Source organism: Devosia sp. LjRoot16 (assembly GCF_964252795.1).
In the GTDB taxonomy this organism is placed as follows: Bacteria; Pseudomonadota; Alphaproteobacteria; order Rhizobiales; family Devosiaceae; genus Devosia_A.
On record NZ_CAXUPH020000003.1, the window covers coordinates 334,358 to 560,664 of the forward strand.

216 protein-coding genes, 2 tRNA genes and 1 other RNA gene (1 of these 219 cut by a window edge) are annotated in these 226,307 nt (G+C 65.4%); 95 read left to right on the forward strand and 124 right to left on the reverse strand.

Annotated features, from left to right (window positions below):
* The 9 genes from ACSQ23_RS16055 to flaF form a co-directional block, all read left to right on the forward strand.
* Positions 1–124: the end of a hypothetical protein gene (locus tag ACSQ23_RS16055; RefSeq protein WP_436091184.1), read on the forward strand. The gene continues 350 nt to the left of window position 1, outside the view; the window shows 124 of its 474 coding nt (coding positions 351–474); its start codon lies off the left edge, out of view; its stop codon occupies positions 122–124.
* A 99-nt stretch (positions 125–223) separates the two neighbouring features.
* A complete protein-coding gene (locus tag ACSQ23_RS16060; protein WP_436091185.1) occupies positions 224–547 on the forward strand; it encodes a hypothetical protein in 324 nt (107 codons plus the stop codon).
* Positions 548–798: 251 nt separating this feature from the next.
* Positions 799–2,352, forward strand: coding sequence for a flagellin (locus tag ACSQ23_RS16065; protein ID WP_436091186.1), 1,554 nt, complete (start codon positions 799–801; stop codon positions 2,350–2,352).
* A gap of 264 nt (positions 2,353–2,616) precedes the next feature.
* Positions 2,617–4,170 (forward strand): flagellin, encoded by a 1,554-nt coding sequence (locus tag ACSQ23_RS16070; RefSeq protein ID WP_436091187.1) that lies wholly within the window; start codon positions 2,617–2,619, stop codon positions 4,168–4,170.
* A 176-nt stretch (positions 4,171–4,346) separates the two neighbouring features.
* Complete coding sequence (locus ACSQ23_RS16075) at positions 4,347–5,888, forward strand: flagellin (RefSeq protein WP_436091188.1); 1,542 nt, start codon at positions 4,347–4,349, stop codon at positions 5,886–5,888.
* A gap of 434 nt (positions 5,889–6,322) precedes the next feature.
* Positions 6,323–7,117, forward strand: a complete 795-nt coding sequence (locus ACSQ23_RS16080; RefSeq protein WP_436091189.1) for an MFS transporter — start codon at positions 6,323–6,325, stop codon at positions 7,115–7,117.
* Positions 7,118–7,125: 8 nt separating this feature from the next.
* Complete coding sequence (locus ACSQ23_RS16085) at positions 7,126–7,371, forward strand: hypothetical protein (RefSeq protein ID WP_436091190.1); 246 nt, start codon at positions 7,126–7,128, stop codon at positions 7,369–7,371.
* A gap of 63 nt (positions 7,372–7,434) precedes the next feature.
* Positions 7,435–7,821, forward strand: a complete 387-nt coding sequence (gene flbT, locus ACSQ23_RS16090; protein WP_055882395.1) for a flagellar biosynthesis repressor FlbT — start codon at positions 7,435–7,437, stop codon at positions 7,819–7,821.
* Positions 7,811–8,182, forward strand: coding sequence for a flagellar biosynthesis regulator FlaF (gene flaF, locus ACSQ23_RS16095; RefSeq protein ID WP_055882398.1), 372 nt, complete (start codon positions 7,811–7,813; stop codon positions 8,180–8,182). The genes flbT and flaF overlap by 11 nt, the downstream gene beginning before the upstream one ends.
* Before the next feature lie 79 nt (positions 8,183–8,261).
* On the opposite strand, the gene ACSQ23_RS16100 is transcribed toward flaF, so the two are convergent.
* Positions 8,262–9,122 carry a TerC family protein gene (locus ACSQ23_RS16100; protein ID WP_436091191.1) on the reverse strand — a complete coding sequence of 287 codons (861 nt, stop codon included), beginning with the start codon at positions 9,120–9,122 and terminating at the stop codon, positions 8,262–8,264.
* A 201-nt stretch (positions 9,123–9,323) separates the two neighbouring features.
* Here ACSQ23_RS16100 and ACSQ23_RS16105 point away from each other — a divergent pair, with 201 nt between their 5' ends.
* From ACSQ23_RS16105 to ACSQ23_RS16115, 3 genes are read left to right on the forward strand one after another with little or no spacing between them, the layout of a single operon-like run.
* Complete coding sequence (locus ACSQ23_RS16105) at positions 9,324–9,782, forward strand: YeeE/YedE family protein (RefSeq protein WP_436091192.1); 459 nt, start codon at positions 9,324–9,326, stop codon at positions 9,780–9,782.
* A 1-nt stretch (position 9,783) separates the two neighbouring features.
* Entirely contained in the window at positions 9,784–10,257 is a 474-nt protein-coding gene (locus ACSQ23_RS16110) for a DUF6691 family protein (RefSeq protein WP_436091193.1), read from the forward strand.
* Positions 10,254–11,414 carry an FAD-dependent monooxygenase gene (locus ACSQ23_RS16115; protein WP_436091194.1) on the forward strand — a complete coding sequence of 387 codons (1,161 nt, stop codon included), beginning with the start codon at positions 10,254–10,256 and terminating at the stop codon, positions 11,412–11,414. The genes ACSQ23_RS16110 and ACSQ23_RS16115 overlap by 4 nt, the downstream gene beginning before the upstream one ends.
* Before the next feature lie 290 nt (positions 11,415–11,704).
* Here ACSQ23_RS16115 and ACSQ23_RS16120 read toward each other — a convergent pair whose 3' ends face one another.
* The 3 genes from ACSQ23_RS16120 to ACSQ23_RS16130 all read right to left on the reverse strand — a co-directional run bounded on the left by ACSQ23_RS16120 (position 11,705) and on the right by ACSQ23_RS16130 (position 16,276).
* Positions 11,705–12,421 (reverse strand): invasion associated locus B family protein, encoded by a 717-nt coding sequence (locus ACSQ23_RS16120; protein ID WP_436091195.1) that lies wholly within the window; start codon positions 12,419–12,421, stop codon positions 11,705–11,707.
* A gap of 112 nt (positions 12,422–12,533) precedes the next feature.
* Positions 12,534–16,034 carry a transcription-repair coupling factor gene (mfd, locus tag ACSQ23_RS16125; protein WP_436091196.1) on the reverse strand — a complete coding sequence of 1,167 codons (3,501 nt, stop codon included), beginning with the start codon at positions 16,032–16,034 and terminating at the stop codon, positions 12,534–12,536.
* Positions 16,031–16,276 (reverse strand): succinate dehydrogenase assembly factor 2, encoded by a 246-nt coding sequence (locus ACSQ23_RS16130; protein WP_248310561.1) that lies wholly within the window; start codon positions 16,274–16,276, stop codon positions 16,031–16,033. The genes mfd and ACSQ23_RS16130 overlap by 4 nt, the downstream gene beginning before the upstream one ends.
* A gap of 222 nt (positions 16,277–16,498) precedes the next feature.
* Here ACSQ23_RS16130 and recG point away from each other — a divergent pair, with 222 nt between their 5' ends.
* Entirely contained in the window at positions 16,499–18,607 is a 2,109-nt protein-coding gene (recG, locus tag ACSQ23_RS16135) for an ATP-dependent DNA helicase RecG (protein ID WP_436091197.1), read from the forward strand.
* 4 nt (positions 18,608–18,611) lie between these two features.
* A complete protein-coding gene (locus ACSQ23_RS16140; protein WP_436091198.1) occupies positions 18,612–19,028 on the forward strand; it encodes a GNAT family acetyltransferase in 417 nt (138 codons plus the stop codon).
* Between the two features lie 191 nt (positions 19,029–19,219).
* Here the strand turns inward: ACSQ23_RS16140 and ACSQ23_RS16145 are convergent, their stop codons facing one another.
* From ACSQ23_RS16145 to glmU, 4 genes are read right to left on the reverse strand one after another with little or no spacing between them, the layout of a single operon-like run.
* Positions 19,220–19,606, reverse strand: coding sequence for a DUF2237 family protein (locus ACSQ23_RS16145; protein WP_056000462.1), 387 nt, complete (start codon positions 19,604–19,606; stop codon positions 19,220–19,222).
* Positions 19,603–20,121, reverse strand: a complete 519-nt coding sequence (locus ACSQ23_RS16150) for a MepB family protein (RefSeq protein ID WP_436091199.1) — start codon at positions 20,119–20,121, stop codon at positions 19,603–19,605. The genes ACSQ23_RS16145 and ACSQ23_RS16150 overlap by 4 nt, the downstream gene beginning before the upstream one ends.
* 3 nt (positions 20,122–20,124) lie before the next feature.
* Positions 20,125–21,951 carry a glutamine--fructose-6-phosphate transaminase (isomerizing) gene (glmS, locus tag ACSQ23_RS16155; protein WP_436091200.1) on the reverse strand — a complete coding sequence of 609 codons (1,827 nt, stop codon included), beginning with the start codon at positions 21,949–21,951 and terminating at the stop codon, positions 20,125–20,127.
* 12 nt (positions 21,952–21,963) lie between these two features.
* The gene (gene glmU / locus ACSQ23_RS16160) at positions 21,964–23,316 is read right to left on the reverse strand and encodes a bifunctional UDP-N-acetylglucosamine diphosphorylase/glucosamine-1-phosphate N-acetyltransferase GlmU (protein WP_056000471.1); all 1,353 of its coding nucleotides are present in this window, start codon (positions 23,314–23,316) and stop codon (positions 21,964–21,966) included.
* 133 nt (positions 23,317–23,449) lie between these two features.
* Between glmU and ACSQ23_RS16165 the strand changes: the two genes are divergently transcribed.
* From ACSQ23_RS16165 to ACSQ23_RS16185, 5 genes are all read left to right on the forward strand, one after another.
* A complete protein-coding gene (locus tag ACSQ23_RS16165; RefSeq protein ID WP_436091201.1) occupies positions 23,450–24,250 on the forward strand; it encodes a hypothetical protein in 801 nt (266 codons plus the stop codon).
* A gap of 76 nt (positions 24,251–24,326) precedes the next feature.
* Positions 24,327–24,401 (forward strand) — tRNA-Lys (locus ACSQ23_RS16170).
* Positions 24,402–24,733: 332 nt separating this feature from the next.
* The gene (locus ACSQ23_RS16175) at positions 24,734–25,138 is read left to right on the forward strand and encodes a low affinity iron permease family protein (protein ID WP_436091202.1); all 405 of its coding nucleotides are present in this window, start codon (positions 24,734–24,736) and stop codon (positions 25,136–25,138) included.
* Between the two features lie 164 nt (positions 25,139–25,302).
* On the forward strand, positions 25,303–26,211 hold the full coding sequence (locus tag ACSQ23_RS16180; RefSeq protein WP_436091203.1) for a hypothetical protein: 909 nt from the start codon (positions 25,303–25,305) through the stop codon (positions 26,209–26,211).
* A 154-nt stretch (positions 26,212–26,365) separates the two neighbouring features.
* Positions 26,366–26,674: a hypothetical protein gene (locus ACSQ23_RS16185; RefSeq protein WP_055882439.1), complete on the forward strand. Its 309-nt coding sequence runs from the start codon at positions 26,366–26,368 to the stop codon at positions 26,672–26,674.
* Between the two features lie 6 nt (positions 26,675–26,680).
* Here the strand turns inward: ACSQ23_RS16185 and ACSQ23_RS16190 are convergent, their stop codons facing one another.
* Both ACSQ23_RS16190 and ACSQ23_RS16195 read right to left on the reverse strand, forming a co-directional pair.
* A complete protein-coding gene (locus tag ACSQ23_RS16190; RefSeq protein ID WP_055882442.1) occupies positions 26,681–26,905 on the reverse strand; it encodes a hypothetical protein in 225 nt (74 codons plus the stop codon).
* Positions 26,906–27,007: 102 nt separating this feature from the next.
* The gene (locus ACSQ23_RS16195; protein WP_055882444.1) at positions 27,008–27,373 is read right to left on the reverse strand and encodes a hypothetical protein; all 366 of its coding nucleotides are present in this window, start codon (positions 27,371–27,373) and stop codon (positions 27,008–27,010) included.
* 329 nt (positions 27,374–27,702) lie between these two features.
* Between ACSQ23_RS16195 and ACSQ23_RS16200 the strand changes: the two genes are divergently transcribed.
* Entirely contained in the window at positions 27,703–28,485 is a 783-nt protein-coding gene (locus ACSQ23_RS16200; protein WP_436091204.1) for an SDR family NAD(P)-dependent oxidoreductase, read from the forward strand.
* A 233-nt stretch (positions 28,486–28,718) separates the two neighbouring features.
* Here ACSQ23_RS16200 and ACSQ23_RS16205 read toward each other — a convergent pair whose 3' ends face one another.
* The 12 genes from ACSQ23_RS16205 to coaD form a co-directional block, all read right to left on the reverse strand.
* Positions 28,719–29,162: a hypothetical protein gene (locus ACSQ23_RS16205; RefSeq protein WP_055882449.1), complete on the reverse strand. Its 444-nt coding sequence runs from the start codon at positions 29,160–29,162 to the stop codon at positions 28,719–28,721.
* A 120-nt stretch (positions 29,163–29,282) separates the two neighbouring features.
* The gene (map, locus tag ACSQ23_RS16210) at positions 29,283–30,035 is read right to left on the reverse strand and encodes a type I methionyl aminopeptidase (RefSeq protein WP_436091205.1); all 753 of its coding nucleotides are present in this window, start codon (positions 30,033–30,035) and stop codon (positions 29,283–29,285) included.
* Positions 30,032–31,018 (reverse strand): phosphotransferase family protein, encoded by a 987-nt coding sequence (locus tag ACSQ23_RS16215; RefSeq protein WP_436091206.1) that lies wholly within the window; start codon positions 31,016–31,018, stop codon positions 30,032–30,034. Before ACSQ23_RS16215 ends, map begins: the two co-directional genes overlap by 4 nt.
* Positions 31,015–32,649 carry a glucose-6-phosphate isomerase gene (pgi, locus tag ACSQ23_RS16220; protein ID WP_436091207.1) on the reverse strand — a complete coding sequence of 545 codons (1,635 nt, stop codon included), beginning with the start codon at positions 32,647–32,649 and terminating at the stop codon, positions 31,015–31,017. Before pgi ends, ACSQ23_RS16215 begins: the two co-directional genes overlap by 4 nt.
* 78 nt (positions 32,650–32,727) lie before the next feature.
* A complete protein-coding gene (gene tgt / locus ACSQ23_RS16225) occupies positions 32,728–33,855 on the reverse strand; it encodes a tRNA guanosine(34) transglycosylase Tgt (protein WP_436091208.1) in 1,128 nt (375 codons plus the stop codon).
* Between the two features lie 71 nt (positions 33,856–33,926).
* A complete protein-coding gene (locus ACSQ23_RS16230; protein WP_436091209.1) occupies positions 33,927–34,217 on the reverse strand; it encodes a GYD domain-containing protein in 291 nt (96 codons plus the stop codon).
* Between the two features lie 92 nt (positions 34,218–34,309).
* Complete coding sequence (locus ACSQ23_RS16235) at positions 34,310–34,579, reverse strand: hypothetical protein (RefSeq protein ID WP_056000484.1); 270 nt, start codon at positions 34,577–34,579, stop codon at positions 34,310–34,312.
* An 11-nt stretch (positions 34,580–34,590) separates the two neighbouring features.
* A complete protein-coding gene (gene queA / locus ACSQ23_RS16240; protein ID WP_056000487.1) occupies positions 34,591–35,643 on the reverse strand; it encodes a tRNA preQ1(34) S-adenosylmethionine ribosyltransferase-isomerase QueA in 1,053 nt (350 codons plus the stop codon).
* On the reverse strand, positions 35,643–36,044 hold the full coding sequence (locus ACSQ23_RS16245) for a hypothetical protein (protein WP_055882469.1): 402 nt from the start codon (positions 36,042–36,044) through the stop codon (positions 35,643–35,645). Before ACSQ23_RS16245 ends, queA begins: the two co-directional genes overlap by 1 nt.
* On the reverse strand, positions 36,041–36,517 hold the full coding sequence (locus tag ACSQ23_RS16250) for a peptidylprolyl isomerase (RefSeq protein ID WP_055882471.1): 477 nt from the start codon (positions 36,515–36,517) through the stop codon (positions 36,041–36,043). Before ACSQ23_RS16250 ends, ACSQ23_RS16245 begins: the two co-directional genes overlap by 4 nt.
* Before the next feature lie 13 nt (positions 36,518–36,530).
* Positions 36,531–37,106 (reverse strand): peptidylprolyl isomerase, encoded by a 576-nt coding sequence (locus tag ACSQ23_RS16255; protein ID WP_056000493.1) that lies wholly within the window; start codon positions 37,104–37,106, stop codon positions 36,531–36,533.
* Entirely contained in the window at positions 37,106–37,594 is a 489-nt protein-coding gene (gene coaD / locus ACSQ23_RS16260) for a pantetheine-phosphate adenylyltransferase (protein ID WP_055882476.1), read from the reverse strand. Before coaD ends, ACSQ23_RS16255 begins: the two co-directional genes overlap by 1 nt.
* A 126-nt stretch (positions 37,595–37,720) precedes the next feature.
* On the opposite strand from coaD, the gene ACSQ23_RS16265 reads away from it, so the two are divergent.
* Positions 37,721–38,185 (forward strand): GNAT family N-acetyltransferase, encoded by a 465-nt coding sequence (locus ACSQ23_RS16265; RefSeq protein WP_436091210.1) that lies wholly within the window; start codon positions 37,721–37,723, stop codon positions 38,183–38,185.
* Here the strand turns inward: ACSQ23_RS16265 and ACSQ23_RS16270 are convergent.
* The 6 genes from ACSQ23_RS16270 to gyrA form a co-directional block, all read right to left on the reverse strand.
* Positions 38,182–38,484: a hypothetical protein gene (locus ACSQ23_RS16270; RefSeq protein ID WP_436091211.1), complete on the reverse strand. Its 303-nt coding sequence runs from the start codon at positions 38,482–38,484 to the stop codon at positions 38,182–38,184. The genes ACSQ23_RS16265 and ACSQ23_RS16270 overlap by 4 nt on opposite strands.
* Positions 38,485–38,587: 103 nt before the next feature.
* Complete coding sequence (locus ACSQ23_RS16275) at positions 38,588–39,208, reverse strand: LysE family translocator (protein WP_436091212.1); 621 nt, start codon at positions 39,206–39,208, stop codon at positions 38,588–38,590.
* A 44-nt stretch (positions 39,209–39,252) separates the two neighbouring features.
* Complete coding sequence (locus ACSQ23_RS16280) at positions 39,253–39,873, reverse strand: LysE family translocator (RefSeq protein ID WP_056000502.1); 621 nt, start codon at positions 39,871–39,873, stop codon at positions 39,253–39,255.
* A 170-nt stretch (positions 39,874–40,043) separates the two neighbouring features.
* The gene (locus ACSQ23_RS16285; RefSeq protein ID WP_436091416.1) at positions 40,044–40,418 is read right to left on the reverse strand and encodes a S41 family peptidase; all 375 of its coding nucleotides are present in this window, start codon (positions 40,416–40,418) and stop codon (positions 40,044–40,046) included.
* Positions 40,337–40,663 carry a hypothetical protein gene (locus ACSQ23_RS16290; RefSeq protein ID WP_055882490.1) on the reverse strand — a complete coding sequence of 109 codons (327 nt, stop codon included), beginning with the start codon at positions 40,661–40,663 and terminating at the stop codon, positions 40,337–40,339. The genes ACSQ23_RS16285 and ACSQ23_RS16290 overlap by 82 nt, the downstream gene beginning before the upstream one ends.
* A complete protein-coding gene (gyrA, locus tag ACSQ23_RS16295; protein WP_055882493.1) occupies positions 40,647–43,427 on the reverse strand; it encodes a DNA gyrase subunit A in 2,781 nt (926 codons plus the stop codon). Before gyrA ends, ACSQ23_RS16290 begins: the two co-directional genes overlap by 17 nt.
* Before the next feature lie 284 nt (positions 43,428–43,711).
* Between gyrA and ACSQ23_RS16300 the strand changes: the two genes are divergently transcribed.
* The 4 genes from ACSQ23_RS16300 to ACSQ23_RS16315 all read left to right on the forward strand — a co-directional run bounded on the left by ACSQ23_RS16300 (position 43,712) and on the right by ACSQ23_RS16315 (position 49,426).
* A complete protein-coding gene (locus ACSQ23_RS16300; RefSeq protein WP_156384680.1) occupies positions 43,712–46,009 on the forward strand; it encodes an efflux RND transporter permease subunit in 2,298 nt (765 codons plus the stop codon).
* Positions 46,006–46,539, forward strand: coding sequence for a hypothetical protein (locus ACSQ23_RS16305; RefSeq protein ID WP_055882499.1), 534 nt, complete (start codon positions 46,006–46,008; stop codon positions 46,537–46,539). Before ACSQ23_RS16300 ends, ACSQ23_RS16305 begins: the two co-directional genes overlap by 4 nt.
* A 159-nt stretch (positions 46,540–46,698) precedes the next feature.
* Complete coding sequence (locus ACSQ23_RS16310) at positions 46,699–48,594, forward strand: sensor domain-containing diguanylate cyclase (RefSeq protein ID WP_436091213.1); 1,896 nt, start codon at positions 46,699–46,701, stop codon at positions 48,592–48,594.
* Positions 48,595–48,649: 55 nt separating this feature from the next.
* A complete protein-coding gene (locus tag ACSQ23_RS16315; protein ID WP_436091214.1) occupies positions 48,650–49,426 on the forward strand; it encodes a class I SAM-dependent methyltransferase in 777 nt (258 codons plus the stop codon).
* Between the two features lie 296 nt (positions 49,427–49,722).
* Here the strand turns inward: ACSQ23_RS16315 and ssb are convergent, their stop codons facing one another.
* The gene (ssb, locus tag ACSQ23_RS16320; protein WP_055879983.1) at positions 49,723–50,235 is read right to left on the reverse strand and encodes a single-stranded DNA-binding protein; all 513 of its coding nucleotides are present in this window, start codon (positions 50,233–50,235) and stop codon (positions 49,723–49,725) included.
* A gap of 414 nt (positions 50,236–50,649) precedes the next feature.
* Here ssb and uvrA point away from each other — a divergent pair, with 414 nt between their 5' ends.
* The 5 genes from uvrA (at position 50,650) to ACSQ23_RS16345 (ending at position 56,217) form a co-directional block, all read left to right on the forward strand.
* Positions 50,650–53,538, forward strand: a complete 2,889-nt coding sequence (gene uvrA / locus ACSQ23_RS16325; RefSeq protein ID WP_436091215.1) for an excinuclease ABC subunit UvrA — start codon at positions 50,650–50,652, stop codon at positions 53,536–53,538.
* A gap of 135 nt (positions 53,539–53,673) precedes the next feature.
* Complete coding sequence (locus tag ACSQ23_RS16330) at positions 53,674–54,294, forward strand: RNA ligase family protein (protein WP_436091216.1); 621 nt, start codon at positions 53,674–53,676, stop codon at positions 54,292–54,294.
* Between the two features lie 79 nt (positions 54,295–54,373).
* The gene (locus tag ACSQ23_RS16335) at positions 54,374–55,441 is read left to right on the forward strand and encodes a dipeptidase (protein WP_056000517.1); all 1,068 of its coding nucleotides are present in this window, start codon (positions 54,374–54,376) and stop codon (positions 55,439–55,441) included.
* Positions 55,442–55,711: 270 nt separating this feature from the next.
* The gene (locus ACSQ23_RS16340) at positions 55,712–55,858 is read left to right on the forward strand and encodes a hypothetical protein (RefSeq protein WP_156384681.1); all 147 of its coding nucleotides are present in this window, start codon (positions 55,712–55,714) and stop codon (positions 55,856–55,858) included.
* Between the two features lie 209 nt (positions 55,859–56,067).
* Positions 56,068–56,217 carry a DUF1127 domain-containing protein gene (locus tag ACSQ23_RS16345; RefSeq protein WP_082434573.1) on the forward strand — a complete coding sequence of 50 codons (150 nt, stop codon included), beginning with the start codon at positions 56,068–56,070 and terminating at the stop codon, positions 56,215–56,217.
* A 151-nt stretch (positions 56,218–56,368) separates the two neighbouring features.
* On the opposite strand, the gene ACSQ23_RS16350 is transcribed toward ACSQ23_RS16345, so the two are convergent.
* A complete protein-coding gene (locus ACSQ23_RS16350; RefSeq protein ID WP_436091217.1) occupies positions 56,369–57,016 on the reverse strand; it encodes a glutathione S-transferase family protein in 648 nt (215 codons plus the stop codon).
* A gap of 123 nt (positions 57,017–57,139) precedes the next feature.
* Positions 57,140–57,631 carry an ester cyclase gene (locus ACSQ23_RS16355; protein WP_436091218.1) on the reverse strand — a complete coding sequence of 164 codons (492 nt, stop codon included), beginning with the start codon at positions 57,629–57,631 and terminating at the stop codon, positions 57,140–57,142.
* 237 nt (positions 57,632–57,868) lie between these two features.
* Between ACSQ23_RS16355 and trmFO the strand changes: the two genes are divergently transcribed.
* Complete coding sequence (gene trmFO, locus ACSQ23_RS16360; RefSeq protein ID WP_436091219.1) at positions 57,869–59,260, forward strand: methylenetetrahydrofolate--tRNA-(uracil(54)-C(5))-methyltransferase (FADH(2)-oxidizing) TrmFO; 1,392 nt, start codon at positions 57,869–57,871, stop codon at positions 59,258–59,260.
* Positions 59,261–59,588: 328 nt separating this feature from the next.
* Here the strand turns inward: trmFO and ACSQ23_RS16365 are convergent, their stop codons facing one another.
* The 5 genes from ACSQ23_RS16365 to yajC all read right to left on the reverse strand — a co-directional run bounded on the left by ACSQ23_RS16365 (position 59,589) and on the right by yajC (position 65,697).
* Positions 59,589–61,355, reverse strand: a complete 1,767-nt coding sequence (locus ACSQ23_RS16365) for a DUF4153 domain-containing protein (RefSeq protein WP_436091220.1) — start codon at positions 61,353–61,355, stop codon at positions 59,589–59,591.
* Between the two features lie 70 nt (positions 61,356–61,425).
* The gene (locus ACSQ23_RS16370) at positions 61,426–62,265 is read right to left on the reverse strand and encodes a phytoene/squalene synthase family protein (RefSeq protein WP_436091221.1); all 840 of its coding nucleotides are present in this window, start codon (positions 62,263–62,265) and stop codon (positions 61,426–61,428) included.
* Complete coding sequence (locus ACSQ23_RS16375; protein WP_055880002.1) at positions 62,262–62,651, reverse strand: Mth938-like domain-containing protein; 390 nt, start codon at positions 62,649–62,651, stop codon at positions 62,262–62,264. Before ACSQ23_RS16375 ends, ACSQ23_RS16370 begins: the two co-directional genes overlap by 4 nt.
* A gap of 3 nt (positions 62,652–62,654) precedes the next feature.
* Positions 62,655–65,210, reverse strand: a complete 2,556-nt coding sequence (secD, locus tag ACSQ23_RS16380; protein WP_056000532.1) for a protein translocase subunit SecD — start codon at positions 65,208–65,210, stop codon at positions 62,655–62,657.
* Between the two features lie 136 nt (positions 65,211–65,346).
* On the reverse strand, positions 65,347–65,697 hold the full coding sequence (gene yajC, locus ACSQ23_RS16385; protein WP_055880006.1) for a preprotein translocase subunit YajC: 351 nt from the start codon (positions 65,695–65,697) through the stop codon (positions 65,347–65,349).
* Between the two features lie 185 nt (positions 65,698–65,882).
* On the opposite strand from yajC, the gene ACSQ23_RS16390 reads away from it, so the two are divergent.
* The 4 genes from ACSQ23_RS16390 (at position 65,883) to ACSQ23_RS16405 (ending at position 70,438) form a co-directional block, all read left to right on the forward strand.
* Positions 65,883–66,782: an ATP-binding protein gene (locus tag ACSQ23_RS16390; RefSeq protein ID WP_436091222.1), complete on the forward strand. Its 900-nt coding sequence runs from the start codon at positions 65,883–65,885 to the stop codon at positions 66,780–66,782.
* A 280-nt stretch (positions 66,783–67,062) separates the two neighbouring features.
* Positions 67,063–67,524, forward strand: a complete 462-nt coding sequence (locus ACSQ23_RS16395; RefSeq protein WP_436091223.1) for a TadE/TadG family type IV pilus assembly protein — start codon at positions 67,063–67,065, stop codon at positions 67,522–67,524.
* Positions 67,521–69,200 (forward strand): pilus assembly protein TadG-related protein, encoded by a 1,680-nt coding sequence (locus ACSQ23_RS16400; protein ID WP_436091224.1) that lies wholly within the window; start codon positions 67,521–67,523, stop codon positions 69,198–69,200. The genes ACSQ23_RS16395 and ACSQ23_RS16400 overlap by 4 nt, the downstream gene beginning before the upstream one ends.
* 254 nt (positions 69,201–69,454) lie before the next feature.
* A complete protein-coding gene (locus ACSQ23_RS16405; protein WP_436091225.1) occupies positions 69,455–70,438 on the forward strand; it encodes a hypothetical protein in 984 nt (327 codons plus the stop codon).
* Positions 70,439–70,530: 92 nt separating this feature from the next.
* Here the strand turns inward: ACSQ23_RS16405 and ACSQ23_RS16410 are convergent, their stop codons facing one another.
* The 12 genes from ACSQ23_RS16410 to ACSQ23_RS16465 all read right to left on the reverse strand — a co-directional run bounded on the left by ACSQ23_RS16410 (position 70,531) and on the right by ACSQ23_RS16465 (position 84,909).
* Positions 70,531–71,703 (reverse strand): peptidoglycan DD-metalloendopeptidase family protein, encoded by a 1,173-nt coding sequence (locus tag ACSQ23_RS16410; protein ID WP_436091226.1) that lies wholly within the window; start codon positions 71,701–71,703, stop codon positions 70,531–70,533.
* A gap of 366 nt (positions 71,704–72,069) precedes the next feature.
* Positions 72,070–72,834: a 5'/3'-nucleotidase SurE gene (gene surE / locus ACSQ23_RS16415; RefSeq protein ID WP_055880021.1), complete on the reverse strand. Its 765-nt coding sequence runs from the start codon at positions 72,832–72,834 to the stop codon at positions 72,070–72,072.
* The gene (serS, locus tag ACSQ23_RS16420) at positions 72,831–74,156 is read right to left on the reverse strand and encodes a serine--tRNA ligase (protein ID WP_055880024.1); all 1,326 of its coding nucleotides are present in this window, start codon (positions 74,154–74,156) and stop codon (positions 72,831–72,833) included. Before serS ends, surE begins: the two co-directional genes overlap by 4 nt.
* 228 nt (positions 74,157–74,384) lie before the next feature.
* A complete protein-coding gene (tatC, locus tag ACSQ23_RS16425) occupies positions 74,385–75,221 on the reverse strand; it encodes a twin-arginine translocase subunit TatC (protein WP_055880027.1) in 837 nt (278 codons plus the stop codon).
* Positions 75,222–75,223: 2 nt separating this feature from the next.
* Positions 75,224–76,021, reverse strand: coding sequence for a Sec-independent protein translocase protein TatB (tatB, locus tag ACSQ23_RS16430; protein WP_436091227.1), 798 nt, complete (start codon positions 76,019–76,021; stop codon positions 75,224–75,226).
* A gap of 32 nt (positions 76,022–76,053) precedes the next feature.
* Positions 76,054–76,272, reverse strand: a complete 219-nt coding sequence (tatA, locus tag ACSQ23_RS16435) for a twin-arginine translocase TatA/TatE family subunit (protein WP_436091228.1) — start codon at positions 76,270–76,272, stop codon at positions 76,054–76,056.
* A 52-nt stretch (positions 76,273–76,324) separates the two neighbouring features.
* On the reverse strand, positions 76,325–77,425 hold the full coding sequence (locus ACSQ23_RS16440; protein ID WP_055880032.1) for an ABC transporter ATP-binding protein: 1,101 nt from the start codon (positions 77,423–77,425) through the stop codon (positions 76,325–76,327).
* Positions 77,422–78,093 carry an SMC-Scp complex subunit ScpB gene (gene scpB, locus ACSQ23_RS16445; RefSeq protein ID WP_055880033.1) on the reverse strand — a complete coding sequence of 224 codons (672 nt, stop codon included), beginning with the start codon at positions 78,091–78,093 and terminating at the stop codon, positions 77,422–77,424. Before scpB ends, ACSQ23_RS16440 begins: the two co-directional genes overlap by 4 nt.
* A complete protein-coding gene (locus ACSQ23_RS16450; protein WP_055880036.1) occupies positions 78,090–78,902 on the reverse strand; it encodes a segregation and condensation protein A in 813 nt (270 codons plus the stop codon). Before ACSQ23_RS16450 ends, scpB begins: the two co-directional genes overlap by 4 nt.
* A gap of 194 nt (positions 78,903–79,096) precedes the next feature.
* On the reverse strand, positions 79,097–81,661 hold the full coding sequence (locus ACSQ23_RS16455) for an SPOR domain-containing protein (protein ID WP_436091229.1): 2,565 nt from the start codon (positions 81,659–81,661) through the stop codon (positions 79,097–79,099).
* A gap of 90 nt (positions 81,662–81,751) precedes the next feature.
* A complete protein-coding gene (gene argS / locus ACSQ23_RS16460; protein WP_055880041.1) occupies positions 81,752–83,497 on the reverse strand; it encodes an arginine--tRNA ligase in 1,746 nt (581 codons plus the stop codon).
* Positions 83,498–83,655: 158 nt separating this feature from the next.
* The gene (locus ACSQ23_RS16465) at positions 83,656–84,909 is read right to left on the reverse strand and encodes a deoxyguanosinetriphosphate triphosphohydrolase (RefSeq protein ID WP_082528152.1); all 1,254 of its coding nucleotides are present in this window, start codon (positions 84,907–84,909) and stop codon (positions 83,656–83,658) included.
* Between the two features lie 23 nt (positions 84,910–84,932).
* Here ACSQ23_RS16465 and ACSQ23_RS16470 point away from each other — a divergent pair, with 23 nt between their 5' ends.
* The 5 genes from ACSQ23_RS16470 (at position 84,933) to ACSQ23_RS16490 (ending at position 88,781) form a co-directional block, all read left to right on the forward strand.
* Complete coding sequence (locus tag ACSQ23_RS16470; RefSeq protein ID WP_055880047.1) at positions 84,933–85,286, forward strand: HesB/IscA family protein; 354 nt, start codon at positions 84,933–84,935, stop codon at positions 85,284–85,286.
* An 80-nt stretch (positions 85,287–85,366) separates the two neighbouring features.
* The gene (locus ACSQ23_RS16475) at positions 85,367–86,485 is read left to right on the forward strand and encodes a serine hydrolase domain-containing protein (protein ID WP_436091230.1); all 1,119 of its coding nucleotides are present in this window, start codon (positions 85,367–85,369) and stop codon (positions 86,483–86,485) included.
* Positions 86,486–86,567: 82 nt separating this feature from the next.
* Complete coding sequence (locus ACSQ23_RS16480; protein WP_436091231.1) at positions 86,568–87,662, forward strand: serine hydrolase domain-containing protein; 1,095 nt, start codon at positions 86,568–86,570, stop codon at positions 87,660–87,662.
* A 135-nt stretch (positions 87,663–87,797) separates the two neighbouring features.
* The gene (gene xth, locus ACSQ23_RS16485; RefSeq protein ID WP_436091232.1) at positions 87,798–88,577 is read left to right on the forward strand and encodes an exodeoxyribonuclease III; all 780 of its coding nucleotides are present in this window, start codon (positions 87,798–87,800) and stop codon (positions 88,575–88,577) included.
* 3 nt (positions 88,578–88,580) lie between these two features.
* Positions 88,581–88,781, forward strand: a complete 201-nt coding sequence (locus ACSQ23_RS16490) for a hypothetical protein (RefSeq protein WP_436091233.1) — start codon at positions 88,581–88,583, stop codon at positions 88,779–88,781.
* Positions 88,782–88,972: 191 nt separating this feature from the next.
* On the opposite strand, the gene ACSQ23_RS16495 is transcribed toward ACSQ23_RS16490, so the two are convergent.
* The 4 genes from ACSQ23_RS16495 to ACSQ23_RS16510 form a co-directional block, all read right to left on the reverse strand.
* On the reverse strand, positions 88,973–89,203 hold the full coding sequence (locus tag ACSQ23_RS16495) for a hypothetical protein (protein WP_156384684.1): 231 nt from the start codon (positions 89,201–89,203) through the stop codon (positions 88,973–88,975).
* 112 nt (positions 89,204–89,315) lie between these two features.
* On the reverse strand, positions 89,316–90,062 hold the full coding sequence (locus tag ACSQ23_RS16500) for a tetratricopeptide repeat protein (RefSeq protein WP_055880063.1): 747 nt from the start codon (positions 90,060–90,062) through the stop codon (positions 89,316–89,318).
* An 85-nt stretch (positions 90,063–90,147) separates the two neighbouring features.
* Positions 90,148–91,872 carry a dihydroxy-acid dehydratase gene (ilvD, locus tag ACSQ23_RS16505; RefSeq protein ID WP_055880066.1) on the reverse strand — a complete coding sequence of 575 codons (1,725 nt, stop codon included), beginning with the start codon at positions 91,870–91,872 and terminating at the stop codon, positions 90,148–90,150.
* A 528-nt stretch (positions 91,873–92,400) separates the two neighbouring features.
* Entirely contained in the window at positions 92,401–94,560 is a 2,160-nt protein-coding gene (locus ACSQ23_RS16510; protein ID WP_436091234.1) for an esterase-like activity of phytase family protein, read from the reverse strand.
* A gap of 163 nt (positions 94,561–94,723) precedes the next feature.
* Here ACSQ23_RS16510 and ACSQ23_RS16515 point away from each other — a divergent pair, with 163 nt between their 5' ends.
* The 3 genes from ACSQ23_RS16515 (at position 94,724) to ACSQ23_RS16525 (ending at position 98,101) form a co-directional block, all read left to right on the forward strand.
* The gene (locus ACSQ23_RS16515) at positions 94,724–97,129 is read left to right on the forward strand and encodes an ATP-dependent helicase (RefSeq protein WP_436091235.1); all 2,406 of its coding nucleotides are present in this window, start codon (positions 94,724–94,726) and stop codon (positions 97,127–97,129) included.
* Positions 97,126–97,584 carry a thiol-disulfide oxidoreductase DCC family protein gene (locus ACSQ23_RS16520; protein WP_436091236.1) on the forward strand — a complete coding sequence of 153 codons (459 nt, stop codon included), beginning with the start codon at positions 97,126–97,128 and terminating at the stop codon, positions 97,582–97,584. Before ACSQ23_RS16515 ends, ACSQ23_RS16520 begins: the two co-directional genes overlap by 4 nt.
* A gap of 76 nt (positions 97,585–97,660) precedes the next feature.
* On the forward strand, positions 97,661–98,101 hold the full coding sequence (locus tag ACSQ23_RS16525; RefSeq protein WP_436091237.1) for a hypothetical protein: 441 nt from the start codon (positions 97,661–97,663) through the stop codon (positions 98,099–98,101).
* A 223-nt stretch (positions 98,102–98,324) separates the two neighbouring features.
* Here the strand turns inward: ACSQ23_RS16525 and ACSQ23_RS16530 are convergent, their stop codons facing one another.
* From ACSQ23_RS16530 to ACSQ23_RS16540, 3 genes are read right to left on the reverse strand one after another with little or no spacing between them, the layout of a single operon-like run.
* A complete protein-coding gene (locus ACSQ23_RS16530; protein ID WP_436091238.1) occupies positions 98,325–98,777 on the reverse strand; it encodes a nuclear transport factor 2 family protein in 453 nt (150 codons plus the stop codon).
* A 47-nt stretch (positions 98,778–98,824) separates the two neighbouring features.
* Entirely contained in the window at positions 98,825–99,286 is a 462-nt protein-coding gene (locus ACSQ23_RS16535) for a DUF5680 domain-containing protein (protein WP_436091239.1), read from the reverse strand.
* Between the two features lie 10 nt (positions 99,287–99,296).
* The gene (locus ACSQ23_RS16540; RefSeq protein ID WP_436091240.1) at positions 99,297–100,226 is read right to left on the reverse strand and encodes a DMT family transporter; all 930 of its coding nucleotides are present in this window, start codon (positions 100,224–100,226) and stop codon (positions 99,297–99,299) included.
* A 175-nt stretch (positions 100,227–100,401) separates the two neighbouring features.
* Between ACSQ23_RS16540 and cls the strand changes: the two genes are divergently transcribed.
* From cls to ACSQ23_RS16555, 3 genes are all read left to right on the forward strand, one after another.
* Positions 100,402–101,859 carry a cardiolipin synthase gene (gene cls, locus ACSQ23_RS16545; protein WP_055880089.1) on the forward strand — a complete coding sequence of 486 codons (1,458 nt, stop codon included), beginning with the start codon at positions 100,402–100,404 and terminating at the stop codon, positions 101,857–101,859.
* A 19-nt stretch (positions 101,860–101,878) separates the two neighbouring features.
* Positions 101,879–102,592: an endonuclease/exonuclease/phosphatase family protein gene (locus tag ACSQ23_RS16550; protein ID WP_436091241.1), complete on the forward strand. Its 714-nt coding sequence runs from the start codon at positions 101,879–101,881 to the stop codon at positions 102,590–102,592.
* 69 nt (positions 102,593–102,661) lie between these two features.
* Positions 102,662–103,531, forward strand: coding sequence for a 50S ribosomal protein L11 methyltransferase (locus ACSQ23_RS16555; protein ID WP_436091242.1), 870 nt, complete (start codon positions 102,662–102,664; stop codon positions 103,529–103,531).
* 243 nt (positions 103,532–103,774) lie between these two features.
* On the opposite strand, the gene ACSQ23_RS16560 is transcribed toward ACSQ23_RS16555, so the two are convergent.
* Both ACSQ23_RS16560 and ACSQ23_RS16565 read right to left on the reverse strand, forming a co-directional pair.
* Positions 103,775–103,909, reverse strand: coding sequence for a hypothetical protein (locus ACSQ23_RS16560; RefSeq protein WP_257720968.1), 135 nt, complete (start codon positions 103,907–103,909; stop codon positions 103,775–103,777).
* 140 nt (positions 103,910–104,049) lie between these two features.
* Positions 104,050–104,178 (reverse strand): hypothetical protein, encoded by a 129-nt coding sequence (locus ACSQ23_RS16565; protein ID WP_274532716.1) that lies wholly within the window; start codon positions 104,176–104,178, stop codon positions 104,050–104,052.
* Positions 104,179–104,313: 135 nt separating this feature from the next.
* On the opposite strand from ACSQ23_RS16565, the gene ACSQ23_RS16570 reads away from it, so the two are divergent.
* A complete protein-coding gene (locus tag ACSQ23_RS16570; protein ID WP_436091243.1) occupies positions 104,314–106,146 on the forward strand; it encodes an aminopeptidase P family protein in 1,833 nt (610 codons plus the stop codon).
* A gap of 185 nt (positions 106,147–106,331) precedes the next feature.
* Here ACSQ23_RS16570 and ACSQ23_RS16575 read toward each other — a convergent pair whose 3' ends face one another.
* The 29 genes from ACSQ23_RS16575 to ACSQ23_RS16715 form a co-directional block, all read right to left on the reverse strand.
* On the reverse strand, positions 106,332–106,823 hold the full coding sequence (locus ACSQ23_RS16575; protein ID WP_436091244.1) for a hypothetical protein: 492 nt from the start codon (positions 106,821–106,823) through the stop codon (positions 106,332–106,334).
* A 180-nt stretch (positions 106,824–107,003) separates the two neighbouring features.
* A complete protein-coding gene (locus tag ACSQ23_RS16580; protein WP_436091245.1) occupies positions 107,004–107,453 on the reverse strand; it encodes a DUF3828 domain-containing protein in 450 nt (149 codons plus the stop codon).
* Between the two features lie 10 nt (positions 107,454–107,463).
* Positions 107,464–108,741, reverse strand: coding sequence for a hypothetical protein (locus tag ACSQ23_RS16585; protein ID WP_436091246.1), 1,278 nt, complete (start codon positions 108,739–108,741; stop codon positions 107,464–107,466).
* Positions 108,742–108,778: 37 nt separating this feature from the next.
* On the reverse strand, positions 108,779–110,995 hold the full coding sequence (ligA, locus tag ACSQ23_RS16590) for an NAD-dependent DNA ligase LigA (RefSeq protein WP_436091247.1): 2,217 nt from the start codon (positions 110,993–110,995) through the stop codon (positions 108,779–108,781).
* Positions 110,992–112,662 (reverse strand): DNA repair protein RecN, encoded by a 1,671-nt coding sequence (gene recN / locus ACSQ23_RS16595; RefSeq protein ID WP_436091248.1) that lies wholly within the window; start codon positions 112,660–112,662, stop codon positions 110,992–110,994. Before recN ends, ligA begins: the two co-directional genes overlap by 4 nt.
* Positions 112,663–112,768: 106 nt before the next feature.
* Positions 112,769–113,608 (reverse strand): outer membrane protein assembly factor BamD, encoded by an 840-nt coding sequence (locus tag ACSQ23_RS16600; RefSeq protein WP_197421218.1) that lies wholly within the window; start codon positions 113,606–113,608, stop codon positions 112,769–112,771.
* Positions 113,609–113,690: 82 nt separating this feature from the next.
* Positions 113,691–114,647: a UDP-3-O-acyl-N-acetylglucosamine deacetylase gene (gene lpxC, locus ACSQ23_RS16605; protein ID WP_055880114.1), complete on the reverse strand. Its 957-nt coding sequence runs from the start codon at positions 114,645–114,647 to the stop codon at positions 113,691–113,693.
* A 107-nt stretch (positions 114,648–114,754) separates the two neighbouring features.
* Positions 114,755–116,401 carry a cell division protein FtsZ gene (ftsZ, locus tag ACSQ23_RS16610; protein ID WP_055881230.1) on the reverse strand — a complete coding sequence of 549 codons (1,647 nt, stop codon included), beginning with the start codon at positions 116,399–116,401 and terminating at the stop codon, positions 114,755–114,757.
* Between the two features lie 186 nt (positions 116,402–116,587).
* Positions 116,588–117,901, reverse strand: a complete 1,314-nt coding sequence (gene ftsA, locus ACSQ23_RS16615) for a cell division protein FtsA (RefSeq protein ID WP_056000611.1) — start codon at positions 117,899–117,901, stop codon at positions 116,588–116,590.
* Between the two features lie 4 nt (positions 117,902–117,905).
* Entirely contained in the window at positions 117,906–118,901 is a 996-nt protein-coding gene (locus ACSQ23_RS16620; RefSeq protein WP_436091249.1) for a cell division protein FtsQ/DivIB, read from the reverse strand.
* Positions 118,889–119,809 (reverse strand): D-alanine--D-alanine ligase, encoded by a 921-nt coding sequence (locus ACSQ23_RS16625; protein ID WP_436091250.1) that lies wholly within the window; start codon positions 119,807–119,809, stop codon positions 118,889–118,891. The genes ACSQ23_RS16620 and ACSQ23_RS16625 overlap by 13 nt, the downstream gene beginning before the upstream one ends.
* A 187-nt stretch (positions 119,810–119,996) precedes the next feature.
* Complete coding sequence (murB, locus tag ACSQ23_RS16630) at positions 119,997–120,989, reverse strand: UDP-N-acetylmuramate dehydrogenase (RefSeq protein WP_436091251.1); 993 nt, start codon at positions 120,987–120,989, stop codon at positions 119,997–119,999.
* Positions 120,986–122,410 (reverse strand): UDP-N-acetylmuramate--L-alanine ligase, encoded by a 1,425-nt coding sequence (gene murC / locus ACSQ23_RS16635; protein ID WP_055880127.1) that lies wholly within the window; start codon positions 122,408–122,410, stop codon positions 120,986–120,988. The genes murB and murC overlap by 4 nt, the downstream gene beginning before the upstream one ends.
* Positions 122,407–123,510 carry an undecaprenyldiphospho-muramoylpentapeptide beta-N-acetylglucosaminyltransferase gene (gene murG, locus ACSQ23_RS16640; RefSeq protein WP_436091252.1) on the reverse strand — a complete coding sequence of 368 codons (1,104 nt, stop codon included), beginning with the start codon at positions 123,508–123,510 and terminating at the stop codon, positions 122,407–122,409. The genes murC and murG overlap by 4 nt, the downstream gene beginning before the upstream one ends.
* On the reverse strand, positions 123,507–124,667 hold the full coding sequence (locus ACSQ23_RS16645; protein ID WP_436091253.1) for an FtsW/RodA/SpoVE family cell cycle protein: 1,161 nt from the start codon (positions 124,665–124,667) through the stop codon (positions 123,507–123,509). The genes murG and ACSQ23_RS16645 overlap by 4 nt, the downstream gene beginning before the upstream one ends.
* Before the next feature lie 291 nt (positions 124,668–124,958).
* Positions 124,959–126,044, reverse strand: a complete 1,086-nt coding sequence (gene mraY / locus ACSQ23_RS16650) for a phospho-N-acetylmuramoyl-pentapeptide-transferase (protein WP_055880134.1) — start codon at positions 126,042–126,044, stop codon at positions 124,959–124,961.
* 35 nt (positions 126,045–126,079) lie between these two features.
* Positions 126,080–127,504: a UDP-N-acetylmuramoyl-tripeptide--D-alanyl-D-alanine ligase gene (locus ACSQ23_RS16655; protein ID WP_436091254.1), complete on the reverse strand. Its 1,425-nt coding sequence runs from the start codon at positions 127,502–127,504 to the stop codon at positions 126,080–126,082.
* Positions 127,505–127,509: 5 nt separating this feature from the next.
* Positions 127,510–128,958: a UDP-N-acetylmuramoyl-L-alanyl-D-glutamate--2,6-diaminopimelate ligase gene (locus tag ACSQ23_RS16660; protein WP_436091255.1), complete on the reverse strand. Its 1,449-nt coding sequence runs from the start codon at positions 128,956–128,958 to the stop codon at positions 127,510–127,512.
* 19 nt (positions 128,959–128,977) lie between these two features.
* Positions 128,978–130,702 (reverse strand): peptidoglycan D,D-transpeptidase FtsI family protein, encoded by a 1,725-nt coding sequence (locus tag ACSQ23_RS16665; protein ID WP_436091256.1) that lies wholly within the window; start codon positions 130,700–130,702, stop codon positions 128,978–128,980.
* Positions 130,703–131,077: a cell division protein FtsL gene (gene ftsL, locus ACSQ23_RS16670; protein WP_055880145.1), complete on the reverse strand. Its 375-nt coding sequence runs from the start codon at positions 131,075–131,077 to the stop codon at positions 130,703–130,705.
* Positions 131,074–132,060 carry a 16S rRNA (cytosine(1402)-N(4))-methyltransferase RsmH gene (gene rsmH / locus ACSQ23_RS16675; RefSeq protein WP_436091257.1) on the reverse strand — a complete coding sequence of 329 codons (987 nt, stop codon included), beginning with the start codon at positions 132,058–132,060 and terminating at the stop codon, positions 131,074–131,076. Before rsmH ends, ftsL begins: the two co-directional genes overlap by 4 nt.
* 82 nt (positions 132,061–132,142) lie before the next feature.
* On the reverse strand, positions 132,143–133,120 hold the full coding sequence (locus ACSQ23_RS16680) for an NAD(P)-dependent alcohol dehydrogenase (RefSeq protein ID WP_436091258.1): 978 nt from the start codon (positions 133,118–133,120) through the stop codon (positions 132,143–132,145).
* Complete coding sequence (locus ACSQ23_RS16685; protein ID WP_055880152.1) at positions 133,120–133,347, reverse strand: helix-turn-helix transcriptional regulator; 228 nt, start codon at positions 133,345–133,347, stop codon at positions 133,120–133,122. The genes ACSQ23_RS16680 and ACSQ23_RS16685 overlap by 1 nt, the downstream gene beginning before the upstream one ends.
* Before the next feature lie 5 nt (positions 133,348–133,352).
* Complete coding sequence (locus ACSQ23_RS16690) at positions 133,353–133,778, reverse strand: hypothetical protein (protein WP_436091259.1); 426 nt, start codon at positions 133,776–133,778, stop codon at positions 133,353–133,355.
* 351 nt (positions 133,779–134,129) lie between these two features.
* Positions 134,130–134,513: RNase P RNA component class A (gene rnpB, locus ACSQ23_RS16695), an RNA gene on the reverse strand.
* Positions 134,514–134,573: 60 nt separating this feature from the next.
* Positions 134,574–135,272: a J domain-containing protein gene (locus tag ACSQ23_RS16700; RefSeq protein ID WP_055880158.1), complete on the reverse strand. Its 699-nt coding sequence runs from the start codon at positions 135,270–135,272 to the stop codon at positions 134,574–134,576.
* Positions 135,273–135,428: 156 nt separating this feature from the next.
* Positions 135,429–136,181 (reverse strand): hypothetical protein, encoded by a 753-nt coding sequence (locus tag ACSQ23_RS16705; protein ID WP_436091260.1) that lies wholly within the window; start codon positions 136,179–136,181, stop codon positions 135,429–135,431.
* Positions 136,182–136,329: 148 nt separating this feature from the next.
* Positions 136,330–137,229: a methylenetetrahydrofolate reductase [NAD(P)H] gene (gene metF / locus ACSQ23_RS16710; RefSeq protein WP_436091261.1), complete on the reverse strand. Its 900-nt coding sequence runs from the start codon at positions 137,227–137,229 to the stop codon at positions 136,330–136,332.
* Positions 137,226–138,188, reverse strand: a complete 963-nt coding sequence (locus ACSQ23_RS16715; protein WP_436091262.1) for an ArsR/SmtB family transcription factor — start codon at positions 138,186–138,188, stop codon at positions 137,226–137,228. Before ACSQ23_RS16715 ends, metF begins: the two co-directional genes overlap by 4 nt.
* 103 nt (positions 138,189–138,291) lie before the next feature.
* Between ACSQ23_RS16715 and ACSQ23_RS16720 the strand changes: the two genes are divergently transcribed.
* Both ACSQ23_RS16720 and ACSQ23_RS16725 read left to right on the forward strand, forming a co-directional pair.
* Positions 138,292–139,818 carry a winged helix-turn-helix domain-containing protein gene (locus ACSQ23_RS16720; protein ID WP_436091263.1) on the forward strand — a complete coding sequence of 509 codons (1,527 nt, stop codon included), beginning with the start codon at positions 138,292–138,294 and terminating at the stop codon, positions 139,816–139,818.
* A gap of 266 nt (positions 139,819–140,084) precedes the next feature.
* Positions 140,085–140,696 (forward strand): hypothetical protein, encoded by a 612-nt coding sequence (locus ACSQ23_RS16725; protein WP_436091264.1) that lies wholly within the window; start codon positions 140,085–140,087, stop codon positions 140,694–140,696.
* A 65-nt stretch (positions 140,697–140,761) separates the two neighbouring features.
* Here ACSQ23_RS16725 and ACSQ23_RS16730 read toward each other — a convergent pair whose 3' ends face one another.
* Both ACSQ23_RS16730 and katG read right to left on the reverse strand, forming a co-directional pair.
* Positions 140,762–141,892, reverse strand: a complete 1,131-nt coding sequence (locus tag ACSQ23_RS16730; RefSeq protein ID WP_055880165.1) for a DUF2336 domain-containing protein — start codon at positions 141,890–141,892, stop codon at positions 140,762–140,764.
* Between the two features lie 361 nt (positions 141,893–142,253).
* Positions 142,254–144,425 carry a catalase/peroxidase HPI gene (gene katG, locus ACSQ23_RS16735; RefSeq protein WP_436091265.1) on the reverse strand — a complete coding sequence of 724 codons (2,172 nt, stop codon included), beginning with the start codon at positions 144,423–144,425 and terminating at the stop codon, positions 142,254–142,256.
* A 178-nt stretch (positions 144,426–144,603) separates the two neighbouring features.
* On the opposite strand from katG, the gene ACSQ23_RS16740 reads away from it, so the two are divergent.
* Positions 144,604–145,497, forward strand: coding sequence for a hydrogen peroxide-inducible genes activator (locus ACSQ23_RS16740; RefSeq protein ID WP_055880169.1), 894 nt, complete (start codon positions 144,604–144,606; stop codon positions 145,495–145,497).
* A 235-nt stretch (positions 145,498–145,732) separates the two neighbouring features.
* Here ACSQ23_RS16740 and ACSQ23_RS16745 read toward each other — a convergent pair whose 3' ends face one another.
* Both ACSQ23_RS16745 and rarD read right to left on the reverse strand, forming a co-directional pair.
* Positions 145,733–146,314, reverse strand: a complete 582-nt coding sequence (locus ACSQ23_RS16745; protein ID WP_436091266.1) for an MOSC domain-containing protein — start codon at positions 146,312–146,314, stop codon at positions 145,733–145,735.
* Complete coding sequence (gene rarD / locus ACSQ23_RS16750) at positions 146,311–147,219, reverse strand: EamA family transporter RarD (protein ID WP_055880173.1); 909 nt, start codon at positions 147,217–147,219, stop codon at positions 146,311–146,313. Before rarD ends, ACSQ23_RS16745 begins: the two co-directional genes overlap by 4 nt.
* A 170-nt stretch (positions 147,220–147,389) precedes the next feature.
* Between rarD and ACSQ23_RS16755 the strand changes: the two genes are divergently transcribed.
* On the forward strand, positions 147,390–147,839 hold the full coding sequence (locus ACSQ23_RS16755; RefSeq protein ID WP_055880175.1) for a host attachment protein: 450 nt from the start codon (positions 147,390–147,392) through the stop codon (positions 147,837–147,839).
* Between the two features lie 53 nt (positions 147,840–147,892).
* Here the strand turns inward: ACSQ23_RS16755 and ACSQ23_RS16760 are convergent, their stop codons facing one another.
* On the reverse strand, positions 147,893–148,405 hold the full coding sequence (locus tag ACSQ23_RS16760) for a hypothetical protein (protein ID WP_055880178.1): 513 nt from the start codon (positions 148,403–148,405) through the stop codon (positions 147,893–147,895).
* Positions 148,406–148,494: 89 nt separating this feature from the next.
* Positions 148,495–148,929 carry a rhodanese-like domain-containing protein gene (locus ACSQ23_RS16765; protein ID WP_332692467.1) on the reverse strand — a complete coding sequence of 145 codons (435 nt, stop codon included), beginning with the start codon at positions 148,927–148,929 and terminating at the stop codon, positions 148,495–148,497.
* A gap of 106 nt (positions 148,930–149,035) precedes the next feature.
* On the opposite strand from ACSQ23_RS16765, the gene ftrA reads away from it, so the two are divergent.
* The gene (gene ftrA / locus ACSQ23_RS16770) at positions 149,036–150,010 is read left to right on the forward strand and encodes a transcriptional regulator FtrA (RefSeq protein ID WP_436091267.1); all 975 of its coding nucleotides are present in this window, start codon (positions 149,036–149,038) and stop codon (positions 150,008–150,010) included.
* Positions 150,011–150,079: 69 nt separating this feature from the next.
* The gene (locus ACSQ23_RS16775; RefSeq protein WP_436091268.1) at positions 150,080–150,466 is read left to right on the forward strand and encodes a hypothetical protein; all 387 of its coding nucleotides are present in this window, start codon (positions 150,080–150,082) and stop codon (positions 150,464–150,466) included.
* Here the strand turns inward: ACSQ23_RS16775 and ACSQ23_RS16780 are convergent.
* Complete coding sequence (locus ACSQ23_RS16780) at positions 150,463–151,311, reverse strand: alpha/beta fold hydrolase (RefSeq protein ID WP_436091269.1); 849 nt, start codon at positions 151,309–151,311, stop codon at positions 150,463–150,465. The genes ACSQ23_RS16775 and ACSQ23_RS16780 overlap by 4 nt on opposite strands.
* Positions 151,312–151,432: 121 nt before the next feature.
* Here ACSQ23_RS16780 and ACSQ23_RS16785 point away from each other — a divergent pair, with 121 nt between their 5' ends.
* Positions 151,433–151,840, forward strand: a complete 408-nt coding sequence (locus ACSQ23_RS16785; RefSeq protein WP_436091270.1) for a VOC family protein — start codon at positions 151,433–151,435, stop codon at positions 151,838–151,840.
* A gap of 193 nt (positions 151,841–152,033) precedes the next feature.
* A complete protein-coding gene (locus ACSQ23_RS16790) occupies positions 152,034–152,495 on the forward strand; it encodes a GNAT family N-acetyltransferase (protein WP_436091271.1) in 462 nt (153 codons plus the stop codon).
* Positions 152,496–152,526: 31 nt separating this feature from the next.
* Here ACSQ23_RS16790 and tam read toward each other — a convergent pair whose 3' ends face one another.
* Positions 152,527–153,291, reverse strand: coding sequence for a trans-aconitate 2-methyltransferase (gene tam / locus ACSQ23_RS16795; protein WP_436091272.1), 765 nt, complete (start codon positions 153,289–153,291; stop codon positions 152,527–152,529).
* Between the two features lie 184 nt (positions 153,292–153,475).
* On the opposite strand from tam, the gene argG reads away from it, so the two are divergent.
* On the forward strand, positions 153,476–154,813 hold the full coding sequence (argG, locus tag ACSQ23_RS16800; RefSeq protein ID WP_436091273.1) for an argininosuccinate synthase: 1,338 nt from the start codon (positions 153,476–153,478) through the stop codon (positions 154,811–154,813).
* Positions 154,814–154,834: 21 nt separating this feature from the next.
* Here argG and ACSQ23_RS16805 read toward each other — a convergent pair whose 3' ends face one another.
* Complete coding sequence (locus ACSQ23_RS16805) at positions 154,835–155,212, reverse strand: hypothetical protein (RefSeq protein WP_436091274.1); 378 nt, start codon at positions 155,210–155,212, stop codon at positions 154,835–154,837.
* Positions 155,213–155,298: 86 nt separating this feature from the next.
* On the reverse strand, positions 155,299–156,954 hold the full coding sequence (ettA, locus tag ACSQ23_RS16810) for an energy-dependent translational throttle protein EttA (protein WP_055880198.1): 1,656 nt from the start codon (positions 156,952–156,954) through the stop codon (positions 155,299–155,301).
* 146 nt (positions 156,955–157,100) lie between these two features.
* On the opposite strand from ettA, the gene ACSQ23_RS16815 reads away from it, so the two are divergent.
* Positions 157,101–158,006 (forward strand): TolB family protein, encoded by a 906-nt coding sequence (locus ACSQ23_RS16815; RefSeq protein WP_436091275.1) that lies wholly within the window; start codon positions 157,101–157,103, stop codon positions 158,004–158,006.
* Between the two features lie 227 nt (positions 158,007–158,233).
* On the opposite strand, the gene ACSQ23_RS16820 is transcribed toward ACSQ23_RS16815, so the two are convergent.
* Positions 158,234–158,710, reverse strand: coding sequence for an Lrp/AsnC ligand binding domain-containing protein (locus tag ACSQ23_RS16820; protein ID WP_436091276.1), 477 nt, complete (start codon positions 158,708–158,710; stop codon positions 158,234–158,236).
* 143 nt (positions 158,711–158,853) lie between these two features.
* Here ACSQ23_RS16820 and ACSQ23_RS16825 point away from each other — a divergent pair, with 143 nt between their 5' ends.
* Entirely contained in the window at positions 158,854–159,870 is a 1,017-nt protein-coding gene (locus ACSQ23_RS16825; protein WP_436091277.1) for a 1-aminocyclopropane-1-carboxylate deaminase, read from the forward strand.
* 172 nt (positions 159,871–160,042) lie between these two features.
* On the opposite strand, the gene ACSQ23_RS16830 is transcribed toward ACSQ23_RS16825, so the two are convergent.
* The 3 genes from ACSQ23_RS16830 to ACSQ23_RS16840 all read right to left on the reverse strand — a co-directional run bounded on the left by ACSQ23_RS16830 (position 160,043) and on the right by ACSQ23_RS16840 (position 164,773).
* Positions 160,043–160,720, reverse strand: a complete 678-nt coding sequence (locus ACSQ23_RS16830; RefSeq protein ID WP_436091278.1) for a DUF2461 domain-containing protein — start codon at positions 160,718–160,720, stop codon at positions 160,043–160,045.
* The gene (locus tag ACSQ23_RS16835; protein ID WP_436091279.1) at positions 160,717–162,369 is read right to left on the reverse strand and encodes a pentapeptide repeat-containing protein; all 1,653 of its coding nucleotides are present in this window, start codon (positions 162,367–162,369) and stop codon (positions 160,717–160,719) included. The genes ACSQ23_RS16830 and ACSQ23_RS16835 overlap by 4 nt, the downstream gene beginning before the upstream one ends.
* A gap of 232 nt (positions 162,370–162,601) precedes the next feature.
* Positions 162,602–164,773 carry an FdhF/YdeP family oxidoreductase gene (locus ACSQ23_RS16840; RefSeq protein ID WP_436091280.1) on the reverse strand — a complete coding sequence of 724 codons (2,172 nt, stop codon included), beginning with the start codon at positions 164,771–164,773 and terminating at the stop codon, positions 162,602–162,604.
* A 255-nt stretch (positions 164,774–165,028) separates the two neighbouring features.
* Between ACSQ23_RS16840 and ACSQ23_RS16845 the strand changes: the two genes are divergently transcribed.
* From ACSQ23_RS16845 to ACSQ23_RS16865, 5 genes are all read left to right on the forward strand, one after another.
* Positions 165,029–165,589 (forward strand): cysteine hydrolase family protein, encoded by a 561-nt coding sequence (locus tag ACSQ23_RS16845; protein ID WP_436091281.1) that lies wholly within the window; start codon positions 165,029–165,031, stop codon positions 165,587–165,589.
* Complete coding sequence (locus ACSQ23_RS16850; RefSeq protein ID WP_436091282.1) at positions 165,586–166,578, forward strand: GlxA family transcriptional regulator; 993 nt, start codon at positions 165,586–165,588, stop codon at positions 166,576–166,578. The genes ACSQ23_RS16845 and ACSQ23_RS16850 overlap by 4 nt, the downstream gene beginning before the upstream one ends.
* Before the next feature lie 154 nt (positions 166,579–166,732).
* Positions 166,733–167,386, forward strand: a complete 654-nt coding sequence (locus tag ACSQ23_RS16855) for an ankyrin repeat domain-containing protein (RefSeq protein ID WP_436091283.1) — start codon at positions 166,733–166,735, stop codon at positions 167,384–167,386.
* A 124-nt stretch (positions 167,387–167,510) separates the two neighbouring features.
* Positions 167,511–168,740 carry an efflux RND transporter periplasmic adaptor subunit gene (locus tag ACSQ23_RS16860; RefSeq protein ID WP_436091284.1) on the forward strand — a complete coding sequence of 410 codons (1,230 nt, stop codon included), beginning with the start codon at positions 167,511–167,513 and terminating at the stop codon, positions 168,738–168,740.
* A 148-nt stretch (positions 168,741–168,888) separates the two neighbouring features.
* Positions 168,889–172,023, forward strand: coding sequence for an efflux RND transporter permease subunit (locus tag ACSQ23_RS16865; protein WP_436091285.1), 3,135 nt, complete (start codon positions 168,889–168,891; stop codon positions 172,021–172,023).
* A 324-nt stretch (positions 172,024–172,347) separates the two neighbouring features.
* Here ACSQ23_RS16865 and ACSQ23_RS16870 read toward each other — a convergent pair whose 3' ends face one another.
* Both ACSQ23_RS16870 and ACSQ23_RS16875 read right to left on the reverse strand, forming a co-directional pair.
* Complete coding sequence (locus ACSQ23_RS16870; RefSeq protein WP_055880229.1) at positions 172,348–174,273, reverse strand: hypothetical protein; 1,926 nt, start codon at positions 174,271–174,273, stop codon at positions 172,348–172,350.
* Positions 174,274–174,520: 247 nt separating this feature from the next.
* The gene (locus ACSQ23_RS16875) at positions 174,521–175,354 is read right to left on the reverse strand and encodes a hypothetical protein (RefSeq protein WP_055880231.1); all 834 of its coding nucleotides are present in this window, start codon (positions 175,352–175,354) and stop codon (positions 174,521–174,523) included.
* A gap of 1,253 nt (positions 175,355–176,607) precedes the next feature.
* On the opposite strand from ACSQ23_RS16875, the gene urtA reads away from it, so the two are divergent.
* The 9 genes from urtA to ACSQ23_RS16920 all read left to right on the forward strand — a co-directional run bounded on the left by urtA (position 176,608) and on the right by ACSQ23_RS16920 (position 184,412).
* Positions 176,608–177,873 carry an urea ABC transporter substrate-binding protein gene (gene urtA, locus ACSQ23_RS16880; protein ID WP_244488518.1) on the forward strand — a complete coding sequence of 422 codons (1,266 nt, stop codon included), beginning with the start codon at positions 176,608–176,610 and terminating at the stop codon, positions 177,871–177,873.
* Positions 177,874–177,956: 83 nt separating this feature from the next.
* On the forward strand, positions 177,957–179,570 hold the full coding sequence (gene urtB / locus ACSQ23_RS16885; RefSeq protein WP_436091286.1) for an urea ABC transporter permease subunit UrtB: 1,614 nt from the start codon (positions 177,957–177,959) through the stop codon (positions 179,568–179,570).
* Positions 179,567–180,742: an urea ABC transporter permease subunit UrtC gene (urtC, locus tag ACSQ23_RS16890; protein ID WP_436091287.1), complete on the forward strand. Its 1,176-nt coding sequence runs from the start codon at positions 179,567–179,569 to the stop codon at positions 180,740–180,742. Before urtB ends, urtC begins: the two co-directional genes overlap by 4 nt.
* Positions 180,739–181,488: an urea ABC transporter ATP-binding protein UrtD gene (urtD, locus tag ACSQ23_RS16895; protein ID WP_055880241.1), complete on the forward strand. Its 750-nt coding sequence runs from the start codon at positions 180,739–180,741 to the stop codon at positions 181,486–181,488. Before urtC ends, urtD begins: the two co-directional genes overlap by 4 nt.
* Before the next feature lie 80 nt (positions 181,489–181,568).
* Positions 181,569–182,099 (forward strand): hypothetical protein, encoded by a 531-nt coding sequence (locus ACSQ23_RS16900; protein ID WP_056000724.1) that lies wholly within the window; start codon positions 181,569–181,571, stop codon positions 182,097–182,099.
* Positions 182,096–182,800: an urea ABC transporter ATP-binding subunit UrtE gene (urtE, locus tag ACSQ23_RS16905; protein ID WP_436091288.1), complete on the forward strand. Its 705-nt coding sequence runs from the start codon at positions 182,096–182,098 to the stop codon at positions 182,798–182,800. The genes ACSQ23_RS16900 and urtE overlap by 4 nt, the downstream gene beginning before the upstream one ends.
* A gap of 168 nt (positions 182,801–182,968) precedes the next feature.
* The gene (locus ACSQ23_RS16910) at positions 182,969–183,784 is read left to right on the forward strand and encodes an urease accessory protein UreD (protein WP_436091289.1); all 816 of its coding nucleotides are present in this window, start codon (positions 182,969–182,971) and stop codon (positions 183,782–183,784) included.
* 8 nt (positions 183,785–183,792) lie between these two features.
* Positions 183,793–184,095 carry an urease subunit gamma gene (locus ACSQ23_RS16915; RefSeq protein ID WP_055880252.1) on the forward strand — a complete coding sequence of 101 codons (303 nt, stop codon included), beginning with the start codon at positions 183,793–183,795 and terminating at the stop codon, positions 184,093–184,095.
* A gap of 5 nt (positions 184,096–184,100) precedes the next feature.
* Positions 184,101–184,412, forward strand: coding sequence for an urease subunit beta (locus ACSQ23_RS16920; protein WP_436091290.1), 312 nt, complete (start codon positions 184,101–184,103; stop codon positions 184,410–184,412).
* A gap of 170 nt (positions 184,413–184,582) precedes the next feature.
* On the opposite strand, the gene ACSQ23_RS16925 is transcribed toward ACSQ23_RS16920, so the two are convergent.
* Together ACSQ23_RS16925 and ACSQ23_RS16930 are read right to left on the reverse strand one after the other, a co-directional pair.
* Positions 184,583–184,897, reverse strand: coding sequence for a hypothetical protein (locus tag ACSQ23_RS16925; protein WP_056000733.1), 315 nt, complete (start codon positions 184,895–184,897; stop codon positions 184,583–184,585).
* Positions 184,898–185,102: 205 nt separating this feature from the next.
* Positions 185,103–185,486, reverse strand: coding sequence for a hypothetical protein (locus ACSQ23_RS16930; protein WP_436091291.1), 384 nt, complete (start codon positions 185,484–185,486; stop codon positions 185,103–185,105).
* A 130-nt stretch (positions 185,487–185,616) separates the two neighbouring features.
* Between ACSQ23_RS16930 and ACSQ23_RS16935 the strand changes: the two genes are divergently transcribed.
* The 10 genes from ACSQ23_RS16935 to ureG all read left to right on the forward strand — a co-directional run bounded on the left by ACSQ23_RS16935 (position 185,617) and on the right by ureG (position 193,486).
* Positions 185,617–186,018 carry a hypothetical protein gene (locus tag ACSQ23_RS16935; protein ID WP_436091292.1) on the forward strand — a complete coding sequence of 134 codons (402 nt, stop codon included), beginning with the start codon at positions 185,617–185,619 and terminating at the stop codon, positions 186,016–186,018.
* Between the two features lie 161 nt (positions 186,019–186,179).
* Complete coding sequence (gene ureC, locus ACSQ23_RS16940; protein WP_056000741.1) at positions 186,180–187,889, forward strand: urease subunit alpha; 1,710 nt, start codon at positions 186,180–186,182, stop codon at positions 187,887–187,889.
* A gap of 63 nt (positions 187,890–187,952) precedes the next feature.
* Positions 187,953–188,801, forward strand: a complete 849-nt coding sequence (locus ACSQ23_RS16945; protein WP_436091293.1) for an SDR family NAD(P)-dependent oxidoreductase — start codon at positions 187,953–187,955, stop codon at positions 188,799–188,801.
* 60 nt (positions 188,802–188,861) lie between these two features.
* Positions 188,862–190,064, forward strand: coding sequence for an MFS transporter (locus ACSQ23_RS16950; protein WP_436091294.1), 1,203 nt, complete (start codon positions 188,862–188,864; stop codon positions 190,062–190,064).
* Between the two features lie 53 nt (positions 190,065–190,117).
* Complete coding sequence (locus ACSQ23_RS16955; protein ID WP_436091295.1) at positions 190,118–190,459, forward strand: MliC family protein; 342 nt, start codon at positions 190,118–190,120, stop codon at positions 190,457–190,459.
* A gap of 7 nt (positions 190,460–190,466) precedes the next feature.
* On the forward strand, positions 190,467–191,054 hold the full coding sequence (locus ACSQ23_RS16960; protein WP_055880280.1) for a hypothetical protein: 588 nt from the start codon (positions 190,467–190,469) through the stop codon (positions 191,052–191,054).
* Positions 191,055–191,107: 53 nt separating this feature from the next.
* Positions 191,108–191,581, forward strand: a complete 474-nt coding sequence (locus ACSQ23_RS16965; protein ID WP_436091296.1) for an urease accessory protein UreE — start codon at positions 191,108–191,110, stop codon at positions 191,579–191,581.
* A complete protein-coding gene (locus ACSQ23_RS16970; RefSeq protein ID WP_436091297.1) occupies positions 191,578–192,432 on the forward strand; it encodes an urease accessory protein UreF in 855 nt (284 codons plus the stop codon). The genes ACSQ23_RS16965 and ACSQ23_RS16970 overlap by 4 nt, the downstream gene beginning before the upstream one ends.
* Complete coding sequence (locus ACSQ23_RS16975; protein ID WP_055880288.1) at positions 192,429–192,857, forward strand: DUF3995 domain-containing protein; 429 nt, start codon at positions 192,429–192,431, stop codon at positions 192,855–192,857. Before ACSQ23_RS16970 ends, ACSQ23_RS16975 begins: the two co-directional genes overlap by 4 nt.
* Positions 192,854–193,486, forward strand: coding sequence for an urease accessory protein UreG (gene ureG / locus ACSQ23_RS16980; protein WP_436091298.1), 633 nt, complete (start codon positions 192,854–192,856; stop codon positions 193,484–193,486). The genes ACSQ23_RS16975 and ureG overlap by 4 nt, the downstream gene beginning before the upstream one ends.
* 133 nt (positions 193,487–193,619) lie before the next feature.
* Here the strand turns inward: ureG and ACSQ23_RS16985 are convergent, their stop codons facing one another.
* Entirely contained in the window at positions 193,620–194,336 is a 717-nt protein-coding gene (locus ACSQ23_RS16985) for a metallophosphoesterase (protein ID WP_436091299.1), read from the reverse strand.
* Positions 194,337–194,432: 96 nt separating this feature from the next.
* Entirely contained in the window at positions 194,433–194,840 is a 408-nt protein-coding gene (locus ACSQ23_RS16990; RefSeq protein ID WP_436091300.1) for a hypothetical protein, read from the reverse strand.
* Between the two features lie 75 nt (positions 194,841–194,915).
* Between ACSQ23_RS16990 and ACSQ23_RS16995 the strand changes: the two genes are divergently transcribed.
* Together ACSQ23_RS16995 and ACSQ23_RS17000 are read left to right on the forward strand one after the other, a co-directional pair.
* The gene (locus tag ACSQ23_RS16995; protein WP_055880297.1) at positions 194,916–195,275 is read left to right on the forward strand and encodes a MerR family transcriptional regulator; all 360 of its coding nucleotides are present in this window, start codon (positions 194,916–194,918) and stop codon (positions 195,273–195,275) included.
* 26 nt (positions 195,276–195,301) lie between these two features.
* Complete coding sequence (locus tag ACSQ23_RS17000) at positions 195,302–195,772, forward strand: GNAT family N-acetyltransferase (protein WP_162247967.1); 471 nt, start codon at positions 195,302–195,304, stop codon at positions 195,770–195,772.
* A gap of 10 nt (positions 195,773–195,782) precedes the next feature.
* Here the strand turns inward: ACSQ23_RS17000 and ACSQ23_RS17005 are convergent, their stop codons facing one another.
* From ACSQ23_RS17005 to ACSQ23_RS17050, 10 genes are all read right to left on the reverse strand, one after another.
* On the reverse strand, positions 195,783–197,096 hold the full coding sequence (locus ACSQ23_RS17005) for a hemolysin family protein (RefSeq protein ID WP_436091301.1): 1,314 nt from the start codon (positions 197,094–197,096) through the stop codon (positions 195,783–195,785).
* Positions 197,097–197,168: 72 nt separating this feature from the next.
* Complete coding sequence (glgX, locus tag ACSQ23_RS17010) at positions 197,169–199,322, reverse strand: glycogen debranching protein GlgX (protein ID WP_436091302.1); 2,154 nt, start codon at positions 199,320–199,322, stop codon at positions 197,169–197,171.
* Positions 199,323–199,335: 13 nt separating this feature from the next.
* Positions 199,336–200,967 (reverse strand): alpha-D-glucose phosphate-specific phosphoglucomutase, encoded by a 1,632-nt coding sequence (locus ACSQ23_RS17015; RefSeq protein ID WP_055880307.1) that lies wholly within the window; start codon positions 200,965–200,967, stop codon positions 199,336–199,338.
* The gene (glgA, locus tag ACSQ23_RS17020; RefSeq protein ID WP_436091417.1) at positions 200,948–202,408 is read right to left on the reverse strand and encodes a glycogen synthase GlgA; all 1,461 of its coding nucleotides are present in this window, start codon (positions 202,406–202,408) and stop codon (positions 200,948–200,950) included. Before glgA ends, ACSQ23_RS17015 begins: the two co-directional genes overlap by 20 nt.
* A gap of 15 nt (positions 202,409–202,423) precedes the next feature.
* Positions 202,424–203,695: a glucose-1-phosphate adenylyltransferase gene (gene glgC / locus ACSQ23_RS17025; protein ID WP_056000773.1), complete on the reverse strand. Its 1,272-nt coding sequence runs from the start codon at positions 203,693–203,695 to the stop codon at positions 202,424–202,426.
* Between the two features lie 101 nt (positions 203,696–203,796).
* On the reverse strand, positions 203,797–205,989 hold the full coding sequence (gene glgB / locus ACSQ23_RS17030) for a 1,4-alpha-glucan branching protein GlgB (RefSeq protein ID WP_056000776.1): 2,193 nt from the start codon (positions 205,987–205,989) through the stop codon (positions 203,797–203,799).
* A gap of 6 nt (positions 205,990–205,995) precedes the next feature.
* The gene (locus tag ACSQ23_RS17035; RefSeq protein ID WP_056000779.1) at positions 205,996–208,473 is read right to left on the reverse strand and encodes a glycogen/starch/alpha-glucan phosphorylase; all 2,478 of its coding nucleotides are present in this window, start codon (positions 208,471–208,473) and stop codon (positions 205,996–205,998) included.
* 144 nt (positions 208,474–208,617) lie between these two features.
* Positions 208,618–209,019 carry a GFA family protein gene (locus tag ACSQ23_RS17040; protein WP_436091303.1) on the reverse strand — a complete coding sequence of 134 codons (402 nt, stop codon included), beginning with the start codon at positions 209,017–209,019 and terminating at the stop codon, positions 208,618–208,620.
* Positions 209,020–209,033: 14 nt separating this feature from the next.
* A complete protein-coding gene (locus ACSQ23_RS17045) occupies positions 209,034–210,884 on the reverse strand; it encodes a monovalent cation:proton antiporter-2 (CPA2) family protein (RefSeq protein WP_436091304.1) in 1,851 nt (616 codons plus the stop codon).
* Between the two features lie 86 nt (positions 210,885–210,970).
* The gene (locus ACSQ23_RS17050) at positions 210,971–212,206 is read right to left on the reverse strand and encodes an AI-2E family transporter (RefSeq protein ID WP_436091305.1); all 1,236 of its coding nucleotides are present in this window, start codon (positions 212,204–212,206) and stop codon (positions 210,971–210,973) included.
* 121 nt (positions 212,207–212,327) lie between these two features.
* On the opposite strand from ACSQ23_RS17050, the gene ACSQ23_RS17055 reads away from it, so the two are divergent.
* Entirely contained in the window at positions 212,328–213,269 is a 942-nt protein-coding gene (locus ACSQ23_RS17055) for a nucleoside hydrolase (protein ID WP_436091306.1), read from the forward strand.
* Between the two features lie 169 nt (positions 213,270–213,438).
* On the opposite strand, the gene ACSQ23_RS17060 is transcribed toward ACSQ23_RS17055, so the two are convergent.
* Both ACSQ23_RS17060 and ACSQ23_RS17065 read right to left on the reverse strand, forming a co-directional pair.
* A complete protein-coding gene (locus tag ACSQ23_RS17060) occupies positions 213,439–214,008 on the reverse strand; it encodes a DUF308 domain-containing protein (protein WP_436091307.1) in 570 nt (189 codons plus the stop codon).
* A gap of 63 nt (positions 214,009–214,071) precedes the next feature.
* Positions 214,072–214,644 (reverse strand): TetR/AcrR family transcriptional regulator, encoded by a 573-nt coding sequence (locus tag ACSQ23_RS17065; protein WP_436091308.1) that lies wholly within the window; start codon positions 214,642–214,644, stop codon positions 214,072–214,074.
* Between the two features lie 235 nt (positions 214,645–214,879).
* Here ACSQ23_RS17065 and ACSQ23_RS17070 point away from each other — a divergent pair, with 235 nt between their 5' ends.
* Both ACSQ23_RS17070 and ACSQ23_RS17075 read left to right on the forward strand, forming a co-directional pair.
* Positions 214,880–215,227, forward strand: coding sequence for a hypothetical protein (locus ACSQ23_RS17070; RefSeq protein WP_436091309.1), 348 nt, complete (start codon positions 214,880–214,882; stop codon positions 215,225–215,227).
* A 26-nt stretch (positions 215,228–215,253) separates the two neighbouring features.
* On the forward strand, positions 215,254–215,871 hold the full coding sequence (locus tag ACSQ23_RS17075) for a LysE family translocator (RefSeq protein ID WP_436091310.1): 618 nt from the start codon (positions 215,254–215,256) through the stop codon (positions 215,869–215,871).
* 7 nt (positions 215,872–215,878) lie between these two features.
* Here the strand turns inward: ACSQ23_RS17075 and ACSQ23_RS17080 are convergent, their stop codons facing one another.
* Both ACSQ23_RS17080 and ACSQ23_RS17085 read right to left on the reverse strand, forming a co-directional pair.
* Complete coding sequence (locus ACSQ23_RS17080) at positions 215,879–216,631, reverse strand: NYN domain-containing protein (RefSeq protein ID WP_436091311.1); 753 nt, start codon at positions 216,629–216,631, stop codon at positions 215,879–215,881.
* A 131-nt stretch (positions 216,632–216,762) separates the two neighbouring features.
* Entirely contained in the window at positions 216,763–218,166 is a 1,404-nt protein-coding gene (locus tag ACSQ23_RS17085) for a phosphomannomutase (RefSeq protein ID WP_436091312.1), read from the reverse strand.
* A 103-nt stretch (positions 218,167–218,269) separates the two neighbouring features.
* On the opposite strand from ACSQ23_RS17085, the gene ACSQ23_RS17090 reads away from it, so the two are divergent.
* From ACSQ23_RS17090 to ACSQ23_RS17105, 4 genes are all read left to right on the forward strand, one after another.
* Positions 218,270–218,500: a hypothetical protein gene (locus tag ACSQ23_RS17090; RefSeq protein WP_055880340.1), complete on the forward strand. Its 231-nt coding sequence runs from the start codon at positions 218,270–218,272 to the stop codon at positions 218,498–218,500.
* A 39-nt stretch (positions 218,501–218,539) separates the two neighbouring features.
* Positions 218,540–219,103: a DNA-3-methyladenine glycosylase gene (locus ACSQ23_RS17095; protein ID WP_436091313.1), complete on the forward strand. Its 564-nt coding sequence runs from the start codon at positions 218,540–218,542 to the stop codon at positions 219,101–219,103.
* 84 nt (positions 219,104–219,187) lie between these two features.
* Positions 219,188–219,493, forward strand: coding sequence for a hypothetical protein (locus ACSQ23_RS17100; RefSeq protein ID WP_156384688.1), 306 nt, complete (start codon positions 219,188–219,190; stop codon positions 219,491–219,493).
* 91 nt (positions 219,494–219,584) lie between these two features.
* Complete coding sequence (locus ACSQ23_RS17105; protein ID WP_436091314.1) at positions 219,585–220,700, forward strand: PQQ-dependent sugar dehydrogenase; 1,116 nt, start codon at positions 219,585–219,587, stop codon at positions 220,698–220,700.
* 58 nt (positions 220,701–220,758) lie between these two features.
* Here the strand turns inward: ACSQ23_RS17105 and ACSQ23_RS17110 are convergent, their stop codons facing one another.
* On the reverse strand, positions 220,759–221,343 hold the full coding sequence (locus tag ACSQ23_RS17110) for a TetR/AcrR family transcriptional regulator (RefSeq protein WP_436091315.1): 585 nt from the start codon (positions 221,341–221,343) through the stop codon (positions 220,759–220,761).
* Between the two features lie 106 nt (positions 221,344–221,449).
* Between ACSQ23_RS17110 and ACSQ23_RS17115 the strand changes: the two genes are divergently transcribed.
* A complete protein-coding gene (locus ACSQ23_RS17115; protein WP_436091316.1) occupies positions 221,450–221,596 on the forward strand; it encodes a hypothetical protein in 147 nt (48 codons plus the stop codon).
* A complete protein-coding gene (locus ACSQ23_RS17120) occupies positions 221,593–222,108 on the forward strand; it encodes a hypothetical protein (protein ID WP_436091317.1) in 516 nt (171 codons plus the stop codon). The genes ACSQ23_RS17115 and ACSQ23_RS17120 overlap by 4 nt, the downstream gene beginning before the upstream one ends.
* Before the next feature lie 12 nt (positions 222,109–222,120).
* Here the strand turns inward: ACSQ23_RS17120 and ACSQ23_RS17125 are convergent.
* Positions 222,121–222,196: transfer RNA gene (locus ACSQ23_RS17125), tRNA-Ile, on the reverse strand.
* A 193-nt stretch (positions 222,197–222,389) separates the two neighbouring features.
* Between ACSQ23_RS17125 and ACSQ23_RS17130 the strand changes: the two genes are divergently transcribed.
* Both ACSQ23_RS17130 and ACSQ23_RS17135 read left to right on the forward strand, forming a co-directional pair.
* Complete coding sequence (locus ACSQ23_RS17130; RefSeq protein ID WP_436091318.1) at positions 222,390–222,830, forward strand: SRPBCC family protein; 441 nt, start codon at positions 222,390–222,392, stop codon at positions 222,828–222,830.
* A 140-nt stretch (positions 222,831–222,970) separates the two neighbouring features.
* Positions 222,971–223,525 carry a dihydrofolate reductase family protein gene (locus ACSQ23_RS17135; RefSeq protein ID WP_436091319.1) on the forward strand — a complete coding sequence of 185 codons (555 nt, stop codon included), beginning with the start codon at positions 222,971–222,973 and terminating at the stop codon, positions 223,523–223,525.
* Positions 223,526–223,585: 60 nt separating this feature from the next.
* Here ACSQ23_RS17135 and ACSQ23_RS17140 read toward each other — a convergent pair whose 3' ends face one another.
* Both ACSQ23_RS17140 and ACSQ23_RS17145 read right to left on the reverse strand, forming a co-directional pair.
* Complete coding sequence (locus ACSQ23_RS17140; protein ID WP_056000817.1) at positions 223,586–225,025, reverse strand: aldehyde dehydrogenase family protein; 1,440 nt, start codon at positions 225,023–225,025, stop codon at positions 223,586–223,588.
* A gap of 142 nt (positions 225,026–225,167) precedes the next feature.
* On the reverse strand, positions 225,168–226,271 hold the full coding sequence (locus ACSQ23_RS17145) for a fumarylacetoacetate hydrolase family protein (RefSeq protein ID WP_436091320.1): 1,104 nt from the start codon (positions 226,269–226,271) through the stop codon (positions 225,168–225,170).
* Positions 226,272–226,307: the final 36 nt, after the last annotated feature.

A 226,307-nucleotide genomic window follows, 5' to 3' on the forward strand; every position in this document is an offset into this window, starting at 1 on the left:
CCTCACCGATGTGGCCAAGGCGATTAGCGCCAAGGCCCGCCCCAAGACCTACGGCGCCAATGGCGAAATCGCCGGCCAGCCACCGCAGGCCGCCAGCGGCGTATCGATCAACCGCGCGCTCTGATCCATATAGTTTTCAGCAAATTGCTCCCAACCGCGAAAGCGGGGTGAAAGCCTGGACCGGCATGGTTGCCCGCTAAGTGGCAATTAGGAATGCCGGTCCATGAGCGCCAGAATAGCGCCCGAACCGATCAACATGGGACTCGGAGCCGTCGCGGACTATCGGTCGCGCACGCTGCTCGGCGATTCCCGTCAGGGATCGGAGCAGCCGGACGCTCCGCCGCCACCTCCCCCGCAGAACAGCGCCGCGCAACTGCTGCCGCCATTGCCGGCGCCGCCGCCACCGCCGGGCTCGGCTTTCGCCGCGGCCCTGCTCTCCGGGCAGTTACCGCCCAAGCCCACCAGCGATCGCGAGATCATCCTTCGCCTGGGCAGTGCCGACCTGCCGGCGCAGGGTTCGCTGGCGCTGCACGATCGGCTCGTCTGAGCCCTGACGATTCTGCGTCGGCGGCAGCCAATTCCCTAACCACGAGTGATCCGACGTATGCTCGGCAAGAACTGCCGAAACGCCGGTTTCCCCAAGATATCCAAGGCATTGCGGGCGACATCGGCTCGTCACGGAACACAAAATTAACTGCGTTCGGAAGCATGCCGTTAACCATTCTTAAGCCGGCCGAGGCTACGATCCCTCTCAATCTCAGGACGAGATTATCGATTTAGCCAGAAGGGATTCCACCCATGCCGGAAGTTAACCTGTCAAAGGCGGTTCGCTCGAACCTGCTGAGCCTCCAGTCCACTGCTGCCTCGATGGCAAAGACGCAGGAGCGTCTCGCCACCGGCCTCAAGGTGAACACTGCGCTCGACAACCCGACCAACTTCTTCACTGCCGCGTCGCTGAATAGTCGTGCGTCCGACATGGCAAACCTGCTGGACTCGATGTCGAACGGCATCAAGACCATCGAGGCCGCCGATAACGGCGTTACCTCCATCACCAAGACCGTCGAGTCGATGCAGTCCGCCCTGCGTCAGGCCCGCCAGGACAAGTCGTTCAAGACCATGTCCTATGCGCTCGACGCGACCGCCATCGGCACCGCGACCGTAAAGACGCTGTCGTTCGAGGACGGCGCCATCGGCACTACGCCGGTGAGCATCAACCTGAACACCACCGGCGCCGGCTCTGCTGCCACCGCGGGTACGTTCACCTCGACCGCCAACTTCGCTGCGACGACCATCACCGACGCCGCAGACAGTGTGTCGTTCCAGATCGCCGTCGATGGTGGCGCCGCCACCACCGTTACGATCGACCAGACCACCCTCGCTGCCGTCGGCAATGGCGATGACACTCTCGACGACGTCGCCGAGTTCAACGAACTACTGACCGATGCCGGCGTCACTGGCGTCACCGCTTCGGTCGACGGTACGGGAAAGCTCGTTCTGACTTCGGCCAGCACCGGGACCAACTCCTCGGTGGCGATCTCCGCATTTGCCGAAACCGACGCCGACAACAACACCACGGTTACCGGCCTGGGCGTCAACGGCGGCGCGTCCGCTGGTGGCGCGGCTGCTGTGGCCGCTGGTGCGGTGAAGACGGTCGATGCCCTGGTCCAGGAGATCAACACCAACACCTCGCTGAAGGACAAGATCCGCGCCTCCAACGACAATGGCAAGCTCCGCATCGAGAACCTCTCGACCGAAGAGCTGACCGTCACCGGCATCGGCACGGACGGCGAAGTCGACGGCACCACCAATACCGGCGAGATCGGCGGCAATACCGTTCGCAAGAACCTCGTCACCCAGTTCAACGAACTGCGCGACCAGCTCGACAAGTTCGCCGACGATGCCTCCTTCAACGGCATCAACCTGCTCCGCGGCGACAAGCTCAAGCTGACGTTCAACGAGACCGGCACCTCGACCATCGACATCCAGGCCAAAAACGAGAATGGCGACCCGATCGCCATCAACAACACCACCCTGGGCATCGACCACGTCGTCAACTCCGACTTCGACCTCGACTCCAAGCTCGATGCGAAGCTGGAAATCCTCGGTACTGCGCTCGGCAAGCTCCGCTCGCAGGCCTCGTCCTTCGGCTCGAACCTGTCGATCGTGCAGAACCGCACCGACTTCACCAAGAACATGATCAACACGCTGGAAACCGGCGCGGCGAACCTGACCTTGGCCGACACCAACGAGGAAGCGGCGAACCTGCTCGCCCTGCAGACCCGCCAGCAGCTTAGCTCGACGGCGCTGTCGATGGCCTCGCAGGCCGACCAGGCCGTGCTGCGCCTGTTCTAACGCAAGCTATCTCGGAACATGAAAGGCGGGCTTCGGCCCGCCTTTTCTTTGCCTAAGCGGCTTTGCGTACCAGTTCGAAGCATTGAGCAAACTGCTCATTAACTTTGCCTCGAATGCCCAGGACATTTGCCTCCAATGTCCGAGGCAAACTTCAATTCAGCGATCGAACTTAAGACTTCTTTTGCCGGTCGCGATCGATGATCCAGCCGCGTCTCAGGAGAGACGGTTTAGTAACTGAGTACGGACCCAGAAAGGGCCTCCAAAATGGCTGATGTAAATCTGTCAAAGGCAGTTCGCTCGAACCTGCTGAGCCTCCAGTCTACCGCTTCGTCCATGGCCAAGACGCAGGAGCGTCTCGCCACCGGTCTGAAGGTGAACTCGGCGCTCGACAACCCGACTAACTTCTTCACCGCCGCTTCGCTTAACTCTCGTGCTTCGGATATGGCGAGCCTGCTCGACTCCATGTCCAACGGCATCAAGACGATTGAAGCTGCGGACAACGGCCTTTCGTCGATCACCAAGACCGTCGAGTCGATGCAGTCCACGCTCCGCCAGGCGCGTCAGGACAAGTCGTTCAAGACCGGTTCTTTCGCGATCGATACTGCCGCCGTTGGCACGTCCGCGGTGAAGACGCTGTCGTTCGAGGGTGGTGCTGTCGGCTCGACCGCAGTCAGCGTCAACCTGAACACCACCGGCGCCGGCTCGGCCGCTACCGCGGGTACGTTCACCTCGACCGCCAACTTCGCTGCGACGACCATCACCGACGCTGCTGACAGTGTCTCGTTCCAGATCGCCGTCGATGGTGGCACCGCCACCACCGTGACGATCGACCAGACGACACTGGCTGCCGTCGGCAACAACGACGATACGTTGGACGATGTCGCCGAGTTCAACGAGCTGCTGACCAACGCCGGCGTCACTGGCGTCACGGCTTCGGTCGACGGTTCGGGCAAGCTGGTTCTGACCTCCGCCACGACCGGCACCAACTCCTCGGTGGCCATCTCCAGCTTCACCGAGACCGACGCTGACAACAACACCACTGTCACTGGTGTCGGTGTCAACGGTGGCGCTTCCGCTGCTGGCGCTGCTGCCACGGCCGCGGGTGCGGTGAAGACCGTTGACGCTCTCGTTTCCGAGATCAACGGCAACACCTCGCTGAAGGACAAGGTCCGCGCCTCCAACGACAACGGCAAGCTCCGCATCGAGAACCTCTCGACCGAAGAGCTGACCGTGACCGGTGTGGCCTCGGATGGTGAAATCGACGGCTCGACCGCCGAGACCGCCATTGGCGGCAACGAAGTCCGCAAGAACCTGGCCAAGCAGTTCAACGAACTGCGCGACCAGCTCGACAAGCTGGCTGATGACGCGTCTTTCAACGGCATCAACCTGCTCCGCGGCGACAAGCTCAAGCTGACGTTCAACGAGACCGGCACTTCGACCATCGACATCCAGGCTAAGGATTCCGATGGCGACGCGACCTCGATCAACAACACCACGCTTGGCATCACCTCGGTTGCCGACAAGGACCTCGACAGCGACGCGTCGATCGACGCCAAGCTGGGCAAGCTCGGCGACGCCCTGGGGACCCTGCGTTCGCAGTCTTCGGCCTTCGGCTCGAACCTGTCGATCGTGCAGAACCGCCAGGACTTCACCAAGAACATGATCAACACCCTCGAGACCGGTGCGGCGAACCTCACGCTTGCCGACACCAACGAGGAAGCGGCGAACCTCCTCGCCCTGCAGACCCGCCAGCAGCTGTCTTCGACGGCGCTGTCGATGGCCTCGCAGGCCGATCAGGCCGTGCTGCGTCTGTTCTAAGAAGAACGTCGCAAGACAAGACGAAGGCGGGCTCCGGCCCGCCTTTTTCTTTAGAGCAAGACTGTTCTTCGGCCTCGAATTAACCGGCTGTTTCCGATTAAGGCGCGATAAATACAGCATATTGACGAGCCGAGCCCCAGGACGCGGGCATTTAGACAGACCAGAAGGTTTGTGACGTGGCTGACGTAAACCTCTCCAAGGCGGTTCGTTCGAACCTCCTCTCGCTCCAGTCGACCGCCGCTTCGATGGCCAAGACCCAGGGACGACTCGCCTCTGGCCTCAAGGTCAACTCGGCACTCGACAACCCCACCAACTTTTTCACTGCCGCGTCGCTCAACAGCCGCGCCAGTGACATGTCAAACCTCCTCGACTCGATGTCGAACGGCATCAAAACCATCGAGGCCGCCGATAACGGCCTGAGCTCGATCACCAAGACCGTCGAGGCCATGCAGTCGACGCTGCGCCAGGCGCGGCAGGACAAGTCGTTCAAGACGCAGAGCTTTGCGGTCGACACCGCGGCGATCGGCACTGCGGCGGCAAAGACGATCTCGTTCGAGGGCGGCGCCGTGGGGGCGACGCCGGTGTCGGTTGGCCTCAACACCGCCTCGGGTGGAGCCACAGCCGGCACCTATGCAACGGCTGCGAACTTCACGCCCGTTACCGTCGGCGACGCTGCCGACTACGAAAGGTTCAGCGTCTCGGTCGACGGCGGCCCGGCCCAGACCTTCCTGTTCGGCGGTGCCGAGCTGATCGGTGTCGGCAATAACGATATGACTTTGGACAGCGCGGCAGAGTTCAACGAACTGCTGACCGACGAGGGCGTAACCGGAGTTACCGCATCGATCATTGGCGGAAAGCTGGCACTGAGTTCATCGACGACCGGTGCCACATCGTCGGTCGCGCTGAGCTTCGTCTCTGACTTCGACCCTGACGGCGACACCGATCTTTCGCCGCTGTCACTTCAAACCGGCACCTCGACCCCCGGGACCGCCGCTAGTGGCGGCTCGGTGAAGACAGTCGACGCGCTGGTTCAGGAAATCAACGCCCACACGGCGCTCAAGGACAAGGTCCGCGCCTCCAACGATAACGGCAAGCTGCGCATCGAGAACCTCTCGACCGAAAAGCTGACCGTAAACGGTGTCGGCTCCGACGGCGAAGTTGACGGCACCACTGGCGAGGCCACCATTAATGGCAACGAAGTGCGCAAGAACCTGGTCAAGCAGTTCAACGAACTGCGCGACCAGCTCGACAAGCTCGCCGACGACGCCTCGTTCAACGGCATCAACCTGTTGCGCGGCGACAAGCTGAAGCTCACCTTCAACGAATCCGGCACCTCGACCATCGACATCCAGGCCAAGGATTCTGACGGCGACCCGACCTCGGTGAACAACACCACGCTCGGCATCGCCTCCGCCGTCGCCGTCGACTTCGACAGCGATGTCTCGCTCGACGCCCGGCTCGGCAAGCTCGGCGATGCGCTGGGCAAGCTGCGCTCGCAGGCCTCGGCTTTCGGCTCGAACCTGTCGATCGTCGAGAACCGCAACGACTTTACCAAGTCGATGATCAACACGCTCGAGACCGGCGCGGCCAACCTCACGCTTGCCGACACCAACCAGGAAGCGGCGAACCTCCTCGCCTTGCAGACCCGCCAGCAGTTGTCGTCCACTGCCCTGTCGATGGCCTCGCAGGCCGATCAGGCGGTGCTGCGGCTGTTCTGATCGCAGAGGCTTCGGGGGTGTCTGCTCCTATTGCCGAGTTTGCCACCAGCAGTACCTCAGAACTCGATGTCATCCCGGCGAAGGCCGGGACCCATCCTGAGGTGTGCCGGCTCTTGCGCGGGCCCCTCCATCTCAGGATGGGCCCCGGCCTTCGCCGGGGTGACACCGTGGGTGAGGAGCCACCTGTGACAAAGCACGGATTCCCCTCAGCAACCTGAGGACAGGCGGGTTGCGGCCCGCCTTTTCCGTTGCCAGCTCGTAAAGCCGCAGGCCATCGTCGCCGCCATGACGCCGTACCGAGACATTCTGAGCATCCCGGCGCAGCGCCGGCTGCTGTTTGCAGCCATTCCGGCCGATTTTGCCGACTGGTTCGACTATGTCGCCGTTGTCGCCCTCATCGCCTATGTCTGGGGCGAGGGCCCGGTAGGCTTGCCTTGCTGGCGCTGGCCTTCGCCCTGCCCTACGTCGTCGCCGGGCCGCTGCTCGCCGCCTGGGTCGACCGGGCGGACCTGAAGCTGGTGCTGCTGCTCTCCAATCTCGGCCGCGGCGTGCTGACTTTCGCGCTGGTGATCGCCCCCAATGTCGAGATCCTGCTGCTGATCGTGCTGCTGCGCGGCATCGTTGATTCCGCCTTCACCCCGGCTCGGCAGTCTGCCATCCAACTGACCACCCCCGAGCCGCTGCTGATGGCCGCCAATGGCCTGCACCAGGGCATCAACCAGGCCAGCAAGATCGTCGCACCGGCCTGTGGTGGGCTGCTGCTGGCGCTGGTGCCGGCGCAAGGGGTGTTTGCCATCAACGGCGTGCTGTCGGTCGCGGCGTTCCTCATCCTGTTAGGGCTGCAACTGCCGCCGCGGGCCCATGTCGAACATGACGCCGAGGAACCCTTTCTCGCCCGCGTCGCCGGTGGTATCGCCGAGTTCGGGCGCAACCGGCTGCTGCTCGCCGTGCTGATCTTCGCCTCGGCGGCGAATTTCACTTTCTTCCTCTACGACACGCAGATTGCCCTGCTCACCAGCCAGCTCGGCTACGACGCGACGGCCTTCGGCCTGACCGTCACCGCCTCCGGCATCGGCGGCATGATCGGCGCATCGCTTGCCGGGCTGATGCGGCCGAACCGGCCACTGCTGCTGATGGCGCTCGCCGCACTGGTCTCGGGGCCGGTGACCGTCGGCACGGCACTGGCTGCCGCCTCAGGGATCGCCATCCCCTTTCCGCTGTTCTGGTGATGGCAGTGATGGGTGGCACGACCGTGTTCATGCTGGTGCCCTATCGCTCGGTGATCCAGTCCGAAACTCCGCCGGACCGGATCGCCCGCGTCAGCTCGGCCGGCGAAGCAGCGATGACCACCGCGATGATGGCCGCGCCGCTGCTTGGCAGCCTGATCGTCACCGGCTTTGGCGTCCCGGCGCCATTCATTGTCGGCGGCGGGCTGATTATCCTGCTCGGCCTCGGAGCCCTAGCATTCGCCTTCCGCCGGTAGCGTTTTGGTGACGCGGCGCATGCAGTATGCTGCACCACGGAATCACGGGGTTGAACCACCGACATGTCGTTAAAGGTCGAGTTGAAGCCGGGCGAACGCCTGATCGTCGGCAACTGTGTCATTACGAACTCGGATCAGCGCACCCGGCTGTTCATCGATGGCAAGGCGCCAATCCTCCGTGAGAAGGACATCCTGACCTTCGACACCGCGACCAGTCCCGCCAAGCGCATCTACTTGGCCGTACAGCTCATGTACATTCATGAAAACGTCGAACGATTGACCCAGGACTACTTTCAACTGGTCAACGACATCATCACGGCAGCGCCATCAACAATCCGCATTGTTGACGAAATCAATAACGAGATATTAACCGGCTCCCTGTACAAAGCACTCAAGGCTGCGAAAAAGCTGATCCAGTACGAACAGGAACTCCTCGGCAATGCAGAATAGTGCGGCGCTCGCCTACCAGCAGGTAGGCAGGCAGACGGTCAATCCTCGTCTCCTCGAGGCCAACCTCCTCTCTCGAGCTGCCGGCCAGATGCAGCGCGTGCGTGACGACTGGGAGAACGAGCGTCACGAACTGACCGCCGCCCTGATGTTCAACCGCAAGCTGTGGACGGTGTTCCTCGGCTCGGTGACCGGCGAGGAAAGCCAGCTGCCCAAGGCGCTGCGCGAGAACATCGCCAATCTCGGCCTGTTCGTGATGAAGCAGACGATGACCATCCAGGCCGAGCCTTCGGCCAACAAGCTCACCGTGCTGATCAACATCAACCGCGAGATCGCCGCCGGACTGCGCGCCGGCCAGAGCTGAGCTCAGCCGCCAATCCAACCCCAATGAAAAGCCCGCGGAAACCGCGGGCTTTTGCGTTTCCTGGGGCTTGAAACCCCGCTTACTTCCGCGGCGCCGATTTCGGCTTGGCCTGGGCCCGCGACGTCGAAGTCGACCTGGTCTTCGGCTTGGCGGGGGTCGCGGCTTCGGCCACTGTCGGAGTGTGACCCACGGCCGCCGCCGGGCGCCCGGCGGCCCGGTTGCGGAGCTTGCGCTCCTTGGCGATGATGTTGATCGCCTCGACCAGCACCGAGAAGCCCATGGTCGAGTAGATGTAACCCTTGGGGATATGGAAGCCGAGGCCGTCAGCGACCAGCGACGTGCCGATCAGCAAGAGGAAGGCCAGTGCCAGCATCTTGGTGGTCGGGTGCTTGGCGACAAAATCGGCCACCGGGCCGGATGCCACGAACATCACGCCGACTGCGACGATCACCGCGGCAATCATCACCTCGACCTGATCGGCCATGCCCACGGCGGTGACAATCGAGTCGATCGAGAACACCAGGTCGATAACGATGATCTGGCTGATGATCGCGGCAAACGCCATCGAGGCCTGCTTCTTGAGGTTGTCTTCCTCCTCGTGCGGCTCCTCGAGCTCGGCATGCATCTCGTGCGTCGCCTTGTAGACGAGGAAAGCGCCACCAGCGATCAGGATCAGATCCTTCCACGACGGGGCAAAGCCCAAGATGTCGAAGGCTGGTTGAGTGAGGCTGATGATCCAGGAGATCACCAGCAGCAACAGGATGCGGAAGACCAGCGCCAGCGCCAGGCCGAGCTTGCGGGCGCGATCCGCCTGCTCCTTGGGGAGGCGCGACACCAGCACCGAGATGAACACGATGTTGTCGATGCCGAGCACGATCTCCATCGCCGTGAGGGTCAGGAAGGCGGCCCACACGTTGGGATCGTAGAGGAGTTCCAGCATCGACAGCTCCAGTGGTGATGATCAGGTGGCGCCATACTTAGGGCCGTGGCGCGATTGTTGGAAGAGTGCGCGCGAGGCTCCGCACAGGGTGCGGTTTTTCACCGCGCCCCCGGCCCGTGGCACGATCGCATCGTGCCGAAGCTGGCCCGCCCATGCCGCCGCTGTTATTGTAATGGCTCGGCTCCACTCGAAAGTTTCCCCATGGACGCGTTCTCTCCCATCCCCGCCCTGATTGGCGGTGTGCTCATCGGGCTCGCCTCGGCGCTCCTCTGGCTCGGCAACGGCCGCATCGCCGGCATCTCGGGAATCTTTGGGCAATTGCTGCCGCCGGCACGCACCGTGGTATGGCGGCTGGTGTTCCTCTTGGCGCTGGTGCTCGGCGCCCTCGCGGCCGCCTGGCTCGTCCCGGGCCTCGGCGTCGGCGGCCCCGGCGGCGCGCCGGCGCAACTGGCCTCGCCGCCGCCAGGCTGGAACATCCCTGCCCCGCTCTGGGTCGCCATCTCCGGCCTGTTGATCGGCTTCGGCACCAAGATCGGCAATGGCTGCACCTCGGGCCACGGCGTCTGCGGCATCGCGCGGCTATCGAAGCGTTCCTTCGTCGCGGTCGGGGTGTTCTTTTCGGTCGCCATCCTCACTGTCGCCGTCACCGGGATCGTCTGAGATGGCCGCCAACCTCCGCCTCCCCTACCTCGCCACCGCCGCCGTCAGCGGCCTGCTGTTCGGCGCCGGCCTCTACATTTCGCAGATGGTCGATCCGCTGAAGGTGCTGCGCTTCCTCGATTTCACCGCCATCCCCACCGGCGGCTGGGACCCGAGCCTCGCCTTCGTCATCGTCGCGGCGATCGCCGTGATGTTCATTGCCGTGCGCTTCGGCCGCTCTCGCCAGGCGCCGCTGTTCGATACCCAGTTCCATGAGCCGGAGTTCCACCACATCGATGCGCCGCTGATCGGCGGCGCCGTGCTGTTCGGCATCGGCTGGGGCATGTCGGGCATCTGCCCGGGCCCGGCCATCTCATTGATCGCCTTCTGGCCCGACAACCTGCTGATCTTCCTTCTCGCCATGTTCGCCGGCTCTTATGCCGGTGCGCTGGTTATTCCGAGCGGCCGCGACAAGCGGCTGGCGCTGGCCCGATGAGCGGCGCTCCTGAAGCGGTCGTCGTGGGTGGCGGCCTTGCCGGGGTGGCGGCGGCGGTCGCTGTCGCCCGCGCCGGCCTCCGCACCCTCCACCTCGCGCCCAAAGGCCCACCCGACCGGCGCACCTCGGCGCTGATGGGCCCGAGCGTCGATTACCTGCGCGCCTCTGGGCTGATCGGCAATCCCGCCGAGCTCGGCCACCCGCTGACCCAGATCCGCATCATCGACGCCACCGACCGGCTGCTCCGCGCCCCCGAGACATTGTTCGACAGCAAGGATGCCGGCCTCGAGGCCTTCGGCTGGAACTTCCCTAACATCAGGCTGCTCGAAGCCTTCGAGGCGGCGCGCGCCTCGCTCGACAACCTCGAGACCCGCGAGCTCGCGCTCTCATCCATCGAGCGCGGCTCTGCCGGTTGGGTGCTGACGCTTGCCGATGGCAGCGTCGTCGAAGCGCCACTGGTCGTCGGCTCCGACGGCAAGAAGTCGCTGGTCCGCGTCGCCACCGATTTCCGCGCCCGCGAGCACGGCTTCACCCAGTCGGCGCTGGTCTGCGATCTCGAACTCGGCCGCCCGCTCGGCGGCGCCTCGGTGGAGTTCCATTACGAGCAGGGCCCGTTCACGCTGGTTCCGGCCGGCGGCTCGCGCGCCAACCTCGTCTGGATCGACGACCGCGAGGTGTTGAAGGCCGCCCAGGCGACTGGCCAGGATGGCCTCCGCGCCACCTTCCTCGAGAAGTCGCAGCGCCTGTTCGGCGATATCCAGTTGCTGACCCCGGCGCACATGTTCCTGCTCTCGACCCTCACCGTCGAGCGCGCCGGCATGGATGGCATCGTGCTCGCCGGCGAGGCCGCGCATGCCTTTCCGCCGATCGGCGCGCAGGGCCTCAACCTCGGGCTGCGCGACGTCGCCGATCTTGCCGCCTCACTCGCCGCCGCCGATCGCACCGCGCCCGGCTGGGCCAATGCCGTCAGCACCGACTATGCCGCCCGTCGCGCCGACGATCTCGAGCGCACCGGCGGCATGGTCGACGCCCTGTTCCGCTCGCTGCTCAGCGACTTCCTGCCAGCCCAGGCGCTGCGCGCCGGCGGCCTGTGGGCGCTCCGCCTGCTGCCGCCACTGCGCAAGCGCGCCTTCGGGCTCGGCATGGGCCAGGGCTGAAGCAAGGCGGCATCATTTCTATTGTGCTGAGCCGGCCAGTGGCTGGCCTCGGCCATGCACCCACCACCGGCTGTCATCCCAGCGAAAGCTGGGACCCAACTCGCAGCCCCGCGCAGATGGATAGTTGGGTCCCAGCTTTCGCTGGGATGACATCGTAGATGGGGTGATCGCGGTGGGTTAGCTCGACCGCTCTCCGGGTGCACACAGGCGATCATTCGATGGGTAGGTAAGCCACCAAGAACAAAAGGGCGCCCGCAGGCGCCCTTTCGATTCTAACCCCGTCGCTCCGCTTACTGCGGGGCAGCCGGAGTGGCCGGCGGGGCAGCGCCATCGGTGCCGAGCTGCTTGCGCAGTTCTTCGGCGCGATCCTGCAGCTGCTTTTCCAGCGCCGACGGAGCGGTCGACTGCTTGTTGAATTCGTCGAAGGTCATCGCGGCGGCGCCATCATAGACCGAGGTGAAGCCGGCGAGCGTGATGTCGATCACCAGGTCCTTGTTCTGCCGGTTCTTGGCGGTGAGCTTCAGGATGCCACCCTTCTTGAGGCTGTTCACGTAGGCCTCGTTGATCACCAGCTGGGTGGCGCAGCTCTGCGGATCGCACAGCATGAACGGCACGCGGATCGGCTTGCCGCCGTCGATCTGCCAGGTGAGGCCGAACGGCAGCAGCACCCCAAGCGGCACCGCGGCAACGGCGAGCAGGCGGCTCTCCTGGCCCGGATCGTCACGCAACAGGAACGAGCCGAGGAACTGGCCATTGGCGACGACGACCTGGCGCATGATGCAGGCCTGCTTGCCGCCATCGATGGGGTCGCAGACCTTGAGCCAGTTCTGAGCGGGATTGGCTGGCGCCGCCGGCGCTGCTGCAGCATCGGCAGCAGGCGCCGCCGGTGCTGCTGCACCCTCGGCGGGGGCTGCCGGCGTGGTGGCTTCCTGCGCGAGCGCCTCGAACGAGGGCATCATCAGCGCGGCAACCGCGAAACCAGCAACGACGAGCTTTTTGAGGGTCATTGAATTTCCTTGTGGTGTCCTACCATCGGTGACTCTCCCGGCCACCCTTCTTCGTGCGCTCTTCAAGGCACGAAACGCGGCAATAACATGACCGAGATGACTTCCGAAAGCTTTAACCTGCGAGTGTTGCCGCAGCACCCGTTTCCGCCGCCAGCCGGGCCATTCTCGACAGTATCGCGGCGGTTCCCTTCAGTCGCGCCTCGGCTGTCGGCCAGTCACGGCTGAACACGAGTTTCTGATCAGGTTTGATCCGGACCTGCATCTGCGGATCGGAGACCATCCGCACCAGCCCGGGCGGGTTGGGGAATGTCTTGTTCCTGAGCGTGACGACTGCGCCCTTGGGCCCGGCATCCACTTTCTCGACATTGGCGGTGCGGCAAAGTGCCTTCACCAGGATCACCTTGAGCAGCGCCTCCACCTCTTCCGGCAGCGGCCCGAAGCGGTCGATCAGTTCGGCGCCGGCCGCATCGATCTCGCGCGCATCCGAGAGGTCGCCGAGCCGGCGATAGAGCTGCATCCTCAGCTGCAGGTCCGGCACATAGTATTCGGGGATCATCACCGGCATGCCCAGCGAGATCGTCGGGCTCCACTCGTTGCGCTCCTCGTATTCCGCGTCACCGTCGCGCAGCGCCGCCACCGCCTCTTCCAGCATCGCCTGATAGAGTTCGAACCCGACCTCGCGGATATGGCCCGACTGCTCGTCGCCGAGCAGGTTCCCGGCGCCGCGGATATCGAGATCGTGGCTCGCCAGCTGGAACCCCGCCCCCAGCGTTTCCAGCGACTGCAGCACGGTCAGCCGCCGTTCGGCGGTGTCGTTGAGCTTCCTGTCCGGCGGGATGGTGAACAGCGCATAGGCGCGCTGCTTGGCCCGGCCGATCCGGCCGCGGATCTGGTAGAGCTGCGCGAGGCCGAAATTGTCGGCCCGGTGCACCACCAAGGTGTTGGCATTGGGGATATCGAGCCCGGATTCGACGATCGTGGTGGCGACCAGCACGTCGAACTTGCCGTCGTAGAAATTGTTCATGATGTCGTCGAGCTCGCCCGGCGGCATCTGGCCATTGGCAACGACGTAGCTGACCTCCGGCACCTGCTGGCGCAGGAATTCGGCGATATCGGGCTGATCCTTGATCTTGGGCACCACATAGAACGCCTGCCCCCCACGATACTTCTCGCGCAGCAGCGCTTCGCGCACGCTGAGCGGATCGAATGGCGACACGAACGTGCGGATGGCGAGGCGATCAATCGGCGGTGTGGCGAGCAGCGACAGGTCGCGCACCCCGGTCAGCGCCAGCTGCAGCGTGCGCGGGATCGGCGTCGCGGTCAGCGTCAGCACGTGGACATTGCCCTTCAGCTCCTTCAGCCGCTCCTTGTGGCCGACGCCGAAATGCTGCTCCTCGTCGATGATCAAGAGCCCCAGGTCCTTGAACTGGATCGATTTCGCCAGCAGCGCATGCGTGCCGACGACGATGTCGACGGTACCCTTGGCCAGTTCTTCCCTGGTCGCCTTGAGTTCGGTCGATGACACCAGGCGCGAAGCCTGCCTGATCCGCAGCGGCAGCCCGGAGAAGCGCTCGCTGAAGGTCTTGAAGTGCTGGCGCGACAGCAGCGTTGTCGGCACCACCACCGCCACCTGCCGCCCGGACATCGCCACGGCGAACGCCGCGCGCAGCGCCACCTCGGTCTTGCCGAAGCCGACATCGCCGCACACCAGCCGGTCCATCACCCGACCCGATGCCAGGTCCTCGAACACCGCGTTGATGGCGACCAGTTGGTCCTCGGTTTCGTCGTAGGGGAAGCGCGCTGCGAATTCCTCATAGAGCCCCGGCTGCACATCCATAGGCGGCACCGTCGACAGCTGCCGCAACGCCGCGATCTTGATCAACTGCTCCGCCATGTCGCGGATGCGCTTCTTGAGCTTGCTCTTTTTGGCCTGCCAGGCGACGCCGCCGAGCTTGTCGAGTTCGATGATCGCGTCGGCGCCGTAGCGCGACAACAGCTCGATGTTCTCGACCGGCAGGTAGAGCTTGGTGTTGCCGGCATATTCGATCTCGACGCAGTCGTGCGGCGCGCCCTGTACCTCGATGGTCTTCAAACCGAGGAACCGGCCGATACCGTGGTCGACATGCACCACCAGATCGCCAGCCGCGAGGCCGGCGGCCTCGGTCAAAGCATCCGAGGCCTTGCGCCGCTTCTGCGGCCGCAGCAGCCGCTCACCGAGAATGTCCTGCTCACTGAGCACCAGCATGTCGTCGGTCTGAAAGCCCGTCTCGAGCCCCAGCACCACCAGCGCCGTAGTTTCCGGCGAGGTGGTCTCGGCATCGCGCCAGTTCTCAGCGAGGCGCGGATGCGCCAGGCCATGGTCGGCCAGCACCTGCGCCATGCGATCGCGCGAGCCTTCCGACCAGCAGGCGATGATGGTTTTCCGCGCCTTCTTCCGCTCGGCGCGGAACAGTTTGACCACCGCCTCGAACAGGTTGACGTCCTGCGCCTGCCGTTCGGCGGCAAAGCTCGGCGCCACCCGCCCGCCGACATCATCGGCTTTGCGCATGTCCGGTGTCGCGAACGGCGAGAGCTGCACCACGCCCTTGTCCGGCGCCAGCGTGTAGGGCGCGCGCTCCATCTCGTAGAGTTGCGCCGGCGGCACCGGCTTGTAGGGCGCCGCGCCCTGCGAGGATTGCTTTTCGTGCCGTGCATCCTCGCGCGCCTGGTAGTAGTCCGAGATCTGCGTCTGCCGGTCGGCAAAGGCTTCCCGGGCCTGGTCGTCGAAGACGAACGGCGCGTCCTCGGTATAGGCGGCGAGGTGGTCCAGCTCGTCGTAGAAGAACGGCGTCCAATGCTCGACACCCGGGTAGCGCTGGCCGGCGCTCACCGCCGCATAGAGCGGATCGTCGACGGTGTTACCGCCGAACATCGTGGTGTAGCGGGCCCGGAAGCGGCGGATCGCCTCCTCGCTCAGCAACACCTCGCTCATCGGCGCCAGAGCGATGCGCTTCAGGTTGCCGGTGGTGCGCTGCGTGTCCGGATCGAAGGTGCGGATGGTCTCGAGCTGCTTGCCGAAGAAATCGAAGCGCAGCGGCGATTCGACCCCGGCCGGATAGAGGTCGACCAGTCCGCCGCGTACGGCATATTCGCCGGTCTCGCGCACCGTCGGCACCCGCAGGTACCCATTCCCTGCGGCCCAGGCGATCAGCTTGTCGCTATCGACCACCTGCCCGGCCGCCGCGGCAAAGCTCATCCCCGCGACGACTTCGCGCGGCGGCAGCTTCTGCACCAGCGCATTGACCGTGGTGAGGACGATCGCCCCCTTTGCCGCGCCGCTGGCGAGGCTCGAGAGCGTCGTCATCCGCGCCGCGATGGTCACCCCGTTGGGCGACACGCGGTCATAGGGCAGGCAGTCCCAGGCCGGCAGCGTCAGCAACTGGTGCCCCGGCATCAGCTGCTCGAGGATCTCCACCATGCGCTGCAGGCGCCGCCCGTCGCGCGCCACGAATACGGCGCTCACCGCCGCATCCGGCGCGGCCTTCAGCCGGTCCTCGACGAGGCGCGCCAGCACCACCGGCTGCATGCCGTCGGGGACGTTCGAAAGGGTGCGATCGGCGCGCTGGTCGGTCATTTGGCAGTCCGGAATCTGAGCAGGTCGGCGAGCAGGTCGTGGTCGGCATCCTGAGGGGCCGGCTCCTGCCCCATCAGCCAGGCGAGGAGGTCTGTATCCAGCTCCTCGAGCAGGATCTCGAAGCGATCGAGTTCCGCCCCGTCCATGGCCGCCAGCCGCGCGTCCGCGTAAGGCCCGAGCAGCAGGTCCATCTCCTTGGTGCCGCGATGCCAGGCGCGATAGCGCAGGCGCCGCAATCGCATAGCAGAATCTTCACCGGCGTCTTTTTGAAGGGCCATGAGCGGGTGGTCTCGGGGAATGTGGATGGCGTGTTTACGCGGATATCGCCCGCGTGTCACGTGGTCGACAAGCATACCCGTCGCCGCGACGTCGTGCTTCCCCCACAACAGACGCCTTGCAAGCCGGTGGCAATCGGCAGCCGATTTTGCCACAACTCATCGGCAAATTTCTCCGACCCGAGTTGCATGTCCCGTCCGCCGGCCCTCGATCCGCTGTTTCGCTCGCTACACTCCATCAAGGGGGTGGGGCCACAGCTCAGCGCCCTGCTGACCCGTTTCTTCGGCGCGCCCGAGGGGCAGGAAGCCATCGCGCTCGACCTGTTGATGCACATGCCCACCGGCGTCCTCGACCGCCGCCGCATGGATGGCATCGCCAATGCCGTGCACAACAATATCGCGACACTGAAGCTCCATATCGACCGCCACCAGCCGCCGCCGCGCGGCCGGGAGCACATCCCGCATCGTGTCTTCGCGCATGACGAAACCGGCGAGATCCAGTTGGTGTATTTCCGGGCCCAGGGCGGCTGGGTGGAAAAGCTGCTGCCGGTCGGCGAGACTCGATACGTCTCGGGCACCATCGGCTTCTTCCAAGGCGAAAAGCAGATCACCCACCCCGACTATGTCGTCGAGGCCGACAAGTTCGAGGACATGCCGCTGGTCGAGCCGGTCTACCCGCTGACCCACGGCCTCAGCTCTCGCGCCCTGATCAAACTCACCCGGCAGGTGCTGGAGACCTTGCCCGACCTGCCCGAATGGATGCCCGCCGAGCGCATCGCAGAGTTCGGTTGGCCCAGCTTTCAGGCAGCAATGCAGGCCTCGCACGCCCCCGAAACCCCCGATGACGCGCAGCTCTGGTCGAAGAACCGGATGCGCCTCGCCTATGACGAGTATCTCGCCGGCCAGCTCGCCCTGCTGATCGTCCGCTCACAGCTGATCGCGCCGCGTGGCATCGCCCGCAGCTTCACTGGCGAGATCTCCGCCAGGGTCGAGGCCGCCCTGCCCTACACCCTCACCGAGGGCCAGCGGCTCGCCGTCGAGGATATCCGCCACGACCTCGCTGCGCCCGAACGGATGTCGCGCCTGCTGCAGGGCGATGTCGGCGCCGGCAAGACCGTCGTCGCGCTGATGGCGATGGCGGCGATGGCAGAAAGCGGCGCGCAATCGGCGCTGATGACGCCGACCGAGATCCTCGCCAGCCAGCATTTCAAGACGCTGAAGCCCCTCTGCGACCAGGTCGGGCTCGGTATCGTGCTGCTCACCGGCAAGATGACCGCCGCCGAGCGCCGTGCCGTGCTGTCAGGCATCGCCGACGGCTCGACCGATATCGTCGTCGGCACCCACGCGCTGTTCCAGACCGGCGTCGACTTTCACAATCTCGGCCTCACCGTGGTCGACGAGCAGCATCGCTTCGGCGTCCACCAGCGCCTCGCGCTCAGTGAGAAGGGCATCCATGCCGACCTCCTGGTGATGACCGCCACGCCGATCCCGCGCACCCTGGTGCTCACCCATTTCGGCGACATGGCGGTCAGCATCCTGCGGGAAAAGCCGCGTGGCCGGCAGCCGATCGATACCGCGGTGCTGTCGATCGGCGAGTATGCCCGCGTCATCCAGCGCCTCGAGAGCCGCATCGCCGAGGGGGCGCAGGCCTTCTGGGTCTGCCCGCTGGTCGAGGAAAGCGAGCATCTCGAAGTGGTTGCCGCCGAGGACCGCTTCACCGAGCTGAAGAAGGTGTTCGGCGATAGGGTGGTGCTTATCCATGGCCGGATGAGCGCCGCCGCCAAGGCCGAGGCGATGGATCGCTTCCAGCGCAACGAGGCCAAGATCCTCGTCGCCACCACCGTCATCGAAGTCGGCGTCGACGTGCCCAACGCCACCATCATGATCATCGAGCATGCCGAACGCTTCGGCCTTGCCCAGCTGCATCAGCTGCGTGGCCGCGTCGGTCGCGGCAGCCAGCGCTCGGCCTGCCTGCTGCTCTACAAGGAGCCGTTGAGCGAAACCGCCAAGGCCCGGCTCGAGACCATCAAGGGCACCGAAGATGGCTTCGTCATCGCCGAGAAGGACCTCGAGCTGCGCGGCCAGGGCGATGTGCTCGGCACCCGCCAATCCGGCATGCCCGGCTACCATCTCGCCGTCCCCGATGTACACCGGCACCTGCTCGAATGGGCACACGAGGATGCCAAGGACGCGCTGACCCGTAACCCCGGCCTGACCGGAGGCGACGGCGACGCCCTGCGCACGCTGCTCTACCTGTTCCGCAAAGACCTCGCCATTCCCCTGCTCCGAGCCGGCTGACCCCATGCATATCCGCCCCTTCGAACGCCGCGACACCGACGCGGTCGTCGCCCTCTGGCAGGCCAGTGGCCTGACCCGGCCATGGAACGATCCAGTGAAGGACATCGAGCGCAAGCTGGCGGTGCAACCCGAGCTGTTCCTCGTCGGCGAGCGCGACAGCGAGGTCATCGCCACCGCCATGGGCGGCTATGACGGCCACCGCGGCTCGGTCTACTACCTCGCGACGGCGGCGGCGCACGCCGGCCAGGGTTTTGGCGCCGCGCTGCTGGCTGAGCTCGAGCGGCGTCTCACGGCTATGGGCTGCCCAAAAATCAACCTGCTGGTGCGCGGCGAGAACGAGGGCGTGCTGAAGTTCTACGATCGGCTCGGCTATGAGCGGCACGACTCGCTCAGCCTCGGGAGGCGGTTGATCGAGGATTAGCGGAGGCGGCTGGTGGGGGCTTGCCAGAACAACTCGCCCACCCCACCGGCTGTCATCCCAGCGAAAGCTGGGACCCAACCATCCTCTGGCGCGGGCCGAGAAATGGGCCCCAGCTTTCGCTGGGGTGACACCGAGTTTGGGGGGCCTCCAGGAGTAGCCGTACTCCCCCGCGCCGGGTCCCCACGGAGCCCTCACTCCACCGCGTACTTCCTGAGCACATCGATCTCGACATAGTTCAGCACCGACTGGTGCGTCGCCTTCAGCACCACGCGGGGCGCCATGCCGGCTTCCAGCGCCTCGACCCAGCGCAGCGCTACGAGGCACCAGCGGTCGCCGGCCTTGAGGCCCGGAAACGCATATTCCGGCATCGGGGTCGAAAGATCGTTGCCGCGTGATTTCGAGAACGCCAGGAATGCGTCGTTCATCTCGGCACAGACGGTATGCCGGCCCTCGTCGAGCGGGCCGGTGATGCAGTTGCCGTTCCGAAAGAACCCGGTCAGCGGATGCATCGAGCACAGCACCAGCTTCTCGCCGAAGACGTTGAGTTCCGGCTCCTGCTCGAAGAAGGGTTTATTCACTCGGTCACCGCCATCAGCCGCCGTAGCTCCGCGCTGCAATCGCGCGCCTCGAACGGCAGGAAGTGCCGCGTCTGCCATTGCTGCGTGCGCTGGGCGGCTTTGGCAATGGGTTTGCTCCAGGGCGGATAGACTCGCACAGCGCGTTTGCCACCCTTGCCATCGACCGAAAATACGCCGCGATCGACCAGCGACTGCCGATCGAAGACGAACTGGCCGCGCTGCCCGGCATCGGCGACACTGACGATCACAAAGTCGACGCCATCGGCAGCATCGAGCGGTGCGATCTCCACGTCCGGGGTCTCGCGCTTCCAGATGGTGACGAACTGCCCGAGCTTGGTCGGCGTGATCCGCGCCACGCGGAACGCCACCTGGTGGCCGTTGAGGCCGAACCGACAGGCGCCGTACTCAGCGCTTTCGGCCTCGCGCCGCGGCCGGTCGGTCACCACCAGCCCGGCTGGCTCATAGCGTTCGCGGATCGCGGTCGTCAGTTCATCCGGCAGGCTGGTCGAGAGCACGAGCTACTCGACCGTCACGCTCTTGGCGAGGTTGCGCGGCTGGTCGACGTCGGTGCCCATGAACGAGGCGGTGTGATAGGCCAGGAGCTGCACCGGGATGGTTGCGAGGATCGGCGCCACGAAGCTCGCGACCTTGGGCAGCACCAGCACCTCCGCCACGCCCTCGCCCACCGCCTCCTTGCCCACCTCGTCGGTGATCAGGATGATCTTGCCGCCGCGCGCCGCGACTTCCTGCATGTTGGAGAAGGTCTTGCCCATCAGCTCGTCCGACGGGGCGACGACGATCACCGGCATCAATTCGTCCACCAGCGCGATCGGCCCGTGCTTCAGCTCGCCGGCCGGATAGGCCTCGGCGTGGATATAGCTCAGTTCCTTGAGCTTCAGCGCGCCTTCCATGGCGATCGGGAACATCTGCCCGCGGCCCAGATAGAGCACGTCTTTGGCCTTGCTCAACCGCTTGGCGATATCCTCGACCTGCCCCTCGAGCGCCAGCGCGGCGGAGATGGCGGTGGGCAGCGTCGTGAGGCTATGCACCAGCTCGGCTTCCTGCGCCGCCGATATCGTGCCGCGCGCCACGCCCGCCGCGACGGCAAGGCTCGCCAGCGCCGTCAGCTGGGCGGTAAACGCCTTGGTCGAGGCGACGCCGATTTCCGGCCCGCACAGCGTCGGGAACACCACCTGGCTCTCGCGCGCCATCGTCGATTCCGGCGAGTTCAGCAGCGAGGCGATGTGCTGCCCCTGCCCGGCGCAATAACGCAAGGCCGCGAGGGTATCGGCGGTCTCACCGGATTGGGAAATGAAGAGGCTGAGCCCGCCCTGCTCCAGCGGCGGCTCGCGATAGCGGAACTCCGAGGCCACATCGACATCCACCGGCAGCCGCGCATAGCGCTCAAACCAGTATTTGGCGACGATGCCGGCATAGGACGCGGTGCCGCAGGCCGAAATGGTCAGGCGCGACAGTTTGGCGAAATCGAACGGCAGGTTCTCTCGGAGTGCCACCCGGTCGCTGCTCATATCCACATAGTGGCTGAGTGTGTGCGAGACCGTCTCGGGCTGCTCGTAGATTTCCTTGGCCATGAAGTGGCGGTGGTTGCCCTTGTCGACCAGCAGCGCCGAGGCGGCCGAAACCAGCATCTCGCGCTGGACGATCGCGTCCGAGCCGTCGCGGATGGTGACGCCATTCTTGGTCAGCACCGCCCAGTCGCCATCGAGCAGGTAGCTGAGCCGCGAGGTGAACGGCGCCAGCGCCATGGCGTCGGAGCCCAGATACATCTCGGTCGCGCCATAGCCGATGGCGAGCGGGGCACCGGAGCGGGCGGCGATCAGCAGGGCATCCTCGCCCTTGAACATGAAGGCCAGCGCGAAGGCGCCGTGCAACTGTTTCAGCGTCCTCGCCACCGCCATCTCGGGGTCGAGCCCGCGATCGATCTCGCGGGTCACCCACAGCGCCACCGATTCCGTGTCGGTCTGCGTCTTGGGCAGGTACCCGTCCTTGGCGAGGTCGGCGAGCAGCTCGCGGAAATTCTCGATAATGCCGTTATGCACCACCGCCACCTTGTCGGTGGCATGCGGATGGGCGTTGCCCTCGGTCGGCGCCCCATGCGTCGCCCAGCGGGTGTGGCCGATGCCGATATTGCCGCTGAGCGGCTCGAAGCTCAGCTTGGCGGCGAGATTGCCGAGCTTGCCCTCGGCGCGGCGGCGGCCGATCTGGCCAGCCTCCAGCGTCGCCACGCCGGCGCTGTCATAGCCGCGATATTCCAGCCGCTTCAGCGCATCGACCAGCCGCGGCGCCACCGGTTCCGTTCCGATAATCCCGACAATACCGCACATCTCGTCTGTCCCCTACTTGCCGGATCTGGCGCGTTTGATGGCTTCGGCCCGCGCCTTGAGCTTTGGCGCATAGCCGAGCTTGTTCTCCTGCCGGGCGCGGCCGATGGCCAGCGCATCCGGTTCGACATTGTGAGTGATGACGCTGCCCGAAGCGATATAGGCCCCGTCGCCGATGCTTACCGGCGCCACCAGCGACGAGTTCGAGCCGATAAAGGCATCCGCCCCGATGCTGGTCTTGGATTTGTTCACGCCGTCGTAGTTGCAGGTGATGGTCCCTGCCCCGATGTTGGTCCTGGCGCCCACTTCGCTGTCGCCGAGGTAGCTCAGGTGCCCGGCCTTCACGCCATCATGGATCACCGACTTCTTCACCTCGACGAAGTTGCCGAGGTGTACGTCCTTGCCCAACTCGGCGCCGCCGCGGATGCGGGCGAACGGCCCGATGCTGGAGCCCTCGCCGATCGTCACATCCTCGATATCGCAGAACGCCCGGATCTCGACCCCATCGGCGATCTTCACCCCGGGCCCGAACACCACGTTGGGGAAGATCGTCACGTCGCGGCCGATCTCGGTGTCATAGGAGAAGTACACCGTCGACGGGTCTTTCAGCGTCACCCCGGCGCGCATGAAGTCGTCGCGCCGCAGCTCCTGGAACTGTGCCTCGGCCTGCGACAGCTTCCGCCGGTCGTCGACTCCGATCACCTCGTTCGCATCGGCCTCTACCACCTCGATCCGTCGTCCGTCGCCGCTCGCCAGTTCCACCGCGTCGGTGAGGTAGAATTCGCCTTTGGCATTGGCGTTGCCGATCCGGTCGATCACCGAACGCAGCGTGTCGGCGCGAAACCCCATAATGCCGGAGTTGCACAGCCCAATCGCCCGCTCGGTCTCGGTTGCATCCTTGTGCTCGCGGATTGCCAGCAACTGTCCGTTGTCAGTGATCAACCGCCCGTAACCGGTGGTGTCCTCGGGCCGGAAGCCCACCACCACGATATCTGCGCCGCCATCGAGCCGCGTGGTGATGCCCCCCAACGTTTCGGCCGAGACGAGCGGCGTGTCGGCATAAAGCACGATCACGTTCCCCTTGGCGCTGCTGTAGGCGGCTTCGGCCTGTTTCACTGCGTGGGCAGTGCCCCTGCGGTCGGCCTGCGTCGAGAATGTTGCCGCCGGGGCCAGCCCCGCGACCATTGCCTGGACCGCGTCGTGTCCCGGCCCGATCACCACCGAGATAGCCGAAGAGCTGGCCGCGACCGTCCGCACCACGTGCCCAACAAGCGGCAATCCCCCCACCTGATGCAGCACTTTCGGCGTAGCCGAGCGCATGCGGGTGCCTTCGCCCGCGGCCAGGATGATCGACAGCAATTCAGTCATGGAGGGCCCTCGTCAGGGGTCATCGTTTCCCCCGTGTTTATGGCAGCAAGTTGTTGGGAATCCGATAACGCGGTTACGGAGTGGTAAACTCGAAAATCGGCCTGATTCGTAGGGCTCTTGGGAGATAAGACCTTTGGCGAAGGCAGCAGACCAGTTTCGTCCGGCTGACGTGACAATGTGGGGCATCGCGGCGCTTGGCATCTGGGCGGTGGCTATTCTGGGCGCCAACCTCTCCGGCCTGATCCCACCCAGCGTCTACGGGGCGCTCCACGCCTCGCGCCTCGAAGGCTCGACCATCAACCAGTTGCGCACTCAGGTCGCAACGCTCGAAGAAGAATCGGCGCGCATGCAGCGCGAGAGCACCCAATTGCTGCAGCGCTTCTCCATGAACGAGGAAGCCGCCGGCGCCGTGACCAAGCGCGTCGGTGCGCTCGAGATCAGCGTGCCCAAGGTTCTCGAGGAAGTGCAGATCAAGGCCCGCAGCGCTGCCGCTGCCATCGACACCACCACCACGGGCTCGATCACCCCGGGCAAGACCCTGACCTTCGAGACCGAAGGCGGTACTGTTGCCGTGCAGCAGCGCCCGCTGCTTCCGGGCTCCAATGATGTGAAACTCAAGGCTGTACCGCTCTCCGCCAACACCATGCCACTGGCCATTCCGGACGGCTCCTCCCCCGGTATCGCGCTCGGCTTCCCGGTGCGCGCCGATACCGCCGAAGCGCAGTGGCAGGAGCTGCTCGCGCAGGTCGGCACCATGCTGGTGGGCCTGTCGCCGGTGCTCGCCGACCAGGATGGTACCGACGGCAAGATCATCGTCGCCGGCCCGATGGTCGATCGCGCCTCTGCCATCGAACTGTGCGCCCGGCTCGACCGCGCGGGCGTCCCGTGTGAGCCTGCAAGCTATGCCGGCCAGCCGGTGCCGCTGCTCAACTGACGGGTATTCGCCGTTAGCGATTGACAGCCGGGGCACAATGCCTATGTTCCGCGCCGATCCGCCCCGCGCGGCAGGAGCGCCCGTAGCTCAGTGGTAGAGCATCCGACTTTTAATCGGATGGTCGATGGTTCGAATCCATCCGGGCGTACCACTTCCCGCTTTTTCGCCGGCACATGTCTTTGTGAGTATGGCCGGGCCTGGGAAGCGCCTAATCTCCCCATAGACCGGTTGAGCCGCCGCCCTGCGGGCGACATTTGGGACGCTGCAACCGGGCGTTGATCGCGCAATCTCCCCCATTGGATTGCATCAATGTCACCCACCACTTCGTCCTACCGGCCTGGTCGCCTGCACAACTGGCTCGCCGCTTTCCTCCTGCTCGCCGTCGTTCTGATTGCAGCCACTGCCCTCGGCTTCTGGCTCTAGCTGGAACTTGCTGCCGCCTGCGGCGATTGAATCAGACGCTGCGCAACGCGAGGTGTCATCATGGCCGCAGGTTTCTTTCACCAGTTCTCCAGCATCGTGTCGCGCGGCGCCGGCAAGCCAGCGACCTTTGCCGCAGCCTGCGGGCTCGTCGTGCTGTGGGCGGTGAGCGGACCGCTATTCGGCTTCTCCCAGACCTGGCAGCTGGTGATCAACACCGCCACCACCATCATCACCTTCCTCATGGTGTTCGTGGTGCAGCATACCCAGAACCGCGACGGCGAGGCTGTGCAGGCCAAGCTCGACGATCTGATCATGGCGCTGCGCAGAGCCGATAACCGGTTGATCGGCGCCGAACAACTCACCGGTCATGAGCTTCACAAGCTCCGCAAGATGATCGCCGAGCGGGTGGAAAATGACGCGGCGCCCCTCGAGCAGGTCGACAGCCGCATTACCGGCGGGCGCTAGGATAATTTCCGATCAAGGCAACCAATCGTTCGTTTCCGCACTTTTCTGTGACGAACCGCGTCATAGGAGAACAAGAAAAATGAACGGGATCATCTACCTCGTCGGCCTGGTGGTCGTAATCCTCGCCGTCCTGTCCTTCTTCGGCCTGAGGTAAGGACCACACCATGACCATTCCCTCCGAAGTAGACGTTGTCGTTGCCTCAACCCCGGCCGCGACGGACAACAGTTCCTATGTCGACTGGCCGGCGATCATCGCCGGTATTGTGATCGCCTCAGCGATCTCGCTGGTCCTGCTGGGCTTCGGCTCGGCAATCGGACTGAGCTTCGTCAACTTCCACGCCGGCCCGGATGTTCCGGTAATCTGGATCGCCATTGCGGCCGGGATCTGGCTGCTGTGGGTGGAAGTCTCGAGCTTCATGGCGGGCGCCTATGTCACCGGCCGGCTGCGCCGGCGTCATCACGATGCCACCGAAGATGAAGCGGACGTGCGCGACGGGGCGCATGGCCTGCTTGTCTGGGGTGGTGCTCTGGTGATCGGCGGTCTGATTGCCGTCGGCGGCATCAGCGCTGCGGCAAATGCCGTCGGCGCCGCGGCCTCGACGCTCACCAACGCCGCAGCGACCGTGGCCGATGACGCCGGCAGCGCGATCGATCCGAATGTCTATTTCGTCGATCAGCTGTTCCGCCCCTCGCCCACCGCGACCACGGCCTCGGCGGCCGATACCACCGCGGTGCGCGCCGAAACCGGCCGTATCCTTGCTGAGGGTGCACTCGGCGATGGCATCAGCGATCCCGACAAGGCCTATCTGGCCCAGGTTGTCGCCACCAACACCGGCCTCAGCGCGGACGAAGCCAACGCCCGCGTCACCGAGGTGCTGGCGGCTGTCGACAAGGCCAAAGCCGACGCGGCGGCGGCTGCCGAAACTGCCCGCAAGACTGCCGTGGTTGCCGCCTTCCTCACCGCAGCTTCGCTGCTGGTCAGTGCGGCCGGCGCTTACTGGGCGGCGCAGATGGGTGGCAACCACCGCGACAACGCCACCGTGTTCCGCACCGTGTTCCGGCGCGCACGATAGAGGAGAAGGCAAATGCTGAAAGGACTTGGACTCTGGCTGCTGGGCGTGCCCATCTGGCTGATCATCATCATCGTGCTGTTCATTCACTGAGGATGAGCGCAGCATGGAGGCGGGCCATGGCCCGCCTCTTCCGTGTGAGAAAAGGACGCGTGCGATGAATAGCGCCAACCTGCAGCTCGAAGGCCTCTACCTCGCCATCGCCGCCATGCACGAGACGATGATCGCCAGGGGCCTGGTCTCCCGCCAGGACGTCGACGACGCCATGCGGGCCGCCGAGCAGACCGCCATCAACGACCACCGCTCGATCGAGAACCTCCGTCCGGCCGAGCGCGATGCCCTGGCCTTTCCGGCACGCCTGCTGCGCATGGCCAATGCCACCGTCTCGGATGACGGCGCCCTGTCGTTTTCGGCCCTGGCGCGTCGTGTCGGCACCGTCAAGGAACCCTACAACGACCAGCGCTAGCAGGCGTCAGGACGTGGTCGGCACCGGGCCCTTCCAGATCAGCCTGTGCGATCCCTGATCCGTCGGCGCGAACACCTCGGAACGACGGCCGTCATCGCCATAGGTCATGGCGATCCGCCGTGCCTGGCTTTGGGCATCGTCGCGGCTTTCGAACGGTCCATAGGCCTTGCCCTCGCAGTCGACCCACCACGAGCCCATGCTCTCGATAACGATGAACCAGCAGGTTTTCATTGATGCTCCCCGGCCGCGGGAACGGCCACCATCGGTTGCAGCTATGCGCCTTCAGAAAGAGCTGCTGGCCCTTCCCGTTCAAAAGCGCGACAAATCGAATGTCTAATCGCGACGCCCGCCAGCCATGCGCTGGGCCACCGAAAGCGGAGCGAACAGCCGGGCGATGCGCGCCGCGCTGATGCCGTCGTCGAGCTCGCCAAAGGCTGAGATGAGCCCGCGGTCCGGCCCGTCCTCGCGGCGCAGTTCCTTGAACGGCACCGCGACTTCCACCTGATGCCAGTTGCGCGCCTCGTCGAGCGTGAACGCCGCCGAGATGGCGAAGTTCTCGTCGGCCGCATCCGGCCCGAAGCGGACCAGGAGGTGGCTGCACCGCTCCCTGTTACGCGCCATGAACAGGCTCTTCTCGCGCTCGAAGGCGCTGGCGATATCGCCGTCCAGCAAGGATGGACGGATGGTCAAGGCAGTCATCGGATTGCCCCCCGATCTGCTGCGGATACCAGCAAATGCTAGGGGTTCAGTGTGTCCCTGAAGGGACTGCAATAGGGCGGAAACGCGGTCGATAAACTTGCATCCACGGCGCAACCGCCGCGCTGCAGACGCGTTGATTCCGTCGGTGGCGCCGCGTGTCAACCGGACGCGATGGGCACGGGGAACATTGCGGTTTTTCCGGTTTCCCGCCTTGGCCAACGAAACGGCAGACGAGCCTCTGTTCCATCCGTGGCGTCACCTCGCGAAGCTCAATTATGGCACTGGCCGCTGTAACGCCATGTTTCATTATGGCTGCTAAGCCAAGGAGCATGGCCCAACTCGAATCGAAAAGCCCGGCCGCCGGGCCGTTGCGCGTGCTGATCCTCGGCGCCAATTCCGGCATCGCCGAAGCTACTGCGCGGCTCTACGCCGCCGAAGGGGCAGCCCTGCTGCTGGCCGGCCGCCATGCCGGTCGGCTTGCAGCCCTGGCCGACGAGCTGCGAAAGCTCGGCGCCAGCCGGTGCGAAACCGCGGTGCTCGACCTGGTGGCTGCCGATCCCGGCTCAGAGCTGCCATTGCTCGCCGCCCGGCTCGGCGGCGTCGACCACCTGCATATCGCCTACGCCATCATGCCCGAGCAGTCCGCTGCCGCTGCCGATCTTGCCGTCGCCACCCGGATGATGACCACGAACTACACCTCCACCGCCCTGTGGTCGCTGGCGGCCGCCAACCTGCTCGAGGCGCAGGGTCATGGCGCGCTGGTGGTGCTCGGCTCGGTTGCCGGTGATCGGGGCCGGCGCAGGAACTTCATTTACGCCTCGACCAAGGCCGGCATCGAAACACTGGTCGAGGGCATCGCTCACCGCTTCGCCGGGAGGTTCGGCCGCGGGGGTCCGCGCGCCGTGGTGGTGAAGCCGGGTCCGACGGCGACGGCAATGACGGCGAACAGTCCACCGGGCCGCCGGCTAGCTTCCGCCGATAATGTAGCGCGACTGGTGCGCCACGCCGCCGAGCACGGCGGACCGGTGCAATACGCCCCGCGCCGCTGGCGGCTGATCATGCGCCTCGTGCGCGAAATGCCCTGGTGGCTGTTCCGACGCATCGATCTCTAGATCGATCGAACCGCCAGTTGACGACGATGCCCGGCAAGATTTTCCGCTGCCTCGCCTCCCCCACCGGTGTCATCCCAGCGAAAGCTGGGACCCAACTCACCACAGCGCAAGCGGATGAATGGGTCCTAGCTTTCGCTGGGATGACACCGAGTTGGTGGGGCAAACGGTGCTACCCAATCGGTGGTCACCAGGAAATAAACAGGGGCCGTTTCCGGCCCCTGCCCTGATCTCGATCAATACGGCGACGGGTACCAGTCGTCGTCGTCACCCCAGTCGTCTTCGTCATCGACCGGGTAGAGCTTCTTGATGCGGTCGACCATGCCCGAGCAGCGGTTGATGCGCATCGAATAGTACCAGTCGTCATAGCCGGCCTGGACGCGAACGCGGTTCTTGCTCAGGTAATCGACGATCTCCACCTCGAAGAAGCCGTAGGCCTTGAGGCCTTTGCGGATCTGCTTGTCGGTCAGGCACCAGTTGAAGAAGTCGTTCGGGCCGAAGTTCTTCTTCTTGAACTGCTGCAGCTGCTTCTGGTCGCCGCCCTGCGGCTTCACATCGAGCGAGAAGCCGCCCATGTTCGGGGCAGCCTGGACCGGGACCGCGCTCAGGGCGGTGCCGGCGAGGACGACGGCAAGGACCGCGGCGCGGCCGGTCTGCCGGAGGGTGTTGAGAACGGTCATTTCAGTAGTCCTTGGGGTTTGGTTCAGTGCTGCATCTGCAGCGTTGATATCACCCTAGCGCACTGATTTTGAACGCGTTTAGAACCATCCCTTCAGAAACCATTCAGCGCAGCGCCGCACTTATGCCGCGGTCACCACAATCGCGCCACGACGTGTCGCGACGATAGTGTGCTCGTACTGCACGCAAGGAGCCGGCGGATCGGCCACCAGCGTCCATTCGTCGTCCTCGTCGCGCTGCTCGGCCATCCGGCCGCCCAGCGACAGGAACGGTTCCACCGTGAACACCAGCCCTTCGGTGATCACCCGCCGATCGGACTTGTCCGGCCAGGTGGCGATCTCGCCCGGCTCATCGTGCAGGCTGTCGCCGACCCCATGGCTGGCGAGATTCTCGATCAGCGTGTAGCGGTGTTTTCTGGCGAAGGCGCCGATGGCGATGCCGATGCCGTTGAGCGGCGCACCGGTCTTCACCGCCCGGATCCCTTCCCACATGGCGCGCTTGCCGTCGCGGCAGAGCGCCACCAGCCGCGGATCGGCTTCCGGCACTAGGAACGACGCGCCGGTATCGGCGAACACCCCGTCGAGCTCCGCCGACACGTCGATATTCACCAGGTCACCTGCCTGGATAACGCGCGACCCGGGAATGCCGTGCGCGATTTCCTCATTCACCGAAATGCAGGTGGCGCCCGGAAAATCATAGGTGATCTCGGGCGCCGAACGCGCCCCGGCAGCATCGAGGATGCGCCGGCCGATGTTATCCAGTTCCTGCGTGGTGATCCCCGGCGCCAGCGCCGCCGCCATCGCATCGCGCGCCACGGCGCAGATGCGACCGATGGCCTTGAGCTTTTCGAGTTCAGTTTCGGTCGTGATGGTCATGCCGTGTACGCCCCGGCTTCCGCCATCGCCTCGAGATCGCCCATCAGGTCGTGCCGCTCACCCTCTAGGATCACCCCGACATGCCGCAACCACATCCACATCGTGACGCGGTGCACGAGCGTGTAGATCCACAGGGCCGCTTCGGGATCGGGATGATCGAAGGCGCCGTAGCCGGCCCGGATATGCGGCGTTGAGCCCGGCGCATCATGCTCCGAGCAGAACAGCGCCTTGGCGAGGTCGCAGATCGGATCCGACGCCCGCGCATTGCCGAAGTCGAGCAGCCCCGTGAGCTGCAGCCGCCCGTTCGCATCGCGCTCCGCCAGCACGTTGTGCGGCTGAAAGTCGTCATGCGCAAACACCGCGCCCCGGCTTTCGGCGATGACATCCGCATGGGCGGCGAAGATCGCCTCGAGCCGCTGCGCCAGCGCCTCGCCACCGCCGTAGCGGCGGAACTGGCCGATGCCGTGGGCGAAGCGGCGCGCGAGATATTCGGTATTGGTCGACACCGGATCGTGGAGGCCGTCCGCATCGAAGGCGCCGTAGCCGGGCACCGGTACGGTGTGCAGCTTGCGCAGCATCTCACCCATCTGCCGGTAGAGGTCGCCGACGTCCGGCGCGTCCTTGAAGGTCATCACCTGCCTGCCAGGCAAGTAGTTGGCGATGGTGTAGCGGAACGGCATCCGGGTGCGGGTCTCGTCCGAGGCGAGGAAGCGAGTCATCGGCACATCGAGGTCGCGTAGCAACTGCGACGCATAAGTCTCTTTGCCGGTCGCGTACGGCAGCGCGTCGTTGAATACCTTGAGCACGACCGGCTGGCCGTCCACGCGGTCGATGCGGAACGAGCGTGCGCCGCCACCAAGGAGTTCGGTGATCGCCGCGGGAACACCAAGGCCGAAATCGGCAAACGTGGCCGCGAGCCGATCGAGATCGATCCCGACCGGCGCTGCTTTCTTCACCCCATGCTCTTCCACCGCCTCGCTCATTTGAGTTTCAGGTACGCGTCCACCAGCCCCTTGGTGGAGCTGTCATGGGCCGTTGCCTTCTCCGTACCCTGCACCTTGGGCAGCAGCGCCTTGGCCAACTGCTTGCCAAGCTCGACCCCCCACTGGTCGTAAGAATTCACGCCCCAGATGGTGCCCTGCACGAACACCTTGTGCTCGTAGAGCGCGATCAGGCTACCGAGCCGTTCCGGCGTCAGCTTGGGGTAGAGCAGCGTGTTCGAGGGACGGTTGCCGGGGAACATCTTGTGCGGCGTCAGTTCCTTGATCCGCGCCTTGTCGAGGCCCTGGGCGCTGAGCTCCGCCACCACCTCGTCCTTGGTCTTGCCCAGCATCAGCGCTTCGGATTGCGCCAGGACGTTCGCCACCAGCTTGTCGTGGTGCGGCGGCAACTGCTCATGCGGCTGCGCGGCGATCAGGAAATCCACCGGGATCACGTCGGTGCCCTGGTGGATCAGCTGGTAGAACGCGTGCTGCCCATTGGTGCCCGGCTCGCCCCAGATGATCGGGCCGGTCGGGTAGTCCACCGCCTTGCCGTTGAGCGTCACTGACTTGCCGTTCGATTCCATATCCTGCTGCTGCAGGTAGGCGGCGAAGCGGGAAAGCCGCTGGTCGTAAGGCAGCACGGCATGGGTCGAAAAGCCCCAGGCGTTGCGATACCAGACACCAAGCACGCCCATGATGACCGGCAGGTTCTTTTCCAGCTTGGTCTTCAAAAAGTGCTGGTCCATTTCGTAAGCGCCGCGCAGGAACGCCTCGAAATTCTCGTAGCCGACGGCAATCGCCACCGGCAGCCCGATGGCCGACCACACCGAGTAGCGGCCGCCGACCCAGTCCCAGAAGCCGAAGATGCGATCGGACTTGATGCCGAAATCGGCGCAGGCCTTGAGGTTGGTCGAAAGCGCCGCGAAATGATCCGGCACCGCCGCCTCACCCAGCGCCGAAGCGATCCAGGCACGGGCAGTTGCCGCGTTGGTCATCGTCTCATCGGTGGTGAAAGTCTTCGAGGCGACGATGAACATCGTCCGCTTCGGGTCGAGCCCCCTCAGCACATCATGGATATGGGCGCCGTCGACGTTCGAGACGTAATGCGCCCGGAGGTCGGCCCGCGTGTAGGGCGCCAGCGCCAGCGTCACCATCGCCGGGCCGAGGTCGGAGCCGCCAATGCCGATATTGACCACGTCGGTGAAGCTGTCGCCGCTCGAGCCCTTGATCGAGCCGTCGCGCACCGCGTCGGAAAAGCCCTTCATTGCCGCGAGGACGCCACGCACCTCGGGCATCACATCCTTGCCGTCGACCACCACCTTCTTGTCGCCCATATAGCGCAGCGCCATGTGCTGCACCGCGCGGTCCTCGGTGATGTTGATGTGCTCGCCCTTCCACATCGCGTCGCGCCGCTCCTCGACCCCGGCAGCGCGCGCCAGCTCGAACAAGGCCGCCATCGCCTTCTCGTCGATGCGGTTCTTCGAGTAATCGAGCAGCAGCTCGCCGGCCTTGGCCGAGAAGCTCTTGAAGCGGTTGGGATCGCTCGCGAACAGCTCGCGCATGGTCGTCTCATCGAGACGCTTGCGCGACTTCATCAGCGGATTGAGGAGGGACTTGCGAGGGGTGGCCATGACGCTGTTCTCCGGTTCTTTAGTTGGTCGCGCGGTCGAACCGGAAAAGTCTGCAGCTTTTCCTGACCACGCTCCACATCAGACGGCGGCGATGTCGCCCGCCGCCCATGTCGCTCGGGTTTGTGCCGCATAATCGGCGAACGTACCAGCCTCGATCGCCTGACGGGCCCCTATGCAGAGCTGCTGGTAGTAGCTCAGGTTGATCTGGCTCAGGATCATCGCCCCGAGCATCTCCTCGGTACGGATCAGGTGGTGCAGGTAGGCGCGGCTGAAGCGGCGGCAGTTCGGGTTGGGCGAGGTTTCGTCGAGGGGACGCGGATCGTCCTTATGCCGGGCGTTCTTCAGGTTGATGACACCGAAGCGCGTATAGGCGTGCCCGTGCCGTCCGGCCCGCGTCGGGTGCACGCAGTCGAACATGTCGACGCCGCGCTCGATACCGCCGAGGATGTCATCGGGCTTGCCCACGCCCATCAGGTAGCGCGGCTTATCGGTCGGCAACTCCGGCGTGATCTCACTGAGCACCCGGAACATCACCTCCTGCGGTTCGCCCACCGCGAGGCCGCCGATCGAGTAGCCGTTGAAGCCGATCGACTTCAGTCCCTCAGCCGACTTGGCTCGCAGGTTCGCGTCATCGCCGCCCTGCACGATGCCAAACAGCGCGCGGTGCGGCTGGTGCCCGAACGCGTCCTTGCTGCGCTGCGCCCAGCGCAGCGACAGCTCCATGGCGCGCAGCATTTCCTTGTGCTCGGACGGCAGCGGGATGCACTCGTCGAGCTGCATGATGATGTCGCTGTCGAGCAGCGTCTGAATCTCGATCGAGCGTTCCGGTGTCAGCTCATAGGCCGAGCCGTCGATATGCGAGCGGAAGGTGACGCCCTTCTCGGTGAGCTTTCTGAGCTTCGCCAGCGACATCACCTGGAAGCCGCCGCTATCGGTCAAGATCGGCCGCTGCCAGTCCATGAAGTCATGCAGACCACCGAGCGCCGCGACGCGTTCGGCGCCGGGGCGGAGCATCAGGTGGTAAGTGTTGCCGAGCAGGATATCCGCGCCGGTTTCGCGCACCTGCTCGGGGTACATCGCTTTGACCGTGCCGACAGTGCCGACCGGCATGAAAGCCGGTGTCTGCACGTCGCCGCGGGAAGTGTCGATCCGCCCGCGGCGCGCCATGCCGTCGGTAGCCTGAAGGGTGAAGGAGAAGTCGATCATGCGCGCCTATTAGCGGGACGGCGCGCGCCTGTCACCCCGCGGCGAGGGCTTGCTCTCGTCCGTCCCGGCGGTCAGATGCCTCCGATGACCTTGCGATAGTCGGCTTCGGAGAAGGCCTTGAGCGTCGTCGCCCGGATATTGCCGGCCATGCCCGTGCGCAGCACGAAAGTGGCAGCAGCCTCGTCATTGGGGGCATCGAGGATACCCACCAGGTCATAGGCGCCGAACGTCATATAGATAGTTTCGAGCGTCCCGCCGACGGCCTTGGCCGCCTCCTTGGCGGCATCATAGCGCTTGGCCGACTCCTTGACGGTCTTGACGCCTTGCTCGGTCCAGTTGAGCAGCAGGATATATTTTGACATCTTCGCTCCTCCCGGTTGTCGAGGGGAACATCCCCTCGCCCCGAGAGAATATCCCTCCAGGCGACAGGCAGCAAACCGCACGATGTCTTTCGTTACTGCCCGAACTCCTTGCCGCTGCGCGGCGCGTTGGGCCGTTGCTCGTCCAGCGACTGCCGGTAGCGGATGCAGCCACGCATGAATTGCGGCCAGTCCGGCACCATGATCTTCGGGTCGGTCCGCTCCGGCAACAAGTCCCACAGTTGCGGGTGATGCCAGCAGAGCCCATGCATCGTGCTGTCGCGGTGTTCGCGGATGCCGGCGCGCAGCCGCTTCACCTCGGCCAATAGCGCGGCATGGTTCATTGCATCGAGATCATCGTCCATTCGCTCTCTCCTCAGGCGCGAAACAGCAGCGATGCATCTCCATACGAATAGAACCGATATCCGTTCCCGATCGCGTGCGCGTAAGCGGCGCGCATCGTGTCGAGCCCGGCAAACGCGCTGACCAGCATGAACAGGGTCGAGCGCGGCAGGTGGAAGTTGGTCATCAGCATATCCACCGCGTTGAAGCGGTAGCCCGGCGTGATGAAGATGTCGGTGTCGCCGACGAAGGGCTGCAGCGTGCCGGTCGCCCGCGCCGCCGTCTCCAGCAGCCGAAGGCTCGTCGTCCCCACCGCGATCACTCGCCCGCCCTTGGCCTTGGCGGCGAGGATGCGCTCCACCACCGCCGCGGGGATATCGCCCCATTCGGCATGCATCACGTGGTCGTCGGTGTCATCGACCTTCACCGGCAGGAAGGTCCCTGCCCCGACATGCAGCGTCACCCGCTCGACGCTCACGCCGAGATCGGCCAGCTGCTGCAGCAGGTTTTCGGTGAAATGCAGCCCCGCCGTCGGCGCCGCCACCGCGCCATCGCGGGCGGCATAGACCGTCTGATAGTCCGACTTGTCGCGCTCTTCGGTGTGGCGCTTGGCCTCGATATAGGGTGGCAGCGGCATGGCGCCATGCGCCTTGATCGCCTCGTCGAGCTCCGCCCCGCCGAGGTCGAACGCCAGCGTGATCTCGCCCGTCTCGCCCTTGCCAGTCACAGTGGCGGCGATCGAGCCATTGTCGCCCAGTTCCAGCCGGTCGAGCAGGTGCAGTTTCTTGGCCGGTCGCGCAAACGCCCGCCAGGTATTGGCGTCAACCCGCTTGTGCAAGTTGAAGCTGACATTGGCGCTGAGCTCACCGCGGATCCGGGTGCCGGTGAGTTCGGCCGGCAGCACACGGGTGTCGTTCACCACCAGCACGTCACCGGCGCGCAGCAGGCGCAACAGGTCGGTTACCCGACCATCCTCCAGCGCCTCGCCCGGCCGCACGATGAGCATGCGGGCAGAATCCCTGGGTTCAGCGGGGTGGAGTGCGATGCACTCGCCGGGAAGTTCGAAATCGAAGTCGTCGACGCGCATCAGGGGCCGGTGCAGCTCACCGCCCAGGCGCCATAGCCCGGGATGCGGAGCGTGCCGCCATAGACCATCGCATCGGCTTCCGTAGTCTTGAACAAGCGTAGCTCGGCAACCTTGGCCGCCATGCTCTCATCGACCGCATCGATCAGAATCGTCTCGGCGCTCTCGAAGGCCTGCCCGACCACCACCGGATCGCCCGGTCCGTAGGCGGCGCTGCTGGCCCACACCTTCTCGCCGGTCGAAATGTTGAGGCCGGCGATCGACAGAAAATCGACCGAGCCGACCAGAAAGTCGAACGTCGCCGCGCCATCCGGCGCGACGCAGTTCACCCACTCCGTCGCCAGCGACGGGGTGGCAAGGCCGCAAAGGCTCACGATCGATGCAATTGCGGCCAGCCGGATCATTCGGCGATGTCCGCCGCGACCTTCACCGAAACCATCGAGTCCGGATCACGCACCGGCTCGCCGCGCTTGATCTGGTCGACGTTCTCCATGCCTTCGATGACCTTGCCCCAGACCGTGTACTGACGGTCGAGGAAGCGGGCATCGTTGAACACGATGAAGAACTGCGAGTTGGCGCTGTCCGGGTTCTGCGCCCGGGCCATCGACGCCACGCCGCGAACGTGCGGCTCGGCGTTGAATTCCTGCTTCAGGTTCGGGTACTTCGACGAACCCGTGCCGGTGCCGGTCGGATCGCCGGTCTGCGCCATGAAGCCATCGATCACGCGGTGGAAGACGATGCCGTCATAAAAGCCTTCACGCGCCAGCTTCTTGATGTGGGCGACGTGGTTCGGAGCCAGGTCAGGGCGCATGGCGATGACCACCTTGCCCTTGGTGGTTTCGATGACGAGGGTATTCTCGGGATCGGCATAAGCCATGAGTGGGCCTTCCTTACTTGTATTCGATTTTGGCGGAGATGATCTTGTCCGGGTCCTGGACCGGCTGGTCGCCGGCGCCCTTCTTGATCAGATCGACGAACTCCATGCCCGAAACGACCTTGCCCCAGATGGTGTACTGGCCATCGAGGTGCGGCGCGTCGGCGAACATGATGAAGAACTGCGAATTGGCGCTGTTCGGATCGGACGAACGGGCCGCCGCGACGACGCCGCGGGTAAAGTGCTCGGCGGTGGTGAATTCCGCCGCGAGGTCCGGCAAGTCGGAGCCGCCCATGCCGGTGCCGGTCGGATCGCCACCCTGCGCCATGAAGCCGTCGATGACGCGGTGGAAGACAATGCCGTTGTAAAAGCCCTTCTCGGTGAGTTCGATCACCCGCTTCACATGGCCGGGCGCGAGGTCGGGCCGAAGCTCGATGTCGACGATGCCGTCCTTGAGCTCGAGGATCCAGTGAGGCTTGCCCTCCTGTGCCTTTGCGGCCTGCGGAGCAGCAATCGAGACGGTGAAGAAGGCGGCGACCGCGGCGAGGAGAATGCCGAGGATGATGCCGGCGCGCTTGATGGGATCGGACATTATTTCTTCAGTGCCTTCAGAACGATGGGCGGGACAAAGGCGCTGATGTCGCCTCCGAGCTCGGCGATCTGACGCACGAGCGTGGCCGAGATGTGGCGGACATGCGGGCTGGATGGCAGGAAGACCGTCTGCAGGTCCGGCGCCATCTGGGCATTCATGCCCACCATTTGCATCTCGAAATTGTAGTCGGTGGTATCGCGCAGGCCACGGATGATCAGCTTGGCGCCGGCGGCGCGGGCTGCATTGACCATCAGGCCGGAGAAATCGACGAACTGGAACTCGGTGTCGGTGCGCTTGCCGATCGGCTCGAGCACGGCGCGCAGCAGCGCCACACGATCCTCATGGCTGAACAGCGGCTTCTTGGAATGGTGGGTGCCCACCGCGATCACCAGCGTATCGACCAGCTTGCAGGCGCGCTCGATCACGTCGAGGTGGCCATTGGTCAAGGGATCGAAAGAGCCGGGATAAAAGCCGACAAGTCTGGCCATGGCGGAGCGCCCTCCCCGTTGATGTTGCGGCGGGTTTTGTCACGGCAAGGCAATTCTGGCAAGCCGGGCTCGGGAGACAGCCGTCTGGTGGCGATATACTGTCAGTCCTGTCGAAGAGGGGCGACGATGACCGAGCTCACCTTTCATCCGCTGTCCGAGATCCGGGCGACCGAGCTGCTCGCGCTGCTCACCGATCCCGATGTCCGTCGTCACATGCCGATGGCCGGCGACAGCTGGGACGCCGAAAGCGCTGCCGCATGGGCGCGCGCCAAGGATGCGCAATGGCAGCAGAACGGCTACGGCCCTTGGGCTATCAGGATCGACGGCGCCTTCGCCGGTTGGGGGGGCTATCAGAAGGAAGGCGACGAGGCCGATCTCGGCCTTGTGCTGCTCCCCGGCCAATGGGGACACGGTGCGGCGATCTTCCGAGAGCTGGTCCGCCGCGGCACCGACCAGCAGATCCGCAACATCACCATCATGTTGCCGCCAAGCCGGGTGCGGCTTAAGGGCCTGGCTCGCCTCGGCTTCGAGCCCGCCGGCGAATTGGAGTATGCCGGCCAGCGCTTCCTGAAGTTCCGGCTGGTCACCTAGGGCTGCTGCGACGGCAACGCTGCGGCACGGATCAACTGTATCGACTGGCCGATGCGAGCAAGCGAGCGCGACATCGCCTCGTCAGTCTCCGCCGCGGTCAGGGAGAAACCTTCCAGATAGGTGGCCAGCGGCAGCTCCATTGTCCGTTCGAGCATGCGGGTGATGGCCTGACGAGCGTTGTCCAGGGGCTGATGCGTGCCAGCTGCAAAGTAGATCGCCAGATCTCCCGCCAGCGCCTCCATGGCCCGCGCATAGACGACCTCGGTAGCCAGCAGCACACATGATTCCGTGATGACCATCCGGTCCTCCCCCACCCCTGCACGTCAGTATTCAGAACTTGTCGCGCCGCGCCACCACGGAGCGGTGGTTGTTCATTCACGTTTGCGGGCCTGTGTGGGCAGATCAAGCGTGCCGCTGCAGCACCAGCCAGATCGCCGCGCCGATCAGAATCACCCCGGCGATGCGGTTGACCAGTTGCATCCGGTCGTCGCCCAGCGCCCCACGCGCCCTGGCGGCGAGATAGATGTAGACGCAGTCGGTGATGAGGCCCGCCGCCATTTCGATCAGCCCGAGCACGACGACTTGCGGCCAGGCGGGGAAAGCCGGGTTGACGAATTGCGGCAGGAAGGCCCCGAAAAAGATCAGCGCCTTGGGGTTGCTCCACAGGACGAAGAAACCGGCTGCTGCCTGCTGCAATGGCGAGCGCGCCACGATCGGCCGGTCGGTAGCGATGCCGTGCCGGCTGGTGATGTAGCCCCAGCCGATCCAGATCAGGTAAGCCGCGCCGACATATTTGATGATGTCGAACGCCGCCCCGACGAACCCGGTTACTGCTTCGAGCGCCAACGCCACCACCAGCACCATGGTGAAGCGCCCCACCTGGACCCCGGCTTCCATCCACAACCCGGCCGCCATGCCGCGAGCCAGCGACGTGCTGACCAGCGCCGAGACGGTAACCCCGGGAACGATCACCACGACAAAGGCGGCGACGATGAACGATATGAGGATCGGCAGATCAGGCATGGCGGCGCTGAACTAGCACCGCCATGACGATTGAGACAGTCCTGTCAGCTGCGCTTCTGGAACGCCAGCCAGACGCCGCCGATCATCAGGATGACGCCGGATACCCGGTTCATCATCCGCACCCGCGCGATGGTCAAGAGCTGCCGAGCGCTGCCGGCGATCACCGCGTAGACGCAGTCCGACAGGGTAGCGACGGCCATGACGATCAGCCCCAGCACCATGATCTGCTCGAAGGCCGGGCGGCTCATATCGATGAACTGCGGCAGGAACGCCCCGAGGAACAACAGCGTCTTGGGGTTGGACCAGTTGATCAACGCCCCCTGCCAGATGTAGCGGCCAAGCGGCAGTTTCTCGCCCGGGGTGCCCATCTCGAGCTTGCCCGACGAGGTGAACATCTTGAAGCCGATCCACACCAGGTAGGCCGCGCCGACGAACTTGATGATGGTGAAGGCCTCCGACACCAGCGTCATCACCGCGTCGAGCCCGACGGCAACGATGAACACCATGCTCAGCATGGCGATCTCGGTGCCCAGAATAGTCAGCAGCCCGGCTTTGGTGCCGCGCGCCAGTGAATTGGCGACCACCACGGTGACCGACGGTCCGGGCACGACGGCGAACAGCAGGCAGGCGAGAACATACGGAAGAAGGATGGCGGGATCGATCATCAGGGGCTCCGGGGCGTTAGGCTGGCTCGCTCCAACGAGCCAGCCACAACTATCGCTGCGCCGCAAGCAGGGTCAGCAACCCGCGGCCAGCAGCATGGTCTTCCGCCAATTGGCCGGGTTAGTCAATCGATTTCCAAAATATCAGCGCATTTGTCGCATATTATCCGCCATCACGACGTCATGGATGCCAAAGCACCGTTCAGAACGCGGTCGCTGGTTTCGCGTAAATCTGCCGCCTGTTGGATAGTCTCGAGGTCAGGAGCAATTCCGACGCCCTCGAATCTGGCGCCATCGGGAAACGTCTCGCGCTTGGCCCCGACCCACGCGCGAAACCCCTCGCCGAGATCGAAGTGGTGCGGCTGCCCGCTGCTTCCTGCAGTCGCCTCCCCCACCAGCAGGGCGCGCCCATTGTCCTTGAACGGCATGGCGAAATCTTCCGCTGCCGAGCCGACCGTGCCGTCGATCAGGATCGCCAGTCGCCCGCGATGGGCGCCAGCGGCCGCAGCATCAGCCCGAACGATCGCCCATGCCGCTGCATCACCCAGTCATCGTGAAAGCCGCTGTGCCCGTTACGCAGTTGCGCCATCAACCGCTGGTTGGCGAGGACGAAGGCCAGCCGCGTCTCGGCCGCCAAGACTTCGTCGAGATACGCGTCGAATACGGCATCGAAGTCGAGATCGGGCACCGCATCCCAGTGGGCGAAGCTCTGCTCGATGGCGGAACGCAAACGGGCGGCAATTGCCGCCCGCTGCTTGATCGAAACCCTGTCGCCGTCAGGTGGCGGTGCCATCGCCCGGCTCGTCGGGCCCCGGCTCGCCAGCCTCCGGCTCGGCATCCTCGCCTTCCGGCTCGCTGATCCGCTCCACCGAGACCACCTTCTCGCCATCGGCGGTGTTGAACACCGTGACGCCCTGCGAGGAGCGACCGACGATGCGGATGCGGTTATCCGGGCCGGCATCCACCGGCACGCGGATCACCTGGCCGCCATTGGTCACCAGCATGATCTGGTCGCCATCTTCCACGGGGAACGAGCCGATCAGCGGGCCGTTGCGCTTGTTCACCGCCATGGCGACGATGCCTTTGCCGCCACGTCCGGTGATGCGGTACTCGTGGCTCGAGGTGCGCTTGCCGTAGCCGTTTTCCGAAATGGTCAGGATGAACTGCTCGGCGGCCGACATTGCCGCATAGCGCTCCTGGCTCAGCTCGCCGGCCGGCACCGCATCCTCGGCGTCGTCGGAAACCTCCTCGGTTTCGCCCTCGCCGCGCACCGCGCGGCTCATCTTCAGGTAGGCAGAGCGCTCCGAAGACTCGGCGTCGAAGTGGTGGACGATCGCCATCGAGATGATGCGGTCGCCCTCGGCGAGGCTGATGCCACGCACACCGGTCGAATCGCGCCCCTTGAACACCCGGACCTCATCGACCTGGAAGCGGATCGCCTGCCCCAGCGCCGTGGTCAGCAGCACGTCGTCATTGGCCGTGCAGGTGGCGACATCGACGATGCCGTCCCCTTCATCGAGCTTCATGGCGATCTTGCCGTTCTTGTTGATCTCGACGAAATCGGCCAGCGAATTGCGGCGCACCGTGCCGCGTATGGTCGAGAACATCACGTCGAGCTGCTGCCAGCTGCTTTCATCTTCCGGCAGCGGCATGATCGAGGTGATGCGCTCGCCCGGATCAAGCGGCAGCATGTTGATCAGCGCCTTGCCGCGAGCCTGCGGCTCGCCGATCGGCAGGCGCCACACCTTCATCTTGTAGACCTGGCCGGCCGACGAGAAGAACAGCACCGGCGTGTGGGTGTTGGCGATGAACAGCCGGCTGACGAAATCCTCGTCGCGCGTCGCCATGCCGGAGCGGCCCTTGCCGCCGCGGCGCTGCGCCCGATACGAGGTCAGCGGCACGCGCTTGATATAGCCGCCATGGGTGACGGTCACCACCATGTCTTCGCGGGCGATCAGGTCCTCGTCCTCGAAGTCGCCGGCCGCCTCGTCGATGACGGTCAGGCGCGGCGTGTTGAACTGCTCCTTGATCTCGGTCAGCTCGGTGCGGACGATCTCCAGCACCCGCTCGCGCGAGCGCAGGATGCTGAGATACTCGGAAATATCCTTGCCGTGCCCGGCCAGTTCCTCGCCGATTTCGTTGACGCCCAGCGCGGTGAGCCGGCTCAACGTCAGCGCCAGAATGGCGCGCGCCTGCTCGTCACTCAGCTTGAACGTGCCGTCCTCGTTCATCCGGTGACGCGGATCGTCGATCAGCGCAATCAGCGGCGCCACGTCGCGAGCTGGCCAGTCACGCGCCATCAGCCGCTCGCGGGCGGTGCCCGGGTCGGGCGAGGTGCGAATCAGCGCGATGACCTCGTCCACGTTGGCCACCGCCACGGCGAGGCCGACGAGAATGTGGGCGCGGTCGCGCGCCTTGTTGAGCAGGAACCGGGTACGACGCGTCACCACGACTTCGCGGAAGTCGAGGAACGCCACCAGCATCTGCTTGAGGCTCATCAGTTCCGGCTTGCCGCCGTTCAACGCCACGAAGTTGCAGCCGAACGAACCCTGCAGCGGGGTGAACCGATAGAGCTGGTTCAGCACCACATCGGGCACCGCATCGCGCTTCAGCTCGATGACCACGCGCATGCCGTTACGGTCGGATTCGTCGCGGATATCGGAGATGCCCTCGATGCGCTTGTCGCGCACCAGCTCGGCCATCTTCTCGATCATCGTCGCCTTGTTCACCTGATACGGGATCTCGGTGATGATGATCGCCTCGCGCTCCTTGCGCATCTCCTCGGTATGGGCCTTGCCACGAATGAGGATGGCGCCGCGGCCCGTCTCATAGGCCTGGCGGATGCCGGAGCGGCCGAGGATGATGGCGCCGGTCGGAAAGTCCGGCCCCGGCAGCACGGTCATCAGTTCCTCGGTGATCGCACCGGGGTTGTCCATCAGCATCAGGACGGCGTCGATCACCTCGCCCAGATTGTGGGTCGGGATGTTGGTCGCCATACCGACGGCAATACCGCTGCCGCCATTGACCAGGAGGTTCGGGAAGCGTGCCGGCAGCACCGTCGGCTCGCGCTCGGACGCGTCGTAGTTGTCCTTGAAGTCGACCGTGTCCTTGTCGATGTCATCGAGCAGGCTGTCGGTCACCTTCTCCATGCGCACTTCGGTGTAGCGCATGGCGGCGGGCATATCGCCATCGACCGAGCCGAAATTGCCCTGCCCGTCGATCAGCGTCACGCGGAGCGAGAACTCCTGCGCCATGCGCACCAACGAGAAGTACACCGCGTCGTTGGAGTGCGGGTGGTACTTACCAATCACGTCGCCGACCACGCGGGCCGACTTGCGGTGCGGTCGGTTCCACACGTAGCCCTGCTCGTGCATGGAATAGAGGATGCGCCGGTGCACCGGCTTCAGCCCGTCGCGCACGTCAGGCAGAGCCCGGCTCACGATCACGCTCATCGCGTAACTGAGATAGGACTCGCGCATCTCGTCGCTGATCGAAATCGGGGCGATGTCGGAGGGGAGCGGCGCTGCGCCGTTCGGGTCGTCGGTCTTGTCTGCCACGGGGCCGTTTTCGAACTATGAAAGCTGCGGAAAGCTTTAGGCGATTCCCGTTCCGAAGACCAATCGGCGCGGGGTTGCCGGCGAGATGTCCACGGTATTGGTAACAGGCGTCGCGCTACGCGTCTCAGGATAGTGACGTGGGTTTGCGGCAACTTTGGGCCGGAATCGCCCTGTTGCGCCACATTCGCAGGGTGATGCGCCGCTCAAACGGCTGGACGCGTCGACCGTGAATCCGTAGTAATCCGCGCCTGACGCGGGGCGCCACCGTCTAGGGGACGAGTCTATTGTCGAAGAATTCTCTGTTGGGCCGGCTGTGGAACTGGGCCTTCGGGCATGATCGTTCCATCGGCTTCGGGCTTGAAACGCTCGGCCACATCACGCTGAAGCATCCGCGGGTCATCACCGCCTTCGTGTTGCTGATGACCGTGTTCTGCATCGTGCAGGTGCCGCGCGCCAGCGTCGACGGCGACATGTTGCGCGTCTTCGCGCATTCCGGCCAAGAATACGACAACTACGAACACCTCGCCAATACCTTCGGCACGTTCGAAAACGACATCTACCTGCTGGTCAATTCACCGAGTCTCACCAACCCCGAGACCATCGAGACGATCCGCGCCATGGCGCTCGATATCTCGAACAGCGAGTACATCACCGGCACCATGTCGGCGTTCACGCTGCGCGTTCCGGCCCCTGATGGCACGACCCTCCCCGCCGTTCCTGAGGGCATGCAGACATCGGAGGAAGTCAGCAAGGCGCTGACCGACCTCTACAACAACGACCCGATGATGAAGAACCTGATCAACCCGGACCTGTCCGGCGTGGTCATCATCGTGTTCCCCAATCCCGAAATGACCAAGGGCGGCGGCACCCGCGCCATGATCGACGACCTGCGCTCGCTGGTCGCCGACTACGAGTCGGACCAGGTCCAGGTCGAGCTCACCGGTCCGCCGATCTGGACCAGCGAGATGCTCAACGCCGCGGTCGACGACCAGATCACCTTCACGGTCTACGGCTTCGCGCTCGGCGCGCTGATCGCCCTGTTCTCGCTCCGCTCCTTCTGGGGCGCCGTGCTGGTCGCCGCCACGCCGTTCGTCGCCGTGATCTGGGTGATGGGCACGATCATTGCGCTGTTCGGCTCGTTCTCCTTCCTCACCATCATCGTCACCACGATCGTCCTGGTGATCGCCTTCGCGGAGAGCCTGTTCTTCATCTTCAACTGGCTCGCCTACTGGCGAGAAGGCATGGATCCCTACAAGGCTGTCGATGAGACGGTGCGTGTCGTCGGCCCCGCCAGCGGGCTCACTATGCTAACGACGCTGGTGTCCTTCCTGTCGCTGTCGCTGACCGCCGGCCAGGGCATCCAGGAATTCTCCTGGGCCGGTTCGCTCGCCTCGGTGATCAACTTCATCTGCCTGATGACGTTCCTGCCGCTGATTCTGAAGCTCGCCATCCGGCTCGGCTTCAAGGCGCCCAAGCCGAGCTACGCCATTACCGCGCCGATCCCGCTGGCCTGGTTCGTCGCTTCAAAGCTCGGCCGCCCGCTCGCCGCCATCGCCATCGTCCTCACCGGCCTGCTGCTGATCCCCTATGCACTGATCCAGCCGCGGTTCTCGTTCGAGGACTTCATGGCCAAGAACTCGACCGCCCTGACCGCGGCCGAGCAGATCGACCAGGGCGTCGGCGGCGTCGCGCCGCTCTATGTCAACGTGCCGCTGGACGAAGGCATCGCCGATGTCGGCGACAAGGACTTCGAGAAGGTAAAGAAGGTCCACCAGATCGTTGAGAAGCACCTCGGCGTCAACAAGGTGATCTCGGCCGCCGCTTTCACGCACTATGCCGAGTCCGGCTTTACCCGCGAGCAGATCTTCAACGCCGTTGGCGACCTGCGCGGCCGCTTCGTGACACCCGACGGCACCCGCGCCCTCGTCACCGGGTTCATGCCGACGATCATCTCGTCCGAAGAGCTGGTCCGGCTCAAGGAAGGCATCGAGGCCGACATCAAGGCAGCCGGCATCGAAGGCGCCGAGGTCGGCGGCTTCCGGGTGATGACCACCTATGCCACCGATAACATCGTACGCGGCCTGCAGCTCGACCTGACGCTGTCGGTGATCGTCAACCTGTTCCTGATCGGCTGGGCCTTCCGCTCGCTGCGGGTCGCCGTTGCCGCCGCCATCCCCAACCTCTTCCCGGTGCTCGGCACCGAAGCGTGGCTGTACTTCAGTGGTTCGGGGCTGCAGCTCACCACTGTGCTGGCGCTGACTATCGCCTTCGGTATCGCCGTCGACGACACCACACACTTCCTGTCGCACTATCTGCATTCGCGGCGCGAAGAAGGACGCTCGCACCTCGATGCTATTCATCACACCATGGAGCGTATCGGCGGCGCGATTATTGCCGCCACGCTGATCCTCTGCTCCGGCATGGCCATCGTCATGTTCTCGGCGCTGCCGCAAGTCGCCTTGTTTGGCACCCTGTTTGTGATAACTCTCGGCTTTGCATTGATCGGCGATGTGTTCATCCTGCCGGCTCTGCTGGTCGCCGGGGGGCGATTCTTTCATCCGCTTGGAGGCGTTAAGAAATGAAGCTCTTCGGACCCCTGCCGCGCATTGTCGCGCTCGCTGGTCTGCTGGCCGTCACCCCCATGGCCGCCGCGCCCGTAATGGCCGCACCGGCCGATGTGGCGCTGCTGAAGTCCTATGTCGGCAGCTGGAAAGGCCGCGGCACCCTGGTGGGCGCCGAGAGCGAGTCCGTGGTGTGCCGCCTGACGCTCAGCGAAGGCAACTCCGAGAAGGTCAACTATTCGGGCCGTTGCACGCTGGCCGGCACCAGCCTCGCGGTCAACGGCACCCTCGCCTATAGCGACCAGAACCGGCGCTATGAGGCGGCGATGACCTCGAACGTCACCTTCTCCGGCCTCGCCGTCGGCAAGAAGTCGGGCGACAGCATCGTGTTCAACCTCAAGGAGCGCAACAAGGACGAGGCCGGCAACGACCTCACCGTTACGGCCGCGATCGTCCTCAAGGGCTCGGGCAAGTCGATCGGTGTCGATTTCCAGGTGGTGTTCAACGCCACGGGCGAGATGCTGAAAGCCTCGGTGCCGTTCAGCAAGTAAGCCCTGGCCGAACACTAAGCGTTTCGACGGACGGCCCATGGCCGTCCGTTTGCGTTTTGGTGAACAGATGAGGGACGATGCTAAGTTCCCGCTTTCGCCGATGTTAACGAGATCATGCGAGAAAATCCGGGACAGAATCCGTTCCGGAAGCCCTGCCTCATGGCCCGCCCGGCCCCCAAATCGCTGACGCGGCGCGCGGCGCTGTTCGTCGTCGCCATCTGCGCGGCGATCGTCGTGCTGGAAGGCTGGCGCGAGTGGGTGGCCTATGACGCCGCCGTGCAGAAGGCCGAGCTCGAGACGCAGAACCTCGCCCGCTCGATGCGCCAGCACGCCGAGGATACCTACGAAATCGCCGACCAGGCGGTCTCCCTCGTCAGCTACCAGATCGAGACCGCCGGCATCGCACCCGAGGCGCTACAGCAGACCGAAGCCTTCATGTTGCGCACCATGCAGAGCGCTCAGCGGCTGCGCGGCATCTATGTCTACGATGCCGACGGCAACTGGATGGTCACTACCGCCGAGAACATGCCGCCGGGCGGCAACCAGGCCGCCTACAGCTACTTCCGCGATCACATGAACTCGCCGAGCGACGCCCCGTCCTTCGGCGCGCCGATTCGCGCCGCCGGCGACGACGCGATGGTCACCACGGTCAGTCGTCGCTTCGACCGGTCGGATGGCAGCTTCGGCGGCGTGGTGGTCGCGGCGATCGATACCCGCTATTTCGCCGATGTCTATGACGGCATCGACGTGGGCGGGCTCGGCACCATCAGCCTTTACGACAGCAATGGCCTGCTGCTCAGCCGCAAACCCTATCATCCCGACCTCAGGGACGAAGACCTCGGCGAGGGCGAGCTGTTCGCCCGGCCCGACCTCGCCCAGGCCTCGGGCGCCTACCACTATGATTCCGCCATCGACGGCCATCGCCGCATCGGAGGCTATGACCGCGGGGCGCGCTACCCCATCGTCTCGGTGGTCGCCGTCTCACATGCCGAGGCGCTGGCCAGCTGGGGCCGCGGCGCCCTGCAGCGCGGCGCCATCACCCTCGGCCTGACGCTTGCCGCGGCGCTGCTCGGCCTGCGGTTGGTCGATCAGATCCGCCGCCGGCAACGCAGCGAAACGGTGCTCGAGCATAAGGAAGCGGAGTTCCGGCTATTGGCTGAAAGCGCCAGCGACCTGGTCGAACGCTTCGACAGCGACGGCACGCGCACCTACATCTCCCCTGCCCTCGAGCGCCTGACCGGCCACCTGCCTCAGGAAATGCTGGGCAAGAACGCCTTCGAGGTGGTGAACCCGATGGACCGTCCGGCCGTCGAGGCAGCAGCCGAACGACTGCGCCAGGGCGCCACCGAGCAGGAGACGGTGTCGTTCCGCATGCAGCACAAGGATGGCCGTGAGATCTGGCTCGAAACCTCGCTGCGGATCGCCGCCGAACGTTCCGACCGGCTGTCGGTGGTCGGCGTCACCCGCGATGTTACCGAACGCAAGCGCCTCGAGCTGAAGCTCGAGAGCCTGGCCATGCGCGACGGCCTGACCGGCATCGCCAACCGCCGCGCCTTCGATGCCGCCCTGACCCGCGAGATCGCCCGCGCCCGCCGGCTCTCCACCCCGCTGTCGCTGCTGATGGTCGATGCCGACCGCTTCAAGCGCTTCAATGACGATCACGGTCATCTCGCCGGCGACGCCTGCCTCAAGTCGATCGCCGCCGTCGTCGCCATCGCGGCGCGGCGCCCCACCGACCTCGCGGCCCGCTATGGCGGTGAGGAACTGGTCCTGCTGCTGCCTGATACCGACACCGACGCCGCCCGCGCCATCGCCACCGACCTCTGCCGCCAGGTGCAGGCCCTCGCCATTCCGCACGCCCGGAACCTGCCCTGGCGCGTCGCGACGGTCAGCATCGGCGTCGCCTCGATCGATCCGCGCGACGAGGATGCCGTCCACGACGGCTCCTGGCTGATCAGCACCGCCGACCTCGCCCTCTATGACGCCAAAGGGCAGGGCCGAAACCAAAGTGTCGCCGCCCCCCGTAAGCTCCGCACCCCACGGCTGGTTGGTTGATCGTCGTCAAACCGGCACCACCTTCTGCTAAGCAACCGGCAGCTGGAGGGAACTGATGAACGATCGTCCCGGGGCATCCTTTGAGAACCGCGAGGTCGTCGAGCTCTATCCCTATCGCCCACCCTACCCTGAAGCAGTGTTCGAAAAGCTGCGCGAACTAGCCCCTCGGCGCGACGCGATGCTGGATATCGGCTGCGGTCCGGGCAAGGTGTCCCGTCCATTGACGCGGTCCTTCGCCGATGTGGTTGCCGTCGATCCCTCGCAGCACATGATCGCGCTCGGACAAAACCTCCCCGACGGCCGCGCGCCGAACCTTCACTGGGTGCGCGGCTTCGCCGAAGACGCGCCGCTCGACGGTTGGCGCTTCGACCTCACGGTCGCCGCTGCCAGCATCCACTGGATGGATCATGACCGGCTGTTCCCGCGGCTCTTGGCGCACGCGGCGCCCGGCCACGTGTTTGCGGCAGTCTCCGGTGACGATGCCTTCGAGCCACCCTGGGAGGCCGACTGGCAGCGCTTCCTTGGCAAATGGGTGATGGAAGTCACCGGCCGCCGGCTCGATCCGCGATGGCGTGATGCGATCGCCAGTGACTTTGGCGGCCACGTCGATGTGGCGGGCCGCGCGTTCTTCACTGCGCCGGTCAGCCAAAGCCTCGAGGATTTTATGAGGTGCCAGCACTCGCGCGACACCTGGGCCTATTCGAAGCTCGGCAGCCGCACCGCCGCGTTCGACGCCGAACTCACCGAGCTTCTCGCCCCTCACGCCGTAGCGGGCCGGTTGAACTACACGGTGAGGACCCTGGTGACCTGGGGAAGCATCGTGCCGAGGTAGGGCACCTCGCGGATCAACAGGATGCCAGCCACGAAACGCCGGTATGCCCGCTGCATAGCCTCCCCCACCGGGTGTCATCCCAGCGAAAGCTGGGCCCCCCGGCGAAGGCACCTGCCCTAGTCCGGCACAACGCGCGCCGAGGGGAGAGTTGGGTCCCAGCTTTCGCTGGGATGACATCGAGTGGGTTGAGCGAACTGTGCCTTCCAAAGGTAAAACGCAGCGCTGCCCACGACCTCAAACGAAAACGGGCCGCTTGCGCGACCCGTCTCAACCAGTTGTCCGATGCGGCAACCGCCTCAGAACGGGATGTCGTCATCCATCGAGCCGGATTCGAAGGCCGGGGCCGAGCTCGGACGTCGCTCCTGGCGGGCCGGCGGGCCGCCGAAGCCGCCGCCACTGGATTCGCGCGGGCTGGAGAAACCACCGCCACCCGAGGCGCCGGCGCCTTCGCCGTCATTGCGGCCATCGAGCATCGTCAGGTTCGAGTTGAAGCCCTGCAGCACCACCTCGGTCGAGTACTTGTCCTGGCCCGACTGGTCCTGCCACTTGCGGGTCTGCAGCTGGCCCTCGATGTAGACCTTGGACCCCTTGCGCAGATACTGCTCGGCGACGCGCACCAAGCCTTCCGAGAAGATCACCACGCGGTGCCACTCGGTACGCTCCTTGCGCTCGCCGGAATTCTTGTCGCGCCACTGTTCGGAGGTCGCGACGCTCAGGTTCACCACCTTGCCACCCGATGGCAGGTTCCGCACCTCGGGGTCATTGCCGAGATTGCCCACCAGGATGACCTTGTTCACGCTGCCAGCCATGGCACTTTCCTTTCCAACTTTTCCCGGAAACGCGCCCGGGAGAAACTCCGGCGCGTATCCTACCGCTATCGTCCGCCCGGCGCGCGCGCCAAAGGGCCTTAGCCCACAGCTTCGTCGGCGCGTCGTCGTTCCTCTTATGTTCTCCTCGCGCCGCGGTTTGTCAAGCGTGGGCTGCAATGTGCCACCGCACGACAGCACTTGACCGACTCTCGGGTTGTTCCCCTTATGTTCACGTGAAGTTTTGAGCAGAGCTGTGAACCGCCGTGGTGACAGGAACCGTTGCGGCGTGGTTAAGTTGCAAGTCGGGCGCCGGATACCCAGATGTGCGGCCTAGCCCCTCTTTTTTGAAACCCTGACACGATTTGGCACAAAGCGGCACTATGGTCGCTTGCCCTCGTCAAGTGGAAGTCTTTGATGGCCGACAGACCTAACCCGAACCGCGATCTCGTCATCAGGGGCGCCAAGGAACACAACCTCAAGAACATCGACCTGAGGTTGCCGCGCGACAGCCTCATCGTGATGACCGGGTTGAGTGGCTCGGGCAAGTCGTCGCTCGCCTTCGACACCATCTATGCCGAGGGCCAGCGCCGCTACGTGGAATCGCTGAGCGCCTATGCGCGCCAGTTCCTCGAGATGATGCAGAAGCCCGATGTCGAACAGATCGACGGCCTCTCGCCCGCCATCTCGATCGAGCAGAAGACCACCTCGCGCAACCCGCGCTCGACCGTCGGCACGGTCACCGAGATCTACGACTACCTCCGCCTCTTATTCGCGCGCGTCGGCATCCCGTACTCGCCGGTCACCGGCCTCCCCATCCAGAGCCAGACCGTCAGCCAGATGGTCGACATCGTCATGTCGCAGCCGCCGGAAACCCGGCTCTATCTGCTGGCGCCGATCGCCCGCGGCCGTAAGGGCGAGTACAAGCGCGAACTCAATGACCTGATGCGCAAGGGCTTTCAGCGCGTCAAGATCGACGGCGAGTTCCACGACATCGAAGACGCGCCTAACCTCGACAAGAAGATCAAGCACGACGTCGAAGTGGTGGTCGACCGCCTGGTCGTCGGCCCCGACATCGCCACCCGCCTCGCCGAAAGCTTCGAGACGGCGCTGAAGCTCGCCGATGGCATCGCCTTCGCCGAGTTCGCCGACGAGCTCGATGAGAACGGCGCGCCCAAGCGGCTGATCTTCTCCGAGAAATTCGCCGATCCGATCTCCGGCTTCACCATCCCCGAGATCGAGCCGCGGCTGTTCTCGTTCAACAACCCGTTCGGCGCCTGCCCGGTCTGTGATGGCCTCGGCACCGAGCAGAAGATCGATCCGAACCTGATCGTCCCCGATGTCAGCCTTTCGCTGCGCGACGGGGCTATTCTGCCATGGTCGAAGACCAGCGCGCCCTACTACCTGCAGACCCTGCAGGCGGTAGCCAAGCACTATGGCGCCTCCACCGGCACCGCCTGGGAGGAGCTCTCCTTCGAGGTGCAGCACGCGATCCTCTTCGGCACCGGCTCGACGCCGATCAACTTCGTCTATGACGATGGCCTTCGTACCTACAAGTCGACCAAGCCCTTCGAGGGCGTGATCGGCAACCTCGAGCGGCGCTACAAGGAGACCGAGAGCGCCGGCATGCGCGAGGAAATCGAGAAGTACATGTCGCAGGCGCCCTGCGTCGCCTGTAACGGCTACCGCCTGAAGCCCGAAGCGCTGGCGGTAAAGATCGATGGCCTGCACATCGCGCAGGTCAGCGAGAAGTCGATCAAGGCCGCAGCCGAGTGGTTCACCACCCTGCCAGCCAAGCTCACCGAGCAGCAGAACAAGATCGGCGAGCGCATCTTCAAGGAGATCCGCGAGCGCCTAGGCTTCCTCAACGACGTCGGCCTCGACTATCTGACGCTGGCCCGCAATTCCGGCTCGCTGTCAGGCGGCGAGAGCCAGCGCATCCGGCTTGCCAGCCAGATCGGCTCGGGCCTTACCGGCGTGCTCTACGTGCTCGACGAGCCCTCGATCGGCCTGCACCAGCGCGACAATGCCCGCCTGCTCGAAACGCTGCAACGCCTGCGCGACATCGGCAACACGGTGATCGTCGTCGAGCACGACGAGGATGCGATCCTGCTCGCCGACTATGTCGTCGACATCGGCCCGGGCGCCGGCGTCAATGGCGGCCACATCGTCGCCGAAGGCACGCCGCAGCAGGTGATCAGCAATCCCAAGAGCATCACCGGCCAGTACCTGTCGGGCGTGCTGAGCATTCCGATGCCGATGGAACGGCGGAAGCAGTCGAAGACCAAGAAGCTCCACATCGACGGGGCGACCGGCAACAATCTGAAGAACGTCTCGGTCGACGTACCCCTGGGCAACTTCGTCGCCATCACCGGCGTCTCCGGCGGCGGCAAGTCGACGCTGATGATCGACACCATGTATCAGGCGATCGCCCGCCGGCTGAACGGCGCGCGCGTCAACCCGGCGCCGCATAACCACCTCACCGGTCTCGAGCACCTCGACAAGGTGATCGACATCGACCAGTCGCCGATCGGCCGCACGCCGCGCTCGAACCCCGCCACCTATACCGGCGCCTTCGGTCCGATGCGTGAATGGTTCGCCGGCCTGCCGGAAGCCAAGGCGCGCGGCTATGGCCCAGGGCGTTTCTCGTTCAACGTCAAGGGCGGCCGCTGCGAGAAGTGCGAAGGTGACGGCGTCATCAAGATCGAGATGCACTTCCTGCCCGATGTCTATGTCACCTGCGAAGTGTGCAAGGGCCACCGCTACAACCGCGAGACCCTCGAGGTGCAGTTCAAGGGCAAGTCGATCGCCGACGTGCTCGACATGACCATCGACGAAGCCGTTGAGTTCTTCGCCGCGGTCCCCTCGATCCGCGAGAAATTCCTCACCCTGCAGCGCGTCGGCCTCGGCTACGTCAAGGTCGGTCAGCCTGCCACCACCCTTTCGGGCGGCGAGGCGCAGCGCGTCAAGCTTTCGAAGGAACTCAGCCGCCGCGCCACCGGGCGCACGCTCTACATGCTCGACGAGCCGACAACCGGGTTGCATTTCCACGATATAGCGAAGCTCCTTGAAGTGCTGCACGAGCTGGTCGACACCGGCAACACCGTGGTGGTCATCGAGCACAACCTCGAAGTCATCAAGACCGCCGACTGGGTCATCGACATGGGCCCCGAAGGCGGCGATGGCGGCGGCGAGGTGGTCGGCATCGGCACCCCCGAGGACATCGCGGCCAACCCGCGCTCGCACACCGGCCGCTTCCTCAAGGAAATCATGGAACGCCGCCCGCAGCGGACTGCGGCGGAGTAAAGCCGCTTGGCTGCGGGATGACTTCCGGCGTCGAGGCATCGGCGAAGCGGTCGACCCGACAGGCAGCCTGCCGGCGCGGTCCTTGCCTGGCAGGCGTGATTGCTTTGCAGTCCGACGGCGTGCTTGGTGCGCAGCATGAAGAAATACGGACGGACCTACCACCTGCCGATTTCGCCCGGCGTCACCAGCGACGACAAGGTCATGCTGGGGCTCGACGGGCTGATGGCCGACGATCTGGTGGTCACCGAGAAGATGGACGGCGAGAACACCACCATCCATCACGGGGGTTCGCACGCCCGCAGCCCCGATAGCCGATACCACCCATCCCGTGACTGGCTGAAGGCCTTTGCCGCTGGCATCAGCTCGCAACTGACCGATGGCGAACGCATCGTCGGCGAGAACGTCTACGCCCGACATTCAGTGGGCTATGACAACCTGCCGTCCTATTTCCTCGGCTTCGGTTGGATCATCGACGACGAGATCCAGCCCTGGGATGCCACATTGGCGCGGTTCGAAGAGCTCGGCGTCACGCCGGTACCAACACTCTATCGCGGGCCCTTCACGACAAGCCTGTTCGAAAACCTCGCCGCATCGCGGGATCGGACGAGGCAGGAAGGCTTCGTCGTGCGCGTCGCGGCTGCGTTCCCGGAAGCGGAAATGCCGATCCGCATGGGCAAATATGTGCGGGCGGGCCACGTTCAGGACGAGACGCACTGGATGAAGGCCGAGCTTATCGCCAACCGCTTGGCGAAGTGACACCGCCCGCGGAACCGGGCGGCGGGCTCTTGTTCCGATCCCCGGCCCCTGCTCTTCTCTCTATCAGACTCTCTCGCGCATGGACCTCACCTTGACCACGCCCCTCCCCATCTTCGACGGCCATAACGACGCGCTGCTGCGCCTGTTCAATTCGACTGCTGCGGACCCGGTCGCCGGCTTTCTTGCCGGTGGCGAGGACGGGCATATCGACCTGCCCAAGGCGCGCGCCGGCCATCTCGCCGGTGGCCTGTTCGCGGTGTTCTGCCCTTCGCCTGAGAAGATCGATTTCGGCGCCCTGCGCGCCGCCGGTGGCGAGGTGCCGATGCCGCCGCCGCTCCCCATGGACGCGGCCCGCCAGAGCGCCGTGCGGATGATCTCGCTGCTGTTCCAGCTCGAGCGCGCCTCCGCCGGCCAGTTCGCAGTATGCCGCAGCGCCGCCGATATCCGCAGCGCCATGGGGCGTGGAGCGATGGCGGCTGTCCTCCATATCGAGGGCGTCGAGTGCATCGATCCCGAGCTCGATTTCCTCGAAGTGCTCTATGCCGCGGGGCTCCGCTCGCTGGGCCCGGTGTGGAGCCGCAACAATGCCTTCGGCTATGGAGTGCCGTTCCGCTTCCCCGGCTCGCCCGATATCGGCCCGGGCCTCACCGAGGCCGGCAAGCGCCTGGTCGCGGCCTGCAATCGGCTGGGCGTGCTGATCGACCTGTCGCACCTCAACGAGCGCGGCTTCTGGGATGTGGCGGAACTGTCGAGCGCCCCGCTGGTCGCCACCCACTCCAACGCCCACGCCCTCTGCCCGACGCCGCGCAACCTCACCGACGACCAGTTGCGCGCCATCCGCGACAGCAACGGCATGGTCGGGCTCAACTTCGCCACCGGCTTTTTGAGACCCGACGGCCAGATGAACCCCGAGACCGATATCGAACTGATGGTCCGCCACCTCGACCACCTGATCGAGATCGCCGGCGACACCCATGTCGGCATCGGCTCGGATTTCGACGGCGCCATGATCCCGTCGACTATCGGCTCGGCAGCCGACCTGCCAGTGCTGGTCGAGGCGCTGGAGCGCCATGGCTATGACCGGCCGCTGCTCGAGCGTATCGCTAGCAGCAATTGGCTGTCGTTGCTCGAACGCACGATCGGCTGAACCGGAGCGTTCTCAGAAAAAGCCTGTCCCCGCGAAGGCGGGGATTGCAGACTTTTCCGGTTCGAAAGCGCGACCACATGAAGCTCTTCGGCCCCGATCCCTGCCCTTTGTGGTGCCGGCCGGGCGGGTCGGCGCTTTTGCGGGAAATCTGTGACAGTCGCGTGAAATTGCCATGCATCTGATGCATGTCGGCACTGATAACTCACTGCATGCGCATTGGCGCAAATCGGCTCATGCTCCGGGTGTGGTGATCCGCAAAAGGAGAACGCCATGTTTGTTCGTGCCGTCTGGCGCCATCGGCGACTGGTCGACATCAGGCAGACCTTGCGGGAACTGGACGTCCCCACAACCCGCGATGCTCTGGGGATTGTGGGACCCGACTTCCAGAAGATGACCCGCGGACTGTTCGACCGCTAGCCCTTCATCTATCGCTAACCATTCGAGAATGGCCGCCGTGTGCCCGGCGGCCATTTTCTTGCCCGGAGCCTGCCGCCAACCTGAATCGCAAATGAACGTGAGCGGTTAATGCCATGCACCAGACGCATAACGGTTCTGATACATCTCCATCTGCTCGTCCCCCACGAACGAGACTATCTATGTTCTCGTAAACGAAAGGAGACTTGCAAATGGGTATTCGCACTACGCTGAAGAAGTGGGCCGCCTACCAGCAGACCGTCCGTGAGCTCAATGCTCTCGACACCCGTCAGCTGAGCGATCTCGGCATCACTCGCACGGACATCCAGCGCATCGCCCGCGACCATGCGCGCACCATCTAACGGTTCGCTTTCTGGTTCGTGCCTGACGCCGGCATCTTAGAACGCTCGCTTCCTGATAGAAGCGGGCGTTCAGCCTTTCTGGGGCTCGGAGCGTTGTCAGGAAAAGTTGCAGACTTTTCCGGTTCGACAGCGCGACCAAGAATCAGTCTGGTCAAAACGCCAGCCGCCCCACCAGTTCCTCGTATGACACGTTGATCGCCTTGCGGAACGCCGCGCGCTCGTTGAGCCTCGAATGCCAGGCCTCGACATGCGGCAGCGATGGCCGCTCGATCGGCATGGTCGACCAGCGGAACAGCGACGCACCAGCGACGATATCGGCATAGCTGAGTTCGTTGCCGCCCAGGTACGGCGCTTCGGCCAGCCGCGCTTCCAGGAGGCGGAAGCACTTGATCGAAGCCGCCAGCGCCTTGTCGATCGCCGTAGCGTCCTGTTGCGCCACCGGCGTGCGCACCTTCAGCCAGAACAGCCCGATCCAGGCCGGCTGGAATGTCGTCGCCGTCCAGTCGGTCCACTGGTCCACCACCGCCCGGTCACGCGCCTCCATCGGAAACAGCAGCCCGCTGCCATACTCGGCGCTCAGATAGCGGACGATGGCGTGACTCTCCCAGATCGTCAGGTTGCCGTCGCGCAGCGTCGGCACCAGCCCGTTGGGGTTCATCGCCAGATACTCGGGCGTGTCGTTGCCCTTGAAACCGCCGCCCAGCGGCACATGCTCGCAAGGCAGCTCGAGCTCTTCCAGCGCCCACACCACCTTCTGGACGTTCCCCGAGCTCAAGCGCCCCCAAAGCGTGATGGTCATGGCGTCTCCAGAAAGTTGCGTGGTTCCCACTCGCTAGCTATCTGGCGCGCAATGGCAAAACAAGGGCAGGCCGACCGAGCCCGCAAACCGTCATTCGCGGACCCGTGGCCTTGCTCTGCAGTCTCAGTTGGCCGCCGGGGGCTTCATGGCGCCCATCTGGGTCATCATCTGCAGGAGTTGCTCGACGTGCCAGACTTCGGCGAGCTTGCCGTCGCGGACCAGCCAGACATCGATCGCTTTGAAGTCCACCGGCTTGTTGGTGGCGGGCATCTCCATCATCTTCCCGTCATTGGTGCCCTTGGCGGTGGAAACCACGGTCACGTAGTCGCCACTCACCAGCACCATGTCGTTCTCGATCTTCATGTCGGAGAACGCCGTGGCGAACCCCTGAAGCTCCTTGGTCAGCGCCTCGACACCCGCAGCCATATCAGGGCCGCCGGTGTGATCGACGATGTCGGCAGCGATGAACTCCGGAAAGGCATCGAAGTTTCGAGCGTTGAATTCGGTGTAGAACCGCCGGGCGAGCGCCTCGTTTGCGGCGTCATCCGCCAGCGCTGGCCAGACTGCCAGGGCGAGCGCTCCGAGGGCGACAAAACCAACGAACCATCTCTTCATGTGGGCCTCCCTAAGCTTGGTGCACGCTGTCCGGGACCGGACCGTGACAGAGCGGGAAACGCGTCGCCGAGGGGGGCGACCCGGCCGCTCCAAGTTCTAGCACCGAGGGCCGTGGCGGGTAACACACGTCCCCGTGTCGTCCGGATCGCTCTGTCCCGCCGACGGTCGCCGATGCGTGATGGCGAAGGCGCCGCCCCCAACGTTGCGCAGCCGCGCCCCAATTGCTATCTGGCGCCCATGTCAAAACACCTCGAACCCATTCATGTGATCGGCGGCGGGCTCGCCGGCTCGGAAGCCGCCTGGCAAGCCGCCGAAGCCGGCGCCAAGGTGGTGCTGCACGAGATGCGGCCTACCCAGAAGACCGACGCGCACCAGACCGAAGGCTTTGCCGAGCTGGTCTGCTCCAACAGCTTCCGCTCCGACGATCACCAGCACAACGCCGTCGGCCTGCTGCATGAAGAGATGCGCCGCTGCAACTCGCTGATCATGCGTGCCGCCGATGCGCACAAGCTGCCGGCCGGTGGCGCGCTGGCGGTCGATCGCGACGCGTTCTCCGATGCGGTCACCGCCGCCATCCACAACCACCCGAACATCACGATCGAGCGCGGTGAAGTTGCGGGCCTGCCGCCCGAAGCGTGGCAGAACGTCGTCGTCGCCACCGGGCCGCTGACCTCCCCTGCCCTGGCCGAGGCAATCCAGCAGCTGACCGGCGAGGACTCGCTCGCTTTCTTCGACGCCATCGCGCCGATCGTCCACCATGAGTCGATCAACCACGACATCGTCTGGGCGCAGTCGCGCTACGACAAGGTCGGGCCGATGGGCAACGGCCAGGATTACCTCAACTGCCCGATGGACGAAGCGCAATACAACGCCTTCGTCGATGCGCTGGTCAGCGCCCCGCTGCATGAGTTCAAGGATTGGGAGAAGGTGCCGTATTTCGATGGCTGCCTGCCCATCGAAGTGATGGCCGAGCGCGGCCGCGACACGCTGCGCTGGGGCCCGATGAAGCCGGTCGGCCTCACCAACCCGCGCAACCCGACGGTAAAGGCGCACGCCATCGTGCAACTCCGTCAGGATAATGCGCTGGGCACGCTCTGGAACATGGTCGGCTTCCAGACCAAGATGCGCTACGGCATCCAGGCCGAGATTTTCCGCATGATCCCCGGTCTCGAGAATGCGCAGTTCGCCCGGCTCGGTGGACTGCATCGCAACACCTTCCTCAACTCCCCCAAGGTGCTGGATGCAAACTTGAGGCTTAAGGCGATGCCGCGGCTGCGCTTTGCCGGCCAGGTCACCGGCGTTGAGGGCTATGTCGAAAGCGCCGCCGTCGGCCTGATGGCCGGCCGCATGGCCGCCGCCGACGCGCGCGGCGAGCAACTGGCGATCCCGCCGGCCACTACGGCGATGGGCGCTCTGATCAACCACATCACCGGCGGCCATCTCGAGGCCGAGGCCTATTCCGGGGCGCGCAGCTTCCAGCCGATGAACGTCAATTTCGGCCTGTTCCCGCCGATATCGATCGCCAAACCCGAAGGCCATGTCGGCCGCTGGAAATCGACCGAGAAGACCATCGCCAAGAAAGAAGCGATCACCTCCCGGGCGCTCGACGACATCATGGCGTGGGCCTGACGGGATTCGTCCCCAACCACCGGGTCACCCCGGCGTAGGCCTATATCGCTAAGTTAGAGGGATACCTGCTGCCCTTATGCCGCGCCCATCGGCGAACTTGCCACCCGGCAGCGCCCCATACTCGGTGTCATCCCTGCGAAAGCAGGGACCCAACTCACAGCCCGCGCACGTGGATAGATGGGTCACTGCTTTCGCAGGGATGACAGCCGGTGGGTGGGCACGATCGTAACTTGGCGCGTATGGGCGCAGGCCGGGGCCCATCCTGAGGCCTCTCCAACCTAGCCCGAAGGCGGCAGCATCCAGTATGGGCTCCGGCGCAGTTGGCAGGCTATTGGGCCACGGCCGAGAATAGCTGACCATCGAGACTGCTCAGCACATTGGGGCCGTCATTGTTCTCGCCGCGATCAAAGCTTGCCGACTGCAGCACCAACCGGTAGCTCGTGCCCGCCACCGTGAAGTCGATCCACGGCGCGACGAGGAAGCCACCGCTCTGCTGGGCCAGCCAGGCGGTGAGGTCGAGCGGTTGCAGATTCTCGTCGGTACTGCCTGCCGGGCCGACCCGAACTGCGCCGCCCGACATGACGAAGCGCAGCGGCGGCAAAGCAACCGCGGTGTCGCCGTAGAGCCCGACCGGGCGGACCAGGTAAGGTGTCGCCGTCACGTCAATCGGCGCGCCATCGAAATCGCGGAACAGCGTCGCAAAGCGCTGTTCGCCATCGGTGGTCGGCTGACTGATCCCCAGCGCCTCCAGCACCACGTAGGATCCATCCTGCAGCGGATCCCAGGTCACGCCATACCTGCCCATCACCTCGCGCACCGCGCGCTGCCCTTCACGCGAGCCGGTGAGGTAGTCGATGATGCCTCGCGCCTCGGCGATCTCCTCGGCGCTCCAGTCGCCGCGCGGCGGACTGGCGGATTTGTCGGCGCCGGCATTCATCACCAGTGCGTCAAGCCGCATCGCCTGGGTACTTTGCGCCAGATAGCTGTAATTCCACGGCCCCACCGACAGCACCATGAGGATGAGGCCGGCCAGCGCCGGGATCAGCCGGATGTCGCCCCGCCCGACGATGAACACCAACGCCAGCAATGCGGCCCAGGCGCCGCCCGCCAGCAGCAGGATGCGTTCCGCAGTGAGGCCATAGGCATCCACCCGCACCCACACCGCGATGAAGAACAGTACCAGCGGCGCCAGCGTCAGCCAGAACCACCAGGCACGGAACAATCGAACCAGCGGTCGCGATCGCATGAAGGCCGGATGGACGATCAGCCAGGTCGCCGCCCCGGTAACCACTAACCCGAGCACCATCCAGCCGATCATCCCCTGCGGCAGCTTCTGCGTGATGGCGATCTGTGCCGCGTAGGCGAGCAGGATCAGCGCATAGATCACCAGCAGCGGCACCAGGATGAACTGGCCGATGAAGCCGATCGACAGCGGCAGGAAGTCGACCCGGTCGAGCTCACCAGCCCGATAGGCCGACAGTCTGGGCAGCGTCGCCAGCCAGTAGACCGGTGCGAGGAACAGCCCGACGAACGGCAGCACCGTGTTGTAGAAGATCTGCCCGGTCTCGAGGCCGAACAGGATCGACAGCGAGCGCTCGATCGCCGCGGTGCCAAGCCCGATGATAAGTGCCGCGGCAGCCGCGATCACCGCCGTGGCGACGGCCTGCTGGTTGGTCCACCAGAAACGATCCTGCTGCTCGGCCCGCGGCGCCCCGCGCTCGATCCGGGTGAATGGCGACACCGACAGCCAGAGCAGTGATATCGCCGGCAGCGCCCACGGCACGATCCAGGCCGTATCCGTCACCTGGAACGCGCCGATCGCCAACAGCGGCAGCACGTAGGTCAGCAGCAGCCCGGCGATCCGCGCCGTCGGACGACTTTCGGTGAAGTAGACACCGGCCACGGCCAGTACTGCACCGGTCGCCAGCCCCGCCGCCGCGCGCATCCACGCTTCATCCTGCAGCCAGCTGACACTGTTAAGCGCCCCGATGACAACAAGCGTGTTGGCGAGCGCCAGGAGGATGGCGAACCAGAAGCGCTGCCAAGTCAGCAGGAAATCCGGAGCCTGCTTCTCCAACCACGCCCTGAAGCCCATCGCGCCCTCATCCCCCAAGGCTATGCCTGAAGGGTCATGATGGCGATTCTCCGGCCGCCCACCAGCGCCGTCACGCGCGACGCGCCGACCACCACCACATGGCGAGGATTTTCCGCCAGTCTGCTGTCGCAGCGGTCGCGGCGAACGGCGTGCGCTGGCGAGCCGCCTGGCGCAGCTCCGGCCCGATCAACGCCACCGGCGCGAAGGCCGGCCGCAGCTGCGTCGGCAGCACCGCTATCGCCCGCTGCGCCTTGCCCAGATGCTCGACCGCCAGGTCGTTCACCTGCGCCAGCGCTGCGAACAGCCCCTCGCTCGCCGCGCCAGCGAGGATCTCGCCATCGGTCACGCCATTGGCCGCAAAGATGTTCATCGGCAGGAAGATGCGGCCCTGCGAGGCGTTGAAGCCGAAGGCGCGCAGGTGCCCGGCCAGCGCATGCGCGACGCCCAGATGCCCAGCCGCATCGCCAGTCTCGACTTCGGTGCCGCCGTTCAGCACCATCGCCGCGAGCTGGTACAGCACCGAGACCGTCTCGCCGGCATAGCCTTCGAAGTTCGGGACATCAGGCATCGGGTCCTGGTAGAGGTCGAAGCGCCGGGCTGCCACCAGCCGGAGCAACGGGCCGCTCGGCAGCCCATAGCGCGACATCGCATCGAGCAGCGCCGCCGCCAGTGGGTTCTGGCGCACATTGCCGTGCCCAGTCCCCTTCAGCGCGTCGGCCCACCACTGCAGGCGGATTTCTCCGGCCGTCGGCTCGCGCGCCCGGTCACGGATCGACGCCACATCGGCGCTGAAGGCGTAGAGCGACTGGATCGCCGTGCGTTCCGGCTCTTTCAGCAGCAGCGTCGCAAAATAGCGATCGCGATCGGCGTCGCGGAGGAAGCTCGCGACGTACCCGGCGTCTTCGCTCATCGGGCGTTCTCGACCGCGAGGAGAGCCGCGCCCACGGCACGATCCTCGGCCAGCAGCACGTTGTAAGTGCGCACTGCCCCGCCGGTGGCGATGGCCTCGACGATCACCCGGCGCTCCTTCAGCGCGGCGCGCACCGCGGGGTCGAGCCCGGCGATATCGCCGCCGAGCCCGATCAGCAGCACATCGAGCTGATCGGCGGCCTCCAGCACGGCCTGAAGGCTATCGAGCGTCACCTCGCTGGGCTGCGTCGCCTCCCAGGCGAACATGCCGCCGGGGAGACAGAGCAGCGAGCCGCGATGCGACAGGCCGGCAAAGCGGAAACCGCCATTGCCGTAGGCATCGATGGGGACCTGCCGGGGATAGAATCCCTCCCCTCGCTCAACCACGGATTAAACCGCGGCGCCGTCGGCGCGCTTGTTCGCCTTGGCCTTCTTTTCCTTCTCTTCTTCCATCTCGCTACGCGGCTTGAGCCCGAAATAGATCAGGATCGGGCCGCCGATGAAGATCGAGGAGTACATGCCGAAGATCGAGCCGAAGGTCATGGCGATGGTGAAGCCACGGATCGACTCGCCGCCGAAGAACACCAGCGGGAACAGCGCCAGGAGCACGGTGAACTGCGTCAGCGAGGTACGGACGATCGTCTGGTTGATCGAGAGATTGATAATCTCGGGCACCGACATCTTCTTGTATTTTCGTAAGTTCTCTCGGACGCGATCGGAAATCACCACCGTTTCGTTGAGCGACAGACCGACCAGTGTCAGCACCGCCGCGATCGAGGAGAGGTTGAACTCCAGCCCGGTGATCGAGAACAACCCGACGGTCATAATCACGTCGTGCAGCGTCGTCGTCACGGCGGCGAGACCGAACTGCCACTCGAAGCGGAACCAGACATAGATCAGGATGGCGAACAGCGTCACCAGCACGGCGATCGTGCCGTGGACGGCCAGTTCACCAGAAACCGTGCCGCTCACCGCCTCGGTGCGTCGAACCTCGTACTCCTCGGTCGCCAGCGTCTTGGTGACTTCCTGCACGGCCACCTGCTGCTCGGCGTCGCCGCCCGGCTGCAGCTGAATGCGCACCAGCAGGTCCTGTGGCGTGCCGAAGCTCTGCACCTGCACTTCGCCCAGGTTCAGCGGCTCGAGCAATTCACGCACGCGCGCCGGGTCGGCATCGCCCGTGGTGTGCTGCACTTCGATGGCGGAGCCGCCGACAAAGTCGATGCCGAGATTGAAGCCCTTGAAATAGGCGGTGCCGATGGCGAGCACGGTCAGGACGATCGAGAGGATGATCGCCGCGCGGGACATCTTCATGAAGTCGATCTTGGTTCCGTCCGGGATGAACCGGAAGTGCTGGATCCTCAGCGTCTTGGGCCGCTTCCAGTGGTACCAGATGCCGATAAAGAAGCGGGTCACCGTGTAGGCGGTGAACAGCGAGGTCAGGATGCCCAGCGCCAGCGTCACGGCAAAGCCCTGGATCGGGCCTGAGCCGAGGAAGTACAGCACAATGGCCGCAATCAGCTGCGTCAGGTGGGAGTCGATAATCGTGCCCCAGGCGCGATGGAAGCCCGCATCCAGCGCCGCGAGGATCGATTTGCCCGCCCGCTGCTCTTCTCGCATGCGCTCGTAGATCAGAACGTTGGCGTCGACCGCTACGCCGATGGTGAGCACGATACCGGCGATACCGGGCAGCGTCAGCGTTGCGCCGATCGCCGAGAGCGATCCGAGGATCAGGAAGATGTTGAGCACCAGCGCCACGTTGGCGAACACGCCGAACAGGCCATAGGCGATAACCATGAACGCCAGAACGGCGACCGAGGCCACCGCACCTGCAGTGATGCCGGCGCGGATCGAGTCCGCACCGAGGCTGGGGCCGACCGAGCGCTCCTCGACCACGTCGAGGCTGGCCGGCAGCGCGCCGGCGCGCAGCAGCACGGCGAGATCGTTGGCCGATTGCGGGGTGAAATTGCCGCTGATCTGACCCGAGCCGCCGGTGATCGCCTGCTGGATGACCGGTGCGGTGATCACCTGGTTGTCGAGCACGATGGCGAAGCGCTTGCCGACATTCTTCGAAGTGATTTCGCCGAAGGTAATGGCGCCGCGGGTGTCGAACTGGAAGCTCACCACCGAACGCGAGGTCTGCTGGTCGAAGCCGGGCTGCGCGTTGGTCAGCGATTCACCGCCGAGTTCGATGTTCTCGTTCAGCAGCTCGCTGCCGCCATCGGCGCTCGGCAGGATGAAGTAGCCCGACGGGATGCCCTGTGCCTCGGCCTGCGCCGCGGTCATCGAGGGATGGACCAGGTGGAAGGTGAGGCGCGCCGTCTGCTGGACGAGGTCCTTCAGCCGCTCGGAATCCTCAAAACCCGGCACCTGCAGCAGGACGCGGTCCTGCCCCTGGCGCTGGATCGTCGGCTCGGTGGTGCCCACCTCGTCGACGCGGTTGCGGATCACTTCCATCGACTGCGCGACCAGCGACGACATCCGTTCCTTGACGCCGTCAGGCGTCAGCGACACCACGATCTTGCCGTCGGTCGTCTCGGAGAAGGCCAGCTCCGGCACGCCACCGACACCGAAACTGCTCGACACGTTGTTCTGCAGCTTCTGCACCGCCGTCATCGCGGCAGCTTTCTGCGAGGGGTCGGTCAGCTCGATGGTGATCGAATCCGGGCCGGTGGTGATCAGGTTGCCGATGCCGTTGTCATTGGCCAGCGCCGAGCGCACATCGCGGCGCAGCGACTTGATCCGCTCGGTGATGATCGACTCGCGGTTGACCTGCAGCAACAGGTGCGAGCCGCCCTGCAGGTCGAGGCCGAGCACCACGGTCTGCTTGGGCAGGAAGCCCGGCCAGCTGGCGAGGATATCCTTGGGCAGGAAGCTCGGGATGGTGAACAGGATGCCAAGTATCGCAACGATGACGATGATGGCTGACCGGAATGGCGATGACTGCATGGTCGGAACTTGGGTCCTGTATGGTGCTCCCGGGGACAGCAGGCCGCCCCGGAGCAAACGGAGCCCAGTGGCTCCGCGTCTATGTCAGAAATGCGTCAGCCGGCCCACTTGCTGGGCCGGCTGGAATGGAGATGGCTCAGGAAGCCTTGTTGTCGTTGACCGGCGTCGACTTGGAGCGGACGTCCGAGATACCGGCGCGCGTGACCTTGACGCGGGTACCCTGGGCAATCTCGACCTCTAGGTCTTCGCCATCGACTGCCTTGGTGACTTTGCCCACCAGGCCGCCCGAGGTGACCACGGTGTCGCCGCGGCTGATCGACGTCAGCATCGCCTGGTGCGCCTTCATGCGCTTCTGCTGCGGGCGGAAGATCAGCAGCCAGAAGATCACGACCAGCAGCAGGATCGGGGCGAACTGGATCAGCAGATCACCGGCGCCCATCGAGGGGGCAGCGCCTGCGGCTTGCGCGAAGGCGGGGGTCACGAACATTAAGAAGCTCCTTGCATAGTGGCTGTCGGCACGTCGGATGGCCGTTGTTGACCCATATAGGGCTGGTCTCCGGCGCTGGACAGTCCAACCCGGCAAAAATCGGCCGGAATATAGAGGCCGTGCACAAGGATTGCAAAGCCAATCGGGCTGCGTCAAAACGGGGGCGTACCCGGGAGTTCGCCCATATGACCACCGACTATTCCGCCGACATCGCGGCGGCCCTCGCCCGCATCGCCGATACGCTTGAAGCCATGAAGCCCGGCGCCGTCGTTCCGGCCCCTGCCCTGACCGATGCCAACGCCTACCACTGGGACGCCGCGGCCGATGCGCTCATCCCGGTGCCCAAGGTGTCGCGGGTACCGCTCGCCATGCTCAAGGGCATCGACGACGTGCGCGAGATCCTCTTGCAGAACAGCCTGCAGTTTGCGCGTGGCTATGCCGCCAACAACGCGCTGCTCTGGGGCGCCCGCGGCATGGGCAAGAGCTCGCTGGTCAAGGCCGTGCACGCCCACATCAATACCTCTGGCGATCCCCGGGTCGCTTCTCGCGATCCCGGCATCAAGCGGCTGATCCTGATCGAGATCGCCCGCGAAGACATCGAGGCCCTGCCCCGGCTGATGCGGCTCATCTCGAAAGAGGAGAGCGCCCGCTTCATCGTGTTCTGCGACGACCTGAGCTTCGACAAGGACGAGACCAGCTATAAATCGCTGAAGACCATCCTCGATGGCGGGCTCGAAGGCCGGCCGGAGAACGTGCTGTTCTACGCCACCTCCAACCGCCGCCACCTGATGCCGCGCGACATGGTGGAAAATGAGCGCTCCACGGCCATCACCCCTGGCGAAGCGGTCGACGAAAAAGTGTCGCTGTCGGATCGCTTCGGGCTCTGGCTCGGCTTCCACAACTGCGACCAGCCGACTTACCTGGCGATGATCCGCGGCTATTGCGACGAGTATGGCCTCGTGATCGACGACGAAACGCTGCGCGCCCGCGCCGTCGAGTGGTCGATGACCCGTGGCGCCCGCTCCGGCCGCGTCGCCATCCAGTTCGTCCGCGCGCTCGCCGGTGAACAGGGCAAAGCAATTTAGCTCCTGCAGTTTGGAACCGGCACCGCCGTGCCGATTCCAAACTCCGACCTCATAAGTACTGCCACGTACTTCCCTAAGCGACTCCGCGCCGCCCTCCGCGCAGATGTTGCCAGTACGGTGTTTCCGCATTGCTCACGGGAATTCCACTTATCTTACCTATACTTATCTCTATTTGACTAATCTCGTATTTCGTCGTTTCGGGCGCCAGTCTTCGGGCGCCTGAAGCGACCGGCCGAGCATCCCACCCAGGAGGGTGGCGGCCATTTTGTGGGGTACTCGTATGCTGAGGCACCGAGACTGCCAGCCGCGCGGCGTGCCGCCACTTCGTGGCCTGCGCCGTTTCGCCGGCGCCCACGAAGGCGCATCGGCGGTCGAGTTCGCCATTATCGCCCCGGTCTTCATCCTGATGATTGTCGGCGTCCTCGCCTACGGCATCTATTTCGGCGCCGCCAGTTCGGTGCAGCAGATCGCCGCCGACGCTGCCCGCACCTCGATCGCCGGCCTCAGCCCCACCGAACGCAACACGCTGGTTACAGCATTCATCGAGAACAATGCCGGCGGCTACGTCTTCATCGATCCGGACGAGGTGGATTTCACCATCGGCGACGATGCCAGCGATCCCAACCAGTACAAGGTCACCATCACCTACGACGCCTCGCAATTGCCGATCTGGGTGCTGCCGGTGCCGCTGCCGGACAAGATCATCAGCTACACTTCGACCATCCGGCTCGGCGGCATATGAAAGGCTTCCGCCGCTTCCGAGCCGAGGAACGGGGCAACATCGCGGTGATGTTCGCGTTGCTGCTGCCGGTCGCCATGCTCGCCGGGGCCTTCGCCGTGGACGAAGGCTCGCTCTATCTCGAGCGGCGGCAGGCGCAATCGGTAGCGGATCTCGCCGCTATTGCGGCGGTGACCGACCCCAGCAAGGCACTCGATACCGCCTTCAGGACCTTTCAGGCGAACGGGCTGATCGGCAGCACTCTCAGCATCGACGATCCCTCGATCCAGGTCCGCTCCTCGCACCCGGTGCAGGTGGTGACCGGTCACTACAAGGCAGTGCCGGAGCTGTCGGTGGCGGCGCGCTTCTCGCCCGGCGGCTCGCCACCCAACGCCGTGCAGGTGACTTACCGCAAGACAGGCACACTGCTGCTTGCCCGACCCTGGCAGGCGCCGCCCGAGATCTCCGTCGCGGCACTGGCGACGGCGAACCCGCAGGCGGCCTTCTCGGTGGGCTCCCGCCTCGCCTCGCTGAACGGCGGCGTCGCCAACGCCCTGCTCAAAAGCCTGCTCGGCACCTCGGCCACGCTCGATGTGATGAGCTACGACGCCTTGCTCGATGCCAAGGTCGATCTGCTCGATTTCCTCGATGCATTGAACCAGCAGCTTCACCTCTCGGCCGCCACCTATGGCGACGTGCTGAAGGCCTCGGCCAGCCGCGGCGCCATCGCCGCCGCCCTGGCGAGCGTCCTCACCGGCACCGCCAAGACCGCCGCCACCACGCTCTCCACCACCATTGCCGACACCGGCACGATCCCGCTGCTCAAGCTGCTCGATATCGGCTCGCTCTCCGCCCTGTCGGTGGGCAGTGAATCCGGCTATTTCGCCGGCCTCTCGGCGCTCGAGCTGCTCAACGCTGCTGCGGTGATCGCTGGCAACGGCAAGCAGATCGACCTCGCCGTCGGCGCCACCCTGCCCGGCCTCACCAGCATCGCCCTCAGCGTCGCCATCGGCGAGCCGCCGCAGCATGCCTGGTACCGCGTCGGCGAGAAGGGCGCCGTCGCCCGCACCGCGCAGACCCGGCTCAAGCTGACGGTCAAGATGCTCGGCGGCCCGATCTTGCTCGGCGCCGGCGTCACCCTGCCGATCTATATCGAAGTCGCCTACGCCGAAGCGCGAATCCGCTCGCTCACCTGCCCTGGCTTGGGCAGGCAAGCCGGCACCGCCGTGGTCGAGGTGCTGCCTGGCGTCGCACGGCTCGCTATCGGCAACCTCGCGGGCGCCAGCTTCACCGATTTCAGCGCTTTCCCGGTGGTCAACCAGGCCACCATCCTTTCTGCCCTGCTGCTGAAGATCAAAGCGCGCGCCGCCATCGTCATCGGAGAGACCTCGCCGATCCTGCTCAATTTCTCGAGCGAGGATGTGACGCAGGGCACCATCAAGACCGCCACCAACCACACCATCGTCGGCAGCCTGTCGAAATCGCTGCTCGACGAGCTCGATATCGATGTCGACGTGCTGGGGATCGGCCTGTCCACCGACGCCGTCATCGAGGCCGCCGTGCGCACGCTGGTGGCGCCGCTGGCGCCGGTCCTCGACAGCACCATCTTCGGTGTGCTCGAAGTCCTTGGGGTCGGCATCGGCGAGGCCGACGTGCGCGTCTACAGCGCCACCTGCAGCCGTCCCGTGTTGGTCGGCTAATCTATGCTCGTGATGGGCGGAGGTCGGGCTGACCCACGGCGATTACCCCACCCGCGCGCGGGCTGTGAAATGGGTCCCGGCTTTCGCTGGGATGACGGCCGGTGTCAGGCCACACCGCCGAGCCCAGCCACCAGGCCGGTGGAGCAGATCGCGAAGCGCTCTAGACCATTTATCCATAGCCCCGCGGCTTGCGGCGCAGCCTCGTAGCTGCAACGAATGCGCCCGCGTTTCGACGACGAGGACCGAGGGGAATAATGAGCCTGTCGCATAAGTTGAGATGGTCGCACGGCGAGGCGACCATCCTGAGTACGGCTGCCATGCTGGCCGACGCCACCTTCCTGGTTGACGGTAAGCCGTTCAAACCGTTCGCCCGCGCGCCGTGGCTCGGCACCGTCGACGATCCCGCGATCGTCGGGCATCTGCGCGTGCTGGCCGGCGATTTCGTCGGTCTGCCTTTCGGCACTGGTGGGCGCACTGCCGGCCCGAACCTGCCCGAATGGGGCAGCCTGCTCGGCCAGCCGGCCACGGGCACCATTCATGGCCCTGTCGCGCATCGCGAGTGGACTATCGTCGGCGGCGACGACGAGAGCGTCACGCTGTCGCTCGACTACGATCCGGATTCCGTGGTGCGCAAGGTCGAGCGCGTCATCACCGCCCGTAAGGACGCGCCGGCGGTGGATTTCGTCATGCGCATCTTCGCCCGCCACAAGGCGCCGATCTCGGCTGGCCTCCACCCCAATTTCCGCCTGCCGGAAAATCCCGGCCGGCTCGAACTGAAGCTCGATTTCGACTTCGGCCTCACGCACCCCGGCCAGACCGCCGAGGGCGACCCGCAGGAGTTCGAGAGCCTGAGCTCAGTGCCGAAGAACGGCGCCCGGGTGGATATGTCCCACATTCCGCTGTCGCCCCGCACCGACAAGAACGTGCAACTCTGCGGCGCCCGCGGGCCCCTCACCGGCACCTATCTCGACGAAGGCATGGGCTTCGAGCTCGACTGGGACCGCGAACTGTTGCCCACGCTGATGATCTGGCACACCGATGGCGGCATCAAGGGCGAGCCCTGGAACGGCCAGTTCCGCGCCGTCGGCCTCGAACCCCTCGCCTCCGCCTTCGACCTCCACACCGACGTCGCCACCGGCCCCAACCCGATCAACCTGCGCGGCATCAAGACCTGGGTGGATCTCGACCCGGCCAAACCGCTGGAGATCAGGCACTCGATCAGGGCGTTCGCGGTGTGACTGAAGCGCCGGCTTAAACCGACCCCCAGGCTGTCGCTCAAAACACAAAGGCCCCGGATCGCTCCGGGGCCTTGTCAAATCTACGCCTGACCTCAGCTGGCCAGCAGCGGCAGCGGGTCGACCGGGGTGGCGCCCTTGCGCAGCTCGAAGTGCAGCTGCGACTTCGACACCGAGCCGGTCTTGCCGGCGGTGCCGATATTGTCGCCGCGGTTCACCACGGTGCCCTTGGCGACATTCATGTCCTTGAGGTGGGCATACGCCGACACGTAGCCGTTCGGGTGGCGGATCAGGATCAGGTTGCCGTAACCCTCGACGCCCGAGCCGGCATAGATCACCTGGCCATTCTCGGCCGAGCGGACCGCCGCGCCTTCCGGCGCTTCGATATTGATGCCGGTGCCCTTGGAATTGGCGAAGTCGGTGATCACCCGGCCCGAGATCGGCCAGCGGAACTTGTCAGCGCCGGAGAGCACCGGTTCGGTCTTGGGCTGCTGCAGCGGCTGTGCTTCAGCCAGGGCGGCCGGCGCTGCACTGGTCGGCGCCAGCGGCTTGACGGTCGCGGCCGGAATCTTGGTCTCGGGCTCGATCGAAGCGACGGCAACGGGCTTGGGTGCAGCGAGGTTCGACGGCGGCGCGCCGAGCATCGTTTCCGGCTTGGCGCCGCCCTTGGGGCCCAGCGCCATCAGCGTCGAGGCCTTGCCGGGAATGACGATCTTCTGGCCGACATAGATCTTGTCGGGCGACGAGAAACCGTTGGCCTGGATGATCGCCTGCGCCGTGACGTTGTAGCGGCGGGCCACCGTGTAGAGGCTCTCGCCGCTTTCGATCACGTGGACATAGGCATCGGAGGGAACGGAGACGAGGGAGTTCGAAGCCGGGGCGGACGCCAGAGTGGTAGTGGCCGGAACCGGGCTCAGGGGCTGGGCAGCGGGCATCATCTGATTGCTTCCGTTGGCTGATGAAGTGAGCACAGGCAAGTCTTCGGTCGATACTGAGCCAAGCGGCTGGCTGGCCATGGGCTGAGTGCCCATGCTGTTGGAGCCGACCAGCATAGGACCGGACCCACCGCCAATGTTTTCTGGAGGAACAAGCGTCTTGGGCATGGCCTGCGCTGTGTTCATCGGCGCAGCGGCGTTGACCGAGCCGGTCGCCGTCCTGTCGAAGCCAAGGCCACCCAGCGAGCTGCACCCCGAGAGCGCAGTGGCGCCCGCGAACAGGCCCACAATCGCGGCGGTTCTAAACGTCTTACCGGTCACGCGGTTACTCATCAGTCCACTCTACGCAGGTACTCAATGGACGTGAGATTAGGGCGTTAAGGTAAAGAGTGATTTAAATGCGAAGCAATTTGCTCAAATCATCCGGCGGGGGATTCAGGAGTCGGTAGGGTTAAGAGAGCGGGCCAACCAACATCGCTCCTCGCTAACGCTCGAAGCGCGCATCGCCAGCGATGCGATACCCCTCATCCGGCGCTGCGCGCCACCTTCTCCCTCAAGGGGAGAAGGTGATGGAACCGCGATCCCTCAGTCGCTGCCTTCTCCCCTTGAGGTCGAGGACGAGGGCGCAACCCTCGCTGGCCGAAGGCCGGATGCGACACAACGTGTCGCCGATCCGAGCGTCAGCGAGGAGCGAAGGGGCTACAGCCCCAGCTTCCCATCCAGCTGCCCAGCCATCTCATAATGCGTGTGCTGCAGCATCAGCGGGGTCACCGTGATGGCATTGCCGTGCATGGCGAGGCGGAAATCGTGCTCTTCATCGAGCGGCTTGGGCGTCTCGGGGATGGCGATGAAGAACTTTCCGGCATTGTCGCTCGGGTAATAGGCCATCGGCGAGCGGGCAAAGCGCTGGAACGGCACCACCCGGATGCCGGCGACGTCCTCGGGCGCGCAGAACGGAATGTTGACGTTGAAATAGACGTCGCCGCGGCTCTGCACCTGCTGCAGCAGCTGGCTCACCACGCGCGCCGCGTAGGTGCGCGAGTTGGTCCATTCGATCTCGGTGCCGCGCTCGTAGTCGACGCCCTGGCTGATGCCGATGCCGAGCGCACCATGCAGCGCTCCCTCGCGCGCCCCGGCGACGGTACCCGAGCAGTTGAGGATATCGCCCAGGTTCTGGCCGTTATTGATGCCGGACAGCACCAGATCGGGCCTCAGATCCTTACAGATATGCGTCATGCCGGCGACGACGCAGTCGGCCGGCGAGCCGCCGACGATCGAGAACACCCGATCCTCGCGCTTATCCACCCCGAGCTCGCGCCCGAAAGTGAAGCGATGCGCCGCACCTGACTGGTTGCCATCCGGCGCCACCACCCACACGTCTTCGCTGAGCGTCAGCGCAATCTCGCGCATCACCGCGATGCCGGGAGCGTCCACGCCGTCATCGTTGGTGATGAGAATTCTCACGAGCGCGCACCGATCGACTTGAGGCCCTTCATATAGGGCTGCAGCACGTCAGGGATGGCGATCGAGCCATCCTCCTGCTGGTAGTTTTCCATCACCGCGATCAACGCCCGGCCCACGGCAACACCCGAGCCGTTCAGCGTATGAACATGACGGATTTTTCCGTCCTTGCCCTTCACACGCGCATCCATGCGGCGCGCCTGGAAATCCCCGCACACCGAGACCGACGAGATCTCGCGATAGGTGTCCTGCCCCGGCAGCCAGGCCTCGAGGTCGTAGGTCTTCTGCGCCCCAAAGCCCATGTCGCCGGTCGACAGCATCATCACCCGGTAGTGGATGCCCAGCTGCTTCAGCACATCCTCGGCATCCGACAGCATCTTCTCATGCTCATCGCCCGAGGTTTCCGGCGTGGTGATCGCCACCATCTCGACCTTGTTGAACTGATGCTGGCGCAGCATGCCGCGGGTATCCCGCCCAGCCGACCCAGCTTCCGAACGGAAGCACGGGGTCAGCGCCGTCATTCGCAGCGGCAGCTCGTCCTCAGCGAGGATCGTCTCGCGCACGAAATTGGTCAGCGGCACTTCTGCCGTCGGGATCAGCGCCAGCCGGCTCTCGCCATGCGGGGTGAAGAACAGGTCGTCGGCGAACTTTGGCAGCTGGTTGGTGCCGTAGAGCGCGTCGTCCTTCACCAGCAGCGGCGGCTGCACCTCGGTGTAACCATGCTGGTCGACATGCAGATCGAGCATGAACTGGCCAATCGAACGCTCGAGCCGCGCCAGATGGCTCTTCAAGACGACGAAGCGGCTGCCGCTGATCTTGGCGGCGACTTCGAAATCCATCTGGCCCATGGCCTCGCCGGTCTCGAAATGCTCCTTCGGCTTGTAGCTGAAGCTCGGCTTGGCCGGTCGCGCCTTGGCCGCGGTAGCCGGCGAGCCGTTGAGGCCAAAATACTCTTTGTTGTCGGCCTCGTCGGCGCCACGCGGCACCTCGTCGAGCGGCAGGTTGGGGATCACCAGCAGCGCGTTGCGCAGCCCCTCCTCCGCTTCCTTGCGGGTGGCTTCACCGGCCTGGATCGCGTCCTTCAGGCTCGCGACTTCGGCCATCAGCTCGTTGGCCTTGGCCTCGTCCTTCTGCGCCTTGGCCTGCCCGATCAGCTTCGACAGCGCGTTGCGCTTGGCCTGCGCATCCTCGACGGCGGCGATGGCGCTGCGGCGGGAATCGTCCATGGCGATCAGCTCGGAGGCCTTGAACGGCACGTTCTTGCGCTCGCTGAGCGCAGCGTCGAACGCGGCGGGATTGGCTTTGATCCAGTTGATATCGAGCATGGAGAGACCTGCGGCGGGAGAAGGGCTCTGCTTTACCGGATTGGGGTGCCAGCGCAAGTCCCTGACGGGACGCCCTGCCCGATCGTTTCGCGAGTGACCAGCACCGGCGATGCTGAGTGGGCTCCGACCCGACCCACTCACCGGTGTCATCGTAGATGGGGTGATTGCCGTGGGTCGGCTCGACCACCCGCTCAGGGTGGTCAGTTCGTCCGTAAGATGCTTTGGAGCCTACTCGGCCTTCTCGACGTCGGTACCTTCGGCCCCCTCGGCCGCGAGCGCCGCAGCCCGTCGTTTTTCGATCCAGCGAACCGAGAGGATCGAAATCTCGTAGAGCAGGTACATCGGCAGCGCGAGGCCGATCTGCGAGATTGGATCGGGCGGCGTGATGAACGCGGCGAACACCAGGATACCGACAATGGCGTAGCGGCGGCCCTTCTTCAGCGTCGCCGAGGAGACAAGGTCGATCTGCGCCAGCAGCGTCAGCACCACCGGCAGCTGGAAGCAGATGCCGAAGGCGAGGATCAACGTCATGGCGAGGCCGAGATACTCCGAGACCTTCACCAGCATGGTGATCTCGGTGGTCTCCATGGCGTGGAAGAAGCGCATGGCGAGCGGCAGCACCGCGAAATACACCATCGCCGCGCCCAGAACGAAGAACACCGGCGTCGCCACCAGGTACGGGATGAAGGCCCGACGCTCCTTCTTGTAGAGCCCCGGCGCCACGAAGCCATAAACCTCGGTGGCCAGATACGGGAAGCCCAGGAACAGCGCCCCGAAGAAGGCGAGGCTGAGCTGGGTGAAGAAGAATTCCTGCGGCGCGGTGTAGATCAGTTCCACCGGCGCCGGCGCTACCGCCTCGCGATAGGGCTGCACCAGCACATCGAAAATGGTGCCGGCAAAAAAGAAGCAGACGATCAGCAGCGCGAAGATCACCAGCACCGAGCGGATCAGTCGCTTGCGCAGTTCGATCAGGTGGTCGAGCAGCGGCGCTTCGCTTCCGGCGAGCTCATCCTGTTCAACCGCGGCGGCGTCCTTGGGGGCTTCGAGCTTGGTCTGTTCGGCCATGGTCACGGCTTCTTGGCGGCAGCAGCCGGTTTCTTGGCTGCGGGTTTCTTGGCCGCGGCGGGTTCAGCGACGGCGGCCTTGACGGTCTTGGCCGGCGCGGCGTTCGCGGCCGGCTTGACGGCGACGCTCTCGGCTTTGGCGACAGGCTTGGCTGGCTTGACGGTCGCTTTCTTCGCAGCCGAGGCCTTGGCCGGCGCGATGGCATCGACCTTAGCCTGCTTCGCAGGCGTGGCCTTGGCGGGTGCGATGGCCTCGACCGGAGCCGGCGAGTCGATCGGCTTCTTCGCTTTCGGTGCGGCCTTTTTTGCCGGAGCGATGTCGGCAGCTGCCACCTTGCTCTCGGTCGGCGCCTTGATCTTGACCGGACGGGCGGCCTTCACCGGCGCCTTGGGCGTCTCGGCTGGCTGCACGATCGGGGTCATCACCGGCGCCGCGGCCGCTGCAGGAGTGGCAATGCCGGCGGCCGCCTTGATCTCGTCGACCACGCTTTCGACCTTGGGATCGGCTGGCTTGATCGCCCCGGAGGGCTTCACCTCACCGGTTGCCGTCGTCGTGTTGAATTCCTTGCGGATCGCATCGGCAGTCGCCTTCAGCGGCTGCGTCACCGACTGGCGGAGATTGGTGATCTCGTTGAGACCAGTGGTCTTGTTCAGCTCACGCTGAAAGTCCGAGCCCATGCGACGGATCGTGCCGGCAAACTTGCCGACCCGATGCATCAGAGCGGGAAGCTCTTTGGGTCCGATGACGATCAGGGCCACGACCCCGATCACAAGCATTTCGGTCCAGCCGACGCCGAGCATAGTTTTGGCTCCTGGGAGCGGCCGTCAGACGATCAGGCGTCCTTGGCCTTTTCGGTCTCGCGGGCCGACTCGACGGTGGTCGAAGCGTCGATCTGCGCAGCAGGCTTCTGCTCTTCGTCGCGCATGCCCTTCTGGAAGGACTTGATGCCGGAGGCGACTTCGCCCATCAGCCCGGCAATCTTGCCGCGTCCGAACAGCAGGATCACCACGATGGCGACGACGATGATGCCCCAAATCCCTGGCGCGTGCATGGATGGTCTCCGAAAGAATGCTCTACGCTTACACTAGCGCAGAGAAATAGGTTCAATCCTTGGCGAACACAAGGACGTGTTCCGGGTTGAGGGTCAGGAATACGTCCGATCCGACAACAAGGTTACGATCGGCGCGGCGACGGATCTGGATCGGGCGGTCGAGGCCAGTCACGCTCACTTCGCACAGATCGATGCCGATGGCATCGCGCTTGGCCAGCACACGGCCGGGAACGCCAGGCCCTTCGGTTGCCACGTCGAGCGATCCGATCGGCCGGATCGCCACCGTCACCGCGGTGCCGTCGGCATACTTCGGCGCCGGAACGGGCCCGAGCGGGGTCTCCACCCTGCCCGCTTGCACCCGTGCCTCGATCTCGCTCAGCGGCGAAAAGAAGCGGGCGGCGTTGAGGTCGACCGGCCGGTTGTAGATCTCCGACGCCGTATCGATCTGCGCCAATTTGCCGTGGCGGAGCAGCGCAATGCGGTCGCCCAGCAGCATTGCCTCCTCCGGATCGTGCGTTACGATGATGGTCGTGGCGTGGGTTTCCCGCAGCACCGCCAGCGTTTCGTTGCGCACCGTCTCGCGCAACCGCGCATCGAGGCTCGAGAACGGTTCGTCGAGCATCAGGATGCCCGGGCGCGGCGCGATCGAGCGAGCCAGCGCCAATCGCTGCTGCTGGCCGCCGGAGAGCCGATGCGGATAGTCCGCTTCGCGGTCGTCGAGACCCACGCGCTTCAGCGCCTGCCGCGCCTGCGCCAGCGCGGCGGTCCGCCCCAGCTTGCGTAGCCCGAAGGTTACGTTCTGCAACAGCGTCAGGTGCGGAAACAGGGCGAAATCCTGGAACATCAGGCCGATGCCGCGCCGGTCCGGCTTGGCATGAACGCCAGGACCGGACACGACCTGGTCGTTGATCTTCACCGTGCCGCCATCGATGCGCTGGATGCCGGCCGCCACCCTGAGGATGGTCGATTTGCCCGAACCGCTCTCCCCGAGGAGGCACACGATCTCGCCCGGCACCAGCGCCAGTGAGAAGTTCCTGAGCACTGGCCGCCCACCCAGCGTCACGTCGACAGCGTCGAACCGCAGCGCGGCCGCAAAGGCGACGCCGGCGGTGCCGCGCGGGCCCCAGTCCTCGACTGCTTCGATATCGGTCATTGGATCGGGTCGCTCTCGCCCTGGTCGTCCGGCTCCAGCGGATCCTCGTCATCGCGCAGCGGCCCATCAAAGGGCAACGGCACCTGGAAGGCCGGCGGCAGCCGGCTCGACAGCAGCCCCGAGCCCTTCAGCTCTTCGAGCCCCGGCAGGTCGGCAAGGCTCTCAAGGCCGAAATGGTCGAGGAAGGCTTCGGTCGTGCCATAGGTCACCGGTCGCCCCGGCGTGCGCCGGCGGCCACGCATGCGCACCCAGCCAGTTTGCATCAGCACGTCGAACGTACCGCCGCCGCTGGCAACGCCGCGCACCTCCTCCACCTCGGCTCGGGTGGCCGGCTGGTGGTAGGCGATGATGGCGAGGGTTTCGAGTGCGGCGCGCGACAGCTGCCGGCTCTCGGTCTCCTCGCGGCGCAACAGGAACGACAGGTCGTCGGCCGTACGGAAGGCCCACTTGCCGCCGCGATGCACCAGTTGCACGCCATGGCCCGCATAGCGCAGCGCCAGCCGTTCGAGCAGCTCGGGAACGTCGGCGCCCTCCCCCAGATAGGGCGCGATGTCGGCCGGTGACAGCGGCTCGGCCGAGGCAAACAGGATCGCTTCGAGCACCCTGAGGTTCCGCTCGGCGATCTCGCCATGCTCGTCGAACTGGTCGTCCGGAACTTCATCCGTCATTCGGTCTTCTTTCCGTCGCCGGGTGTCTTTGGGTCCTGGCGCCGTCGCATGAACAGCGGGCCGAAGGTCAAAGTCTGGCGCAGTTCTATTTGCCCCTGCCGGGCGAGTTCAAGGCTCGAGGCGAAGCTCGACGCCGTCGCGGTCTTCCGCTGCTCGGGGTTGCTCAGATACTGGTCGAGATACGCATCGAGCGGCACCCAGTCCATGCTGTCGCCAATCAGCCGCGTCAATATCTCGCGCGCCTCCTGCAGTGACCAAACGCTGCGCTCGAACAGGTGATAGTCCTGCGGCACGTTGCGTTCGCGGCCGGTGGCATAGGCCTTGAGCAGATCGTAGAGCGAGGCTTCCCAGAGGTTGCGTCGCTCCACCAGCACCGGTTCGGGCTGGCCCCGCGCATGCACCTGCCGCCCGAGCCGCGGCCGGTTGATCAGCTGCATCGCGGCCTTGCGCATGGCTTCGAGCCGCTTCAGCCGGAACTGCAGCAGGGCCGCCATCATCTCGCCGGAGGGCTCGTCGTCGCTGGGTGCCTGTGGCACCATCAGCCGGCTCTTGAGATAGGCCAGCCACGCCGCCATCACCAGGTAATCGGCGGCGATCTCGATGCGCTTCTCGCGCACCGTCTCGATGAAGCCGAGATACTGCTCGGCCAGCGCCAGCACGGAGATGCGGGAGAGGTCGACCTTCTGGCGGCGCGCCAGGTCGAGCAGCAGGTCGAGCGGGCCTTCATAGCCGGCAACGTCGACATACATCACTTCGTCGTCGCGCGGCGCATCCGGCGCCGCGAACCAGTCAGTGGAAGTGTCGCTCATACAGTCGCCTGCCCGCCAAAGCGCTATCAGGAAAATGCCTGCCCTCGCCAAGGCGGGATTGCAGACTTTTCCGCTTCGATAGCGCGACAAATCAAGGCTGGAGCATGTTGTCGTTCAACGAAACGGTAACACGCTCCAGCTCGCGCGAGCTTGGTCCCTAACCGAGACCGAGGTCAAGGAACTGCGGGTGCCGATCAACCGCCGATCGGCACGCAATCGACGCCGTTGGCCTTGAGGCTGGCGCAGGTCTGCGTCGCTTCCTGGAAGGAATCGACCGGCAGCACCACGCGGTACCAGGTGCCCTTGGCGCCGAGGTTGACCTGCCGCACGGCAAGGCTGCGCCCATTCAGCAGGCCGGAGAGCCGGTTCTGCGTCGAACGCAGCGACGACGCCGCGTCGCCTTCGGTCGGCTGCGAGCTGAGCTGCACATAAGGACCGCTGCCACTGGCCTGCGGCGCCTGGGCCGCGGGGGCCTCGACCAGGTCAACCGGCTGCGACGGCTGGGTAGCAGCAACCTGCTGGTTCGAGCCGCCGCCAAGCACCGAGCGATCCGTCGGGCGGGCCACCGGGACCGGCGCCACGATGTTGGGATCGATGGTCGGCGCCGGGCCGGTCGGCGCCAGCGCCGAGACCTGGGTCGGATCGACCGCCGGATCGGTGCCGCTGTCGATCGCCGCGGCAATCGGATCGGTCGCAGCGTCGGGAACGGCTGCCAGCAGTTCGGAGGGCTGCACGTCGGCGCCCGGCAGATCCGGAACGGCCGGCCGATCGACCGGCAGCTCTTCATTGCCGGCCACCGCCTCGTCGCCCGAAACGATCGTGCCATCCGGGCGAACCGTCACGGTGCGAACCTTGCGGTTGGCGAGTTCGCTCTCGCTGGCCGCATCATCGCCCTCGCCCACCGTGCGCGCCACGTCGGCAACGCTGGTTTCGGCGGTATCGTCGCGCGATACCAACTGCTCGTTGGCAGCGGCCGCGGCGGATTTGCCGTCGAGCTCATTGAACACTACCGAACCCTGCTGGTTGGTCGTGCTGGTGGTCGGCGGCGGTGTCTGCTTTACCGGGGTCGCATCAGCCTGCAGCACCGGCGCATCGGCGTCGGTGCCACGGCCCATGCCGAGCACCCAGTAGAGGCCGAAACCGGCTGCCAGCAGCAGCGTGCCGGCGACGGCCATGCCGACATATTGGCGCATCCCACCCGAGCGGCGCTCGGGTTTGGCCTTCGGACGCTTATACGGGCTCTGCCGCTGTTCGGCGGACATACCACCATCGATACGGCCAACCTCGGCGCCGCTGGCAGCGGCGGCCGCAAGAATGGCGGCCTCGGCCGACGGCACCTGCGGTTCAGCATCCTTGATCGCGGCGCGACGCGGGGCAAACCCGGTGGTGAGCGGCGGCACGATCGGAGCGGACTGCGGCACGGCCGCTTGTGGCGGCGGGGCGGCAGGCTTGTCGCTGGTAAGCTCCACCCGAACGGCTTCGCCGATCAGGCTCTCGATCTCGTCCATCGGGTCGCGCTCGGCGGCCGGCTGCGGCTGCGGCTGCGGGCGCGGCGCCTGCACCTTGCTGGTCGGCCCGAACACCGGGGCGACACCAAAGCGGTCCTCGGGACGCGAGACCGGTGCGGGGTTGGCCGGCGCAGCGGAAAGCGGCGTCGACTGCGGACGGAACTGCGACGGGCCCGAGGCAGGGCGCGATGCGGGCAGCGGGAAACTGCGGGCGGCCGGCTGCACCGGCGCGGGCCGCTGCTCGACCTTCGCCTCCTCGACGACCTCGGCTTCGACGGAATCCAGTTCCGCCGCGATCAGGTCGGCGATCGGGTCGCCGGTCGACGCGGCGGGAATCACCGGAGCGGCAGCTGCCGGCGACGGGACCGCCGGGCGGACCGGTGGGCGCGACTCGGCAGCCGCAATCGGCGCCGGCGGCTCGGAAGCAAAGCCGAAATCGAAATCGAAGCTGTCATCGGTAGCCGACGCCTTGGCGGCAGCAACCATCGGCGATGCCGCAGGTGGAGATGTGGGCGCGGACGCCGGCGCAGCCGGACGCGGCGCGGCAAAGCTCGGCTCGACCCGCGGCGCGGGCGCCTCTACTTCCGGCTCGACCGTTGCGTCTGCACTCACGGCGGGCGCCAGCTCGGCTTCGAGCTCAGCCATCGGATCAGGCTGCGATGGAGTGGGCTTGGCGGGCTCGAACGGCGCCGGGCGCGCCGGCGGCAGCACCTCGGCCACGACCGGGCGCGCTACCGGCGCGGAGGTCTCAACGGTAGCCGCCGGCCGCATCGGCACCGGCTTGGGGATCTCGCGATCCTGCCAGTTGGCCATCGGCTCGGGCTTGAAGCTGGTCGAAGCCGCGGGAAGCGTACCGAAATCGAACGACGCGGCAGGCTTGGGCTCCACCGAAGGGACCGGCGACGTCACGGCAGGCGCCGGCGTGGCGGCTACGGGTTGATCCATGCCGGGAATGCGCAGCACACCCGGGGCGACCGGCGCGGGCCGATCGGCCGGCGGCGGCACTGGTGTGCTGACGGCCGGCGCGGGCGCCGGCGTTGCGGCAACCGGCGCATCCATACCGGGGATGCGGACCATTGCGGGCCCCTGCCCTTCGGGCTTGGGCGCATCGGCAAGCGTGACGAGCTTGGGCGCAGATTTGGCCTCCGGCTCGGCGCCCTGAGCGTTGTTCGCCATAAGTTTGGCGAGCTCGGCGATCAGGTCGTCGGATTTATCCTGGCCATCAGGCATCTGCTGCGGTCTCGCTGTCATTGAAAGCAGCGCCCCCTAAACTCGTGGTCCCGGTGCTCGCCTTGACCCCCGCCGAGCAAGCCGGCAACTCTAGCAACCAATGCGCCGGAATTATGAAAGCTCCTCCGGCGCACTAACACCAAGCAGGGTCAAGCCGTTAACGAGCACCTGACGCACGGCACCGACAAGGGCGAGTCGGGCCGAAGTCAGCATTGAATCATCGGCGTTAACAAAGCGTAAGGCAACATCCTGGTTACCCCTCGCCCAGAAGCCGTGAAACGCCGCCGCAAGTTCATAGAGGTAGAACGCCACGCGGTGCGGCTCATGGGCACTTGCGGCCGAAGCAACGATACGCGGCCACTGCGCCAGAGCTTTGATCAGTTCGAGATCAGCCTCTGAAGCCAAGAGCGAAATATCTGCCTTGGCCAGCGCTTCGACCGAAATATCGAGGTCAGGCATTTCCTCGGCAACCTTGCGGAACACCGAGTACGTCCGGGCGTGCGCGTACTGCACGTAGAACACCGGGTTATCGCGCGTCTGTTCCTTGACCACCGCGAAATCGAAATCCATCGCCGCGTCGTTGCGCCGATAGAGCAGCATGAAGCGCGTTGCGTCCGAGCCCACCTCCTCCACCACGTCCGACAGCAGCACCAGGTCGCCCGAGCGCTTCGACATCTTGAACGGCTCGCCGTTCTTCATCAGCCGCACCAGCTGGCAGATGCGCACGTCGATATCGGCCTCGCCATGCGACACCGCCTTCACCGCCGCCTTCAGCCGCGACACATAGCCCGAGTGGTCGGCGCCCAGCACGTTGACCATGTGCTTGAAGCCGCGCAGGTACTTGTTGCGGTGGTAGGCAATGTCGGCGGCGAAATAGGTGTAGGCGCCGTTCGACTTGACCAGCGGCCGATCGACATCGTCGCCATAATTGGTGGCGCGGAACAGCGTCTGCTCGCGATCCTCCCAGTCCTCGGGCGTCTTGCCCTTGGGCGGCTCGAGCCGGCCCTGGTAGATCATGTCTTCCGAGCGCAGCCAGTCGAGCGTGGTGTCGATATCGCCGCCCTGCCCGTGCAGTTGGCGTTCCGAAAAGAACACGTCGTGGTGGATGTTGAGCTGGGCGAGGTCGGCCCGGATCAGGTCCATCATCGCCGCCAGCACCCGATCTTTGACCAGTGCCAGCGCTTCGGGCTCCGGCTGCTTGAGCAGGCTGTCGCCGAATTCGGCCTTCAGCGCCTCGCCGACCGGGATCAGGTAATCGCCAGGATAGAAGCCGGACGGGATCTCGATGCTTTCGCCCAGCGCTTCGCGGTAGCGCAGCATGGTGGATTTGGCCAGCGTATCGATCTGGCTGCCGGCGTCGTTGATGTAATACTCGCGCGTCACCTCATAGCCCGAATAGGCCATCAGCGAGGCCAGCGCATCGCCGAACACGGCGCCGCGGGTATGGCCCACATGCATCGGCCCGGTCGGGTTGGCCGAGACGTATTCGACATTCACCCGCTCGCCGCCGCCGACGTTCGACTTGCCGAAGTCGCCCCGCTGCGCGCCGATCGACTTCAGCACCTCGTGCCACACCGGGGTGGCAAGCCGGAAATTGATGAAGCCGGGTCCCGCGACCTCCACCGAGGTCACGTCTTTGTCGGCCTTGAAGTGCTCGGCCAGCGCCGTCGCCACCTCGCGCGGGTTCTTGCCCAGGGGCTTGGCCACCACCATCGCGGCGTTGGTGGAGAGGTCTCCATGCGCCGCATCTCGCGGCGGCTCGACCACGATGCGCGACAGAGCTTCCTCGGTGATCGAGGGATAGAGCCCCGTAAGGGCGTCGGCGACACGGGCGGCAAACAACGCGAAGACGTTCATGTTGGTCTCTTGGGTGCCATGATTGGCGGGGTCGGCTTACCCACCAGGTCATTCCCGCGAAAGCGGGACTCTCTGTTTGCGGCGGCTCGGCAACAGCCGAAACGGAGGTTCCCGCTTTCGCGGGAATGACCCGGCGCTTAGGGCGGGCTGCGCTGCCCCTACCGCAACTGGCCCGCACCGTCAAACAGCCGGGCGTGCTGCTCGAGCGCATAGGGGTCGGTCATCCCGGCAATGAAGTCGGCGACCACACGGGCCCGGGCGGCGCGATCGGCGGCGTGGCGGACTGCATCGCCCCACCGCCCCGGCATGGCGCCGGTGACCAGATAGTGGTCGAACAGCATGCCCACCACCGTCTGGCTGTGGCGCACCGGGCCCATCACCTCTTCGCTGCGATAGACCCGCTCGAACAGGAAGCGCTTCAGCCCCTGCTCGGCATCGTGCACCGGTCGTGAGAAGCGGATCAGCGTGCGTCCGGCATTGCGGACGTCGTCGGCCGATTGCGGGGCAATTTCGGCGATCGCTCGGCTGCTTTCGGCGATCACATCCTCGATCTGCACCGTGATCAGCCGCCGCTGCACCTCATGCGCCTGCCGGCTGCGCTCGATGTCGGGCCAGCGCTCCAGCACCTCGCGCACCAGCGGGCCGACCAGCGGCACATCCGTGAGGTCCGCCAGCCGGATCAGCCCGGCCCGCAGCGCATCGTCGATGTCGTGCGAGTTGTAGGCGATGTCGTCGGCGATGGCGGCGGACTGTGCCTCGAGGCTGGCATAGCTCCAGGTCATCAGGTCGGCGCTGGCCGGGATATCGTTCAGGCCAGGCGGCAGCGGCTTGTCGGCGCGCAGCGGCCGGCCCTGCCGATCGGTGAGCGGACCATTATGCTTGAGGATACCCTCGAGCGCCTCCCAGCTGAGGTTCAGCCCGTCATGCTCGGCATAGCGGTTCTCCAGCCGGGTGACGACTCGGATCGCCTGCATATTGTGGTCGAACCCGCCCCACTCGGCCATCTTGTCATGCAGCACGCGCTCGCCGGCATGGCCGAACGGGGTGTGGCCAAGGTCATGCGCCAGCGCCACCGCTTCGGCCAGATCCTCATCCAGCGCCAGGGCGCGGGCGATCGAGCGCGCCATCTGGCTGACTTCCAGCGTGTGGGTCAGCCGGGTGCGGTAGTGCTGGCCCTCGTGGTGCAGGAACACCTGGGTCTTGTGCTGCAGCCGGCGGAACGCCGCGGAGTGGACGATCCGGTCGCGATCCCTCTGAAATTCCGAGCGTGTTGGGCTCGAACCCGGCGCAAACAGCCGGCCGCGGCTCTCGGAGGGATCGGAAGCATAGGCGGCGCGTTCACCCATTATGCAGCCAAGACCCTTTTCATCGTCGTCTAACGATATTAGATTTGGTTTCCAGCGCTGCCCCATGCCGGGCGGCCGAAAGGTACCTTATGTCTGAAGCTGCTCTAGCACCGAACAATGTCATTTTGACAGACCGCGCCGCCAAGAAGATTGGCCGCATCCTCGCCAAACAGGGCGAAGGCACGGTGCTGCGCATCGTGGTGGCGGGCGGCGGCTGTTCCGGCTTCCAGTACGAGTACAAGCTGGGCAAGGAAACGCCTGCTAACGACGACCTGGTGCTGACCAAGGACAATGCCACCGTGCTGATCGATTCCCTCAGCCTCGAGTTCATGGGCGGCGCCGAGATCGACTATGTCGATGACCTGATCGGCCAGAGCTTCCAGATCAAGAACCCCAACGCGGTCGCCGGCTGCGGCTGCGGCACCAGCTTCGCCGTCGCCTGAGCCCGTCGTTCGAGCTGTTGCCAGCCTTGCCTCGCTAGCATCGCAAGGCTAGCGTCCGCCCCGAATTGGGGAGGCAGAGCATGAACTTGGCTGAGCGGCTCGACGCTGCGGCGATGCGTGCGATCGATGAAGGGCGCATCGTCGGCTCGGTCATCATCGTCCGCCGGCACGGTGAACTCGTCTACGAGGCCCCGCACGGCCTCGCCGACCGGGAAAACCGCCGTCCGATGACCCTCGACGCGATCTTTCGTCTCTCCTCCCTCACCAAGCCGATCGTCGCGGCAACCATCCTCGCCCTGATCGAGGACGGAAAGCTCGGTCTCGATGCGGCGGTCACCGACTACCTGCCGGAGTTTCGTCCGCGCCTGGCCGACGGCGCCCAGCCGACCATCACCATCCGGCAACTGCTCACCCACACCTCCGGCCTTTCCACTGCGTCGATACTCACCCCAGCCGAAGCAACGGCAGGCGTAAATCGCTGGCGGCTTGGCGACGACGCCAGCATCGCGCGCGTCGGCGCGCTGCCCCTGCTGTTTGCGCCCGGCGCCGGCTGGACTTACGGGCCGTCCATCGACGTTCTCGGGCATATCGCCGGGCGGCTGGTCGGCGGCCGGCTGGAGGACGCAATCCGGCACTATGTGACCGGCCCGCTGGGCATGACCGACACGGGTTTCACCGTGCGTGACCCATCGCGTCTGGCGGCCCCCTATGCCGACGGCGCCAATGGCCCGGAGCTGATGGGCCCGGTGCACACCATCCCGAACCCCTGGGGCAGCACCACGACCTACGACCCAGAGCGCATCTTCGATGCCGCTGCGTTTCAATCGGGCGGTGGCGGCGCGGCCGGCAGCGGTCCCGACTTCATGCGTCTGCTGGAGGCATTGCGCACTGGCGGGTCGATCCTGGAGCCCGAGACAGCAAAGCTTGCTCTTTCCAACCAGACCCCGCAGCTGCCCCACGCCGTCTCACCCGGCTGGCAATTCTGCCTGTTCGGCGCCTGGCTCGACCATCCCGCGACCGCCGGCGTGCCGGCTCCCCGCGGCATGGTGCGGTGGGGCGGCATCTACGGGCACAACTGGTTCATCGATCCCGCTGCCGGCCTCAGCGTCGTTTCCATGAGCAATACCGGGCTCGAGGGATCGGACGGCCGGTTCCGCGACGATATTCTGCATGCCGTCTACGCTCATCCCTCACCCTGATCGCTGGTCGGTTGAGCCTTTCGGCGGCTTGCCTTTCTTGTCGGGGAACCGTTAGCGTCCTTGCTAAGTCTGGGAGGATTCCATGAGCCTTGAGAAGAATATCGACGCGGCGATCGACGCCGCGCTGGTGAGCCGCATTGTCGGTTGCGTCGTCCTGGTCAACCAGGGCGGCAAGGAGATTTACGCCCGCACCGCCGGGCTGGCCGATCGCGAGGCCAACCGCAAGCTCGAGCGCAACGCCATCTTCCGCCTCGCCTCGGTAACCAAGCCGATCGTCGCCACCGCCGCGCTCAAGATGATGGAAGCCGGCCTGCTTGAGCTCGACGATCCGGTCAGCAAGTACCTGCCCTATTTCACTCCGGCGAGCCCCGATGGGGTGGTCCGGCCGATCACCATCCGCCAGTTGCTGTCGCACACCGCGGGTCTGTCCTACGAGACGACGCCGAGTGACGTCGCCCCCGGCATGTCCGGCCCCTACATTACGCTTGAGGAAAACCTGCGGCGGCTCGCCAGGGCGCCGCTGGTGTTCGCCCCGGGGACCGGCTGGGCCTATGGCACCAGCATCGACGTGGTGGGTGGCGTGCTCGCGGCCATCAATGGCTCGAGCCTCGAAGCGGCGGTGAAGAAATACGCTGCCGATCCGCTGGGCATGGCCGACTGGGGCTTCACGCCAACCGACCCCAAGCGCGTAACGGCCAACTACCACAATGGCGATCTGCCGGCGCCATCGATCGTGCCGCCGGTGCTCATCAGCCCGGACAACTCGCCTTGGGATACCGGCCGCATCTTCCGCGCCGATGCCCCGCAATCGGGCGGTGGCGGCTCCTGCGGCACTGCCGACGACGCGATGAAGATGCTCGAGGTCTATAACGGCGGTAGTTTCCTTAGGCCGGCGAGCGTCGAAGAGGCCTTCACCAACCAGATCGGCAACCTGCCGCGTCGCGAGGGCGATGCCGGCAAGCGCTTCACGGTGCTCGGCGCCATTATCGACGATCCCGAGGCGGCGCGGAGCCCCTGCCCGGTCGGCACGCTCGACTGGGGCGGCGCCTGGGGGCATAACTGGATCATCGACCGCACCAACAAGCTGTCGATCGTGGTTTGCACCAACGTCGCGCCAGAGGGCTGCAACGGCCCGTTCCGCGAGGACATCCGCGACGCGGTTTACGCCGCGCTCTGAGCTAGCGGAGCGCTTCCAGGAAAAGTTGCAGACTTTCCGATCCGGAAGCGCGACCAAGGGAGGGACCGGAGCAATTCCGCGTTTCAACGAAACGGCGAATTGCTCTAACCTCCCGTCTCGAACGGGAGCCTACTCATGCGCATAGCGACCTGGAACATCAATGGCGTCAAGGCTCGGCAAGGCGCTCTTCTCAAATGGCTTGAAGACGAATCGCCCGATATCGTCTGCCTCCAGGAGATCAAATCGGTCGACGAGGCCTTCCCTCGCATGGAGATCGAGGCGATGGGCTACAATGTCGAGACGTTTGGACAAAAGAGCTGGAACGGCGTCGCCATCCTCTCCAAGCATCGCTTCGACGAAGTGACGCGCGGCCTGCCCGGCGATGACGGCGACGAGCAGTCGCGCCTTATCGAGGGGCTGTTTTCGGTCGAAGGCGGAGTGGTGCGGGTGTGCTGCATCTACCTGCCCAACGGCAATCCCGTCGGCACCGACAAGTTTACCTATAAGCTCAGCTGGATGGATCGGCTGCACACCTTCGTCGAATCCCGCCTGGCCCTCGAAGAGCCGTTCATCCTGCTTGGTGACTTCAACATCATCCCAGCCAATGCCGACGCGACCGTGCCCGAAAAGTGGGTAGGCGATGCCGCGTTCCGCCCCGAGAGCGCCGAGAGGTGGCGGGCTTTGCTCAATCTCGGGCTCACCGATGCGGTGCGCGCCATCACCGACGAGCCATCCCTGACCTTCTGGGATTTCCGTACGTTCGGCTGGGAGCGCAAGGACGGCATCCGCATCGACCACCTGCTGCTCTCACCGCAGGCTGCGGATCGGCTGGAGGACGCAGTGGTGCATGCCGCCGAGCGCGGCAAGGACAAGCCGAGCGACCATGTGCCGGTGGTAGGCTACTTCGCGTTCTGAGCCATGGCGAGCGTACCGGGTCTGGCGGAGATCGAAGCCACCGTCAGCAGGATGGAGGCGCGCTATCGGGCCGACCCGCTCTTTCCGGTGTATCAGCGACTCTGCGAGCGGTTCGAGGTCGATCTCAGCGATCGGCGTGACCTGGCGCTGGCAAAGGCATCGGCGCTGATGCTGGTGAAGGTCGCTGGTGAGGATGCAAACTAGCCCTCTCGCGATTGGGTACAGTTTGCTCCGCCCACTCGATGTCATCCCAGCGAAAGCAGGGACCCAACTCGCCGCAGTGCAAGTGGATGCCGGACGAGGGCAAAGCCCTCGCCATGGGTCCCAGCTTTCGCTGGGATGACAGCCGGTGGGCAGGGTCAGATCCAGCCCAACCTCCACGCGGTTGCATCAAACTAGCGGATATTGCCGACCGAGTTCTTGGCCGTGTCGTGCTTGGTCTTCAGCACGTTGCTGATGCTCGCCTCGGCAACCTTGACGGTGCCATCATCCCTGTTGCGATCGAGGAAGTGGCTGATCGAGGCCGTCGCGACGCGGGCTTGGGCCGAAACATCATCCACGAACCCGCGGACATCCTTGGGCAGCGTGATGACGACGATGAGGGCGAGAATGATCGGCAGACGCATGATGGACACCAACGGGCTAACTGTCCCGATGGTTGCCAGTTTGCGGCTGAACTGCTGCTGAACGGGGCTGTCAGCTAGGCCGTGAGGCCCACTCCCCTCACGCCGTGATGGCTTACAGCCCGCCGAAGCGGGTGCCGAGCGAGTCGGCGAGCTCGACGGCATGCTTCCGCTGCTCGGGCGTCGCGACGGACATCGCGTTGGTGAGCAGGTCATGGATCCAGCCGTCATCGACCGTGCCCGCGGCGCGGCGCGAGGCGACGGTGAGCCACATCAGGCCCTCGACCGGATCGGCATCGATGCCCTGGCCGTTGAACAGCATGCTCCCGAGCTTGGCCTGCGCCCCGGCATGGCCCTTGCGGGCCGCGAGGTTGAGCCAGCGGGCGCTCTGCAGCGGGTTGTCGCCGAGCTCGGCGTCGTCAAGATAGAGCTCGCCGACCTTGTACTGCGCATCGGCGTCGCCGAAGTAGGACGCAGCGTGCATGATCAGCTTGTTGGAATAGGCTTCGTTCTTCGGGATGCCGGCTTCCGGCAGGCCCTGGCGGTAATACTCACCGATCTTGAGGAACGACTGCGCCACGATATCGGCTTCGACGCCCTTGGGGGCGGTATCGGCATGCTCGTCGGCGATCTGGCTGAAATAGCCGAATGCCTTGACCGGATCCTTGTCGACGCCTTCGCCGCTTTCATACATCAGCCCGAGCTGGAACAGCGCCATCGGCTGGCCGGCCAGCGCCGCATCCTCGAGCGCGGCAATCAGGTCGGCGCTGGAGATGCCGCCCCCTGCCCCGTCGAGCTGGTTGGCCATGGCCAGCGCCGCATCGGCGGCCGTCTCGGGGGCAGCCGGCAGCGAGGGCAGCACGCCACTCACCTGGGCGGCAGCAGGGGTGGCTACGCCCGCAATCGCGAGCGCAGCCCAAAACGCAACGGAAACAAGGGCTCCTGCCCTAAATGTCCGCATACTGCTCCTTTTCGCCCTTGGCGCCGGGGTTGGTCAGCGCGCCGTAACGCGCCGGTCCCACCAGCTGGGCATACTTCCAGATCGCGCCCGAGCCATACTCGGTCTCGCGCGGGGCCCAGCTCGTCTTGCGCCGGGCAAACTCTTCCTCCGACACGTTGACCGAGATCTCGCCGGTCGTGGCGTCGAGGGTGATGATGTCGCCGTCCTGAATGTGGGCGATGGGGCCGCCAATCGCTGCTTCCGGGCCGACATGGCCGATGCAGAAGCCGCGGGTGGCGCCGGAGAAGCGACCATCGGTGATGAGCGCAACCTTGTCGCCCATGCCCTGGCCGTAGAGCGCTGCCGTGGTCGACAGCATTTCACGCATGCCGGGGCCGCCCTTCGGACCTTCGTAGCGGATGACGAGCACGTCGCCTTCCTTGTAGGTCCGCTTCTCGACCGCCTCGAAGCACTTCTCTTCGGTGTCGAAGACGCGCGCCGGGCCGACGAAACGCAGGTTCTTCAAACCCGCGACCTTCACAATGGCGCCATCCGGAGCGAGGTTGCCGCGCAGCGACACCACACCGCCGGTGGGCGAGATCGGGTTCGAGGTCGAACGGATCACGTCCTGCTCGGTGTTGAACTTCACCTTCTCGAGGTTCTCGGCAATGGTCTTGCCGGTGACTGTCATGCAGTCGCCATGCAGGTACCCGCCTTCGAGCAGCGCCTTCATCACCAGCGGGATACCGCCGGCTTCAAACAGGTCCTTGGCGACGTATTTGCCGCCCGGCTTCAGGTCGCCGATGTACGGGGTCTTCTTGAAGATCTCGCCGACATCGAACAGGTCGAAGTCGATGCCTGCCTCGTGCGCCATTGCCGGCAGATGCAGCGCGGCATTGGTCGAACCGCCAGTGGCGGCGACGGTCATGGCGGCGTTCTCGAACGCCTTGCGGGTGACGATGTCGCGCGGACGGAGCTGCACCTTGAGCAGTTCCATCACCTGCTCGCCAGCCACGGCGCAGAGCGCATCACGAATTTCGTACGGGGCCGGAGCGCCGCAACTATACGGCAATGCAAGCCCGATTGCTTCGGCCACCATGGCCATGGTGTTGGCCGTGTACTGGCCGCCGCAGGAGCCGGCCGACGGACAGGCGACGCGCTCGAGCTCGTCGAGGGTTTCGTCGTCCATCTTGCCGACCGAGTGGAGGCCGACCGCCTCGAACAGGTCCTGCACCACGACGTCGCGGCCGCGGAAGCGGCCCGGCAGGATCGAGCCGCCATAGATGAAGATCGACGGCACGTTGAGCCGGATCATCGCCATCATCATGCCGGGCAACGACTTGTCGCAGCCGGCCATGGCGACCAGCGCGTCATAGGAATGGCCGCGCATCGTCAATTCGACCGAGTCGGCGATCACATCGCGCGAGGCCAGCGACGACTTCATGCCGGCATGGCCCATGGCGATGCCGTCGGTGACGGTGATGGTGGTGAATTCACGCGGCGTGCCGTGGTTGGCGGCGACGCCTTTCTTCACGGCCTGCGCCTGGCGACCAAGCGAAATATTGCACGGCGCCGCCTCGTTCCAGGCCGTCGCCACGCCGACGAGCGGCTGGTGAATCTGCTCGGTGGTCAAGCCCATGGCGTAAAGATAGGAGCGGTGCGGAGCGCGCTCCGGACCCTCTGTCACATGCCTGCTGGGAAGACGCGATTTATCGACGTAGTTCGATGCCATTTCCTGGTCCCGCTTGTCCGGCCGGTGTTCTCCGGCGCCCCTCAGAAGGCGCCGTTTATGCGGTTCGGCCTGACAAGGCACAAGGGCGGGGAGCACACGAATGGTTCGGTACGAAAGCAAATGGCTTCCGCATTCGTCGCTGCCCGTCCGAGATTTGTCCTCTGCTTCTTTTAGGGTCACATTGTGGCGGCGATCCTCAGCAAAACGTTGACCGCTAAGCGGCGAAATCGGGATTCAACCTTGCTGTTGCAAAAACGTCACGAACGATACAGCGGGCGTTCAGGATGGCGGCAAGGCGGGCATCGTAGCTACGGCCACCCCCACCCTTGATCCCTCCCCACAAGGGGGAGGGAGGCGATAGCTGCACCGTCTCAGCTCTTGCGTCTCCCTCCCCTTGTGGGGAGGGATCAAGGGTGGAGGTGCCCCGCGCACTGGCGTTAGCTGTGAGGAGTACGTTCCCCCCCAAAACCAAGCGGGGCCGGCCCTTTCGGACCGGCCCCTGAGCCCCGCAAGCAGGAGGCTGTCTGGTTACTGGATGGTGCCAACCGACCAGAAGAAGGTCTCGCCCGAGGAGTCGGCGACCCCGTCATTGTCGGTGATGACATAGCCGGTGCCGTCGGCGCCGATGGCGAAGCTCTCGACCTTGTCGACGACATAGCCGTTGTTGGACGCGAGGTCGGGAATGAAGTCGCGGACTTCCTCCTTGGTGACCACCGGCAACTCGCCACCGATTTCAGCGCCGACGAGAGCCGAGACCGGCACGCGGTAGAGCTTCTTCAGCGCCGCCTTGAGCGCGATCTGGTTGTCGCGCTCGACGATGTAGACGTAGTCGCCGTGTGCGGTGATTTCGGAGAGGCCGTTCCAGGCGCCTTCAGCCGCGGCTTCGAGCGGATAGCGGACCGCCGACCAGGTCTTCTCCTTGGTGTCGTAGCCCAAGAGCTTCACCTGCCCCGCCGGATCATCCTTCCACTCGCGCTGGATCGCCACCCACAGGGTGTCTCCAACCTTGGTGACGCCCTCGGCGCCGTAGCGGATCTCATTGGGCAGCAGCGCCTCGGGGAACGCCACCTCCTCGGTGATCTTGCCATCGGCATCGACGCGATAGAGCGCATGCGGCGTCAGGCGGTCGCTGCGGCCTTCCGAGGCCACCCAGAAGCCGCCTTCGCCATCGAGCGTGATGCCCTCGAGATCCAGCTTCTGTGCCGCGTCGCCACCACGGGTGATGACGGTCTTCTTGACGATCCTGGCCGGCTTGGCAGTGGCGTCGATTTCGTAGATCGCCGGCTGCGCCGAAAGCACGCTGTCGCTGACGGCGTAGAGGATCCCCGGCTTTTCGGCATCGCCCACGGCGCCCGAGATGGCGGCCCAGCCGATCGGGTGGCCGTCCGCGTCGAGGTCGGAGATCAGCTGCGGATAGGCGGCTTCGCCTTCGGTGCGCTCGTAGAGCATGACGTGCGAACCGGCGAGCCCATCTTCACGCAGGTCGACCTCGTTGGCCGTAGCCAGGAGGTTACGCGAGGGGATGGCAACGAGGCCCTCAGGGGAAATGCCGGACGGCAGCGACTGCAGATACTCGGGCTCGGCGCCCGTATCCTTGTAGACGGCCACGAGCGAGGAACGTTCCTGGGCGACGAAGAACAGCTTGTCCTCGCCGAACGTCGCGGCCTCGAGGCCCTCGGGCTCGACGCCCTTCTTGTTGCGTGCGTCGGGATAGTGGCCGATGCGGACCGCTTCGAGTTCCATCGACGGGCCGCTCTCATAGGCGACGCTGCCATCCTTGTTGAAGATGGTGAAGCTGCGCGAGCCGCCGTTCCAATCGCCTTCGTTGGCAACGACCAGGCGGTTGTCGTCGAGCCACTTCACCGCGTCGGGCTCACGGGCCACGTCTTCCAGCTTGCCGGTGAACTTGAGCGCGCCGTCCTTCTTGGTATCGATGCCTTCGAGGCTGACGGCGCCGGCCGAGAAGTGCGACTTCACCGCCCCGGTCTTGCCGTCGATGATGACGATCTCGTTGTTTTCCTGCAGCGTCACCGCGACTTCATCGAGACCGTTGATCGAGACGAACTCGGCCTCGGCATCTTCCGGCGCGATGCCGGCAAGGCCGGCCAGCTCGACCTTGGCGAGGCTTTCCGGATCGAGCGCCCCACCGGTGAGCGAGAGGAGCACGAGGTAGCCCGACGGCAGCTGCGGGATGGCGCCGTCGTTGATCTCTTCATCGCGCTCGTTCTCGATCGCGATGGCGATCAGCGTGCCGGCGGCGTTGTGGGTGATCGAGTCCGGCTGGCCGCCGAGATCGACGCTCGCCTCGATCGCCTTGCTGGCGAGGTCGACGACCACCAGCTTGCCCGACGGGTTGACCTTGCTCTCCGACGTGTTGACCGCGGCATAGACCTTGTTGCCGATGATGGTGACCGAGGTCGGCTCGCCCTCGAGCGACAGGAAGCCGGCGGCCTTCGGGGCCTTGGCGTCGGTGATGTCGATGAAGCCGATGCCGCCGGCCGGGCTGTCGGAATAGACCAGCGTCAGGCCGTCTTCCGAGGCAGTGATGATTTCGGACGAGGTCGCCTTGGCTTCGGGGTTGTTCAGTTCGACCGGGAAGCTGGCGATCCGGTTGAATACCGGCGCGGCATAGGCCGAGGTGGCGAGAAGGCCGGCGGTGAGGCCGAGGAGAATGGATTTGAACTGCATTGCTGGCGCCCCTGAAAATCGAGGGCTTCGGCTTAGGCACGCCGCGCAACGGCGACATGACAATGGGGTGACAGATCTGTGACAGGCCCCGCCGCATATACATCGGGCCCTGTACTGCCTATATCTAGCGATGAGAACGAAACAGGATTCGTCGTTTCCCCTGATGGCAGCAGAACCGCAGCGCCTCGACCGCCCGCAGGCGGGCTCGATCACCAGCCAGTTTGGCCGGGGAGCGGCGGCGCCCGACTACCTGAAGGGCCTCAACGAGGAGCAGCGCGACGCGGTGCTGACCACCGAGGGCCCGCTGCTGGTGCTCGCCGGCGCCGGCACCGGCAAGACCCGGGTGCTGACCACCCGCATCGCCCACATCCTCAATTCCAAAAAGGCCTGGCCGTCCGAGATCCTGTCGGTAACCTTCACCAACAAGGCCGCCCGCGAGATGAAGGAGCGCATCGGCGCCTTGGTCGGCGCGGGTGTCGAAGGCATGCCGTGGCTCGGCACTTTCCACTCGATCGGCGCGCGGCTCTTGCGCCGGCACGCCGAACTGGTCGGGCTGCGCTCGGATTTCACCATTCTCGATACCGACGACCAGATCCGGCTGATCAAGCAGCTGCTGGAAGCCGCCAACATCGACGAAAAGCGCTGGCCGGCCCGCCAGTTCGCCGGGATGATGGACAACTGGAAGAACCGCGGCCAGTTGCCCGGCGACGTATCGATGGCCGACCGCTCGGCCTTCGCCAACGGCCGGATCCCCGAACTCTACCAGCAGTACCAGGATCGACTGAAGACGCTGAACGCCACCGATTTCGGTGACCTGCTGCTGCTCTGCATCAAGCTGTTCCGCGAGAACCCGGATGTGCTCGCCGACTACCACCGGAAGTTCAAGTACATCCTCGTCGACGAGTACCAGGATTCGAACGTCGCCCAGTACCTATGGCTGCGCCTCTTGGCGCAGGGCAAGCCGGCGTCGGAGGCCAACCTTTGCGTCGTCGGTGACGACGACCAGTCGATCTATGGCTGGCGCGGCGCCGAGGTCGACAACATCCTGCGCTTCGAGAAGGATTTTCCGGGCGCCAAGGTAATCCGGCTCGAGCGCAACTACCGCTCGACCTCCAACATCCTGAAGGCCGCCTCGCACCTCATCGCCAACAATGAGAGCCGGCTGGGCAAGACCCTGCAGACCGATGTCGGCGAGCCGGGCGAGCTGGTGATGGTCACCTCGGTATGGGACTCCGACGAGGAGGCCCGGCAGGTCGGGGAAGAAATCGAGCAGTTCCAGCGCCAGGGCGACGCGTTGAACTCGATGGCCATCCTGGTGCGGGCTTCGCACCAGATGCGCGCCTTCGAAGAGCGCTTCATCACGCTCGGCCTCAACTACCGCGTCATCGGCGGCCCGCGCTTTTATGAGCGCAAGGAAATCCGCGACGCGCTGGCCTATCTGCGGCTGGTGTCTAATCCCAACGACGACCTCGCCTTCGAGCGCATCGTCAATACGCCGAAGCGCGGGCTGGGCGATTCCACCCTGCAGATTCTCTACGACGCGGCGCGCCGCCAGGGCACTTCGCTGACCACCGCGGTGCGCACGCTCGTAGAGACTGAGGAGCTGAAGCCCAAGCAGCGCACCACACTGCGCCAGCTGATGGATCAGTTCGACGATTGGGCGCAGCGGGCGCAAGCCGTGCCCCCGGAAGACGCCGTCGAGACCGAAGAGCTGGCGCCCGGCATCGTCCGCCGCCACACCTCGCATGCCGATCTCGCCCGCCAGGTGCTCGACGAGTCGGGCTACACCGAGATGTGGCAGAACGACAAATCCGCCGAGGCCGAGGGCCGGCTGGAAAACCTGAAGGAACTGGTCAACTCGATGGAGGAGTTCGACTCGCTCGGCGGCTTCCTCGAGCACGTCTCGCTGGTGATGGACCGCGATACCGGCGAAGCCGACGACGCCGTGTCGATCATGACGCTCCACTCCGCCAAGGGTCTGGAGTTCGAAACCGTGTTCCTCCCCGGCTGGGAGGAAGGCCTGTTCCCCAGCCAGCGCACCCTCGACGAGAGCGGCCGCGCCGGGCTCGAGGAGGAGCGCCGGCTCGCCTATGTCGGCCTGACCCGGGCCCGTAAGCGCCTGCGCGTCTCCGTGGCGCAGAACCGGCTGACGCATGGCCTCTGGCAATCGGCGATCCCGTCGCGCTTCCTCGACGAACTGCCGGCGGCGGCGGTCGAGGTGAAGGACACCGGCTCGGCCTATGGCGGCTACGGCTATGGCGGCCGCACGGCGGGCGGGCGCTTCGATACTCGCGACCCGTTCGATTCGCTTTACGAGACCCCGGGCTGGCAGCGCGCCCGCGCCCAGGCCTCGTCCCGCAAATCAGCTGGCCCGGTGACCATCGATGGCGACCTCGTCGCCCGCTCGGTCGATGACGGCCGCGGCTCGAAATACGATGTCGGCGAGCGCGTCTTCCATCTGAAGTTCGGCTATGGCCGGATCGAGCAGATCGAAGGCAACAAGCTGACCATCGAGTTCGAGAAGGCCGGCCGCAAGAAAGTGCTCGAAAGCTTCGTACAGAAGCCGTGAGCACCGGGCACGCGGCCTACAGCTATCGGCACGATAAAGGCGTCGTCGCGTTCGCGGACGATCATCCGGTGATGATCTACGATGGTTATTGCGGGCTCTGTTCCAGCGCCGTGCAGTTCGTACTCCGCCATGATCACAACAGGGCGTTTCGCTTCATCGCCGCCCAGAGCGAGCTGGGCACCTCGATCTACCGGCACTATGGCCTCGACCCGCAAAACTACGAGACCTTCATCGTCTTGGCCGACGGCCTGCCGCGGTTCGCATCCGATGCGGTGATCGAGATCGGGCGTCGGCTTGGCCTGCCGTGGTCGACGGGCGCGGCAGCCGGCGCCCTGCCCCGCTCCGTTCGCGATGGCCTCTATTTCTGGATCGCCCGCCACCGCATGAAGCTCTTCGGCCGGCGCGATACCTGCCACCTGCCGGCGCCCGACGAGCGCGACCGCTTCCTTGCCTAGCCGTTGGAGCAGAAGGCGGCTAAGCAGATGGTGAGTTTCGCTGCAGGGGGCGTAGGCGATGCCGTGGGCTGGACCAATGAAAACCAAGACCTTGAGCGGCCTCAGGACGATCATCATCGTCGTCGCCGCTGTCGTGATCGTCGGTCTCATCTGGGCGGCGGTCAGCCTCTTCACCTCCATGGACCAGCAGGTCGGCCAGTCCCGCGCGGCGGCTGACAAGGTTGTGGCTTCGCTATCGGCAGACTGGGGCCGCGCGACATTCGACCCGCTGGCGACCACCGAGTTCGTCACCGCCCATGCCAAGGGGCAGTACGACAGCACCCGCTACCTGCAGGTCCTCGGCGCGATGCAGTCCACTCGGGCCTGCGTGATGGAGGGCATGCAGATCGAGAACTGGAGCGGCTGGAGCCGCTGGAAGTGTCCGGCCGTGTTCGCGAGCGGCGAGGCGAGCCTGGTCATCACCCTGACGCTCAGCAGCGGCCAGTGGCGGCTATCGGACTTCGCAGTGCAGATCTGAACCGCTTGTAGCTGGAGCGCTTCACAGACGTGGCTGGTCGGCAGGCGCTGTTCGAGCTGACCCACTGCGACCACCCCACCCACGATGTCATCCCAGCGAAAGCTGGGACCCATTTCGCGGCCCGCGCCAGCTGCTGGTTGGGTCCCAGCTTTCGCTGGGATGACACCGGTGAGTCGGGCTAGGTGGAGCCCACCACTGGCCGGCATAGCCCAAGCGCGAGAGCCTAGCCTTCGATCATCGGCGCATGGGCCCCTTCGACGCCCGCACGGGCGAGCCGGTCGAGCGTGGCGACGAGCAGCGTCGTATCCGGGCAGATGATCAGGCGAGTCATCTTGCCCCAACGGATGTGGACGGCATGGATCCCCTGATTGGTGGTCACCACGCCGTCGGTGCCGGAGTTGCGCTCCCGCCACTCGACCACCGCGAGGGTATTCCATGGCGTGCAGCTGACAGTGATGCGATCGATATCGAAGTGGATGTCGGGCAACAGCCGATAGAGCCGCGCGTACCAGCTGCTGGTCTGGCCGAGCGTCGTGCGGCGTCCGCCGAGTGCGCTCGCGCCGAGGAAGATGTGCTCGAAGCGCGGCGCGAAGCCATCGAGAACGGGCTGCGCATCGCCACGATTGACGGCGTCGAACAGCCCGGCGACAACCCGTCGAACGATTGCATGGTACATCGGCGCTCTCCTGTCTGCCGATGATATGGTGTTGCCGTTGGCGGCCGCTAGGGCTTCACCAGTCCGCCGAAATAGTCGAGTGCGTAGGCCTCGACGCCGCCGACCTCGATCGCCTCTCGTCCGTGAAAATGCGCTGCGTCGCCGGTCGAAGTGTCGCGATAGATGCCGTGCGGACCGCTCCACTCGAAACCACCGAGGAAGCGGCCTTCGGCGTACATTGCCGAGAGCGCCGCCTTGATCGTCGCACCGGCGCGGCTGGCGTCGATCAGCTCCGGCCGCAGGATGTAGCCATAATAGTTCATCGCCCACACCGGCTCATCGCGTAACCACACGGCTTCCTGTCCGAGGAAGTCGGTGCCGCCGAAATAGCTGTCACGATAGGACCAGTCGCCAGCGGCAAAGGTGAGGTCGTGCGCACCAGTGCGGCTTGCCGCGGCCTTCACGCCGTCGCCGACATAAGTCTGGCGCTTGGCCAGCACGATGAAGCGATCGAGCGCGACGATGTCCATTTCCGGCTCCTTATTGCGGCGGGCTGACTTCGCTCGCCCGCTTCCGCTCGAGGCCCAGCTTGTGCTCGCGGTAGATGATGAACAGACCCGAGCTGACGACGATCGCGCCTCCCACCAGCATCTCGATGCTCGGGACATCGTGGAAGATCACGTAGCCGATCAAAACCGAGAGGATCAGCGAGGCATATTCGAACGGGGCGACCACCGACATGTCGGCGTGGCGATAGGATTCGGTGAGCAGGATCTGCCCGATCCCACCGAAAATGCCTGCGCCGATCAACAGGGCGAACTGCTCGGTTGTCGGCATCACCCAGCCGAATGGCAGGGTGGCGAGGCCGAACACCGACGAGGTCAGCGAGAAGTAGAGCACGATGGTGGCCGAGCGCTCGGTTTCGACGAGCTTGCGGACCAGCACCATCGCCGTTGCGGCGAAACCCGCCGCGACCAGCGCCGAAGCGGCGCCCAGTGTCGCCCCGCTCATATCGTCGATGCCGCCCGAAAACACCGTGAGGCGCGGCCAGATGATGATGATGACACCAACGAGGCCGACGAGCACGGCACTCCAGCGGTAGAGCCGCACCTGTTCATGGTAGAATACGGCGCTGAACACCACGATCAGCAGCGGCGTGGCGTAGCTGATGGTGATCGCTTCGGCGAGCGGCAACTGGGTGAGCGCGAAGAACCCGGTCATCATGCCGCCGGTGCCGACAAGGCCACGCAGCAAATGGCTCAGCGGGTGCTTCGTCGTAAGGCCGACGCCGAGCTCACCCTTCCAGATCAGGTAGGCAATGATCGGCAGGATGGCGAAAAAGGATCGGAAGAACACCAGTTGCCCGGCCGGTATGCCCTCGGAAGCCTTGAGCAGGCTCGACATTCCCAGGAAAACGCAGACCGAGCTCAGCTTGAACGCAATTCCCGTCATGGCGTTCTGACGGAGCATTGGCGGTTGCGGCGACACTGGCAGGACTTTCGAAGACGGGAAGACGGACCGGAAAGGTCCGGCTGCTAGTCTCGCGAGGTTCGCCGCGACGCGCAACCTCCTTGCACGCCGAACTCGGCTGTGGCCGTTCCCGGCGCATCGGATATTAGTCTTAGGTCAGACCAGCGGAGCGGCAATGAACGACGTCGTCGACATGACTGGAGCGGTCGAGACCGTCGTCGAGAGCATCCCCATCATTGCGATGGTGCTCGCCGGCTTCTACGCCCTCGCACTCATCTGCGCAGTGCGCGAGATCAGCGCGTCACGGACCTCGCAGGGTTCGATCGCCTGGCTGGTGTCGCTGGCCTTCCTCCCCTTCCCCACCACGATCATCTACCTGGTGTTCGGCTGGAAGCACTTTGACAGTTACGCCCAGACCCGCATGCAGGTGCGCGCCTCCCGCCTGATCCGCAGCGAGGACCTGGCGGTGATCGACCGCGACGCCGGCGCAAGCTGGCCGGTGCAGCGCCGCGCCGCAGGCATGCCGTTCCTCGCCGGCAACACGGCGGAGCTGCTGGTCGACGGCGATGCGACGTTCGAATCGATCTTCGAGGGCATCGCCGCTGCCAAAACCTACATCCTGGTGCAGTTCTACATTCTGAAGGCCGATGCGCTGGGCCAACGGCTGGCCGCCGCACTGATGGAGCGGGCGCGCGCCGGGGTGGCCGTCTACATGCTCTATGACGATGTCGGCAGCAGCGGCCTCTCCCGCGAGTACAAGGACCGGATGTGGGCCGAGGGCATCAGGATCTTCGGCTTCAATCACCGGCACAAGTTCCTCAGGCTGTTCGGTCCGATGCGGATCAACTACCGCAACCACCGGAAATCCGTGGTGGTGGACGGCAAGGTCGCCTGGACTGGCGGCGCCAATATCGGGGTCGAGTATCTGGGCGAGGACGAGCGCTTCGGCCATTGGCGCGATACGCAGCTGAAGCTCGAAGGTCCGGCCGCCTCGTCGGTGGCGCTGATCTTCCAGGAAGATTGGCTCTGGGCCACCGGCGAAGTGCTCAACCTGCCGCCGCCCGATCCGGTGGACGAGCCGGGGCATGTCTCGGCGCTGGTGATGGCGACCGGTCCCGCCGACAAGCTCGAGGCCTGCGCCATCGCCTTCGCCGACGTGATCGGCCAGGCGCAGCAGCGGCTCTGGATCGTCAGCCCCTATTTCGTGCCCGATACCGACATGCGCACCGCGCTTTATGCGGCGATCCTGCGCGGCGTCGATGTGCGCGTCATGCTGCCGGCCAAGCCCGACCACCTGCTGGTCTGGCTCGCCAGCAACGCCCATGCCGACGCCATGGTGGAACACGATATCGCCATCTACCGCTACCAGAAGGGCTTTCTGCACCAGAAGGTGCTGCTGATGGACGACAAGATCGCGACTGTCGGCACGGTCAACTTCGACAACCGCTCGTTCGCCATCAACTTCGAGATGACAGTGTGGATGCCCGACCGCAGCGTGGTTGACGCCGTGGAGAAGATGCTGAAAGCCGACTTCGCCAACTGCCGCAAGATGACCAAGGAAGAGGTGCTCAAGCGCCACCCGATCTCCCGCTTCATCTCGCAGGCCGCCCGCCTGTTCTCGCCCATCCTTTAGCCGTGCGCCTCAGGAACCAATGATCAAAGTCGCCTCATACAATATCCGCAAGAGCATCGGCACCGACCGGCGCCGGCAGCCCGAGCGCATCATGAAGATCCTTGCCGAGATCGATGCCGACATCGTGGCGCTGCAGGAGGTCGACCGGCGCTTCGGCGAGCGCGCCACCACGCTCTCGCCCGACCTGATCGTCGACCATACCAACTACATGCCGGTGCGCTTCGGCATCCGCGAGCAGAGCCTCGGCTGGCACGGCAACGTGCTGCTGGTGAAAAAGAGCATCGAAGTACGCAACCCGCAGCGCATCGAGCTGCCGGCGTTCGAGCCGCGCGGCGCCGTGATGGCCGATGTGGTGATCGGCGGCATCGCCATGCGCGTCGTCGGCATGCACCTGGGGCTGCTCGGCAATTCGCGGATGAAGCAGGCCGACGCCATCGTCGCCCATCTCGAAAAGCTCGAGCAGCATATGCCGACCGTGATCATGGGCGACCTCAACCAATGGGCCGAGGACGGCAAGTGCCTCATCGCCTTTGCGAGGCACCACGACGTGATCCCGCTGGGGCCGAGCTTCCACTCGCGCCGCCCCATGCTGCAACTCGACCGCATCATCACCAGCCGCGATTTCAAGCTCGAATCGGCGGGGGTGCATCGCTCCGCTTTGGCCCGCACCGGCTCCGATCACCTGCCGGTCTGGGCCAGCCTGTCGCTCGATCGCGCCGAAGCCGCCGCTTAACGCTGGTCACGGCTGACCATTGACTTAGCGCGCCGCTGCCCCGAAACAGCGGCGAACAGGACATTTCGCATGACGCTCTCGCAACTCTCCGTCCCGCTGACCAAGGACCAGGCCTATGCGCTGGTCGACGCCGTCATGGCGCGTGAGGATATCGCCATCACCGCCTCGGCGCACGAGAACGAGGACACCGGCGAATGGGTGTTCGAGGCGACCTGCGACAGCGAGCCGGATGTCGAGGCCTTCAACCAGATCGCCCGCGAGACGCTGGGCGGCAATGTGAGCTTTGCCGTCGAGGCGATCGACCCGACGGTCAACTGGGTGGCGAAATCGCTCGAGGGATTGCAGCCGGTAGTTGCCGGCGGCTTCTACGTGCATGGCAGCCACGAGGAGAGCCCGCCCCCCGCCGGCCTCACCGCCATCCGCATCGACGCTGCGCAGGCCTTCGGCACCGGCCATCACGAGACCACCACCGGTTGCCTCGAAGCCATCGACCGGGCGCTGAAGCGCAAGCGTTATCGCTCGATGCTCGATGTGGGCACCGGCACGGGCGTGCTGGCGATCGCCCTGGCCAAGCGCACCCACCTGCCGGTGCTGGCCAGCGACATCGACCCGATCGCCGTGACCACCACGGTGGAGAACGCGCGCGACAACGGCGTCGGCCGCTACATCATCGCCTTCGAGGCGACCGGGCTCGACCACCGGCAGATCGCCGCCGGTGCGCCCTATGACATGATCGTCGCCAATATTCTCGCTGGTCCGCTGGTCTCGCTGGCGCCCGGCATGCGCAAGGTCACCGCCATCGGCGCCACGGTGATCCTCTCGGGCATCCTCAACACCCAGGCCAACCGGGTGATATCAGCCTATTCGCAGCAGGGCATCGTGCTGCGCCAGCGCATCGTCAAGAAGGAATGGACGACGCTGGTGCTGGAGCGGGTCTAGGCCGAAGCATCACTGGCTCCCCACCCCCACCCTTGATCCCTCCCCACAAGGGGGAGGGAGACGCAAGAACTGCGGCAGTGCAGCGACCTCGATCGGCCTCCCTCCCCCTTGTGGGGAGGGAATGAGGGTGGGGGTGCGGAGCCACCAGCGTCCAGGCACCACCCAAAGCAAAGTCCCCGGACCTCACGATCCGGGGACTCGTCAAAACAGATAGTCCAAACCCCGCGCTGACGCGCGTCGGTTTTAGTTCGGGCGCTTGGTCAGCGCGCCGAGCAGCAGGTGTTCACGGCTGCGACCGACGCTGCGGGTGGCCTCGCGGCCCCGCGCTTCGATGACGCTGCCGAGCGCCTTGCGGAAATCGTTCTTGCTCTCGGGCATCTTGTTCTCCCGGTTCCTTCACTTGGTCGAGCTTCTCTCGACGTTCGGTATGTAGTGCGGACAGAGCCCGCGGGTAAGTCGTTGTTGCGAAAGGCAGCCATGCCAATTGTGCAGGGCGGCTTAACAACGGGTGAATCGGCTCAAGGCCGCCACTCGTTCCGCACCGGGTTCGCCCGGAGGTATTCGGTGATGTGACGCTGCGCCTGTCTGGTGCGGCCTTCGATCATCGATTCGAACACCCGGCGGAACAGGGTCTTTCGTTCAGTCATTTTGTTCTCCCTGCGGGAGCCCCGGCGTGCCAATGCCACCCGGCCGCTGAACCAGGAATGAATGGTCTGGTGCGGCTTTTGCGCCCCACCCGCCTCTGTTAGGGTCCGCGCCATTCCATTTTCCGGCAAATCATCATGACCGACAGCGACTTCGCCCCGACCGTCTACCAGAGCTTCGATATCCGCACCGATCCCAAGACCGTGGCGCCGCGCCTCAAGGCGCTGCGCGCGGCAATGCGGGAGGCCGGGGTCGATGCGTTCCTGGTGCCGCGTACCGACGCGCATCGCGGCGAGATGGTGCCCGACAGCGAGGCGCGCCTCGCCTATGTCACGAGCTTCACCGGCTCGGCCGGCCTCGCCATTGTCGGCACCAAGAAAGCCGCGCTGTTCGTCGATGGCCGCTACACCCTGCAGGCGCCGGCCGAAACCGATACCAAGCTGATCACCGTGCTGGAGGCCAGTCAGGGCGGGCTGTCGCCAAAACTCGCTGATTTCGTGCCCAAGGGCGGCAAGCTCGGGTTCGACCCCTGGCTGCATACGCCCAGCGAACTCGCCGACCTCGAAAAGAAGCTGGCCGGCAAGGCGACGCTGGTGCCGGTCGCCAACCTCGTCGACCAGACCTGGACCGATCGCCCCGCCCCGCCCAATGCCGCCATCGAGTTCCTCGGCCATAACCGCGCCGGCAAGACCGCGCCCGACAAGCTCGCCGAGATTCGCGCCACCATGGGCGAGGACAATGCCGACGCCCTGGTGCTGACGGTGCCGGAATCGATCAACTGGCTGTTCAACCTGCGTGGTCGCGACGTGCCGCATGTCCCGGTGGTGCTGTGCTTCGCGCTGGTGCCGAAATCCGGCATGCCGACGCTGTTCTTCAACAAGGAGAAGATCACCCCCGAGCTGCGCCACGGCCTCGAGGGCCTGGCCAAGGTCGCCGATGTCGCGACCATGGTGGCGGCGCTGCGCAAGCTCGGCGCCGGCGACAAGCGGGTGATGCTCGACCCGGCGACCGTACCGGTCGCAGTGGCCAACGCAATCAGCGGGGTCAGCGAGGCCAAGCTGATCGAGCGGCGCGACCCGGTGCTGCTGCCCAAGGCGCGAAAGAACGAAGCCGAGCTCGCCGGTATGCGCGAAGCGCACAAGATCGACGGCGTGGCGATGGCCCGCTTCCTCCACTGGTTCGATGAGGAAGCGCCCAAGGGCAAGCTCGACGAAATCGGCATCGCCACCGCGCTCGAGAGTTTCCGGCGCGAGGAATCGGGGCTGGTCGATGTCAGCTTCGACACCATCTCCGGCGCCGGCCCGAACGGCGCGGTGATCCACTACCGCGTCGACGAAAAGACCAACCGGCAGCTGAAGCCCGGCGAACTGATGCTGGTCGATTCCGGCGCGCAGTATCTGTCGGGCACCACCGACATCACCCGCACCATGTTCACCGGCAAGGCCACCGCCGAGCAGAAGGACCGCTTCACCCGCGTGCTGCGCGGCATGATGGCGATCTCGATGACCCGCTTTCCCAAGGGCACCACGGGCGCCCAGCTCGATGTGCTGGCGCGGCAGTTCCTGTGGGAGGACGGGGTCAACTACAACCACGGCACCGGCCATGGCGTCGGCGCCTTCCTCTCGGTGCATGAAGGGCCGATCGGCATTTCGTCCCGCTACTCAGTGCCGTTCGAGCCGGGAATGATCACCTCCAACGAGCCGGGCTACTACAAGGCCGGCGCCTATGGCATCCGCATCGAGAACCTGCTCGTCGTGCAGGAGAGCAGCGTTGGCGGCGAGGGCAAGTTCCTCGAGTTCGAAACCCTGACGCTCGCCCCGATCGACCTGCGGCTGATCGACGAAAAGCAGCTCAGCGGCTCCGAGAAGGCTTGGCTCAACGCCTACCACAAGCGCGTCTTCAAGGAGATCGGCCCGCAGCTGAAGGGCGAGGCCAAGGCCTGGCTGAAGGAAGCGACGCGGGAGATCTGATCCTCGACCCGGTGGCTGTGGACCCCACCCTTGATCCCTCCCCGCAATGGGGAGGGAGACGAAGGAACCGCGATGTTGGCCTGAGGGGCTCCCTCCCCCTCGGGGCGACATCTTGTCGTCCCCTTGCGGGGGGGACAGGGGTGGGGGTCAACCCGCACGGGTGCGCGAGTTGTCCGGCACCGCCCTCAGTTCACCCCGAACGGATCATATTGCAGCAGCCAGGACAGCAGCCAGTTCTGGCTGCCGGCGAGGGACGCGACGTCGTCGACCTTCCAGCCATCGGCCTCACGCACCATGGCGACGCTGATCAGGCTCAGGTGGTCGAAATTGTGGAAGCTGACGGTGGCGACGGCCCGGTCGCCGTTCAGCACCGGCTCGCTGATCACCACATCGAGCAGCAGCGAGTTCTGTCCCTCGATGAATGGGTCGAACGCCAGCATGTCGGGCGCATCCGGATCGACGGCGGCGCCCTTCTGGTCGACGCTCTGCCGCTCGAGGTTGGCCGCATAAAGATCCTTGAGCCGCGCCGAGTAGAACTGCTCGAGCCCGCCCTCATGCTTCTCGCCGGCGCCGTAAGGCTGGTAGATCGCCTCGACCAGCGCCTTGGGATTGTCATAGGCGCTCGCCGCGCCGGTAAAGCCGATGATCAGCAGAAGACTTGCTATGATGCGACGCATGACCGCCCCGTCGTGCCCGGTTTCGATTACACCCGGCCGGAGCGAGATCAGGAAAAGTTGCAGACTTTTCCGGTTCGATCTCGTGACCAACAAAGGCCCGGTGGTGGAGTGCGTTTCGACGAAACGCAATCCGCCACTAGCAAGGCGTTTGGGCGCATTGAGGGCTGCGCCGTGCCGCAATCAAGGCAGCGGCGACTGCAGGATATCGAGCAGGTCGTAGCTGTAGTCGGCGCTGCCGCCCCACACGTCGTCGATCTTCCACCCATCCTCATTGACCAGCAGGAAACCCAGCTCCTGCGGCGTGTCGAAGTTGCGGAAGGTGACCTTTACCACGGCCTTGCCACCGGCCAGGTAGGGCTCGCCGATGGCGAGGTCGCTGATCTGGTAATCCTGCCCGTTGATGTAGGGAGCGAAATCGATGCGGCCGATCTCGCCATTCGCTTCCTGCTGGTCCTTCTCGAACAACCCGTTGAGCCGCTCGCTCTGCAGCGGCGTCTCGTCGGGCGGATAGTCGTTGGGCAGCGTGTAGCCGGCATAGAGCGCCTCGAGCAGCGCCTTCGGTTCGGAGAACGATTGCGCCAAAGCCGGCTGCACCAGCAGCAGCGCAGCGATGACGATCAACAGGCGCATGGCCACCCCCTCAGTTGAACCAGAACGCATAGCCGATCAGCGCATCGCCGAACACCGCGTTGGCCTCGGCGAACGACTCGGCGCTGGCGATCGGGCCGTCCTTGAGGAACGGCAGCGCGTCATAGCCGGTGATCAGCATCACCAGGTCGGTCTTCTTGGCCGTCTCGAAATAGGCCTTGAGATCGAAGCCTTTCTGGAAGCGCCAGTGCGGCAGCAGCAGCTTGCCGTCGAGGATCAGGTCGGCGGTGTCGAGCGTCGCCATCCAGGCCTTCACCTGCGCGTCGGTGATCTTGGCTTCAGGCGTGATGCCGGTCTGTTTCGGGCTCGGCAGCAGCTCGCGATTGTCGTCGGTCTCGGCGAGGATCGCCTCCCAGTTGCGACGGGAAAGCCCGGTAATCGCCTTGAAGCGCGCCAGCACACGCTTCAGCCGGTCGGCATCGGCGACCGGCCAGTTGAGATGGTGGATCGCCGCCAGCGCATCGGCGATGGCATTGTCCGATTCCGGATCGAGCATCAGCGTGCCGGTGGAACGGGTGTACTCCTGCATCGGCAGGCCGGCGCGCGGGAACAGCCGGTGGAAGGTGGTGTCGAACAGCGTCCGGAAATCGTGGGCGAGGAGGAAATCCGCCTGCGCCGCGAGCACCTGCGAATAGCCGGCAAGCCAGATCGCATCGGCCCGGTCGAAACCGATGGTGGAGTCTGGCGGCGTTGGCGGTGTCGGCGCCGGAGCGCCGGGGTCGGTCGGGCCGGGCACGGTTGCCGCGCCGAACATGGCGTTGAGTACGTTGCCGATGGTCTCGGTTTCGCTGCCCTTGCCGTCGCCGTCGAGATCGATCCGCACTTTCAGCACTTCGACCGGGACAACGTAGTCGCCGGTCTCACCGGCGGTCAGCAGTGCATCGCGCGCCGCGTCCATGTCATCGACCAGCAGCTGCAGGATGGCGCGGAACTTGTCGTAGTCCAGTGGCTCGGGGTTCGGGTTGACCGGCACCGGCATGGCCAGTGGCGCGCCCATGATCGGGCCGGCATCGGGCGAAGCGAAGCCGTGCCGATAGAGCCCTTGCGCAAAGTGCTCGACGCCCTGGATGAAGCTCAACAGCCCGACGCCGAAGCGGCCCTCAAGGTCCTGCCGTTCGTAGAACGGCTTCAGCTCGGTGAGCCCCTGCCCGATCGTCCCCTCATAAAGGTGCTTGCGCGCCAGATCCCCGGCCTCATCGGCGAGCACCGGACCGGACAGCGCCGGGAACGACAGCGCCGCGCACAACACGACAGTCGCCAGTTTCAGCATCCCGGTTCTCCCAAGCAGTTGGCTATTTGGCCGCTGGCTATTTTGCGGCCAACTCAAGCCATTGATCTTCGTCGAGAATAAGGATGCCGAGCGCCTGCGCATCCTTGAGCTTGGAGCCGGCGCCGGGACCAGCGACGAGGATATCGGTGTTCTTGGACACCGAGCCCGCCACCTTGGCGCCCAGCCGCTCCGCCATCGCCTTGGCTTCGCCGCGTGTCAACTTCTCGAGGCTGCCGGTAAAAACAATGGTCTTGCCCGCCACTTCGCTGGTGGCGGAAACGGTGACCACATAGGGCTTGGGTCGCACCTGCCGCAGCAGCGCCTCCAGCACGTCGTCGTTGCGCTCGTTGCCGAAGAAATCGATCAGTGCCTCGATGACGGTGTCGCCGATGCCATCGACCGACGGAAATACCGAATGCGGGTCGTCTGCATGCGCAGCCGTTTCCTTGCCGACGCGGATCAGTTCCTCGATGCTCGAGAAGGTCTTGGCCAGCACCGCTGCCGTGGTCTCGCCGATATGACGGATGCCGAGCGCGAAGATGAACCGATCGAGCTCGGGCTCGCGCCTCGCGTCGATGGCGGCGAACAGCTTTTCGAGGCCTTCAAAGCTCCGGTCTTCGACACTGCGGGCATTCTTGCGCGTTTTGCCCGACGCTTCTTCGCGGAGTCGCGCCTGCTCGTCACGCCGCGCCGCAAACGCCTGCTGCACTTCCGGCCGGCGATCGCGCAAAGTGAAGATGTCTGCGGCGGTCTTGACGAGGCCCGAGTTGAAGAACAGGTCGATATTCTCCGACCCCAGCCCTTCGATATCCATGGCGCCACGCGAGACGAAATGCCGGAGCCGCTCGACCGCCTGCGCCGCGCAGATCAGCTCACCGGTACAGCGGCGGCGCGAATCCTCCTTGCCGGTCTTCTCGTTGAGCTCACGCGTCGCGGGTGAACCGCAGACCGGGCAAACATGCGGGAACACGTAGGGCACGGCGTCCGCCGGGCGCTTTTCCAGCACTACCCGGACAATCTGCGGGATCACGTCGCCGGCCCGCTGGATCACCACCGTATCGCCGATGCGCACGTCGATCGGCTCGTCGCCGCGGATCGGCGCGCCGGTCGAGTCGATGCCGGCGATATAGTCCTCATTGTGCAGCGTGACGTTCTCCACCACCACGCCGCCGACGCCGACCGGCGCCAGCCGCGCCACCGGCGCCAGCGTGCCGGTGCGGCCGACCTGGATGTCGATGGCGCGAATGGTGGTGAAGGCCTGCTCGGCGGCGAACTTGTGGGCCACGGCCCAGCGCGGCTCGCCGCTCGAAAAGCCCCAGCGGCGCTGCAGCTCGAGGTTGTCGACCTTGTAGACGACGCCGTCGATGTCGTAGCCGAGCGAGGAGCGCAGTTCCTCGATCTTCTTGTACTGGGCGATCAGTTCTTCGATCGAGCTGGCGCGCACCATCAGCGGGCTGATGGCAAAGCCCCATTCGCCGAACTTCTGCACCGCCTCATATTGCGTCGCCGCCGGCTCCGCCGAGCTGGCGCCCCAGGCATAGGCAAAGAATTTCAGGTTGCGGCTGGCAGTGACCGATGGATCTTTCTGCCGGAGCGAACCGGCCGCGGTGTTGCGCGGGTTGACATATTCCTGTCCACCGACCGCTGCCGAGCGCGCCTTCAGCGCCTCGAACTCGGCCATGGTCATATAGACCTCGCCACGGATCTCGATGGTCTGAGGCCAGCCCGAGCCCTTGAGCTTATGCGGGATGTCGGAGATGGTCTTGAGGTTAGCGGTGATATCCTCACCCACCGTGCCGTCACCGCGGGTGGCGCCCTGCACAAACACGCCGTTCTCGTAGCGCAGCGATGCCGATAGCCCATCGATCTTGGGCTCGGCGGTGAACACCAGCTGCAAGTCCTTGTCGCGCTCGAAGAACCGCCGGCCGCGTTCGATGAAATCGACCACGTCCTCATCGGTATAGGCCTTGGCGAGGCTGAGCATCGGCACGGCATGCCGGACCTTGGAGAACCCTTCGACCGGCGCGCCGGCGACCTTGTCGCTGAGACTGTCGGCGCGCTTCAATTGCGGAAAGGCGATCTCGAACGCCTGGTAGCGGCGCTTCAGCCCGTCATACTCGGCGTCGGTGATCTCGGGGGCATCGTTCTCGAAGTAAGCGCGGTCCGCTTCGCTCAGCACCTCGTGCAGCCGGTCGAGCTCCGCCTTGGCCTCCGCCTCGGAGAAGCTCTCGATCTCACGTTCCGCCTCGCTCACGATACCTCCGAAATCAACTTCCCGGCCGCGGCGCGCGCCTCGTCGGTGACTTTGGCGCCCGCCAGCATGCGCGCCACTTCTTCCTGCCGCGCCTTGCCGTCGAGCCGGCGCACATGGGTGCGTACGAACGCCCCCTCTTCGATCGCCTGCTTCTCGATCAGCAGATGGCTCTGCGCCCTCGCCGCAACCTGCGGGGCGTGGGTGACGGTCAGCACCTGCACCTTGCCGGCGAGTCGCGCCAGCCGACGACCGATGGCGTCGGCCACGGCGCCACCCACCCCGGTGTCGATTTCGTCGAAGATCAGCACCGGCGCCGAGCCGCGATCGGCCAGCACCACCTTGAGCGCCAGCAGGAACCGGCTGAGCTCGCCGCCCGAGGCGACCTTGAGGATCGGCCCCGGCTGGGTGCCCGGATTGGTCTGCACGTGGAAGGCGATCTGGTCGTGGCCGGAAGCGGCGACCCGGGCCGGATCGACCTGCCGGTCGACGATGAACCTCGCGGCGCCGAGCTTCAGGTCCGGCAACTCGGCTTCCACGGCCTTGGTGAGGGCGCCAGCGGCCGTTTCGCGCGCCGTGCTGAGCGCAGACGCGGCGGCTGAATAGGCGCCACGCGCGGCCTCTGCGGCGATCTCGAGCGCCTTCAGCGACTGCTCGCCGCTCTGCAGCATGTCGAGATCGTTCTGGTACTTGGCCAGCACCTCACCCAGCCCGTCACAGGTCGTGTGGTGCTTGCGGGCGGCGGCGCGCAGCGCAAACAGCCGCTCCTCGACCTTTTCGAGATCGGCCGGATCGAACGCCATGTCGCGCTTCAGCACTTCCAGCGCATCGGAGGTGGCGTCGAGCGACACCAGCGCCGCATCCAGCGCCTCGACGATCGGCTGGAATACCGCGGCGCCGGCATCGGCCTTGCGCACCAGCCGCCGCATCAGCCCGGCCAGCACCGGCCCTGGCGCCGTCGGACCATTGAGGATTTCGTCGGCGTCGCGAACTTCCTCGGCGGCCTTTTCCAGCGTCATCAGCCGCTGCCGGCGCTCGGCGAGGACTTCCTCCTCGCCTGCCTCGAGATGCATCTCGCCCAGTTCGGTGACAACGTGCCGGGCATATTCCTCGCGCGCCATCGCCTCGGCGATCACTGCGCGCTGCCCGGCGACGGCGGCATCCGCCTCGACCAGGGCTTCGTAGGTGCTCCACACGGCGCTGACCATCGATTCGTGGCCGCCGAACGCATCGAGGGCCGAGCGATGCGTCGCGACGTCGATCAGCGCCCGATCGTCATGCTGGCCATGGATTTCGACGATCAGCCGTCCGACGGCCTGCAGCAGCCCGGCGGAGACCGGCTGGTCATTGATGAAGGCGCGGGTGCGGCCGTCAGCCAGCTGCACGCGACGCAGGATGATATCCTCGTCGTCGGCGATGGCGTTCTCGCGCAGCGCCTCACGTGCCGGGTGATTGCGCGGCAGCTGCAGCACCGCCACCACCTGCCCGCTTTCGGCCCCAGCTCTCACCAGCGAAGCATCGCCGCGGCCGCCAAGCGCCAGCGTCAGCGCATCGAGCAGGATGGATTTGCCCGCACCGGTCTCACCGGTAAGCGCGGTGAGGCCGTCTTCGAGCGTGAGATCGAGCTGGTCGATCAGTACGATGTTTCGAACCGAAAGCGCATTGAGCATTCGGGAGTGGCCCCTCGGTGGTCGACCGGCCTGATGGGGCCGAACAAACTCGCGCTTTGCAGCTTAGCTCAAAGGGGAACAAACAGGCAACAGGCTTGTTTTCGCCTTAGCTCTTCTTCAGCTGCGCGAGGCTGCTGCCGGCGTTCACCTGTGGCGAGATGCCCTGCTTGGCGAGCAGGTCGAATGCCTGCTTGTACCAGCTGCTCTGCGGATAGTTGTGGCCAAGCACGGCCGCCGCGGTCTGCGCCTCGGAGATCAGGCCGAGCGCCAGGTTAGCTTCGGTCAGGCGGAACAGCGCCTCTTCGATATGGGTCGAGGTCTGGAACTGCTCGGCCACCACGCGGAAGCGGTTGATCGCGGCCGGATAGTTGCCGTTGCCCAGGTAGTAGCGGCCGACCGACATCTCCTTGCCGGCAAGCTGGTCGACGCCGACCACCATCTTCTCCTGCGCGTCCTTGGCGTACTTGCTGTCAGGATAGTTGGCGATGATCATCGAGTAGGTCTCGATGGCGTTCTTCGAGATCTGCTGATCGCGGGTGATGTCCTTGATCTGGCCGAAATACGAGTTGCCCTTGAGGTAGAGCACGTAAGGCAGCTCCTTGGAGCCCGGGTAGAGCGCGACATAGCGGTCGGCTGCGAGAATCGCCTCCTCGAACTTGCCGATGCGATAGTTGCCGTAGACCTGCATCAGCTTGGCCTTCTCGTTGAACTCCGAGAACGGGTGCTGACGCTCGAGCTTCTCCAGCGTCTTGACGGCAGTGACGTAGCGCTGAGCATCCATTTCGGAGAGCGCCTGCTGGTACAGGGTCTCGGGCGGGACGATGGCCTCTTCCTTGATCTTGGGCTGGCCAAACAGGTTGCAGCCGGCGAGCAGCACCACGACAGCGCCCATCAGCACGAAACGTGCGAACCGGCTCGAAATACCTGCATGCTGAGAGATCGTCACGACCTGCCCCATCCCTTAACGCACTACCCTAAGACGGCAGGCGAACTACTGACAAAAGAAATCAAAACTGTGGCGCTGGCTGTCAGCCGACCGACCGCAGGTACGATTGTACATTGAGCCCTTCGGGCATGTCATCCAGCGCGTCGAACGCCGCCGGCAGCTGGTCCGCCGTGACGATCTCGTAGTTGGCTTCGCTGGCGAACAGCCCATGCAGCACGAGGGCATTGAGGGCGTGGCCACCCTTGTAGGAACGGAACCGACCGTAGATCGGCAGCCCGCACAGCGCCAGGTCGCCGATGGCGTCGAGCAGCTTGTGGCGGACGAACTCGTCCTCGTAGCGCAGGCCACCCGGATTGAGAATCCGATCCTCATGCACGGTGATCGAATTTTCCATCGAGGAGCCGAGCGCATAGCCGGCCTGGCGGAGAATCTTGGCATCGCGCACGAACCCGAAGGTGCGGGCCCGCGACACGTCCTCGAAATACTTGCGCGGCGTCCAGTCGAAGATCATCCGCTGGCGGCCGATGACGCGGCTGTCGAAGTCGATCTCGAGGTCCAGCAGCCGGCCGTTATAGGGCTCGAGCGCGGCCGAGGCCTCGTTGTTGCGCACCAGCACCTGGCGCATGATCTTGATGTAGCGGCGCGGCGCCGGCTGCACCATCAGGCCGACCTGCTGGATGGCCTCGACGAACGGCCAGGCGCTGCCATCGAGGATCGGGCATTCGCCGCCGGTCAGCACCATGTGGGCATTGTCGACGCCCATACCGGAAAGCGCCGAAACCACATGCTCGACGGTCGCCACCGACACGCTGTCGCCAAGGTCGAGCGTGGTGCACAGCGTCGTCCGCGTCACGCGGGAAAAGTGCACCGGCACTGGCCCGTGACGGCGGCCGTCATCGAGCAGGCGCGTGATGGTATAACCGCTATCGGGCGCAGCAGGCTCGAGAGTGAGGGTAACAGGGGCGCCGGAATGAACACCGAAACCGCTGAATTCGAGCGCATCGGCCAAAGTCCGCTGCCGCGCCGAAAGTTTATGCATGCTCTAAGGACTCCAGCCCCGTCTGCGACCCGGTGCAGTCATAGACAATAAAATCCCGGCGCGGAAGCCGCGCCGGGGGCGTGTATTCGGGCTTTCCCCCGCGGCTATTAGCCGTGTTTGCGGAGGAAGGCAGGGATCTCGATGTGCTCTTTCTGAGCCGGCTGCGACTGTACGCGACCGTACTGGTCGGCATTGCCGCGAGCGCCTTCAGCACCACCGGAAACCCGCGAATTCCGGGCGCCTCCGGCCTCGATGGCGCTGCGGGCAGCGGCGTCGTCGGCACTCGGCTCGACCGCCGGCTCAGCCCGCGCCGGCTCGTTCGACTTAAGGCTAATGCCGACATTGGAGGCCAGCCGCTTGAACAGCGCACGCGCATTGCGCGGCTCCGGTTCCTGCTTTTCTTGCGCCGCGAGTGACTGCCTTGCAACAGCCGGGAACTCCTCGGTGCGCGGCATCCGGCGCTGACCGTCGGGGCGCTCGGCGCTGGAGGGCACATAGGCGCTGGGAATCGGCGCCTCGATGAGTCGCGGCGCTTCTTCGAGATGCGTGTGGCTGGCCTGCGGGATGTACGGCTCGACAGTGATGCCGTCGTCTTCCTGGTACTCCTGGTAAGCCGGCTCGGCGTAGGAGATCGCCTCGGCGACGGCCTGCTCCACCTGAGTCTCGAACTCGGGCTCCGGCTGAGCTTCGGCGATCGCAACACGCTCCGGCATGGCCTGGCGCATCACCGCGGCCTGCAGCGGCACGCGCGCCGGGTTGGCCTTCATCGGCTCGAGCGCCTGGACCATCGTCGCGTCGGTGCCGGTGGCGACGACCGAGACACGGATCGTGCCGGTCATATCCGGATCGAACGTGGCGCCGAGGATGATGTTGGCATCCGAGTCGACTTCCTCGCGGATGCGGCTTGCCGCCTCGTCGACTTCGTAAAGGGTGAGGTCCGGACCACCGGTGATCGAGATCAGGAGGCCACGCGCCCCCTGCATCGACACATCGTCGAGCAGCGGGTTGGCGATCGCCGCCTCGGCGGCGTGCCGCGCCCGATCCTCGCCGGAAGCCTCGCCCGTCCCCATCATCGCCTTGCCCATGCCGCGCATCACGGCGCGCACGTCGGCGAAGTCGAGGTTGATCAGACCTTCCTTGACCATCAGGTCGGTGATGCAGGCGACGCCGGAGTAGAGCACCTGGTCCGCCATCTTGAAGGCGTCGGCGAAGGTGGTCTTCTCGTTGGCAACGCGGAAGAGATTCTGGTTCGGGATGACGATCAGCGTATCGACATGCCGGTGCAGCTCGTCGATGCCGTCTTCGGCCAGACGTGAACGACGGTTGCCTTCGAACTGGAACGGCTTGGTCACCACACCGACGGTCAGGATCCCCTGCTCGCGGGCTGCGCGAGCCACCACGGGAGCAGCGCCGGTGCCGGTGCCGCCACCCATGCCCGCGGTGATGAACACCATATGCGCGCCGCTCAGGTGATCGTTGATCTCGTCGTAGCTCTCTTCAGCGGCCGCCCTGCCCACTTCCGGGTGGGAGCCGGCGCCGAGACCCTCGGTGACCGAGACGCCTAGCTGGATGATCCGCTGCGCGCTCGAGAGCGCCAGGGCTTGTGCGTCGGTATTGGCGCAGACGAAGTCCACTCCGGAAAGGCCCGACGCGATCATGTTGTTGACCGCGTTGCCGCCAGCCCCGCCCACACCGAACACGGTGATGCGCGGCTTCAGTTCTTGAATGTCCGGGATGGTGAGGTTGATGGTCATGAATGGCCCCATGCGTGGCGTGTGAGACCAGTATTAGTCGCCAATTCGTTAACCAGACCCTAACAATGCCCTCAAAACCGTTAACGTGATGGCAATTTGCAAGCCAGGCTAAGCGTTTGGATACGTTACGTTAAGCATGAAGGTGAGGGGCGCCCGGCGGCGTCGCGGCCGGGAGCGCCCCGAGACTCAGAAGCTGGTGCGGAGCCAGTTGCCGACCCGGGCGAAATAGCCGTCGGTGCCGGTAAGCCGGGCGGCGCGATGCGGCTCGACGAACTCCTGGGCGCATACCTGCGGATAGATCAGCATCCCTGCAACCGTCGCGAATCCCGGGCCCTTGGCCATTTCGGGCAGGCCGGAAATCCCCATCGGGCGGCCATTGCGGACGTTACGGGCCAGCACCCGGCGCGCCACTTCCGGCAGGCCGGTGAGCTCGCTGGCGCCACCGGTCAGGACGAATCGGCGGCCGCAGATATCCATCATGCCGGTCGCCTGCATGCGATCCTTGATGGCGGTGAGCACTTCCTCGACCCGCGGACGGATGATGCGGGTGATGTGCGAACGCGGAATCTGCCCCGGCGCCTCGTCGCGAGTCGCACCGACCGGGGTGATGGCGATCATGTCGCGCTCGTCGGTCTGGCCCGGCAGCACCGAGCCGTACATGGTTTTGAGTCGCTCCGCGTCGGCGATGCCGACCGAGAGCTGGCGCGCGATATCGAGCGTCAGGTGATGCCCGCCAATGGCGATGGCGTCGGCATAGACGAGCTGCCCCTCGGAGAACACCGAAACGGTGGTGGTGGCGCCACCGAAGTCGATACAGGCAACGCCCAGCGAGCTCTCGTCATCGACGAGGGTCGCAAGGCCGGAGGCATACGGGGTCGCCATCAGCGCTTCGATCTGCAGATGGCAGCGGTGCAGCACCAGCTCGATATTGCGCATGGCGAGGGTTTCGGCCGAGATCACCGCGACATCGATCGACAGCTTCTCGCCGACCATGTTCTTGGGATCCTTGATGCCCTTCTGGCCATCGAGCGCATAGCCGATCGGCAGCGCGTGGACGATCGAGCGCTCGGGGCGGACCGACCGCTCGTTGACCGCGCGCAGCACCCGCTGGATATCGGCGCGTTCCACTTCCTGGCCGCCAAGGTTGACGCCCGCCGAGAAGGTTTCCGAGCCGAGACGGCCGGCGGTGACGTTGACGATCACCGACTGCACGGTGACACCGGCGGCGCGTTCGGCGATGCCGACCACGGTGCGCACGGCCTGCTCGGCCTTGTCGAGATCGGTGATGACACCGCTCTTGATGCCGGACGAGGGGCCATAGCCGAAGCCGATCACTTCGACATTGTGGGTCCGGCCCCTGAGCGACTTGCCCTCGGGGCGCGGCACCAGCCGGGCGATGACGCAGCAGATCTTGGTCGAACCGATATCGAGCACCGTCACCAGCGAAGTGCGGCCGGGCTGTACGGGCTTGAGCCGCGCGGTCAGGGCATCGGTCATCATGGTCTTACTGAGTCCGAGTTACAGGCACGACGGGAGCCGCGGCCTGAGGCGCCGCAGCGGGAGCGGTCGCCGCCGGGGCGCTCGCGGGTTTCTTGGCGGGCTTCTTGCCCTTGCTGCCCTTGGCTTCGGCAATCTGCGCCGCAGCGATCTCACCGGGCTTCAGGGTAACGATGCCGGGCACGCGCAGGTCGATCACCGACACGTCGCGCTCGAGCAGCGCATAGTCGGTCTGGTACATTTCGAGCTGGTCGAGCGCCTGCGCCACGCCGCTCTCGGGCAGCTGCACGCGGAGGCCATTGCGATAGATCAGGTCCCAGCGCCGATCGCCGATGCGGCTGAGCGCGGCCAACTGGTCGTCGAGCCCTGCATGGCGGGCGAGCACCCGCACCATGGCGACGCCGTCATCGCCGGCCCCCTCCCCGATCAGCAGCGGCAGGTCGGTATAGGAGCTGATATCGGTGCCGATCTTCTTGCCGGTCTCGTCGATCAGCCAGGTGGTGTCGCCGATGCGCCAGCGCGCCACCGGCACCTTCTCGACGATCGAGACGATGACCCGGTTGGGATAGACCTTGCGAACGGTGGCGGATTTCACCGCGCGGAGCCATTCGAGCCGCGCTTGCGCCTTCTGCGCATCGAAGGTCAGCGTCGAATTGCCGGTGCCGACGGTCAACAGCGTGATGATGTCCTTGTCGTCGGTCAGCGTCTGCCCGGTGATCTCGATCGCATCGATGCCGAAGCCGGCTTGGGCGAACTCGCCCTGCACGAACCGGTAGGCGGTGAGACCGGCCGAGCCGATGACATCGCGCGCTTCATAGAGGCCGAACGCCACGAGCAGCGCGAGGACTGCCCCGACGATGCGGGTGATGACCTGCTTGTGCAGCACCCAGACATGGCTGGCCTTGACCAGCGCACGCCGGCCGGTGCGGGGAAGTGGAACAGGAAAATGACGGGGATCGACAGGCTGGGCGTTGGCGAAACTCTTAGCCCCTACCTGTTGCAACTCGCATCCTCCACCATCCAGGCAACCAGCTCCTCGAACGAGTGGCCGGCATGGCGGGCCTGTTCGGGAACCAGTGACGTTTCGGTCATGCCTGGTTGGGTGTTGATCTCGAGGCAGACGAGCTCGCCGTCCGGCCCTGCCTGGTCGTTGTAGCGGAAGTCACTCCGCGACACGCCCCGGCACCCAAGCGCAGCATGCGCCTTAAGCGCCATCTTCTGCACTTTGTCGTAAATTTTCGGTTGAATTTCAGCCGGAATGACGTGCCGCGAGCCGCCATGGGCGTACTTTGCCTCATAATTGTAGAAGCTGAGGTCGGTAACGATCTCGGTCACCCCCAGCGCAACGTCACCCATCACCGCGCAGGTGAGCTCGCGGCCGGGGATGTAGCGCTCGACCATCACCTCTTCGCCCGAGTTCCAGTCCTCGCGCAGCAGCTCCTGCGGCGGGTGCGACTGGTCGGCCTTGACGATGAAGACGCCGAAGCTCGACCCGTCGGCGATCGGCTTCACCACATAGGGCGGCGCCATGACGTGGGCGCGCGCGACTTCCGCCCGGTTGGCAATGGTGTGATCGGTGACCGGGATGCCGGCCGCCTTGAACATGATCTTGGCCTGGTGCTTGTCCATCGCCAGTGCCGAGGCGAGCACGCCCGAGTGCGTATAGGGGATGCGCAGGAATTCCAGCACGCCCTGGATGGTGCCATCCTCGCCGTAGCGCCCGTGCAGCGCGTTGAAGGCGACATCGGGTTTCAGCTCGCGCAGGACCTCGGCAATGTCGTAGCCGACATCGACCTCGGTGACCTGGTAGCCCCCGTTCCGCAGCGCCTGAGCGCACCCGGTGCCCGAGGCGATCGACACCGGCCGCTCATTCGAAATGCCGCCCATCAGGACGGCGACGTGCTTGGTCATGGAGTGATCTCTCGGACGCCGGTGACTGTGGACCCCCACCCCTGTCCCCTCCCCGCAAGGGGGAGGGGGACGATGGAGCCGCATGCTCCGTAGGTGAGGCGATGATGATTGGTCGGGAGCATCTCCCTCCCCCTTGCGGGGAGGGGACAGAGGTGGGGGTCAGCGAGCACCGGCAGAACGGCGGTCACTAAACCGCTCCCGTGAACGGCGCCCCGTCCATGAACTCGCGCACTTCGCGCCCGGGCACGAAATGCCCCATGCGGCGGACTTCCCACTTCAGCTCGATGCCGTGCTTGTCGCGCACCTTCTGGCGGATCGACTCGCCGACGGTTTCGACCTCGAACGCATCCGCTTCACCCATGTTGATGAGGAAGTTGGAGTGCATCTCGCTCATCTGCGCTCGCCCGAAGGTGAAGCCGCGGCCACCGGCCTCGTCGATCACCTTCCAGCTCGAATGTCCCTCGGGGTTCTTGAAGGTCGAGCCGGCGGTCTTGGCACGGGTCGGCTGCGTGCTCTCGCGCCGCTCGGTGACGGTGCGCATCTCGGTGAGGATCTTCTCCGAGTCGCCGGCAAAGCCCTGGTAGGTGGCCGAGGTGAACACTGCGCCGCGCGGGCCATTCGACTTGCGGTAGAGGTAGCCCATCTGCTCGTTGGTGAGCGTGATGATCTCGCCCTGCCGCGTCACGGCACGCAGCTCGACCATGCGGTTGCGCGTCTCGGTGCCATAGCAGCCGGCATTCATGTAGAGCGCCCCGCCGATGCCGCCGGGGATGCCGCGATAGAACCACAGCCCGTCAATGCCCGCCTCGGCCGAAGCGGTCGCGACCTTCACGTCCGGCACCGCGGCGCCGGCCCGCACCCGGTGGCCATCGAGGATATCGATGGCGCCAAAGCCCTTGGCCGGCAGCCGGATCACCACGCCGTCGAGACCGCCATCGCGGATCAGGAGGTTCGAGCCGAGCCCGACCACGGTGACGCGGATCTCCGCCGGCAGGTGCTTGAGGAAGAACGCCAGGTCGGCTTCATCGACCGGGCGGAAGAACAGCTGCGCCGGCCCCCCTACCCTGAGCGTCGTCATCTCGTCGAGCTGCTGGTTGGCGATCAGCTGGCCGCGGACCTCGGAGGTCCAGCTGCCGAGCGTCGGAAGCAGGTCAGGCCACTGGGGGACATGAACGTTCATGTGAGCTCAGGCTCCTTGCCGATCAGGGCGCCAAGTTCGGCGGGCAGCGAGGCCGCCCACTGCGTGATGTTTCCGGCGCCGAGCAGCACGACATAGTCGCCCTCGGCGGCGCGCGAAGCGATCAGCGGCGCCAGGGCTTCCGGCCGGTCGATGACCCGCGCATCGCGGTGACCGCGGGCCCGGATGCGGGCGACCAGCTCTTCGTGCGTCACGCCGTCGATCGGCGTTTCGCCCGCCGCATAGATCGGTGCGACGATCACCGTGTCGGCATCGTTGAAGCAGGTGGCGAATTCGTTGAACAGGTCGTGGACGCGCGAGTAGCGGTGCGGCTGCACCACGGCGATGACGTCGCGCCGGGCCGATTGCCGGGCCGCCTTCAGTACCGCGCCGATCTCCACCGGGTGGTGGCCGTAATCGTCGATGATGGTGATGCCGCCGACCGTGCCGGTCTTGGTGAAGCGCCGCTTCACGCCGGAGAAGTTTTTGAGACCCTTGCGGATCGCCTCGGCCGGCACCTTCAACTGGTCGGCGACGGCGATCGCCGCCGTAGCGTTGAGCGCGTTGTGCTCGCCCGGCATCGGCAGCTCGAGCCCGTCGATCCTCAGATGCGTCATCCGGATGCGGTCGCGGATCTCGACTGAAAAATGCTGCACGCCGTCATGGTTTTCGAGATCGACCAGCCGGACGTCGGCCTGCGGGTTGCGGCCATAGGTGATGACGCGGCGATCGCGGATCTGCCCGACCAGCGCCTGCACTTCGGGGTGATCGAGGCACATCACGGCAAAGCCGTAGAACGGCACGTTCTCGACGAAGTTGATGAAGGCCTGCTTCACCTTGTCGAAGTCGCCGTAATAGTCGAGGTGCTCGGGATCGACATTGGTGACGATGGCCACGTCCGCCGGCAGCTTGACGAAGGTGCCATCAGACTCGTCGGCCTCGACCACCATCCACTCGCCGTCGCCCAGGCGGGCATTGGTGCCATAGGCATTGATGATGCCGCCATTGATGACGGTGGGGTCGTAATTCGCCGCATCGAGCAGCGTCGCCACCAGCGTCGTCGTAGTGGTCTTGCCGTGCGTACCGCCGATGGCGATGGCGTTCTTGAACCGCATGATCTCGGCCAGCATCTCGGCGCGGCGCACCACCGGCAGGCCACGCGCCCGGGCGGCGGCCAGTTCCGGGTTGCCCTTCTTGATCGCCGAGGAAATGACGACGACGGCCGCATCCTTGAGGTTGTCGGCGCTCTGGCCGATCTCCACCTCGATACCCATCTTGCGCAACCGCTGCACGTTGGGGTTCTCGGCGCTGTCCGAGCCGCGGACCTTATAGCCCTGGTTGTGCAGGATCTCGGCGATGCCGCTCATGCCGATGCCGCCGATGCCGACGAAGTGCACCGGTCCGATGTTGCGCGGCATCTTCATTGTGGTTTGTTCCCCTTGGCCGCGAGGCGTTCTGCCGCGTCGGCGAGCTTGGTGACGGCGTCGGGCTGGCCCAGCAATCGGGCCGCAGCTGCGGCCCGCTGCAGCACATCCCGGTCACCCAGAAGTGATGCCAAGCGAGTGCCAAGCGATAGTGGCGTAAGCGTGGCTTGCTCGGCGATCCAGCCGCCACCGGCAGCCTCCATCACCAGTGCGTTGTTCTTCTGGTCGGCATCGATGGCGCCGGGCAGCGGCACGAGGATGGCCGGCCGGCCGATGGCGGTAAGTTCGGCAATGGTCGAAGCGCCCGAGCGCGAGACGACGAGGTGCGAAGCGGCCATGCGCTCCGGCAGGTCGTCGAAGAACGAGGCGAGCTCGACATTGACCTTGGCCTGCCGATAGGTCTCGGCGACGCGGTCGAGATCCTCGGCCCGGCACTGCTGCACCACGCGCAGCCGCGAGCGGATCTCGGACGGCAGGTCGGCGATCGCCGGCGGCACCAGATCGGCGAACACCCGGGCGCCCTGGCTGCCGCCGAACACCAGGAGCCGGATCGAGCCACCGGCCTCGAGATCGGGATATGGCACCTTGGCGACGTTCCGCACCCGGTCGCGCACCGGGTTGCCGACCAGCACCGACTTGTCGGCAAAGGCCTCGGCCTTGAGAGTGCGCGCAAAGCTCAGCGCGATTAGCTTGGCCATCTTGGCCAGCGCCCGGTTGGCCCGCCCCATCACGGCGTTCTGTTCGTGCAGGATCCCCGGGATACCGCGGAGGCTCGCCGCGACGAACGGTGGGAACACCGGATAGCCACCAAAGCCGATCACCGCGTCAGGTTTCACCCGGCCGAGCGTGCCATGGGCGACGCCGATGCCGCCGAGGATCTTGAACCCCGCCGTCACGAACTTGATCGGGTTGCTGACCGAGGGCGTCGCCGAGGGCACGATATGCGTCGCGCTCGCCGGAAAGCCGTCGCCATAGGAGGCGACGCGGTGATCGGTCATCAACTGGATATCGTGACCGCGCCGGCGCAATTCCTGCGCCAACGCCATTGCCGGGAAGAGATGGCCTCCCGTACCGCCGGCCATTAGGACGAATCTGCTCATTCGGCGGGGGATAGCACTCCGCTGCGATAGACGGGAAGCCCGGTCGCGAGGCGCTCTTCCGGCTTCTTGCGGGTCAGGGCCAGCATCACCCCCATGGCGAAGGCAATGGCGAGCATCGAGGTGCCGCCATAAGAGACGAACGGCAGGGTCATGCCCTTGGGCGGGATCAGGCTGAGATTGACCGCCAGGTTGATGGCGCATTGCAGCCCGAACTGGATCGCCAGGGTCGAGGCCGCGAGACGCGAGAACAGGCTCGACTGCTGCTGCGCCCCGATCAGCGCCTTGACCACGATGAAGCCGACCAGCGCCACGATGAACAGGCAGAACAGGATGCCGAACTCCCCTGCCGCGGCCGAGAACACGTAGTCGGCATGGGCGTCCGGGATCACCTTGTTGGCCAGCGACTCGCCGGGGCCGCGCCCGAACCAGCCGCCTTCGAGCAGCGAGCTCAGCGCCTTGTCGACCTGGTAGGTGTTGCCGCCTTCCGGGTTGACGAAGCTGTCGATGCGCTTGGCAAAGTGCGGGAAGAACAGATAGGCGGCGAACAGCAGGCCAACGCCGGCCGCTCCCAGCCCGATGATCACGAACCACGAGATGCCGGAGAGGAACAGCAGCACGCCCCAGGTGGCGAGCACCAGCGCCGTCTGCCCGATATCGGGCTGCAGCAGCAGCCCGCCGACGATCATCAGCATGATGCCGGTGGCGATGATGCGCGCCGGCACACCCGGCCGCTTCATGCTCTCGGCAAACAGCCAGGCGCCGATCACCGCGAAGGCCGGCTTGACGAATTCGGACGGCTGCACCGTGTTGCCGGCGATCGAAATCCAGCGCTTGGCGCCCTTGACCTCGACGCCGAAGCGCAAGGTCAGCCACAGCATGACGATGGAAACCACCAGCACCGCCAGCGCCGCAATGCGCGCCGCCCGGTGCGGCAACATCGAGGCGGCGATCATCACTGGCACGGCAAGCGCAGCGAAGATCGCCTGGCGGATGATGAAGTGCCAGGGCCCGAGGCCCAGCCGCTCGGCCACCGGGGGACTGGCCGCAAAGCTCAGCAGCACACCGACCAGCAGCAGCAGGATCAACGCCGCAAGCAGTGACTTGTCGATCGTCCACCACCACTCGGCGATGGGGGTCTTACGCTCGCGTGAAAACATGCTTTGACGCCGCCGGATCGGGACGGCCTCCCGTACGCACAACTAGATGCAAATTGTAGCGCCCGGTTGGTTACCAACTTCGCAACGACGCTCGCGTTTTGCGAGTCGGGGGGCTGTCAGCGCCGTGGCCGCATATCTCGTTCAAGCATGGCAGCATTTCCCCCACATACTCGATGTCATCCCAGCGAAAGCTGGGACCTATTTCGTCACCCGCACCAGCTGAGAGTTGGGTCCCAGCTTTCGCTGGGATGACACCGGTGGGGAGGTGAAGGCGGCGGTAGCTCGTGTGACTTAGCGCAGCTTCAGCGAGCTCAACCCGATCAGCGCCAGCACAAAACTGATGATCCAGAAGCGGATCACCACCTGGCTTTCGGTCCAGCCCATCATTTCGAAATGGTGGTGGATCGGCGCCATCTTGAACACGCGCTTGCCGGTGAGCTTGAACGACACGACCTGGACGATGACCGAGACGGCCTCGAGCACGAACAGGCCGCCGATAATGGCAAGGACGATTTCGTGCTTGGTGGCGACCGCGATAGTGCCGAGCGCGCCGCCTAGGGCCAGCGATCCGGTATCGCCCATGAAGATCTGCGCCGGCGGCGCATTGAACCACAGAAAGCCAAGGCCCGCGCCGATCAGCGCGCCTGAGACCACCGAGAGTTCGGCCGTGCCGGGAACCGGGTTGAGGAACAGGTATTCCGAGAAGGTGGCCGAACCGACGAGATAGGCGATGAGCCCGAAGCACGCGGCCGCGACCATCACCGGCACGATGGCGAGGCCATCGAGGCCATCGGTGAGGTTCACCGAATTGCCGGCCGCAACGACCACGAAGGCGCCGAACAGCACGAAGAACCAGCCAAGATTAATCGCCAGCCCTTTGACGAACGGGAAGAACAGCGAGGTCGAGGTGGCGGGATCGCCCAGCACCGAGATGAAATAGCAGGCGACGGCGCCGATGATCGCCTCGAGGATCAGCCGCTGCCGGCCGGAAAAGCCGGCATGCGACATGCGCTTGACCTTGAGGTAATCGTCGTAAAGGCCGATGGCGCCGAACGAAACCGTGACGCCGAGCACCACCCAGACATAACCGTTCGAGAGGTTGGACCACAAAAGGATCGAGATCACCGTCGCCGACAGGATCATCAGCCCGCCCATGGTGGGCGTGCCCTTCTTGGTCAACAGATGCCCGGCCGGGCCATCCTCGCGGATCGGCTGGCCCTTGCCCTGCCGGATGCGGAGCGCCGCGATCATGCCGGGGCCGAACAGGAACACGAAGAACAGCGCGGTCATCACCGCGCCGGCCGTCCTGAAGGTGATGTAACGGAACACATTGAAGGCGGCGAGGCTATCGCCCAACTGCCCGAGGAAATACAGCATGCTGTCGGTGTCCCACCCGTCGGACTGAAAGCGCTTTAGGCGTTCTGGAAGCGCTCGCGGATCTTCTGCACCAGAGGTGAGAGGCGGACGCCTTTCGACCCTTTGACCATAACTGCGTCGCCATAGGCAAGCGCCGAGAGCACGGTATCACTGATCTCCTCGGCGCTCGGCATATGCGTCACAGCGGGAATGTCGCGGTCGTTCTCAGCCCGATGCCGGAGCTCATCGGCCAGCGAACGCATCGCCGCGCCGACCAGGTAGATCTCGGTGGCGCCGGTCTTCAGCACCGCGTTGGCGAGCCCGGCATGCAGCTGTGGGCCCTGCGGTCCCATCTCAAGCATATCGCCGAGCACCAGGAACTTGCGGCCATCGGGTGGACGCACTGAGCCATAGAGGTCCATCGCCGCGGTCATCGAGGCGACGTTGGCGTTGTAGCTCTCATCGACCAGCAGCAGCGGCTTGGCGTTGGGGCCCAACCGCAGGGTCAGCCCCCTGCCCTCCGGCGCGCCGAACTTGGCAAGCGCCACCACCGCAGCGCGGGTGCCCTCGCCCGAAATCTGCGCCACCGCCAGCGCCGCCACGGCATTCGCCACCATGTGGCGGCCGGGCACCTGCAGCCTGAGATCGTAGCGGTCGACGCCGTGCGTCACCTCGGCCAGTGTCGTCGAGGCCGAGGTGTCGACCCGGCCGATATGCCAGTCGGCGCTCTCGTCGAAGCCATAGGTCACCACTTTGCCGACACCAGCCGCCCGGGCGTGGGCGAACAGGATATGCAGGTGATCGTGGTCGGCGTTGAGCAGCGCCGTGCCGCCGGGCTCGAGACCGAGGAAGATCTCGGCCTTGGCTGCGGCGATGTCGGCGACCGAGTCGAAGAACTCGAGATGCGCCGCCGCCACCGTGGTGATGACAGCGATATGCGGGCGGACCATCTGCACCAGCGGCGTGATCTCGCCGGCATGGTTCATGCCGATCTCGAACACCCCGAACTGCGCTTCGCGCGGCAGCCGCGCCAGCATCAGCGGCACGCCCCAGTGGTTGTTGAAGCTCTTGATCGAGTAGTGCGTCTCACCATAGGCGGCGAGCACGGTGCGGATCGCTTCCTTGGTGGTGGTCTTGCCGGCGCTGCCGGTCACCGCGATGATCTGGCCGCGATTGCGGGCTCGCGCCGCGATGCCGAGCTGCTCGAGCGCCTTGAGGGTATCGAGCACGACGATCAGGTTCTTGCCGCCATGCGCGGCGTGATAGGCCTCCGACACCAGCGCCGCGGTGGCGCCGGCTTCGATCGCCTTCGCCACGAAATCGTGCCCGTCATGGGTGTCGCCGCGGATCGCGACGAACAGCGCCTCCGGGGCGATTTCGCGGGAATCGATCGAGATCGAAGAGATCGGGCCATCCGACAGGCCTTCGGGCCGGCCGCCGGTGGCTTTGACGACCTCGGCGACGGTCCAGAGCGGTCGCATCGGCGCTAGAGTCCTTTCAGCGTCTCCAGCACCACTTCGTGGTCGGAGAAATGGTGCTTGGTGGTGCCGATGATCTGATAGTCCTCGTGGCCCTTGCCCGCAATCAGCAGCACGTCGCCCGGCTCTAAACGTGAAATGCCGGTCTCGATCGCCTTGCGGCGATCGCCGACCTCGAGTGCCCTGGGCACGGCGGCGAGGATTTCGGCGCGAATGGTCGCCGCGTCCTCGGTGCGCGGGTTGTCGTCGGTGACGATGACATCGTCGGCCAGCCGCTCGGCCACGTCCCCCATGATCGGGCGCTTGCCCTTGTCGCGATCACCGCCGCAGCCGAACACCAGCCGCAACTGGTTCCTGGCATAGGGCCTGAGCGACTCGAGCGCTGTCTCGAGCGCTACCGGTTTATGCGAGTAATCGACGAAGATCGCCGCGCCATTGTGCTCGGCCACCAGCTCGAGCCGCCCCTTGGCGCCCTTGAGATGCTCCAGCGCCTTCACCGCCTTGTCGGCGGAGGCGCCGGTGGCGACGGCCAGCGCCAGTGCCACCGCGGCATTGTTGACCTGGAACGCACCGGTGAGCGGCAAGAGGAAACTGACCGGCTCGCCGACCATGCGGGCGGTGACCCGCTGGCCATAGCCCTCGTTGCGGATCTCGGTGAGTTCGAGGAAGGCGCCTTCCTTGCCCACCGTCATCAGCGTCGCGCCGCGGTCTAGCGCCGCGAACAGGAATGGCATGTGCTCGGGGTCGTCGGCATTGACCACCGCCGCGCCGCCCTCGGCGATCAGGTCGGTGAACAAGCGGAGTTTCGCGTCCCGGTACGTGTCCATGTCGCGGTGATAGTCGAGATGATCGCGACTGAGATTGGTGAAGGCCACGGCGTTGAAGCGGATGCCGTCGACCCGGCGCTGGTCGAGCCCCTGGCTAGAAGCTTCCATGGCGATGTGGCCGATGCCTTCGGCCTTGAGCTCGCCGAGGTCGCGATGCAGCGACAGCGCGTCAGAGGTGGTGAGTTCGCGCGGCCGGATGCCGGCACTGGTCTCGACGCCCACCGTGCCGAGGCTGGCCGCCGCGATGCCGCAGGCGTCCCAGATCTGGCGCACGAACGATACGATCGAGGATTTGCCATTGGTGCCGGTGACGGCGACCGCGACATCAGGCTGCGGCGCAAATTGCCGGGCGGCCGCCTGCGCATAGGCCGCCCGCACATCCTCGACCAGCACTACCGGGATGCCGGGGTCGGCGCCCGGCTGGCGATCGCTGATCATCACGCTGGCGCCGCGGCCGACGGCCTGCGCCGCAAAGCCATCGCCATGCACGCGCGTGCCGGGCAGCGCGAAGAACGCCTCGCCGCGTCCGATGGCGCGGCTGTCGGCATTGATGCCCTCGACCTCGATGGCTGGGACCTCAGGGGCTCCTGCCCCTTTCAGCAGTTCTGTGAGCGCGAAAGGCACGTCCACGCTTTCTTCTCGAATGGCTTCAGCGGAGTTCGACTGGGACAAGGCTTGTATCCAACATTTCGCTGAAGTCGGGCGCGATTCCAAGCATCGGCGCAACCCTCTGCACCACACGACCGGTCACCTGGCCGGCGTTCCAGCCGGCCGTATGGCCCGACTGGGCATTTTCGTCCTGCGGCTCGTCGACGATCACCACCATGGCGTAACGCGGATTGTCGAGCGGGAAAGCCGACGCGAACACCGCGAAGGTCTTGTCCGAAGAGTATGTCCTTCCCACGACCTTTTCGGCGGTGCCGGTCTTGCCGCCCACCCGGTAGCCGTTGGCCAGCTTGTTCATCTGCGTGCCCGAGCCCTCGAGCGCATTGAGCCGCATCAGGTAGCGGACCTCGGCACTGGTGCCCGGCGAAATCACCTGCTCATAGAGCTGGCGCGCCTCGGCTTCGCTGCGCTTGTAGAGCGTCGGCGGCACCATGTTGCCATCGTTGACGAAGGCCGCGACGGCCCGAACCATGTGGAGCGGCGACACCGACAGGCCGTGCCCGAAGCTCGAGGTCGCCGCAACGATCTCGGAGAACTTGTCCGGCACCTTGGGCTTGCGCATTTCGGGCAGCTCGAACGGCACCGGCTTGTCCATGCCGATCTTGCCCAGGAAGGCGCGGAAGTCGTCCTTGCCCAGCTGCTGCATGATCTTGATGGTGCCGATATTGGACGAGTACTTGTAGACCTCGGGCACGCTCAGCACGCGGTGCTTGCCGTGGAAATCGTCGATGGTGAAGCGACCGAAGCGCACCCCGAAACGGGCATCGAACTGGTCGGTGATGCGCACCTTGCCGCTATCCAGCGCCCCGGCCAGCGTCACCGTCTTGAAGGTCGAGCCAAGCTCGTAGATGCCCGAGGTGATGCGGTTGAAGCGGTCGTTCTTCACCCCGTTATAGTCCTGGAACAGGGTCGAGGGGTTGTTCGGGTCGAAATCCGGCAACGACGCCAGCGCGACGATCTCGCCGGTCTTCACGTCCATCATCACGCCGGCAGCGGCGATCGCCTTGTAGCGGACCAGCGCATCCTGCAACTGCTCGTACATCACGTGCTGCACGCGCAGGTCGACGGCGAGGTTCACCGGCGTCATCTCGTTGCCGCGGGCGAGGCCGATCGACTGCAGCAGCGCCAGGCTGTCGTCGTCCATGTGCTTTTCGATGCCCATGGTGCCCTGGTTGTCGATATTGACCGAGCCGAGGATGTGCGACGCCTCCTGCCCCGAGGGGTAGAAGCGCTTGCTTTCGGTAACGAAATCGAGCCCGGGAATGCCGAGCTGGAAGATCTTCTCCTCGATTGCCGGGGTCAGCTCGCGCTTCACCCAGACGAAGCCCTTGTCGCCGCTGAGGCGCTTGCGCAGCCAATCCTCGTTGAGGTCGGGCAGCACGGTCCTGAGCTTCTGCACCGCTTCTTCGACATCGATGATGCGACGCGGCTCGGCGAACAACGAGGGAACGCGGATATCGACTGCCATCTCGAGCCCGTTGCGATCGAGCACCGGCGGGCGGCTGGCGGTGATGACATCGCGTTCGATGCCCTCGATGGTGGAATCGGTGACGGTGGCGCCGAGTTGGATCAGCCGGCCGCCGACCGTGGCGAACACCAGCACCAGCGCCACGATGACCCAGCGGATGCGCGCCTTGGTGAGATTGCCGCGCGCCTTCCGCCCGCCATCAAGCGAAATGGTCTCGGCGCCTTCGGTGATGATCGCCATCTAGTTGGCCTCGATCAGCTGTTCGATCGGGTCGATGCCCGCATCGAGCGAGGAAAGCAGCGCATCGAGCGCTACCGTGTCGGGTGCGGCCGGTCGCATCGGCAGGTTGTCCATGCGGCCGAACTGATCCTGCGCCGTCGGCACCAGCGCCAGCGCCTCCTGATGGCGGGCGACGATCGGCGCGACGTGGGCGGGCTGGTTGAGGTACGACCAATCGGCCTTGAGCAGACTGAGATCGCCTTCCTGCCGGTCGATCTTGCGCTCGAGCGCCACCTTGGCGCTGGCGATGTCCTCGACCGAGTACTTGAGCGCATAGACGCCGACCAGCCCGACAAGGCTGGTGCAGACCATCACGGCGTTGAGCATCTTGATCATGCGGCACCTCGCGACAGCGGCACGCCAAGCCCGGCGTAACTCATGACGCGCGCCGGAGCGGTGGTCCTGGTCCCCGCGCGCAAAGTGGCGGAACGGGAGCGCGGATTGCGCGCGAGCTCGGCGGACGAGGCCTTCAGCGCCTTACCGGCTCGGGCCCAGCGCGGCGCCTCGAGGACAACCTGCGGCAGGTGGCGGGACTGCGTCGGCGCCCCTTTCTCGGGGTCGAAGAAGCGTTTGACGATCCGGTCTTCGAGCGAATGGAAGGTGACGACGGCGAGCCGCCCACCCTCGGCCAAGAGCCGCTCGCTGGCGAACAGCCCGCCGACCAGTTGGTCGAACTCGCCATTCACCGCGATGCGGAGCGCCTGGAAGCTGCGGGTCGCCGGGTGCGCATCGCCGGGCTTGCGGCCGATGGTCTTTTCGATGAGCCGCGCCAGCTGCGTCGTGGTCGCGATCGGCGCCGTGGCGCGCGCCGCGACGACAGCGCTGGCGATGCGGCGCGATTTGCGCTCCTCGCCGAAGGCGAACAGCAGGTTGGCGAGCTCTGCCTCATCCAGGTTGTTCACCAGGTCAGCCGCCGACTCGCCATCCGACGACATCCGCATGTCGAGCGGGCCTTCCTGCATGAAGGAGAAGCCGCGCTGCGCCTGGTCGAGCTGCATCGAGGAGACGCCGATATCGAGCACCACGCCATCGACCGGGCCATCGGCCAGCTCATCCAGATTGGAAAAGGTGCCGGGCACGAACTTGAAGCGATTCGGGAAATCGGCGCTGAGCCGTTCGGCGTGCGGCAGCACCGAGGGGTCGCGATCGAGCGCCACCACGGAAGCGCCGGCTTCCAGCAGGGCGCGGGAATAGCCCCCTGCCCCGAACGTACCATCGAGGATACGCGCGCCCTTCAGCGGGGCCAGCGCATCGAGCACCTCGGCCAGCAGCACCGGCACATGTGGCGCCTGGCTGTCGCTGCCCTTGGGCTCACTCATTCCCGCTCGAACTCCACGCCGGCGCCGCCGGTACAAGAAAAATCACCCATACTGGGTATCGGCGCACTTTGCGGCGGGGAGGTTAAGGTTCCATTGAGGTTACGGGCATGTTCACCACGATGGATCCGACCTTGTGGCCGGTCTCGACCCGGGCATGCGCCGCGGCGATCTCGGCCAGCGTGCACTCACGTTCGATGACGGTGCGGAGTTTCTCTTGACTCACCCAGTCGAACAGCTGGATCAGGTCCTTGGCCTTGTCGGCCGGCCGCCTCAGGCCGGTGGCAGCGAAGCGGGCCCGGCGGCCGGTCTTCCTCAGCATCGAGGGCGACAGCATCGGCGTCGGCGAGAGGTAAATGCCCTCCGGCTTCAGCGCCGCCACGCAGCGGGCGAAGCTGGATTTGCCGACCGTATCGAAGATCACGTCATAGGCCGCATCGGCGGCGCTGAAATCCTCTTTCGTGTAGTCGACTACCCGATCCGCCCCGAGCGCGCGGACCAGTTCGACATTGCGTGTACTGGTGACCCCCGTCACCACCGCGCCCATGGCCCGTGCCAGTTGCACGGCGGTGGTACCGATGCTGCCTGACGCACCATTGACCAGCACATGCTGCCCCGCCCGCACCTGACCCTGGTCGCGCAGGAACGGCAGCGCCGTGAGCCCGCCGTCGCAGAGCCCGGCCGCGGCGCCGAACGCCACTCCGTCCGGCAGTTTGACGATCGCGCCAGCCTGATCGAGGACGGCGAACTGAGCATGCGCGGCAAGCTCGGGACCGGTCGAGCCGGCAACCCGATCGCCGACGGCGAAGCCGGTGACACCGGCCCCGACGCGGACGACCGTGCCGGCAAAGGCATCTCCGAGGATCGGCAGCCGCGGCTTGAACGGACCGGAGAACAGCCGCGCGATCCACAATTCGCCATTGCGGAACGCCACGTCGGAGGGCGTCACGACGCTGGCATGGATCTGCACCAGCACCTGTTCGGGTCCGGGCTCAGGCGTCGGGACCTCCCGGATCGTCAGAGCTTCAGGAGCACCATAGCGGTCGACGATTGCGGCAAGCATCACTCGCCCTCCCCACGATACTGGAACACCTGCTCGAGCGGCACGCCGAAGGCCCGCGCCACCCGGAAGGCGACTTCGAGCGAGGGCGAGTAGCGCCCCTGCTCCATGGCGACGATGGTCTGGCGGGTGACGCCCACCTTCTCGGCCAGCGCTGCCTGGGTCATCTCGCCGGCATTGAAGCGAAGCGTGCGGATGGTGTTGTCGATCCGTGCCTGTCCCTTGCCCATGGCGCTCAGCCGATCCGGTAGTAGACGAGCCGCGAGGCGGCATCGACCACGCCGGCCAGCATCAGTCCAAAGAACAGCACGTACGCCGCCTCGGCGGGGTCAGCCGCGAAGGCGAGATAGAACAGGCTGGCGACCCCGGCGATCGAGGCAACGACATAGCCGTTGCGCATGGCGCGCAGGCCCACCAGCTTGTCGCGTTCATCCGCCTTCTCATCCCTGAACCCCTCGCGCCGCGCGATGGAGACGAGGATCGACATCACGATCATCGCCGCGATGGTGAACAGCACCCCGTAGAGGATCGCCCAGAGCAGCCGGCCGGCCACTGCCGCGACCGTCGCCGACGGGTTGGCCAGCCCCTCGAAGATCACCCAGGCGCCGATCACGATCGCCGCGATGATGTTCACCACGGCTTCCCATTCCTTGAAACTCATCCCGGCCTCCCAGCCACGGTTCAGTGTTGGGAAGGTGTGTAAGACGAACACGACATTGTGTCAAGTTTTTCATACACAGTGTCGTAGATAGATGACTCCGTCGGATCTCTGATTCATCGCAGAAGTTAGAAGTCGGCGCACCCTCTCCCGCTTGCGGGGGAGGGGGGACCACGCGAAAGCGTGGTGGGAGGGGGGCCCCACGCACTGACGGTGGGCGGACGGGGCCGGCCCCAGAGTCTGCGGCACCCCCCCTCCCACCAGCCTTTCGGCTGGTCCCCCCTCCCCCGTAAACGGGAGAGGGAATCCCGACTGCAAAGCCTGGTTCGCGCGGCGGGCCGCTCGGTAATAGGAAATGCCAGTTGACCTATAAGCCGGGTTCTGTAGGGCCTGCGTCTCACGACGCTGACGTGGTGACCATTCATCTTTGACCGGCATTACTGCCGGCCTTATGCAACCAACCCGGATGACAAGCCTCGAAAACCGGCCGGGGCAAGCCCCGCGTCATCCCTATTTGGTCTTGCTCCCGGTGGGGTTTGCCGTGCCGTCCCTGTTGCCAGGTCCGCGGTGCGCTCTTACCGCACCCTTTCATCCTTACCTGTGCCGAAGCACAGGCGGTTTGCTTTCTGTGGCACTTTCCCTGGGGTCGCCCCCGGCGGCCGTTAGCCGTCACCGTATTTCGATGGAGCCCGGACTTTCCTCTCCCACGGAAACAGGAGCGGCCACCCGGTCAACTGGCGAGGCGCATATGGGGGACGCAGCCCGGTCCAGTCAAGCGCACAGTCGGGTTGCGCGCCGTCAGGCGGCGCGCTTCATGATCTGGTTATAGGCGTTGTTGATCGCCGCCATGCGGGCGGTCGCCACGTCGATCAGTTCCTCGGGCACGCCCTTGGCGATCAGCCGGTCGGGGTGATGCTCGGCCACCAGCAGGCGGTAGACCCGCTTCACCTCGTCGCGCTCGGCGCTCGGAGCAAGGCCGAGGACGATATAGGGGTCGGCCCCCTTGTCGAACAGCACGTGCTGCGAGGTCAGCTGCTCGAATCGGGCATCGTCGAAGCCGAAGATGTCGCTGACGTTCTTGAGGTAATCGAGCTCGGCTTCGTGGATCATGCCGTCGGCCGAGGCGATGAAGAACAGGCTGTCGAGCACGTGCTCCAGCGTATCCGGGCTGTCGATGAAGAAGCGGCGCACCTTCTTGGCATAGGCCTCGTAGCCGGCCACATCCTGCTGGGCGAGCTTGAACAGCTTGTCGACCTGCTCCTCGATGCCCGGCGGGATTTCCACGGTGCGCTGGAAGGCGCGCAGTTCCGAGGCGGTCACCACGCCATCCGACACCGCCATCTTGGCCGAGAGCGCAATCAGCGCCAGCGTGAACGCGGCATCGCGCCCACCCGGCAGCCAGGTGTCGGGATCGAGGGCGTTGATGATCGAGCCCACCAGCCCCGTGCGTTCCGAGGGCGACCCAATGAAGGCACTAAGACGTTGCCAGACCGACATATGCCTCTCCGATCTCGGCGCACAATAGCCGCCGAACGGGAATTTCATAGCCATGAGACATGCGGCGGATTGCATCGTCGGCCCCTAAGGCATTTCGCCGTTTCGGCGAAAGCGCACTAATGACGTTTCGGCCGCCTCGTGAGGCGGCCGCAGATTTCAGAAAAAGAAGAAGTCGTCGTCCTGCACGGGCTTCTTCTTCTTGTTCGGTCCCTCATCGAGGAAGAACCCATCCGGGTCGTAGCCCTCGTCTGCCGAGGTCTGCGACAACAGGCCCTTGCGCTCGAGGTAGTCGGCGAGCGAGCCCGAATCCCATTCCTCGAGCTGGTCGCCGGTGACGACTTCATCGTCGCTCAGCGGGAACGGCTCGACCGCGGCGTTCTCCTGCTGGCGCACCTTGTTCTCATCGACGATCAGCGGCTTCTCTGCCGCCGGCAGCGAGGCAACCGCAGTGGCCTTGGGCCGTGAGTCGCGCGGCAGCGGCACCGGCGGGGCCTCGGTCGGAGCGACGGTAGCCACCTCGGTGGGCGTCTTGATCGGCGTGGTCGGCGAGATCGGCTTCAGCTTCACCGGTGCAGCCGGCTTGTCGGTCACGGAGGCGGCCGGCTTTGCGGGCGTCGCGCTGTCGCCGTCGGAAATATACGAGGGCAGCTTCTTGCCCTTGGAGAGCAGCTTGTCGACCGGGTCGGTCGCGGCGCTGGCGGTGACGATCGGATCGGTCGCGGCGGGCTTGCCTGTTGCGGCAGGAACCTTCAACAGGGGCTTGGTGGCGCCGGCGTCTGCCGTGGTCACGGCGCTGTTCGCCGTGCCGCTGGTCGGGTTGCCGACGACCATGTTCGCGGCGGGCACCGCGAGGATGACGACTAGACCGGCCCAAGCCAATCCGCCCTTCACCTTGCCATCGAGTTTCATAGGCTGCTGTCCTTCAACTTGCCCCCGTCCCCACTGCCCGACGGAAGCCAATTAACGTGGCCATTTTGTGGATGGCTGAGGCATCGCCCCACTATGGACGGTGCCCGAGTCCACCTGAACGGACGCTGAACACGTTACCAGCCACTGCTCAGTCGGGCCTTGCCCCCAACAATCGCGCCAGTGCCAGAACCAGGTTCGAGCGGTTCAGCGTATAGAAGTGGAACTCGGTAATCCCATTGTCGACCAGTTCCAAGACCTGTTCGGCGGCGACCGCCGATGCAACCAGCGCATGGGTCTCGGGATCCTCCTCCAGCCCCTCGAACCGCTCCGCCACCCAGCCGGGGATCGATGCGCCGCAGCGCGCCGCAAAGCCGGAGATCTGCTTGAACGAGTGGATCGGCTGGATGCCCGGCACGATCGGCGCCGTGATCCCCGCCGCCCGCGCCCGCTCGACGAAGCGGAAATAGTCGTCATTGTCGAAGAACATCTGGGTGATGGCGCGGGTCGCGCCGGCATCGAGCTTGCGCTTCAGGTTGTCGATGTCCGCTTCCCAGCTCGGGCTTTGCGGATGCTTTTCCGGATAGGCCGCAACCGAGATGTCGAACTCACCGATCCGGCGGATGCCGGCGACCAGGTCCGCGGCGTTCTTGTAGCCCTTGGGATGCGGCGTGAACGGCTTGCCGATCCCTTCGGCCGGGTCGCCGCGCAGCGCCACGATGCGGCTGATCCCAGCCTCCTGGTAGCCGCGCACCACCGTATCGACCTCGTCGCGCGTCGCCCCGACGCAGGTCAGGTGCGCCGCCGCATCGACGCCGGTGTCGGCCTTCACCCGGCTCACCATCCGGAGCGTGCGCTCGCGCGTCGATCCGCCGGCGCCATAGGTCACCGAGACGAAGCGCGGGTGCAACGGCGCGAGCTTATGGATCGAGTCCCAGAACCGCTCCTCCATGACGTCGGTCTTGGGCGGGAAGAACTCGAACGAGACCTGGAAGTTAGGCCGCACGTCCGGGCGCATGCGGCTCGGGCGGTCGGTGTAGTCAGTACTCATATCGGCTTGTCCGTCTCGTCGGTGAGCCGCCAGAGGCACACGGTGAGCCCCTCGGTCGGATTGGTGGGTGGGAAGGATTTGAGCTCGGTGACCTGGAGGTCGGCGGCACGCGCCCAACCGGCCATCTGCGCCTCGCTGAGGCCGAGCCGGCGATGCGCGTGGTGCGAGCGCAGGAACTCGAGCCCATGCGGCGCGAAATCGACGATCAGCATCTCGCCACCTGGCTTCAGGGCGCGACGGGCTTGCGCCAGCACCCGGCCCGGGTCGTCGAAATAATGCAGCACCTGGTGGATCACGATCACGTCGGCGCGGCCGGCGCTGGCGTCGAGATCGGCGATATCCCCAAGCCGCACCTGGGCATGGCCGATCGAGCATGAGGCAAGCTTGGCCCGCGCTACCGCGATCATCTCGCGGCTCGCATCGATGCCGATGCCGCGCCGATAGTGCCCCGCCAGCAGCTCGAGCATGCGGCCGGTGCCGGTCCCCAGGTCAATCAGGGTATCGACCACCCTGCCCCGCATCGCCTCGACGATGGCGGTCTCCACCGCCTCCTCGGGCACATGCAGCGAGCGCAGCAGATCCCAGCTGTCGGCGACCTTGGCGAAATACGCCGCGGCCTGCTCGGCCTGGTTGAGCCGTACCGCCTCGAGCCGTTGCCGGTCGCGCAACCGCTCGGCATCTTCCGCCGACAGCCGGCCGATCAGCCAACGCGCCAGATCGCCGCCCGGACCGTCGGGAGCCAGACCGTAATAGGCCCAGGCCCCCTCCGCATTGCGGGTGATAAGCCCGGCGTCGGCAAGCAGTTTGAGATGACGTGAGACCCGCGGCTGACTCTGGCCGAGGATTTCGGTGAGGTCCTTGACCGACTGCTCGCCATCGGCCAGCAATGCCAGGAGCCGCAGCCGGGTGGTTTCCCCCGCCGCGCGCAGCACCCCAACCAAATCCGCCGTATCGTTCATTCCGCCTCACGAGATATAAAGATATCTTTATATCCCTTGCGCCGCAAGGTCCAGCCCCATGGCGGAGCTTGACACAATCGGTCGCGAAACGGCTCATTTCGCTATGGGTGAGCGCATTGCCTTCGGCCCCTACCTGTTCGACACCGCCAGCGCGATGCTGTTGCGCGGGGGCGATGTCGTATCGCTCGGCGGTCGCGCCGCGACCGTGCTGCAGGTCCTGCTCGAAGCCGATGGCGAGGTCGTCGGCAAGTCGCACCTGATGGACCGGGTCTGGCCCGACACCGTCGTCGAGGAAGGCAACCTCGCGGTGCAGGTCGCGGCGCTGCGCAGGATCCTCGGCACCCGTCCCGACGGCGCCGAATGGATCGGCAATGTGGCGCGTGTCGGTTACCGGCTGGTGCGCGACGCCGGCGGCGCGACGACCGGCATCCCGGCCATCGCGGTGCTGCCCTTCGCCAACCTGAGCGGCGATCGCGCCGAGGACTATTTCGTCGACGGCATCGTCGCCGAATTGATCGCGGCGCTGTCACGCTTCAAGTCCTTCGCGGTCATCGCCCGCAACTCCTCCTTGGCCTTCAAGGACCGAGCCGTGGACGTGCGCGAGGTGGCGCGCGCCCTCGGCGCCCGCTACCTGCTGGAGGGCAGCGTTCGCCTCGCCGGACCGCGGGTGCGGGTTACGGCGCAGCTGATCGACGGCGCCTCGGGCTCGCATCTCTGGGCCGAGAGCTTCGACGGCGCGGTCGGCGATATCCTCGATTTCCAGGACAGCATCACCGAGACGGTGATCGGCCTGATCGAACCGCAACTCCGCCGCGCCGAGATCGAGCGGGCCCGCCGCAAGCGGCCCGAAAACCTCGATGCCTACGACCTCTACCTGCAGGCGCTGCCCTTCATGCAGGGCGTCCGGATCGTCCAGCTCGAGGATTTCGACCGGGCGATCGAGTTGCTCGAGCGGGCCATTTCGCTCGACCCGGATTTCGCCCCTGCTTTGGCCCTTGCCGCCTGGGCGCACGAGATGCGGCTGACCCGTGGCGGCACGGCGCCGCCCGGCGTCGATGACGCCAGGCAAGCGCTGGCCCTGGCGGCGCGTGGGTTAGCGGCGGACGGCAACGATCCGAACGTGATGCTGGTCGCCGGCATCGTTCGCCTCACCATATCGGGCGAGCACGCAACCGGGCTCGCCTTGATCCGGCGTGCTCAGGCGGCCAACCCCAACAGCCTGTTGATCGCCAACGTCTCCGGCTACGCCCACTTCTTCATGGGCGACTATGACGGGGCGATCGCCAGCCATGAACGCTTCCTGCAGCTGTCGCCCGGCCTCGCCGAGACCTTTTGGAGCCTCAACGGTATCGCCCGCGCCCACCTCGCTGCCGGCCGGGTCGAGGAGGCATTGGCCTGGGGGCTGCGCGGCCTCGCGGCTTCGGAGGGCGTGGATTTCCCGCACTGCATCGTCGCCGCCGCCTATGCCCATCTCGGCCGCCTCGACGAGGCGCAGGCGCAACTGGCCCGCGCCCACGCCATCTGGCCGAACTTGACGATATCGAGCCTCCTGGGCCGAACCGGTCAACCCGACGGCCGCGACCGGGTGCTCGTCGAGGGGCTGCGCCTCGCGGGACTGCGGGAAAGCTAAGGCCTTTCTGCTGAGTTTCGTCACCAGCAGCGCCTCAAACGCAATGTCATCCCGGCGAAGGCCGGGACCCATCCTGAGATGTGGCGGCTCCTGCGCAAGTACCTCACCACCTCAGGATGGGCCCCGGCCTGCGCCGGGGTGACACCGTGGGTGGGAAGCATCTGAGACACCAATCGAGGACTTTAAGAACATTTCATCGCGCCCAAAGGACAGCGCCAGCCGACCTGAGGCACTCCTTGCCCCGCGGGGTGACAAGGAGACAAGAAATGCACGCCCTTCGACTGCTTGCCGACGCTGCCTGGGCGCTCGCCGGCCTGACCCTGCCCGGGCTCGCCGCCGACTACGACTACCGCACCAACGCCAATGGCGACCTCGTGCTTCGCCTGTCCGGGCCGATCACCCCGGTCGATGGCGGCATCTTCCTTGCCGAGGTGAACCGCAAGCAGCCGCGGATCGTCGAGCTGAGCGGTCCCGGTGGCGATCTGCTGAGCGCGGTGCGCATCGGCGTCATCATCCACGAGCGCTACATGTGGACGCGCGCCGTCGGCGAGTGCCGCTCAGCCTGCGCCTATATCTGGATCGCCGGGCTGCACATGCAGGCCGATGAAGGCGTGAAGATTCTCAACCACCTGCCGGTGGCGCGCTATGGCGCCGGCCAGGGGATGCCCGACACCGAAGGCACCGCGCTGTTCGGCTGGTACCTCGGCCGGCTTGAGCTCAGCGTCGAAATGATGGAGGCCTTCCTCGACAAGGCCACGGCAACCGGCACGGTCGCCAACCAGTATTTCGACATGCTGGCATTCGCTGAGTACTGGAACGCCCCGGTGGAGATCGTTCCAGCCGAACCCGAAGCCGTGCGCGCCGCGCTGACCGAATGACGAAACGAAAAAAGGGCGATCCGTTGCGGGATCGCCCTTAGGAAGTTGGACAGAGTTCGGCGTATTCAGGCAGCGCCGACGACTTCCTCGTTGGGAAGCCGGCGGCGGAAGGCGTGGGTGCGCCAGAGCTCGAAGATGCCGACCGCTTCGTCCTTGCTCAGCGCTTCGAAGCGCCGGCGGACATTCTGCAGGTCGGCCTGGCTCGGCAGATCGCGCCACGGCATCGAGGCGATCATTGCCTCGAACAGGTCGGGCTGGATGCCCAGGGCGCGGAGCGCCACGGTGATCGCCACATAGTCCTGCATGGCGAGCCACTTGACGAAAACTTCGGGGCCGACGCGCAGCAGCATGGTGAGCGCGGCGGCGGTGTGATGGCCGTAGCCGAAGCGGGCGAAGCGGATCAGCGCGCGCTCGTCGAGCTGCTTCCGATCGGACAGCGCCTTCACCTGGTTATAGGCGACCTTCCACTCCTGGCTGGAGAAGCCGGCGCGGTTGCGCATGCGGTTATAGACCACTGCCTGCACCTTGCCGACAGTGACCGGATCGACGCGCGGGTCGATGCGCGACATGGTCTCGCGGACCCGGTCGCCAACCGCTTCGATCTTGCCGCCAAGGCTCTTCCAGTCGAGGTCTTCGCGGCCGCGAAGGTCAGCGGCAATGGCCGCATCCGATGCCGCCCGCTCGGCGAGGCGCTCCAGCGCCTGCTGGCCGATCTCGGCATTGGTATTGCGCACCAGCTTGATCACCGACGCGGTCTCGCCGTGTTCGACGATCGCTTCGCCCACTCTTTCCGGGACCTGCGTACGGCCGGCAATGGCGACGCGATGCTCCTCGGTCTGGTTGGCGATGATCTCGATCAGGTCGTCATCGCTCAGCACATTGGAGAATTCGAGCAGCGGCTGCGCCACTTCGATCTCGTCATTGGCGAGCTTGACCACCACGTTGCCCGGCGCCCGGTCAAGCGGAGCGAGGAGCTTGGCCACATGGGCCCGCGCCTCGGATTCCACCAATTCGGCCAGCTGGCACAACACCTCGTCGTACTGCGCGACCTGCTCGTCATCGCAGCGATCCGACACGTAGGAGTAGAGCTGGGCCATGTTGCGGAACAGCTGATCGCGTTCCACGATGTTGGAGTCACCGTTGAGGACCCTGAACGTCGAAAACGCTCGGGTGGTGCCTTCTTCCATCTCAGTCATGTCACTTCCCTCCGGCTTCTGCCGTACCGGAGCAATTTGGCCCGGCAGTTAAGTGCGCGCGCTGAAGGTAAGAGCGGAAATTTGATTCAAATTGCAGGCAGTTTGGTGAGGTGTCGTTGACGACGATACGCCAGCCCATCTCCCGGTTGTTGAAGAAGGCTGAACTGACCTGCGTAGGAGGCAGTCACTCTCCAAGCCACCGGCTGTCATCCCAGCGAAAGCTGGGACCCAACTCACAGCCCGTACTGGAGGAAAGATGGGTCCCAGCTTTCGCTGGGATGACACCGGTGGTTGTGGAGGATCAGGACCAGGACCCTCTAGCGGGAAGCCATCGCTGTGATGGCTTCCCGACTAGCGAAACCTACGCCAGATCAAACCGATCGGCGTTCATCACCTTGACCCAGGCCGCGACGAAATCCTTCGCGAACTTCTCGGTCGCATCGGACTGGCCGTAGACTTCGGCAATCGCCCGCAGTTGCGAGTGCGAGCCGAAGATCAGGTCGACGCGGGTGGCGGTCCATTTGGGCTCGCCGGTGACCCGATCGACGCCCTGGTAGACGCTGTGATCCTCCGAGGCCGGACGCCACTTCGTGCCCATGTCGAGCAGGTTGACGAAGAAGTCGTTGCTCAGCGTTTCCGGCCGGTTGGTCAGCACACCATGCTGCGGCTGGCCCGCCCTAAGGGCGCGAAGCCCGCCCACCAGCACGGTCATTTCCGGCGCGGTGAGGCCGAGCAGCTGGGCGCGATCGACCAGGTTCTCCTCCGGCGACAGGCGCTGGCGGCCGTTCGAATAGTTGCGGAAGCCGTCAGCGGTCGGCTCGAGCGGCGCGAACGAGGCCGCATCGGTCTGTTCGGCCGTCGCATCGGCGCGACCCGGGGTGAACGGCACCACCAGATCGAGCCCGGCATCCTTGGCCGCCGTCTCGATCCCCACCGAACCGGCGAGAACGATCAGGTCGGCCAGCGATACGGGCTTGCCGAACTCCGACTGGATCGCCTCGAGATGGCCGAGCACCTTGCCGAGCTGTTCGGGCTGATTGACCGCCCAATCCTTCTGCGGCGCCAGACGGATGCGGGCGCCATTGGCGCCGCCGCGCATGTCCGAGCCACGATAGGTCGAGGCCGAGGCCCAGGCCGTGCTCACCAGTTCGGAGACTGTCAGACCGGTGGCAAGGATCTTTGCCTTGAGCGCCGCGATGTCGGCGTCGTTGACCAGCTCGTGCATAACCGCCGGGATCGGGTCCTGCCAGATCAGCTCTTCCGCCGGCACTTCCGGGCCGAGGTAGCGAACCTTCGGGCCCATGTCGCGGTGCGTCAGCTTGAACCAGGCGCGGGCGAAGGCGTCGGCGAACTGGTCTGGATTCTCGAAGAAGCGGCGCGAAATCTTCTCGTAGGCCGGGTCGATGCGCAGCGCCAGATCGGAGGTCAGCATGGAAGGGGCGTGGCGCTTGTCCTTGTCATGCGCATCCGGCACCGAGTTGGCGCCCATGCCGTGCTTGGGCGTCCACTGGTGGGCGCCGGCCGGGCTCTTGGTCAGCTCCCACTCGTAACCGAACAGGTTCCAGAAGAAGTTGTTGCTCCACTTGGTCGGGGTCGAGGTCCAGGTGACTTCGAGCCCGGAGCCGATGGCGTCGCCGCCCTTGCCGGTGCCGAAGCTGTTGACCCAGCCGAGCCCCTGCTCTTCGATCCCCGCCGCTTCCGGCTCGACGCCGACGAGCTTGGCGTCACCCGCGCCATGGGTCTTGCCGAAGGTGTGCCCGCCGGCGATCAGCGCCACGGTCTCTTCGTCGTTCATCGCCATGCGGGCAAAGGTGTCGCGGATATCGCGCGCCGAAGCGAGCGGATCCGGATTGCCGGCCGGCCCCTCGGGATTGACGTAGATGAGACCCATCTGCACCGCGGCCAGCGGGCTTTCGAGATCACGCTCCCCGCCATAGCGCTCCTCGTCGGAGAGCCACTGGCCTTCCTTGCCCCAGTAGATATCGAGCTCGGGCTCCCAGGTGTCGGCACGGCCGCCGCCGAAACCGAAGGTCTTGAAGCCCATCGATTCCAGCGCGACGTTGCCGGTGAGAATCATCAGATCGGCCCAGGAGATGGCCGAGCCGTATTTCTGCTTGATCGGCCACAGCAGGCGCCGCGCCTTGTCGAGGTTGACGTTATCGGGCCAGCTGTTGAGCGGCGCGAAACGCTGCTGCCCGCCGCCACCACCACCGCGGCCATCGGCGGTGCGATAGGTGCCGGCGCTGTGCCAGGCCATGCGGATGAACAGCGGACCGTAATGGCCGAAATCGGCCGGCCACCAATCCTGCGAATCGGTCATCATCGCCGTGAGGTCGGCCTTCAGCGCCTTGAGATCGAGTTTCTCAAACGCCTGGGCGTAGTCGAAAGCCGAGCCCATCGGGTTGGACAGCGCCGTGTGCTGATGCAGCACCGACAGGTCCAGCTGGTTCGGCCACCAGTCACGGTTGCTGCGGCTCGCGCTGCCATGCGGCACCGGGCACTTGCCCGCACCACCTTCGTTCGCTGCGTCCATGGTCGTCTCCGTCCGTCTCGAGTTCTGTTGTTGCGATAGGGCTTCCGGGTGACGCGACGGTGACCGCGCGCTTTGTCGCGATGAGTTCCCGCACCACACTTTGGAATAGTTCCATTGTGCCTCGGGCCAGGCACATAATGCCAATTGATTGCGCTTCTAGCTGTGATAACCCAGGGTTATGATCACGCTCCGACAGCTGCAATATGCCGTGGCGCTGGCGGAAACCGGCCATTTCGGCCGCGCCGCCGAGCGCAACCATGTCACCCAGCCTGGCCTCAGCCAGCAGATCCGGCAGCTCGAAGCCCTGTGTGGCGGCCCCCTGTTCGACCGGCTGGGCAAGTCGGTGCGACTCACGCCGCTCGGCCGCGAGTTCATCGAGCGAGCTCGGCCGATTCTCGAGCAGACCGAAGGGCTTATGTCCTTCGTCGGCGGCCAGCGCGGCAACCCCGCGCGGCCGTTGCGCCTGGGCGTCATCCCCACCGTCGCGCCGTATTTGCTACCGCATGTGTTCCCGGCGCTGCAGCGCGACTTGCCTGAGCTGAGTTTCACCGTCTCAGAGAGCCGCACCGACGCGCTCGTCGATGGCCTCGCCGACGGCAGCCTCGACCTCGCGCTGATCGCCAGCGAGCCAAAGGCGGGCGGCCCCCGCCTCGCCGCTGCCCCGCTCTTCGCCGACGAGTTCGTGCTGGCCACCGGCTCGGGCGACGAGGCGGAGGATCCCGTGCCGCTGGCCGAGATCGACGCCGACCGGGTGCTGCTGCTCGACGAGGGGCACTGCTTCCGCGATCAGGCGATTGCTGCCTGCGCCCTCGATCCGGACGTGGCCCGGCGCACCTTCGCCGCCACCTCGCTCTCGACCATCGTCGAGTTCGTCGCCAACGGCCAGGGCATCACGCTGCTGCCCGAGATCGCGCTGAAGAAGGAAGCCACCGGCGACCGTATCCGCATCCACCGGCTGCAATCACCCGGCGCGCGCCGCCTGCTGTCACTGGTCTGGCGCGAGGCAACGCCGTTCGGCGCGGTGTTCGAACAGGTGGCCGAAACGATCCGGCGGGCGCGGCCGACGGTGTAGGGAGGGCGCCCCGAGTGGTGATTAGTCGGGATAGTGGTTGGGCCCGATCCTGCACCACTCACCGGCCGTCATCCCAGCGAAAGCTGGGACCCCCACGGCGAGGGCTCTGTCCTCGTCCGGCGCAGCCCCTGCCAGAGAATAGATGGGTCCCAGCTTTCGCTGGGATGACACCGAGTTTGGAGCACGTGCAACGCGTCAGCTCACCCTGCGCCAGCACATCATCGTGCATAGGGCCCTACCCCGGATAAGCCGCCTGCCGCCAGGTGCGCACCTTCACCGCGTCGCCGGCCCGGATCGCGCCCTCGCGCTCGACCCAGCCGACCAGCCCGCGCTTGCCCATCGCTGCCTTGACGAAGCCGAACTCCAGATCCGCCCTGCCCTCATGCTGCGCCGCGATGGTCTTGCCGGTCTTGCGGCACGGGTCGTTGTCGCCGTCGATGCGAATGGTGGCGCCGGAGGGGAACATCATCAGGCTGCGCGGCGGCAGCTGCGTCAGGTGCGGGATACCGGAAATCACCAGGTTAGCGCCGACCCACTGCCCGAGGATCTGCGGCAGGTTGAGCGCCGCCGCAACCTCGGCCAGCTCTTCGGTGCTGAGGATCGAGAGCTGCCGCTCGTTGCGCATCGGCGTGCCGCGCGGATACCACGGCTCGCGCGTATTGCTCGGCCGCACCAGCCCCTCGTGCCGATCCCCGACAATGCCGGCATAGGTCAGCATCAGCTCCGGCCGCGCCGTCGATTCAACCGCTGCCGTCTCGACGACGAACGTGCCGTCGACCCGACCCTCGAGCGTCAGCGCCGGCATCGCTTCCGTCATGCCATCGCCCGCCGGCGGCGCACCACCGAATCCGCCGTGTAGACCACCAGCGACACCCAGATCAGCGCAAAACTGCCCAGCCGCACCGCGTTGAGGTGCTCGCCGAACAGCGTGATGGCAAGGAGGAAGGTGATCGACGGGGCAATGTATTGCAGCATGCCGACGGTCGTCATCTTCAGTCGCTGCACCGCGTAAGCGAACAGCAGCAGCGGCAGCACCGTCGCCGGTCCGGTCAGCGCCAGGAGCAGCAGCGAGTATGGATCGCCGTGCCAGCCGACGCCGCCGTCGCGCACGAACGTGTAACCCAGATAGCCTAGGGCGATCGGCGCCAGTACCGTGGTCTCGACGAACAGGCCCGGGGCGGAACCGACTTTGGCGGTCTTGCGGAGATACCCATAGACCGCGAAGGTCAGCGCCAGGCTGAGCGCCACATAGGGGATGCCGCCGATGGCGACCGCCTGGATGCCGATAGCCACCGCCGCAATGGCGATGGACACCATCTGCCAGCGGTTGAGCCGCTCACCGAGCAGCAGCACGCCGGTCGCCACATTCACCAGCGGCAGGATGAAGTAACCGAAGCTCGCTTCCAGCACCTGCCCGGTCTCAACCGCATAGACGTAGATCAGCCAGTTGCCGCCGAGGATCAGCGCCGCCAGCGCCATGGAGGTCACGGTGCGCGGGTCGCGCAGCGCCGCCCGCACCTCGGCCATCCGCCCGCCGAGGATCATGATGATGCCCAGCACCAGCAGCGACCACAGCGTCCGGTTGGCGACCACCGTCGCTGCGCCGACATGATGCAGCAGGTTGAACAGCAACGGCAGGAAGCCCCACAGCACGTAGGTCGCAACGCCCGCGGCGAGACCGCTTTCGCTACCTTGATTGTCGGTGCTGGTGACGGACGCCAATACGTGTCCTTCCGGGCCGAAGACGGCCGTGTGAGAGCCGCCTTTTAGCAGCGCCCATGGCCCCGGCACAAATCAGAGTTTGTGATTGCCGGCACAACCCACCTTGATGGTGATCAAACCAATCGCCACGTCCTGCGTTAGCCTTCTTGTACCCACCAAAGGAGCACGCCATGAAAGCCAAGATCACCTGGATCCTAATCGCCGATGGAGCGACGGCCAAGGTGTTCGAGCACAACGGCCCCGGCAAGGGATTGCACGCCGTGGACGACCTGATGTTCGAGCAGACGCCCCTCAAGGCCGGTGAGATCATGGCGGATCGTCCGGGGCGCAGCTTCTCCTCAGTCGGCCATGGCCGCAGCGCTATGGAGCCGTCCTCGGATCCGGTGGCGGTGCGCGAGCGGCGCTTCGTCGAGAACGTCGCCGAAGAACTGGAGCGCAAGCACCAGCAGCACGCCTTCGACCAGCTGATCGTCGCCGCGGCGCCCACGGCGCTGGGCGACCTGCGCCCGGTGTTCAGCAAGGGCCTGCGCGACATGATCGTTGCCGAACTGCCCAAGGACCTGACCAATCTGCCGACCGCCCAGCTTGGCCAGCATTTCGACGGTCTCCTGGCCATCTGAGGCCCACATGCCATCCCAATATGGAGGGGCGGCCCTTGAGCCGCCCCTTTCGCTTACTCGGTGAACTGCACCGTCGCCAGCATCTGCCCGGCGCGGAACGCCGCAGACGTGCCGCCCTCGGGCGCGCTCCAGTAGACGAACTGGCTGGAGCCGAAGCCCGGTTGCACATAGTAGAAATTCTGGAACAGCAGCGATCCATCGGGGATCTGCACCTGGTACTCGATCACGTTCCAGGCCTTGCCGCCGATATTCTCCAGCCGCTCGCTGACGATCGAGACGTTCTCGGGCTTCGCATCGAGCGCCGCTGCTGCCGCATTGCTGAGGATGGCTTCGCGGAACTGCGAGACCGGCCAGGCGCCGTTCTCGTTGATCACTGCAAAGCCGATCGTCTCGTCGCTGGAATAGTAGAGAAACTCCTGGTCGCCGGATGGCGTCTGCGTCGCCCAGCCCGTGGCATCGACACAGGCACTGAGCTTCACCTTCGCGCTGGTGATAGTTTCGCACGCCAGCGCCGGCGTGATGAGCACCACCGCCGAGGCGATGGCGCCGAGGAGTATCCGGTTCATTCTTCGAGCCCTTCCCAAGGATTACTTCGGAGGGGACCTTGTCGCCGACACCGCGCCGCTGGCAAGCGCATTTGCAGCAACGGCGGGAGTTATTCTGCCGCCTGCCGGGGCGCGAGGTCGCCGACGGCTTCCCCTGTTGCCAACACGAAACCTTCGTCCAGCCAGCCGGTGACACCGCCGATCATCAACTTCACCGGCAGGCCGAGTTGGGCCAGCCGCAGCGCCCCCTTGTCCGCACCGTTGCAGTGCGGCCCGGCACAGTAAGTGACGAACAGGGTGCCGTCGGGCCACTCGGTCATCTTGCGCGCGGTGATCTTGCCATGCGGCAGGTTGATCGCGCCGGGCACGTGCCCCTGTGCGTAAAGCGTCGGGCTCCTCACATCGAGCAGCACGAAGTCATTGACCGCACGGCTGAGCGCGTCATGGACATCCCAGCAATCGGTCTCGAAACCGAGCTTGCGGGAAAAATGCACCAGCGCCTCGGCGGACGCCGCGGCAGGGACAAGGGCGACATTGCTGGTCATTCGGGCCTCCGTGGAGTGATTCAGGATTGGAATGGCCAGAACCTGCCGGAAAACGGCGCGATCGGTCAGTGGCGGGAATGCCAATATACGGTAAGATACCGCCATCATGGGCCAGCCCAACCGCCACGTCGCCATCCTCGCCTACGATCAGCTCTGCATGTTCGAGTTCGGCATCGCCGTCGAAGTCTTCGGCCTGGCGCGGCCGGAATTTGCGCATCTCGACTGGTACACCCACGAGATCGTCGGCATCGAGCCCGGCCCCTATCGCGCCAGCGGCGGCATCAGCGTGGCGGCCAATCACGACCTCGGCCGGCTCGCAGCGGCCGGGTTGATCGTGGTCCCCGGCTGGCGCGGCGCCATGACCCCGGTGCCGGAACCGCTGATCGCGGCGCTGCGGGCCGCGCACGCCCGCGGCGCCCGCATCGCCACGCTCTGCTCCGGCGTGTTCGTTCCGGCCCGCTCCGGGCTGCTCGAGGGCCGGCGCGCCACCACCCACTGGCGCTACGCCGAGATCCTCCGCGCCGAGTTTCCTTCGATCGAGGTTCTGCCCGACATCCTCTATTCCGAGGACGGGACCCTCCTCACCGCGGCCGGCTCAGCCGCCGGCATCGACCTCTGTCTCCACATCGTCCGCCAGGATTTCGGCGCCGAAATCGCCAACACCGTGGCGCGCCGGCTGGTGCTGCCGGCGCATCGCGATGGCGGCCAGGCGCAGTTCGTCGCCCGGCCGGTGGCGAAAGAACGCCGCGGACGCATCGGCCCGCTACTCGACGCGCTGCGCCAGCGCCTGAACGAAGATTGGAGCATCGCCCGGATGGCAGAGCTGGCAAGGCTTTCCGAGCGCACCTTGATTCGCCACTTCAACGACGCGACCGGCCTCAGCCCGCTCACCTGGCTGATCGCCGAACGGGTCGAGCGCAGCAAGGAACTGCTGGAAACCACCGATTTCGGCCTCGACGCCATCGCCGAAGCCAGCGGTTTCCGCAGCCAGGAAACCCTGCGCCATCACTTCCGTAGCCGCACAGGCGTCAGCCCCAGCGCCTTCAGGCGCAGTTTTGGCCGGATCGCGGCGGAGGAGTGATCCGCGATGCCAATTGCAATTCCCTCTGATTCCCTCTAGATACTCCTAATATCGTTCTGGGAGCATCGGATGAGATCGATCGACGTGTCGACCGCAGTCTACGCTGCAATTTGGGCTAACCGCGCAACGGGGGAGGAGTCGGAGGATGAGATTTTGAAGAGGATCTTTGGACTGAATACGCAGAGCCCGCCGCAGCCTAGCGGGAAGAAAACACGCTGGGTCGACGATATTGTGCGGGCGCTTTCTGAACTCGGGAGCGAGGCCCACTACTCAGACATCTATCCCGCAGTTCGCAGCTTGAGGACTGCCGAAGGGCGCTCGGTACCGCTCCGCCTCGAAGAGGTCGTACGGAAGGAAATCGAGACACATTCGTCCGACTCAGACGCCTTCCAGCACCGAGAGGATTTATTCAAAGCACCAAGGGGAAAGGGGGCTGGGTACTGGGCGCTTCGCTAGTCGTCGCTCTCTTCCCCATCGTCCTCGCCCTGCCCGGTCACCGCTTCGAGGAACTCGAACAGGATCGGGTCGAACAGGTCGGGGCGCTCGAGGCTGGGGAAATGCGCCGTGTCCTCGAGCACCACCGCGAAGGCATTCTCCAGTTCTTCGCTGAGGTCCTCGTGGATGGCGATGATGTCGGAGCAGTCGAGCTCGCCCACCACCAGCAAGGTCGGCGCGGTGATCACCGACAGGTTGTGGAACGCCGGTTCCGGTCGTTCTTCCTGGGTCAGCGGCGCATGGTTGAGGTGGATTTCGTTCATCGCGAGGAACAGGTCGCGCACCGGTCCGGTCACCCGCCCCGCTTCGCCATACGGCCCATCGAGCCACTGGTGCGCCTGGATGCGGTTGGCGGTGCTGATATTGCCGCGCTCTTTGGCGTATTCGAACGCCTCTTCGAGCTGCTCGACTTCCTCGTCGACCTCATAACCCTCGGCCCCGGTCACCCCGGTGCCCATCAGCGCCAGCGCGATCGTCCGGTTCGGATGCTCCAGCGCGAAATCGACAGCCAGCGCACCGCCCATCGACGAGCCCACCAGGATCGCGGCGTGGACGCTGAGCCGGTCGAGCACCGTCTCGAGATCCACCAGGTGGTTGAACGGCACATCGGCCGTCTCGGTCTCGCCATAGCCGCGCCGGTCGTAGCTGATGACGTGGTAGCCCTCGGCCGCCAGCTGGCGCATCTGCTCGGCCCACATGCGCCGGTCGGTGACGCCGGAATGGAGGAACACCACCGGAATGCCAAAGCCGGCGGCCTCGCCGCGGATCAGCGCACCATCGAAGTCGATTTCAAAGGGAGAGGTCATGGCAGGCACCTCGAAAAGGAAAGCGCGGCACTTAGCACCACTGCTGCGCTTAGGCCAGACCGCGAGCTAGCCTGAGATTGGCTGAGCCGTTAGGCTCGGCTCCTGCACTGGGGGGTCTGTCATGCTGAACCTGCGCCTGCATTACGTCTCCATCGTTGTCCGCGACCTTGACCGCTCGCTGGCCTTCTACCGCGACATCCTGGGCCTGCAGCCTTTGCCTCGACCGGATTTCCCGGTGCGCGGTGCGTGGCTGTCCTGCGGCGACCGGCAGGTTCATCTCGTCGTCCACGACGGGCAGACGTTTCGCGACAGCGATAGCGTCGACAACAATGACGGGCACTTCGCGCTCAACACCGACGACTTCGACGCTGTCGTCAGCGCGATGGCCGCGAGCGGGTTCAGCGAGCATGCCGCGGACGGTGATCCGCGCCGTCTCCTCGTCAAAAGAACCGGCGCGGCGGGTTTTGCGCAGCTATACGTGCTCGATCCCGACCGCAACATCGTCGAGGTCAACGCGGCGCCGTCGTAAGGCGGATTGCTGCCATGCGCCAAGGCTGCTAGTCACCGGCAACCGCAGGAGAATGCCTTTGACCACGCTTCCCATCCCCGCCGCGCGGCAGGATGGCCTTAGCTGAACGTGTTCGCTGACGCCTGATTTCCGTCGCTCGGCTCGTGCCGCGCCAGCTTGCTGGTGCCACCCCACCTCATTGCCGAGAACCAACATGCTGATCGAAGCAACTGCTTCCGACTTCGCCGCCCTCACACGAGGCCGCGGCCCCCGAAACCTGCGCCTTGTCGCCGACATCGCCCCGCCGGAGGTGCTGGCCATGCTGGGCGACCTTGCTGCCACCATACGCGAGAGTTTTGCGCCTGCCGCCTGGCTGGTGGTCGAAGACGACACCGTCGTCGGCCTCCTCTCGCTGATCCGGCCCCCGGACGAGGACGCCGTCACCATCGGCTACGGCATCGCTCCGGCCCGCCAGGGCCGCGGCATTGCCACCCGCGCCGTGACCGACCTGCTCGCCTGGGCCAAGGCCGACCCGCGCGTCGGCATTGTCGTGGCCGAGACCGCGCTCGATAATCTCGCCTCCCAGAAGGTGCTCACCGCCAACGGCTTTGTCCGCGCCGGCGAGCGCGTCGACCCGGAAGATGGCCCGGTGATCGTCTGGCGCAGGAGCCCCTGAGCCGCCTCAGGGGGCGGCCGCCGTGCCGCCCCTACTTCAGCGCCACGATGAACAGCCGCGGGAAGCGCAGCAGCACCTTGCCATCGCCCGTCCTCGGATAGGCCTCGGCGATCAGCTCGAGGTAGCGGGCGAGGAACTCCTCGCGCTCGGCTGGCTCCAGCGGATCGATGAAGGGGCGGAGCCCCGTCGCCTTGACCCACTCGACGATCGCCTCGGGACCGTCGAGCACGTGGTTGTAATTGGTGTGCCAGATATCGAGGCGGCGCGCCGTGGGACGGAGGGCATCGTAGTAGACGCGGACCGGCAGCAGCGGCGCCCGCGCCGCCTGCTTCAAGCGCTCGCTCCACGGGCCATCGGCGGCCAGTTGCCGCATCAGCTGGTGCGAGGGCTCAGCCATATTGTCGGGCATCTGCACCGCCAGCACACCGCCCTCCGGCTGGGCGGCAGCGACGCGGGTGAGCGACACCAGATGCTTGGGCACCCATTGGTAGATGGCGTTGGCGAAAACGAGGTCGGTCTCCGGCTCCGGCACCCAGCTATTGGCGTCCGCCTCGTCGAACCTCGCTTGCGGCACGCGCTGCCGCGCCTCGGCCAGCATGTTGGGCGAACTGTCGAGCCCGATCACCTCAGCATCAGGAAACCGGGCCACTAGCAGCTCTGTCGAGTTGCCCGGCCCGCACCCCATGTCGACGACCCGTCCCGGCGCCACCAATGGCACCTGCGCCAGCAGGTCCCGCGCCGGCCGCGTCCGCTCGTCCTCGAACCTCAGGTAAGTGGAAGGCGACCAGTCAGCCATGGCGTACACCCCGTGTTGTTGCCCGGACTTCTCGATGCCAGCGTTGCCGCCGTCAAGTCGCACATCCGCAACGCCCGGCCGGCGGCAGAATCGATGCACCCCGCTCCTATGCGAGCGATGCGAAATTTGTTATTCGCCCCGGCAGTTGCGTCCTAGCCAACCTTTCGAGCCGACTGGAGCCCCGATGAGCACGATCCTGAAAAGCCTGCCCAAGGGAGAAAAAGTCGGCATCGCCTTCTCCGGCGGCCTCGACACCAGTGCGGCCCTGCTGTGGATGAAGCAGAAGGGCGCTAAGGTCTATGCCTACACCGCCAATCTCGGCCAGCCCGACGAGGCCGACTATGACGAGATCCCGAAGAAGGCGATGGATTTCGGCGCCGAGAACGCGCGCCTCGTCGATTGCCGCACCCAGCTGGTGCACGAAGGTATCGCCGCCATCCAGTCGGGCGCCTTCCACATCTCGACCGGCGGCATCACCTACTTCAACACCACCCCGCTCGGGCGCGCCGTCACCGGCACCATGCTGGTCTCGGCCATGCAGGAAGACGGCGTCAACATCTGGGGCGACGGCTCGACCTTCAAGGGCAACGACATCGAGCGCTTCTACCGCTATGGCCTGCTGACCAACCCCAACCTGCGCATCTATAAGCCCTGGCTCGACCAGCAGTTCATCGACGAGCTGGGTGGCCGCTCCGAGATGTCGGCCTTCCTCACCGCGCACGGCTTTGCCTACAAGATGAGCGCCGAGAAGGCCTACTCGACCGACAGCAATATCCTCGGCGCCACCCATGAGGCCAAGGATCTCGAGAGCCTCGACACCGGCATCAAGATTGTCAGCCCGATCATGGGCGTGCCGTTCTGGCGCGACGACGTGAACGTTCCGGCCGAGAAGGTGGTGGTGCGCTTCGCCGAGGGCCAGCCGGTGGCGCTGAACGGCCAGAGCTTCGCCGATCCCGTCGCCCTGTTCCTCGAAGCCAATGCCATCGGCGGCCGCCACGGCCTCGGCATGAGCGACCAGATCGAGAACCGCATTATCGAGGCCAAGAGCCGCGGCATCTACGAGGCGCCGGGCATGGCGCTGCTGCACATCGCCTACGAGCGCCTGGTCACCGGCATCCACAACGAGGACACCATCGAGCAATACCGCATCAGCGGCATGCGCCTGGGGCGCCTGCTCTACCAGGGCCGCTGGTTCGACTCGCAGGCCCTGATGCTGCGCGAGACCGCGCAGCGCTGGGTGGCCAACGCCATTACTGGCGAAGTGACGCTCGAACTGCGCCGCGGCAACGACTACTCGATCCTCAACACCGAAAGCCCGAACCTCACCTATGCGCCCGAGCGGCTGAGCATGGAAAAGGTCGAGGACGCGCCGTTCACGCCTGCCGACCGCATCGGCCAGCTGACCATGCGCAACCTCGACATCGCCGACACCCGGGCGAAGCTGGATCTCTACGCCAAGACCGGCCTGATCTCGCTGGGCGAAGGCGGGGACATGCTTCGGCTCGAGGGGGAGAAGGAGTAAGGGCGCCGGGACCCCGACCCTTCAAAGGCCCCCCAAGGTATCCTTGGTCAGCTGATTGTACTCGTCCACCAGCCTGACAAACGAACCGCAATCAGCAGCGGTATCGGCCTCCGTTCGAACCTGGATGCCGTTGCCGCTCTGAAAGACCGTGCGGATAACTATGCTCGGGTGTGCGTAGTGAGTGGTGCGGGTACGGCACACAACCTGGTACGTGCGCTCGATACTAAGGCATTGGAAATCGCCCGAGATCGACATGGCCGCGGCCGTCGGCTGCTTTCGGTAGTGGTCCCACATCTGCGTGATGCGTGCTGCCTCGATTGGACGGCACTTGGATGCGGCCTCGACTGGGGCTGCAGCGACAAGCGCAGCGCCCAAGACTAGCAAGCGAACACTCTTCATCGACGGCCCCAGATGTGCTGGCCGCGAGTATTGGCAAGGCGGCGCGTGCAAGTCCATAGAACCAGCACGCGCCGCTCGATACTTAGTTACCGCGTCAGCTTCTTGTACGTCACCCGGTGGTTGTTCACCGAGTCCGCGCCCAGGCGCCGGATTTTGTCCTGCTCGTAATCCTGGAAGTTGCCTTCGAACCACTCGAAGTGGCTGTCGCCTTCATAGGCCAGCATGTGCGTGGCCAGCCGATCGAGGAACATGCGATCGTGGCTGATGATCACGGCGCAACCGGCGAATTCCTCCAGCGCTTCTTCGAGCGCCGCGAGGGTTTCGGTGTCGAGGTCGTTGGTCGGCTCGTCGAGCAGCAGCACGTTGGCGCCCGATTTCAGCATCTTGGCGAGGTGCACGCGGTTGCGCTGTCCGCCGGACAGGTTCCCCACCTTCTGCTGCTGGTCGGCACCCTTGAAGTTGAAGGCCGAGGTGTAGGCGCGCGAGTTCATCTCGCGCTTGCCCAGCATCAGGATTTCGTTGCCGCCGGAGATTTCCTCCCACACCGTCTTGTTCGGCGCGAGCGTATCGCGGCTCTGGTCGACATAGCCGAGGTTGACGTTGTCGGCGACGGTGATGGCGCCCGAATCCGGCTTCTCCTGCCCGGTGATCATCCGGAATAGCGTCGACTTGCCGACCCCGTTCGGGCCGATAATGCCGACAATGCCGCCCGGCGGCAGCTTGAAGGTCAGGTTGTCGATCAGCACTCGGTCGCCATACGACTTGGTGACCCCATCGATGTCGATGACGTTCTGGCCCAGCCGCTCGCCCGGCGGGATGATAATCTGCGCCGTCGACGACAGGGTGCGCGCCTCGTTGACCTTCACCAGCTCGTCATAGGCGCGGATACGCGCCTTGGATTTGGCCATGCGGGCCTGCGGGCTCTGGCCCATCCACTCGCGTTCGCGCTCCAGCACCTTGGCGCGGGCGGCATCTTCCGACTGCTCCTGCGCAAAGCGCTTGGCCTTGGCGTTGAGGTAGGCCGAGTAGTTGCCCTCGTAGGGCACGCCGCGGCCGCGATCGAGCTCGAGGATCCAGCCGGTGACGTTGTCGAGGAAGTAGCGGTCGTGGGTGATGATCAGCACCGCGCCGGCGAATTCGCGCAGGTGGTTTTCGAGCCACGCCGTGGTCTCGGCGTCGAGATGGTTGGTCGGTTCGTCCAGCAGCAGCAGGTCGGGCTTCGACAACAGCAGCGCACAGAGCGCCACGCGCCGCTTCTCGCCGCCCGACAGCGTGTCGACCGACGCCTCACCCGGCGGGCAGCCCAGCGCCTCCATGGCGACTTCGACCTGGCTGTCGAGATCCCAGAGGTTCTGGCTGTCGATAATGTCCTGGAGCCTCGTCGCCTCGTCGGCGGTCTCGTCGGAGTAGTTCATCATCAATTCGTTGTAGCGATCGATGACGTCCTTCTTCTCCTTGACGCCGGTCATGACGTTGCCCTTGACGTCGAGCGCCGGGTCGAGCTGCGGCTCCTGCGCCAGGTAGCCGACCTTGGCGCCATCGGCCACCCAGGCCTCGCCGGTGAACTCGGTGTCGATGCCGGCCATGATGCGCAACAGCGTCGACTTACCCGAGCCGTTCGGACCCAGCACGCCGATCTTGGCGTCGGGGTAGAAACTCAGGTGGATGTTATCGAGCACCTTCTTGCCGCTGGCATAGGCCTTGGACATTCCGTGCATGTGATAGATGAACTGGCGCGCCATGAGGGCACTGCTCCCGCCGCTAAACCCTGAAAGATCGAGCGCCGTATGTAGGGGAACCCGCCGCGCGGGGCAACACCGGGCGGACGTGTTGCGCCGCTGCCGCCGACGGGTCACAAAGTCGCGGAACACCAAGGGGAGGATTCGACATGCCGCAGAGACCCAACTTCGCCCGCCGCGGCCGCAGCCTCTTGCCGGGCCAGGTTTCGGAGCTGACCATCATCGACATCGATGGCGGCAACCGGCAGGTGCTGTTCACCGCCGACGAGATCATCGAAGCCCCGAACTGGACGCCTGACGGCAGGACCCTGGTGTTCAACGCTGGCGGCGAGCTGTGGACCATCGCCGCCGACGGCACCGGGGAGATCGAGCGGATCGACACCGGTCACCTCAGCGACCTCAACAACGACCATGTGCTGTCGCCCGATGGCACCACGGTCTATGTGAGCTCCGACGACGGGCATCTCTATGCCCTGCCGATCACCGGCGGCGCCCCGCGGCGGGTATCGAACAGCTACCCGCACCGCCACCATTATTACCTGCACGGCATCTCGCCCGACGGCAAAACGCTGTCCTATGTCGGGATCAACGCCGTGGGCGATAACCAGTGGGCCAAGGTCAACATCTGGACCATCCCCGCCGCCGGCGGCCCGGATATGCAGCTGACCGACGTGCTGGTGCCCAATGATGGCGCCGAGTACTCGCCCGATGGCCAGTGGATCTGGTTCAACTCCGAGCAGGGCTCGCCCGGCCACGCCCAGATCTTCAAGATGCGCACCGACGGCTCGGAGCTGACCCAGATCACCTTCGACGAGCGGGTGAACTGGTTCCCGCATTTTGCACCCGACGGCCAGTCGATCGCCTATCTGAGCTACCCGCCCGGCACCAAGGGTCACCCCGCCGACAAGGATGTGATCCTCCGCTTCATGCGCCCCGACGGCACCGGCACCCGCGACATCATCGGCTTCAACGGCGGCCAGGGGACGATCAACGTCAATTCCTGGGCGCCGGACAGCCGGCGGTTTGCCTATGTGGCGTATCCGGTGGGCGCTTAGCTCCATACGGGGTGTGATCCCAGCCAGGGCCCTATCCCCGATGTCCCCCCACCCACGGTGTCACCCCGGCGCAGGCCGGGGCCCATCCTGAGGTGGTGCGGCTACGCGGACGAGCCGAAGCATCTCAGGATGGGTCCCGGCCTGCGCCGGGATGACATCGCGTTTGGGGCGCGTCTGGTGGTGAAACTCACCAGTGTCAGGCCAGCGGGAATGACGCCCGTGATGGGCTAAAACTCCAACGCCCGCCCGTCCACCACCTCCTTCATCACGAAGAACGTCCGCGTCTGCCTTACCCCTGGCAGCCCGATCAGTTGCGTGCCGTGCAGGCGGTTGAAATCGGCCATGTCGCGCACCCGGATCTTCAGGAAATAGTCGAAGTCGCCGGCCACCAGGTGGCAATCGAGTACGAATTTCAGTTTCTGCACCGCGCTCTCGAAGGCCGCAAAACTCTCGGGCGTCGAGCGGTCGAGCACCACGCCGACCAGCACTAGCGTGCCGAGCTCGACCTTGTGCGGCGCCACCACCGCCCGGAAGCCGGAGACATAGCCAGCCTCGACCAGTTGCTGGGTCCGCCGGTGACAGGTGGCGGCGCTGACGCCAACTTCGACGGCAAGGTCGGCATTGCTGATCCGGCCGTCGCGCTGCAGCGCGCGCAGCATCCTGAGATCGATGCGGTCGAGAGCGGAGTCGGAAGATTCTTTCATTGTGATCCTCATCGTCGGCAGATAGCGCATCAGTGGGTCGCCCCCAGGCGGCCGTCCGAAGCAATCGACGCACCAACATTGAAAGCACCCATCGCGAGACAATTGCTAGCCTTGAGTCAGATTTCGAGCTCAAGGACCCCGGCATGAACCTCGCGAAGTTCCCGCGCTATCCCCTCACCTTCGGCCGCACGCCGATCGAGAAACTCGACCGCCTCGGCGCCCATCTCGGTGGCAGCGTTGAGCTCTATGCCAAGCGCGAGGATTGCAACTCCGGCCTCGCCTTCGGCGGCAACAAACTCAGGAAGCTCGAATACATCGTCCCCGATGCCATCGCCTCCGGCGCCGATACGCTGGTGTCGATCGGTGGCGTGCAGTCCAACCACACCCGCATGGTCGCGGCCGTCGCCGCCAAGATCGGCTTCAAATGCCGGCTGGTGCAGGAGAGCTGGGTGCCGCACGAGGATGCGGTCTATGACCGGGTCGGCAACATCATGCTGAGCCGCATCATGGGCGCCGATGTGCGGCTGGTCGACGATGGTTTCGATATCGGCATCCGCGACAGCTGGAAGAACGCCATCGCCGAGGTCGAGGCCGCGGGCGGCAAACCCTACCCGATCCCCGCCGGCGCCTCGGTGCACAAGTTCGGCGGCCTCGGCTATGTCGGCTTTGCCGAGGAAGTGCGGGCGCAGGAAGCCGAGCTCGGCTTCAAGTTCGACTATGTCGTCGTCTGCACCGTTACCGGTTCCACCCATGCCGGCATGCTGGTGGGCTTTGCCGCCGATGGCCGCGCCCGCAACGTCATCGGCATCGATGCCTCGTGCACACCGGAGCAGACCCGCGCCCAGGTGCTGGAGATCGCCCAGCGCACCGCCGAGCTGGTCGAACTGGGCTTGCCCATCACCGCCGAAGACGTGGTGCTGCGCGAGGAATACGCCTACCCGATCTATGGCGTCCCCTCCGAGGAGACCAAGGAGGCCATCCGCCTCGTCGGCCGGCTCGAGGGCATGATCACCGACCCGGTCTATGAGGGCAAATCCATGCAGGGGATGATCGACCTCGTGCAGAAGGGCTTCTTCCCTGATGGAAGCAAGGTGCTCTACGCCCACCTCGGCGGCGCCCCTGCCCTCAATGGGTATGGGTATGCGTTCCGGAACGGGTGATCTGCGGGCACTCTTAGGATCCCCACGAGGCCGCTCCCTGCTCCCCTCCCCCTTGAGGGGAGGGGTGGGGGGTGGGGGTCCATCGGTGATCACAGAACCACCCCCTCCCTCGATCCCTCCCCTTAAGGGGGAGGGAGGCGATCACAGCATCCCCTAGCGAACCCGCAGGCCCCTACCCCGCCACCTCGGCGATCAGCCACTGCGTGATCGGCGCGGTGTTGGCGAAATGCTCAAGGCACACCTCGGCGAAATCCGGCTTGGCCGCGGCGCTCGCCGGCAGTTCGATGCCGGCGGTCAGCCCCTCGTAAAGCAGGAACTCAGCCCGGTCAGGATCGGTCTCGAAGCCGCGCGGCATCAGCTTCCGGGTCTTCTCGCCGATGGCGTAGTCCCCCTTGGCCTTCACCGCCGCGACCGCCGCGACCAGCGCCTTGCCGGAGCGCGGGTGGATGATCGACTGGCGAAAACTGTCGAGCGTCTCCTTGTCGAAGCCATACATGCCGGTACCGAGGAACACCCGCTCCGCCTCGATATGCACGTAGAACCCCGGCCGGTCCCAGCCGCGCTTGTCGCCATGCCAGAACCACAGCGCCAGGTGCTGCTTGTAGGGCCGCTTGTCCTTACTGAAGCGGATGTCGCGATTGATGCGCGAGATCGAGCCGTTGACCTTGGGGTCGAACTGCACCTCCGGCGAGATCGCCTTGAGCTTCGGGCCGATCTCGGCGACGAACGCCTTGCCCGGCTCGACATACCCGGCCTCATAGAGCGGCCGGTTGGCGTCGAACCACGCCTTCTCGTTATGCGCCGCGATCCCCGCGAGAAACTCGAAGGTCTGTTTGGGGAAGCCGCTCACTCGAATGCTCCTACACGTGTAATCCGATAGGACTGCTTGGCCTCGAGCCCATCCAGCCACGCATCGGACCAGCGCGGGTGGCGGGCAAACTCCTCGGTGGCAAGCGGCGCAATCTCGAACCGGTCGCGCACGAAACTCTCCGGCGCCGCCTGCTGCGCGACGGTATCGAGGAAGCCGGCATCGAACACAATGGCGCCGTCGAAATCGACGCTCTTGAGGTCGGCTCCGCTGAAATCCACGACCCCGAAGATGGTGTTGCGGAACGTGCTGCCAGCCATTGAGGTCCCGGCAAATGTAGTGTTGTGCACCACGCCACCATCGAAATTGATGCCGAAGCCGCGGCTGCCATCGAACGAGGCGTGCTTCAGGATTGCGCCGGAGAAATCCGCCCCTGACAGCTGCGCCCCCTGCTTCAACCCTGCGCCGCCGCTGATCGAGGGCAGCTCGCCGGCGGTGAAGCGTGTGTAGTTGATGTTGGCGTTGCGAAACCGCGCATGCTCGAGATAGGCCCCATCGAACTCCGCGCCCACCAGCAATTGCCGGTCGAAATTAGCAAAGCGCAGCGCCGCGAAGTGAAAGCGGATGGCGCTGCCGCTGCTCGCCGACCGCACCTCCGCAAAGCTGAAATCGGCGCCGTTCAAGGTCGAGAAATCGGTGAGCCCGTTGGAGATCAGCAAGCCGATGATCTGGCCGCGCTCCGGCGACAATGGCCGGTCGGACATCACGCCACTTTGCTCGCCCGCGAACTGCACCGCGCCGCTGGCCGCATCGAGCTGCTGGCGCACGGTCGCCGATGCAGCAAGGTCGGTCCGACGCAGCAGGCCGGACGACATCAGCAGGTTCTCGTCGAGATCGGTCAGCGGGTTGCGCAGGTACCGGTAGGGCCGCGCCGCCGTGGTCGCCGCGATGATCCGCGCCCGTAAGCCCGGGCTGAGCAGGGCAATGGCGGGCTGGTCGCCGGCAAAGGTGTTGAACCCCGCCACCTCCTGCGCCACCTGCGCGCCGATCTCCAGAATCTCCGGCACGATCGAGGTGGAGCGCTGCGCCTCGCCCAGCTCGATCTGGCTCTGGATAAAGCGGTTCTGCTCTTCGATGCGCCCGTTCTGGTCCTGCATCAGCCCGATCTGGGTGCGCAGCAGCTGGTTCTGCTGGAACAGCAGCGCCGACCCCGCCAGCGCGGCGATGGCCGCGATGAAGGCAGTGATCGTCGCCATCAGCCAGCGCCGGGTCGAGACCCAGGCGTAGCGGGCCAGCACCAGTTCGGCGAGATCGCGGGCGGAATCGGTTGCCTCGGCGACCTTCTGCTGCGCGGCAAAGCGCGCGACTTCCGAGAGCGGCCGGGCGAAGCGCTCCATCTCCACTTCGCTGCGTTTGAACAGGCTCTCCCAGATCTGCCGCCGGAAGATCATCAGCACCGCGGTGATGACCAGCACCAGGACGAGAAAACCGAACAGCAGCCCGAACACCAGCCCGCCATTGGCAGTGACGAACTCCACTCCGAACGTCGCCAGCGGGAAGCCGACGACGACACCGACGATGAAGACGACGATCGCAATACCCAGCGTCGCCATGGCAGCGTTGAACGCCCGGGCCCGTTCGCCGGGGCGATCCACGTCCGGCGCCGGCTGTCCCTGCTTATCGTCGCTCATTGTTCGTCCCCGAACTCCCGAGGGGAAGATTATCCGAGTTCAGTGGGCCGGCAAGCTCGGCTCAGTGCTCACATGGGAAGCACTGTTGGCTCCACCCACTCGGTGTCATCCCAGCGAAAGCTGGCACCCAACTCACCACCTGCGCGGGCCGACAGATGGGTCCCAGCCTTCGCTGGGATGACACCCGGTGGGGAGGCCAGCCGGTAGGACCACTCCACGCAGAGTGGCGGCTCTAAGCCTCGATCCAAACCGGCACCGATTTGAACGCCGGGGTCTTCGAGCGCGGATCGACCGCCGTGCCGCACAGCACATTGGCTTCGGGATAATAGGCCAGGGCCGAACCGCGCGGCAGGTCGAAGGCCATCGCGGTGCCCTCCATCCGCCCCGTGTCCGAGGCGAGAGTGACCCGCTGCCCGTCGCGCACCCCGAGCGCCGCCATGTCCTCGCGGTTGAGGAAGATGGCGTCGCGCCCGGCCTTCAGCCGGTAGCTGTCCTGCTCTTCATAGATGATGGTGTTGAACTGCCCTTCCGAGCGCACCGTGGCGAGGGTCAGCGGCGCGGCGGCTTTGGGCAGCGGCGTGACGACGAAATGCGCCTTGCCGTCGCGCGTGCCAAACTCAGGCGTGTGCATGACGCGGTGCTTGATGTGGAACTCGCGCTTTGCCACGTCGATATCGGCCAACTGCTCCAGCCCCGGCACGACTTTCGCAATGACTTCACGGACTTGCCGGTGTTCCTTGAATCGTTCGAAGGGCACCGGGCTATCCGGCAGCAGGAGCTTCGCGAGATCGCAGAGGATCACCGTTTCCGGCCGCACGTTGTCCAGCCGCTCGATGCCGCCATCCGACAGGCGAACGAAGTTGAACATCGATTCCTGCGTGGTCGGCGACCACTCCTCATCGCGGGCAGTGACAGGGAGGATCAGCACCTCCCCGGCGCCCAAGCCATGGACATGGCCGCGGTTCAGCGTGGTGGTGAGGAACAGCTTGAAGCCGATCGCCTCCATGGCGCGGCTGGCGAAGGCAGTATCGGGCGTGGCGCCCCAGAGGTTCCCGCCCATGATCACCGCGCTGTCGATCTCGCCGCGCGCGGCGGCCTCGAGCCCGGCCATGGTATCAAGCCCCTTGGCCCGGCCGAGCTTGACCCCGAACGCCTGTTCCATGGCGACGAAGACCTGCTCGGAGACCACCGGCTTCACCCCGATGGTGCCGATGCCCTGGACGTTCGAGTGCCCGCGCAGAGGCAGGAGGCCGGAGTAGCGCTTGCCGATCATCCCTCGGAGCAGCGCCAGGTTGGCGATGGCTTCGACATTTTCCACCCCATGCAGGTGGTGCGTCATCCCCATGCCCCAGGCGAACACCACGTTCTGCCGGTTGGCGTAGCGGGTGGCGACGCGCTCGATTGCACCCTGCGACAGGCCGGTGATGGTCTCGATCTCTTCCCACGAAACCGCCTCGAGGTCGGCCCGCAGCGCCTCGAAATCCGCCGTGTGCTGCGCGATGAAGCTTTGGTCTTCGGCGCCGATGGCGACCACCGCCTTCATCAGCCCCTTGAACAGCGCGATATCGGAGCCGATCCGCGGCTGCAGGTAGTCCGACGCAATCTCAGTGCCGCCCGACAGCATCGAAGTTGGCGATTTCGGCACCGCGAACTTCACCAGCCCGGGTTCCTTCGCCGGATTGATGACGATCACGTCGCCGCCGCGGTCGCGGCAATGCTTCAGCATGTGGATGAAGCGCGGGTGGTTCGACGACGGGTTGGCGCCGATGACGAAGATCAGGTCGGCCCCGGTCAGGTCCTCGAGCTCGACCGTCGCCGTGCCCTTGCCGATGGTGGTGGCCAGCCCCTCGCTGGTCGCCTGGTGGCAGTAATACGAGCAGTTGTTGACGTTGTTGGTGCCCCAGACCCGCGCCAGGAGCTGGAACACGAAGCCGGCCTCGTTGGACGAGCGGCCAGAGGAATAAAAGAAGCTGCGGTTCGGATCGGTCACCTTCAGCTGCGCCGCGGCGTGGGCGATGGCGAAATCCCAGTTCACCGGCTCATAGCGGTCGGCGCCGGCTGCCTTGAACAGCGGCGTGTTGAGCCGGCCGAGCTTTTCCATCTCGCGGCCCGAGAGCTGCTGCAGGTCGCTCAGCGGATGGAGGAACGCCTCGTTCGGGATGGCCGGCTGGATATCGGTCGATTGCGCCTGCACCGATTTGTTGCAGACCGAGGGAAACTCGCCGAGCTCATTGGTCATCCCGCCCTTCTGCCCGCCCATGCCATAGGCACAGGCCTTGCAGGTATTATGCGCGGTCAGCGCCTTGGCGGCCTTGCCGACGCCCATCCGGCGAATGGTGTCGACCGTGTAGAGCAGTTTTTTGGGGCCGCCGCCAACGATGCGCGGCCTGTCGTCGATAGTCATGAAGCATCCTCGTTGGCGCGAAGGTTAGCATGGCCAAGTGAACGCAAAAAGCGCCGGTGCAAGCCGCCCCCCACCCCTGTCCCCTCCCCGCGAGGGGGAGGGAGACCGGAACACCGGCATCTCGGTTGACGTCGCCCTCCTCCCACCGGCCGAAGTGATGTCCTTTTCTGTCCGCTCCTTGTCCCGCCCCGGCCTTTCGGTCATCCTTGGGCCGCCCTACGCTCCGGCCATCATCCAGCCTCACGAGGTCCAGAAATGTCCGATACCGCCGTGCTCGTCATCGATGCCCAGGAATCGTTCCGGCAGCGCCAGAACTGGTTCGAGACCGACTACGCCACCTACCTCAGGAATCAGCAGGCGCTGATCGATGGGGCGCGGGCCAAGGGTCATGCCGTCATCCGCGTGCTGCATGTCGAGCCCGAGGGCATCTTCTCACTCGCCTCCGGCTTTGTTCGTCCGCTCGCCGAACTGCAGCTGACGCCCGATGCGGAATTCCATAAGACCCGGCATTCGGCTTTGGTCGGCTCGGGGCTCGATGTCTGGCTGACCGAAAACGGCATCCGCCGCCTGATCGTCTCGGGCATCCGCACCGAGCAGTGCTGCGAGACCACCACCCGGCACGCCTCCGATCTCGGCTGGCAGGTCGACTATGTCACCGAGGCAACCCACACCATGGCGCTCACCGACAAGACCGGCCGCACCTGGAGCGTCGAGGAACTGAAGGCCCGCACCGCCGCGGTGCTCGATGGCCGCTTCGCGCGGGTCTGCACTATCGCCGAGGCACTGGCCGGCGCGCCAAAAGCCGCTGCCGCGTGAGCCCCGTCCCGCGGAAACTTCCGGTCTATGTCGTGCTGCCGGCGCGCACCCTGCTGCTCGACGTCGCGGGGCCGATGGAGGCCCTGCGCAAGGCCAACCAGTTGCAGTCGGAGGTCCTGTTCGAGGTCCGCTATGTCGGCGCCCTACCCGAGATCACCAGCTCGATCGGCCTCGTGGTCAGCGGCATCGCGCCGCTGCCCGAGGCGATCGAGGATAACGCCATGGTGGTGCTCTCGGGCGATACCGAGCTGATCCTCGGCGCCGAGCAGCTGGGCCCGATCGAAGCGCCCCTGCAGGGCTCGGACGAAATCGTCGCCTGGCTGCGCCACAATATCCGGCCGGGCATCCGGCTGGTTTCGATCTGCTCGGGCGCCCTGCTCGCTGCCCGCGCCGGCCTGCTCGACGACCACGCCTGCACCACGCATTTCACCGATTGTGCGCTGCTCGCCGAAACCGCGCCCACCGCCCGCGTGCTGGAGAACCGGCTCTATGTCGAGGATCGCGAGCGCTACACCAGCGCCGGCATCACCGCCGGCATCGACCTGATGCTGCACATTATCGGCCAGTTGGTGAGCCCGGCGACCGCGGCCGCCGTGGCGCGCTTCCTCGTCGTCTACCTGCGCCGCGCCGGCACCGACCCGCAGCTCTCGCCCTGGCTCGAGGGTCGCAACCATATCCACCCGGCCATCCACCGGGTGCAGGATGCCATCACCGCCGATCCGGCGCGTGACTGGTCGCTCGAGACCTTGGCCGAAATCGCCTTTGCCAGCCCCCGCCACGTCTCGCGCCTGTTCAACGAGCATGCCGGAATGAGCATCCCCGATTACGTCAACCGGCTGCGGGTCGCGCTCGCCCAGCAACTGCTCAGCGAAACCCGCCTCGACATGGAGCGCATCGCTGAACGCACCGGCTTCGCCTCCTCCCGCCAGCTGCGCCGCGCCTGGGGCCGCATCAACCCGACCCCGCCGAGCGCGGCGCGCTCGCACTAGCTGAGGGAACACGCAAGCCCCTTCGACGTTACCCCCGGGTCGCTGCAGGAGAGCGCCGATGAATCCTTGGGCCAGCGTGACGCCACTGCCTCCGCCGATTCCACTCGCCACCGGATGGCTTCAACCGCCCGGCAAGCGGCGCTATGCTCTCCCGATGAGCGATCCCTTCGTTCTCATCACCAGCAACGATCTCGATGGCCTCCGCGCCGAGCTGGCGCATGACCCGGAGCTGGCGCATGCGCGGCATCCGAGCGGCGCCTCGCTGGTGGCGTGGGCCGCCTATATGGGCAATGTCGGCGCCATCTCGGCGGTGCGGGCCTGCATTGCCGAGCTCGATCCGCACGAGGCGATCATCCTCAACGACGGCGAGCGGCTGGAGGTGGCGCTGGCCGGCGGCTGGGACGCCAACGCGCTTTCCGCCGATGGCTTTACCCCTCTGGGACTCGCCGCCTTCTTCGACAATGCCGAGGCGTTCGAGCTGCTGCTGCCGCTGACCCGCGACGTCAACGAAGCAGCGAAGAACCCGCAGCAGGTCGCCGCCATCCATGCCGCTACCGCCAAGCGCAACGCGGCAATGGTCGAAAAACTGCTGCGCGCCGGCGCCGACCCCAACCGGGTACAGGCGGATGGCTTCACTCCGCTGCATGCTGCCGCCATGCACGGCGACGCCGCGATCGTCGGGCTGCTGCTGCTGTTCGGCGCCGACCCGGGACAGTTGAGCGCCAAGGACCGCTCGGCAGCGAGCTATGCCCGCGAGGGCGGCCACGAGTGGCTGGCGGCGCGGCTGGAACAGCTTTCGCCGCACTGAAGCGCTCACCCCGCTCACCCCAACGTTACGGCGATTTAATGTGAAGCGCGAGGTGCCGATGCTATCGTTCGCGCCGTTCTGCCCCTGATCCGGCTGGGGCACATCTCGTTTAGGATTCGGTCGCTTGTTCAGGCAATTGCTGCTTTCGCTCGTCGTCATAGGAGCGGCCGCGGTCGCTTACGTCTTCTTCGTGCCCGGCGCTTCGGAGACGCTGGCCCGCTTCGGCATCGCCCTGCCCTTCGGCGAACCGGCTGAAGCCGCGACGGGCCCAGCTGGCGGCGCGCCGGGCCAGCAGCAGGCTGGCAGCCCCGGGCAGCGCGGCCCTGGCGGCGGCCAGGGCGGCGGTCGTGGCGGCAACCGCACCATGGTCGTGGTCACGGCGCCGGTGCTGCTCGCCACCATCAACGACAAGCTGACTTCGATCGGCGAAGGCGCCGCGGCGCACTCGGTGACCGTGGTGTCGCCGGCCAGCGGCACGCTCGCCGAATTGACGGTGCGCCCCGGCGATGCAGTGAAGGCCGGCGCGGTGATCGGCCGGCTCGATGCCGATGCCGAGCAGATCGCCCAGGAGCGTGCCAAACTCGCTTTCGATGATGCGCAGACGGCGCTCGACCGCACCAACGAATTGGCCAAGGCCAATAACACCACCACAGTGCAGGTCGCGGCGGCGCAACTGGCGTTCAACAATGCGCGGCTGGAGTTGCAGAACGCCGACCTGGCGCTCGCCAAACGCACCATCTCGACGCCGATCGCCGGAACGGTGGGCCTGTTCCAGGTCAGCGCCGGCAACACGGTGACCTCGCAGAGCGTCGTCACCACCATCGAGGATACCTCGCACATCCTCGTCAGCTTCTGGGTGCCCGAGCGCTACGCCTCGGCCATCACCACCGGCATGCCGTTGACCGCAGCCGCCGTGGCGCTGCCCGGCCAGACCATCGCTGGCGAAGTCAGCGCCGTCGACAACCGCATCGATCCGGCGAGCCGCACGCTGAAGGTCGAAGCCGCCATCCCCAACGACGAAGGCCGGCTCAAACCGGGCATGTCGTTCTCGGTTTCGATGAGCTTTGCCGGCGAACAGTTCCCTTCGGTCGATCCGCTTGCCATCCAGTGGTCGAGCGCCGGCAGCTATTTGTGGAAGTTCGTCGAGGGCAAAGTCGAGCGCGTGCCGGTCGAGATCATCCAGCGCAACTCCGATGGCGTGCTGGTGAAAGCCGAGCTCACCGAAGGCGACCAGGTGGTGACGCAGGGCGTGCAGCAGCTCACCGCCGGGGCCAGCGTGCGATTGCTGGATGATCCCTCGGGTGGTGCGGGTGGTGAAGGGCGAAAGCGGCCGGCGGAAGGAAATCCGTCGTGAGCGCGGTAGCTGCGGCCCCCCACCCCTGTCCCCTCCCCGCAAGGGGGAGGGAGACCCTCACACCGAATTCGCAGTTCATCGTCTCCGTCCCCCTTGCGGGGAGGGATCAAGGGTGGGGGTCCCCACGTTCTGAGTTCGAGGTACGCCCATGAGCATCCAGACCCAGAACGAACGTGGTGGCGCCATTGCCGGGCTGTTCGTCCGGCGGCCGGTGCTGGCCATTGTCGTCAGCTGCCTGATCATCGTCGCCGGCCTCGCTGCCTTTTTCGGCGTCGAGATCCGCGAACTGCCCAGCGTCGAGCGCCCCACCCTCTCGATCTCCACCAGCTTTCCGGGCGCGGCGGCTGAGACGGTCGATCGCGAAATCACTTCGGCCATCGAGGGTGTGGTGGCACGTATTCAGGGCGTTGCGTCGATCTCTTCGGATTCGTCCTATGGTCGCAGCCGCGTCTCGATGACTTTCAACGACGGCACCAACCTCGACAACGCCACCTCCGACATCCGCGATGCACTCGGCCGGATCACCAACCGGCTGCCCGATGGCGCCGAGACCCCGACCATCGTCAAGGCCGACGCCAACGCCCAGGCCATCATCCAGCTGGCGGTGACCTCGGACACGCTCAGCAAGGACGAGCTGACCGAGCTGGTCGAAAACACCATCTCCGAGCGGCTTGCCGCGGTGACCGGCGTCGCCGACGTGCAGGTCAACGGCACGCAGAACCGCAGCTTCGAGATCGATGTCGATCAGATCAAGCTCGCGAGCCTCGGACTGACCGTGGGCGACATCCGCAACGCGCTCTCGACCATTGCCTTCGATAGTCCCGCCGGTTCGCTCAACGGCACCAACCAGAACATCGCCATCCGCGCCATCGCCGAGGTCAACACCCCCGAGGCGTTCGAGAACATCGTGGTAAAGGGCACCACCCGGCTCGGCGACGTGGCGAGCGTGGTGTTCTCGCCGGCCGCCGCCAATTCCGGCCTCCGCAGCGACGGCAAGTCGGGCATTGGGCTCGGCATCGTGCGGCAGGCGCAATCCAACACCATGCAGATCTCCGAGGGGGTGAAGGCCGCCGTCGCCGAACTGAAGACCACCCTGCCCCCGGGCGTCGACATCAAGATCTCCTCCGACGAGTCGGTGTTCATCGCCGGCGCCGTGCACGAGGTCGAGCGCTCGCTGCTGATCGCCGTGGTCGGCGTCATCGTCATCATCTTCCTGTTCCTGCTCGATTGGCGCGCCACCATCATTCCGGCGGTCACCATGCCGGTGGCGCTGATCGGCACGGTTGCCGGAATCTATGCTTTCGGATTCTCGCTCAACATCCTGACTTTGCTGGCGCTGGTGATCGCCACCGGGCTCGTCGTCGACGACGCGATCGTGGTGCTGGAGAATATTACCCGACGGCGCGGCATGGGCCTGGGGCCCCGCGCTGCAGCGGTGCTGGGCACCCAGGAGGTGTTCTTCGCGGTGGTCGCGACCACGCTGACGCTGGCCGCCGTGTTCATCCCGATCTCCTTCCTCCCCGGCCAGACCGGCCTGTTGTTCCGCGAGTTCGGCTTCACGCTCGCCATCTCGGTGGGCTTGTCGGCGGTCGTCGCGCTGTCGCTGGCGCCGATGATGGCGTCGCGCATGCTGAAGCCGCATGTCGAACGGCCGCCCAACGCACTCGAACGCTTCGGCGGCGTGCTGGCCGGGCTCTACCGGCGCACCCTGAAGCTGGCGCTCGACAATTCGCTGGTGGTGATTGTCATCGCCGTACTGTTCGCCGGCGCCGCCTGGGCGGTGTTCGGCACCCTGAAGCAGGAACTCACCCCGCCCGAAGACCGCGCCCAGGTTGCCATCAACGTCAGCGCCCCGGCAACGGTAAGCCTCGATTTCACCCGCACCCAGATGCAGAAGATCGAGGACATGCTGCAGCCCTATAAGGACAGCGGCGAGGCAACGAGCATCTTCTCGATCTCGGGGTTCGGCTCGAACACCAATTCGGGCTTCATCATCATGACGCTGGCCGATTGGGAGCACCGCACCCGCACCCAGCAGCAGATCGCCGCCGAGATCACCCAGCAGCTGGTGCAGGTGCCGGGTGTCCGCGCCAATATCCGCCAGGGCAACAGCCTGGGCGTGCGCGGCGGCGGCTCCGGCCTGCAGTTCGCCCTGCTCGGCGACAACTATCAGACCCTCTCCGATGCCGCCAACAAGGTGAAGGCGGAGCTGGAAAAAGACGAGAAATGGGGCCGCGTCTCGGTCAACTACGAGACCACCCAACCGCAGATGACGCTGACCATCGATCGCGAGAAGGCGGCGCAACTGGGCATCGACATCAATGGGCTCGGCACCACCATGCAGGCCATGATCGATGGCTCCGATGTCGGCACCGTGTTCATCAACGATTCCAGCTATTCGGTCCGCATGACCTCGACCTCGAGCCCGGTGAACGACCCCGGCGACCTCGAGTCGATCTTCATCAAAACCACCGACGGCCGCTACGTGCCGATGTCGACCATCGCGTCGCTCACCGAAGCGCCGATCGCCCCCTCGCTCGGTCGCGAACAGCAGCGCCGCGCCGTGACCGTTACCGCAGCGCTCAGCGATGGCTTCACCCTCGGCGACGCCTACACCGAGGCGGTGGACATCGCCCAGCCGCTCTTGCCTGACGGCGCGACCATCGTGCCGATGGCTGAGGCCAAGACCCTGGGCGAGAGCAATAACGGGCTGCTGATCACCTTCGGCTTCGCGCTGATCGTCATCCTCCTGGTGCTGGCGGCGCAGTTCGAGAGTGTCTGGAGCGCCATCATCGTCATGGCGACCGTGCCGTTCGGTCTCGCCTGCGCGGTGTTCGCCATGCTGCTGACCGGGGTGACGCTCAACGTCTACAGCCAGATCGGCCTGGTGCTGGTGGTGGGCATCATGGCCAAGAACGGCATCCTGATCGTCGAGTTCGCCAACCAGCTGCGCGATCGCGGCCAATCGGTGCGCGAGGCGGTGGAGAACTCCGCCAACATCCGGCTCAGGCCGGTGGTGATGACCATGATCGCCACCGTGCTCGGCGGCGTGCCGCTGATCATCGCCGGCGGCGCCGGCTCGGAAGCCCGTGCCGCGCTCGGCTGGATCATGGTCGGTGGGCTGAGCCTCGCGGCCGTCGCGACGCTCTACCTGACGCCGGTCGCCTATCTGCTGCTGGCCCGGTTTTCGAAGCCCAAGGCGTTTGAAGAAGAGCGGCTGAGGCGGGAACTCGCGGCAGCAGGTGCCGCCGAGACCGACGCGCACCCTGCGCCGGCTGAATAGCTCTCTCGGTCATCTCACGTGGCTCCCCACGCCCCCCTCTCTGGCGAAAACTAAGGACTTAGCTGCGCTAAGCCCAAGTTTTCGCTTTCTCCCCCGCCAAGGGGGAGAGTCTCGACTGATGCTCCGATGCGAATGGTGGCCACCGATCATCTCCCCCCTTGCGGGGGAGAAAGCGACTTCTTGGGCTTAGCGTTTGCTAAGTCCTAGAGATCGCAAGAGGGGATATTGGGGGGCACGGTGGCTCCACAGCTCACCGCCAAAAGGCGAAGGGCGCGGTGGAGCCATCCAGGCCGCGCCCTTCTTCGGGTCCTGATCGGGGCGAGATCAGAACGCGTAGACTGTCAGCTGCCCGCCGCTGCGGCCGATAGCGTAGACGTCGTTCACGCCGGCGCCAGAGCGCTGCAGTTCGGCGACCAGCTTGCCGCTACCGCCCAGTACGCGCTGCAGGATCTGCACCTTCTTGCTGGCTGTAACGGCGTTCACCACCTTGTCCTTGAGGTCAGCGCAGAGGCGGACCTTGACCACCTTGACGCCATTGACGTTGCTCAACAGGGCGCGGTTCAGCTGCATCTGCTTGACCTGCGCGATAACCTGCTTGGCGTCCTGCGGGTTGCAGGCACGGTTCATGCCGAACCCACCGCCGCCACCTCCGGCCACGATCACGCGACCGCCAGGACCGCCGGGACCACCAGGGCCACCAGGACCACCAGGGCCGCCGGGGCCACCAGGACCGTTGCCGCCGCCCAGGTCGATGTTGATGTCACCGATATTGAGCAGGCTGCTGAGGTCGAGCAGGTTGCTCAGGTCGAGATCGGAGAGCAGGCCGCTGAGGTCCGTACCGCTCAGGATGTCGTTCAACTCGAGCGCATCCAGTAGATCGACATCGCCGACCAGGTCGGTCACACCACCCAGCCCGATATCACCGACGAGATCGGTGACGCCGCCCAGTCCGATATCACCGACCAGATCGGTGACACCACCCAGTCCGATATCACCGACGAGGTCGGTGACGTCACCAAGGCCCAACAGGCCAAGATCGCCCAGGTCGAGCAGGTTGTCGCCGAGCACGCCGCCGCCAAGCAGGTCGCCTCCGAGAATGTCACCACCAAGAACGTCTCCGGTGATATCGCCGAGCCCCAGATCGGCGAGATTCAGGCCGTCGAGCAGCCCTTCACCGCCGCCGAGGCCGAGGTCGAGGTTGCCCAACAGGCCATCATCGCCGCCCAGACCGAGGTTCAGGTCACCCAGCAGGCCATCGTCACCACCGAGGCCGAGGTCGAGATCGGCCAGCAGCCCATCGTCGCCGCCGAGACCGAGGTCGAGATCGCCTAAGAGGCCATCATCGCCGCCGAGGCCGAGGTCGAGATCGGCCAAGAGGCCATCATCGCCGCCGAGACCGAGGTCGAGATCGCCCAACAGGCCATCATCGCCTCCGAGACCGAGATCGAGATCGGCCAGCAGCCCATCGTCGCCACCGAGACCGAGGTCGAGATCGCCCAGGAGGCCATCATCGCCGCCAAGCCCGAGATCGAGATCGCCCAACAGGCCATCGTCCCCGCCTAGGCCGAGGTCGAGATCGCCAAGCAGGCCATCGTCACCGCCGAGACCGAGGTCGAGATCGCCCAGGAGGCCATCATCGCCGCCAAGCCCGAGATCGAGATCGCCCAACAGGCCATCGTCCCCGCCGAGGCCGAGGTCGAGATCGCCAAGCAGGCCATCGTCGCCGCCAAGATCGAGGTCGTCGATCAGCCCACCGACGAGGCCATCATCGCCACCGCCGAGCCCAAGATCGTCGAGCAGACCGTCGCCGCCGGTCAGGCCGAGGTCACCGAGCACTCCTTCTTCGCCAGTGACGCCGAGGTCACCGAGCAGGCCGTTCTCGCCTGTCACGTCGCCGAGCAGACCATCGTCGCCTGTTACATCGCCGAGCAGGCCGTCATCACCGGTCAGGCCCCCGACCAGTCCCTCGTCGCCGGTGAGGTCGTCGAGTACGCCATCGTCCCCGGTTACGCCGAGGTTGCCGAGCAAGCCATCGCTACCGCCGTCGACATCGGCACCGAGGTCGACATTGACCAGCGAGCTGCCGTCGCCGCCGACGCTGACGATGCCGCCGACGTCGACCCCAGCCGAATCACCACCGTCGTCGCCTCCGAGAAGGCCACCAAGCAGCCCGGCGGCATTTGCTGGAACCAGACTGGTACTGGCCATCAGCACAATCGCCGCGAGTACTGTAATCTTTTTGGATTGCATCACGCTTCTCCTCTGCGAAACATGACGCGACAGTGCTCCCGTCAACCTGACAGGACGCTGTCAACTAGTGCGACGTTGCTTTGGCGACAGAGCGCACAGTTATCGAAAACATTCCGAGATTCCATCAGGCTGCATCGATTAGCAGATAATACTTATATGCTACGTATCGAATACGTAGACAGCGGAATCGGAAGGGGCGCGACCCGCAGGTCACGCCCCTTCGTTCCGTTCAACGATATGGCTGGTATCAGTAAACGTAGACGACCAGTTGGCCACCCTTGCGCTGCACAGCGACGACGTCATTGGCGTCGTAGCGAGTCCGGCCGAGCGAGGCTGTGATCAGCGCATCGGACATCACCGCCCGGCGGAGCAGGTTGATCTTCTGGCTCTTGGCGAGCAGCGCCGCGACCTGCTTCTTGGCGGCCGGGCAGAGCTTGATCGGCACCACCTGCACATTGGCGGCACGCATCCAGGCTTTGATCTCGGCGCCGCTGATCTTGCCGGCCGCCGCCACCTGCAGCAGCTGCTTGGTGTTGTTGACCGTGCAGTTGATCACGAAGGTGCCGCCGCCGCCGAGGCTGCCGACCAGCACGGGACGGCCACCCGGGTTGTTTGGGCCACCGGGATTATTCGGATTGTCGGGGTCGAGAATCCCCAGGTCGATATCGAGGTCGAGCCCGAGCCCGGCGAGATCGAGCGAAATCGATGTGCTCTTGAGCAGCCCGGTCGTCGACACGTTGGCGTTGACCAGGGGGTTGTTGCCCTTGCCGACAGCCGCATTCAGCAAGTTGTTGTTGCCGCCACCGACGTCGAGATTGACCAGCGCGTCATTGTCGTCGTCGTTGAGCGACAGCAGGCCACCGGCATTGGTGCCACCGCCCCCGCTCCCCCCGCCGCCGCCGCCACCGGCTATCCCGCCGACAGTTTCGGTCACGCCGCCCACGACGCCGCCGACCGTTTCGGTGACCCCGCCCACGACGCCGCCAAGCGCGCCACCCAGATCCAGTGCACTGGCAGGGGCTGCACTCATACCCGCGACGATTGCGAACGTCGCCAGGGCCGCAAAAACGTTGCTTCTCATGACCATTCTCCGCTACATCCGCCGCCCGTCGGCTGATGAATATGCAGGTATGAGGCCGTTGTAAAGCTTCGGAGCGAAAGCTGATCAACTTGTGATTGGTTGGCCAATATATTCGATATCTTGGCCAATTGCACAGATTACGCAGTGACACTTATACTGATAGTTTGCGTATACTTATACGCACTGCTACGTAGAGTGCAGACAATTTTCTTGAAGCTTGAGTCCAATGCAAGATGTCACCGGAAGCTGCGCGCCGACCTACGCACCAGCGCGTAGGCCAGGAGACACCCGTTCCACCCCCAGCGCTTGCCGCGAATATTGCAGCGGATGAAAACCGCAGGCGGAGCGGGCGTTTCGATGCTTGGAAGTGTTTTGGTAACCTCTTCGGCGGCGGCGTCGGAACTTGCCGGCTCAAGATGACAGGTTGCTGACAGCTTTTCGCAACTTATGAACAAGCACTGAGGTCGCCTCGATACCCGCCGCGCGACCCGCTCCGCCGCCGGTCCAGACCGCCCTCGCACGTCGTTTCGATTCAGGCGAAACGGCAGGTTGCGACATTGCTAGGTGGTGCTGCTTAGCACCATCACGATGAATACGTAGATTCGCTACGCGATCGTCGATCCGACCAACAAAGAAGGCGCGAAGCCGAAGCTCCGCGCCCCACCGGCGTCAACCACGAGGGAGCGTCAGCCCTCGCAACATCGGCCGATATCTGTGCACCGGGAACTGCTCGCCGGCGGCTTGCTGGCTTAACGGCGAACGGGGCGGATGGTTGCGGCTGGCAATGACGATGCACGCTGCGAAAATGCAAAGCCCCGCGCCGTTGCCGGTGCGGGGCCGAGGTGTTGGTGCAAACAACCTCTGCCGAAAGCGAACTTCCGGTGGCCGTCTTTTTAGCAGGACTACAAATCGCGGTCACGCCAGGGTGCATGACAACGCCTGTCGGGTGAAAGTCCCTCGCGCCCAACAGAGGCCGCCCAGTTCTGCGGCAACCAAAGCCGCTGCACAAATCTTAAGCAGACCCTAACGACGCTGCCCAGAGAACCGGCAGAGCAAGCCGACCGGTATGCATTCGTTCCATCGCACGGAACCGGCCGGCATCGAAAGACCCCAGCAGAGTCAGCGGTTTGGCGGCGATTTTCGGCGCTGGCACGGCGATTGCAACTTCCTCCCCGGTGCAAACAACCAAACTGTCGGAGGTAAGTATGACAGGTATCAATCGCATGATGGCCGGGATCGGCCTGGGGGTCGCGATGACTGCCGGGGCGCTCGCGCCTCTTACTGCTTATGCGCAGGACACCATCAAGGTGGGCGTGCTCCACTCGCTGTCAGGGACGATGGCGATCTCGGAGACCACCCTGAAGGATACCATGCTCTTCCTCATCGATGAGCAGAACAAGAAGGGCGGCGTGCTGGGCAAGAAGCTCGAGGCCGTCGTGGTCGACCCTGCGTCCGACTGGCCGCTGTTCGCCGAGAAGGCCCGTGAGCTGATCGCCGTCAACGGGGTTGCCGCCGTGTTCGGCTGCTGGACCTCGTCATCGCGCAAATCGGTCCTGCCGGTGTTCAAGGAACTGAACTCGATCCTCTTCTACCCCGTGCAGTACGAGGGCGAAGAATCCGAAAAGAACGTGATCTACACCGGCGCCGCGCCAAACCAGCAGGCCATCCCCGCCGTCGACTACCTGATGAGCGAAGAAGGCGGCTCCGTGAAGCGCTGGGTGCTCGAAGCCACCGACTACGTCTACCCGCGCACCACCAACAAGATCCTCGAGCAGTACCTCAAGGACAAGGGCGTGGCGCCTGAAGACATCAAGATCAACTACACCCCGTTCGGCTTCTCCGACTGGCAGACTGAAGTCGCCGCCATCAAGGAGTTCGGCTCGGCCGGCAAGAAGACCGCCGTGGTCTCGACCATCAACGGCGACGCCAACGTGCCGTTCTATAAGGAACTGGGCAACCAGGGCATCTCGGCCGAGGACATCCCGGTCGTCGCCTTCTCGGTCGGTGAAGAAGAGCTCGCCGGCATGGACACCTCGGCCCTCGTCGGTCACCTCGCCGCCTGGAACTACTTCCAGTCGGTGGAGAACGAGGCCAATGCCGAGTTCATCAAGAACTGGCACGCCTATATCGGCAACGACAAGCGCACCACCAACGATCCGATGGAAGCGGCCTATCTCGGCTTCCAGCTCTGGGTGCAGGCGGTCGAAAAGGCCGGCACCACCGATACCGATGCGGTGCTCAAGGCCATTGTCGGGCTCGAAGTGCCGAACCTCACCGGTGGCACTGCCAAGGTTCTGCCCAACCACCACCTGACCAAGCCCGTGCTGATCGGTGAGATCCAGGCCGACGGCCAGTTCGAAACCGTGTGGCAGACCGAAGGCGACGTGCCGGGCGATGCCTGGTCGGACGTCTTGCCGGAAGACAAGGGCATCGAAGCCGACTGGACCGATCCGCTGACCGGTTGCGGCCATTTCGACACCGCCACCAAGACCTGCGGCGCTGCTCCGGCAGCCATGTAATCCGCGACAATCCGGCGACGGCGGCTCTCCGCCGTCGCCCCCACTCGATGACGCCCCAATTCTCCGGCGATAGAGCGACCACGATGGCCACCCGATTCCTGACTCTGATTGCCTTCCTGCTCGCTGTAGCTCTCGCCCCCCTGCCCGCCCTCGCCCAGGACGATTTCGCTGCTCAGCTCAACGGGCTGGGGCCGGGCAGTTTTGCCGACCGCACCAAGGCCATGGATGTGCTGGTCGCCACCGGCGACGAACGCGTACCGCCGGTGCTGCAGGCGCTGAGCGACGGCAACCTCTACATTCGCGAATCCGACGGCAAGGTGGTGATCGCCACCAAGGCCGCCGGCGGCCTGGCGGTGACCGACCCGGTCGATGGTGCCGATCTCGGCGTCCTGCCGAGCGGCGAGCTCGAAAAAATCAAGACCAACAATGGCCTGCGCGGCAAGATCCGCACCGCCATCGGCAAGCTGACGCTCTTGAGCCCCGACCAGCCGACCCGGCTGTCGGCGGCGCAAAGCGTGCTGAAGAACGCCGATCCGGCAATGCTCGAGCTGCTCGACCAGGCGATATCAGCTGAGGCGGACGCCGGCATCAAGAGCACCATGCAGATGGCGCGCGCCGTGATCGTCTTGAAGACCGATGCCTCGCTGGAAGACAAGCGCGCCGCCGTCGATCTGGTCGTGGCGCAGAACAACCGGGCCGCGCAGACCGTGCTGCGCAACACGCTCGACACCGCGCCCGACGAGCTGAAGCCGACGATCCAGACCGGCATCGACTCGATCGGCCGCACCCTCGCCGTTTGGGACGTCGGCCAGAACCTGCTCTACGGTCTCTCGCTGAGTTCGGTGCTGCTGCTCGCCGCCATCGGCCTCGCCATCACCTTCGGCGTGATGGGCGTCATCAACATGGCGCATGGCGAAATGGTGATGCTGGGAGCCTACACCACCTACGTCACACAGCTGGTGATCCAGTCGGTGGCGCCGGGGCTGATGGAGTATTCGCTCGCCTTCGCGGTCCCCGCTGCCTTCCTGTTCACCGCGCTGGTCGGCGTCGGCATCGAACGCGGCATTATCCGCTGGCTTTACGGCCGGCCGCTCGAAACCCTGCTCGCCACCTGGGGCCTGTCCCTGGTGCTGCAGCAGCTGGTCCGCACCATTTTCGGCCCCACCAACAAGCTGGTGCAGCCGCCGCAATGGATGAGCGGCACGTTCGAGTTGTGGAACCTGAGCTTCACCTGGAACCGGCTCTGGATCATCGTCTTCGCCATCGCCGTGTTCATCGCGCTGCAGATCATCCTCAACCGCACGCCGCTGGGCCTGCAGATGCGGGCAGTGACGCAGAACCGCCGCATGGCCTCGGCCATGGGGATCCGAACGCCGTTCGTCGACGCCATGACCTTCGGGCTGGGCTCCGGCATTGCCGGTATGGCCGGTGTGGCGCTGAGCCAGATCGACAACGTCTCGCCCAATCTCGGCCAGGGCTACATCATCGACAGCTTCATGGTGGTGGTGTTCGGCGGTGTGGGGAACCTGTGGGGCACACTGATCGGCGCGCTATCGCTCGGCGTCGCCAACAAGTTCCTCGAGCCCTATGCGGGGGCGGTGCTGGCCAAGATCGCCATCCTGATCCTCATCATCCTCTTCATCCAGCGCCGCCCGCGCGGTCTGTTCGCCCTCAAGGGCCGGGCGATTGAATCATGATCACGCAAATGCTGTTCCGCGCCCTCGACAAGAAGGCCATCTGGCTGGTCGCGGCGCTGGTGTTCATCGCCATCGCCATTCCGGTCGCCAACCTGGTGATCCCCGAGGGCAACCCGCTGCACCTGCCCAACTACATGGTACCGCTGCTGGGCAAGTATCTGAACTATGCGCTGCTGGCGCTCGCCCTCGATCTGGTCTGGGGCTATTGCGGCATCCTCTCGCTCGGTCACGCCGCGTTCTTTGCGCTCGGCGCCTATGCCATGGGCATGTACCTGATGCGCCAGATCGGGGCGCGCGGCGTCTACGCCAATCCGGTGCTGCCCGACTTCATGGTGTTCCTCAACTACAAGGACCTGCCCTGGTTCTGGCACGGGTTCGACCTGTGGTGGTTCGCCTTCCTGATGGTGCTGTTCGTGCCGGGGCTCCTGGCCTTCGCCTTCGGCTGGTTCGCCTTCCGCAGCCGCGTCACCGGCGTCTACCTCTCGATCATCACTCAGGCGATGACCTATGCCCTGTTGCTCGCCTTCTTCCGCAACGATCTCGGGCTCGGCGGCAATAACGGGCTTACCGACTTCAAGGACATCCTGGGCTTCAACGTGCAGGCCGCCACCACCCGCGCCGGGCTGTTCGCCGCCTCGGCACTGGCCCTGGCGCTGGCGGTGATCATCTGCTCGGCCATCGTCAATTCGAAGCTCGGCAAGGTGATGGTGGCCGTGCGCGATGCCGAAAGCCGCACCCGCTTCCTCGGCTGGCGCCCGGAGAACGTCAAACTCTTCGCCTTCGTGGTGTCGGCCGTGCTGGCCGGCATCGCCGGCGCGCTCTACACGCCGCAGGTCGGCATCATCAACCCCGGCGAGTTCGACCCTGCCAACTCGATCGAAGCCGTGATCTGGGTCGCCGTCGGCGGCCGCGGCACGCTGATCGGCCCGATCATCGGCGCGGTGCTGGTCAATGCCGGCAAGTCGGTGTTCACCGGCGCTTTCCCCGATTTCTGGCTCTATTGCCTCGGTGGCCTCTTCATCTTCGTCACCCTGTTCATGCCCAAGGGCATTGTCGGGCTGTTCCAGAAGCTCAAGCCCCGCAAGGGCAAGGAGGCGAGCTCGGCGGCCGAAGCCGGCGAGGATCCATCCACCCTGCCGCAGCCCAAGCCCGTGCCGGAGCCCGCCGAATGACCGACAAATCCGGCACCATGCTCTACCTCAACGGCGTCTCCGTCTCCTTCGACGGCTTCAAGGCGCTGAACCACCTCTCGATCATCGTCCACCCGGGCGAGATGCTGGCGATCATCGGCCCGAACGGCGCCGGCAAGACCACCATGATGGACATCATCACCGGCAAGACCCGCCCTGACGATGGCGAAGTCTACTTCGATGGCCGCACCGACCTCACCAAGCTCGACGAAGCGCAGATCGCCAATCTCGGCATCGGCCGCAAGTTCCAGAAGCCGACGGTGTTCGAGAGCCACACCATCTGGGACAACCTGGTGCTGGCGCTGAAGCGGCCGCGCAGCGTGCTCGCCGCCCTGCTCTATTCCGAGAGCGCTGAGGACAAGGCGCGCATCGAGGAAATCCTCGACACCGTCCGCCTCACTGCACGCAAGGACGAACTCGCCGCCGACCTCAGCCACGGCCAGAAGCAGTGGCTGGAGATCGGCATGCTGCTGGCGCAGGACCCGAAGCTGCTGCTGGTCGACGAGCCGGTCGCCGGCATGACCGATGCCGAAACCGTCGAGACGGCAAAGCTGCTCAAACAGATCGCCAAGACCCGCTCGGTGGTCGTCGTCGAACACGACATGAGCTTCGTGCGCGAACTCGGCACCCGCGTCACCTGCCTCGCCGAGGGCTCGGTATTGGCCGAGGGCTCGCTCGACCAGGTGAGCGCCAACCCGATCGTCATCGAGCGGTATCTCGGGCGATGATGATCAGTTGCAGTAACCTCCGTACCTCTTCAATATCCCCGGCGATCACGCGACCGAAGGCGCGGCTTGGGGATAATGGAATGCATATTCTGGCAATTGTCGTCGGCATCATTGCTGCCGCGGGTGTGTGGTATTGGCGCGCCAAGGCGGCCAAGGAGGTGGTCGACGACGTCGGAAGCGTGGTCGGCCGGGTCCAGGGCCGCATCCGGATGAACAATTTCAGGAAGAAGGCCGAGGGCTCGGCGCTCGCTTCGATCGAAGACCCGGCGCTTGCTGCGGCGGTGTTCCTCCACGCGCTCGCCAACGAGAAGCGCGACGCCCTGCATCTTGCCGAACCGAGGATCCGTGAAGAGCTCGGCCGGATCGTCGCGGATACCGACCTCGACGAGGTCGTCTCCTACGCGCAATGGGCGGCCCGCGACGTCGCCGATGCACGCGATGTGGTGCGTCGCTTCAAGCCGCTGTGGCGCCAGAAGCTGACGCGCGAGGAGCGCGCCGATCTCATCGTTATGGCCGAGACCATCGCCGGTCTCGGCGAGGGCGATGATCACAACCAGAAGCTGACTCTCGTGACGCTGCGGACAGCTTTGGGCCCGGAGCAGAACCGATGACCACCGCCCTTTCCATCCGTGACATCGGCCTCCACTACGGCGCGGCACAAGCCTTGCGTGGTATCAGCATCGAGGCGAAGCCCGGACGGATCACCGCTGTGCTCGGCCGCAACGGCGTCGGCAAATCCTCGACGCTGCGCGCCGTCACCGGCATCAACAACATTTCCTCGGGCGAGATCGTTTTCAACGACGAGGTGCTGAAGAAGGCCCCGCCCTACAAGCGGGCCAGGCTCGGCATCGGCTACGTGCCGCAAGGGCGAGAGGTTTTCCCGCTGCTGACGGTCAAGGAGAACCTCGAAACCGGCTACGCACCGCTGAAGGCGGCTGAACGCAATGTGCCGGATTACATCTACGAGCTGTTCCCGATCCTCAAATCGATGCTTGGCCGCCGCGGCGGCGACCTCTCAGGCGGGCAGCAGCAGCAGCTCGCCATCGGCCGTGCCCTGGTGACACGGCCCAAGGTGCTGGTGCTCGACGAGCCAACCGAGGGCATCCAGCCCTCGATCATCAAGGATATCGGTCGGGCGCTGCAGTTCCTGCGCGACCAGAAGGGCATGACCATCCTCCTGGTCGAGCAGTACCTGGACTTCTGCCGCGAGATCGCCGACGACATCTACATCATGGATCGCGGTGAAATCATGCATGCCGGCCCCGCCGCCGACCTCGACCTCCCCGAGGTGCGCCGGCATCTGATGGTGTAGGGAACGCGTGTCCTCACTTCCGGTGCGAGCTGCCCCCCACCCCTGTCCCCTCCCCCCAAACAGGGGGAGGGAGACGCCGGCACGGGCGCTGGTGTTTTGGTCTTCTGCCTCCCTTGGGGGGAGAGGACAGGGGTGGGGGGCCGCGGCCACCGGCTCCCGAGGCGAGCCATGAACGCCGTCTCCCCGACCATCCGCCATCAGCGCGCCCGCGGCGTCGGCCGCATCGCCACCCAGGTGCTCGACGGCCGCACCCGCCTGACCACTCTGTACCAGGAGGGTTGCGCCAAGATCCGCCTGCCCCATACGCATGACCCGAGCCTGCAAGCCGTACTGATCAACACCGCCGGCGGGCTGACCGGCGGCGATGACGTTGCCTGGGAAGCCAAGGCCGCGCCCGGCGCCAGGATGGTGCTCACCACCCAGGCCTGCGAGCGGGTCTATCGCTCGCTCGGCGACGATGCCTCGGTCAGCACCCGGCTCGAAGTCGGGGCCGGGGCGCATCTCGACTGGCTGCCACAGGAGACCATCCTCTACGAAGGCGGCCGGCTCAACCGCAGCCTCGACGTCGACCTCGCTCCCGACGCCAGTTTCTTCGCCATCGAGGCGATCATCCTCGGCCGCGAGGCCATGGGTGAAGCCGCCCGCGGCGCCCGGCTCACCGATAATTGGCGCATTCGCCGCGGCGGCCGGCTGCTCCATGCCGAAGCGACCCGCCTCAGCACCGATCCGCTCGAGCGCGACGGCCTGTCGCTGCTGGCCGGCGCCGGCGCTTTCGCCACCCTGCTCTATGTCGGCGCCGAAGCGGAGCGCAGGCTCGAGCCGGTCCGCGCCCTCTGTACTGGCAACTCCGCCGCCAGCGTCATCGGCGAGCGCCTCGTCGTCCGCGCCATGGCGCCCTCAGGGCTTGCGCTGCGCCGGATCATTACCCCAATAATCGCAAAGCTCTCCGGCGCCGGCACCCTGCCCCGCCTCTGGCATCTCTAGGATACTCGATGAACCTGACGCCCCGCGAGAAAGACAAGCTGCTCATCGCCATGGCCGCCATCGTGGCCCGCAAGCGCCTCGAGCGTGGCGTGAAGCTCAACCACCCCGAGGCCATCGCGCTGATCACCGACTATGTCGTCGAAGGCGCCCGCGACGGCCGCTCGGTTGCCGACCTGATGGAAGCCGGCGCCCATGTGGTGAGCCGCGCCCAAGTGATGGAAGGCATTGCCGAAATGATCCACGACGTGCAGGTCGAAGCCACCTTCCCCGACGGCACCAAGCTGGTCACCGTCCACGAACCGATCCGGTAAGCGACATGGCTCTCATCCCAGGCGAAATCACCACCGTCCCCGGCGACATCGAGCTCAATGTCGGCGCGCCGCAAATCACCCTCGAGGTCGCCAACACCGGCGATCGGCCGATCCAGGTCGGCTCGCATTACCACTTCTACGAGACCAATGCGGGCCTGAGCTTCGACCGCGAAAAGGCCCGCGGCATGCGGCTCGATATCGCCGCCGGCACCGCCGTGCGCTTTGAGCCGGGACAGGCCCGCGAGGTGCGGCTGGTGCCGCTCTCGGGCAACCGCATTATCTACGGCTTCCAGCAGAAGGTGATGGGGAAGCTCTAGATCCTTTTCACCGTTCAAGTGGAACGGCGAAAAGGATCTAAGTCATTGTTCTTGTCGCGCTTTCGAACCGGAAAAGTCTGCAACTTTTCCTGAAAGCACTCTAACGCGGCGCATCCAGACGCGAAAAGGCCGGGCATCGAGCCCGGCCCTTCGTATGGAACAGGGAGTGGTTAGCCCTGGACCAGGATGGTCACGTCGGTCGCATCGGTACCGGTGATGCCCACGACGTCGTCAAGCGTCGCGCCGAAGCTTTCGAGCTGGGCGAGCAGCGCCGGGCTGCCCTGGATACGGGCCTTCAGCGAGTCGAGATCGACCTCTTGATAGCCCGGGCTCAGAGGATTGAGCTCGGCAGCGGTCACGGCCTTGAAGCTGACCGTCGTCGCCGAGGTCAACGCGTCCATTGCGCTGCCTTCGGCCGCCATGGCCAGGCCGGCGGTCGAAAGGGTAAGGGCGGCGGCGACTGCAATAGCCTTGAGATTCAACATCTTTTATCTCCATTGGTCATAAAACCACACTGGGGATACGCGTGAAGTGGGCAGAGGTTTCCCTCTGCCCGTTCACACTATCTTGTGCGCCATGCACGGGAACCCGCCCTCAGGGATCGTGCGAAACCTTACGATCAGGGATCGTGCGAAACCTTACGATCAGATCGTGCGAAACCTTGCGATCAGATCGTGCGAAACCTTGCGATCAGAGGTCGTCGGCGTAGAGGACCCCACCGCCGTCGCCCGCGAGATCGATCGAAACGATCTGGCCGAGGCTGACGCCGGAATTGCGGATGGCGCTCATCGCCAGCGGGTTGATCACGAGGTTCCCCTGCAGGTAGCCCACGTCGCGCTGCTTGATCTCGAGCGACCGGGCCAAGAGGTCCGCATTCATCTCCGCCCCGGCGAGGCTGGAGAGACGCACGACGCGCAGACCAGCGGCGCTGTCGGCCCGGCCGGCATCGTGCAGGAATTCGGTTCCGCCAATCCCCGAGATGATCTGGACGATATCCATGTTCTGCGCGTGGGCAAGCTGTGGCGCGGCCATCAGCAGAGTGGCGGCGAGCGCGGCGACGAATCGGGATTTCATGTGAGCCTCCAAACAGGTAGCGCCAATAGAACAGCGGGCTGTGGCAAAATCCGGACAGAGCGCCACAGAGCTTTGGCAATCGCCAGAGATTTCGGCTAGGGATGCGCCGTTTTCAATGGGCAGGACGGCGATGGCCAGCAAAGAAGAAGATTTCAAGGAGCGCTTCGTGGCCGTGCTGCAGGACTTGCGCAGCAATGGCGGCAAGGATCCCGAGGCGATGTTCCTGATCGGCAGCCTCGCGGCGCGCCTCGTCGATCGGGCCAAACAGCCGGGCTGGGCCGCCTACAAGGCCAATATGGGCCGTGTGGCCTACGACAAGCTGCTCGGTGATTTCCAGAAGCAGGGCAACGACTTCCACAAAGACGGCAAGGCCAAGCACGCCTACGCCATCCAGGTGCTCGCCATCTCGCTGATTGCCCGCACCCAGAACGACCCCGAGATCCGCGCCGGCGACGGCCTGCTCGACGAGATGCTCGGCTTCCTCATCGCCGCCTACCGCAAGGCACAGGCGACGGCGCCGAAGCCGAACTGATCGGCTGCGCGACATCGGCCGAGCTTCACTGCCGATTTTCGCGTCAGATGGCTGGACAGCCTAACTATTAGGCGGTTCAACTAGCGTCCTCGAGGCGGTGCGACTGCCGTCCTCCCGAGGCGGTCGAACGACCGTCCTCTGCTTCGCCTGGAAGGACCATCATGCCCGCTCGCATCTCCCGCTCGACCTACGCCCAGATGTATGGGCCGACCACCGGCGACAGGGTGCGGCTGGCCGATACGGAGCTGTTCATCGAGGTCGAAAAGGACCTCACCACCTACGGCGAAGAGGTGAAGTTCGGGGGCGGCAAGGTGATCCGCGATGGCATGGGCCAAAGCCAAGTTACCCGCGCCGCGGGAGCTGTCGATACGGTGATCACCAATGCGCTGATCATCGATCACACCGGCATCTACAAGGCCGACATTGGCCTCCGCGACGGGCGGATCCACGCCATCGGCAAGGCCGGCAACCCCGACACCCAGCCCAATGTCGACATCATCATCGGGCCATCGACCGAGGTGATCGCCTCGGAGGGCCGCATCATCACCGCCGGCGGCATGGATGCGCATATCCATTTCATCGCCCCGCAGCAGATCGAAGAAGCCCTGATGTCGGGCATCACCACCATGATCGGCGGCGGCACCGGCCCGGCGCATGGCACGCTCGCCACCACCTGCACCGGCGCCTGGCACATCCACCGGATGATCGAGAGCTTTGACGCCTTCCCGATGAACCTCGGCCTCGCCGGCAAGGGTAACGCCTCGCTTCCCGCTCCGCTCGAGGAGATGATCCTCGCCGGCGCCTCGTCGATGAAGCTGCACGAGGACTGGGGCACCACGCCGGCGACGATCGACAACTGCCTCGCCGTCGCCGACGCCTTCGACGTGCAGGTGATGATCCACACCGACACACTGAACGAATCCGGCTTCGTCGAGGATACCGTGCGCGCCTTCAAGGGCCGCACCATCCACGCCTTCCACACCGAGGGCGCCGGCGGCGGCCATGCCCCCGATATCATCAAGGTGGCGAGCCTCCCCAACGTGCTCCCCTCCTCGACCAACCCGACGCGTCCCTACACGGTGAACACGCTGGCCGAGCATCTCGATATGCTGATGGTCTGCCACCATCTGAGCCCCGCCATCGCCGAGGATGTCGCCTTCGCCGAGAGCCGCATCCGCAAGGAGACCATCGCGGCCGAGGATATCCTCCACGATATCGGCGCCTTCTCGATGATCTCGTCCGACAGCCAGGCCATGGGCCGAGTCGGCGAAGTGATCATCCGCACCTGGCAGACCGCCGACAAGATGAAGCGCCAGCGCGGGCGGCTACCCGAGGAGACCGGCGACAACGACAATTTCCGGGTCAAGCGCTTCATCGCCAAATACACCATCAACCCGGCTATCGCGCAGGGATTGAGCCGTCACATCGGCTCGGTGGAAGTGGGCAAGCGCGCAGACCTCGTGATGTGGACGCCGGCCTTTTTCGGCGTGAAGCCCGAAATGGTGATCATGGGTGGCTCGATCGCCGCCGCGCCGATGGGCGATCCCAATGCCTCGATTCCCACCCCGCAGCCGATGCACTACCGCCCGATGTTCGGCGCCTATGGCAAGCTGAGGACCAACTCCTCGGTGACCTTCATCAGCCAGGCCGCTTACGACAATGGCCTGCAAGCCACACTCGGCGTTGCCAAGGGCATGCTGCCGGTCGAAAACACCCGGGGCGGCATCAGCAAGGCCTCGATGATCCACAATTCAGCCACCCCTGATATCGACGTCGACCCCGAGACCTATGAGGTACGGGCCGACGGCGAACTGCTGACCTGCGAGCCGGCAACGGTGCTGCCGATGGCGCAGCGCTACTTCCTGTTCTAGCTCGGCCTTATCTTGGCACATCTGTTCATGCTATGTTCTCCTCATTGAGTCGAGGGTAACAGCATGGCGGTCGATCTCACGGGCAAGGTCTGCCTCGTTACCGGGGCCAGCCGCGGCGTCGGCCGTGGTGTAGCGCTGGGGCTGCTCGAGGCGGGCGCCACGGTGCACATCACCGGCCGCACGGTGCGGGACGGCGAGCATCCCGAGGGGCTTGATCGGGCTGGATCGCTCGCCTCGGTGCTCGGTGAATCCGGCAAGTATCCCGGCCGCTGTGTCGCTCACCGGGTCGACCATGCCTATGACGTCGAGACCGAGGCGGTGGTGCATCGCGTGCTGGCCGACGAGGGCCGGCTCGATATCCTCGTCAACTCCGCCTGGCCCGGCTACGAGCGCATGGTGGAGGACAACCGCTTCACCTGGGTCGATCCGATCTGGCAGCAGCCGATGTGGCGCTGGGACGCCATGATCGGCGTCGGCGTGCGCTCCTCCTGGTGCGCCATCCGCGTCGCCACCGAAGCGATGGCACGGCAGCGCTCCGGCCTCATCGTCAACATCTCGTTCTGGGCGGCGCAGAAGTTCATGCAGAACGCCGTCTATGGCGTCTCCAAGGCTGCCATGGACAAGCTGGCGGCCGATGTCGCCCACCAGATGCGCGAGTTCGATGTCGCCGCCATCGCGCTCTATCCCGGCCTCGTCCGCACCGAGGAGGTGCTGAAGAACGCCCAGTATTTCGACATGTCGAACTCCGAAAGCCCGCAGTTCCAGGGCCGCGCCGTCGCCCACCTCGCCGCCGACCCGGCGCTGCTGCAGAAATCCGGCCGCGTCTTCACCAGCGCCGACCTCGCCCTCGAGTATGGCTACGCCGATATCGACGGCTACCAGCCCCGCCCCAATACGCTGGAGACGGTCTAGGCTCCTGTCACACGGCTGAAATCTCGCCGTGATTGGTGGCCGGCTTCTGCCGAGCCAATGATGTCCGAATCTCCTCCCCGCCTGCCGCTGACGATTGCCGCCTTTGCCCTCGCCCAGGCGGTGTGCTGGGGCATGACCTTCAACCTGCCGGCGATCACCGGCAGCGCCATGGCCGAGACGCTGGCCCTACCCTACCCCGCGGTGATGGCCGGCCCGACGGTAATGCTGGTGGTGATGGCGGCCGCGGCAGTGCCGTTCCTTCGCCTGTTCGAGCGCTTTGGCGCGCGTCTGGTGATGACCTCGAGCACTGCCGTCGCGGCACTTGGGCTGGCGGTGATCGCCAGCGCGACCGCGCCATGGAGTTACTTCGCCGGCTGGATGCTGGTCGGCTTCGCCGGCGCGGGCACGCTGACCACCGCCATGCAGATCGGCGTCGCCGAATGGGCCGGCGCCCGGGCCCGGCAGGCGATCGGCGCGCTGCTGATCTTCGGAGGGCTTTCGACCACGCTGTCCTGGCCGCTGCTCGGCGCGCTGCAGGCAGTGTTCGGCTGGCGCACCGCGACACTGGTCGGCGCAGCGCTGCTGCTCGTCGTCGCCGCGCCGATCTACTGGCTGCTGCTGGCGAAGCGCCCGGGCGGAGCAGCGAAGCGGCCAGCCACCGGCCCCATCCCATCGCTCGACCGCGTCGCCTTCGCACTCCTTGCCTTCGCCAGCGCCGCCAACGGCATCGTCACCTGGGGCTTTTCGCTCACCATCATCACCCTGTTCGAAGGGCGCGGCCTCGAGCATGGCACCGCGGTACTCGTCGCCTCGTTCATCGGTGTCACGGCGCTGTTGGCGCGGCTGGTCGATTTCGCTGCCGGCAAACGCTGGAACAGCCTCGCCACCGGGCTCATGGCGGCAGCCGCGCTGCCGCTCAGCTTTGCCGTGCTGATCGTCGGCACGGGCGCGCCGGCGGCCACTGCCTTCGTCGCGATCTATGGGCTTTCGAGCGGCGTCTTGGCCGTCGCCCGTTCGACCATGCCGCTCGACCTGTTCCCGCCTGCCGCCTACGCCCGCGCTTCCTCGATGCTGGCGCTGCCGCTCAACCTCAGCTTCGCCTGCGCGCCGCCGCTGTTTGCCGCGATCCTCGCCGGCCCGGGCAGCGATGCCGCGCTGTGGGTAGCGGCGGGGCTGTCGCTCAGCGCGCTGCTGAGCCTCGGGCTGCTGGTGCTGCGGCATCGCCGTACCTCAGCCCCTCCGGCCCCGGCGGAAGCCGACTGAAATCCGCCACAGCGAATCGGGTAGGCTCAGCCAGTTCCGAGGAGGACCAGACGATGGAAGCTCTAGCCACTGCCGCCATGATGCAGAACGTCGATGTCTCGGCCCAGGTCGTGCTGAACCTCGCCGGCGATTTCGAGCGCACCACCCACCAGTATCAGTGCGAGGGGCTCGAGCCCTTCGCGGTGGATTTCATCAACGCCAAGCCGAACTTCATCGCCATCGTGCCGGTGGGTCCGGAAAAGCTCGTCTTCGTCAACGTCATGGCCGCCTCGGGCGCCAGGTATGTCGCCGGCCAGTACGAGTTCTGGACCAAGGGCAGCGAGGCCACCTTCACCGACCTGATGGCCGATCCGCAAACCCCGGTAAGCTGCTCGGAAGTCAGCAACACCCCCTGAGGCTGCGATGGACACTGGCACCGCCCACGATGTGTTCATCCATGTGCGCATCGTCATGGGAACGGTCATTGGCCTCGGCCTGACGCGCCTGCTGATGGGCGCGGCCGGCCTGATCCAGCACCCCAAGCGCGCCAAGCTGTCGCTCATCCACCTGCTCTGGGTGGTGTCGATGAGCGTCGAGCTCATCCTGTTCTGGTGGTGGGAATACGATCTGGCGCGCCTGCCGAGCTGGAACTTCGGCATCTTCATCTTCCTGATCGGCTATGCGGTGACGCTGTTCGCGCTCGCCGCTCTGCTGTTCCCCGACAACCTCAGCGAATATGACGGCTACGAAGATTTCTTCATCAAGCGCCGGCACTGGTTCTTCGGCATTTTCGGGCTCACCTTCCTGCTCGACCTGACCGACACGCTGATCAAGGGCGCTCCGTATTTCCAGGCGATGGACCTGCTCTACATCGCGCAGATCCCGGTCGGGCTGCTGCTCTCGGCCATCGCCATCTGGACGCCGAACCGGCGCTACCACCTCGCCTTCGTGGTGACGCACCTGATTTATCAGGCCTGGTCGATCGGCTTCTACTTTGAAACCCGCGGCTGACCGGCTAAGCTCGGCTGAAGGTTGGGAAGCCTCGAAGACTTGGTAGTTTGACGATGCCGCAAACCTTTCGCGCGGTTGGCTATTTGCCGACAGGCGCCGCCGGTACTCCCTTTGATCTCGCCATCCTGCTGCATGACGAGCGCCGTGTGCGCCGCCGCATGCTGACCCTGGTGCATGGCGACACCGTACTGGTCGATTTCCCCGAACCCGTCACCCTCGCCGACCGCTCGGTGCTCAAGCTCGACGACGGCCGGCTGGTCCAGATCATCGCCGGCGAGGAGCCGCTCTACGATGTTCGCGGCCGCGACCCTATTCACCTGATGCGGCTCTGCTGGCACCTGGGCAACCGCCACCTCAAGACGCAGATCGAGGCCGAACGGGTGCTGATCCTGCGCGATCACGTGATCCGCGACATGCTGCGCGGCCTCGGCGCCACCGTCACCGATATCTCGGAACCGTTCCACCCCGAGGACGGCGCCTATGCGCACAGCCACGGCGAGCCGCAGCACGCCCTCATCAACCGATGACCGATCCCGCTGCGCTGCAGAAGCTCATCACCTGGCTCTCCCCCGCTTTTCCAGTGGGGGCCTTCGCCTGGTCGGCCGGACTTGAGACGGCAATTGCAGATCGTCGCGTAACTGATTCCGAACGCTTGCAGAACTGGATCGAAGGCGCGCTGGCGCATGGGGGAATACGCACGGACGCGATCCTGCTGGCGCAGGCGTGGCGGGCGGCAGGAGAGACTGCGCTTGGAGCCGGAACGACCGGCCGGCGCGAGCCGCCCCCCACCCCTGTCCCCTCCCCGCAAGGGGGAGGGAGACCTGCGCTTGGAAGTCTTCGTCCAACTGGCACCGAGCATGCTGACGGCGTCTCCCTCCCCCTTGCGGGGAGGGGACAGGGGTGGGGGTCCACAGCCACCGGCTATGGGGACCGGGCTACCGCCCTCTCCGACCTCGCCGATCTCAGCCTTGCCCTCACCGCCAGCCGCGAGCGCTGGATGGAGACCACCATCACCGGCGACAATTACGTGCTCGCCGCAAAACACTGGCCGACCGACATCCTCGCCCGCCTGCCGCAACCCTGCCCCTACCCTATCGCCGTCGGCGCTATCGCCGCTGCGCACGATATCGAGCTCATTGACACCCTCCTCGCCTGGCTCACCGCCACCGTGCATGGCCAGATCTCGGTCGCCGTCCGCCTCGTGCCGCTCGGCCAGTCCGACGGCCTCAGCGTCCTCGTCGCACTCGAACCTCGTGTCGCGGCACTCGCTGCCTCCGCGGCCACGGCAACCCTTGCCGACCTCGGCGCAATCGCCTACGCCGCCGATATCGCGCAGATGCGCCACGAGACGCTGGAACCGAGGATTTTCCGTTCATGAGCATGCTGATTGCCGCCCTGATCTTCGTCGTGCTGCTGGCGGTGGCGATTGCCCACTTCCTGTGGTCGATCGGCAGCCGCTGGCCGATCCGCGATCCGGAGCTCTTGGCCCGCACCGTGATCGGCAAGCCCGGCGTCACCCGCGTACCCAAGCTCGCCTCTTTCGTCGTCTCGCTGCTGGTGCTCGCCGCCGGCGTGCTGGCCCTGTCGCTGGCCGACCACAGCGCCGGCGGCTGGTGGCTGACGCTGGTCGGCGTCCTGCTCGCCGCCGTGTTCCTCGGCCGTGGCGCCATCGGCTATACTGAAGGCTGGCGCGCCCGCTTTTCGGTCGAGCCGTTCGCCACGCTCGACCGCAAGAACTACTCCCCGCTCTGCCTGGCGCTCGGCGCCGGCTATCTCATCCTCGTCATCATGAGGCTCATATGAAATCGCTCAACGGCCCCCTCCGCGTCGGCATCGGCGGCCCCGTCGGTTCGGGCAAGACGACGCTCTGCGAAATGCTGCTGAAAGCCATGCGTGACCGTTACTCGATGGCGGTGGTCACCAACGACATCTACACCAAGGAAGATGCGCTGATCCTCAACCGGGTGCAGGCGATCTCCGAGGACCGCATCGTCGGCGTCGAAACCGGTGGCTGCCCGCACACCGCCATCCGCGAAGATGCCTCACTGAACCTCGCGGCCATCGCCGACCTCAACCGCAAATTCCCCGATCTCGACATCATCCTGATCGAGTCCGGCGGCGACAATCTCGCCGCGACGTTCTCGCCCGATCTCGCCGACATCACGCTCTACGTGATCTCGGTAGCGCAGGGCGAAAAAATCCCGCGCAAGGGCGGCCCGGCCATCACGCGCTCGGACCTGTTGGTCGTCACCCACACCGATATCGCGCAATATGTGAACGCCAGCCTCGAGGTGATGGAAGCCGATACCATCAAGGTGCGCGAAGGCCGGCCCTACGTCTTCGCCGACCTGCTGCGCCGCGAGAACCTCGATGAGATCATCGGCTTCATCGAGCAGCAGGGTGGGCTCGTGGCGGCACAGGCGGCCGAGTAGCGCGTGGATCAGCACCGGCCGCGCCGAACCGCCCCCTCGCCCCTTTGGGGATGGGGCTGGGGTGAGGGGAGCCCACCACTGGTGTCACGTTGACGGGCAAGGGGCAGTACGCCTGGCTCCAGCGTGCAGCGCTCTACCCGCCGACCGAGATCACATGGGTGACGAGGTTCGCCCCCTTGACGTGATGCACCAGGAGGCCCGGTGGATCGGTCGCCGGCATCTTGCGGCCCTCAGCGGCGAGCCCACCCATCGGCGCAATCGCCGGCGCCAGCGTCGCCGGTACGCCGGCGAAGCGGGTGAACATCGGCCGGTGCAGGTGCCCGCAGCTGATACCGAGCACCGTGTCCTTGGCCTGCTCGATCACCGCGGCGAGGCCCTCCTTGTTGCGGCAGTCGATGGTCTCGTACTGGTCCATGCCGCAATCGAACGGATGCTGGTGAAGAAAGATCAGCGCCGGCGCACCACCGGAATTGAGCTCCGCCTGGAGCCAGCCGAGCACCGGAGCGGCGTCGCCATGCGCCGCACCCGGCACGATCACGTCGAGCCCGATCAGCCTGACATCGCCAACCTGAACGACCCTGTTGAGCGGCCCCTCGCCGGGCCCGCCGAACACCTCGCGCATCGCCTCGCGGCTATCGACATTGCCCGGCACCACCAGCACCGGCGCACCGAGCGCCTCGAGACGCGTCTTCAGCACGGCATAGTTGGCGGCATGCGTGTTGTTGGCGAGGTCGCCGCTGACCGCCACGGCATCGGGCTTCAACTCGGCGGCCCATTGCAGCACCCGGTCCAGGCGCTGCAGCGAAGAGACGCCGTCGAGGTGGATGTCACTGAGTTGCGCAATCAGCATGGGCGGGACTCGCGAATGTTGCCGCGTGAACTTGGCCCGCACCTGGCTGCGAGGCAAGCGCGCGCGCCAGGCGGTTGTGCCCGCCCGGTTCACCCTTCAGGCCAGCAGCGTCCGCCGTACCGGGAGGCTCTGCGCTATCCCCATGCCGATCTCCACCGCGAGAAATGGCAGCACCACCCAGCTCATGCCGCTGGCGAGAGCATGGATCTGCCAGGCGGCAAACAGGAAGCGCGCTACCGCATCGTAGCGGCCGAGCACCTGCAGGCCCAGGCGATAGCGCGCCACCGACCACACCAGGACCACCGACCCCATCAGGTTGCCCATCAGCATGGCGAGGCCTTGTGGCGCCTCGATGCTGCCAGGCAGCCCAAGTGCCGCATCGATACCGGCGAGCAGCGAGCCCAACAGCGCGAAAGTCCATGGCGTTGCGAAGGGGGCAGTTACGATCAGGTCGTAGAGCGCGCTGGCGCGGACGATCCGCGCATAGGCCTGTGCATCCAGCATGGAAATCTCCTTTGTGCCTGGGATGCATTTGCTCTAGAGGGTGGAGTGCACTCCAGGGTCAAGGGAGAAATGGCGATGCAGATCGGCGAGTTGTCCGAACGCTCGGGGCTGAGCCGCGACGCATTGCGCTTCTACGAGAAGCGCGGCCTGATCCGCGCCCGCCGGCGGCCCAACGGCTACCGCCACTATCCGGAAGCCACGCTGTTCCTGCTCGATTATGTCCGAACGGCGCAGCGCCTCGGCTTCACTTTGGCCGAGATCGAAGCGGAGCTGCCGCTGCTGCAGGGCGAGGGGCTGACTGCCGAGCGGGTCGAAACGATCCTCCGCGGCAAGATCGCCGTCATCGATGCCCGCATCGGTGACCTCAAGGCGTTGCGCGACGACCTGGCCGGGCGACTCTCCGATGTCTGTCCGCTCATCGCCGCCGGGCAGTAGCGATTGCCGCTAGACGGAGCATCATTTTGGTAAGCTTGGCGACCCCGGATTTCATCGCGCTGCAGCGCGACCTCGCCACCCCGATCCCTGCCCCGGCATGGCCCGATGGCGCCGGCCTCACGGCCTTTGATGTCGCCGACGTCAAAGCCATCCACGCCCTGCTGCAACGCGCCTACGCCAACGGCTTCGGCGGCGTCACACCCGATTGGCTGGATTGGTGGGAAGCTTTGCGCGCCGACAGCGAATTCGAGCCTGCCCTCTGCTTCGTCGCCAAGGCGGAGGGCGAGGTGGTCGGCTTCTGCCTCTGCTGGACCTCGAGCTTCGTCAAAGACCTGGTGGTCGCGCCGGAGTGGCACGGCCAAGGCCTCGGCGCGGCGCTGCTGGCGACCGCAATGACGGCGCTGCGGGAGCGCGGGGCGAGCATCGTGCAGCTGAAGGTGGTGACGGCCAACGCCGGAGCACGGCGGCTCTATGAGCGGCTGGGCTTCGTCGCCTGAGCAGACCGCTCTAGGAGACGACACGTGGTCCTGATTTCGAACCGAGCTTGGTCACCAGCAACTGGTTGAGGCGCAGCTTGTCGGCATCGACCACCTCGAACAGGTAGCCGCCGGCTTCCACCTTGTCGCCCTTGCGGGCGGCGCGGCGGAGGTTGTGGACAATGAAACCACCAATGGTCTCGTAAGCGCCATCGTGCGGAAAGCTCTTCATGTTGAGGGCGCGCACCACGTCCACTACCGGGGCGACGCCGTCGACCAGCCAGCTGCCGTCGTCGCGGCGCATGATCGCCTCTTCCTCGAACGGGTTGGCCAGCCCTTGCATCAGCGCACCCATCAGGTCCTTGAAGGTGACGACGCCGACGACATGCGCATACTCGCTGACCACCACGGCAAACCCGGTGCCCTTGGCCTGAAATTCGGCCAGCACCTCCCAGACATTGAGCGTGTCCGGCACCGACAGCACATCGCGCCTCGCCTTGGCGAAATCCACCGGCGCGTCGCGGTCCATCACCGTCGCCAGCACGTCCTCGGCGCGCACGCAGCCGATCACCTCGTCGATGCCGCCATCGCAGATCGGATAATGCGAGAACGGCCGGCGGCGAACCTTCTCCTGCTGCACCTCCAGCGGATCGCTGAGGTCGAGATAGACGATCTCGTCGCGCACCGTCATCACCGAGGTGACGCTGCGCAGTTCCAGCGCGAGCACGTTCTCGATCAGCCGGCGTTCCTTCTTCATCAAGGCGCCGGATTTCTCGCCGCCGGCGAGGATCATGCGGAAATCCTCGGTAGTCACCTCGTCGGCTGGGCCCGATGGAGCCAGATGCAGCCGGGCGATCAGCCAGTCCGAGATGCCGCTGAACAGCCAGACCAGCGGCCGCAATACTGCGACTGCTCCCTCCGGGAACCACACCAGCGCCAGCGCCACCTGCTCGGGGATCAGCATGCCGATGCGCTTCGGGATCAGGTCGGCGAACAGGATGAACAGCGTTGTGGTGAGGCAGAAGGCGAGGATCGAGCCGACCGGTCCGGCAAAGCTCCCTGCCCCGGCGCCGGCCAGCGCATCCGCGAACATCGGCCCGACCAGCCCGTCGCCGATCACGCCGGCAAGGATCGAGATCGAGTTGATGGCGATCTGGAACGCCGTGATGATGTTGCCCGCATCGGCGCGCAGCGCGGTGAAGCGGATGGCCCGGCTGTCACCGCCCTCGGCCAGCGCCCGAATCCGCACCTCGCGCGCCGCGGCAAACGCAATCTCCGACATCGAGATGATGGAACTGGCGCCCACCAGCAGCGCCAAAAGGATGAGCCCGAGCAACGGTGACATGCGGAACCTCGTGCAACATGCTGGAACGACCCATCAATGTCACATCGGCGGCCTGCGGCCAAACCGCCACCGCTACTCCGTCGGCGTTTGCTCTGGCGGCTCGTCGTTCGGCAGCTCCTCGGGCGGCACACCCGGCACGTTGTCGGGCTGCGGCGGCGGTTGCGGCGTTTCCGGCTGCACCGGGATCTCCTGCGGCGGCACCGGGACCTCGGGTTTGCTCGGCGGGATCTGCCCCTTGAGCAGCACCACCACCGAGCGGGGCGGCAGGGTTGCCGCGCGGTCGGCGACCGGCAGCACGGCCTGATCGTCGGAAACGAGGCCGACGGTCCAGTAGCCCTCGGGCAGCCGCGCCAGCACCGGGTCGATCCGGCGGTTGAACCACACGATCAGGTCCTCCTCGGCGGTTTGCAGCCGCATGCCGAGCACTGAAGCACCGGCATCGTTCCAGTCGCCCTCGTTCATCTCGCGCCCATCCGGATGGAGCCACGCGACATCGCGCACGCCGTGCTTGGTCTGCCCCGAAAGGAAATGGTCGTGGGTCAGCGCCGGATGCATGCGGCGGAACTCGGCTAACGCCGAGACGAAATCCACCAGCGTGCCGTCGGCGTTCTCCCAGTCGACCCAGGTGATTTCGTTGTCCTGCGCATAGGCATTGTTGTTGCCGCGCTGGGTGCGGCCGAACTCGTCGCCCTGCTGGATCAGCGGCAGGCCACGGCTCACAAACAGCGTCGCCAGCAGCGCCCGCACGTCACGGCGGCGTGCGGCGTTGATCTTCTCGTCGTCGGTCGGCCCTTCGACGCCGCAGTTCCACGAGTGGTTGTTGTTGTGCCCGTCGCGGTTGCCCTCGCCATTCGCCTCGTTGTGCTTGTCGAGATAGGAGACAAGATCGGCGAGCGTGAAGCCGTCATGCACCGCCAGCATGTTGACGCCAGCGCTGGGCTTCCTGCCCGCAAAGTCGAAGATCTCGGCCGAACCGGCAACCTTGCCGGCAAGCGCCCCGATCTTGCCCTGGTCGCCGCGCCAGAACGAGCGGACATCGTCGCGGTAGCTGTCGTTCCACTCGCGGAATTCCTTGCCGAACTGCCCGAGCTGGTAACCCCCTGGACCCGGGTCCCACGGCTCGGCCACGAGGATCGACTTGCTGAGCACCGGATCGGCCTTGATCAGCTGCAGCATCCGGGCGTTCGGGTTGAACCCCGGCTCGCGCCCCAGGATCGGGGCAAGGTCGAAGCGGAAGCCGGAAACGCCCATTTCCTCCACCCAGTAGCGGAGGCTTTCGATCACCAGCCGCTGCGTCGCCGGGTGGTCGGCGCGCAGCGTGTTGCCGGTGCCGGCATCGTTCACCAGCACCTTTTTCCCGCCGGCGTCGACGAACCGGTAGTAGGTCATGGCGTCGAGCCCCATCAGGCTCAGCATCGGCCCGTTGGCGTCGCCCTCGCCGGTATGGTTGTAGACCACGTCGAGGATCACCGAGATGCCCGCCTTGCGGTAGACATCGGTCATGTTGCGCAACTCCTGCGGGCCGCGTGGCGCGAGGCGCGGGTCGACCGCGAAATAGCTGACCGGGTTGTAGCCCCAGGCGTTGGTGAGCCCCATCGCCGGCAGGTGGCCATCGTCGATGAACGCCGCGATCGGCATCAGCTCGACCGTATCGACGCCGAGATAGCGCAGGTGATCCACCACTCGCTTGGTGGTCAGGCCCGCCAATGTGCCGCGCAGCGGCCCCTGCACCGAGGGGTGGCGCATGGTGTAGCCGCGCACGTTGAGCTCATAGAACAGCCCCGGCGTCTTGCGGCGCGGCGCCGCGTTCTTGTTGTCGGCGGCAAGCACGATCGCCTTGGGGATCAGCGGCGCCGTGTCCACCGCCTCATCGCGATTGAGGCGCAGCCGCGGCGAACGCACGAAGGGGCGGTCGAGCCGCCGCGCATAGGGGTCGACCAGCAGCTTGTTGGGATCAAAGAAATAGCCCTGGTCGGGATCGTAGCGGCCGTCGGCGCGCAGCCCGTACTTGGCCCCTGCCCCGATATTGCCGATCAGCCCGAACCAGATGTGGTTCTCGTGCCCGTCGAGCGCGATGCGCGCCGTTTCCTGATCGAGCTCGTCATAGATCGATACCCAGATCACCGTCGCCGTCTCTGAATAGACGGCGAAGTTCACGCCCTCGGCGGTGAGGGTCGCGCCAAGCTTCTCCGGGCTGCCAGCGCCCGGCACCAACACTGGTTTCACGGCTACCGGGCCTTCAAGTGATAACGCTGGGCGCGTCGCGGCCGGTGCGGGCCTTGATGCCAGCAACGCTGTCGGCGATGGAAATGAGGGGCGAAAGCGCCGACTGGGTGTCGAGATCGTGCTGTCCATGCGGGGGCTCATACCGTTCAAGGTACAAGCGCAACGTGGCGCCGACCGTCCCGGTTCCACTGAGCCGGACGACGATCCGGCTGCCATCGGCAAAGCCGATCCGCACCCCCTGCTTGCCGCTGGTCGAGCCATCCACCGGGTCGTGATAGGTGAAGTCGTCGGCATAGGCCACCGGACGCCCCTCGAGCGACTGTCCGACGAGGCCCGGAAGCTTGGCCCTGAGGTCGTCCATCAGCGCATTGGCCGGCGCCGCCTCCACCTCTTCGTAGTCGTGCCGGGTATAGTAGTTGCGGCCATAGGTGGCCCAGTGATCCTGGACGATCATGTCGACGCTCTGCTGCCGCGCTGCGAGCACATTGAGCCAGAGCAGCACCGCCCACAGCCCATCCTTCTCGCGCACGTGGTTTGAGCCGGTCCCGGCCGATTCTTCGCCGCAGATGGTGACGCGGCCGGCATCGAGCAGGTTGCCGAAGAACTTCCAGCCGGTGGGTGTCTCGTGCATCTCGATGCCGAGCTTCTCGGCGACGCGATCGGCCGCCGCGCTGGTCGGCATTGAGCGCGCAATGCCGGCGATCCCCGCGGCATAGCCCGGCGCATGCGGCGCGTTGGCGGCGAGAATGGCGAGCGAATCCGACGGGGTGACGAAGCGGTTGCGGCCGATGATCAGGTTGCGGTCGCCGTCGCCATCCGACGCGGCGCCGAAATCCGGCGCGTTGTCGCTCATCATCAGGTCGTAGAGATCCTTGGCGTAGACCAGGTTCGGGTCGGGGTGCCCACCGCCGAAATCCGGCGACGGCGTGCCGTTGACCACCGTCCCCTTGGGCGCGCCGAGGATGCCCTCGAGGATCTTGTGCGCGTAAGGCCCGGTGACCGCGTGCATGGCGTCGAACCGCATGGTGAAGCCGGCGGCGAACATGGCGCGGATCTTGTCGAAATCGAACAGCGTCTCCATCAACGCCGCATAGTCGGCGACCGGATCGATTACCTCGACCACCATGCCGGCCGAATGCTGCGTGCCGATGCGGGAGAGGTCGACATCGGGCGCATCGACGATCAGGTAGCGGTCGATCTCCTTGGAGCGCGCAAACACCGCATCGGTGATCTTTTCGGGCGCCGGCCCGCCATTCGAGACGTTGTACTTGATGCCGAAATCGCCGTCCGGTCCGCCCGGGTTGTGGCTGGCCGAGAGGATCAGCCCGCCGAACGCCTTGTGGTGGCGGATGACGTGGCTGGCAGCCGGCGTCGACAGGATCCCGCCCTGCCCCACCAGCACCGCGCCGAACCCGTTGGCCGAGGCGATCTTGATGATCTTCTGGATGGCGACGTCGTTGTAGAAGCGGCCGTCGCCGCCCAGCACCAGCGTCTTGCCCTTGATCCCTTCGAGGCAGTCGAAGATCGACTGCACGAAGTTCTCGACATAGTTGGGCTGGCTGAAGACGGTCACGCGCTTGCGGAGCCCGGAAGTGCCGGGTTTCTGGTCCGCGAACGGCTTCGTCTCAATCGTCAGAATCGTCATCGAGTTTGTGCCCCAGGAGTGACGCGTAGAGGTCGGCATATTTTTCGGCGCTGAGTTCCCAGGAGACGTCCGACTTCATCCCCCGGCGCTGCATCTTGTGCCACACCTTCGGCCGCTGATAGAGCGCGATGGTCCGGCGGATGGCTTCGCCAAGCGCCTCCTCGGTGGCCGGCGAGAATACTACCCCGGTCGCCACCCCGGCCTCAACCGCTGCCTCGTTGGCATCGATCACCGTGTCGGCGAGCCCGCCCACCCGGCTCACCACCGGGATGCAGCCATAGCGCAGGCCATAGAGCTGGGTCAGCCCGCAGGGTTCGAACCGCGATGGAATGAGGATCGCGTCGGCGCCGCCCTGGATCAGGTGGCTGAGCGTTTCGTCATAGCCGATCACTACGCCGACCTTGCCGGGGTGCCGCAGCGCCGCGCCGGCAAAGCCATTCTCGATTGCCGCATCGCCCGAGCCGAGGACGATCAGCCGCCCGCCATGCGCGACGAGGCTGTCGATCTCGCCCGGCAGCATGTCGAGGCCCTTCTGCCAGGTCAGCCGGCTGACCACTGAGAAGATCGGCCCATCGCCCGGCTCGAGCCCGAACCGCTGCTCGAGCGCCCGCTTGTTGGCGACCCGCTCGAAAATGTTGCTGGGGTTGTAAACCTGCGCCAGCGCCGCGTCGGTGCCTGGGTTCCACTCGCTGGCATCGATGCCGTTGAGGATACCTGTGACGGTGTCCGCGCGGCTTTGCAGCAGGCCTTCGAGGCCCATGCCATAGGCCGCCGTCCGCATCTCATGCGCATAGGTCGGGCTCACCGTGGTCACGGCGTCGGCCACCTGCAGCCCGGCCTTGAGGTAGCCGATATTGCCGAAATACTCGATCGCCCCGCTATTGGCCGCCTGAAAGTCGAGCCTCAGCCCGTTGAACACGTCCCAGCCGAACACCCCCTGAAAGGCGATGTTGTGAACGGTCATCACCGTCTTCACCCGGGTCGGCGCATTGAACGCCACATAGGCCGGCGCCAGCCCCGACTGCCAGTCGTGGCAGTGGAGGATATCCGGCTTGTAGCCTTCGATGGCGCCGCGCGACAGCTCGTAGGCAACAAAGCTCAGCGCCGCAAAGCGCTGCCAGTTGTCGGGCCAGTCCTTGCCGTCAGCCCCCACATAGGGGTTACCCGGCCGATCGTAGAGATGCGGTGCGTCGATGGCGATCACATCGAGCCCGTTGGCCCGCCCCGCCACCAGCCGCGCCGTGCCGCCGAACAAATCGTCGAACCACAGCACCTGTCGGCCGTCCGCCAACCCGGTCATCACCTTGGGATAGCCCGGCAGCAGCACGCGCATGGATACGCCGTGCGGCGCCAACGCCGCCGGCAGCGCACCAACGACATCCGCCAGGCCCCCCGTCTTGATCAACGGGTAGGCCTCCGAGGCGACGGAGAGGACTTCGATCATCTGCTCCGCCAGTTACTTGCTCGCCAGGTACTTGTCGATCATCGGCTGGGTGACCAACGTCACCCCCTCGGCAGTGCGCCGGAACCACTGCGCGTCGAACGCCGGATCCTCGCCCACCACCAACCCTTCGGGCACGTGCACGCCGCGATCCACCACCACCTTCTTCAGCCGCGCGCCGCGTCCGATGGTGCAGTAAGGCAGCACCACCGCCTCGTGCAGTTCCGAGTACGAATGCACCCGGCTGCCGGTCGAGAGCAGCGTGCGGTCGAGCGCACCACCCGAGATGATGCAGTCGCCGGAGACCAGCGAGTTCACCGCCGAGCCGCGACGGCCGTCGAAATCGTGCACGAACTTGGCCGGCGGGGTGATCTCGGCAAAGGTCCAGATCGGCCAATCGCGATCGTAGAGATCGAGCTGCGGGGTTACATCGCAGAGGTCGATATTGGCCTTCCAATAAGCATCGACCGTGCCCACATCGCGCCAATAGGCCACATCCTCGTTGGCCGAACGGACGCAGGAGCGCGGGAAGCGATGCGCCCAGGCCGAGCCGTTCTTGACGATATAGGGGATGATGTCCTTGCCGAAGTCGCGTGACGAGCCTTCGGTGGCGGCGTCGCGGCGCAGCTGCTCCATCAGGAAGCGCGTCTCGAACACATAGATGCCCATCGAGGCCAGCGCATAGTCCGGCTTGTCGGGGATCCCCGGCGGGTCCTTTGGTTTTTCGACGAAATCGACGATCCGGTCGCGCCCGTCCACCGCCATCACGCCGAAGCCGGTGGCTTCCATGCGCGGCACCTCGAGGCAGCCGATCGTCACATCGGCCCCGGTGTCCACATGCTGCCGGAGCATGATCTCGTAGTCCATCTTGTAGATGTGGTCGCCGGCCAGGAGCACGATGTAGCGCGGGCCGTAATCCTCGATGATGTCCATGTTCTGGTACACAGCATCGGCAGTGCCCTCATACCACTGCGTCTCCGACACGCGCTGCGACGCCGGCAGCACGTCGAAACTCTCGTTTCGCTCGGTCCTGAGGAAGTTCCAGCCGCGCTGCAGGTGCCGGATCAGCGAGTGCGCCTGATACTGCGTCGCCACCGAGATGCGTCGGATGCCGGAGTTCAGCGCGTTACTGAGCGCGAAATCGATGATGCGGGACTTGCCGCCGAAATACACCGCCGGCTTGGCGCGCCGGTCGGTCAATTCGAACAGGCGGGTTCCTCGTCCCCCCGCCAGCACATAAGCCATCGCCTCACGCGCCAGCGGCGATGGTGTCCGGTAGTCTGCCATGCTTCCCTCCCCTCGGGGCGTGATCAGCTGTTCCGATCACGCGACACACACAAAGCACTCTTACGTCCCGTTTATGCGGGATCGTATTCAGTCAGTCCCGCCTAGGCGGGGTCATACTTCAGGTAAAGCGTCGACATCGGCGGCAGGTAGAGGTCGGCGTACGGTCCGAGCCCTTCCACTTCGCTCGCCTTGGCCAGCACCCGGCCCTGGTTCCCCTTATTGGTTCCGCCGTAAAAACCGGCATCGGTGTTCAGTCGTTCCACCCACCGTCCGGCCAGTGGCATCGGCACGCGGTAGCCCTCGCGCGGCGTCGGCGTCATATTCGAGATCACCACCACCGGATGCTCGCCCGGCGCCTTGCGGGTCCAGGCGAACACCGAGTTGCTCTGGTCATTGCCGATCAGCCACTCAAAGCCTTCCGGCTCGTTGTCGCGGGCATAGAGCGAGGGCAACTCGCGATAGAGCGCGTTGAGGTCGGTGACCAGCCGACGGATGCCCTCGTGCGCGGGTGCTTCGAGCAACCACCAGTCGAGCCCCTTGGCCTCGTTCCATTCCTCGCGCTGCGCGTATTCCTGGCCCATGAACAGGAGCTTCTTGCCGGGCCAGCCCCACATGAACCCGTAATAGGCGCGCAGGCCCGCGAACTGGCCCCAGTCATCGCCGCCCATCTTACTGAGCAGCGAGCCCTTGCCATGCACCACTTCGTCATGGCTCAGCGGCAGGATGAAGTTCTCCGCGTAACCATAGAGCGCCGCGAAGGTCATATCGTTGTGGTGGTACTTCCGGTGCACCGGATTACGGCTCATGTAGCGCAGGGTGTCGTTCATGAACCCCATGTTCCACTTGAAGCCGAAGCCCAGCCCGCCCTTGTCGACCGGCGCGCTCACGCCGCTCCACGAGGTCGATTCCTCGGCGATCATCATCACCCCAGGATGCAGCCGGTAGGCCTCCTGGTTGACGCGCTTCAGGAACTCGACTGCCTCGAGGTTGTGGTTGCCGCCGAACTGGTTGGGGATCCACTGCCCGGCCTGGCGCGAGTAATCGAGGTAAAGCATCGAGGCGACCGCATCGACCCGCAGCCCGTCGAGGTGGAAGGCCTCGAGCCAGTAGAGCGCGTTGTTGACGAGGAAGCTCACCACTTCCTTGCGCCCGAAATTGTAGATCGCGGTGTTCCAGTCCGGATGGTAGCCCTGCCGCGGATCGGCGTGCTCGTAGAGCGCGGTGCCGTCGAAGCGGGCCAGCCCATGCTCGTCGGTGGGGAAATGCGCCGGCACCCAGTCGAGGATCACCCCCAGCCCCGCGGCATGCGCCTTGTCGACGAAATGCGCAAAGCCCCTGGGGTCGCCGAACCGCGCCGTCGGCGCATAGAGCCCGGTCGGCTGGTAGCCCCAGCTCGGATCGAACGGATGCTCGGTGATCGGCATCAGTTCGATATGGGTGAAACCGCTGTCGGCGGCATAAGGGATCAGCTGCTCGGCCAACTGCTCATAGCTCATGAATGAGCCATCGGCGCGCCGCCGCCAGGAGCCCAGGTGCACCTCGTAGATCGACACGGGCTTGCGCCGCCAGTCGATCCTGGCGCGCTCTTTCATATACTTGGCGTCAGTCCATTCGAACGGCTTGGGATCGGCGATCATCGAGGCGGTCTTGGGCCTCAGCTCCGATTGCCGCGCGAACGGATCGGCCTTCAGCGGCCTGAGCTTGCCGTCCGGGCCGACGATCTCGAACTTGTAGACCTCGCCCGGCCCGACATTGGGCACGAACACTTCCCAGACGCCGGTATTGATCCGCACCCGCATCGGGTGCCGCCGGCCATCCCACTCGTTGAACGGCCCGACCACGCTGACGCGTTTGGCGTTGGGCGCCCACACCGCAAAATGCGTGCCGTTGACGCCCTCGAACTCCATCGCATGGGCGCCGAGCTTGTCGAACAGCCTGAGGTGCGAGCCCTCGCCGATATAGTAATCGTCCATCGGCCCGAGCACTGGCCCGAAGCTGTAGGGGTCGAGGACGTTCCACTCCCCACCGTCGTTGCGGGCGTGGTAGTTCACCGGCTGCAGCTTGTTGAGCTTGACGAGGCCCTCGAAGAAGCCGTCGCCGCGCGGCTCGAGCTCCCCGAGAATGCGGTTATCCATGGTGCGGGCCGAAACGGACTCGGCATGCGGAATGAAGGTCCGAGCCACCCAGGCGCCATCGACCTCATGCAGGCCGAGGATGCCGAACGGATCGGAATGACGGCCGGCGACGATCGAACGGACGTCGCTGTCAGCTGCCTGCCACTTGGACTTGGTCAAACCCCACTACCCCCCGACAACCGGGACACCCCAGATTTCCTTGGCGTACTGCGAAATCGTACGGTCCGAGGAAAACCAGCTGACATGAGCAGTGTTCCGGATAGCCATCGAATACCATTTGCGAGGCTTGTTCCAGAGCTCATCGATGTCCCGCTGCGCCGCCGCGTAGGCGTCGAAATCGCGCGCCACCATGAACCAGTCGTGGTCATAGAGACCGCCGATCAGGTCGCGGTAGCGGTTCGGGTCATCGGGCGAAAACACCCCCGACGAAATCGCCTCCAGCGCCTCGCGCAGCGCCGGCGAGGCATCGATGGCGCTGCGCGGCACTTCGCTGCGGCTCCGCTTCTCGGCGACCTTGTCGGCGGTGAGCCCGAAGATCACCATATTCTCCGGCCCGACCTGCTCCAGCATCTCGACATTGGCGCCGTCCAGCGTGCCGATGGTGAGCGCGCCATTGGCCATGAACTTCATGTTGCCGGTGCCCGAGGCTTCCATGCCGGCCGTCGAGATCTGTTCCGACAGGTCCGCCGCCGGGATGATCTGCTCGGCCAGCGAGACGTTGTAGTTGGGCAGGAACACCACTTTGAGCAGGCCGCGCACCGCCGGATCGTTGTTGATCACCTTGGCGACGTCGTTGATCAGCTTGATGATCAGCTTGGCGTTCCAGTAGCCCGGCGCCGCCTTGCCGGCGAACACTTTTACCCGCGGGACCCAGTCCTTTTCGGGGTGTGAGCGCATCATCGAGTACTGCGCCACCGCCTCGATGACGTTGAGCAGCTGGCGCTTATATTCGTGGATGCGCTTCACCTGCACGTCGAACATCGCGTCAGGCGACACGACGATCCCCAGCCGATCCTTGATCACCTGCGCCAGCGCCACCTTGTTGGCGCGCTTCACCGCCTTGAACTGATCCTGGAAACTCGGATCATCGGCGTGCTTGTCGAGCTTAGCGAGCAGCGAGAAATCGTCCTGGAATTCCGGCCCGATCCGATCGCTGATCAACCGCGTCAGCCCGGGGTTGCATTGCAGCAGCCAGCGCCGCGGCGTCACCCCGTTGGTCTTGTTGTTGATCCGCTCGGGGTAGAGCCGATCGAGATCGGCGAACAGCGTCTTCTTCAACAGCTCAGAGTGCAACGCCGACACGCCGTTGATCGAGTGCGAGCCGACAAAAGCCAGCTGTCCCATGCGAACCCGCCGGCTGCCATGCTCGTCGATCAGCGACAGGTTGGCGATCTGGTTGTCGGTAAAGCCGCCCATCTTGCGGGCTTCGCCGAGCACCTCGGCGTTGATGGCGTAGATGATCTGCATCTGGCGCGGCAGCATGCGCTCGAGCAGGCCCACTGGCCAGGTCTCCAGCGCTTCAGGCAGCAGCGTGTGGTTGGTATAGCCGAACGTCGCCTTGGTCAGCTTCCACGCCGGCGCCCAGGCCATGCCGTGGATATCGATCAGGATGCGCATCAGCTCGGCGATCGAGATCGCCGGGTGGGTGTCGTTGAGCTGGATCGCCACCTTGTCGGAGAGCGAGCCGAGATCGCCATAGGCCTGCATGTGACGACGGACGATGTCCTGCAGCGAGGCCGAGGAGAAGAAGAACTCCTGCCTGAGCCGCAGTTCCTGCCCCGAAGGGGTCGAATCGGCCGGATAGAGCACCCGCGTCACCGCAGCGGCCCGGGAGCTCTCCTCGAGCGCGCCGATATGGTCGCCGGCATTGAACTTATCGAGCAGGATCGGATCGATCGGCTGCGCCGACCAGAGCCTAAGCGTGTTCACCCGCTTGCCGCGCCAGCCGACGATCGGCGTATCGAACGCCACGGCGAGCAGGTGCTCGGCCGGCCGCCACTCGAGCCGGGTCGAGCCATCCGGTTCCTGCACCGGCTCGACATGCCCGCCGAAGCCGATCTCGTAGCTCGACTCGCGCCGCTCGAACTCCCAGGGGTTGCCGTGCGCCAGCCAATCCTCGGGCAGTTCGACCTGCCAGCCCTCGCTCATTTCCTGCCGGAACAGCCCGTGCACATATCGGATGCCGTAGCCATAGGCCGGGATATTGACCGTCGCCATCGACTCCATGAAGCAGGCGGCGAGGCGGCCGAGGCCGCCATTGCCCAGCGCCGCATCCGGCTCGAGGTTGATCAGGTCGCCGAGATCGACGTTGAAGTTCTTCAGCGCGGCGCGCACCGGCTCCATCACCCCGATATTGCTCATCGCGTCACGCATCAGGCGGCCGATGAGGAACTCGAGGCTGAGGTAGTAGACGCGCTTGTTCGAGGTCCGCCAGGTCTCGCGGCTCGACTCCATCCACTGGTCGATGATCCGGTCGCGGACCGTGAGGATCGTCGCCTTCAGCCAGTCATGCGGCCGTGCGACGATCGGGTCCTTGCCGACCGAATATGTGAGTTTTTCAAGGATCTCCGATTGCAGCGCTTCAGTGGTGAGCGCGCGCCGTTCCGGGACCGGGGCATCCAATACGAGGGGCTTTTGCGGCATTGTCGCAATCCAGCATCATGGCGATGTATTCCCCTCTAGAGCACCACCTTTGCACTGAATCGCACGCCTGGGAAGGCCTGTTGAGAGCGCTTCTAAGGCACGCTGCCTAATCGGTAGACGATTATTGCCCGCACGCCCGCGTCACTACGCCTTGGGTGGATTGCCTTCATGTTGCGCAGCCCCAGCGACGGGCGGAAGCCAGTGCTCGCGGCGGATCGTCCAGACCTCAAGCGTCGGCGCGATGTCGTTAGGGCCTTGATCCAGGGTGCCAAGGAAGATCTCGACTCCCTCCTCGAACAGGAAGAACAGCCGGGAACCGCAGGTTGGGCAGAACTGACGGCGCTGGTGAGTCGCCAGTTCCCCGGTCATCCGAAATTGCGCGCGATGCCAGTTGGCGGTGGCGGAGAAGGTCGAGCCCGTCAGCTTCCGGCAGGTCATGCAGTGGCAGAGGCCGGACACGTACGGTTCGCCCCGGACCTCATACCTGACCGCGCCGCATAGACAGCCGCCAGTGCGGACGACTTCGGCTGCCGTTACTTCGCTCATCCGCTGCCCCTTGGCTAAGCCTTCGCCTCTTCCTCGGGCGCGATGATGGGCGTCGACGGTCCGGCGACGGTGCCGCTTTCGCGAGCCTGGTCCTCGGCGTTCGACCTGAGCAGGTCCCTGCCCGCCATCAGGCCGCCGACCATCTGCGCCGCGAAGCGCTGCCGGTCCCGCTCGCGTACCCCTTCGATGATCTCGCCCACCTCGACCATGTCGACATCGAGCTGCCGCAGCGTCTCGGCGCCGAACTCGAGCGCGCTCTCGAACACCTCGCGCAGCTGGTAATCCGCTCCGGCTTTCACCAGTTCGAGTGCGTGACCGCGATCGAAGGCGCGCGCCATGATCTTGGCCAGCGGGAATTCCGACTTCACCAGTTCGGTGATCCGGGTCGCCGATTCCTTCTTGTCGACGCAGATCAGCACGAGGTCGGCCGTGCCGGCGCCGGCGGCATGCAGGATGTCGAGCCGGGTGCCGTCGCCGTAGTAGATCTTGAAGCCGAAGGTCTGGGCCACCTCGATCATCTCGACATCGTTGTCGATGATCGAGATCGAGTGCTGCCCCTTGGCGATCAGCGGCTGGCTGGCGATCTGCCCGAAGCGGCCGAAACCGATCAGCAGTACGTTGCCGGTCAGCCCTTCCGGCTTTTCCACCCCGGCCAGCGATTGCACGGGCTTGGGCACCAGCTTCAGCAGCATGGTCGAGAACGGCGTCAGCACCATCGAGATGATGACGGTGGCAGTGAAGATGGCATTGAGCTCGCCGGTCAAGAGCCCGCCCGCCGTTGCGGTGGTGAACAGCACGAAGGCGAATTCGCCGCCCTGCGCCATCAGCACGGCGCGCTCCAGCGCCGGTGCGTTGCCGCTGCCCAGCACCCGCGCCAGCCCATAGATCGCGCCACCCTTCAGCACCATGTAGATGAGCACCGAGAGCGCGATGAACTGCCAGTTGGCCGCCACCACCGTGAGATCGAGCGACATCCCCACTGCAAGGAAGAACAGCCCCAGCAGCAGCCCGCGGAACGGCTCGACGTCGGCCTCGAGCTGATGCCGGAAAGTCGAGGTCGAGAGCAGCACGCCGGCCATGAAGGCGCCCATCGCCATCGAGAGGCCGCCCGCTTCCATGATCAGCGCCGCGCCGAGCACCACCAGCAGCGCCGCGGCGGTCATCACCTCGCGCGCCTTGGATTCGGCGAGGATCTTGAACACCGGGTTCAGCACCCAGCGGCCGGCAAAGATCACTGCGACGATCGAAGCTACCGCGACACCGACGCTGATCCAGCGCTGCATGGCGCTCGCATCGGTATCGATGCCCGGCGACAGGAACGCCACCACCGCCAGCAGCGGCACGATGGCGAGATCTTCGAGCAGCAGCACCGAGACGATCTTCTGCCCCGCCGGCGTCTGCAGTTCGCCCCGCTCGGAGAGGATCTGCATGACGATGGCCGTCGAGGTGAGGACAAACCCCATGCCGGCGACGAACGCTACCGGTGGCGCGAGGCCGAGTAGAAAGATGCCTGCCAGCGTCAGCAGCAGGCCGCAGAGGCCGACCTGCAGCACACCGAGGCCGAAAATCTCCTTGCGCAGGCCCCAGAGCTTGGCCGGCTCCATCTCCAGCCCGACGATGAACAGGAACAGCACCACACCCAGTTCGGCCGCGTGCAGCACGGCCTGCGGGTCGCCCACCAGCCCGAGGCCGAACGGCCCGACCGCGAGGCCTGCCGCAAGGTAACCCAGCACCGAGCCGAGCCCCAGGCGGCGGAACAGCGGCACCGCGATGACCCCGGCTCCAAGCAGCGCCACCACCTGCACCAGGTCGACCCCGCCATGCGAAGCCACCTCTGCTGCATGCGCCACCACTTCGCCGGCCATCGCTCACCTCAATGCAAATCGGAAAATCCGACCCTGAGGCCTCGGCCAAACAGCGTCAAGGCTGGCTTTGTGGGCAGGTGGGATGCCTAAGCGGCGGACGCCGGCTTAGCGGCGCGGGTTCGGCGGCTGCCGACCTTTGCAGGTTCCTGCAGCGCTTTCTCAGCCGCTGCGGCCGCCAGTTTCACCTCAGCCGCCTTCTCGGCCTCCAGCTTCCGCTGCACATGCATCGGCACCGGCTGCCGTATCGGCAGGATGTGCGTCGCTATCGAGGCCAACACCAGCAGCGACGGGACCGCGATGAATCCGCCGATCGGCCCCCATGACCACAGCCAGTACGTGATGGCGAACAGGATCAGGAATGGGTTGATCATCATCGTCCGGCCAAGGAGGTGGGGCGTCACGAAATTGCCCTCGACGAAGTTGAGCGCCAGATAGAGCCCCACCGGCAGTAACGCCCCTTCTAGCCCGTTCAGCGTGCCGAGGCCGACGGCGAACAGGATCACTGCCATCACCGCCTGCCCCACGAATGGAATGAAGTTCAGCAGTGCCGCAAGCGCTCCCCACAAGATCGGCGTCGGCATGCCGATGGCCGCCATCAGCACCGCCACGCCGATACCCATACTGATATTGATGGCGCTGACCGTCAGCAGGAACCGCGAGACCTTTTCCTCTACATCGCGAAACACGTGCGCCATCCGCCAGCGCATACGGCGCGTTGCGCACAGCGACAGCACGAAAACCCGGATCTGGTCGCGCGTGGCCATAAAGAAATAGAGACTCGCAAGGAAGATCAGCATCTCCGCCAAGAGTGCTGGCGCCGACAGCGCCACGTTCTGCACCGCGCTGCTGTCCTCGACGGTTACCGTGACCGTGGAGCTGTCGGCGCCGAACACCTGCTTCACTTGCTCCTGCAGCGAACCCACTGCGCTGAGCGGCTCTTTCCAGTTGGCGAGTTCCGTGCGGAACGCCTCCCAGATGACCGGCATGCGTTCGATCAGGTCGCTCACCGGCCCCGCGAAGAGCACCCCGCTCACCGCGATCAGGCCAAGGAATAGCAGTACCACCACGCCCGCGGACACACCGTCCGGGACACCTCGCTTGTCCAACATGTCCGCCACGGGACCAAACATCAGCCCCACCGTGATCGCCAGGAATACCGGCGCCAACACCACCTCCCCGAGCTTCAGCGCCACGAGCATGACAAAGGCGCCCATAGCCACGATGGCCAGTTGCGATGCGTTTGAGAGGATGCGCTCAAAGTGAGTGTTGGAGATTTCCCTTAGCAACCGAGGGGACGGGCCGCGACGGACTTTTTTGACCAAGTGAGGTTCCTCCGACACCACTAACTCGGGGACCTCAGAGCTGGTTCCGTGCGTCGACGCCGCCGCTAACCCTCTCTATCATGCCGCCGGAATCAATTTCTCAGGGGCTCGCGCTAAACCCATGGCACGCAAGATCATTATCGACACCGACCCGGGCCAGGATGACGCCGTCGCCATCCTCATGGCGCTCGCCTCGCCGGCCGATTTCGATATCCTCGGCATCGTCGCGGTGGCCGGCAATGTCGGCCTGGCGCAGAACGCCCGCAACGCCCTGAAGGTGGTCGAGCTCGCCGGTCGTAAAGATATCGCTGTCTATGCCGGCTGCGAGCGCCCGATGCGCCGCACCCTCGTTACGGCCGAGCACGTGCACGGCGAGACCGGCCTCGATGGCCCCGACCTGCCGGTGCCCAAGCTGCAGATCGAAGATCAGCACGGTGTCGATTTCATCATCGAAACCCTCCTGGCGCACGAAGCCGGCACGGTGACGCTCGCCACCTTGGGGCCGCTGACCAATGTCGCGATGGCCATGATCAAGGAGCCGCGCATCATTCCCCGCATCCAGGAAATCGTCATGATGGGTGGCGGCTATTTCGAGGGTGGCAACATCACCCCGGTGGCCGAGTTCAACATCTATGTCGACCCCGATGCCGCCGATGTCGTGCTGCGCTCGGGCGTCCCCATCGCCATGCTGCCGCTCGACGTCACTCACATGATCCTCTCGACGCCGGAGCGGCTCGCAAAGATCCGCGGGCTCGGCAACAAGGCCGGCGAGGCGGTCTACCGGATGCTGAGCTTTTCCGAGCGTTTCGATCTCAACAAATACGGCTCGACCGGCGCCCCGCTGCACGACCCTTGCGTCATCGCCTATATGCTGAAACCCGAACTGTTTGAGGGCCGCCACATCAACGTGGTGATCGAAACCTCGAGCGAATTGACCGTCGGCATGACCGTCGCCGACTACTGGGGCGTCACCGGCCGGGTGAAGAACGTCACCTATCTGCGCTCGGGCAATGCAGAAGGTTTCTACGAGCTGCTTACGGAGCGCTTGAGCCGCCTGCCCTGAGGACGGTGGACGCCAATCGCTGGCTTTGGGTTGCCTGCCGGGGACGGCGGCCTGTTGGTCACCGCACCCACCCCACCCACGATGTGACCCCGGCCTTCGCCGGGGTGACATCGTGGGTGGGGAAGTTGGGTGCCTAACTCGTAGAATCTCAAACGATTCCTGGTGTCACTTAGGAACCGCGTAGCGCGCCAGCCGGCCGCGCTCGCTTGAAGCTCAGCCACACCGCCGTCACCAGGAAATACACGGCACCGAACGCCGCGTACCCGGCGATCAGCGTGATGCCGGGGTTCGGCATCGTGCCGGCAGAAAAAACGAAGAAGCCGCCGGCCAGCGCCGACTGGGCCCCGCTCAGCACCATTGCCCACTGCCCTCCCGAGGCCCAGCGCCGCACCGCTGTCACCAGCTGCAGCAGCCCCGAGAGGATGGCCCAGACGCCGAACACGACGATCACTGCCGCCATCCCCTGCCCGAGCGCCACGATGACAGCGATCGCCGTGATCACGCTGACGATGATATTGAGGAGGTGCGACGGGTTACGGCCGAGCCCACCGTTGCGCTGCGCATCGACGAAGTTCGCCGCTGCATCCCAGGCTGGATAGATCACCAGCAGCACCGCCGCGATGGCCGGGTTGAATGGGGCCAGCAGCAACGCTGCCGCCACCCAGGCGGCGGAAACACCGAAGCGAATAAAGGCATAGGTCCTCAGCCAACTGGCCGGTGCGGAGTTGATCGTGTTCATAGGATTGACCTTCTAGTAGGTAGGTTGCGGAGGTGTACTTTTGCCTGTCGGCAGGCAGTGATCTCAGATGATGAGGCGTTGGAGCAGCGGGCCGACGATCAGCCCGAACGTCGCCGGGGTGCCATAGGCGCGGGCCGACAGCATGGCGCCATGCACGGTCGCCATGATCGTTTCCGCCTCGAGTTCGGCACTGGCCGTCAACCTGAACCTGCCCTGCTGCGCGCCGCGCGCGAGAACCTCGGTAAGCCAGGCGGCGAGCAAGCGGAAATGCGCCTTGACCTCCACCGCCACTTCCGGTGGCAGCGCCGGCAGCTCGGCAGCGAGCTGCGCCCCGAGGCAGAACGGCATGCTGCCATCGGTGATGCAGGCTTCCCAGGTGGCGATGTAGCTCTGCAGCTGCACGGCAGCGTCAGGCGACAGACTCTCGAAATGGGCGAGGCCGGCGGCCAGATCGTCCCGGTAGCCGGCAACCAGCGCTTGCACCAGATCGGCCTTACTGGGGAAATGATGGTGGATGCTCGGCTTGCGGATGCCGACCACCGCGGCGATATCGGCATAGCTGAAGCCATTATAGCCGCCGGCGATAACCAGTTGGCGCGCCGTGGCCAGGATCCGTTCTGCTGTCTGTTGTTCCATGACTCGTGTCTACCTACCAGTAGGTAGTCTGTCAACCGTTGTGACCTGAGAAACCATGTCGTGCAGCAGCCCGGCCCGTCCGGCCCCAGTTAAGTAAATCCGAAACCTGCCGGTTCTTACCCTCGTCGCTGTGATGAGGGACAGCCGAGCACATAGCACCTACCCCGCACGCCGCCGCCGGCACGAACCGCCCACGGCTCCCGAGGTCGTGGCCGTTGGCGCGGCCCCCCACTCCATGGGCCAGGTGGGCCGGCTCTACCGGCAGGAGGCTGCCCGCTGGCTCTGCCGCATGATCGTTCGCGCCTTCGGCCTGCTCTATCTGGCCGCGCTCGCCTTTACCGGCATCAGCGCCACGGGCTGGTTCGATTTCGCCCCCGCCCCGCTGGCCGGCGTCTTCCTCGTCGTCCTCGGACTGCCCTGGACGCTCGCTGCAGCCTGGTTCCCCGATCCGCTGCAGCCGCTCGTTGCGGCCATTGCGCCGCTGGTGACGCTGGTGCTGCTCTGGAGCTACTGCCACTGGCCGCGCCGCAACTGGGCCCGCCGCCCATCGGCTGAGCTTGCCGCCCCTCCCCGCGGGGGCTAGAACGGCGGCCTGCTTCGGAGCCCGCCATGGATATCGTCACCCTCGCCGCCTTCACCATCGCCTATGCCATCGCGGTGATCGTGCCGGGCCCCGGCGTTGCGGCGGTGGTGGCACGAGCGCTGGGCGGCGGCTTCCGTTCGGCTTTCCCGATGGTGCTGGGGATTCTCGCCGGCGACCTGGTCTACCTGGTGTTCGCGCTGTTCGGCCTCGCCGCCATCGCCACCTGGTTCGGCCCGGTGTTCTTCGTGGTGAAGTGGGCCGGCGCGCTCTACCTGCTCTATGTCGCCTGGCAGTTCTGGAGCGCCAAGCCCGGCTCCGAGCAGATCGGCGCCAAGACTGAGAGGAGCCGCTGGAAGACCTTCCTCTCGGGCTTCGCCCTCACCATGGGCAACCCCAAGACCATCGTCTTCTACCTGGCCCTGCTCCCCACCGTCATTCCACTCGACAAGCCGATCAGTGCACTGGGCTTCGCTGAACTCACCGGCATCGTGATCGTGGTGCTGCTCGCCATCGGCTGCGCCTATGCCGGCCTCGCCGCCGCCGCCCGCGACTTCTTCAAGTCGAGCAAGGCGCTGCGCATCCTCAACCGCACGGCTGGGGTAATCATGGCCAGCGCCGCGGCGTTCGTGGTGGTGCGGGAGTAACGGACGCTCAGGCGGCCCTTGCAGCCATGGTGGCTGCCGCCGGCTTCTTGCGCACCATCATCGTGCCACCCTGCAACTCGGCATCGAAGCAACCGGCTTTTCGAACGAGCGCGATCGGCTTTGCGGAGCCATAATCCTTGGGTGTGAACTGCGGCTGGATCGCTCGCACTTCCTTCAGCAGAAGAGAAAGCGGCACCCACTCATCACCGTTCAGCCGCGCAAATGCACTCAACAGGAGGTTCTTGGCAGAGTCGGGCTTCGCCGGGCTGGCGACGATGGCAATGGGCTTTCTTGGCGATACGAAAATCGATCCCTCGGTCACGGCCTTGCCCTCGAGCTCAGTGAACTGGTGACACGCTAGCCTGAAGCTTGCGGCAGCGACCTTTCCCCCAAAGCCGAACACTTTCAGTCCCTGCTCTCGCAAGCGCGTCGCGAGACCCGTGTAGTCGCTATCTGAGGAGACCAGGCAGAAGCCATCGAACCGCCCGGTGTGCAACAGGTCCATCGCCTCAATGACCAGGGCAATGTCAGAGGCATTCTTGTTCGGCACGTTTGGGAACTGCTGACGTGGAATGATTGCATAACGCGAGACCGCGTCCTTCCAGCCCTTTGCCGAACCGTCGAAATCCCCATAGACCCGTCGCACCGGCGCTTGGCCCAGTTTGGCTATTGCCCTGAAGAGCTGGTCAGCGACCTTGGGCGAAACGTTCTCCCCGTCGATCAGTACTGCAAACTGAAGCACCTCCGCCTCGCTCGCCATTACCCCCTCCAAGAAACAAGACCATAGTCGAGAGCAGACGCTGTCGACGTCGTTTCGAATACATCAGCAAATCAAACGGGGAATTGAAACAATACTGACAAACGTAACGGATGAATGCCACCGACAGGCGGCTACCGCACCACCGCGCTCGCGGCAGCCAGCCCCCAATCCAGCAGCTCTTTCGCCCGCTCCGGCGTCACGCCCTCGACATAGCAGCGCAGCTCCGGCGCATTGCCGGAGGCGCGGTAATGCACCGTGTCGCCTGAAACCAGCGAGAAGCGCGGACCGTCAATAGTCGAGACCGATTGCACCTCGCCCACCGGCGCGAAGAACTCCTTGGCATAACCGGGCTGCTCGACCAGCCCCTTCAGCAGTGCGGCGCTCCGTTCGTTCGCCACATGCGCCAGCCGGTCGCTGAGCGCGGCGCGCACCGGCAGGGTCCGCACCAGCCCGGCGACGCTCTCGCCAAGCTTGGCCGCCGTGCCGAGTACCGCCAGCATCGGCAGCACCGCATCGCGGGTCGGCAGCGGGCTCAGCACGCGGCCGTTGATCGTCACGGCGCTGCCCAGCAGCAACCCGCCATTGGCCTCGAACCCGACCACCGCGCCGGGCGAGCCGGCGGCAGCATCTTCCATGCCGGTGATGACATAGGGTGAGCCGACCCTGGTGCGATCGACCCGGCCGAACCAGCCGACGCCTTCGATCGCCGAGTTGGAGGTGACCGGCGTCACCACCCGGTCGGCCCCGAGGAAACGCGCCGCCAGCATGCCCAGCACGTCGCCGCGCACGAAACTGCCCTCGCCGTCGATCAAGAGCGGCCGATCGCCGTCGCCATCGGTCGAAACGATGGCATCGAGCCGGTGCTGCCGGATCCAGCCGAGGCGCGGTTCGAACAGCGGATCCGAGAACGCCTCGGTATCGACGGCAACGAAACTGTCGGAACGGCCGAGCCGCACCACGTCGGCACCGGCCCGGGTGAGGAACGACACCAGGAGGTCGCGCGCCACCGAGGAGTGCTCGAACACCCCGATGCGCCAGCCCTTCAGCGCTGCCGGATCGAGCAGCCCGCGATAGCGCTGCCGATAGCGGTCGCCGGCGGCTATGCTGCCATCCTCGGCCGCCCCCTCGCCTGCCGGAACGGCATCGATCAGCGCCCCGGCGATGCCCGTCTCGTCCGCCTTGGTGATCTCGCCCGCCGCGACATAGAACTTGAGCCCGTTGCGGTCGGCCGGAATGTGGCTGCCGGTCACCATGATCGCCGGCCCGCCCAGCGCCATGGCATGGAGCGCCAATGCCGGGGTCGGCAGCACGCCGCAATCGACCGCCACCAGCCCCGCGGCGCGGATCGCCACGGCGCAATCGGCAACGATCGCCGGGCTCGAGGCGCGCAGGTCCCGCCCCAGATAGACCCGCCCGCCGGCGACCATGCCGATGTGCTTGAGGAACGCCGCCGCATAGCGCCGCGCCGCGCCGCCGGTGAGATCGACCGCGAGGCCGCGCAGGCCGCTGGTGCCAAACTTCAGTGAATCCGCCATGCCGCACTCCTATCCCGTGAGCTTTGTCATGGCCTTGGCCGCTCCCGCAAGCGCCGAGGCATCCTTAACCTTTCATTCATCTCGCACCCGCAGTCTCGCCGCCATGCAGATTCAGAAGCGCACCATGAACTGGCTGCCGCGCGCCTCGCTCTACGACGAGGCCGAAAGCGCCCGGCTGAAGCGCCGGGCCCAGGCCCAGTCGGATCTTGCGACGTCGGCCAACAACAACTCCGCCCTGATCTCCAGCGGCACCTCGAGTGTCGGCGAATCGATCAACCTGACGCTGCGCATCGCCGCGGCCCGCCTGCAGAACGGCACCACCAAGAAGGTCTAAAGGGTTGCATTGGCTGGGGGTATTGCCCAGTTTCAGCGCATGCCTGCCTTCGACTCGATCGCCTTCTTCAACCGCGAAGTCACCCTCGTCGCCCGCGAAGTGCTGGGCGCCGAGTTCCTCGTCGATGGCGTCGGCGGCCTCATCGTCGAGACCGAAGCCTATCACCCGACCGATCCCGCTTCGCACTCGTACCGCGGCCGCACCGAGCGCAACGCCTCGATGTTCCTCGGCCCCGGCCATGTCTATGTCTACCGCTCCTACGGCATCCACTGGTGCTTCAACTTCGTCTGCGCCGACGCCTCCGCCATCCTCATCCGCGCCATCGAACCCACCGCCGGGATCGAGAAAATGGCCGAGCGCCGTGGCCTCGCCAACCCGCGTGATCTCTGCTCCGGCCCCGGTAAGCTCGGCCAGGCCCTTGCCGTAACCAGAGCCCATGATGGCCTGATGATCGACGCCCCGCCGTTCAAGTTCCGCCCGGCCGAATCTCCGCGCCCAGTGGTGATCGGGCCGCGCATCGGCATCACCAAGGCCGCGGACCTGCCCTGGCGCTTCGGCATCGCCGGTTCCGCCTTTCTCAGCAAAGCCTTCCGCACGAGTTGATATCAGCAGCGGTCCGTGGTCGCACCGGGTTCCCCTTTGCGGCGGCTTTGGATAGGTTGCGCCCGAACTGAACAGGAGATGCCCGTGGCGGTCGATGCGCTGATCAAGGAATTGCTGGCAACCGGCAGCATGAACGAGGAAACCACCGCCGATCTGAACCGCTGGCAGGCCGAGTTCGCTGGCGGTACGCTGCACGCGGACGATGCCGCCTATATCGAGGCGCTGCACGCCAAGCTCAGCGGCGCCCCGCTTCCCGAGGTCGAAGCCGCGCCTGCTGCCGAACCGGCCCGCATCGACGGCCTCACCATCGAGGATTGGCGCGACCGCGCCTTGCGCGCCGAGAGCGAACTGGCCGCCCTCAAGGACAGCGTCAGCACCACCAGCGCCTGACCTCCCTACTCGCGCCGCTTTGACCTCCGATTGACTGGACATCACCCGCCGCAGCGTGGGTGATAAGCACCTGTCATTGCGGAGGAATCACATGCGCCTGTTGCTCGCCGCCCTCGTCGCCTTCAGCGCCGCACCTGCCCTGGCCCAACCGGTGGCGTTGACCACCCGACTGCTCACCGACCGGCTCGACCAGCCGGTCTACGCGGTCGCGCCGCCGGCCGATCCGCGGCTGTTCGTCCTCGAGCAAACCGGGCGCATCCGCATCCTCGTCGATGGCCAGCTCGCCGAAGCCCCATTCCTCGATCTCAGCAGCAGCGTCAGCAGCGGCGGCGAACGGGGCCTGCTCGGTCTGGCTTTCCACCCCGATTACGCCAGCAATGGCCGCTTCTTCGTCAACTACACCGACAAGGACGGCGACACCCGCATCGTCGGCTACAAGGTCTCCGCCGATCCCGCCGTCGCCGACCCCAACTCCGCGGCCGAACTGCTGCACATCGACCAGCCCTATGCCAACCACAACGGTGGCTGGCTCGGCTTCGGCCCCAACGGCTACCTCTATATCGGCATGGGCGATGGCGGTTCGGGCGGCGACCCCGAAAACCGGGCACAGAACCCCGACGAACTGCTGGGCAAGATCCTCAGGCTCGATGTCGACGGCGGCACGCCCTACGCCATCCCAGCCGGTAATCCCTTCGCCAATGGCGGCGGTCGTCCCGAGATCTTCGCGCTCGGGGTCCGCAACCCCTGGCGCCCGGCCTTCGACGGCACCGACTTCTACATCGCCGATGTCGGCCAGAACGCCTATGAGGAGATTACCGTCATCGGCGCCGAGGATGCCGGCGCCAATCTCGGCTGGAAGGTGATGGAAGGCCCGGCCTGTTTCGGCGCCGAGACCTGCGACCAGGCAGGCCTCGTGCCGCCCACCTACAGCTACTCGCACGACACCGGCGGCTGCTCGATCACCGGCGGCTATGTCTATCGCGGCAAGGCCATCCCCGAGCTCGCCGGCCAATACTTCTTCGCCGATTTCTGCGACAGCCGCGTCCACTCCTTCGCCTACGCCAACGGCCGGCACGGCGACATCACCTACTGGAATGAACAGCTCGGCGCGCTCGGCGCCATCACCTCGTTCGGCGTCGATAGTGAAGGCGAGCTCTACATCACGACGATCGAGGGCAATCTGTTCGAGGTGGTGCGGGCTCAGTGAGAGCCAGCACGCCGACAGCGAACATCAACCATCCGGATCATGATATCCTCGCCCGGCTTCACGACGTTGTAGCTGATGCCGGGACTTGCGCGCCAAGACCACGCAGGATCATGCCGACGAGGCGTACCAAGGCTGGCTTGTTCGGGGCGCCGCCGGCGATGGCCGCCAGCGCGTAGCGCGCCATCTCGCCTGACGATGCGCCGCCGTTGAGGCTTCCGTCGCGGACCGCTTCGGCGATCATTGCGGCGATGAGCTCTTCAAGGTGACCATGCGCCTCCCGCACGTGGGGCATGGCGTGCAGCAGCGCCCCGAAGGCGTGATCATGGCCGTGGCGGGTGCTCTCTGCGTAGGCGATGAGCACAGCTTCGAGCCCTTGCAGCGGCGTCGCTCCCTGCTCGCGAATGCGCTCAAGGGCCTCAAGATGGGTGGTGATCTGACGCTTGTGCCAGGCGCTCAGAATGCCCTCTACGTCCGAGAAGTACTTATAGAGCGTCGCCCTGCCAATGCCTGCCTCCTGGGCGATGCGCGCCATGGTCAGGGTGTGCAAGCCTTCGCGCACGGCCAGCTCCGCCGTCTTATCCATAACGGCGGAGGCAACGGCACTCCGGTGCGCTTCGATCGTGTCGTTCCACAGTTTCGGCATTCACGGATAGTGGCATCGCGCCGCAGTTTTGTCGATGCAGCTTGTCTTGACATCGAGACACAGTGTCTCGATAAATGTCGACAGCATCTTGGCAAGGACGCATTTCATGGCGCGCAGCAGGATCAAATCCCGGGCGATGCCCGGCTGGGTGAAGGTGTTCATCGGGCTTGGGGTCGCCGTGCTCGCCATCGCGGCACTTGCTGCGTTCAGCGGGCATGGGCCATGGCAGCATCTGGGCGGGATGCATCCATGACCATGCCGGCGCCGTGGCGCAAACTGGTGCTCGTGCTGCATGTGACCTCTTCGGTCGGGTTTATCGGGGCGGTCGCCGGGTTCCTGGCGCTTGCGATCGCGGGGCTTGCGGACACCGGACCGCCAGCTTTGGCCGTCTATCCGGCGATGCAGGTCATCACCTGGTACGTGATTGTCCCGCTTGCCGCGTCGTCGCTGCTGGTTGGGATCCTCCAGTCGCTCGGCACGCCATGGGGGCTCGTGCGCCACTACTGGGTGATCGTCAAACTGGCGCTGACGCTTCTCGCCTTGGCGGTTCTCATGCTCCAGACCCAAAGCATCGACATGCTGGCAGAGGCCGCGCTTCAGGGAACGCTGGCCGAGCATGCAGGCGCAAGGTTCTCCATGGTGCTGCACGGCACAGGCGGCATACTCGTGCTGCTGACGGCGACGGTGCTGTCCATCTACAAGCCGCGCGGTATCACAGGCTACGGTGCTCGCGCGGTCGCGGCCGATCGCGCGTCGCCGACGTGAACTCGAAGAGAATGGTGGGCCCACCAGGACTCGAACCTGGAACCAGACCGTTATGAGCGGTCGGCTCTAACCATTGAGCTATGGGCCCCTGCCCCGCAACGGAGCGTCGCCTCCTTAGCAAGAGGTGGCGGCGAAGCAAAGCCATAGGTCGCAAGACCTTGCTTCCGCCCACCATTCTCCGTCATTGCCCCCGGCGCCGCGTTGCCCGATACGCGTTCGCAGTCCCTTTGCACCCGGCCAACGCTGGTGCACAACTTGCGAAGCGCACTTGGGAGATGCCGATGGCTCTTCATCGCACCGATTTCGAGATCAATGCCTCCGACGCAGAGGTGTGGGCCGTGCTTGCCGACCTCGATCGCTACCCCGAGTGGAACCCTGCGCTGCCGGCCATCTCGGGTGAGCTGCGCGCGGGCAGCGTGCTGTCGATGACGCTGGCGCTGCCGGGGCGTCCGCCACTCAACGTCAAGGCCAACGTCCTCGAGGTCGTTCCCAACCGGCGCCTCAGCTGGCGGGGCCACCTTGGCACCGACCTGCTGTTCACCGGCTACCGCGAGTTCGCGATCGAGCCACTCGCTGCCGACCGGGTGCGCTTCACCCACATCGAAGATCTTCGCGGCTGGCTCGCCCCCGTGTTCGAGCTCGTGATGGGTGGCCCGGTACAGCGCCACCATGAAAACCTCAACGAGTCTCTCAAGAGCCGAGCCGAGACCATGGCGCACTGAAGCGCCTCGACACCCCCGATCGCCCGTCATCTCGGCCCCCTTCAGAATTTTCTCGCTCCCGTGTCGATTGCGCGATTTGCCGTTCGTTGTGTTGACGAAGCGGCATCATTTCCGACTGCCGACACAGCGAGGAACTCCAAATGCGTAAGATCACTGCAGGCTTCTTTCACTCGGTCGATGGTGTCATCGAGTCCCCCAACCTCTGGCAGGGCGACGCCTTCGACAACGAGCTGGGCGCGCTGCTCGGCGAGGTGATGGGCAAGACCGACACCGTCATCATGGGTCGGGTCGGCTACCAGGACTGGGCCGGGTACTGGCCCAACGCCGAGGCCGACCAGGGCTTTGCCGACTACATCAACGCAGTGCCGAAATACGTGGCCTCCCGCACCCTGAGTCAGGAACAGCTGAGCTGGAAGAACACCACGCTGATCAAGGGCGACCTGCTGGATTTCGCCCGCGACCTGAAGAACCGCGAGGGTGGCGACATTGCCGTCATGGCCGGCGTCGACGTTGCACGCCAGCTGTTCTTTGCCGGCCTCCTCGAAGAGCTGACGCTGATCACCCATCCGGTGATCGCCGGCAAAGGCAAACGCATCTTCGAGGCTACCGACCCGATCACTCAGCTCGTGCTCAAGAACTCGACGATCACCAGCAAGGGCAACGTCGTCGTGACCTACGGTCTGCGTCCCGCCTGACGAATGCAGAGCCCGCGCATCGAGTGATGCGCGGGCTCAATCAACTCGGAACGGCTGGCCTCAGCCAGCCGCGGTATAGGCCGTCTTCACCTGGGTGAAGAATTCGGCGGCGTACTTGCCCTGTTCCTTGGGGCCATAGCTCGAACCCTTGCGGCCACCGAACGGCACGTGGAAATCGACGCCGGCGGTCGGCACGTTGACCATCACCATGCCGGCCTCGGCATTGCGCTTGAAGTGCGTGGCGTATTTCAGCGAGGTGGTGACGATGCCGGCCGAGAGGCCGAACTCGGTGTCGTTGGCGACGGCCAGCGCCTCGTCATAATCCTTCACCCGGATCACTGCGGCCACCGGCCCGAAAATCTCTTCGCGGGCAATGCGCATCTGGTTGTGCACTTCGGTGAACAAAGCCGGCTGCAGGAAGTAGCCCGGGTTGTCGCGCTGCACCAGCTCGCCGCCAACCACCAGCTTGGCGCCCTCGCCCTTGCCGATCTCGATATAGTCGGTGTCCTGCTTGAGCTGGCCCGGGTCGACCACCGGGCCGATCTCGGTGTCCTTGGCAATCGCGTCGCCCACCCGGAGGTTGCGGATCCGCTCGGTGAGCGCTGCGACGAACGCATCATGGATGCCCTCGGTGACGATCAGGCGCGACGAGGCGGTGCAGCGCTGGCCGGTCGAGTAGAAGGCGCTCTGCGCCGTGGTTTCGACCGCCACCTTCAGGTCGGCGTCGTCGAGCACGATGGTCGGGTTCTTGCCGCCCATTTCGAGCTGGAACTTGCGCATCACCTTGACGCTGGCCTCGGCGACGCGGCGGCCGGTATTCACCGAGCCGGTGAAGGTCTGCGCCACGATGTCCTTGCTGTCGAGCATCGCCTGGCCGACCACCGAGCCCTTGCCCATCACCAGGTTGAGCACGCCCTTGGGCAGCCCGTTGCGATGCAGGATATCGACGATCGCCCACGAGCAGCCCGGCACCAGGTCGGCGGGCTTGAACACCACGGTGTTGCCGTAGCAGAGCGCCGGCGCGATCTTCCAGGCTGGGATGGCGATCGGAAAATTCCACGGCGTGATGATGCCGACGACGCCCATTGCCTCGCGCGTCATCTCGACGCCGACGCCCGGACGCACCGACGGCACGCTCTCACCCGAAAGGCGCAACGCCTCGCCAGCGAAGAACTCGAAGATCTGCCCGGCGCGGGTGACTTCGCCGATGCCCTCGGCAAGGGTCTTGCCCTCTTCGCGGCTCAACAGCTCACCGAGCTCGGCCTTGCGGGCGAAGATTTCGTGGGCGGTCTTCGACAGGATTTCCCAGCGCTGCAGGATGCCCGAGCGCGACCAGGCCGGGAACGCCGCCTTGGCCGCCGCGATGGCGTCGAGCGTGTCCTGCTGGCTGGCGCGCGCATAGACGCCGACGACCTCGTTGGTGTTGGAGGGGTTGATATTGTTCACCCCGTCCCCGCCGACCCATTCGCCGTTGATGAGATTCTTGTGCAGTTCGGTCATGGGGAGTTCCTCTTCACAGGTACCATAGAGCACCTCGTTTCAACCAACCCCGGTGTCATCCGGGCGAAGGCCGGGATCCATTTCTCCGCCGGCGTTGACGGCGAGTTGGGTCCCTGCTTTCGCGAGGGATGACATCGAGTATTTACAACAACCCAGCCTTTGCCAGGTCGCGCAGCAGGTGGCTGGCGCCATAGGTCCAGGGGGCGGCCTCGGTGGCGAGGCGTACAGTGTTAGAGAGGGTGCCGAGCGACGGCGTCGAGATCGACACCACGTCGCCCAGCTTGTGGGTGAAGCCCTTGCCGGCGCCGCCACGATCCTTCACCGGCGCGAACATCGTGCCGAGATAGACCACCAGCCCATCCGGATACTGGTGATGCCGGCCGACGGTGGCCGCGACGATCGCTTCGGGCGAGCGCGAGATCTGGCTCATGTTGGAAACGCCGGTCAGTTCGAACCCGTCCTCGCCGGTGACGCTGAGCGCGATATCGGCGGCCTTCACCGTCTCGATAGTGAACGTGCCGTCGAACAGCCGGATGAACGGCCCAAGCGAAGCCGAAGCGTTATTGTCCTTGGCCTTGCCGAGCAGCAGTGCCGAGCGCCCCTCGACGTCGCGCAGGTTCACGTCGTTGCCGAGCGTTGCGCCGACAATGGTGCCCTTGGAGTTCACCACCATCGCCACTTCCGGCTCCGGGTTATTCCACTCCGAGATCGGCAGGATGCCGACATCGGCGCCGAACCCGACCGAAGCCATCGGCTGGCACTTGGTGAAGATCTCGGCGTCCGGCCCGATGCCGACTTCGAGATACTGGCTCCACACACCGCGCGCGATCAGCGTCTTTTTCACTTCCATCGCGGCGGGCGAGCCCGGCTCGAGTTGGCTGAGATCGGTGCCAACCAGCCCCAGGATGTCCTTGCGCAGCTCGTCGGCCTTGGCCTTGTCGCCGCGCGCCTGCTCCTCGATGACGCGCTCGAGCAGCGACACCACGAACGTCACGCCCGCCGCCTTCACCGCCTGCAGGTCGATCGGCGACATCAGCGAGGGCGCCGCAATGTCGGTCTTCCCCGACCAGGAGTTGGCGAGGAGTTGATGGAGGTTGCCGATCACCGGGCCCTTGGCCGCGGCCACGTAGGCTGCGGGGTCGGCCTGCTCGGCGATATCTCGCGAGGTCGGCGCGGCCTTCGAGGTGATATCGACGATATCCTCGCCGCGCACGGTGATCACCCGCGGATGCTCGTATCCGGGCACCCTCGCCCGCCCCAGAAGGACGCCTTCGCTAGGAAC

Bases quoted from the DNA above. Each gene is read 5' to 3' on its own strand.
- ACSQ23_RS16060 (WP_436091185.1), top strand. From the start codon at position 224: ATGAGCGCCAGAATAGCGCCCGAACCGATCAACATGGGACTCGGAGCC.
- ACSQ23_RS16065 (WP_436091186.1), top strand. From the start codon at position 799: ATGCCGGAAGTTAACCTGTCAAAGGCGGTTCGCTCGAACCTGCTGAGC.
- ACSQ23_RS16070 (WP_436091187.1), top strand. From the start codon at position 2,617: ATGGCTGATGTAAATCTGTCAAAGGCAGTTCGCTCGAACCTGCTGAGC.
- ACSQ23_RS16085 (WP_436091190.1), top strand. From the start codon at position 7,126: ATGGGTGGCACGACCGTGTTCATGCTGGTGCCCTATCGCTCGGTGATC.
- flbT (WP_055882395.1), top strand. From the start codon at position 7,435: ATGTCGTTAAAGGTCGAGTTGAAGCCGGGCGAACGCCTGATCGTCGGC.
- flaF (WP_055882398.1), top strand. From the start codon at position 7,811: ATGCAGAATAGTGCGGCGCTCGCCTACCAGCAGGTAGGCAGGCAGACG.
- ACSQ23_RS16100 (WP_436091191.1), bottom strand. From the start codon at position 9,122: ATGCTGGAACTCCTCTACGATCCCAACGTGTGGGCCGCCTTCCTGACC.
- ACSQ23_RS16105 (WP_436091192.1), top strand. From the start codon at position 9,324: ATGGACGCGTTCTCTCCCATCCCCGCCCTGATTGGCGGTGTGCTCATC.
- ACSQ23_RS16110 (WP_436091193.1), top strand. From the start codon at position 9,784: ATGGCCGCCAACCTCCGCCTCCCCTACCTCGCCACCGCCGCCGTCAGC.
- ACSQ23_RS16115 (WP_436091194.1), top strand. From the start codon at position 10,254: ATGAGCGGCGCTCCTGAAGCGGTCGTCGTGGGTGGCGGCCTTGCCGGG.
- ACSQ23_RS16120 (WP_436091195.1), bottom strand. From the start codon at position 12,421: ATGACCCTCAAAAAGCTCGTCGTTGCTGGTTTCGCGGTTGCCGCGCTG.
- mfd (WP_436091196.1), bottom strand. From the start codon at position 16,034: ATGACCGACCAGCGCGCCGATCGCACCCTTTCGAACGTCCCCGACGGC.
- ACSQ23_RS16130 (WP_248310561.1), bottom strand. From the start codon at position 16,276: ATGCGATTGCGGCGCCTGCGCTATCGCGCCTGGCATCGCGGCACCAAG.
- recG (WP_436091197.1), top strand. From the start codon at position 16,499: ATGTCCCGTCCGCCGGCCCTCGATCCGCTGTTTCGCTCGCTACACTCC.
- ACSQ23_RS16140 (WP_436091198.1), top strand. From the start codon at position 18,612: ATGCATATCCGCCCCTTCGAACGCCGCGACACCGACGCGGTCGTCGCC.
- glmS (WP_436091200.1), bottom strand. From the start codon at position 21,951: ATGTGCGGTATTGTCGGGATTATCGGAACGGAACCGGTGGCGCCGCGG.
- glmU (WP_056000471.1), bottom strand. From the start codon at position 23,316: ATGACTGAATTGCTGTCGATCATCCTGGCCGCGGGCGAAGGCACCCGC.
- ACSQ23_RS16175 (WP_436091202.1), top strand. From the start codon at position 24,734: ATGGCCGCAGGTTTCTTTCACCAGTTCTCCAGCATCGTGTCGCGCGGC.
- ACSQ23_RS16180 (WP_436091203.1), top strand. From the start codon at position 25,303: ATGACCATTCCCTCCGAAGTAGACGTTGTCGTTGCCTCAACCCCGGCC.
- ACSQ23_RS16185 (WP_055882439.1), top strand. From the start codon at position 26,366: ATGAATAGCGCCAACCTGCAGCTCGAAGGCCTCTACCTCGCCATCGCC.
- ACSQ23_RS16190 (WP_055882442.1), bottom strand. From the start codon at position 26,905: ATGAAAACCTGCTGGTTCATCGTTATCGAGAGCATGGGCTCGTGGTGG.
- ACSQ23_RS16195 (WP_055882444.1), bottom strand. From the start codon at position 27,373: ATGACTGCCTTGACCATCCGTCCATCCTTGCTGGACGGCGATATCGCC.
- ACSQ23_RS16200 (WP_436091204.1), top strand. From the start codon at position 27,703: ATGGCCCAACTCGAATCGAAAAGCCCGGCCGCCGGGCCGTTGCGCGTG.
- ACSQ23_RS16205 (WP_055882449.1), bottom strand. From the start codon at position 29,162: ATGACCGTTCTCAACACCCTCCGGCAGACCGGCCGCGCCGCGGTCCTT.
- map (WP_436091205.1), bottom strand. From the start codon at position 30,035: ATGACCATCACGACCGAAACTGAACTCGAAAAGCTCAAGGCCATCGGT.
- ACSQ23_RS16215 (WP_436091206.1), bottom strand. From the start codon at position 31,018: ATGAGCGAGGCGGTGGAAGAGCATGGGGTGAAGAAAGCAGCGCCGGTC.
- pgi (WP_436091207.1), bottom strand. From the start codon at position 32,649: ATGGCCACCCCTCGCAAGTCCCTCCTCAATCCGCTGATGAAGTCGCGC.
- tgt (WP_436091208.1), bottom strand. From the start codon at position 33,855: ATGATCGACTTCTCCTTCACCCTTCAGGCTACCGACGGCATGGCGCGC.
- ACSQ23_RS16230 (WP_436091209.1), bottom strand. From the start codon at position 34,217: ATGTCAAAATATATCCTGCTGCTCAACTGGACCGAGCAAGGCGTCAAG.
- ACSQ23_RS16235 (WP_056000484.1), bottom strand. From the start codon at position 34,579: ATGGACGATGATCTCGATGCAATGAACCATGCCGCGCTATTGGCCGAG.
- queA (WP_056000487.1), bottom strand. From the start codon at position 35,643: ATGCGCGTCGACGACTTCGATTTCGAACTTCCCGGCGAGTGCATCGCA.
- ACSQ23_RS16245 (WP_055882469.1), bottom strand. From the start codon at position 36,044: ATGATCCGGCTGGCCGCAATTGCATCGATCGTGAGCCTTTGCGGCCTT.
- ACSQ23_RS16250 (WP_055882471.1), bottom strand. From the start codon at position 36,517: ATGGCTTATGCCGATCCCGAGAATACCCTCGTCATCGAAACCACCAAG.
- ACSQ23_RS16255 (WP_056000493.1), bottom strand. From the start codon at position 37,106: ATGTCCGATCCCATCAAGCGCGCCGGCATCATCCTCGGCATTCTCCTC.
- coaD (WP_055882476.1), bottom strand. From the start codon at position 37,594: ATGGCCAGACTTGTCGGCTTTTATCCCGGCTCTTTCGATCCCTTGACC.
- ACSQ23_RS16265 (WP_436091210.1), top strand. From the start codon at position 37,721: ATGACCGAGCTCACCTTTCATCCGCTGTCCGAGATCCGGGCGACCGAG.
- ACSQ23_RS16270 (WP_436091211.1), bottom strand. From the start codon at position 38,484: ATGGTCATCACGGAATCATGTGTGCTGCTGGCTACCGAGGTCGTCTAT.
- ACSQ23_RS16275 (WP_436091212.1), bottom strand. From the start codon at position 39,208: ATGCCTGATCTGCCGATCCTCATATCGTTCATCGTCGCCGCCTTTGTC.
- ACSQ23_RS16280 (WP_056000502.1), bottom strand. From the start codon at position 39,873: ATGATCGATCCCGCCATCCTTCTTCCGTATGTTCTCGCCTGCCTGCTG.
- ACSQ23_RS16290 (WP_055882490.1), bottom strand. From the start codon at position 40,663: ATGGCACCGCCACCTGACGGCGACAGGGTTTCGATCAAGCAGCGGGCG.
- ACSQ23_RS16305 (WP_055882499.1), top strand. From the start codon at position 46,006: ATGAAGCTCTTCGGACCCCTGCCGCGCATTGTCGCGCTCGCTGGTCTG.
- ACSQ23_RS16310 (WP_436091213.1), top strand. From the start codon at position 46,699: ATGGCCCGCCCGGCCCCCAAATCGCTGACGCGGCGCGCGGCGCTGTTC.
- ACSQ23_RS16315 (WP_436091214.1), top strand. From the start codon at position 48,650: ATGAACGATCGTCCCGGGGCATCCTTTGAGAACCGCGAGGTCGTCGAG.
- ssb (WP_055879983.1), bottom strand. From the start codon at position 50,235: ATGGCTGGCAGCGTGAACAAGGTCATCCTGGTGGGCAATCTCGGCAAT.
- uvrA (WP_436091215.1), top strand. From the start codon at position 50,650: ATGGCCGACAGACCTAACCCGAACCGCGATCTCGTCATCAGGGGCGCC.
- ACSQ23_RS16330 (WP_436091216.1), top strand. From the start codon at position 53,674: ATGAAGAAATACGGACGGACCTACCACCTGCCGATTTCGCCCGGCGTC.
- ACSQ23_RS16335 (WP_056000517.1), top strand. From the start codon at position 54,374: ATGGACCTCACCTTGACCACGCCCCTCCCCATCTTCGACGGCCATAAC.
- ACSQ23_RS16340 (WP_156384681.1), top strand. From the start codon at position 55,712: ATGTTTGTTCGTGCCGTCTGGCGCCATCGGCGACTGGTCGACATCAGG.
- ACSQ23_RS16345 (WP_082434573.1), top strand. From the start codon at position 56,068: ATGGGTATTCGCACTACGCTGAAGAAGTGGGCCGCCTACCAGCAGACC.
- ACSQ23_RS16350 (WP_436091217.1), bottom strand. From the start codon at position 57,016: ATGACCATCACGCTTTGGGGGCGCTTGAGCTCGGGGAACGTCCAGAAG.
- ACSQ23_RS16355 (WP_436091218.1), bottom strand. From the start codon at position 57,631: ATGAAGAGATGGTTCGTTGGTTTTGTCGCCCTCGGAGCGCTCGCCCTG.
- trmFO (WP_436091219.1), top strand. From the start codon at position 57,869: ATGTCAAAACACCTCGAACCCATTCATGTGATCGGCGGCGGGCTCGCC.
- ACSQ23_RS16365 (WP_436091220.1), bottom strand. From the start codon at position 61,355: ATGGGCTTCAGGGCGTGGTTGGAGAAGCAGGCTCCGGATTTCCTGCTG.
- ACSQ23_RS16370 (WP_436091221.1), bottom strand. From the start codon at position 62,265: ATGAGCGAAGACGCCGGGTACGTCGCGAGCTTCCTCCGCGACGCCGAT.
- secD (WP_056000532.1), bottom strand. From the start codon at position 65,210: ATGCAGTCATCGCCATTCCGGTCAGCCATCATCGTCATCGTTGCGATA.
- yajC (WP_055880006.1), bottom strand. From the start codon at position 65,697: ATGTTCGTGACCCCCGCCTTCGCGCAAGCCGCAGGCGCTGCCCCCTCG.
- ACSQ23_RS16390 (WP_436091222.1), top strand. From the start codon at position 65,883: ATGACCACCGACTATTCCGCCGACATCGCGGCGGCCCTCGCCCGCATC.
- ACSQ23_RS16395 (WP_436091223.1), top strand. From the start codon at position 67,063: ATGCTGAGGCACCGAGACTGCCAGCCGCGCGGCGTGCCGCCACTTCGT.
- ACSQ23_RS16400 (WP_436091224.1), top strand. From the start codon at position 67,521: ATGAAAGGCTTCCGCCGCTTCCGAGCCGAGGAACGGGGCAACATCGCG.
- ACSQ23_RS16405 (WP_436091225.1), top strand. From the start codon at position 69,455: ATGAGCCTGTCGCATAAGTTGAGATGGTCGCACGGCGAGGCGACCATC.
- ACSQ23_RS16410 (WP_436091226.1), bottom strand. From the start codon at position 71,703: ATGAGTAACCGCGTGACCGGTAAGACGTTTAGAACCGCCGCGATTGTG.
- serS (WP_055880024.1), bottom strand. From the start codon at position 74,156: ATGCTCGATATCAACTGGATCAAAGCCAATCCCGCCGCGTTCGACGCT.
- tatC (WP_055880027.1), bottom strand. From the start codon at position 75,221: ATGGCCGAACAGACCAAGCTCGAAGCCCCCAAGGACGCCGCCGCGGTT.
- tatB (WP_436091227.1), bottom strand. From the start codon at position 76,021: ATGCTCGGCGTCGGCTGGACCGAAATGCTTGTGATCGGGGTCGTGGCC.
- tatA (WP_436091228.1), bottom strand. From the start codon at position 76,272: ATGCACGCGCCAGGGATTTGGGGCATCATCGTCGTCGCCATCGTGGTG.
- ACSQ23_RS16440 (WP_055880032.1), bottom strand. From the start codon at position 77,425: ATGACCGATATCGAAGCAGTCGAGGACTGGGGCCCGCGCGGCACCGCC.
- scpB (WP_055880033.1), bottom strand. From the start codon at position 78,093: ATGACGGATGAAGTTCCGGACGACCAGTTCGACGAGCATGGCGAGATC.
- ACSQ23_RS16450 (WP_055880036.1), bottom strand. From the start codon at position 78,902: ATGAGCGACACTTCCACTGACTGGTTCGCGGCGCCGGATGCGCCGCGC.
- ACSQ23_RS16455 (WP_436091229.1), bottom strand. From the start codon at position 81,661: ATGACAGCGAGACCGCAGCAGATGCCTGATGGCCAGGATAAATCCGAC.
- argS (WP_055880041.1), bottom strand. From the start codon at position 83,497: ATGAACGTCTTCGCGTTGTTTGCCGCCCGTGTCGCCGACGCCCTTACG.
- ACSQ23_RS16465 (WP_082528152.1), bottom strand. From the start codon at position 84,909: ATGGGGCAGCGCTGGAAACCAAATCTAATATCGTTAGACGACGATGAA.
- ACSQ23_RS16470 (WP_055880047.1), top strand. From the start codon at position 84,933: ATGTCTGAAGCTGCTCTAGCACCGAACAATGTCATTTTGACAGACCGC.
- ACSQ23_RS16475 (WP_436091230.1), top strand. From the start codon at position 85,367: ATGAACTTGGCTGAGCGGCTCGACGCTGCGGCGATGCGTGCGATCGAT.
- ACSQ23_RS16480 (WP_436091231.1), top strand. From the start codon at position 86,568: ATGAGCCTTGAGAAGAATATCGACGCGGCGATCGACGCCGCGCTGGTG.
- xth (WP_436091232.1), top strand. From the start codon at position 87,798: ATGCGCATAGCGACCTGGAACATCAATGGCGTCAAGGCTCGGCAAGGC.
- ACSQ23_RS16490 (WP_436091233.1), top strand. From the start codon at position 88,581: ATGGCGAGCGTACCGGGTCTGGCGGAGATCGAAGCCACCGTCAGCAGG.
- ACSQ23_RS16495 (WP_156384684.1), bottom strand. From the start codon at position 89,203: ATGCGTCTGCCGATCATTCTCGCCCTCATCGTCGTCATCACGCTGCCC.
- ilvD (WP_055880066.1), bottom strand. From the start codon at position 91,872: ATGGCATCGAACTACGTCGATAAATCGCGTCTTCCCAGCAGGCATGTG.
- ACSQ23_RS16510 (WP_436091234.1), bottom strand. From the start codon at position 94,560: ATGCAGTTCAAATCCATTCTCCTCGGCCTCACCGCCGGCCTTCTCGCC.
- ACSQ23_RS16515 (WP_436091235.1), top strand. From the start codon at position 94,724: ATGGCAGCAGAACCGCAGCGCCTCGACCGCCCGCAGGCGGGCTCGATC.
- ACSQ23_RS16525 (WP_436091237.1), top strand. From the start codon at position 97,661: ATGAAAACCAAGACCTTGAGCGGCCTCAGGACGATCATCATCGTCGTC.
- ACSQ23_RS16530 (WP_436091238.1), bottom strand. From the start codon at position 98,777: ATGTACCATGCAATCGTTCGACGGGTTGTCGCCGGGCTGTTCGACGCC.
- ACSQ23_RS16535 (WP_436091239.1), bottom strand. From the start codon at position 99,286: ATGGACATCGTCGCGCTCGATCGCTTCATCGTGCTGGCCAAGCGCCAG.
- ACSQ23_RS16540 (WP_436091240.1), bottom strand. From the start codon at position 100,226: ATGCTCCGTCAGAACGCCATGACGGGAATTGCGTTCAAGCTGAGCTCG.
- cls (WP_055880089.1), top strand. From the start codon at position 100,402: ATGAACGACGTCGTCGACATGACTGGAGCGGTCGAGACCGTCGTCGAG.
- ACSQ23_RS16550 (WP_436091241.1), top strand. From the start codon at position 101,879: ATGATCAAAGTCGCCTCATACAATATCCGCAAGAGCATCGGCACCGAC.
- ACSQ23_RS16555 (WP_436091242.1), top strand. From the start codon at position 102,662: ATGACGCTCTCGCAACTCTCCGTCCCGCTGACCAAGGACCAGGCCTAT.
- ACSQ23_RS16560 (WP_257720968.1), bottom strand. From the start codon at position 103,909: ATGCCCGAGAGCAAGAACGATTTCCGCAAGGCGCTCGGCAGCGTCATC.
- ACSQ23_RS16565 (WP_274532716.1), bottom strand. From the start codon at position 104,178: ATGACTGAACGAAAGACCCTGTTCCGCCGGGTGTTCGAATCGATGATC.
- ACSQ23_RS16570 (WP_436091243.1), top strand. From the start codon at position 104,314: ATGACCGACAGCGACTTCGCCCCGACCGTCTACCAGAGCTTCGATATC.
- ACSQ23_RS16575 (WP_436091244.1), bottom strand. From the start codon at position 106,823: ATGCGTCGCATCATAGCAAGTCTTCTGCTGATCATCGGCTTTACCGGC.
- ACSQ23_RS16580 (WP_436091245.1), bottom strand. From the start codon at position 107,453: ATGCGCCTGTTGATCGTCATCGCTGCGCTGCTGCTGGTGCAGCCGGCT.
- ACSQ23_RS16585 (WP_436091246.1), bottom strand. From the start codon at position 108,741: ATGCTGAAACTGGCGACTGTCGTGTTGTGCGCGGCGCTGTCGTTCCCG.
- recN (WP_436091248.1), bottom strand. From the start codon at position 112,662: ATGCTCAATGCGCTTTCGGTTCGAAACATCGTACTGATCGACCAGCTC.
- lpxC (WP_055880114.1), bottom strand. From the start codon at position 114,647: ATGCATAAACTTTCGGCGCGGCAGCGGACTTTGGCCGATGCGCTCGAA.
- ftsZ (WP_055881230.1), bottom strand. From the start codon at position 116,401: ATGACCATCAACCTCACCATCCCGGACATTCAAGAACTGAAGCCGCGC.
- ftsA (WP_056000611.1), bottom strand. From the start codon at position 117,901: ATGATGACCGATGCCCTGACCGCGCGGCTCAAGCCCGTACAGCCCGGC.
- ACSQ23_RS16625 (WP_436091250.1), bottom strand. From the start codon at position 119,809: ATGACCAAGCACGTCGCCGTCCTGATGGGCGGCATTTCGAATGAGCGG.
- murB (WP_436091251.1), bottom strand. From the start codon at position 120,989: ATGAACGTTCATGTCCCCCAGTGGCCTGACCTGCTTCCGACGCTCGGC.
- murC (WP_055880127.1), bottom strand. From the start codon at position 122,410: ATGAAGATGCCGCGCAACATCGGACCGGTGCACTTCGTCGGCATCGGC.
- murG (WP_436091252.1), bottom strand. From the start codon at position 123,510: ATGAGCAGATTCGTCCTAATGGCCGGCGGTACGGGAGGCCATCTCTTC.
- ACSQ23_RS16645 (WP_436091253.1), bottom strand. From the start codon at position 124,667: ATGTTTTCACGCGAGCGTAAGACCCCCATCGCCGAGTGGTGGTGGACG.
- mraY (WP_055880134.1), bottom strand. From the start codon at position 126,044: ATGCTGTATTTCCTCGGGCAGTTGGGCGATAGCCTCGCCGCCTTCAAT.
- ACSQ23_RS16655 (WP_436091254.1), bottom strand. From the start codon at position 127,504: ATGCGACCGCTCTGGACCGTCGCCGAGGTCGTCAAAGCCACCGGCGGC.
- ACSQ23_RS16665 (WP_436091256.1), bottom strand. From the start codon at position 130,702: ATGGCGATCATCACCGAAGGCGCCGAGACCATTTCGCTTGATGGCGGG.
- ftsL (WP_055880145.1), bottom strand. From the start codon at position 131,077: ATGATCAAGATGCTCAACGCCGTGATGGTCTGCACCAGCCTTGTCGGG.
- rsmH (WP_436091257.1), bottom strand. From the start codon at position 132,060: ATGAGTGAGCCCAAGGGCAGCGACAGCCAGGCGCCACATGTGCCGGTG.
- ACSQ23_RS16680 (WP_436091258.1), bottom strand. From the start codon at position 133,120: ATGCTTGCCGCAATCGTCGACCGCTATGGTGCTCCTGAAGCTCTGACG.
- ACSQ23_RS16685 (WP_055880152.1), bottom strand. From the start codon at position 133,347: ATGGGCAAGGGACAGGCACGGATCGACAACACCATCCGCACGCTTCGC.
- ACSQ23_RS16690 (WP_436091259.1), bottom strand. From the start codon at position 133,778: ATGAGTTTCAAGGAATGGGAAGCCGTGGTGAACATCATCGCGGCGATC.
- ACSQ23_RS16700 (WP_055880158.1), bottom strand. From the start codon at position 135,272: ATGTCGGTCTGGCAACGTCTTAGTGCCTTCATTGGGTCGCCCTCGGAA.
- ACSQ23_RS16705 (WP_436091260.1), bottom strand. From the start codon at position 136,181: ATGAAACTCGATGGCAAGGTGAAGGGCGGATTGGCTTGGGCCGGTCTA.
- metF (WP_436091261.1), bottom strand. From the start codon at position 137,229: ATGAGTACTGACTACACCGACCGCCCGAGCCGCATGCGCCCGGACGTG.
- ACSQ23_RS16715 (WP_436091262.1), bottom strand. From the start codon at position 138,188: ATGAACGATACGGCGGATTTGGTTGGGGTGCTGCGCGCGGCGGGGGAA.
- ACSQ23_RS16720 (WP_436091263.1), top strand. From the start codon at position 138,292: ATGGGTGAGCGCATTGCCTTCGGCCCCTACCTGTTCGACACCGCCAGC.
- ACSQ23_RS16725 (WP_436091264.1), top strand. From the start codon at position 140,085: ATGCACGCCCTTCGACTGCTTGCCGACGCTGCCTGGGCGCTCGCCGGC.
- ACSQ23_RS16730 (WP_055880165.1), bottom strand. From the start codon at position 141,892: ATGACTGAGATGGAAGAAGGCACCACCCGAGCGTTTTCGACGTTCAGG.
- katG (WP_436091265.1), bottom strand. From the start codon at position 144,425: ATGGACGCAGCGAACGAAGGTGGTGCGGGCAAGTGCCCGGTGCCGCAT.
- ACSQ23_RS16740 (WP_055880169.1), top strand. From the start codon at position 144,604: ATGATCACGCTCCGACAGCTGCAATATGCCGTGGCGCTGGCGGAAACC.
- ACSQ23_RS16745 (WP_436091266.1), bottom strand. From the start codon at position 146,314: ATGACGGAAGCGATGCCGGCGCTGACGCTCGAGGGTCGGGTCGACGGC.
- ACSQ23_RS16755 (WP_055880175.1), top strand. From the start codon at position 147,390: ATGAAAGCCAAGATCACCTGGATCCTAATCGCCGATGGAGCGACGGCC.
- ACSQ23_RS16760 (WP_055880178.1), bottom strand. From the start codon at position 148,405: ATGAACCGGATACTCCTCGGCGCCATCGCCTCGGCGGTGGTGCTCATC.
- ACSQ23_RS16765 (WP_332692467.1), bottom strand. From the start codon at position 148,929: ATGACCAGCAATGTCGCCCTTGTCCCTGCCGCGGCGTCCGCCGAGGCG.
- ftrA (WP_436091267.1), top strand. From the start codon at position 149,036: ATGGGCCAGCCCAACCGCCACGTCGCCATCCTCGCCTACGATCAGCTC.
- ACSQ23_RS16775 (WP_436091268.1), top strand. From the start codon at position 150,080: ATGAGATCGATCGACGTGTCGACCGCAGTCTACGCTGCAATTTGGGCT.
- ACSQ23_RS16780 (WP_436091269.1), bottom strand. From the start codon at position 151,311: ATGACCTCTCCCTTTGAAATCGACTTCGATGGTGCGCTGATCCGCGGC.
- ACSQ23_RS16785 (WP_436091270.1), top strand. From the start codon at position 151,433: ATGCTGAACCTGCGCCTGCATTACGTCTCCATCGTTGTCCGCGACCTT.
- ACSQ23_RS16790 (WP_436091271.1), top strand. From the start codon at position 152,034: ATGCTGATCGAAGCAACTGCTTCCGACTTCGCCGCCCTCACACGAGGC.
- tam (WP_436091272.1), bottom strand. From the start codon at position 153,291: ATGGCTGACTGGTCGCCTTCCACTTACCTGAGGTTCGAGGACGAGCGG.
- argG (WP_436091273.1), top strand. From the start codon at position 153,476: ATGAGCACGATCCTGAAAAGCCTGCCCAAGGGAGAAAAAGTCGGCATC.
- ACSQ23_RS16805 (WP_436091274.1), bottom strand. From the start codon at position 155,212: ATGAAGAGTGTTCGCTTGCTAGTCTTGGGCGCTGCGCTTGTCGCTGCA.
- ettA (WP_055880198.1), bottom strand. From the start codon at position 156,954: ATGGCGCGCCAGTTCATCTATCACATGCACGGAATGTCCAAGGCCTAT.
- ACSQ23_RS16815 (WP_436091275.1), top strand. From the start codon at position 157,101: ATGCCGCAGAGACCCAACTTCGCCCGCCGCGGCCGCAGCCTCTTGCCG.
- ACSQ23_RS16820 (WP_436091276.1), bottom strand. From the start codon at position 158,710: ATGAAAGAATCTTCCGACTCCGCTCTCGACCGCATCGATCTCAGGATG.
- ACSQ23_RS16825 (WP_436091277.1), top strand. From the start codon at position 158,854: ATGAACCTCGCGAAGTTCCCGCGCTATCCCCTCACCTTCGGCCGCACG.
- ACSQ23_RS16835 (WP_436091279.1), bottom strand. From the start codon at position 162,369: ATGAGCGACGATAAGCAGGGACAGCCGGCGCCGGACGTGGATCGCCCC.
- ACSQ23_RS16840 (WP_436091280.1), bottom strand. From the start codon at position 164,773: ATGACTATCGACGACAGGCCGCGCATCGTTGGCGGCGGCCCCAAAAAA.
- ACSQ23_RS16845 (WP_436091281.1), top strand. From the start codon at position 165,029: ATGTCCGATACCGCCGTGCTCGTCATCGATGCCCAGGAATCGTTCCGG.
- ACSQ23_RS16855 (WP_436091283.1), top strand. From the start codon at position 166,733: ATGAGCGATCCCTTCGTTCTCATCACCAGCAACGATCTCGATGGCCTC.
- ACSQ23_RS16865 (WP_436091285.1), top strand. From the start codon at position 168,889: ATGAGCATCCAGACCCAGAACGAACGTGGTGGCGCCATTGCCGGGCTG.
- ACSQ23_RS16870 (WP_055880229.1), bottom strand. From the start codon at position 174,273: ATGCAATCCAAAAAGATTACAGTACTCGCGGCGATTGTGCTGATGGCC.
- ACSQ23_RS16875 (WP_055880231.1), bottom strand. From the start codon at position 175,354: ATGAGAAGCAACGTTTTTGCGGCCCTGGCGACGTTCGCAATCGTCGCG.
- urtA (WP_244488518.1), top strand. From the start codon at position 176,608: ATGACTGCCGGGGCGCTCGCGCCTCTTACTGCTTATGCGCAGGACACC.
- urtB (WP_436091286.1), top strand. From the start codon at position 177,957: ATGGCCACCCGATTCCTGACTCTGATTGCCTTCCTGCTCGCTGTAGCT.
- urtC (WP_436091287.1), top strand. From the start codon at position 179,567: ATGATCACGCAAATGCTGTTCCGCGCCCTCGACAAGAAGGCCATCTGG.
- urtD (WP_055880241.1), top strand. From the start codon at position 180,739: ATGACCGACAAATCCGGCACCATGCTCTACCTCAACGGCGTCTCCGTC.
- ACSQ23_RS16900 (WP_056000724.1), top strand. From the start codon at position 181,569: ATGCATATTCTGGCAATTGTCGTCGGCATCATTGCTGCCGCGGGTGTG.
- urtE (WP_436091288.1), top strand. From the start codon at position 182,096: ATGACCACCGCCCTTTCCATCCGTGACATCGGCCTCCACTACGGCGCG.
- ACSQ23_RS16910 (WP_436091289.1), top strand. From the start codon at position 182,969: ATGAACGCCGTCTCCCCGACCATCCGCCATCAGCGCGCCCGCGGCGTC.
- ACSQ23_RS16915 (WP_055880252.1), top strand. From the start codon at position 183,793: ATGAACCTGACGCCCCGCGAGAAAGACAAGCTGCTCATCGCCATGGCC.
- ACSQ23_RS16920 (WP_436091290.1), top strand. From the start codon at position 184,101: ATGGCTCTCATCCCAGGCGAAATCACCACCGTCCCCGGCGACATCGAG.
- ACSQ23_RS16925 (WP_056000733.1), bottom strand. From the start codon at position 184,897: ATGTTGAATCTCAAGGCTATTGCAGTCGCCGCCGCCCTTACCCTTTCG.
- ACSQ23_RS16930 (WP_436091291.1), bottom strand. From the start codon at position 185,486: ATGAAATCCCGATTCGTCGCCGCGCTCGCCGCCACTCTGCTGATGGCC.
- ACSQ23_RS16935 (WP_436091292.1), top strand. From the start codon at position 185,617: ATGGCCAGCAAAGAAGAAGATTTCAAGGAGCGCTTCGTGGCCGTGCTG.
- ureC (WP_056000741.1), top strand. From the start codon at position 186,180: ATGCCCGCTCGCATCTCCCGCTCGACCTACGCCCAGATGTATGGGCCG.
- ACSQ23_RS16945 (WP_436091293.1), top strand. From the start codon at position 187,953: ATGGCGGTCGATCTCACGGGCAAGGTCTGCCTCGTTACCGGGGCCAGC.
- ACSQ23_RS16950 (WP_436091294.1), top strand. From the start codon at position 188,862: ATGTCCGAATCTCCTCCCCGCCTGCCGCTGACGATTGCCGCCTTTGCC.
- ACSQ23_RS16955 (WP_436091295.1), top strand. From the start codon at position 190,118: ATGGAAGCTCTAGCCACTGCCGCCATGATGCAGAACGTCGATGTCTCG.
- ACSQ23_RS16960 (WP_055880280.1), top strand. From the start codon at position 190,467: ATGGACACTGGCACCGCCCACGATGTGTTCATCCATGTGCGCATCGTC.
- ACSQ23_RS16965 (WP_436091296.1), top strand. From the start codon at position 191,108: ATGCCGCAAACCTTTCGCGCGGTTGGCTATTTGCCGACAGGCGCCGCC.
- ACSQ23_RS16970 (WP_436091297.1), top strand. From the start codon at position 191,578: ATGACCGATCCCGCTGCGCTGCAGAAGCTCATCACCTGGCTCTCCCCC.
- ACSQ23_RS16975 (WP_055880288.1), top strand. From the start codon at position 192,429: ATGAGCATGCTGATTGCCGCCCTGATCTTCGTCGTGCTGCTGGCGGTG.
- ureG (WP_436091298.1), top strand. From the start codon at position 192,854: ATGAAATCGCTCAACGGCCCCCTCCGCGTCGGCATCGGCGGCCCCGTC.
- ACSQ23_RS16985 (WP_436091299.1), bottom strand. From the start codon at position 194,336: ATGCTGATTGCGCAACTCAGTGACATCCACCTCGACGGCGTCTCTTCG.
- ACSQ23_RS16990 (WP_436091300.1), bottom strand. From the start codon at position 194,840: ATGCTGGATGCACAGGCCTATGCGCGGATCGTCCGCGCCAGCGCGCTC.
- ACSQ23_RS16995 (WP_055880297.1), top strand. From the start codon at position 194,916: ATGCAGATCGGCGAGTTGTCCGAACGCTCGGGGCTGAGCCGCGACGCA.
- ACSQ23_RS17005 (WP_436091301.1), bottom strand. From the start codon at position 197,096: ATGTCACCGTTGCTCGGGCTCATCCTTTTGGCGCTGCTGGTGGGCGCC.
- ACSQ23_RS17015 (WP_055880307.1), bottom strand. From the start codon at position 200,967: ATGACGATTCTGACGATTGAGACGAAGCCGTTCGCGGACCAGAAACCC.
- glgC (WP_056000773.1), bottom strand. From the start codon at position 203,695: ATGGCAGACTACCGGACACCATCGCCGCTGGCGCGTGAGGCGATGGCT.
- ACSQ23_RS17035 (WP_056000779.1), bottom strand. From the start codon at position 208,473: ATGCCGCAAAAGCCCCTCGTATTGGATGCCCCGGTCCCGGAACGGCGC.
- ACSQ23_RS17040 (WP_436091303.1), bottom strand. From the start codon at position 209,019: ATGAGCGAAGTAACGGCAGCCGAAGTCGTCCGCACTGGCGGCTGTCTA.
- ACSQ23_RS17045 (WP_436091304.1), bottom strand. From the start codon at position 210,884: ATGGCCGGCGAAGTGGTGGCGCATGCAGCAGAGGTGGCTTCGCATGGC.
- ACSQ23_RS17055 (WP_436091306.1), top strand. From the start codon at position 212,328: ATGGCACGCAAGATCATTATCGACACCGACCCGGGCCAGGATGACGCC.
- ACSQ23_RS17060 (WP_436091307.1), bottom strand. From the start codon at position 214,008: ATGAACACGATCAACTCCGCACCGGCCAGTTGGCTGAGGACCTATGCC.
- ACSQ23_RS17065 (WP_436091308.1), bottom strand. From the start codon at position 214,644: ATGGAACAACAGACAGCAGAACGGATCCTGGCCACGGCGCGCCAACTG.
- ACSQ23_RS17070 (WP_436091309.1), top strand. From the start codon at position 214,880: ATGGGCCAGGTGGGCCGGCTCTACCGGCAGGAGGCTGCCCGCTGGCTC.
- ACSQ23_RS17075 (WP_436091310.1), top strand. From the start codon at position 215,254: ATGGATATCGTCACCCTCGCCGCCTTCACCATCGCCTATGCCATCGCG.
- ACSQ23_RS17080 (WP_436091311.1), bottom strand. From the start codon at position 216,631: ATGGCGAGCGAGGCGGAGGTGCTTCAGTTTGCAGTACTGATCGACGGG.
- ACSQ23_RS17085 (WP_436091312.1), bottom strand. From the start codon at position 218,166: ATGGCGGATTCACTGAAGTTTGGCACCAGCGGCCTGCGCGGCCTCGCG.
- ACSQ23_RS17090 (WP_055880340.1), top strand. From the start codon at position 218,270: ATGCAGATTCAGAAGCGCACCATGAACTGGCTGCCGCGCGCCTCGCTC.
- ACSQ23_RS17095 (WP_436091313.1), top strand. From the start codon at position 218,540: ATGCCTGCCTTCGACTCGATCGCCTTCTTCAACCGCGAAGTCACCCTC.
- ACSQ23_RS17105 (WP_436091314.1), top strand. From the start codon at position 219,585: ATGCGCCTGTTGCTCGCCGCCCTCGTCGCCTTCAGCGCCGCACCTGCC.
- ACSQ23_RS17110 (WP_436091315.1), bottom strand. From the start codon at position 221,343: ATGCCGAAACTGTGGAACGACACGATCGAAGCGCACCGGAGTGCCGTT.
- ACSQ23_RS17115 (WP_436091316.1), top strand. From the start codon at position 221,450: ATGGCGCGCAGCAGGATCAAATCCCGGGCGATGCCCGGCTGGGTGAAG.
- ACSQ23_RS17120 (WP_436091317.1), top strand. From the start codon at position 221,593: ATGACCATGCCGGCGCCGTGGCGCAAACTGGTGCTCGTGCTGCATGTG.
- ACSQ23_RS17130 (WP_436091318.1), top strand. From the start codon at position 222,390: ATGGCTCTTCATCGCACCGATTTCGAGATCAATGCCTCCGACGCAGAG.
- ACSQ23_RS17135 (WP_436091319.1), top strand. From the start codon at position 222,971: ATGCGTAAGATCACTGCAGGCTTCTTTCACTCGGTCGATGGTGTCATC.
- ACSQ23_RS17140 (WP_056000817.1), bottom strand. From the start codon at position 225,025: ATGACCGAACTGCACAAGAATCTCATCAACGGCGAATGGGTCGGCGGG.